The following is a 230686-nucleotide window of genomic DNA, read 5'->3' as shown; positions in this document are numbered from 1 at the left end:
GAGCTTACCTCGGCGGCAGTTACGGCAATGCCCGCAAGCGATATGGCCTTCGCCTGTGACTCGGTCACCTACTTCAAGATGCTTGACACCATCGCCCATTTCACTGATAACACCGACGTACTCGTGTCCGATAATCATCGGCGTGTTTATGGTCTTTTGTGACCACTCATCCCACTTATAAATGTGCAAATCTGTGCCGCAAATGGCGGTTTTTTTAATTTTAATTTTAACGTCATTGATGCCGACCGTAGGTTCTGGCATGTCTTGCATCCAGATGCCTTTTTCGGCATGAGCTTTAACCAGTGCTTTCATAGTTTTCTCTTATTTAACTGTGTTGTACTTAATGATTGAATTTAGGGTGTGTCCTCATTTTAAAAATGGTGATAAAAATGAGATAAATTGCCGTCAAACGAGGAAAATAGTGCAGATAATATCGAGATATTGACTAACTATTTGACGATGTTTGGCAAAATTTAGCTATTTTTAGCCCATTTAGAGAACGCTCGTTTGAATTGAGGGCACGCCCTAGATAAATATCGGACGACGCTTAATCAATCACCTTCATTTGCTTGGCGACTTTGATAAAGGCGGCGATACACTGGTCGAGCTGCTCGCGAGTATGGGCAGCAGAGAGCTGCACACGAATGCGAGCCTCATTTTTAGGTACGACAGGATAGAAGAAGCCAATCACATAAATGCCTTCTTCAAGCAGTGCGTCTGCCATTTGCTGCGAGACATTGGCATCATAGAGCATCACCGCACAAATGGCCGATTCGGTAGGCTTGATATCGAAGCCTGCATCTTGCATTTGCTTCACAAAATAGGCGGTATTTTCATGCAATTTATCTTGTAGGGTATTGTCTTGCGATAGCATTTCAAACGCTTTTACTCCAGCGGCAGCCACCATAGGAGGAATAGAGTTTGAAAACAGATACGGGCGTGAGCGTTGACGCAGCATCTCAACCATTTCTTTTTTACCTGTGGTAAAGCCGCCAATAGCGCCGCCAAACGCCTTGCCCAAAGTGCCAGTGATCAGCTCAATATCGCCACGTAGATCAAACAATTCAGTCACGCCGCCACCAGTGCGACCGACCACGCCTGCTGAATGCGATTCGTCGATCATGACCATGGCATCATATTTTTGTGCCAACGCATAGATCTCATCCATTGGCGCTACGTTACCATCCATAGAAAACACACCATCGGTGACAATCAAACGAAAACGCTGTGCTTGCGCCGCTTGCAATTGCGTTTCTAAATCTTGCATATCCGCATTGGCGTAGCGATAACGTGCGGCTTTACATAGGCGCACACCATCGATGATTGAAGCATGATTTAACGAATCAGAAATAATCGCATCTTCGCTGGTCAGCAGTGGCTCAAAGGCACCACCATTGGCATCAAAACAGGCCGCATAAAGAATGGTATCTTCGGTATTAAAGAACTTAGAAATCGACGCCTCTAATTGCTTATGCAAATCTTGCGTACCACAAATAAAACGCACCGATGACATGCCATAACCTGAGTCTTCGATGGCTTGGATCGCCGCCTTTTTAATCTCAGGATGGTCAGACAATCCAAGATAATTATTGGCACAGAAGTTAAGCATCTCACGGCCATCGGCGATCTTGATGAGCGCATCTTGCGGAGAGGTAATAACGCGCTCGTTTTTATATAGACCTGCGTCGCGGATATCGCTGATTTCTTGTTGTAGGTGTTTTTGAAAGGCTTGATACATAAATATTCCTTTTTTAGTATTATTGGTGTTCGTTTGATAATAGAGATATTGAGACTGGTAATAGAACTAAGCTATCAAAGCCAAGCTATCAAATCTACGCATCATCCTAGCCATCATTAAAATCAACGATAAAACCAACGAGGCGGGAAGCCAATGAGATGGTGCGAGCAGTGATACTATCTATAACCTTGTGAGCGGTGATTTTATCATTAGCCTATCGCAATAAATAGCCTAAATAGTCGGTAGATAGTCCTTCTTTTATAAAGCTATATAGTGCTGTTTAGTTGTAGTGTTGGTCTCATAGCGGCTTAGCTATGTCTCAAAACATAAGACATCAACTTGCGCATTTATTTCATCTTGAGTGGCAAATACCGTCTATCCAGTTAGTCATCTTTGGGGCGCTTCTGAGCCTCAGCGATCAACTCATAAATCTTGGCACTTTCCTTTAGCACACAAGCATCATAGGCAGAAAGTGGCTCAGGTTTTTGCTCCTCTTTCTTTTTCTGCTTTTGCTCCTGCTCTTGTTTGGCTTTTTCTTCTAAATACTTTTGCAGATCGTCTTGCTCATTTTTTTGAGAGTTATTCATGGTTTATGTCTCCTAATAGCCTGTATTCTTTAATAAAAGTCATCCCGACCAGCATACTTCTTGTTTAGTGCCTGCAATATCGCATAGGTCTCGCTATCCATATTACCCGTTGGCTGCTGCGCTCTGAAATGTAGCTGAAACGCATAGACGACATCGCGACTGGCCTTGTCCCACGTATCAGTGTCATTGATTTGATAGCCATACTTGCGAAACGCTTGCTTGATTTCAGGTATCGTTGCCGACGCAAATCCATCTTGATTCATAAAGAATTGCTTATCAAATTCATCATACCAAGCGCCGATACCGTAATCGAAATACAGTCGCTCCCACGGGAACTTTGCACCGGGGTCTATCTTACGCGAGGGTGCCATATCGGAGTGACCGATGATATTCTTTGGTGAGATGTCATAGCGCGTGGCGATATCTTGCACCAGTTGTGCGACTTTTTTAATCTGCAACTCATCAAATGCCACATAATGCTCATAAGGATGATAGTCGAGCGTGCCATTTTTTAACGCGTCTCGATATTCAGGCTTGATGCCGTTATTGACGATCTCGATACCGATAGAGGTATCGTTTAATATCGTCCGTCCTGCAAAGCCGCCGTCACCAGCATGCCATGCGCGCTCGCTATCTGGTACTAGGTTGTAGATTTTATTGTCATCATTGTCTAATACTAGATAGTGCGCGCTCACATTGCCCGTGGTCAATGTCTTTATCGAGCGCTCATTATCTGAGACGGTATAGTGCAAGACGATGGTTTTGATGCGTTCGCTTTTGCCAGTCGCTTGGTAGCTATCGCTATCGATGACATAACGCGGCGCTGTCGTTGATACGCAGCCTACAAGCGATAGTATGGAGCATGATACTAGTACTGAAGTCAATGTAATTGAGGAAATGTTTTTTGCCATGAAATGCTCTGTGTGGGAATAGTTGCGGTGATAGCATCTTTTGCGCTTGATGTTTATTGTGCCCAACTAGCAAATGCTATTTATGTTCAATTAACGTTAGGATTGACTGCGATTTTTTTATAACCAATTGCCCCAAGCAGAATAAAAAATCCCAGCAAGACATAAGCATTGAACGACAGCGCTGCTGGTGAAAATGGTAGCAGCAATAGCGATATAAAGACCACACTGATTAATACAGAGAGATAATTTAGCAGACTTGCCTGTTTCTTTTTCCGCTCATTGATGAGGTCAGCGGTTGTGACATAAGCAAAGCCAACGGTTATACCCAAGGACGCCATTGTCACGATATCGAGTAGGTAGTTTCTACCTAGCCAAGGAGAGAGTAGGCACACCAAACATATCAATATAACGGTTTTTTGCTTACTGAATTGGTTATGTTTATCTGTAAATACGCTAGGCAATAATGACGTGTCACCCATAGATTCTAAGAGCTTAACCGATGACAATATAAAGCCATTGATACCGCTCATTATCGAGCCAATCATGGCTATTGACAGTAGCCAAATACCAATGCTACCAATCCGATTGTCTATGCCTTCACCTGTTGCCCAGTGGCTGTCTTTGATCGCTTGATAGTCAAAGCTCATGTTTAGCGCGGTAAAGTAGTTGATTAAAAAGTAAAACAACACACCGGCGATGAGTGAGATTAGGATAATACTTTTGGTCTTGGTTTTTGAGTCGCTAATCGCCTTCGAAATCTGCGGTGTGGTCTCAAAACCAACATACGCCCACGGCATAACGGCTAAGATAGGTAACCATGCCAGACTGGTGATAGAGCTGCTAGACATGTCAGTTGGCAAAAATGCTTGGCTCGTTGGTGTCATCCAAAGCGAGGCAAAAAACAGCGCGGTGACTGATAGAATCATAAAGAGGGCGATATAGAGTTGAATTTTTGCGCCGACTCGTACACCTTTTAGATTGATATAACTGAACAAAACAATAGCCGCACTGCATAAGAACACTTCACTGGCGTAGACTTCCCAACCAGCAATTGTATACAGATAACCTAATTGTAAGCCGCTAGGTAACAGATAGCGCAGTAGCAAAGCGACGGCTGATATATTGAGCGCGATAATAGAAATATAGCCTATCGTGACGCCCCAACCATAAATATAGGCATGCTTGCGATTGATGTATTTTTCAATCCAATAGACACCGCCTGACTCGTTCTCTGGCGTTTGGGTCAGCAAATTAATATAGGCACGCGCAACCATATAGATGGCTAAAGTACCGATAATAATAGCAACAGAAGAGCCTAATAGCTGTGACTGCGGCAAAAACAAATCGCCTGGCATGACATAAGCGCCCCAGCCGATAATCGCACCGACGCTAATCGCTATCGCTTGTAGGTAGCTGATACTTTCTGTCTTTTCACTCATGGAGTGCTCCTTCACGATTAAACATAGAGAAGGAGAGAGTGTTTATTATGAAGCTGACATAGAACATGAAAAACCTTGTGACGCCATTACGCAGGGTAGTGGCTATCTTTTATAAATAGAAAAGTCATATTAAAGGTTTTTGTTGAGTGTTACCTTTTCAATCCTGTTGGATTTTTTTAGCCAGAACCTTTTTCCAACTGTCCTCTAAATAGTCAATCGCGAGCCACTGTTCAATAGTATCTGCATCATATTTCTCTTTAGAATTGGCCAATTGCCATAGCGTCTCTAGTGTCGCAAACGGATAAGGGCGCTCAACTAAATATACGGGTAAATCAGCGTCTATAACGCCATCGCGTACAACTTGGAAATACCAACCAGAGATACCTTGCTTGCTGACCCATGCCGCGATATTTGGTACTTCGGTAAATTGACCGATTTGGTCGTTGATTTTGTAGCAGGGGCGGCGCGGTTGGACGATACGTAGCTGAACGCTAGTATCATCATTACTAGTGTCTTGACCGTCTTCAAAATGTCCACCATATTGAAAAACATCGCCAATACAAACCGTAGATTCGGTCATTTCAGGCAAACCATCGACAGCTTCAGTCGTAAGGTTTTCTCCTAGTGTACCGACACGAACTTTTAAACCAAACTCTGCATTGATTTTTGCATACGTCGCAGGCGCTAGCTGATGCACGGCTTTGAGTGGGCCGCCATGATGCTTACGGTCAGCCTGTTCATCAGTGGTTAAGCCCATAAAGTTGACAGCAACAGGAGATTTGATAGGTGCTTTATCAATGGCGCTCATTTCTTCACGGGCGAATGGCATAGATTTGCCAGCGCGGACGCAGGTTAAGTTGGCGATATGTAGTGGCAAGTCTTGGTTAAAGTCTGTTGAAGTTTGCTCAGGTGATGACGTGTTCGATTCTGCGCTCATAAGGTTTCCTAATAAGTAGAATAAATAGGCGAGGGCGGCTTAATTTTGGCGGTTTAATGTTAGCGGCTAATAAATATTAATATGAAATGAGCTTATCCGTACTCAATGATTTATCTGATTATACTGATTCACAACTATAAAATTTACATAAAAAAAGACCAGAATAAGTATTCTGGCCTTTTTGGTAGAGCGTTTCTTAATTTTGAACGAGTATCGTCACTGACAAGCTTATTTATTTTTGTTACGACGACCTGCAGTTTTCTTTTCGCGCGGCGTAGCAACCAGCTCAGCCAACTGCTCAGGTGATGACCATAGGCCTTCTAGGTCATAAAACTCACGTGCTTGCGGCGTCATCATGTGGACGACAACTGCGCCCAAATCAATCAACGTCCAGTCAGAATCGATGCCGCCTTCACGGCCAAGTGGCATAAAACCAGCTTGCTTAGCTTCAGCGCCGACGCTATCAGCCATCGCACGTACATGACGCTTTGAGGTACCATCAGCGATGATGATGCGCTCTGTTACGTCAGTCAAATCTTCTACATTCATTACAGTGATGTTCTTTGCTTTCATATCATCTAGAGCGCTTTGTACTAGGGTCAAGCATTCTGTTAGGCGTTCTGCAGTCATGGTGTTGGTCATAAATTTTAATCTCTTGAATCGTAAATATGTAAAATAAAGGGGTAAAACGTCAATTTGTCTTATCCGACTGATCATATGTCGTCAGTCACGCATAGAGACAGGATAGGCAAAATGACATAGATAAGGCGATTTTAACGGAATTGAGCAGCAGAATATAGCTGATGGGCGATAATATATTGATAAACAGCAGGATTTAGCCATTTAGCTAATGGATTAGATTCAGTATTGCTAATGATATCATTTATTGATGCTATAGATGCGATTTGCCGTTGAGCGACTGGCATTTTATTTGTTTGATCGTCTAATTTCTGTAGTTGTTCACGTATTTGTGTGCTTGATACCGCAGTAATAGGTCGCGAATCTATATAAATGCGTCCTTGAATCGCATTTTTCAAGTCAGTGCTTTTTAAGTCAGTGCTAGTCGGATCAGTGCTATTTGGATTAGTACTATTTGAGTTTAAGCTATCTGACGATTGCTGAATGGTTGGAGTTAACAGCTCGATAGGTGAGTCTATTATATGGGGCTGCAATGACAATGGTAATTGCGTTTTTAAGAAATTAACATCTTGGGTAGTCGCTGTATTGTTTTCAGAAGAGATAGTGCTGTCAGAAAATTTTTCACTGATACCATCACTAACATCAGAACTGCTCTGACGATTAAATACCCATAGGTTGACATGGTCAGTGAGACGCAATCCATCTTTCCATTTATCCAAACTATGGGCGCTGTCCATACCCATAATAAATATCAAATTATCATTAGGATATTGCTGTCTTAATGTACGTACGCTGTCGATCGTATAGACAGGCGGCGCTTGCCATAGCTCCAGCTCATTAATCTGTATCGGTGTATTTTCTGTCGCCAGCTTTAACATCGCTAAACGATGGTTAGGGTCTGTACTTTGCGTCTTAAATGGCGAGCGTGCATTGGGTAATAAAGACACATGCAGGGGACGCTGTAGCTGCGTTGCAATTGGTAGTAGGTGCTGATAGACCGACATCGCGACTTCTAAATGACCGTTATGTACTGGATCGAACGAGCCACCAAGGTAGGCACGAATGGCAGGTGCAGGTGTTTTTTCTTGAGGGCTGTTGCTCGTATTTGGCATAAATAAATGTATAAAAGTAGATAGGGCGCATGTGGTCGTTGATGCACCTTACTCTTTTACTGGCTGGCCTTTTTAGATTAAATAATTTGATGATAGCGCTATTGTAGAGGGCAGACGAGTATCTGTCACCACTGTCTGACCCCACAGTACCAATAAAAAACCGACCATCGTAATGATAGTCGGCTTTGTATAGGACTTTAATTAGCGAGTCTTATAGCGATTAAATCAAATCGCTATACGCTTGGATAGCGGTTAACGCGATGGTATAAACGATATCGTCGACCAAGGCACCACGTGATAAATCATTAACGGGTTTATTCAAGCCCTGTAGCATAGGGCCGACACTGACGACGTTGGCACTACGCTGTACTGCTTTATAAGTGGTGTTACCAGTGTTAAGGTCAGGGAAGATAAAGACATTGGCTTGTCCAGCGACAGGTGAGTCTGGCGCTTTTTGCTTACCGACGCTCATGACAGACGCCGCATCATACTGTAGCGGGCCGTCGACTTTGAGGTCTGGTGCACGCTCGCGAACGATTTGGGTTGCACGGACGACTTTTTCGACATCTGCACCTGCGCCTGATGAGCCAGTAGAGTAGCTGATCATCGCAACTTTTGGATCGATACCAAAGGCAGCAGCAGACTGTGCTGATTGAATGGCAATCTCTGCAAGCTCTTCAGCATTAGGATCTGGGTTGATCGCACAATCACCATAGACGACCACTTGCTCAGGCAACAGCATAAAGAACACTGATGACACGAGCGAATACTGCGGCGCGGTTTTGATTAGCTGGAATGCTGGGCGTACCGTGTTGGCAGTGGTATGAATCGCACCTGAGACCAGACCATCTACTTCGTCTAGTTGAAGCATGATAGTACCTAGATAGACCGTGTCTTTTAGGTATTCAGCAGCGACTTCTGCAGTGGTTTTGCCTTTACGGCGCTCTACGACAGCAGCGATATATTTGCTCATATCGAGGTTGTCAGGGTCGATAATTTCTAACCCTTCAGGCAACGTTAGATCACGGTTTTTAGCCACTTGCTCAACGTCACTACGTTTAGCAAGTAATACGCAGTTGGCGATACCGCGACTTTGACAGATACAGGCCGCTTCGACCGTACGTGGTTCCGCGCCTTCTGGCAGCACAATACGTTTTTTGGCGTGTTGTGATTTTTTGACCAATTGATGGCGAAATGCTGATGGTGACAGACGCGGCTCGTGATTGCGGCTGAAGTATTCTTTAATCCAGCTTAGATCCAAATGCGCCGCCACATAACGAGCGACTTCATCAGCACGTTCTGTATCATCACTTGGAATCTCAGAACTCATATGCATCAGGCTCTGTACCGTCTCGTAGCTGTCGCTTTCGACACTCATGACGGGTATGCCAGTTTTGAGCGCTGATTGCCAAAGCTCAGCAACTGTATCGCTTGGGGTGATACCACCTGTCAATACTAGACCTGCCAATGGAATCCCATTGATACAGGCTAATCCCGCAGCCAATAGCAAGTCATCACGGTCGCCGGGCACGACCATTAATGTACCACGCTTAAAGACTTCGTTGACGCGCGCCACTGAACGAGCGGTTAGGCTGATACGATTGATACGACGTGTCTTTGCTTCGCCAACATTTAGCCAAGTCGCATCAAGCTCCGTTGCGATATCCCACGTGCGTGGCACAGACAACGAGTCACTAAAAGGCACTACCCCGATAAGGCGGAACACTTCGGTATTGAACGAAGGCGATAGACGCTGAACCTCTTGCAGGAAGTTCGGATCTAAGCTGACAACGGCCTCACCCGGCGCGACAGGTTGATTGTCAAAGGTGTTCGGCACGTCTTGTACACGCATCAATATCACGCCTAGCGTACGTGAATCGATGACCCCGCCAAACTCACGGGCATGGACATCCAGTTTGTCTGCTAAATAAGCAGGCTTACTGATATCGGCAGTACTGACAAATATAATTTTGGCGTCTAGCGCGTGAGCAAGTGCACGGTTAATTTGTGAAGCATAAGAGGTCTCAGTGGTTGGCACCAGACCTTCACAGATAATCACGTCATGACCATCATCGATCGTATGAAAATTGGCAATCACTTCTTCCATTAAGTCATCAAGATTGTCATCGCCTAGCATACGCTCAACGTGTTGACGGCTGATAGAGTCAGGCGGATTTAGGCCAAATGCGTGCATGGTCAATGCGCTTGAGCTGTCTAAGCTGTGTTGTTTGTCTAGCGTATCATCTTGCAAAAACGGCTTCATAAAGCCCGCTTTGATACCGTTATAATCAAAGGCACGGATTAGTCCTAGTGCGGCTGATGTTACACCGATACCACGACTAATGGGAACAAGTAAAATGGTTTGCATAATATGTCCTACAATTTATTTTATTTTAGACGTCGAGTCGTTTTGAGCAGCATAAGCAATGCAGTATAAAAACACCAAGCGCTTTATCTTATTTGTTTTCAGCTTTTTAAAAGCGTTTAGAACGATAAGCGCTAGGCATTATAATCAATCGTCTTATACTAAGTTCAATGCTTGACGAGTCTCTTGAGCGATGCGGTATTCTTCGTCTGTTGGTATAACCCACAGCTCGACACTGCTACCTTCTGCTTGGAAGCTGCCTTCTTGGCCACCGTACAATCCAGCGTTCTTTTCAGCGTCCATCTTGATACCGAAATGACGCATGACGGCTAAAATACTTGCGCGCGTGGTGACGGAGTTTTCGCCGATACCACCAGTGAAAACAATACCGGTAAATTCAGGCAGTGCACAGCTTAAGCTGGCGAGGTATTTACCAGCGCGGTAGCAGAACATCTCGATGGCGAGCTGCGCATCTTTATGGCCTTCGCTAGCGGCTTGCTCAATAGTACGCAAATCATTTGATAGACCAGAGATACCAAGCAGACCACTTTCACTATTTAGCATCTTGTCCGTTTCTTCTAGGCTAATACCGAGCTGACGCTTTAGATGCATATGTAAGCTTGGGTCGACATCGCCGCTACGTGTGCCCATCATCAGTCCTTCAAGCGGGGTCAGACCCATACTGGTATCAAGACTTTTGCCATCGTATACGGCAGTTGCTGAGCAACCATTGCCTAGATGCGCAGTTATCCAACCATGAGGACCTTTTGCTTCAGTAATTTGGCTAGCACGCTCTGAGACATAAGCATGAGACGTACCATGGAAGCCATAACGACGGATTTTGTGCTCTTCGTATAGATATTTTGGCAACGCATAGCGGAAGGCGACAGGTGGCATGGTTTGGTGAAAGGCGGTGTCAAATACCACAACTTGTGGAATATCAGGATAAATAGCTTGAACCGCTTCAATACCCAAAGCATTTGCAGGGTTATGTAGTGGAGCTAGTATCTTTAGACGTTTTACTTCTTCTAACGCATGCTGATCAACGCGAACCGCTTGAGAGTATTCACGGCCGCCATGTACCACGCGGTGCCCGACTGCGATAAAGTGATATTGCTCTAGTAGCTCTAGAATTTTTTGCAGGGCAAGTTTGTGACTACCACCCGGGATAGAGATCTCTAACTTATCGCCATTTAGCGTGGTGTGTTTGATACGGGCTGTATCGAGACCTAAGTTTTCGGCAAGACCGGTGATACGAGTAGAATTGTCATCGCTAATCAATGCGTATTTGATAGAAGACGAACCGCAGTTGAGGACTAAAGTGGGGCTGGTTAGGGTTGATGTTTCGCTATTCTTATCATCAAAAGTGGTACTTAGGTTGGCGCTCATACTCTATCCTTAGATTGGTTTTTATAAAGGGCAAATTAATTATATCGTTCGTTCGATACAAAAAAGACGTCTATTGCCACGTCCTGTTTTATTATCATCAAATGCTACATCGCTGATATCTCAAGTGCTGTAGTAAGGGTCACTGAGATATGATGTCATTATTATATGGAGTTGATGACGTTGATAACCGTCGAGTAAAATAAAAATCAACCATATATATGCTGATCATATCAAGCAAGTATATTGGCGATTTTGTTTATACTTGGACTACTACTTCTGACAGTGCTATGCATCCATGCTTATGAGGTAATGCGTCTGCATTTCAGGCTAGCATCCTATTGCCGCCGCAAACTGGGAATATAATGTAACACATTTTTGTTTCTACACCACGACAGGGGCAAGGTTTAAAGTGTGTGATTAATAAATGGCTAAATACGTAACAAATCAATTATATTCAGTGAGTTATAGAACTATAGGTGGATAACTTGTATGGGCTACATAGCAAGGCTATGACTCACAAAATTGTAAGAAATATTGTCGAGACACCCATATGTTATACATCCATATCTAAGCTCGCAGACGATATTACTATAAAAATTCGACTAATGTTCTAGAAAATATTCAACATCATGCAAATTTATTCACCAATCATATTCAGTATCCGTACAGCTTTATGTAATAATGCTATGATGAAAATGGTCATAACGACAGTGCTTTAACTGCTAATTTGGCTGTCCATTTATTTTTTATTTATCACGATTTACTATCGCCATTATGCCGTCGTAAGCTCACAGGTTATCTATTATATGTCTACTATACACAGCCCCTCAGCAGCCAAGCATGCTAGCTCGTTCGCTCGTACCAGTCGTCAGGCTGTTGCCACTTTAGTTATTGGCAGTATGGTTATGCTAGGATTGTCAGGCTGCGGGCAAAAAGGCGATCTATATCTGGCAGACTCTAGTAGTCAAACGATAGAGGGCAGTGCGTCTGTACTTGATAGTACTAGCCATCCACAAGATGCAGCCTTTGCGGGTATCGATGATGATAACTATCAAAAAAACCGCTACCTAGAAGACCAAATGGTGCTACCTGAGCCCAGTACTGATCCCAACGACTACTAATTGCTAAGCTATTAATTACTAGACTAATAGTTGCGAGGCTAATAATTGCTAAGCTAAGCCAATGGATAGCGGTTAGGTGCTTTTTAATTAACAGTTTAACTAACTGTCGATTCTTTACTGCCTGATTGACTAAATAGCTTTACTACCTAAATTTAATTTTCACCCTTGATAATCTGATTATATTAGAGATGTTTATATGAGTCATTCTGAACTACCTGCTGACTTAACCGATTCTGCTACTGGCGAATCCGTTACTATCCAAACTGAGCAAGGACTATATGTTGACCCGAAAGCGTTGAGTGCTCACTTGCCAGCGCTAAGCTATCGCGACGATGCATTGTATATGGAGCAGGTCAGTATCGATGAGTTGGCAAAACAATATGGCACACCATGCTACGTGTATTCAAAGCAAGCAATATTGGACGTTTACCAAGCTTATACCGATAGCTTTGCCAGTCTGAATCATCAGGTATGCTATGCCGTAAAAGCAAACTCTAACCTTGCCGTGCTTGGTATCTTGGCACAGGCAGGCGCTGGGTTTGATATTGTCTCTCGCGGTGAGTTAATGCGTGTGTTAGCGGCAGGTGGCGCGGCATCGCGTGTGGTATTCTCAGGTGTGGGCAAAACGTATAGTGATATCGAATACGCGCTGACTCAAGGTATTGGCTGCTTCAATGTTGAGTCTATCAGCGAGCTGACTTTAATCAATGAAGTGGCAAAGTCACTTGATAAGCCTGCGCCAATCTCGTTACGCGTCAACCCTAACGTCGATGCCAAAACCCATCCGTATATCTCAACAGGTCTCAAAGACAACAAGTTCGGTATCACTCACGAAGACGCATTAGCGGTCTATCAGCAAGCGGCCGATTTATCACATATCGACATCGTTGGTATTGATTGTCATATTGGCTCGCAATTGACTGAGGTAGAGCCGTTTGTTGCAGCATTAGATAAAGTGATTGAGCTGATACATAGCCTGCGTGACGCAGGTATTGAGTTACAGCATATCGATTTGGGCGGTGGTTTGGGTGTGCGCTATATTGATGAGACGCCTGTGTCTATCGATGAGTTTGCTCAAGCCTTATTGCCAAAACTTAGTGAGCTTGGTTTGACTGTGTTCTTTGAGCCAGGTCGTAGTATCGTTGCCAATGCTGGCGTGCTATTGACTCAAGTTGACGTACTCAAGCCGACTGAGCATAAGAACTTTGCTATCGTTGATGCCGCTATGAATGACTTGATTCGTCCTGCTTTATATCAAGCTGAGATGGCGGTGATTCCAAGTGTACTACCTAGTGCCGGTATCGATACAGATGGTACACAGCCATGGGACATCGTTGGCGCGATTTGCGAGACGGGTGATTTCTTGGCAAAAGACCGCCTACTATCATTGGCCACAGGTGATGTATTGGCCATCACGGGTGCAGGTGCTTACGGCTTTACCATGAGCAGTAACTATAACTCACGCCCGCGTGCTAGCGAAGTGATGGTGTCTGGTGATAGTCATCAGCTTATTCGCAAGCGCGAAACGATTGAAGCGTTGTATGCAGATGAAGCGTTGTGGCAGGCGCAGTAATGCGATTAAAGACGAGCCAAAACTATCGCCGTATTTGATGATTGAAGAGAACCCATTGTGATAATGACAATGGGTTTTTTTATGACTGGATTTTGAAGAAAGTGTTTTTTAGTTAAAGGTGATTCTTAATTGAAGGCATGCCTTTAGTTGAAGGCAACATCATTCACAGAAATTAGAGTAGCAAGGAAAACGAGTGCAAGTACTACTCACTGTAGACTAAACAAGTTTGACACCGCTAATCGTATTTTTTGGGATTGGTATTATTATGATTGTATCTGACAGCGTGCTAATATAAGGCATACATAAAAATAGGATAGGACATCAAAGATATGCTAATAGAGTTTACTAAAATGCATGGGTTGGGTAATGATTTCATGGTCATTGATTTAGTGACCCAGCGTCTAGATTTGACCAAGGATTTGGTGCAGTTATTGGGCGATCGTCATCTAGGCATTGGTTTTGATCAGCTGCTCGTAGTCGAGCCGCCCATGCGCCCTGATGTCGATTTCAGTTATCGTATTTTTAATACTGATGGTACCGAAGTCGAACAGTGCGGCAATGGCGCGCGTTGTTTCGCGCGTTTTGTGCAGGCACGTAAACTGTCATTTAAGCAGCGTCTACGCGTTGAGACGGCCAGCGGTATTATTTCTCTGACCACTGATCGTTACGGTTGGGTAGATGTTGATATGGGCAAGCCTAAATTTGAGCCAGATGAGATTCCGTTTAGCCCAAGAGCGACGACCAAAATCCAAAACACCTATCATCTTGATGTAAATGGTACGCCTGTGCAGCTGTATGTTGCCAATATGGGCAACCCGCATGCTGTCATAAAAGTCGATGACGTACTTGATGCAGAGGTCGAGACTTTAGGCAAAGCAATTGAATCGCATCCTGCGTTCCCAGACCGCGTCAATGTGGGCTTTATGCAAGTGATGAATCAGCGCCACATTCGTCTACGTGTGTACGAGCGCGGAGTGGGTGAGACGCAAGCTTGTGGTACGGGCGCGTGTGCAGCAGTAGCCGTTGGTATACGTGAAGGCTGGCTCGATGAGGGTGAAGAAGTTCGCGCGCAGCTATATGGTGGCAGCATGATTATCAAATGGCAGCCAGGTTATTCGGTTACGATGACGGGTCCGACCGCTTTCGTTTATGAAGGTGTATTTAGTCCAGATGGCCTGATGGCACAAGCAGGTCTTAAACCCAACGCTGAAGGCTGATAACTGTTGTTAGGCCGATCGTATAAATGCCAAGGATGGTTCTAATATGTTTATGTCTACAAATAAAGACACTCAGGCGGCGAGCTTAGCACCTTGGCTATCTACTGAGCTGGCCGCCACTATAGAATCCGACGCTGTCTTACGAGAGCTACTCACACCTGTGCATCGTTGGCTCAATACGTTGTCTGTGCGCAACCATTCACCGCATACTCTGACCGCTTATTTCGCTGGTTTAAATCAACTGGCGTTATTTTTGCGTGGTAAGCGTCTAACGTGGACACGCTGTGATAAACGCCAACTTGCCCAGCATATTAGTCAACGTCTCGATGAAGATAAGTTGGCACTTGCCAGTGTCCAGCAAGAGCTGTCTGCGATTCGGCATTTCTATGGCTGGATGATTGAAGAAGCGCTAGCACGTATCAACCCAACCACTGGCTATCAGCTGAAGCGTAGTCCTAGACCGCTGCCTTCTATCGCTGATGTCGATTTACTAACTCAGCTACTCGATCAAGAGATGCCTGATACACCAGAGCAAGCGCGCTTATGGTTACGTGATAAAGCTATGTTTGAATTGCTCTATAGTAGCGGCTTGCGTGTTGGGGAATTGGTTGCACTTGATATGGCAGATGTAGATTTGTCTGAGTTACGGGTACGAGTCACGGGTAAAGGGAATAAAACACGCCTAGTGCCATTAGGGATAAAGGCCGCAGAAGCGATTAGTCGCTACCTGCCGCATCGTAACCTTTGGGTAGAGCAGATGGATAGCGCATTATTCATCAGTGAAAAGCTCGGCACCAGATTATCAACACGGGCAGTGCAGCAGCGTTTAAAAGTCGCTGCCACCCGCGCAGGTATTGCCCAAAACATGTATCCCCATCTATTGCGTCATTGTTTTGCATCACATATGCTGTCAGGCAGTGGCGATTTGCGCGCCGTACAAGAGATGCTCGGGCATAGTGATATTAGCACCACACAAATTTATACCCACGTTGATTTTGCAAAATTAACGCAAGTTTATGATCGCGCCCATCCACGAGCAACTCATGCTCAAAATGAAGAATTGCCTTAGCAATTAGGCACGAAATCCACTGAATTTCACAATCTACGCCAAACGATGGCAATCAAAGATAGGCAGTTTTTGGCGGCCTTGCTCTTGCGCTTGCTTGTCTAATGACGCCATGACGATGGCATATTGTTTATCCAGTTCGCTATCGTCATAGCTTGCGATAACACTACTATCAAACGCTGTAATGGCTGCATGTCCCCATGTTTGACGGGTACTACCATCTTTATAAAGATGATCACCACCTTGCGCTGCGCCAATGATCATACATTGACTATCTAGAGCACGCGCCCGTAATAACAACGACCAGTGCGCTTGCCCTGTCAAGTAAGTAAAGGCAGAAGGTGCACTCAATAGTTCAGCACCTGCTTGTCGCAGACGCTGCGCCAATGCTGGGAAGCGCAAATCAAAACATACCATCATACCGAGTTGATAGACTGTATTGCCTACTGCTAGTGGCGCAATTATGGTCTGGGTACCTGGCTCAAAGGTTGCCGCTTCGTTATAGCTGCCATGCTTATCGGCCACAGTTGCGGTAAACAGATGAATCTTGTCGTAGCGTGCGACACGTGTACCATCTGGTGCAAACAGCTGACTCACTTGGCGTAATCTACCATCAGGAACGACAGTGCCATTAGGGCGATAATGGCAGGGTAACGAGCCCGCTAGTACATGGATACCAGCGGTGCGGGCGTAATCTGCTATCGTCGCTGATAAGTCGTCAAAACGCTCGGCAGTAGCAGATTGCTGTCCCATACTACAGCAGTTCTCAGGCAATACAACGAGCTCAGCCCCTTGGCCTTGTGCATCGATAATGGCAGCTTTGATATCTGCTAAGTTATCCTCAACATTCTGCTGACTGTTCATTTGAATAGCAGCGACGTTAAGTTGATGGTTACTTGAATTCATGACAATATTCCTATTGGGTGTGAGCTGTATTGGTCATTTGCCGTAATTTATTTATTATAATATTTTCGCGGTAATGAACAGACTGCTCGTATTTATGGATTGCTCATCCTTGCCAAGATGGTAGTCTGCTATCGATAGCAAACCAAACGTATCCGGACAAAACATAAATTATCATAGCAAAATTGTGGCAAAAAATGCTATCGTCATGTCCTGATAAGATTTATGTCGTTACTTTTACTGACAGAATAAACACAATATCATTAAGATCGGAGTGCAATAAGCCGCCCATGAGTATGTCGTTCGGATTGGCGACCACGCTGAGCAACTCACAAAAGCTAACCCCGCAAATGCAGCAAGCCATAAAATTGCTGCAGCTCTCTAGTCTTGAGCTCGCACAAGAGGTTCAGGCAAAACTAGATAGTAATCCATTACTTGAACGTATCGAAAATGATGACGAATACGACAGTGGTGACGATGAAATAGAGGAGTGGAGCGAGCCGTTGACGCTTGATAGCTGGAATCAAAGTAGCAGTGACTCATTCGACTCAGTACCTACTAGCGGTACAGAGTACAGTGGCGATAGTAGTGATAGCTTCAGTGATAGTTTAGATAAATTACAACAGCCTAATATCGATGATAGTGCAATAGATGTGGATAGCTATAGCAGTTCTGATGCCGATAGCTTTGATATAGGTAGCTTTGACACGGGTAACTATGCCTCTACCGCAACAGGCTCTGGCAATAGTAGGGGTGATGAAGATTTCGATAGTTATCAAGGCGGTACATCGTCCACCATTCAAGATCATGTGCGCTGGCAGCTGAACTTTAAGCGTCTATCAGAGGCCGATATGCTGATTGCAGAATATTTAATAGACTCCATGGATGATATGGGTTTTATTCGAATTGATATAGATGAGCTACTACAGAGCTTCGATACGTTGGCAAGTTTCTATCAATGGGATGAGCGCGTTGAAAAAGAAGAGGTCTTGACGGTATTACGTATTATCCAGTCCTGTGATCCCGTTGGCGTAGGGGCGCGTCATTTAAGCGAGTGCTTATCGATTCAGCTATCTAAGCTAGATGCTCACACCGAATATCTACAAGAAGCTCAAGCGCTCCTATCAGCGAGCGAGCATTTAGTCAGTAATAATATTAAAGCACTGACTGAACGCACAGGACTTGCACCAGAATATATCACACCTGCGCTTACGCTACTACGTACCTTAAACGCTTCGCCAGGGCTGCTGTTTCAGTCTAGCCAGCCTGACTATGCCCAGCCGCCTGAAAGCTACGATATTCCAGATGTGTTGGTCACACCTGTTAGAAACAATAAGGCGACAAGTAACTCTGAAGTAGAAGAGGATGGCTGGTATGTACGCCTCAATCCAGACACCTTACCAAAACTACGCGTAAACCAAGAATATGCCAACCTAGTCAAGCGCGGCGATGACAGCCCTGACAATCAATATCTACGCGAAAACCTCACCGATGCTCGATTGTTTATTCGTAGTATCGAAGAGCGCAATCAAAACCTACTCAAAGTAGCGACCAGTATTGTACGCTATCAACAAGAGTTCCTGCAGCATGGTGCAACCGCCATGCAACCCTTGATACTAAAGGCAATTGCTGAAGAAGTTGACTTGCATGAGTCTACGGTCTCACGACTTACCACCAGCAAAACTATCTTGACACCGCAAGGGTTGTTTTCTTTGAAACACTTCTTCTCCTCTCACGTAAGTAGTGCTGATGGAGATATTTCATCGACCGCTATCAGTGCCATGATTAAAAAGCTCATCGCTGACGAAGACCCCAAAAAGCCATTATCAGACAGTCGTATCAAAGATGAGCTGTTAGCAGATGGTATCGATATAGCCAGAAGAACCGTCGCCAAATATCGTGAAGCAATGAATATTGGCTCGTCTACTCAGCGCAAACAGAAATATTAATTATCTAAGATCATCTTTCTACAAGGTTAATGGCTACCTGTCTGTATAGTGTAAACCAGATATAAAAAATAAAATTTTTTGATTATATAGAAACCAAGTAGAAATAATAGGTATTGTTACACTTAATTACAATTTAACGGCTTGCTACTGAGCGATTTTCATGACAAATTAGAGTCATACCAACAACGAAAACCAAGTGCCGATTTATAGTATTTATTTACAACTAATAAAGGAGACGATAAAAGGATACGTCGACACATTACTAGAGGCATTGGGATAGTTAGTGGTAAGGCAGGATGATAAGAGTAAGAATGCTACCTCATCTGTTGATTGTAAGTTACAAATAAAAGGACAACAATATGAATGTTTCTATCAGTGGTCATCATATCAGCGTTACCGAAGCTATGGACACAGCAGTACGCGAGAAGCTTGAAAAAGTAGAGCGTCACTTCGATCAGATACAAAGTATTCAAGTGATTTTATCGTTAGACAATAGCGGTGCTAGCGACGGCGGTAAAAAGAGCCACAAAGCTGAAGCAATTATGCGTGTCTCGGGTCAAGAAATGTTTGTCCAAGCGTATGAAGATGATATGTATAAAGCCATTAACGAGATGGCAGACAAGCTAGATAGACAAGTACGTAAGTATAAAACCCGTCAAGAGCGCAAAAAGACTCAGGGTGCAGGACGCGATAGTCGCTATCAGGATCTAACCCCTGCAGAAGCAGTACCAGCAGCATAGTTCGAGTTTAAAAATTTGAACACTATCGTTACAAATTAGTGAAAGTAGACTAAGAGAATAAAAAATTTATAAATAGCTACTGCATTAGTTTGTAATTGACATAAAAAAAGACCTCTAACGTGTAATACGTTGAGGTCTTTTTTAGCATTAGTAAACTTAGAATGGAAATAAACTAGCTGTCAGCTCAAGCTTATCTATCTAAACATTATTAACCACCACCGACGGCTTGTACTACTTCGATATTCATACCTTCTACGATACGCAGTTGAGCAAGCTCGCTTTTTGGCATCAACTCGCCGTCTACTTCTACAGCGTAACGACCCTGACTAAGACCAAGCTCATTGATAACCAGTTGTACAGTCTGATGAGTGGTTTGCAAGCTCTTACCATTGACACTAATGGTGCTCATATTAAATACTCCCTACTAAATTAAAATTCCTGTTTATCCGCTATTCGCTACGTATCTTTCATTCTATTACTGATAATTCGTTGCAGTTGATGCAAAGAGCGAAAAATTACAATAACTATTGAGCAACTCAGTTAACTGAGTCTTTCAATCGAAAGGCAGAAGTGGCCAGCCATAGCCAACCTGCAATCATAAGAACGCCGCCAATAGGCGTAATCGCACCGAACCAGCGCGGTGCACCAAGCGTCATGGCATACAAACTACCAGCAAAAATGATAATACCAATTTGTAGTAACCAAGCGGTCGTCTGAGTAGTATATTTCAAACGAATTAGCAGACCGACAAGCAATAATCCTAGCGCATGTACAAACAAATATAGCGTTGCCGTATGCCACCATTCAAGCTGTTGAATGCTGACACGACCTTCTAGACCATGCGCACCAAACGCGCCCAGAGCAACAGCAATAGCCATATTAACTGCGGCAATACCGATCCAATTTAACATTGAACAACTCGTATCATCTTAAGGCTACTGAATATCATCTGGCAAAATCACACTATCAATGGTCATCGCATCACGAATCTTGTCCATGGCATTTTTCTCAATCTGACGGACTCGTTCGGCTGAGATAGAATAAACCGCTGCTAACTCATGCAAGGTGGATTTTTGCTCAGATAACCAACGCTGTTCGACGATGTCACGCGAACGATCATCTAAGGTACCCATAGCAGCGATAAGTGCTGACGAGTTGTTTTCTTCCCAATCAGCTTCCTCTAACTGCTCAGCTGGATCGATACCATCTTCCAAAAATAGCTGAGGTGCATAGCGACCATCATCATCGTCGCTTGACTGCGCCTCAAACGAAGCGTCATAAGAGGTTAGACGTGACTCCATCTCTAACACTTGCTTGCGTGTGACATTCAAGTCATTAGCAATAGCATCCGCTTCCTCTAAGGTCAGCTGATTATTGGTCTTCTTAAGGCTACGCAAGTTAAAGAACAGTTTACGATGAGCCTTGGTGGTCGCAACCTTGACAATACGCCAGTTGCGAATCACAAACTCATGAATTTCAGCTTTAATCCAATGTACGGCAAAGGATACCAAACGTACGCCTTTATTTGGGTCAAAACGTTTGACTGCTTTCATCAATCCTAAGTTACCTTCTTGGATTAAATCTGCTTGCGGCAATCCGTAACCCGAGTAACTACGCGCAATATGAATCACAAAACGCAGATGCGACATCACCAACAGACGAGCAGCTTCAACATCACCTTCATCATAATAGCGATGCGCCAACTCTTGCTCTTGTACCGGCGTCAAAATAGGGATCTGATGGACAGTATTGATATACGCACCCAAATTGACCCCTGGCGCTGACAAGTGAGTTGGCATAGCTGGTACTAAATCGCGCGTACTGGTATTGCCCAAAGTACTCGCGTCATAAGGTGGTCGCTGAGCAGCGGCCTTTAATGCAGCATCGCGTGCATCATTTTTTATAGGAGCTGAGCCATCTTTTTTATTTGTATTTACAGCATCAGTAGAAGTATTAGCCATATTCTTGACCTTGGTTAAATAGTTAAGCAAATAGTCAGATAAAAATCTTTATGATTTAATTGTAAAGGATAGCAGCGCTTAGTTGCTATCAGTTTTGGTAATGATGAAGTGATATATTGTAGCGAAACGCTGTAATGATGTGCCATCAACTGACGAGTGATCAGTACCTTCATTGACCACTAGCTTTAAGTAATCTGCGGACTGTGATTGCTGGCTTTGTCTACAAAACGCTGTGATATCAGCTTGCGAGTTAGGGTCGGTTGCAACCACATATAACGAATCACCAACTGTTACGTCACGTAATGCGACCTTAGTTTTTAACAATGGCATCGGACATGCAAGACCGCGTCCATCAACAAAACATTTTATATTTAGTTCAGATCGCGCTGTAGCTACATCATCTGAATTATGACTCTCAGTCGGTAGCAACTCTAGTAAACTCGCAATATCGTTTCGCTGTGCATCAGTCAAATTCGCTGATAATTGCATAAAGTGCGATACACGTTTGATGACTAATTCACTAGCAGCGGGCATAACTTAAACCTTGTAAATGTCTATATTTTAATTTGTTTTATTAACAATAGGCTTTGATATTTAGTACGAACATAATCTAGCAATCATAAATTATGAGGTCGCCATCACAGTCATCTAAACTTACTATCATTGTTGCTTATTATACCAAATAGATAATGTATAGTTGCAGTTGAATATAATCAACGCTGTGTTCGGTTCACTAGAATCATATAACCAAGAGTTGCACGATTAGCAATTGCCCGATTAATAGTTATACGTTTGAGATTTACTGCATAAATAATAACCCAATGAATAATTACACAGCCATGTTGCGCAATCGTGACGGGTGGCTAAGTTATTGGTAGTTAAGTTCATTGTATAATTGACCTTGGATAAACAAGCTCGTATAGTCGAAAAGACGTCGTCAATCATCTTATAGGATATGCACTTGTACCACGCTAATAGAACGAAGCGACCTAACAGCAACAGCTCTTTAGTAGCCACCAACTCTGTAGGCTTGCCACTTATGTTGTCTAAGCGAAAAGGTAAACGTCATTTTGTGAGTGTAGCTTTGCCAAATAGTATCAAGGTAGGATTGTCAGTAATGCTACTAGCCATGGCCAGCGGTGCGTATAGTTATGAGAGTCAAACAATGCCATTTGCTGATAGCTCGTGGCAAGTCACAGATCCGCAAACGCTAGATTTACCAAACCTGCGCGGGCAAGGCTTAAGCTTTGCTGAGCAATATCAGAATAAAATGCTTGGTGAATGGTCATTACAGAATATCAATGGTCGTGTCAGAATGGAACATGATCCTTGGGTACAAGAAACGATAAAAGACATGACGTGGCGTCTCAATGCCCAAGCCCGTCAGCAAGCACCACTTGGCGTCGTTATCATTGATAACCCTAGTATTAATGCCTTTGCAGCGCCTGGCGGCGTAATCGGTATCAACACTGGGACGATCCTGTCAGCTAGTAGCATGGATGAGCTGGCAAGCGTCGTCGCGCATGAAGTTGCGCATATCAGTCAACGGCACTACGAAAGCAGCGCTGATGAACGTAAAAAAGCCTTGCTGATGCAGCTAGGCGGTATGCTAGCCGCGATTGCTGCTTCAGCTGTCGATGGTGATGCCGCTGCGGCTGTGATGATGGGCAGTCAGACAGCCTCTATGAATAGCAGTATGGCGTTTAGCCGTAGTAACGAGCGTGAGGCTGACCGAGTAGGGATGCAGATTATGACCCAAGCGGGTTATGATCCTCGGGCGATGCCACGGTTCTTTGCCACGATGAATCAGCAGAGTCAGTTAAACCAAGTTGAGAATCAATTTTTACCGAGCTTTGTACGCTCACACCCTCTGAGTAACGAGCGGTTGAGCGAGTCACAAAGTCGCGCTCAGCAGTATCCAGCGCTCTCATTGAGCCAGCAGCAGCGCCATCAAGCACTGTTTGATTTACTGTATTGGCGTGTTCAAGTGACTGGTAAACATGCCTCTGAAGTCACACTGACAACGGCCGCCAAAAACAGTCTCGGGGCCAAACTTGCGCTAATGCATTGGTATGGAGAGCAACAGCGCTTTACAGATGCTAATAAGGTATTGGCCGAGATAAATGCGTTATCAAGCACGCAGCGTCAGAGTTTAGAGCCTCTATTGTCGATTACCCACAGTCAGTTATTGAGTGAACAAGGCAAATGGCAACAAACCGTAGATGTTTTAGAGAGCCAACAGCGCCTATATCCTGAGCGTCGCGACTTACGTCTTTATCTGGCCGAAGCGCTGACTAATAGCAATCAGCCGATAAAAGCCCAAGTGCTGTTGAAGCCACTAACAGAACAGCAGCCAAGCGATCGTTATGCATGGCAAAGCTTACAACTTGCCAATGAAAAACTTGCTAAGACCACCACCTCACCACAGTTAGCCAATATCGCGACGATTAATGCATTGCGCTATCGCAGTTATGATCAGCTATGGAATGGACGCTATGAGAGTGCGCTGACCTCTTTGACACAGGCCAAACAGTTGACGGAAAATCTACAAACCACAGATCAGGCCAATAGTGCGCGTCCGTTATTGGCCAATATTAATGCAGAACTCAAAGCAATAAAAACCGCCAAAGACTTTAAGCCTTAAGCGGTTATTTGTACAGATTAGCCTGCCAATCAATAGCAAGTGCTAGCCTTGTAGCGCGTCTTTGACCATTTTAGAAATCAAAGCAGGATCAGCACGGCCAGCTGTTTTATTCTTTAAAACACCCATGACGCTGCCCATATCGCGCATAGACGTAGCACCTTGCTCAGCGATTTCAGCATTTACCAATGCCATGATCTCGTCTTGATTCATTTGCTGCGGCATAAACTCGTTGATAATATCAATCTCAAACTGCTCTTTGGTGGCCAAGTCATCACGGCCATTTTCTGTAAAGATCGTAAGTGACTCTTGACGCTGCTTTAGCTGCTTTTGCAAAACTTCTAATACTTGCGCATCATCAAGTTCTGTCTGACGGTCAATCTCGATTTGTTTCACTACTGACTGTACGTTGCGCAGTACTTTGACGCGCTCAAGCTCACGAGCTTTCATTGAAACTTTGATATTGTCTGATAACGTCTGTTTAAGTTGGCTCACTGCTATTATCCTTATCGATCTGTTAAATGCTATTCGTTAGAGGTTGTTTGTTAAATTTTGAGAACAAAACCTGCTGATAGTGGTTTTAATAAAAAATTATGTCAGCAGTAATAACAAAAATTGTAGCATAAAAAACGCCACTGATATCGATTGATAACAGTGGCGTTAGTGTAGCGCTTGTACTTAGCTAATCAGATTACTGATTAGTACATACGAGTGGTACGAATAGTTTCGCGTTGTAACTTCTTCTTATAACGCTTTACGGCAGCAGCTTTTTTACGCTTACGTACTTGCGTTGGTTTTTCATAAAACTCACGCTTACGTACGTCTGATAATACACCAGCTTTTTCACAAGCACGTTTGAAACGACGGATAGCGATATCAACTGGTTCGTTTTCTTTAACCTTAACTGCAGGCATGAAGACTCCTCGATTAGGATGAGATATAAGGGCATTAGTTTGGCTGTGTATTAGTATTTAGCCGTAATATCTCAAGATTACAGGCATCAGCTCAAACTAGGACAATTCTCACGCATTAGCGTAAGGGCAGGTATTTTAATAAAAAATACCAACAAAGTCAATGGTTTTAAGCATTTATTGCCGATAAGGTATTCAATTAGATAGCTATTTGAATTTGGCTCTCAAACTATGAATTCGACATATATACAACGCTTTATCAATAAAAAATCCCTACCGTCTATAACGGTTTGATTGGAGTTTATGCTATGATAATTCCCATATTATAGTAAGCCTATGAACCGTTTTGTGTGTATTTTATTGAGGATGTTGGAATGAAAAAAACAGTATTTAACACGGCATTAAGCACCGCACTTATCGTAGCTTTAGGTGTGAGCGTGAGCGCTTGTAGTGGCGGCGAAGAGCATGAAGAAGTAATGGCAATCGATCGCGTTGACGAAGCTGCTGAGCTTGCCATTAAAAATGCACCACCAGCTGAAGAAATGGAGTTCCCAGAAACAGCACCAATGCCAGCGGCTGATGCAGCGGGTACAGAAGCTGACGGTACAGCTACTGCCGAAGCAGGAACGGCTGACGCTGATACTGCAGAAGCAGCAGCTACCGATAGTACGGATACAGCCGCTGCTCCTACTGACAGCGCTGATATGGCGGCTACTGACGATACAGCTGCAGCCACTGCTGAGTAATTTAGTGGTTAATTGACTATTAGCTCAATGAACTATTAAACAGTCATTAGTTGTATACGTAAGTACTTTGGGCTGATATAACGCATCTCTAATTGATTGCAGACTGATTAAGTAAGGGTAAAACCATGATTGATATACAACCGTATATGAACAAGCTAAAATTGTCTGTAATCAGCATAAGTGTGGTATTTGCAGTGAGTGCTTGTAGCGGTGATAACACAGCTACTGAAGAGTCTACAGCAGCCAAGGAACCAGCTACCGCTGTAGAAAAAACAGCTGTAGCCGAAGGCACGACGCCTGAGTCTGTGGTTGAGCCAGAGACAGATACCCAACCAAAAGCAGCAACAGAGTCTGCTGACATAGTAGATGAAGAGGTGGCAACACCCGCAACTGATTCTGAGCCTGAAGTGTTGGCAGCAGATGCAGGTGCCAAACTGTATGAATCAAATTGTCAGGTTTGTCATGCTGCAGGTTTGCTCGATGCGCCAAAGTATGGTGATACAGCGGCTTGGACAGCTCGTTTGACCAAAGACAAAGAGACGCTATATATGCACTCGGCTAAAGGCTTTAATAAAATGCCAGCACAAGCGGTAAATGGTGTGACCGAAGCACAAGTTAAAGCGGCTGTTGATTATATGCTAGCGTCGGTAAGCTGATACGGTATATATAGAGTATGTAAGCTATTGAAATTTGCTAAACTGGCCGTCATTGTGACTGACAATGACGGTTTTTTTATGCACGTTTTTTGTCATGCCAGTCTCAACAATATACAGCTTTACTAAGCTAATTTGAGGTAGTGTGAGACTGGCTGTATTCGTTATCCAATCTCTCAAAATGATGTAAGATAAAAGTGCGATAAAAATAGCACGAAAACGAAAGTATAAAGGCAAAAATATGAAAGTATTGGGCTTAGAGACCTCTTGTGATGAGACGGGGCTAGCGATTTTTGATAGTGAGCAAATAAATAGCGACAACCAAGGTTTGGTCGGGCAAGTACTATATTCTCAGATTGAGCTGCATGCCCTTTATGGTGGCGTTGTGCCTGAGCTTGCTAGCCGCGATCATATTCGTAAGCTAGTGCCGTTACTTAATGAGCTGCTAGAACAGTGCGATATGAAAAAAAGCGACATCGATGCGATTGCTTATACTAAGGGACCTGGTCTAATTGGTGCATTGATGACAGGCGCACTGTTTGGTCGTAGCTTAGCATATGGTTTAGATATTCCAGCGATTGGTATTCATCATATGGAGGGGCATCTTTTGGCGCCGCTTATGGGCGCAAACCCTCCGGCGTTTCCTTTTGTCTCGCTACTAGTATCTGGTGGGCATACGTTACTCATTGCTGCTCACGGTGTTGGACAATATGAGATATTGGGTGAGTCGATAGATGATGCGGCGGGTGAGTGCTTTGATAAAGCGGCTAAGATGCTAGGTTTACCTTATCCTGGCGGCCCTAATATTGCCAAACTGGCAGAATCTGGTAATCCTGATGCTTATGCACTCCCAAGACCAATGCTACATCGCGGTCTAGACTTTTCGTTTAGTGGCATGAAAACAGCCGTACATAATCTGATTAAAGATACGCCACATTCAGGAGGTTCGGGTAATGGCGCTAATAGCGATCCACAAGTTCGTGCTGATATTGCCGCCAGTTTTCAGCATGCAGTGGTCGACACGCTAGTGAAGAAATGCGTCAAAGCACTCAAGCAAGCAGATATGAGCCGTCTGGTGATTGCGGGCGGGGTCAGTGCCAATACTCATCTGCGTGAGATGTTAGAGGCTGAACTGGCTAAGATCAATGCGACAGTCCATTATGCACCACCTGCACTATGTACGGACAATGGCGCAATGATTGCTTATGCAGGTTTTGAGCGCTTGCAGGCAGGACAGTCTGATGATTTGGCCGTTAGCTGTATTCCGCGTTGGCCGATGACAGAGTTGCCAGCCGTATAAATGAGCATTTGATCCAACACGTTTATATGAATTAAGGACAATCTATGCAGTGGCTTGCTATTGGTTTGGGCGCAGCATTTGGTGCTTGCCTGCGAGCTTGGCTATCGCGTTTTAATGCCTTGCACGGTTGGGTGCCACTCGGTACTCTGAGCGCCAATATCTTAGGCGGACTGCTGATAGGGCTCGCGCTAGTATGGTTTGAGCGCATGGGTAGCAATCTATCCGATCATATACGCGTGTTCATGATTACAGGATTTTTGGGCGGATTGACGACTTTTAGTACGTTTAGTGCAGAGGTATTTGGCTTTATCCATGACGGGCGGCTGCTGGCAGGCTTAGCGCTCATCGGTTTGCATGTTGGGCTAACGTTACTCGCAACTGCGCTTGGCTTTTATTTCTTTAAGGTCGTGCTTTGAGCTTTTATCAATACTACCTGCTTAATCAGGGGTCTGATTTAAGTAGTTACCGAAATACAGTCTGTTTTAAGTAGTCTATTAATAGGTTTTTGGAGTGAAATAGCTGGTTCCTTTGGGGTATACCCTAAAAATAAGGCCGTAAATAACAATATTTAGTTTAGTACTACAAATTTCGGAGGAAAGTTGATAACTTCTTTGTAATTGAAGTAATCTTCTATTTTAGAAGAAATTAATAAAGAAGGATTTGTTATGAGTATGGCTTTTTATTATTTTAAAAATGATGAATGGGATAGGCCAATACCATCATGTCGTCCTTTAAATAATAGCAATGAAATGAGAATGATGTCCTACTATTTATCAGAGCTAGATATCGAGTTTTCAGAGAACATTCTTCATAATTTAAGAAATAATAATATTAATATATTAGATATAAGTTCTGAGACTTGGCAAGTTGTCATAGACGGTAAGAATGTGACGATATGCTCTATATATGACGAAGATAATAACGACTTTAAAGCTACTGTCAAAAAAGATGTTTTTGAAAAGTTCATAGTCGCATGGCTTGATTTTTTAAGGCAAGATTACAGTCTTGAGATTATTATTGATTTGTAGAATTAGTGGTGTAGTGAGCTTTTTGCGAGATTTTGTTATTAATCTATGTAATTGAAGTTCGATGCCTGTATAGCGCACCGAACACGATTTAATGTAAATTAGCTCAATCGACAGGAATCTAGGATTTATGAAGCTTAACGACTAGCCTCACTAATACATACTTCTTGTGTACTATAGGGGTTTGTTATGCCACTACATTTTTTAGCTTTTACTAGGTAGTTACATTAGGCTTGGGGTATATTCACCTTTGAGTTGGATGCCAATACTTGTTGATGAAAGTAAAAACTATTAGTACTGATGAAACTATAGTGCCTAATATAAGAAATATCACGATATCTCGTTTAAGCGTCTCTAAGATAGCCTCGTCTTTAAATATGCGTACTAAGGTTAATAATATAAATACGACAAATCCAACATAGTATCCTTTTAAAAAACTCGTCCAAAACGGGTGGTCCTTTATATGCCAAGACAAAAACATTCCAATCGCCACCTCACTAATAAAATCTGTCACTTCTTAAGATCCTTTTATGATTGATTTTTAGTCCATTATAAATATGGAAGAGCCTATACCATGGAGAAAGTTTTTTGAACTATTATCAATCCAAGCTTGGCGTAGAGATTTAGCTTGGGTGCATTTCATCTCGATAAGTACACTACCGAGTACACTGTGACCGCCTAAATAAGTAAGACCATTGATGTCAGCTCTACACAGCCGAACCTTCAAGTCCTCACTAGGGAACCATTATTTTCCCCAACGCCTATCATAACGTAAGAAAGCGGACAGTATTTTATAACTAAAAAATGTAATAAGCAGTGGAGTCTTAAACTGGCTTCACAATCCCTTCCAATAAACTGGCAAATCCCTGCATGTATGCTGTATCTTGGCTTGAGGTACGCGTAGCGGCGTACAACTGACAATGCACACCCTTTCCTAGTGGTCGTGATACGACCCAGCCTTTTCTCTCGTATTCAGCAACCACCCAATCAGGCAATGCTGCTACGCCGCGTTCACTGGCGACCAGCTGAATTAGCATCGCGGTCAGCTCTGTCGTACGAACACTCTCAAAGCTTACTTGTGCTGGCGTCATAAAATTAGCAATGATGTCGAGACGCTTGGCCTCTACTGGATAGGCAATTAATGTCTCATTAATCAAATCATCAGGGTCAATAAATTTTTGAGCAGCTAAATCATGCGTTGGTGAAAGCACCAAACGACTCTCGTACTCAAACAATGGCTGATAGCTGATACCGTCGAGCGGTAAATCACTGGTAGTGATAAGCAGATCAATATCACCTTCCATCAATAGATGATGCGGCTCAGGCTCAAACCCTGTGGCAAAGTCTAGCTCGACATCCGACCATTCACGGCGATAGTGGTTAAGTATCGGCATCAGCCAATCAAAGCAGCTGTGGCACTCTGATGCTAGGCGTAATCTACCTGCTTGACCATGCGCTAAGCGTTTAAGGTTAGATTTGGTGCGAGTAACTTGCGGTAGGATATTGTCTGCCAATGCCAATACTGCTTTACCTGCTGGCGTGAAGCTAAGCGGGCGTGTCCGACGATTGACTAAGCTGATGTCGTAATAGTTCTCAAGCTCTTTTAATTGATGCGAAACGGCTGAGGCAGTAACGTGTAGCTCATCCGCCGCTGCTGCAAGTGAACCATGCGCCCGTAGCGCGGTTAACGTATTAAGATGACGTAGCTCAAGCATAATATAACCTAACCGCTAAGGTGAGAAAAATTCATTATAGTCAATATAGCGCTGACTTTCACTCATAGTCCGTTATTAATGCTCAGTTAATGACCAGTTAATAAGCAATTAGTCAGCAATCAACATCTAGCGCTTGCGTAATAGCAACTGTGAGATAACCACCAATACTAGTGAAGCAACTAGCAATAACGTACCAATGGCGTTGACTTCGGGCTTGAGTCCTACGCGCACCATAGAATAAATGCGCAGCGGTAAAATCTCATAGCTAGGCCCCGTGACAAAGGTCGACACCACTACATCATCTAGCGACAAGGTGAAGGCAAGCAACCAACCTGCCATGACCGCAGGCAAGATAACTGGGATCAATACGGTGCGCACCATGGTTGATTCGTTAGCCCCCAAGTCACGTGCCGCTTCCATTAGACGCTCATCTAAACTACTCAATCGTGCAAAAACGGTAATAACGACGAAGGGTAAGCAAAAAGTAATGTGCGCCAATAGCAGCGAGACAAAGCCCAATTGCAAACCAATCAATAAAAAAAATGCTAGCAATGAGATAGCGAGTACAATCTCAGGCGACATCATCAGGACAAACAGTAGCCCATTTAGTAAGCCTTTACCGCGAAAATTATAACGATGTAAGGCTAGGGCAGTAAGCGTACCTATCAAAGTCGAGACAGTGGCCGCCACCAATCCTAATACAATCGAGTGCCAAAACGCATCGAGCATCGCTTGGTTGTTAAATAGCGATTCGTACCACTTTAAGCTAAAGCCGCCCCAGTTGTAGCCAATTTTTGACTTGTTAAAGGACATTACCACTAAGACAATAATAGGCAGGTACAACAGGGTATAAATAAGCCCGAGATAGCCTTTGGCAGCGATACTACCAATCTTGAGCGTACGAGTTTTTTTATTCGGTGAGCTATAAGACATTAGGCCACCTCGTTAAAGTCAGTCTTGCCAATGCGGCGGCTACTGGCACGGTAGGCAAGTAATAATACCGCCATCGCCAGTGTCAGTAATACGCTGGCCGCAGCACCAAAGGGCCAATCACGCGCATCCAAAAATTGGTTTTTAATAATATTACCAACCAGTAAATTGCGAGAACCACCCAAGATATCTGCCACATAAAACATACCCATCGCAGGCAATAGTACGAGCAGTACACCAGAGATAATCCCTGGCGTCGTTAAAGGCAGTACCACATGCCAAAAGGTCTGTGTTTTAGTTGCACCCAAATCTTGCGAGGCCAATAGCATATCATTGCGCAAGTCAGTAAATACCGCATATAGCGGTAGTACCATAAACGGAAATAACAAGTAGGTTAAACCTGCAATCACCGCACCTTGCGTATATAAAATATCGATTGGTGTATCAATCACGCCGATGGCAAGCAATGATTTATTGATCAAGCCATTGTTAGCAAAGAGCAGCTTTAATGCGTAAGTCCGCACCAGAGAATTGGTCCAAAATGGCAGTATCAGTAACATCATGAGCAGTGGCTGCCATCGCACTTTTGCCTTAGAAACCAGCCATGCAAAAGGATAGCCAAGCAGTAAACAGATAACCGTTGTGATACCTGCCATCCATAATGAATGGACAAATACCTCAAAATACAATGGGTCAATCATCCGCACGTAACTGTCGATACTGACAGGCAAGCTAATAAAGGCGCTACTATCGCGGGTCAAAAAACTGACAGCGATGACCAATATGTTTGGTAACAGCGCAAATATCAGTAGCCAACCCCAGATTAGCCAAAGCGTGGCGGTACGAAATGGGCTTTTACTGCCTAAGTGGTTGCGGGCCATCAGCTACCATCCTTTTGTGCAGTTATGTCTGGCATAGCTTCAGAGTCTTCTGGTAATACCCATTCCCAGCCATCCACCCACGAAACTTTGACGCCTTCGTTTAGTTTGTAATCAAAGCTCGGGTCATCCTCATCAAAAAACTCAGAGGCTTTGATGATATGACCATTTGCCAATTCGATAATCGAGTCTAAGGTGCTGCCTTTATAGTTACTCTCGATGACACGGCCTAACAGTCCGCTATGCTCATTGTCTTTTGGGTCATATATTCGTAGGTCTTCGGGGCGAAGTAGTAAATTAACGATATCACCTACCTGCACGTCATTGGCAAAATTAGGACGACGTAAGTTACGTAATGTGGTTGGCCCTTCTTGGACTTGAGCTTCACAGACTTCAACCTCGATGCGTCCGTTGGTCACTTTACCATCACGATCTGGGTGATCTGGATAGACACCTTTGACCTCAGCTCTAAACAAATTGGTCTCGCCGATAAACTTGGCAGTAAATAGGTTGGCAGGGGTTTCGTAAATCTCGATAGGCGTACCAATTTGCTGAAACGTACCGTCTTTCATTACGGCAATACGGTCTGACATCGACAGCGCTTCTTCTTGGTCATGGGTGACAAAGACAAAAGTAATGCCAAGCTCACGTTGCAGACGTTTGAGCTCAGATTGCATCTGCAGGCGTAGTTTATGATCGAGCGCAGACAATGGCTCATCAAGCAATAGCAGTTTAGGGCGGTTAATCACCGCGCGTGCAATGGCAACTCGCTGCTGCTGACCACCAGACAAATCTTGCGGCTTGCGGTTGGCTAAACGCTCCAGCTGTACCATCGCTAGCATCTCGCTGACGCGTCTTTGGATTTCATCTTTTGGGACTTTTTTTAACTTTAGGCCATATGCGACGTTTTGAGCAACGCTCATATGAGGAAACAACGCATATTGCTGAAATACGGTATTCACCGGACGTTTATCAGCGGGCAAGCCTGCCATCTGTACGCCATCCAAATATATCGCCCCAGTGTTTGGCTGCTCAAAGCCTGCAATCAAGCGTAGCAAGGTTGTCTTACCGCAGCCCGATGGCCCAAGTAGCGTCAAAAACTCACCATGTTTGATATCAAGGTTGATGTCTTTTAAGACCTCGGTTTGATCGTAGGTTTTTTTGAGACCAGTCAGCTTTAGTAGCACCTGATCATCATGAGGTGACGCAGAGGTGTTATGCGTATTTGGAGAGGGATTGGCCATAATATCTGTTCCTAAGCGTCCAATATATCAATACAGTCATCGAGGTAAATCACTGTCATCAAAGAGATTGGCATGAGCGTAAGCATGATCTGATTGCTGCCTGAATGCTGCGTATTATAACAAACCCTTGATATAAGTCAGTGCAAGTTCGTTATAAGTTATGCGAGCCATACGGTCATGGTCGTGATGGGTGCGGCTGTATTTTTGGTATCGACTGTCTTTACCTCACGATATTTAGACAAATTTTTTTACCGATTTTTGGCTTTTATTCCTATACAATCACGGTATGGCTGACAAATATCACGAGCCTGATAGGTTGGTAGCCACTAGCCAATCTATGTTTGCATACCTAATGTAATGCCATTTATAACTCTCATATTATTGATGATAAAGGATCTCTCATGTCTACCGATACACGTCCAACAACAGGTCAAGAAGCGCTTGAGCTTTTAAAAGCAGGTAATGCGCGTTACGTTGATAGCCTCACCAGTACCGATCAATATATGCAGCGTCGTCCAGAGTTGGTCAAAGATCAAAACCCATTGGCGATTATTTTGGGCTGCTCGGATGCACGAGTACCCGTTGAGATTGTCTTTGATCAAGGTTTGGGAGATTTGTTCGTTATACGAGTCGCAGGTAATGTGGTTGCACCATCGCAGATTGGTTCAATCGAGTTTGCAGCCGAAGCCTTTGGTACGCAGTTGGTGGTGGTCCTTGGGCACTCAAAATGTGGCGCTGTTACTGCTTGCGTTGAGACATTGATTAACCCTGAGCAGAATTATTCACCTAACTTGCAATCTATCGTTGATCGTATTCGCCCAAGCGTTTATAACTTGCACGAACTGGCAACTGCCAATGGTCAAGACGTCGATGCAGACGAGCTGGTCGATCGCTCTATTCGCGCTAACGTACGTATGTCAGTTAGTCAGCTAAAACATGGCTCACGTGCATTAGAGGACTTAACCAATAGTGGTCAGCTATTGGTAGTCGGCGCTGAGTATGACTTAGAGACAGGAAAAGTGCGTTTTTTAGATAGCTAATCAGTCTTAGGTAGATTCAGATAACTAGCTAGTTAGGGCATAAAGACGAACATACCTTGTTCATATTCTTACAAAACCCTATCAGTTATTTTGCCATTTTTTATTATGATAAGAGAACGGCGCAAATTACGACAATCGTGATTTGCGTGTTTATGTATTTATTTTTGAATTATATTAGGATAATTATGTCTACTTCATCTAACAACAATAACGACGCAATAGACCAGCCTGCTAGCAGCGTTAGCACGGACGGCGTTCAGCCAATTTCATCACAGACGACTGGTTTTACTTTTAACCACACCATGCTGCGTGTCAAAGATCCTGTTAAATCGCTAGCGTTTTACACTGGTGTCTTGGGCATGACCTTGCTTGCTGTTAAGAGGTTCCCTGACATGGGGTTTGATTTATATTTCTTGGCTAAGTTGACCGAGAGCGAGCGCGAAACCTTGCCAACTGGCGATGATCTAGAAATTTTTGCTTTCCGTCAACGTGGTATTTTAGAGTTGACGCACAACTACGGCACCGAAACAAAAGCTGATTTTAGCTATCATGATGGCAATCAAGATCCGCAAGGTTTTGGTCATATTTGTTTTAGTGTTCCAAGTTTGGATGAAGCAGTTGCTTGGTTCGATAAAAATGACGTCGAATTTAAAAAGCGTCCAGAAGATGGCAGCATGAAAAATATTGCTTTTATCAAGGACGTTGATGGCTATTGGATCGAAATCGTACAAGCTGATTTGATGTCATAACTGGCAAAGAAGCAGTGAGATTTTCATTTGTTTATCCCCTTAAACACGCGCTAAGACAGCAATAGGAGCAACCCTTTATGCCCACCCCCGACGTGAGTCGCATATCGAATACTCTAACCGATGGTGTGACCATCTATCAACAAGTGGTCTATACCACGCAAGACTTGGCAAGTGGCTTTATTGAGCGCATTCCATATTTTGTGGCGGCGCTCATTGTGTTGGGGATTTTTTGGCTATTGTCGATTATTTTCAAAAAAGTAGTGCATAAAACCTTAGGCGCGCGCGTGCGTCATCAAAATTTGGTGAAGGTGTTTCAGCGGATAGGTGGGGCACTTATTCTGTTTATTGGCTTTATGATCGCCATGGTTGTTGCTATTCCAGGATTTACACCAGCTAAGCTAATCGGCGCACTAGGTATTGGTTCTGTGGCTATCGGTTTTGCTTTTAAGGATATCTTTCAAAACTTGCTCTCTGGTATTTTGCTCCTGATTTCAGAGCCGTTTCGTATCGGTGATCAGATTGTCTCAGGCGACTATGAAGGAACGGTCGAAGATATTAAAATCCGCGCAACCACTATCAGGACTTATGATGGCAGGCAAGTAGTGATTCCAAATTCAGATCTCTATACTTCAGCATTGACCGTCAATACCGCTTATAAGCAGCGCCGTCTACAAGTCGCAGTTGGTATTGGTTATGAAGATGATATCGAAGCGGCTAAAGCTGAGATTATAAAAGCATTAGATAAGATAGAGAGCGTCTCAAAGAAAGCAACGCCAAGCGTGATTGCTACTGGTTTCGGGGGTTCGTCCATTGATCTAATGGTGCGCTGGTTTATCGAAGATGGTACGCAAGCCAATAAGGTTGCCTCGATTCATCAAGTAATTGTAGGTATCAAAAACTCGTTGGATGCAGCGGGCGTAAACATTCCCTTCCCAATACGTACGATCGATTTGAGTGATCCTTCAGTAAGTGCAATCGTTAATAAGATGAACGAGCAACAAGACGTTGTGGATGTGAATAAAACAGTGGCAGAGTAGTGCGCTCGGTGAAATATTTAATTAGTGTTAAAACTTTGATTTCCACAATATCCAGAAAACTAAAAAACCGCCACATCAAACGATATGGCGGTTTTTTATACGTATCTACTTGCTATAAATACAAAGATTTATTCGTCCTTTGCTCTAAAGTCGGTATGGCATGATTTACAGCTTGCACCAACTTGTCCAAAGGCAGGTTTAACATCGTCCATGCTAGTGGCGTTTTGGGCGGCAGCATTTAGCTCAGCAGTGACCTTTTGAAAGTTTTCCGCTTCAGCACTGAAGCCATCAGCATTAGACCAAACCGATTCAGTAGCATTGCCTACTGCTTCTGGGTCTTCAAAATGACTCCAAGGCTTGGCGGCATCTTCTGCTAAGAACGCCGCTTGCTCTTTAAATACGTCCGCATCAAATGTATCAGGTGCTTTTGCCATATCACCCATGACGCCCATTGCATCGCCCCAGTTTTTCATGGTGTCTTGACGCGCTTGCACGTCAGGGTTAGATCCTGTTGAAGTGCTACAGGCCGTTAGACCCAGTGCAGCCGCCATCAAGGTAACGCTAAACAGAGACTTGAAAGATTTGTTGGTATGAACCTGTGCCATATGACTTACTCCTTTAAACTTGGCTAATAGTAAGCGCGATTACAAACGCTCGCTTTGACTTAAAATATAGTTATACAAAATACTGCCTAAAATTCTTCTGAGCACAGTTGCTAATAAAGAACGTCTTCTATTGTAACGGTTATCTGCGCGTTGGGAATTATATAGTTGTTATATCCTCGTAATATTTTAAATAAGCATACCTTAACTTGGTTATGGCTACTTATAGTTGGTTGCGGTGATTACATGGTAGTTATACAACGTATTTCTGTACGATAACAACCTAAGAGTAGCTCGTTTAGATGGTGCTGACAATAAAAAAGGCCAGCGAATAGTAGCTGACCTTATTAATATTTTCCAAAAATATGAATGCCGTGATATTTACGAAAACTACAGTGCTAACCAATCACGTGGCTTTAGATAATAATCGGTTAACTCAAACTCAGGCGTTCCTTCAGTAGGCTCAAAACGATAATGCCAGCTGGCAAGCGGTGGCATACTAACTAGAATTGACTCGATACGTCCGTTACTTTGTAGCCCAAATAGGGTTCCACGATCGTAGACCAGATTGTACTCGACGTAGCGGCCACGGCGATAGAGCTGAAACTCGCGCTGCGCTTCAGTATAAGGCGTATTTTTACGTTGTTCAAAAATCGGCATGATACCGTCAAGATAACCGTTGCCAACGGCTTTCATAAAGTTAAAGCAAGTCTCAAAGTCCCAGCCGCGACTCTCGGTACTGACGTCATCATAAAATAGACCACCAATACCGCGCTGCTCATCACGATGGCGCAGATGAAAATACTCATCACACCACTGTTTAAAATCAGCATAGATATTGTCTCCAAAAGGCGCACACAAGTCATGACAAACTTGATGCCAGTGTACACAATCAGCGAGTACTGGATAGAATGGCGTCAAATCAAAGCCACCGCCAAACCACCAGATAGGAGCTTCGCCTTCCGCTTCTGCTACGAATAAGCGCACATTGGCATGGCTCGTAGGCACGTTTGGATTTCTAGGATGGACAACCAGTGATACGCCCATTGCTTGGGCTTTACGCCCAGCGATATTGGGGTGACGCGCGGTCGCCGAGGCAGGTAGGTTATGTACATGAATATGGCTAAACATGACGCCCGCTTTTTCGATGACCTCACCATCTGCCAATACGCACGACCGACCGCCGCCGCCTTCAGGACGTTCCCAGTCATCAGGAACAAAGGTCGCATACTCGTTGTCGTTAGTGCTACCATCGCGCTCTTGTGCTTCTAGTGATTCACAGATACGTGCCTGTAAATCAACCAAAAATTCACGCACTCGCATGATATCGTTATTGGTTGGCGTCGTCACTGATGCTACCGTTGATAAGTCTGTTTCGTTATTTGTATTTGTAATACTCATAAGATATCTATTTATTCAGGTGTATGGCGGTATTAAGGTCTGTATCGAGAGAAGCATCTATATCAAGATTGATATTTTTATCAAACAAGTGGCCCATGCGATCACGTTTGGTTGCTAGATATTCCGCATTCATATCATTGACACCGACCAACAATGGAACCCGTTCGACAACATCAATACCATGCTCAGTCAGATAAGCGACTTTGTTTGGGTTGTTGGTGATGAGCCTAACAGCGTCAACACCGACATGGGCAAGCATCGGACCACACATATCATAGATACGCGCATCGGCAGGCAAGCCTAACATGAGATTGGCATCCAGCGTATCATGCCCTTGATCTTGGAGGGCGTACGCACGAATCTTATTGGTCAAACCAATACCGCGGCCTTCTTGACGCAAATACAAAATCGCACCGCAACCTGACTCTTGGATAGCTTGCATGGCAGTATTGAGCTGCGGACCGCAGTCACATTTCAATGAGCTAAACGCGTCGCCTGTCAGACATTCAGAATGAATGCGAATGAGCGGTATTTGCTTCGCTATCGATTCATCCTTTTGGTTCAATATCATGTCGTCTAAAGATTGGTTAGCGATATCGTCTGTCTGTTGATCGACCACAGTTAGACCAACGGTCAGCATGACATGCTCTTGACCTTCGCTATTTTCGAAGATATGAATATCAAACTCGCCGTGACGAGTGGGTAATTTGGCACTAGTGATAAATTGATATGACATTGCTGTCCTACATAAGCCTAAAGTCGTGGCGGTGAAAAGTGTGTTATTGCTGTTTGAAACGAGCGCTGTTAGAGCCAGTTACTGTTCGAGATAACTACTGTTTTCAAGATAACTATTAGTTGAGATGAGCCTGTCACCTAAACTTTACTGTTAAAATTAAGATGATACCAGTATAACCTGTTCATAGAGACAGCGTGCTCATTGTATTTTTTATAAAAACACACAAAGTTCACAGACGACGCACGATGATTAAAGCGACAATTAAAAAAAAATGCTATTATGCCATACTATTTTGACGGATACAGTGACAAGTCTTTACCCTTACATTACTATGTCGTCACTAACATCCGCTATTGATGCAAAATAATAGGGCATAATGTCACCCCTCAGTCGTCAATAGTATGAAAGCATCAATATTTTGATATCAAAACGTTGGTATTGACGCGCAGTCTATTGTGCTAGCGTGTCTACTGTCGTAAGTAGCGCAGCTATACAAATACGAAAGTTGCATGAATAATTATATGGTCGATTACATCAATAATGATGTAGGTATTATTGACGTCTTTTGATTATAGTCACCGCTATATTTTAAAGACACGTCTTGTCAGCAGATTGGTAGGTATCGTACGGTTTATGCAGCAGTCACCTCATTCTCCAAAGTCTCAGTCCCTATCTACATCAGTGCTGGATTCTGCTGCTCAGCTATCGAGCTTACAGCAGACCTATACTGTGATTCCACGTGTGCGTCCTCATACGCCATTGCTTGATGCAATTGATACACCCACTGACCTCAGCACGCTTTCAACGGCTAAACTTATTACGCTGGCTGATGAATTGCGCCTTTTTCTATTGTATTCAGCTGGTCAGAGCGGTGGGCATTTTGGTGCCAATTTGGGCGTGGTTGAGCTGACCATAGTATTGCATTATTTGTTAGAGACGCCGCAAGACCAAATCGTCTGGGACGTGGGTCATCAAGCCTATGCTCATAAAGTACTGACAGGTCGCCGTGAGCAGTTAGGTACTATCAGATCTAAAGACGGTTTGACGGCATTTCCTGAGCGCGCAGAGTCTGTCTACGATACATTTGGCGTAGGGCATTCATCGACCTCTATCTCAGCTGGTCTGGGTATGAGTCTCGCCCTGCGTTATCAAGGCCGCGAGCAAACGGTTGCTTGCATCATTGGTGATGGTGCGATGACAGGTGGGATGGCATTTGAGGCCATGAATGACGCAGTACAGCAAGATGCTGATTTACTGGTCATTCTAAACGATAATGATATGTCGATATCTTGCTCTATTGGCGGATTTTCACGACATTTAGCGATGCTTTGGGAGTCAGGTTATCAAGTTGATATCTCTGAGTCAGGTGAGCCAGTACTCTGTCACCGTCCTGATATGCAGGCGTTCGATCGCCGCAAGCGTCATAAAGAGATGCGTGATGTTCCGCAGCTAGAAGATAACTTATTCAAAGCGATTGGTTTTACCTATTTTGGTCCATTTGATGGGCATAATATTCCTGAGTTACTGCGCGTATTGTCACTGGCGAAGCAAGTAAAAGGCCCAGTACTAGTGCATATCTATACCACTAAGGGTAAAGGCTTTGCACCAGCAGAATTAGATCCAGTGGGCTATCATGCAATCAGTAAGTTGCCAGTCGAAAATCATAAAGAGCATGAAGCGTCTAAAGCTGAATCCATAAGTCAGCTAAAAAAACAACCAAGTACAAAGCCAGCGTTAAAATATTCGCAAGTGTTTGGCCAGTTCTTATGTGATAAAGCGGCCGAAGACGATAAGCTACTAGCTGTCACCCCTGCCATGGAAGAAGGTTCAGGGATGACGGACTTTGCTCGTCACTTTCCAGAGCGCTTCTTTGATGTGGCTATTGCTGAGCAACATGCTGTCACACTAGCGGCTGGAATGGCAACTCAAGGCGTCAAACCTATTGTCGCGATTTATTCAACGTTCTTGCAGCGTGGATATGATCAGCTGATTCATGATGTGGCTTTACAGAATCTCGATGTGATGTTTGCCATCGATCGAGCGGGCCTAGTCGGTGAAGACGGTGCGACGCATGCTGGCGTGTTTGATTTCGGATTCTTGCGTTGTGTGCCTAATATGGTGATTGCAGCGCCAAAAGATGAGAACGAATGCTACCACTTGCTCAATACTTGCTATGAGTATCCAGGCTGTACGGCGGTACGTTATCCGCGTGGTACAGGCACAGGTGCTGATATTGAGCAGCCAGCTCAAACTTATAAAGTTGGTGAAGCAGTTGTCGAGTCAGTATTAGGTAAAGCTGATGCACCTTATAAACTAGCCTTATTGGCCTTTGGTACGATGGTGGCAACTGCTCAACAAGCAGCAGAAAGCTTAATAAATAACGATGCAGCGTTAGATTGCCAGATACAGGTAGTTAATATGCGCTGGGTAAAACCGCTAGATACAGCCATGCTTGAGACGTTATTGGCACAAGGGGTCACTCATATAGCAACCCTAGAAGAGCACATGATTATGGGCGGCGCAGGTAGTGCAGTGAATGAATATTTACTCAATGAGTCGGCAGCCTTTAAGAGAAATCGTCCAGCTATTGCTAATATCGGTATTCCTGATCGTTTTATTGCTCATGGTTCTCAAGCAGAACAATTGGCTGACTGTGGTCTAGATGTCGAGGGCGTGATCAAACAGCTGAAAATACTTTTATCGTAAGCGTTACAATATTATTTTAAAAAATTAATGCGCTAAAAGTGCGTTAATTAAAGTCGATATAAGCTCCTTAAACAGAGCAAACGCCTACTAGCCGTAGGTGCTAACTTTTTTACAACTTGCGCAGTTTAGATGATCGCCAAAGTACTGGCTTGGTCAGCGTGACGGTTTTTTCGTTTTTATCGAACAATTTTAGTATAATGCGGGTGGCTTTTATAAGTTTTCGTTTATAAGAGACACGTTTTTAATCGCATAGATGTGGTGTGATGCGGCGGCTGTTTGGCATGTTGTGGGCACAAAGTTAGTCTTATTTTTTATATTCATTCATCAAGCAAATAGGTTATTTATGGAACCCATGGTCGTCATCGCAGCGCGTACTGCTGAAAAAGTTGGTAAAGAGATTTTATATGCGCATCAAAACCGCCACAAAATCGAGTTAGATATTGAGTCTAAAGGACTTGATGGTTTGGTTACTCGCATTGATCGCTTTAGCGAAGAGCTCACTATTGAGACGCTAAAAGCCAGCTATCCTAATCATTCATTTTTAGGTGAAGAGTTCGGTATGCAAGAAGGCCGCGGCGAAGATGCTGACTGGTGCTGGATTATCGATCCACTAGATGGCACTAAGAACTTCGTTCATGGTGTACCGCAGTTCTGCGTATCTATCGCTGTACAGCATAAAGGTGTTACCCAACATGGTGTGGTCTATGATCCTGTTCGTGATGAGATGTTCTCAGCGAGCCGTGGTAAAGGTGCTCGCTTGAACAATCGCCGTATGCAAGTGAGCGAGCGCAAAACCATTGATGGCGGTTTCTTTACGACTGGTCATCCGCTTGAGCGTAAGCGCAATGGCGAAGTTATCTCTTATGCTAAACAGCACTTTGAGAGCTTACAGAAGATATCTGAGGCAGGTGGTCAGGTACGTCGTATGGGTTCAGCTGCGCTTGACTTGTGCTATGTTGCCGCTGGTCGTTTTGACGGTTATTTTGAGATGTCTATCAAGCCTTGGGACATCGCTGCGGGCGAGCTTATCGTAACTGAAGCACGCGGTGTGGTGGTTGATCATACTGGCGCGCACAACTCTATGACATCAGGCTCTATCTTCGCTTGTAATGTGAAATTGCTTAAGCCATTGATGCAAACAGTTGTACCAATCTGGGGTGACGCAATCTAAACGTTAACCTTAATGGTATTAACGTTTAGCGCTTGCAAGATTTAAATTCAAGTAATATCTAGATTGAGTATAAATGAAAAAAGCTGGTTCCATTATGGAGCCAGCTTTTTTGTTTTATCGTTACCCTTATTGCCAGCTTTATCTTCAACAGTAATGCCTTTGAATGCTAACTCTTTACTGGTAGTTTCTAGCAGTTGCAACTCTTCTTCTATCAGCATCAGCATATCTTGTACGCGAGGTAACGCCTTGCTACAAGCGGTGATACCAAACTCAATCTTATCTAAATAACTGGCTAAAGTGATATTCATCGCTTGACCATTAAAGACGATAGAAGCGGGGTACAATGATTGCAGACGTGCACCATTCCAGTACAGTGGTTTTTCAGAACCAGGTACGTTAGAGATAATCAGGTTAAATGCCTGCTTTCTAGGAAACAGTCCTGTCGCTAAGTTGATGCCTTGCCACGCGTATGAGACGATACTGTAGTTAATGACCTGCGCTTGGTTCATGCGGCGAAAGCGACGTTTGCCGTTATTCATACTACGATGGATAAGCTCTATCCTGCGCAGTGGATTGTCCAAATGCGTACCCAAGTTTGCCAATACAAATGACAGCTGATTGCCCGAGATACTGTTATCTGTACGCAGTGACATCGGGACAAATGCAATCAACGGTTTACTCGGTAGCGCATCCATTGATATTAGGTAGCGACGAATAGCACCTGCACAGACCGCCAGTACCACATCGTTCCTACTAATTTTGAGCCTTTCAGCAATATCGTTAAACCGCTGTATATCATAAGACTGTGCGGCTATACGCCGTGAGGCTGATATACGTTTATTCAAGATACTCATCGGGGCGTCAAAAGTACCGACGTACCCTTCATCACCGTAGTTTTTCACGTTATCTAGCAATTCTGTAAATACAGGTTTGATGGTAGATATCTGCTCTTTTATGATGCCCCTGATAGATCGTTCGGCAGGTAATATAGCGTTTACTTGGTTACGATGGCGCGCCATCAACGACCAGACAGGCAGGGTAACTGGTTCGGTTGGCGATTGAGATAAGGATTTTTGAACCAAACGCATCGCTGCGATGCCATCAACCAAAGAGTGATGAATCTTAAAATACCATGCAAAACGTTCAGGTCCACCTTCGACTTCTGGCTGTATACCTTCGATAACATGACATTCCCACAAAGGCATGGCACGATCTAATAAACGCCCATGTTCTCTTGAGACATACATCAATAATTCACGTACGCGTCCAGGACTTGGTAGCGCAACATGATGCAGATGATGCTCAACATCAAAGTCTTTGTCTTTTTTCCAAAAGGCTAAATGTTCAAGTACCTGATTAAAAGGAAAGCTAGGCGGTACATCAGACTCTTGCATTTGTTTTACCAATTGATAGACAAAATCGCTATCCGCATTGTCTGGTAATTCAAATACAAACAGCCCACCAACGTGCATGGGCTGTTTACGCGACTCAAGAAGTAGAAACAACTGGTCGACTGCTGTGAGAAGTCGCATAATAAATCCTTTTATGACGATAAGTGTTATGTGAAAATTATAATAAGTAGAGATTCAATCAAATAACATTTTTTATTATTTTATAGAGCGTGTTGAGCAATCAACCATAGCACTGACAGCGCTATACGTAAATACTCAACACGCTCTATTATGACATGTCATTTATGCTTCAACTTATTGAAAGAAATACCCAGTTTGTGGTGAGCTGGCAGTAGCCATCTTACGCATAGGCATACGACCTGCTAAAAACGCAGCGCGACCTGCCCACATAGCATGTTTCATTGCGTGTGCCATCATTACTGGATTTTGCGCATTGGCAATGGCTGAGTTCATCAGTACGCCATCACAGCCAAGCTCCATCGCAAGTGCAGCATCAGACGCAGTGCCGACACCAGCGTCAACCAATACGGGTACTTTAGCATTTTCGATTATTAAGCTAAGTGTATGACGATTGAGTAGACCAAGTCCTGAACCAATCAAGCTGCCAAGCGGCATAATAGCGACACAGCCCATGCTTTCTAATTCTTGTGCAACGATAGGGTCATCTGACGTATAAACCATTACTTCAAAACCATCATCGATCAATACTTTGGCAGCTTTTAAGGTTTCCATAACGTTTGGATATAAGGTTTTTTCATCCCCCAATACCTCAAGCTTAACCAAATTATGCCCACCCAATAACTCGCGAGCAAGCTTACAAGTGCGAATGGCTGTTTCGGCGTCAAAGCAGCCAGCAGTATTCGGTAATATCGTATATTTATCAGGTGAAATCACATCTAATAAGTTAGGCTCATCACTATTTTGTCCAATATTGACACGGCGAATGGCGACAGTCACGATTTCGGCTGCTGAAGCGGCAATGGCTTCTCCAGTCTCTGTCATGTCTTTATACTTGCCAGTACCAACCAGCAGACGTGAAGAAAAGGTACGGCTACCGACAGTAAAGGTATCTTGTAAAAGTGGTGTTGGGTGAGTAGTGCTAACGTTCTCTGACATAACGGAAAATCCTAATATCGAGCGGGAGAAGGGACAGACAAAATATGATGGGTAATCTAAGCAATCTAAAAGGTGTAGTAGACAATGGCAAGCTGTCAGCAAAAAATCGCATGATATGCTAACTCTGATAGTAATAATATGTGCTGGGCGATAGGTATAAAGCGCCAGTCACATAAAATAATACCCGTCTAAAACAAAATGCTATTATAACAAACTCATGCAACCTTACTGGCAGTCTTTTTTGATTCGAACTGTTAAGGACAAGGCATCCATTCTGTCTTGGCGTGCGTTCTTCTTATCCTCTCCTCACTTATTGGGCCATCTTTATGATGCAGTTGCCATACAGCTTCGCGAAACGCCATCAGATTTTGGCCATACTTGCGATAGATCCTGAATTGCCGCCAACATTAGTACTCACCAAAGCTACTCCGTTGTCAGCGATCAATGAAGCGGTACGGTTTTTACAGCAGCAAGGCATTCGCGGTGTACCTACTTACGAAAGTGTCAGCGCGGACGATTTTGAAAAACGTATGAACGCCGCTTATGCGGGCAATACAGGAGAGTCGCAACATATTGCTGCTGGACTTGAGGACCATCCTGATCTCGATAGCTTGGCAGATAGTGTCCCTGAAACTGAAGACTTGATGGATCAACAAGACGATGCACCTATCATTCGTTTGATTAATGCATTGTTGTCCGAAGCCATCCGTTTAAGTGCCTCAGACATTCATATTGAGACCTTTGAAAAACGTTTAGTCGTCCGTTTCCGAGTCGATGGTGAGCTAAAAGAAATCATCACACCAAAACGCCAATTGGCTCCATTGTTGGTTTCGCGTATTAAGGTAATGGCTAAGTTAGATATTGCCGAAAAGCGAGTGCCGCAAGATGGTCGTATCAGTTTAAGACTGGCAGGGCGAGAGGTCGATGTGCGTGTATCGACTTTGCCATCAAGCTTTGGTGAGCGTGTGGTTATGCGTTTATTAGACAAGCAAGCTGGTCGTTTAAATATGACGTATTTGGGGTTGTCTGATAATGACTATACTGAGCTAAAACGCTTAATCCATCGTCCACACGGTATTATTTTGGTGACAGGGCCGACTGGCTCGGGTAAAACCACGACGCTATACTCTGCATTGACCGATTTAAATGATCAGACCCGCAATATCTTGACCGCCGAAGATCCGATTGAGTTTCAGCTTGATGGTATCGGGCAGACGCAGGTTAATAATAAAGTAGACATGACATTTGCTAAAAGTTTGCGTGCAATGCTTCGTCAAGATCCTGATGTGGTGATGGTTGGTGAAATTCGTGATTTAGAGACAGCAGAGATTGCCGTACAGGCTTCTTTGACAGGGCATTTGGTATTATCGACGCTGCATACCAACACTGCTATCGGTGCAGTCACTCGCTTACAGGACATGGGTGTTGAGCCGTTTCTGTTGTCGTCATCGCTTATTGGCGTAGTAGCGCAGCGTTTGGTACGTACTTTATGTTCACACTGTCAGAGCTGGCAGGCTGCTGATACCGAGCAAGCCAAGCTGTTTACCGAAATTGGCATTGGGTCAACGCTGAAGAGTAATGCCAAAGATATAGCAAGTGAGTCGATTCGTTTGCCCAAGCCAGTTGGCTGCGATAAATGTAATCAGTCAGGGTTTAAAGGACGTACTGCTATATATGAAGTCGTGCCAATCGACGATACATTGCGCCGTATGATTCATAGCAATACGGCTGAGTATGAGCTGGAAGAGTATGCGCGCCAGCAAACACCATCTATTCGTGCAGATGGTTTGCATAAGGTCATAGAAGGGCGTACGACATTGGAAGAAGTGCTACGAGTGACGAAAGAGAGCGCATTAACGGACGAGACAATACTGGTATAAATTTGCAGACTCGATATTGGGATAGCAAATAAAAAAACAACTGGCGTAAATAGCCAGTTGTTTTAATATTTTTCTAATTGTGGAGCTTTAGAGTTTTTAGCCGCTATTATTTTGCAGCCATACATTCAATCTCAACGCTTGCTCCAGCAGCCAGTTCTGATACGCCAAAAGCTGAGCGTACAGGATAAGGCTTTATCATCTCAGCTTTATAGACTTTGTTAAAGTCATCAAAGTCATCCATATCAGTCAGCATGACCATACATTTAACGATATCAGACTTTCGGTAGCCGTACTTTAATAGCGTGATATGGATGTTATCGAGCACTTGCTTGGTTTCAGCTTTGATACCGCCTTTGACCAGTTTGCCATCTTTAAAGCCAATTTGTCCTGACATATACAATGTATTGCCCACGCGTACAGCCTCTGAAAAAGGATAAGTTCCGCCATCGCCCAAGAAAGTAGGCCCAGACTTAGCAACGCTGACAGCTGTCGTTGTATTGGCATTAGCGCTATGAACAAAACCCAATGAGCACAGAGTGGCTAGCGCTAGCGTAGATAGGCAAGTACTAAGTTTCGACATACTGTTTCCTCATTGGGTTTGTTATCAATTTTTACTAACTACTTATCAGTACTATTATTTTGAGTAGATAATGCATCGTTTTCTTCGATTGGTGCCTCGGTTTTAGTGTCATCTTCTGCAGTTTTTTCAGACGCTTTACCTTGGCGGCGTGCCTCTAGCTCCGCTTTTGGTATCCATGCCCACGTCATCTCAACCACAATTGGATCGCGGTCACTATCAGACTCACGATCTTTGATGACACAAGGAATAATCATCTCACCTTTTGGCGTGTTTAGGATATCCAAACGCTGTTCATCAGACAAGCTTGCCACAGCAGCAATTTGACCTTTTTTAATCGGGCGATGGAAATTTACTGAGTAAGATTTAATCAGTAGGATACGATCAGAAGGCAAGTTTAAACCTAAAATAAACCCCGTAGCCGTCTCAGCTAGTAACGTGATGGCGACTGCATGAATAGAGCCGATATGGTTTTGGACGGCTTTATTGTTGTTTAAACTAACGACGACTTGGTTTGGTTCTACCGTCTCATAATAAATGCCAGTTGTACCGACATAGGGAACGACCTTGCCAAAGGCTTTAGATAAAATACTTGAGCGTGCACCAGCAGGCAGATATTTGGTGACTGATAACAGTTTGGTAAATTGATTACTAATTGGTTTTAGCGTGCTACTGGGTTTCTCAACTGAAGGTTTTGTGCTGTCAGATACTTTGGCTGGCAGTTTATTGGTCAACTTGGCGGGTAGTTTTTTTAATAATCCTGACATACAAAATTCCTTAACGTAAATGAGTTGAATGACATTCTTAGCATGGCTTTTTATGATAGCGACACAAATATAGATAATGAAAGTCGCTACAAATACTATGGTACATCAACCATTGCCTTCCTACTATTATTAGCATGAACTGCTGCGCTTACAAAACTATAGTAGCGTGGCTATGTTGCTAGGTTATGTCATTAGTTTAGATCGCCACTTAAAGCAGCCTAGTCATCTTATATGCCAGCGTCATTTGGACAAAGAAGGCCTGAGTGGAAGTACTACGAATAGTAGACTAAGCGAGACTGACACCGTATCTAATATATAGAGGGTTGACTATAGTTACCATGCCAATAGATAGCCACGTTATAATGACAAAATGTTAGCATGTCTATTTTAAACCTGTTTTCAATGCCGCCGGATAACGTTATGCCTGATATGTCTGCTCATGAACCGACCAATATTATTTATACGGGCGTTGCTGGTACAGGTAAAACCTATAGATTGCTGCAAATCGCGAAGCGATATACCGACTATCTACCCAAGATTGAAAATGAAGATTTATTAGAACAACTGCTGCAAGGCTTAAGCTGGCGCGAAGTATTGTGTCTGGTGTTTTTAGATTTACGTGCTGAACAACAGGATTTGTTAAAGGTACGAGAAATTATTGATCATCCTTTTTTTATGACCAAAGCTGCTCAGAACTCACGTGAGAAAAATCTGGACAGTACAGCTTGGCTAGAGTTACGCAGACATAGCCCTACGAACTCTCAAACAGTCAGTTTTGATAACCGTGCTAGCCAAGCTTATTTTGATAAAGACAATAGTGGATCATGGTATTTATTGCCAGAGAGTATAGTGTTACTAGAAGATTTATCACAGCAATTAGCAGAGTTTCAGCAGGCACAGCGTGACAACCAAGCCCATCAAAATCAAAACATTGCTAAGCAACGCTTTAGTATGGTGAGCTTCCATCAAGCCTACGGTTATGAAGAGTTTGTAGAAGGTATACGGCCTGTCATGAGTGGCACCACTCAAGCAAATAACAGCCCTTCTAATCAAACTCAAATGAGTTACGCGGTGCAAGATGGAGCGTTTTTAAAGCTATGCCAATGTGCCGCTCGCGACCCTCAGCAGCGTTATGCAATGCTAATTGATGAGATTAACCGTGCTAACGTGTCACGGGTGTTTGGTGAGCTTCTCAGTTTGATAGAGCCTGATAAACGAGCGGGCAAGCCGAATGCGATGACAGTGAGTTTGGCGTATTCTGGGCGTGCTTTTAGTGTTCCTGCCAATGTCGATATTTATGCCACTATGAATACCCAAGACCATTCTTTAGCGCCACTTGATATGGCATTACGCCGACGTTTTCGCTTTATGGATTGTCCGCCGCAGCCTAATTTACTATCAACAATTCGAGCCAGCAATGACACCGACACTGGACTGTCTGAAGACTTAGAAGCAGGTGCGATAGATTTGAGTAAATTACTAACAGGCTTGAATAGACGTATCGTGCAGACACTGGGAGTAGAAGCGCAGTTGGGTCATGCGTTTTTATTCGCAGTCACTCAGTTAGAGCAATTACAAACGGCTCTCGTTGAACAAATTATCCCTCAATTGGCTCAAGCAGCTGGTGGTCAAATTACGGTGCTGCAGTATATCTTTAGAGATGAGCAGCAACCGACGAGCAAGCAGTTCGTACAGGACAGTCAAGCATTGATGAATGACGACTTGTATAATCCGATGAACAGTCAAAACAATGCTTCCGCTGAACACCAAATGTTTGCAGGGCAGGGTTCTTTTCTTGGTCAGTCTATGAGTATGAATAGCTATACTATCAATGCCGATTTGATCGCTAGGGATGGTGAGTTTAATCATGCTGCTATCTATCAGCGTTTGTACTAGCAGGGTAACTGTTCAGTGATAACAAATAATCCATATTACGCCAAAGAGCACATTATTGAGGCAAACAGTCGCCAGACTCGTGTCCCTAACAGTAGTGTCGCTACCATGAACGTTATCACTGTGTTTGAGCATCAACGTTTGACCGTGCATGATTTTTTGCAAGCATCTGATTTCGATTGGCTAATAGCGCAAGAGTTTGCAGCATTTACTATCAAGCGTAAGCGAGGGCAATGGCAGCTTAAGGTGGGGCACTATATTGGGATTATTCTACTGCCTAGTGGCATGACGCTTGAGATATTGCCAAAGCTCAATCAGTCTACTCAGACCAATGATATCGTCCAGACTCGTCATTGGGTACAGGGTATGCTATCGGATTTGATACATCTTGATGCGCATAACAATCGTAAGCTACCCAATACGAAAAACTTCGGTCAGTTTAGTTCCCAGTCCACTCCTTTACCGTTAAAAGTATTGCCTATATCAGACTGGCTGATTGAGCAGTTTTTGCAGCGTTTAATGGATTATCAACCAACCAAGCATTATCAGGCTCAGACTGACAATCAGGCATCCCTGCAAGGTCGACTGCTCATCAAAGAGCAACTGCGTCACAATAGTATGCAACCGCATAAGTTCATCTGTGAAAGTAGCGTATTAAGTCATGATATGTTGGCCAATCGGTTGATTAAGAGTGCATTGGTTTACTTGATGCCTCTATTGCCCCAGTTTATTTCTTCAAAACTGTTGCAGCCATGGCAGCAAGTGCCTACGCTAAACAACCGCGAAATGCAGCAGATAGCATTAATATATGCTCAAGCAAAGCGTCAGCTAGATGTTCAGCCACTCCAAAAGCAAAAATTGCACGCCGCGCAGCAGTTAGTAGACTTGGCATACTGGTTATTGAAACAGACGCCAGCTGCGACAGGTAACGGTATTGATCCAAATAGACAAAACTGCTCTCAGCTAAGATTGTGTTTGTTGATCGATATGAATCAAGCTTTTGAGCAATGGGCAAGTCAGCGTATCGCATCGATGTTTCAACAGATTAGTAGTAGTTACCGTCCTTTTTATCAGACCCAAAGTGTCTGGCTAAACGATGCTGAGGGACTAGCATGCTTATCTATACGGCCTGATTTGCTAATATTTAAAACTGCCTCTGATGATTGTCAAAACCAGAACGATATAGCAGCTAATCAAACTAAAGCCAAAAACAAAACCAAAGGTCGCTACAGTCATGTCATCGACATTAAGTGGAAGTACTTACCGCATGCTGCTGCAATTAGTGCGAGCGACGCTTATCAATTGACCAGCTATGCACAAGCTTACTTGGCGGGGCAGGTTTGGTTGGTTTATCCGGTGCTAGGTAGTGATAGGCAGCCAGTAGCGCTTAAGCAACAAATTTACTATGGCAGTGGTGACAGTAGCGATGATATTAAAAAAAATGAGTCAGCCGATGCCCATTTATGGTTAATGCCGTTTGATGTTTTGACAGGTACACTCAACGGTGAAGTACTGCCACATTTGGACAAAGCTAATATCGTTATCAATGACAACGCGAATGACTGACTGATAGGTAAATAAGAAAAGGGTCTTGCTGTCACTATTTTGGCGAAATTGACGTAATTTTAAAAAAATTAGCGATTATTTGAAATTAATCGAAAATAGGTGTTGACACAATCGCCTTTACCCCTTAATATGTGCACCTCGATAGCGAGGAACATTAACAAGTTAGCGGCATTGCCAACAACGAGTTGATTAACAAACTATCGTGATAATAGAGAATTTCGGAGTGTGGCGCAGTTTGGTAGCGCATCTGGTTTGGGACCAGAGGGTCGTAGGTTCGAATCCTATCACTCCGACCATCTATTTTAAGAGCCTTACAGGCTTTTTTTTATGTATAACGGTTTAGTTTCTGATATAGTAAAATATATCGTAAAGTAAGCTTAGTATATAAAAGTCCTCTAAGAGCGCCTGTAGCTCAGCTGGATAGAGCATCTCCCTTCTAAGGAGGTGGCCGCAGGTTCGAATCCTGCCAGGCGCACCATTTAGCCTGCAAATCTTGCCTATTCTTTGGCAATAGTTATGGCGGTTGTAGCTCAGTTGGTAGAGCCCCGGGTTGTGATCTCGGTTGTCGTGGGTTCGAGTCCCATCAGTCGCCCCATATTTTATTCTGTATGTATCTACATACAAATCATATCTTAATCTAAAAATATATCAGTAATAGCACTCGCCCTTGATGGCGATTTTTTTATGCCTATTCGATTTTATCTCTATATTACCTTTATAAGATTAAACAGATAGAGTTTGATAGCATCTTCAATACTAGATAATCCCCCAAATTTTTATCAATACTTCCTGCAGGTTTTCCTTAAGGCCTAGCGTGACTGTGTCTCCTCTATTATTGTTTAGTAATTCTAATAAGTAAATAGACATGACGTTTTAAATGATGCATTATGCTTAAGTGTTATCACATCCATCGTATTTAATAAAAATTATTTATTGGAGCAAGTATTGGCATAGAGGAAACTGACAGAAATCGTTATTAAGAATACTATTATTTTTTTAAGATGAATCGTTATTAATCTGCATTATTGAGGAATTGATTGATGGACGCACTAAGTGTATTGCTGCAAAACGTGCATTTATTTGAGACTAAGTATTATCGTCTAAATGGCACTGGCAATTGGTCTTATTCTATTACTAGAAAAGACACCATTTTATTTTACTTAGTAATGTCTGGCGGTTTTTGCATCGATGTTGGTAATGGTCTAAGAGAAGCTCGCGCTGGCGACATGATCATGATTCCGAATGCGCACAAGCATGTGAGTTACGCACTTAATCACCATGGCGATGTTACTGAGTCGCTTGATGAACTATTGAGCAATTGCACTGAGCGTACACTTGATATCGATGGCGATGGCGACCCCAATTCTTCTTTGATACTGATCGAATGCAAATACGACAAAGAGATGATTAATCCTCTGTTGTCAGTACTACCACCAATATTACCGGAGCTCAATGATGCTGCTGACGGTCGGTTTGAAGTGATTGATGTAGAGATAAAGCTGCTGACACTAGAAGCTGAGCGCGAGCGTATGGGCAAAACGGCTGTAATCAATCATTGGGCAAGCATCATGATGATTGAGTGTTTGCGCGTCTATATCGAAAGCTTGCCTGAAGCTACAGAAAACTGGCTCAAAGCCATGAAGGATCCATTTTTGACCAAGGCACTAGCCGCAATGCATGGGGAACCGAGTGAAAGCTGGACCATTCATCAACTTGCAGAAGTAGCTGGGATGTCGCGTTCCAGCTTTGCACAGCGTTTTAAAGACACTGTTGGTATGCCGCCATTAACTTATCTGATAGATTACCGCTTACGATTGGCAGCTCGCTATTTACGCTTACAGCAAAATAGTATTAGCCGTATTAGCGAGATGGTAGGTTATGCCTCAGACTCGACTTTTAGTCAGGCATTTAAACGTGTGTATGGTGTCTCGCCAAAAGCATACCGTCAGCAGTATCGACAGAACAATCTTGCATAGCTCTAGTTGCTGTTTATTTAAGTAAAATCACGATTAGAAGCGCTAAGGTCATTTATATGTCCTTGGCGCTTTTTTAATTTGTGAATACATATTGTTTATAAACGTTGAGTCACTCATATCTATCAGACCTTTGGTAACTTGCTATGGCTATTTTAGTTAAGGGCAGCTGACATTGAGTCTGTGTTCAGGTACTATGGGTTGATGAGTCGTCGAGACAAAAGCGTTGATTTTGTAGCGCGTTATATGTCCTTGTATGATAGGCATATAAAAGAATCGAGACGATGTTTATTTTCGCTGCTGATGGTATGTTATGACTGAACCGACCGCAAAGCTAAATGCAGGAAGCAATGGCCAACAAGAGGCTGCTGCAACTGCTAAAATAGAAAGTAATGTTGATAAAAACACTGCTATAGAGAACCCGCATGTCAGCAAAGATGCGCCGAAAAATGAGTCGGTAGAGACACCTGATAAGGCGGCATTATTGACGATGTTTACTTTGTCAGATATCGAGGCGGTAGCAACTGAAGCAGTAATATCTGAGTCATCCGATAGTCTTACAGTAGCTGCAAAACCTGCTGCTCAAGAAACCAATGTCGCTACGCAGCGTGTCTCGCTTTATCGTGCTCAGCATGAGCGTACTCGACTGTTATATATGGCATCTGCCAATACGCGTCCTACTTATTTGGTACAAACCCTGAAGCCGCAATTCGCAGAATATCAGCAATATTTACTTGCGCAGCAGCTTGATAAACGTGGGCTGATGGATACGGATACGCTCGAAAGACTCTGGCAGCAGCTGCATGTAGTTGATGACATTATTGCAGATATCGTGCGTCATATGCCTGCACAGCAGCCCGCCGGTTGGCAGCTGACGACTCAAGATGGTGGCAATCCATTGTGCTTTGCTACAGTCGGTAAGTTAAAGCACGGCAAGCCAATTCGCGACCAAGGTAGCCTCAACAGTTATGTACTTGGTCACTTTGGCGTGAGTAGTTTTACCTACGATCGAGGTTATTATATCGGTCATGTGGTTGGTTATTTATTCAGCTGTTATTATTGTGCCCATCTGTCGATTACTTATGGCGTCACAGCTCTTGGCCAGCAAGTCGTGGCTGACTATGATTACGCCAGTCTTGAAACCCCGCATATGGTCAGACTATTACAAGGTCTCGACGGTTATTGCAAAAAACGTATTTATCAGTTGGCTGTCATCTGCGCGCGCTTGAGTGTTTTTGCGAGTGATAAACGCATTGAAAGAATGCTCATCGCTGAGGTCAATGACTTTGATAAAAAGCTACAGCAGCAGCATTTGGATGTCTTGTTATTACAAGGTTTGATGCCTGATAGTAATGACTCAACGCCATTTTTTTAAGCGTCGCATGTTAAATTAATAAATTTCTATTAAGTCATAAATTATAACTGTCTATCTGTAAGCTTCTTAGGATATCTGTTGCCATGCCTGCCTATCATTTCAAAGCGCTTGACGACCATGGTGTTGTCCAAAAAGGCTTGCTAGAGGGGGATTCTGCGCGGCAAATTCGCCAGCAGCTGCGTGATAAGCAATGGACGCCCGTTGAAGTCAACCCTGTCAATGACAGACAAAGTCAGAGCAAAAACCGCTACAAAAAACCGTCTGCATACGAGCTTGCATTGCTGACACGTCAGCTATCTGTATTATTGGCAGCCGGTATTCCACTCGAAGAAACCTTGGCAGCGGTTGCTAAGCAATCCCCAAAGACTCATATAAAATCCCTGATGCTTGCAGTACGCTCACATGTCTTGGAAGGACTCAGCTTAGCACGTGCCCTGCAACAAGCCGCTAGCTTCCCACCGTTATACATCGCTACGATTGCCGCAGGCGAAAAATCTGGTCACCTCGACCTTATCCTCAATCAGCTAGCAGACTACACCGAAAACCGCTTTGCCCTCCAAAAGAAAATCCAAGGGGCTATGGTCTATCCGATTGTCCTAATGGTAATGGCAATCGCGGTAATTATGGGGCTAATGAGTTTCGTTGTGCCCAAAATTGTCAAAGTCTTTGAACAGTCTGAGCAAGCGCTGCCTTTAATTACTCAAATTGTTCTCACGCTATCGAATATCATTACTCAGTGGTGGTGGTTAATACTATTGGTATTTGCAAGTACCGCATTTTTATTCTACCGTTTTGCCCAAACGCAAGCAGGTAAATTAACTATTGATAGTGTGGTGCTTAGATTGCCGATACTCGCCAGATTGTCCAAAGGCCTGAATGCCGCGCGATTTGCCAGTACCCTTGCGATACTAGTACGCTCAGGAGTGCCTTTGATTGAGGCATTACATATCGGTGCTGCGGTCACGACCAATTTACATATCCAAAAAACTATTATTACTGCGGCTGATAGGGTCACAGAAGGCTCTAGTTTGTCTAGCCAGCTAGAGAAATCCACTTACTTTCCACCGATGATGGTACAGATGATAAAAAGTGGGGAGAACTCAGGCGAGCTTGAAAATATGCTGAGCCGTGCCGCCAATATGCAGGAGGCAGAAGCAACCAATTTTATCAGTACTTTGTTATCATTACTTGAACCTCTAATGCTGGTGCTAATGGGCATAGTAGTCATGATTATTGTGATGGCGGTTATGCTACCTATTGTCAATATGAACGATTTAGCAGGCTAAGTTAATTCGCTAGCCGATGATTCATTATGCTATTCACATACAGACAGTTTCCTATCTCCAAAACCTCTATTTAGTTCTCTTTTGCTCTATTCATATCACCTAACTTGCTTACTAAACCTTGGACTAGCTTTCTTAAGGTTTGCTTACTGTTGTATATTGTTGAACGAACGCTATTTTTGCTATGGCAAACACCAGCGCCGCGCTATAGTAAGCACGGATTAATAGTCATACATATAGAGTCTGCTAACATTTAACTTCGGTTGAAATAGCAAACTCAAACTGGGCACAGTGCTGGATAAAAATAAAACCATGGTTTATAGTGACAATAGTTTCAGAGCTCATTGATATATCATTGATGAGAGCCACGATAGAACGCCACTTTTACTATTTACATAACTGTGATGACCAAAGCGATGACTATGACTGACAAACTCCAAGTAAATATGACGCCAAAAAGTGCTATTCAGGATATGCAATCCCATCCGAATGTTGTAAATGACCATAAGACTGCTTCTTCAGCTATGCAGTGCAGTGCGACAAAAAAGTCTGGTCAAGCAGGATTTACTCTTATCGAGATTATGGTCGTTATTGTGATCCTAGCCATTCTTGCTGGATTGGTGGTACCAAAAGTAGTTGGTCAAAGTGATAAGGCCCGTGTTAAAACAACTGAAACGGCGCTTGCCACTGTCTCAAATGCGCTAGATATGTATAAGGTTGATAATTCACGTTATCCGACGACCGCTCAAGGATTAGAGGCGCTTACGACACCGCCTGCTGATGCAAAAAACTATCCTGAAGGTGGGTATATTAAAGGTGGCTATCCAACTGATGGCTGGGAAAATGAGATGCAATATGTTGCACCAGGTAGTGAAGGGCGACCTTACGATTTATTTTCGTTAGGTGCTGATGGTCAACAAGGTGGTGAAGGTCAAGATGCAGATCTTTATGCTCAGCTATAAGGCTTAATAACATACGTATAGAGAACAAATTTTGATACTGATATAGCTTTGTAGAATGAAACATTCGTTCATCGATGCACTTTCAACAATTTATAAATATCAACCAATATTCCCTTATTGGTTGATATTTTTTATCAGTAGATAAACTGCCTACTGTTCAATACAAGTTTGATAGCCAGTGTTATAAATATATCTAGGCGCTCAGCAAAAAGTCATCGCAAACTGCAATTAAAGGTAATCATCTATGTTGATCCAACAGTCTAATAAATACTTTTCTAAAAACCTCTATAAATTGGTTCTAACCGTTGCGAGTACTTCATTAGTAACGGTCTTGTCAATGACATCGATCAGTGTACAAGCAGCAGGGTTAAATGATTTATTTAAAAATAGCTCCTCGGCAAAATCAAAGTTCTTACCAGTGGATGAAGCCTTTCAGGTGGTCAGTAATACCAAAGCGACTTCCAAAGGCACGCGGTTGTCGATCAGTTTTGAAATTACGCCAGGGCATTATGTTTATAAGGATAAGCTTACGTTGAGCTTCCCTAAAGGAATAAGTGCCACGCCGTTCACTTTTAATCAATCACCAGTATCAATCAATGATCCGACCTTTGGTCAGGTTCCTGTATTTACGCAAAGAAGCGTCATTGCAACCACGACGCTGACGACGAGTAATGGTAAGGGCGCCAAAAACGCGCCTATTATTATTGGTTGGCAAGGGTGTGCAACGGCTGGGCTATGCTATCCACCAGAAAAAGTTAAAACCAAGATAGATATTGCTGCGACACGCAGATAAATAGCGAGCAGATTGATTAAAATATCGGTAATAATAGGTAGCCATTCATGTCCATCAAGACATCACCAAAGTCCTCATCATTTAGCGTATCTACCCATTCGAAAAAATCCCATATCTTAGCGCTTGCTATCGCTAGTGGCTCATTGTTGACAGGTTTATCAGCGACATCGACGGTACAAGCGGCAGGGTTAGGCGACCTTTTTGGTAGTAGTGAAAGCTCATCGAAGTCAAAGTTTTTGCCAGTAGATCAAGCGTTTCAGGTGAGTACAGATAGTACCCCTGTCAAAGCAGGTACGCGGTTATCTATTAATTTTGATATCACTCCTGAACATTACGTCTATAAAAAGCAAATTAAGCTTACGCTACCCGCTGGCGTGACGGCTGCACCTTTTACCTTTAGCCAGAAACCATATTCGATAGATGATCCGACTTTTGGCAAAGTACTGGTATTTGACCAAGCAAATATGGTCGCTACCACCACACTGACGAACAATAGTGGCAAGAATATAGAAGACGGAGCTATCGTTGTCGGCTGGCAAGGTTGTGCAAAAGCAGGACTGTGCTATCCACCTGAAAAGATTAATACGACTGTCGATATTGCAGCTGCATCGACGCAGGTATCAGCAGATAGTGAGAGTACTGCGAGCTCGACCGACTCAGAGAATAGTGCTAAGGCGACACCAGAGGAAGCAAGCTCAACAGCGCTTGATAGTACTTTGCCTGATGAGGCGCAAGCACTGACAGACGATGGGGCTATTGATTATGATCTCATTGATGACAGCGCTGTAGAGTATGATTCTTTAGATAGTAGTGCAGCGACGAATACGATTTCTGCAGCAACTAGCAGCGTAACAGGCGAGACGGCTAATAGCGAAAGTACCTTGAGCAACAGTTTCGTTGATAGCGATCCTTTTGGTTTGGCTTCTCACCCTTGGCTGGCATTAGTACTGTTATTTTTAGCAGGCTTAGGCTTGGCTTTGACGCCGTGTGTGTTACCAATGCTGCCTATTGTAGCCAATATCGTAGCTCGCGAACAAAATCCAACGGTCAAACGCGGCGTCATCTTGACCACCAGTTACGCTATTGGGGTAGCGACTGCTTATGGTATTTTGGGCGCTGTTATCGCAGTATTCGGTGAGTCTTTAGGTATTATTGGTTGGTTGCAGAATCCAATTATTCTCATTAGCTTTGCTATTGTTTTTATACTTCTCGCACTATACATGTTAGGTCTTTTCAGTGTGCGATTACCACAAGTGATCAGTCGAAAGATGCAAGGCTTAAGCCAAGCAGGTGACAGCAAGCTTGGTAGTACAGGCGGCAGTTTAATCGCTGGGTTTTTATCAGCGCTAGTCGTGTCACCTTGTGTTTCTGCACCATTATTTGGGGCATTATTAGCGGTCTCTACCATTGGTAGTCCGTTGCTCGGCTTTGCCGCTTTATTCATGCTGGGTTTTGGTTTATCAGCGCCGCTTATCCTAATCGGTGCCACTCAAGGCAAGATTATGCCAAAGGCAGGCGAGTGGATGAATTGGGTCAAACAAGGCTTTGCTTTACTACTGTTTGCCGTGGCACTGCTATTGATTGAGCGCGTCTTTATATCGCCAGTCATGCTGATGGTATGGGCGTTATGGTTTATGGTCGTGGCAACATGGGCATGGAGTTGGCTAGGTAAAGGTCGTATGCTGACCCAAGCACTAAGCCTTATCACTGGTATTTGGGCAGCGTGTTTAATAGTCGGCGCTGCATTGGGTAATGACGATAGCTTACATCCATTAGCATCATTGGGTGCAGCACCGATGATTGTACAGTCAACGTCTGGTCAACCAGCGAATAGTGATAGCACCACTGATAAGACGATCACGACGCTTGCAGAGCTAGATGCCATTGTCGCAGCCAATCCGAATGTCATTGTTGATCTGACAGCAGAGTGGTGTATTGAGTGCCGCATTATGGACAAGAACCTGTTTCACAATCGTCCAGCGCAGATGCAAGATTGGCAATTAGTGAAGCTTGATATCACTGAGACGACAGCAGACTCAAAAGCCGTGTTGTCTCGTTACCAACTCTTTGGTCCACCAGCGCTACTGTATTATATTGATGGTCAGCTAGTAAATCAGCAAGTGGGTGAGATTGGTCGCTCAGAATTTGAGCAGACATTATCGGCGTTGAACAACTAACATTTAACAATGAACACTTAAGAAACCAGTGTGATATTTCGAAAATTCTTAAGAATATTAAGAAGGCCAGTATACTAAGATAGAGTATGCTGGCTTTTTTGATGCTGTTAAATTCATACTATAGAATATTTATTAAGTATTTGTTATATAAGCAATTATATTGATAGGTGCTTATTTTAACTGTCGATAAAGCTAGTATCGTGCTTATATTTTCATTACAATAAGGAAACAATGCAGCAGGGGCACTAATTGTCATTTTTTGCGCTCCTAATATCTGCGATTAGCTGATAGTCTCAGTCAATTCTATTTTAGCGACAACGCTAATGGCTATATTAATTACCTCATATACTCTGCTAGCACTAATGCTAGTTAGATAAAGGACACTTATGTTTGCCCATACCATTACTCAGCGTCACCAACAGCCGTCTTACCAGAATGCGCATATGCCTCTTCGTATTGCAGTTGCGCTTGCGTTGAGTTGTACCGCGATACAAGTACAAGCTGCTGATGATTCTCAAACCTATAACGAACTGCCAGCACCTGAAGCTGCGTTTGAATATGAGGATCTTGACCTATCACAGAGTCTCGATAATAGTGCGATATCTTCTGATATGAGTACACAAAGTGGCAAAATAATTAGCAAAGAATTTATTGCTCAGCAAGCCAAGCTATTTTCTGAATGTACTCAAGTCCAGTCTAGTGCTGCTCGCCTCGCTTGTTTTGATAAGGTAGCTGAACAAGGTAAGACACCAAGCTATACCTCAACTAAACAACCAATTGATTTGGCAAAGACCTTTCAAAGTACGGTCTCAGGTAATCCAAAAGTGATATTGGCTGAGTCTCAAACGGCGATGAGTGGTACGACAGTTGAAGATGCAGATACCATTTTAATGACCAGTCAGCAAACAGCAGCTAGCAAATTGAAGGCAAATGGCAACGTAGAAGTAGATGCTGAAACGAATAGTGAGGCACAGATTTTAGAAAATGTCGGTGTCACTCAAACAGACATCGAAAAGTTCTCGCCACTCAGTCTATCTTATGACCTAGACAAAAATAGTGAGCGTGGTACTTGGACGGTCAGACCATATCGACCGACATATCTGTTGCCATTATTTTATACCTTCGATCCCAATTTAAATCCAAGTACACCATCACAAGAAACAGATCCTTTTGACTCTAATGATATACGCGAAACTGAGCTAAAATTCCAATTATCTCTAAAAACAAAAGTCGCAGAAGATTTGTTTGATACCAGTGCTGATCTATGGTTTGGTTATACTCAAGAATCACATTGGCAAGTTTATAACGAAGATAACTCACGTCCATTCCGTGCTACCGATTATCAACCTGAAATATTCTTAACCCAACCTGTGACAGCAGATCTGCCTTTTGGTGGACGTCTGCGTATGTTGGGCGCAGGTGCTGTGCATCACTCGAATGGACAAGATGATCCATTATCACGTTCATGGAATCGTGCTTACCTCATGGCGGGCGCAGAGTGGGGCAGACTCTCAGTCATACCGCGCCTATGGGCTCGAGTAAATAACGAAAGTAGTAGCGATGACGATAATCCAGATATCGAAGACTACATGGGCTACGGTGATATCAAATTCTTGTATGATTTGCCGGCTGATCAGAGCATTAGCGGTACCTTGCGCTACAACCCAGGTACCAATAAAGGTGCTGCGCAAATCGACTATATCTATCCTATCTCAGAGAACGTTAATGGTATGGTTCAGCTATTCCAAGGCTATGGTGAGTCGATCATTGATTATAATCATGAAAATACCTCTATCGGGTTTGGTATTGTACTGAACGATTGGAAAGGGCTTTAATTCGGAAGTGGTATCAATTTGAGAAAGGCTCTAACATAGATGAAATTTATTATAAGTTATGACAAGTTATAGTTTATGCGCCGTTTAGCGCCTTATCAAACTGGACTGTGGTTGGCAGAGTATATGGATATGCGCTGCCAACTATGCCGTATTTATCGTAGTACACCACAATCTCAACTACTGCACCATCAAGCCCCATCTAGTCTACATGATGTATCGGATGCATCTTCTACACGGACAGCCTTAAAGAAACACTCTTTTCTTACTGATATCATTCATCAAGCAAACAGCTATTTGAGCAGTGGTTTACTCTGTGCTCACTGTCACAACGATATCACTTGGTTACCAAGACCTTTTGAAGTGGATATCGCTCCTAGTATATCTCTATCTATCCAAGCCTCTACTTACTACGAGTATCCAATACGTCAAGCTATCCGAGCATTTAAGCATCAAGAAGATATGACGAAATTGCCGTTATTATTGCATGCTATACGTCAATTACCGCGTCCACACGGTTGTCATCGCAATAACAGCGTGATTGTCGCTATGCCAACGACAAGTCAACGATTGGTCAAACGTGGGTTCAATCCTGTCAGTATTCTATCTGCCCAATTGTCTAAACATTGGCAAATTCCTTTATGGCAAGGCGTTAAGCGCATTGACGATACAGTTAGTCAGCAGGGACTGACTCGTGCCGAACGTCTTAGTAACTTAGACAACGCCTTTGCGCTAATCGAAAACCCTCCTACAAAACGCTTACTACTATTCGATGATGTATCTACCACAGGTGCAAGCTTACAAGCATTAGCGCGAGTCTTTGTTCCACCTGCAGCAGTAAAATCATCAACGGATAGCAGCCATAATAGTTATCAAATTTCTGCTTACGTATTAGCACATGGCAGCAAATCCTAAACTCCATATGTCTATGTCAGTAATATCTAATTATTGCTAATATATTTCCTTAACGCTATATTATTATAACTATGTATACTAATTTGTTGTTTTACGGCTGTATACGTCGATAATGATTTTACATATTTATGGATAAGTTACATATATCAAGTGACAAATATCGACTTTTTTAAACATTATTAGTTATATGTCGTGGAACGAAAATTGCATGTTATTAAGCGAACATATGCAAAAAGTAGTGACAGCAAATTGAAAAGACATGATATTCGTAAATATGGTTAATAAAATATAAGTAAAAGCCAGATAATTGTAGTTTTAAATAGGAACATGATGTGAATGCATCTTTAAATACTCCACCACCTAAGCTGAAAAGCGTAAGCTCAGGTTTTACCTTAATTGAATTGATGGTAACCATTGCTGTTCTTGCGATTATTGCGGCTATTGCAACGCCTAGTATTAGTATCCAACTTGCAAACCAGCGAGTGAAATCGACAGCTGTGATACTTGCTAATGCGTTAAAAGAAGCTAGAGTAGAAAGCACTATTCGTCGTCAGGACATAACGTTTTCTTATGATAATGATGGAGATGACGCAGGAAAAATTGAGATTGAAAATGGCAATGGTATGATTGCTACTTATCAATATGATGCTAACAGCACTATCACATCCACTGCGAGTCAAATTGAATTTAAGCCAAGTAGAACGGTAGATGCAATGGTCTATACTATTTGTGATAGTAATGCTTCTGCATCTCCCAGACAGGTTGTCATTACTGCGATTGCCAATATTAGCAGTCAGCTAGGAGGTTCTTGTTAATGAAATTCTTAAGTGATCAGCGGGGGGTGGGTCTAGTTGAGGTCTTAGTTGCCGTTTTATTGTTATCTATTGCCGTACTAGGTTTTAGTGCACTACAGATGCGGGCAATTACAGCCACAGATGAGAGTTTGGTTAGGACCAAGTCTTTAACAGTCATTCGGAACTTGGCCGAAGTCATGCGTGCTTACCCTGAGGCTTATGTTATAGCAAGCGGGACTTCTTTCAATGATGCTGCCCCCACAGATATTGGAGCAGAGCCAACGGTTCAGGCTGTCGTCGGTAGTTCGGCAACTGAGACAGCTACCGTTGGTGGAGAGGTGATTAGTATCTTAGCCAGTGGAAATAACTGCCTATCGACAGAAATGGTAACCACAGGTGGAGACAAGAAACCGAAACAGCCTTGTAGTATTAACCAGCTTGCTGCAAGGGATGCGTTGATGATTAAAAAAATGGCAGCAGATGAGGATATAGATATTGCTGTCACTATGTGTCCTGGCACTTCAGCGCAGGCAATTCAGCAACAAATGTGTGTGATTACTGCGTGGAATGACACTAAAGCGTTATTAGATGATAGTGATGCTAAAGCATGTGCAGATAGTAGTGGGGTCTATAAAACTGGTAGCCAATGTTTGATATCGGAGGCTTACTAATGAGCTGTAACTATAATTATATTCGTAATAAAAACGGGCTGAAGATAAGTATATTTAGTAAATCTCAGGGTTTTACGCTTATTGAGCTAATGATATCTCTGGTCTTAGGTTTACTTATATCGGCAGCAGTGATGCAAGTATATTTGATTAATACACGCACTCTGACAGTACAGAAAAGTGCTTCAGAAGTACAAGACAGTGCTATTTTTGCTTTACAAGGTATGGAAGATCACATTCGTATCGCTAACCTAGGTAATCCCATTACTAATATTACCGATGAAACCAGTCATGGCGGTATTGTGCTCTCGACGACAAATTTAGGTGCGAGTAACGCTACGGATAGTGCAAATTTTACGAATAGCGCTGGATCAGTAGGGTGGGTTGGTTTGTCAAATATGGAGAATGTCGACAGTGATCAATTGACTATTCAATATAAAAATATTACTGAGAACTCTTTATTCGATTGTGAAGGGACAGAAGTACCTTCGGGTACGGATGATTGGATCGTTGAACGATATTTTATCCGTGCAGATTCAGCAGCGGACGATTTAGTATTAGCTTGTGATGCTGGACAGGTGACAGATGCTGGTGTGGTTACAGAAAATTTTGGTGGCAATGGTACTATCATTACACCAGGTGTTGATCAGTTTCAAGCGCTATTAGGCGTGCAGACGGATATAGATAACTTAACTTATTTACCAGCAAGTATATATGTCCAGTTAACCGAAAAACCCTCAATTACAACCGTGAAACTTGGGTTAGTAATTCGCAGTAGTACGCCACTAATAAGTACAGAAGATAAAACTAATTTTACTGTACTAGGTAAACAACAAAGCTTAACAGCTGATGCGACGCGTGACAAATTCTATCGTCGTAGCTATGAATCAACCATCTTGTTACGTAACGCGCGAGTTATGTCAGTGACTGGTCTTTAATATAATAGCGTGTCACCATGAGAAGAGGCAACATGTCAAATATTCAGCAGCACCAATATCCTAAAGTATACCCAACTTCACAACAAGGCGCTGTTCTCATTGTAGTGTTGCTATTTTTAGTTTTGATAATATTGGTAGGTGTCATTGCTGTAAAGCAAAGCACGACTGATTTGCGACTCGCAACCAGCGATCAAATCAATACTTTATTATTACAATCAGCTGATAACGCTAATCAAAATATTGAACAGAGTCTCAACGGCAGCAATGACACAGATATCTATAACGATATGATCTCGCGTAGCGGGCCTTTCGGGCATTTCATGCTCAATACTGATAGTGCTGAGCATGAGTATATATTTTGTTTTCGCCCACGTGGTCAATTTTTTAACATTAACAAGGCTTCTATCATTACCCCATCTGGAAGTTTGAATGATAAAGGCTATTGCAACCCAACTCAAGCTAATGACTATATCAGTGATCGCAATGCTAGTATGACTCAAGTGAATATCGGATTAACACCATCTAACGCCGCAAATGAAGCTTTTGGAAGCTACACTATCGGTCAAGATAGTAGTGAAATATCTAGTCAAGCCTATACTTTTGATATCAATAGTACATCAGTCTTACCTGCTTATGCTGATACTGAATACGACAAAAAAAACTGTTTTGAAAAAACTAGTCGCCTTTATTCGGTTAGTAGTAAAGATGAAACCATTGGTGGCTGTATGGCAAAAGCTGGCGTACCCAGCATTGTCCTATATGAGATGGCCAATGTCGAAAATCAATCTAAGCGCACTAAATGTGTTAATTTTGGCAAAGGCAGCGGTAAGCTATGCACGCTACCTATAAGCTAAAATAGATCATACCAGATTACATGAAACAGACAATATACATTGATATTAGGAGTAGGTCATGACCCATAGAGATAAAAAATCGTATTTACGCGCTTGGCCTATTAAAGCACTGGCAACAGCAGTGATTATGGGTCTTATGATGACATCGGGGCACACTGATACTGCTACGATTAATCGTAAACCTATAGGTGATCTTGAAATTTATGCCGCAGCAAAGCCTGGCACCGCTTCTATTTTTATGATGCTAGATACATCAGGGAGTATGAGCACATATGATGGTTCATGTTTTGGAGGAAAGAGTTCTAGATCTGATAAGGCAATTCGATTAGTTATTTACGAGCGTAAAACAGATGCAAATGAACCAGACGGTTTACTAAGAGATGAAAATGGTAATACAGTATTAGACTTCGATAAGGTATATGCTCAAGGCACTTATACACCCTATGGTTGCACTGATAGGAATGATCGTAGCAAAATAACGACTGATCGAATGACGCAGCTTAAGTTAGCACTTTTAGAGTTAATTTCTGATAGAGTTTATAATGAGCAAGATGGGAGTCTAAAAAACACAGGCTCGTTATCCGATGACTATGGAATTGGAATGGGTAACTATAGTCTCAACGGTGACGGTAGTAGAGCAGTTATTTTAACACCTACCCGTGAATTAAGTGCTGCTCAACGTGTTGAGCTATTAAATAAAGTAATAGGATTGAGCGCTACAGGAGGAACCCCTACAGCCCATGCCTTAGCCGAGTCTGGTGCTTATATGATGGGTACTTCTACAGAAGATAGTGGATCTTGGAATAGTACGTGGTGGAGCGGCTTTAGCTATTCAGATAGTAGTACAAAGAATAATGGTAGTTATATCTCTCCGTTAAATGACAAAGAATGTAGTGGTAATGGTATCTACTTGTTAACAGATGGTGAGCCGAACGGCAGTAGCAACTCTAAGGCAAAAAGTATAATGAATAACTCTTTGTCTCATTCGTCTTCTCTATCAGTGAATAGTTGCAATGGGCTATCTGGTGGTAACAATAGTGGCGCATGGGGCTGTATGGCAGATTATGCTGCATTATTGCGAAATACTGCTAATAATTCAAAAGGATTACCGATTAAAACAGCAACTGTCGGATTTGGCAAAGCTTTTGATGGTTTAACAGGTACTCGTAATATCGTCGTTAATGGTAAGTCTAAAGAAGTGGTTGATTGTGATAGTGGCTCTACTAGTGGAAATAATAAAGTAGATCAAAACACACGTAATTTATGCAAGCTCGGCGAGCGTAAAGGAGACGATGAGGTCAAAACCTTCGGTGACGGAGGTTTTTATTATACGGAAGAATCGGCAGATATTGCCGCCAGCATCGTGGACTTTGCTTCGGGACTAGTACAGGTGATTAACACAGCTCCTTCAGGTACTATTACTATTCCAGATGACCCTTATCGTGCTGCTAATCAACTACCATATGCTTATTTGCCCATGCTTGATCCAGATATTGCATCGGCGAGTAGCATTTGGCGAGGAAATTTGAAGAAGTATGATTTAAATGAGGGTACCTTATATGGTAAAAACGACGAATTATTATACGAAGATATTGCTGGCAACTTAAATGCGGCCACGCAAGATATATGGCAAACTGTTGGTATGACTGCTGATGGCAAACCTGCTAATAATAATGTGGCTGCAGGTGGAGTATATGCACGGCTCAAGTCACCCAACTCAGGGTTATCTAGCCTACGTACAGTTTATGTAGAAGATACACTGAGTGATAAAAAAACACCTGTTTTGCGTAAAGTAACAGTAGATAGTAATGGCAAACCACAGAATTTTGATAGTCTGACTGACGATGTATATACTAATTCAAATGAAATAAATAAACGTCGGATACTTAATTTTTTGGGATTCGATACAGTACTGACTAAAGATGGTCAACCCACCAGTACTACGGAAGTTGATAAGCTGAAACTTGATAAACCGACTCAAGAAATAAAAGTACTCGGTGGCGTGGTTCACTCTACTCCGACAGCAATATCTTATGGTGCTACGTTAGATACGAATGGTCGTATTACTGACACTCGTGACGATTACGTATTATTTGGCTCAATGGATGGAGCTTTGCATTTAGTTGATGCTGACACAGGTGTAGAAGAGTTTGCCATTGTCCCTAAGCTTATGATGGAAACTCAACCAAAGGCTTTAGTAGATGGATCTATAAAAGATGAAGTAGGTACGCCATATTTTGGTGTAGATGCACCGTGGCTAGTGACTACTGATTATAAGTATGATTTGGATAATAAGAGGGTTACAGTCGATGATACAGGTGATAAAGGTATGTTTGCTTATGGAGGCCTTCGAATGGGAGGTGAGGCATTCTATGGTATTAACATAAGCAAAAAATCTAGTCCCGAGATTGAATTTACTATTACACCAAGCAGTGTAAATGGTGGTTCTTCTACGAAATTTGCACGCTTGGGTCAAATCTGGAGTAAACCTACAATAGCTAAAATTCGTTTAAATAAAGGCTCGAATTCTAATAAAAATAATGCCTCTACTGACGTACTTATATTTGGTGGCGGTTATGATATGAGCTATGAAGATGCTGATTACAGACCTACCTCTAGTAAGCCTGCTAAAGGAAATGCTATATACATGGTTAATGCAAAGACTGGCGAATTAATCTGGTCAGCGACCCAGACTGACGATAGTAATATGATTCACAGCTTTACAGGTGAGATTACAGTACTTGATAGAGACAATGACGGATTAATGGATCATTTATATGCGGCCGACTTAGGTGGACAAGTTTTCCGTGCAGACTTTGAAAATGCTCGTATTGAGCAATTTGGGTTTGAAGCAGTTAATAAATTTAACAATAAAGGTATTACACGTATATTTAACGCTAGTGCCAGTATTGATCAAAAATATGCTTATCGCTTCTACACTCGGCCAGTCGTAAGTTTTTATCGTAGCGAAGGTGGTACTAATAGTGGCAGTATTTTCGCTCTAGTCAACGTTATTTCTGGTAATCGTAGCTCTCCGCTATCGACTTTGCGTGATAATAATAATTATGCTAATCGTGTCTATGGCATTATTGATACCGATATTACTAGTGCTCAGCTATATAATAGTAGCTTCAAAAAATCTATCAATAATTTGACAGAAGAAGAGTTGGTGAATCTGTCAGATAAACTTGCAGGTATGCCTGATACTGATGCGAAGAACAACGTGAAAAATATGATGGTTACTGGCGGGAAAAAAGGCTGGTATTATCCATTAACCCGTTTTGATGGGTACAACAAGGTTCGGTATAACAAAGGTGTAGGAGATATGGCCGCTATTAATAACATTCTATATACGACTGTATACAACCCTGATAAGCTTTATGGTACTGTTTCAAGCTGTGCCGCACGGATTATGGGTGGATCTGAGCGCCAACTATACTGCCTACCTTATGGTATCTGTATGGATGATGACTCTAAAACAGGTACAGGTGGTTATATTCCAGCAGGGCAAGGGATTCAAGAATTAACACTTGGTGCTTACAACGCTGATAACAAAGATATAAAAGTCTTGATAGGTACTACTACTATCAGTGAGCGTATCAAGGTAGCAAACCGCGCAGACTATGGTCAAGATAATTTCAAAAATAATAGTAATATTAAAGACCTTTATCCAGGCACTGGTAAGCCAGTTCAAACTGATGGTGATGGTAGTGCTACAGAGTATTTATTTAATGAGCGCTACACATTACAACCAAAAGCATGGTACGAACAAAGTAATGGTCAATAAGTCTCAGATATTTGCCAATTATAACTCACTAAGATAAGAAATAAGGGTAACAAAAAATGGCGGCGAATAAAACGATATATTTCTTATCACCAGTGCGCCGCCCAAGCCAAGGGTTTACGCTTATAGAGCTGATGGTTGTCGTGGTGATTATTAGTATCTTGGCAGCCGTAGCTATACCTAAATATCGGCAATATGCGGTGATGAATGCGGAGCGTGAGGCACAGGCAAGGATGCTACAGTTACAAATAGATCTTGAGCATTGGCGGTCTAAAGCTTTGAGCTATCAAGGCTTTCAGCCTAAGAATGTCGATAGTACATCGAATGTTATTACTTATGGCTATGATGAAGCGAACAATACAACTATTTATGTGCCAGACGGTAGTGATTCAACAAACTATCTCTACCTTATTACACTCGTAGATGGTGTTAATACGGCTAGCTCCCTTGCTCCTGTCAAAGGAACTTCTGTTGACAGTATTACTGGTCGTACGTGGAAGATGTTAGCTCTACCAAATAAAACAGGTATTACTGCCAATGCTAATGAGATTATGCTAACTAGTACCGGTTTACGTTGTCAGAGTAAAAATAACAATGTAGTCGTTTCAAATAGCGATTGCGGTACAGATCAGGAAGAGTGGTAATGGTTTTTACAGTATGTAAATCGATTAATTCATCTGATTACCAGCGTGGATTTACCTTGATAGAGGTTATGATCGTCATCGCTATTATTGGTGTGCTAGCAGCTATTGCTTATCCAAGCTATCAACAGTATGTAATAAAAACCAAACGTACTGACATGATGAGTGAGATGCAAAATATCGCTACTCAAATCCAAAGTAATAAACTGGCGCAAGGTAACTATAGTAATGATGTAATAATAGGACTGGGTGGTAGTTACCCTGCACAAGGTACAGCTTTGTATCAAGTTACTTTCACCCCTGACCCACTTACTTCTAATTGGGCTATCGTTGCTACCCCAGTGGCAGGAGAACAAATGGCTAATGATGGTATGCTTAGCTTAGATTACAAAGGTACTAAATGTCGACTTTCCAAATGTAGTACAAGTAGTGACTGGAATGAGTAAGCGATTTATTTTGCCTGATGTAATGTCAACAAAACAAGTTAAAACATATAAACTAGTTTTGACAAAAAATGTCATACATAATTTATCTTTTAATATCTAAATTTATGAAAACTGACAATTTACAGCAATTTAACTGTAACAATACTAAATAGACAAAAATTGTCAACGACGATTTTATTTTAAACTATGTATTCTTCGATACTTCTAATGGAAGATTTGAGCTTATCAAGTACTTTTAACACCAATATATCGTTTATTACGCTAGAAAATTATATCAATAAGAAATATATATCAGTTAATAAATAAGTTGGCATAATATCTGCAAACATAACAAGAGAGTCAGTAGTTTTAGTTATTACTTTACGCTGACATCGTACTATTTATAATAGGTAACAGTTGTTGTACTAAATGGCATGTTAATCAATTTGTTATCACATTACTTTAAAGGAAGTATTATGAACACTGCTCAAAAAGGTTTTACCTTAATCGAACTAATGATTGTTGTAGCTATTATTGGTATTTTGGCAGCAATTGCAATTCCTCAATATCAAAACTATATTGCACGTTCACAAGTTGCTCGCGTGATGGGCGAGACTGGCGCTATTAAAACAGCAGTAGATAATTGTTTACTTAACGGCAAGTCTACACTAGGTTCTGCTGGTACTCAGTGTCAACTTGATGCTACAGGTTCTAATTTATTAACTGGTGCTAAGCAAGATGGATCCACTGCTGTAGCCACTGGTACTGGTGTACCCCAAGTTACAATTACTGCTGCAACGGGTGCTGCGACTATCGTATCTACCTTTGCTAACTCTGCTGCCGCTGATGTTAAGAAAGCTGGCGCTAATACGCTTACTTGGGCACGTGCAGTAGATGGTACTTGGACTTGTACTACTACCGTTGAAGGTAAATATCGTCCAGCTGGTTGTCAGGCTTCTTCATAATTAATACTATTATACAAATATAAAGAAGTCCTCGAATGAGGACTTTTTTTTGTCTGGCTATTATCTTTAGGACGTATTTTGATGGATCGTTTAGTAGTTTGGATAATAACATTACTGTTAATATCGCCAAATCTATATTTGTACAGTAAAAATTTCGTACTCCAATCACTGCTACTCAGCCTATTAACGATCGTTTATCTTGGGGCAGTAATTAAGAGTAGTCGTTATTTAGTCATGCTTTATCCTGTTGTACTTCTTGTACCCTTTATTTTATTTTATATTCACTATTATGAAAGCAATATTAGTGAGCAAGTTTTAGGAATTATCTTCGAAACTAATTGGCAAGAAGCATTAGGTTTTTTAGGAAACAGGGTTTATTACTATACCGCTATTTTTATTATCTGGATTATTTTAATAACTATTCTATTTTGGTATATTTATCGTCATCCAGTATATTGGTCTCATCGTAGTCGTTGGTGGATTATTATAAGTATAAGTTTAAGTATATTCACTGGTGTTACTGCGAATCAAATACTAGCAAATGAAGTAGATAATAGTTTTGAGAATATTTCAAATAATTTTCTAGTAGAAGAAAAGAATGGTTTAGTACAAGAACTAAAGCAAACTTATCCGTTAGGGTTATTTGTTTCTTTCTATGATTTATATCGAGAACAGAGCAAAATCAATGAAGCATTTATCAAACATCAGAAGTTCAAATTTCAGGCTAGCTCTTTATACGATCCACAGCACGAACAAACTATTATACTGGTCATTGGCGAAACTAGCCGTAGAGCGAACTGGCAATTGAACGACTATAAACGTAAAACTAATCCACTTTTATCATCTCAAAAAAACATTATTAATTTTAGAGATATGATTGGGGTTTCAAATGCTACGCGAAGTTCAATCCCAATGCTATTAACTCGAAAACCTACCGAAAAAGTCCATGATTACGATTTTTCTGAGAAGTCTATAATTTCTGCTTTTAAAGAAGCAGGGTTTGCAACTTACTGGCTATCTAACCAACAGAAGTTTGGTAATTATGATACCAGTACATCCGTTTATGCTAAGGAAGCAGATCATATTAAATTTTTGAATAAAACTAATTATAGTGCTCAAGGGGAAACAGATGAAGTGGTATTACCAGAGTTCAAAAAAATATTATCTCAACCAGATGGAAAGAAATTTATTATCATTCACACATTAGGTAGTCACTTTGACTATTCACATCGTTACCCACTTACATTTGATGTCTTTAAACCTTCATTAAATGATTTAGATATCTATAATTTGCAAGATAGTAAATACAAAGAGCAGCTAATAAATAGTTATGATAACTCTATTCTGTATACTGACTATATATTAAATGAAGTAATAGAGACTATTAAAACGCAGAAGCAGACGGAGTCATTTTTATTGTATAGTTCAGACCATGGCGAAGACTTGTTTGATGGTAACTGTGATAAAAGCGGTCATGGTAATGAAACGGCATATAACTTTGAAATAGCTAGCTTTGTATGGTTCTCAGAAAGCTTTGCTACCCAAAATCCTAAGAAGATTCAATATTTAAAATCAAATCAGGATAAGAAACTGGATCAAACATCAATATTTCCGACATTGATAGATGCAGCTAATATCAATATTCCTCACTATCAACTTGATCGAAGTATCTTAAACAAATGGAGTTACTATCCACGCTTTGTCATGGGTAGTAAAGACTATGATCGTAGTTCACAACAAGGTAGTTGTAGAGAGATAAAATGAGACCAAAACAACAAGTCCTACTTTCAAATTTAGCTGCAATATTTTTTATATCTGGCTTTAGCGCTTTGATTTATCAAGTTAGTTGGCAACGCCTTCTATTTACAGGTTTTGGCGTAGACTTAACTTCTATTACACTTATTATTTCAGTTTTTATGATGGGGCTAGGTATAGGGGCATTTTTCGGTGGGCGTATTGCAGATAAATTCCCTAATAATATTATCTTAATATTTTGTATGGTTGAGATGTTAATTGGCATCTTTGGACTGGCAAGCTATCATTTAATATTGAGCTTGCAGTCTGTATTAGCACATGCAAGCTTACCGCTATTAGCCGTATTTACGTTTTTCTTATTATTACTGCCGACTTTCTTGATGGGGCTGACTTTGCCACTATTAACTGGGTATTTTAATCAATTTATTGACAATATTGGTCAGTCTATCGGTACCTTGTATTTTTATAATACTTTAGGTGCAGCGATTGGGGCACTTGCGACAGGGTTTATATTATTTAACTATTTGACATTATCACAAGCCATTCAAGTAGCTGCTGTATTCAACATGATGATAGCTAGCACTATTTTTATACTATATGGAAGAAACCATGCCTTATAAAAACTATATTTATATCGTTTCTTTCTTTAGTGGATTTTTGAGCTTATCGCAAGAAATTATCTGGATGCGCATCATGTCGTTTGTCGGTATGTCAGTGCCTCAGACTTTCGCCTATACGTTAGCATTGTTTTTGTTAGGTATTGCTTTAGGAGCACAAGTTGGAACGCATATTTGCAAAAAAAGAGTAGAGATCAATATCTCAACTTTAGGTGTAGTGTTCGTTATTGCTGCACTGATAGATATTATACTGATTGCTGCATTATATTCATATTCTGCACTCTATAACCCTTCTATTATCTTATTAGGATTATTTACCCTAGTCTGTGCTGCTGTCAGAGGCGTGGCTTTTCCATTAGTACATCATGTTGGGGCTGCTGATAAAAAAACTGGGACACAAATATCTAATGTTTATTTTGTAAACGTTTTTGGTAGTACACTTGCACCATTATTGATAGGTTTCATCGCGTTAGATTACTTAAATACACAACAGGTTTATTTATTAGTTTGTACTTTCACTTTAATTATAGGATTGTTTTGCTTTAAGTCATTAAAAGTAAAATCTATGCTATTAGCTGTCAGTGTAATATCATTAATGGCATTGTTATTGCCAGAAAAAATATTTCATGAATTGTCTAAAAATAGTTATCAGGCTAAAAAATATCCAGACCAACTCATAGAAAATAAATACGGTTTTATCCAAGTTTATGATGATCACAATGACAAGGTGGTATTTGGTGCTAATGTCTATGATGGTAAATTAAATACGAATATTTTCCATAATACAAACGGCATAGATAGAGCTTATTTATTAGCTGCAATAAAACCAGAGGCTAAGACAGCACTTATTATTGGCTTGAGTACAGGGTCATGGGCGCAAGTACTTACTAGTATGCCAAGTTTAGAGAAAATAACAATTGTTGAAATTAATCCTGCGTATGTGGATTTCATCAGAGAGAATTCAGAAGTCAGTGCGCTATTAGAAGATGATAGAATTGAGATTATATTTGATGATGGACGTAAATATCTAAAACAGCATCGAGACAGTACATACGATATCATTCTAATGAATACTACATGGCATTGGCGTGCATATGTTTCTAATTTATTAAGTGCAGAGTTTTTAAGCCTCATAAAATTTTCTTTAGAACCGGATGGTGTTGCCTATTATAATACGACGCAATCTTTAGATGCTTATTACACTGCCCAAAACGTTTTTAACTATGTTTACAAGTATAAGTACTTTGTTTTAGCTTCTACGCGCCCAGTAATGATTAATAGAGCAATGATTGAAAATAATTTGTGTCAACTCAAAAACTATAAGACTAAGAACCCCATCTTTAATAGTCAGGCTAGATGTCAGGATGCTGCTGAGATTATTATGGCTCATCCCTTAAAATCTTATCAAAGTATTAATATGGATTCTCTCGGAAGAGAGCCTCGTTTAATCACAGATAATAATATGATTACAGAATATATCTATGGCAAAGGTTTATAAATTTATATTAATAATAGCGAAATTTATACAGCGTTAGAGCAGTTGCTTAATATCAGATTCATTTTGGTAAGTTTCAGACTATGAGGTAATGAATAGCGTAAGGCATCTATGATTAGCTGTCGATGAAGACTTACCAATAAGTAAAATTATTATGACGTCACTACCTTGACGTGATTGGGAAATTTGAGAAACAACCGTACTAAATACAGTGACATTAACAGATAGTAAAGATACTAATACTGTGGGGATTCGTGACCTTAGAGAAGAAGATGCCTTGTTTAAGTTTTTTATAGATAATTTTTGGAATAATTATGAAGTATGTTCTCGGTGCAGCATTGATTAGCTCTCTTATTTTTTTTCTAATTGCTTTATTTATAAATGGTGTTGGTTTTATACCTTCTCAAAGTATACTAAAGTATGGCTGGCTATCTTGGGGCGTATTAATGTTCTTATGCTACCCTTTGGCAAAGAAAATCATGGTTTAAGCTATAAAATATGTCTTGTACATCGATAAAAAAACGATTTTTGCAGCTACTTATTTCTAATGAATGATAAAAAACCACCTAACAGCATATCGCCATTAGGTGGTTTTTTATTGGCTCAATATATTGAGTTATCTTAGAGTAACAATTATCTTTCTAAATACTGAATCTTACCTTCCACGCCATCCCATTTCTCAGCTTCTGGCATTTGCCCTTTCATCTCAGTAATGTTCGGCCATTTCTGAGCCAGCTCTTCATTTAGCTGAGTGAACATCTCTTGGTCTTTCGGTACTTCATCTTCTGAGAAGATCGCATTGGCGGGACATTCAGGCTCGCATAGCGCGCAGTCGATGCACTCATCAGGATCGATGACTAGGAAGTTTGGGCCTTCATAAAAGCAGTCCACAGGACAGACTTCTACACAGTCGGTGTATTTGCAAAGAATGCAGTTATCTGTAACGACAAAGGTCATAGTGAGGTCTACCTGTTATTGGATTGGCTGATATAGTCAATCTCTTTCAAGAGAATTATCGTGTCAGCCTTGCCTGGAGTATTATTTATACCTCTGCGCTCAGCTACATTGTAATTCTTTCAAATTAAATCAACTATAAGGGCTACATAGAATAGTTGGAAAATAAAGCGTATTTTAGCGCCTTTACTACACTTTGACAATTCCCTTTAATGACTAATGATTTTTTTTAAGTAATAAAGTAAATCATGCGCTTGCTTGGGCGTTAGACTATCAGGATCAATCATACTTAGCTCATCTTGTAGGCTAAATAGCTGATTTTGTTTTGGATTACTAATTGCGTCTGATGTTTGAGCGGTATGACTTACTTCTTGATTGAGAGTAGCATCATTATAACTCTCTTCCCGTTTATCCTTTACTGACTTAGCTAATTCATTTTTATCATCAATAGTTTTTGCTTTATCTACGGCTAAATGGTCTAACTGTAAGTTGTCTGCTAGATAGCGCTTAGCATCATTTAGCACTTGAGAAGGGATGCCCGCCATTTTTGCGACATGTAATCCAAAGCTAGAACTCGCTGCGCCATCTTTAATTTGATGCAATAACAATAATTGACCATCAACTTCACTGGCTGCTACATGAACGTTACGGATATTAGCATGGTGGTTACCAGTACCATTCGTTAATTGGGTCAGCTCAAAATAGTGAGTGGCAAATAATGTCAGGCAGCCAATCTCGACTAGGCGATTGACACAGGCATGGGCAATGGCAAGACCATCAGTGGTAGCAGTACCGCGACCGACTTCGTCCATTAATACCAGTGATTTATTCGTTGCTTGATTTAAGATATTGGCAGTCTCAATCATTTCCACCATAAAGGTCGATTTGCCACCAGCCAAGTCATCAGCTGAACCAATACGCGTAAAAATACGATCGATATCACCAATATTCGCATGCTCAGCTGGCACAAAGCTGCCGCAATGCGCGAGCAGTACAATCAGCGCGGTCTGGCGCATATAGGTAGATTTACCACCCATATTAGGACCGGTAATCAGAAGTAATCTTTCAGGGTGTCCTTCATCAGCATTGGCGCTACCTAGTGCGCAGTCATTGGCGACAAAGTGGTTTGTACTTAACGAATTACTATTCCTATTGTTCGCATTCGTTTGATTTAATGCCGCTTCGACCACAACGTGACGACCTTGACGAATATCAATGTTGGTTTGATTTTTGGTCACTGATTCGCTTTGGTCTTTTTTATGTAGACCCATGATTGGACGCTGCCAGTTATAAGTCATGGCAAGTTGGGCCCAATTGCTTAGCACATCTAATTGGGCGATAGCCGCGCTAAGCTGTTGTAGGTCAGCCAAATGTTGGTTTAATTGAGTGAGCAGCTCTTGATACAGCTGCTTTTCACGAGCCAACGCCAAAGATTGAGCGCTTAGATATTCTGTCTCGACTTCCTTTAGCTCATCAGTGATAAAGCGCTCACTGCTTTTAAGCGTTTGCCGACGGATAAAGTGGGCAGGGGCATTCTTCGCCTGCATCTTGGGCAATTCAAAATAGAAGCCGCTAACTTTATTAAAGCCGACTTTTAGACTAGGTAGTTGGTTGTCTTGACGTGCGCGCTCTACCATCTCGTCTAGCGTCGATTGGATATTGTCATGCAAATGGGTAAGGCGATCAAATTCTTCATCGTAGCCCGCCGCTAGCATTCCGCCATCACGGATATGAGCAGGCGGTTCAATGACAATAGCGCGCTCGATTAATTCGGCAACGGATTGAACAGCAGGTAACTCAGCTGGCAATTGCTGCATCAGCATTGGTAGCAGGCCAGCGTCTTCATGACTGATACCTGATGCTGTCAATAAGGTAGTAAGCTGGGCGCTACTAGCGATACCATCGGCGAGCTTGCGTAAGTCACGAGGCTTGGCACTCATTAGCCCGATTCGACTGCTGATTCGTTCAATATCGCCAATAGTATTTAGCGTTTCTCGCAAACGTGTAACCAATAAGCTATCTCTCGCATCTTGGTTTGACTCAATTGAGTCACTCTTTGGGTTTAGCAAACAAGTTATCGCATCTAGACGCATATTGATACGTGAATGCTGACGCAGTGGACGCTTCATTTGCTGCACAAGTAGGCGTTTACCCATCGGAGTCTGACAGTGATTCAGCACAGATATCAAAGAAGTGCCATTGCTACTAACAGGGGTAAATAGCTCAAGGTTTTGCTGGCTATTGGCATCGATAATCAAATAATCGTCGCTGTACTCAACAATGAGTTGGTTCACTTGAGGTACGTGGCGTTGCTGAGTTTGACGCGCGTAGTGGATAAGCGCAGCACAACTGGTTTGCGCAAGTGGAGCTTCATGGATGCCCAACCCGTCGAGACGCTGAACCTCGAACTGTTGACAAAGCGTGTCACTGGCATGCTCACGATGAAAGTCATTGGCAGCGACTTCTATAATAGGGCAGTCCAGATTTTGTCGTAACCACAGTAGCCACTCTGTATCATTGCTTCCAATGCTGCCGCCAACGCTATCAATAAGTGCTTCACTAATGATGCATTCACTAGGCGCAAAACGTGCTAATACAGTAAGCATTTGAGTTTGCAAGCCATCTATATCATTTTTATCTGCTATCAGTGTCTGGGTAGTCAGTGTACCTGCGGCCAAATCCATCTGGCTAACGGCTGCTTGTAACGTCTGGCTATTGTCTTGCGTTTTCATAGTCGAAATATCGATGGCAACCACAGTCGGCGTATGATTAGGGGCAATCAATGCGTCATCAGTAATAGTACCTGCGGTAAGCGTCTTAACCACTTCGCGGCGCATGATGCTACCAGCAGCAGATTTACTTTTGTCTTTCTTTTGCTTGTCGCCCATTGCAGGGACGTTGGCCTTGTAACTAGCGTTGCCAGTTGTCGATTCGTCAATTTGCTCACATACAACGACGGTTTGCCCAGCAGCGATTAAGCGTGCCATATAGCTATCGGCTGCATGGAAGGGCACGCCCGCCATGGCTATCGTGTTACCTGCTTTATCCGTACCACGGCGCGTTAATGTAATATCTAGTATTTGCGCCGCTCGCTTGGCATCATCAAAGAACAGCTCATAGAAGTCACCCATCCGGTACAATAGCAGTGCTTGTGGATAGTTGGCTTTCATGGTTAGATATTGCACCATCATCGGCGTATGGTCTGCTAGGTTGTAGACGGCATCGCCTATACTTAAGCAGTCAGAGGTCTCTTGTTTTGATAAGGTTTTTTCTGATTGATTAGGATTTGACGACTGATTTTGTACAGATGGTTTTACGGTCATGCAGAGTCTCTTATAGTGCTTTAATGATTGGTAATGAGTATTTTGTGATAGAGATGCTAAAGGGTTATTTGTCTTATGTATGAGTTTGATATATAGCTTTGGCTTTATCAATAAGCCAGTCACTTGTAGATAAATGGTTCCACGACAAATTTTGAGCCAAGACGCAGTGGTAGCAAGCGTATAAAAATCGAACTATGACAAACAAATAAAGTCGCTGAAAAAGCTAAGAAATTTAAGAAGGTATTCGCTATTTTAACACGTCCTACTCGGTTTTTACTGTGGCAAATATCTACTCGTTGCCCTTGTATCCATCAGCGTCATAACCATATATAATGACGGCACACTTAATTGGGCGATACTAAATTAGGTAGTACTTAGTCGGGTGATGACAAGGCAGAGAGCTAAGCTTTGGCTAATGCGCACTAATTATCGAATATTCCATAGGTCAAAAAATTATGTTATCAAAGATTATAGGCAGTGTGGTTGGCACCAAAAATGACCGCGAATTAAAACGCATGCGTAAAGTGGTCAGCAAGATCAACGCACGAGAGGCTGAAATACAAGCCCTGTCTGATGAGCAACTACAACAAAAAACTGAAGAATTCAAAGCCAGACATCAAAAAGGCGAAAGCTTAGATGCATTATTGCCAGAAGCATTTGCTGTCTGCCGCGAAGCATCATTACGTGTCAACGGTATGCGTCACTATGACGTGCAGCTGATCGGTGGTATCACCTTGCACGAAGGTAAAATCGCTGAGATGAAAACTGGTGAAGGTAAAACCCTAATGGGAACCTTGGCCATGTATCTAAATGCGATCAGCGGTAAAGGGGTTCATCTGGTCACGGTCAACGATTATTTGGCTGCGCGTGATGCTGAGCTAAACCGTCCGTTGTTTGGGTTTTTAGGTATGACTGTTGGCGTGATTTACTCACAGCAGCCGCCACAAGAAAAAATCGAAGCTTATCAAGCTGATATTACCTATGGTACCAATAACGAATACGGCTTCGATTATCTGCGCGATAACATGGTCTTTAGCCTTGCTGAGAAAAAACAGCGCCCGCTAAACTTTTGTATTATTGATGAAATTGACTCCATCTTGATTGATGAGGCTCGTACGCCGCTTATTATTTCAGGTCAAGCTGAAGATTCTTCACGCATGTATGCGCTGATTAATACGATTATTCCTGTGCTGATTCGTTCAAAAGATGAAGAAGCAAACAAGAACAACGAAGAAGAAGACTTCTGGATTGATGAAAAGAATCGCCAGATTGAGATTAGCGAAAAAGGCTATGAAAAAATCGAGCGCTTCTTAATCGAAGTGGGTGAGCTGGGTGAAAACGAAAGCTTATATAGCCCAAGTCGTTTGCCACTTTTGGCTCACGTTCAAGCTGCCATCCGTGCGCATCACGTGTTTGTCAAAAACGTTCACTATATCGTCGATGAAGGCGAAGTGGTCATCGTTGATGAAAATACAGGCCGTACCATGCCTGGTCGTCGCTGGTCAGAAGGCTTGCATCAAGCAGTAGAAGCGAAAGAAAACGTTGAGATCCAAGCGGAGAACCAAACGCTTGCAACCACGACCTTCCAGAACTATTTCCGTCTATATGACAAATTGTCTGGTATGACAGGTACCGCTGATACCGAAGCTGCTGAGTTCAAATCTACTTACGATCTAGATGTCATTGTGATTCCAACGCATGAGCCAATTGCTCGTATCGATATGGATGACCAGATTTTCCTAACCAAGTTAGGCAAATACAAAGGCATCATTCGCGAAATTAAAGAAATTCAAGCAAAAGGCGCGCCAGTACTGGTTGGTACAGCGACGATTGAGGCCAGTGAAGAGTTGTCTTACTTGCTTGACCAAGAAGGCGTTAAGCATAACGTTCTAAACGCCAAGCAGCATGAGCGTGAAGCAGAAATTATCGCACAGGCAGGTAGTCCAAAGTCAGTCACAATCGCCACCAACATGGCAGGCCGTGGTACGGATATTATCCTTGGGGGTAACTGGCAGTCGTTTATCGAAGATATCGATGCGGTGAGCCCAGAAGAGATGCAGCGTCTAAAATCTCAATGGCAAGTCAAACATGACCAAGTCGTAGCAGCTGGTGGTTTACATATCATCGGCTCTGAGCGCCATGAGTCACGCCGTATTGATAACCAGCTACGTGGTCGTGCTGGTCGTCAAGGCGACCCTGGTATGTCACGCTTTTTCTTATCGCTTGAAGATGATCTGATGCGTATCTTCGCAGGCGATCGCGTGGTCAATATGATGCGTGCGATGGGCCTCAAAGAAGATGAAGCCATCGAACATAAAATGGTCTCTAAATCGATCGAAAACGCGCAAGGTAAAGTTGAGAGTCGCGATTTTGATGCTCGTAAAAACCTACTGAAATATGATGATGTTGCCAATGAGCAGCGTAAAGTTATCTATGGTCAGCGTGATGATTTATTAGCAGAAATGGACTTATTAGAAGCCATCGAAGTGATGCATCATGAAGTATATAACGCGATGATCAATCAGTTTATTCCACCTGGTTCTATTGATGATCAGTGGAATATTGATGGATTAGAAGACGAGTTAGAAGACGAGTTCAAAATCTCAATGCCGATTAATGATTGGTTAGATGAAGATCGTCGTCTGGATGAAGAAGGTCTGCGTGAGAAAATCGTTCAAACAGCGATAGATCGTTATCACAGTCGCCGTGAGCAGATGGGTGAAAAAGACGCCGCTCAGCTTGAGCGTCATTTCATGCTACAGAGTCTAGATAAGCATTGGAAAGAGCATTTAACGCAGATGGATCAGCTACGTAAAGGGATTCATTTGCGTGGTTATGCACAGAAAAACCCTGAGCAAGAATACAAGCGTGAGTCGTTTGAATTATTCCAGATGATGCTTGGTGCGATTAAGTCTGAGACCGTACAAGACTTGTCACGTGTGCATATCCCAACCAAAGAAGAACTAGAAGCGTTAGAAATTCAGCAACGTGAGAACGCTGCCCATATGCAAATGCAGTTTGAGCATGACGATGTAGATAACTTGGATAGCAATGCGAGTAGTTCAGCTGCTCAGCCGCAACCACAAAGCCGCACTTTAAACAGTGGAGCTGCCGCAGCTGGTGTTGGTGCTGCTATAGCAGGTAATGGTAGTAATGCTAATGAACCAAATCCATATGCAGGTATGAATATCAGTCGTAATGCAGCGTGTCCTTGTGGCTCAGGTCTTAAGTACAAGCAGTGTCATGGTAAAATCTAGTCTTTAATCATAGCAAGTCATTAGCTATTTACTGAACTGCTATTAAAGCAAGCTCTTACCTAAAAAAGCCCTTATCTTAAGTAGATAGGGGCTTTTTCATATCTGTTAGATAACTTATGCAAACTTAAAACTTGCTAGACTAAGACCAACAAACACTTTGTATTGATTACTTACAAATTCAGCATAGGCGTGAATTTATGGACACGCTATAGTGTTTAACATATTTATTTGGGAGAGTGTCATGAGTGTAGAATTCTTAAAAAAAGTGCGTAGCTCAGTAGTTTTAACAAGTTTGTTGGCTGGCGCCTTGACGGTCAGTGCTTGTCAGCAACAGGCAGAGCCAGAGTCGGGAATGGAAGACGGTGCTAATACAGAAGAGTCTGTTCCAATGTCAGCGGAGCCTGCTGAACCTAGTGATGTCGTCGTCGATACCGAAGACGCTTCACTTAACGAAGTAGAAGGTGATACCACCGCTTCAGTAAACAGCGGCGTGATGCAGATGTCATATCTATGTACACCTGAACTAAAAGTTGAGGCGACTTATAAAGAAGATTCCAATCAAGTTGTTGTCGCAACCGACATGGGTACAGTAACGTTGAACCAAACCAATGAAGGTAGTAATCCTGAAGTGTTTGAAGTGGCGACCGCAATTGATGGTGGTCAAGGATTCACACAATGGCGCGTAGGGCACGAAGCTCGTAAAACTGGCGTCATGCGTACTGCTGGTGCAGATGAGTCAAATGTGAATACATTCGAGTGTAATGAAGCCTCATAGTTGGTCTTCAATATTTAGTAAGTGATAGGCATTAAAAAAGCAACGCTAAGATAGCGTTGCTTTTTCATGTTGTGAAATAATCTTTATCAATCATACAAGTTCGTAGTAACTAAACTATCAGCGCTTATTTTAATGGAGATGTATCAGAACCATGAGCCAGCAAACCTTCTTCAGTCACATCTAACTCTTCATGCTTGAGCTCTACTTGAATGCTATCAGTATGTACATGGGTGCTTTTGTTAATTTCGATGTCTTGAATAGCGTAGGTGTCTTTGGTAATAGTAGCCACTTGGCGAGATAGCACAATATCAACCGGTTCATCGCCAATCTCTATTTGTTTACCATTAATGGTCACTACAGCTTTGCTATCCAAAGAAGGCTCGACGTGGCGTAATATGTCTTTTTCATCGTAATTACCAGAGAGTAAATCTTGGCTCTCTGCGTCATGGTACTCAGTACGAATGGTGATATATTCTTCTACTAACTCAATTGGCACTTCAACAGTTTTAGTGCGTGAATGTTTGGTGACGGTTACTTTACCCACATCCAAGCGTTCTTTGTTAATCACAGGACGTTCTTCTAATAGCTCTAAGTGTCCAACATTGACGGTATTATTCGTCTGCTTCGTTGAGATATTTTGTTCTTTATCCAAGTTATCTTGGTAAAGGCTGTTTCCATTTTCAGTAGTCATTATTATTCCTTTATAATTATAAACGATGAGTTTCTAATAATTTCAAACATTATATGTTAACTAACCACATATATTAACTAGCTACATTTAATACTATAAACCATTCGCTCATATTATGAATACAAAAAAGACCAGAGACATGCTCTGATCTTAATCGCTAAACATATGAGCTTAGCTACTTACTATCATCATATTTAACTGACGGTATAGGAAGCTTACGTCGTTAAACTATGACGTATTAGCATATTACATGCCACGAGCACGGCGTACATCTTCTGCTGTGATACCATCACGGTCTACTAAGTTACCCTCACGGTCAACCACGTTGCCGTCGCCATCAACATCTAGCTCTTCACGTTGAATGGTCTCAATTAGGGTTTCGGTATGGTGATCGGTCGTTTTACCGACATTTACTTCTTCAGAAACATAGGTTTCTTTGCTGACGCGAGCACGTTCGGCCTGTAGTTCGACTTCAACTGTTTCAGTAGCATCGAGGTCACCAATACGACGGTCTGTTGGACGATCTACGCTAGTACGTTGGATATTGGCATGTTCTTCTTCTAAATCTACATCGACATTGCGCTCTTCAGTAACGACATGCTTACCTACTTTTACTAGACCAGCAACGATACGGTCTTTATTTACCGTTAGACGCTCTTCTAATAGCTCCAGTGTATTTGGTGCATCATAAGAGTGATCTGCAATATCAACGCGATCTTCTACAGGAAGTGTATCGGCGTTAAACGCTTGACGATCTCTTTCATACTGCTCTTTGTAGCTGTACTGATAGTCGTGATCGTATACTTCCATGGCTTCTACTTGTTTTTTTGTTAAGCTATCAAAGAAGACATCATCACCAACGATACGCGCTAAACCTGCTGGTACCAATACTTCTTTTGAACTAAACCAGCCGCCTGCGTCTACGATTAAGTAACGAATACGACCAGTCGTGTCTTCCACTAGGGCGCCTTCGATCTTACCGATTTTCTCTTCATTGATACCGTAAGCAGTTTTGTGCGTTGGGTCATAATAGTCATCACCAATTAAATCTTGATGAGTAGCTTGAATATCTTTTAAACGAATTAGTTGACTCATTGTTATATTCCTTTTTTGCGAGTTTATTTTTTATAATGTAATGGTTGATGTTGTTATTAATTTTTAGTAAAACCATATTTATTACAGTTAACAGTGAAGAAAATGAATAGCTTCCCTATCAACTTGTAGCTATCCTAACACCGTGATTTTTGATGAGATATATGAGCAAGGTAGCAAAGTGTGCGCTTGCAGTAATTGCGTGTAATAGGCTGTAAGTGGCATAACATAGGAGGGGGTAGAAGTTAACGAGTCTTTACACAGAGTAATATTCAACATTCATCGAAAAAAAGCAGACACAAAAAAACCGCATTACCATTAGCAATGCGGTTCCTCAATAAACAATAATTATCTAAGTATTATTTAGCTAACTTACTTTAAGTCAGTTAGACCTGCTTTATTTAAGCAAGTTCAATAGCAACAGCTACCGCTTCACCACCACCGATACATAGCGTTGCGACACCTTTTTTGCCGCCAGTACGTTTTAGAGAGTTGATAAGCGTAATTAGAATACGAGCACCTGAACAGCCTACTGGATGGCCAAGGGCACATGCACCGCCTTCGATATTTACTTTGGCATGGTCAAGTTTTAACTCGTCGATCGCAGCCATAGTAACCATCGCAAAGGCTTCATTGATTTCCCATAGATCTACATCATCTACTGACCAACCAGCACTTGATAGTACTTTTTCAATGGCACCGATTGGCGCGATGGTGAATTCGCTTGGGTGACGTGAGTTTGAGGCAGTAGCAACGATACGAGCTTGATAATCAAGGCCTTCAGCTTTCGCTTGTGACTCTTTCATTACTACGACGGCTGCAGCACCGTCTGAGATTGAGCTAGCGTTTGCAGCAGTAATCGTACCATCTTTAGCAAATGCTGGACGCAAAGTAGGAATACGATCAGCATTAGCAAGAGCCGGTTGCTCATCGGTATCAACAGTTTGCTCGCCTTTGCGAGTGGCAAACGTGACAGGCTCGATCTCATCTTTAAAGTGGTTGTCTTTGATAGCAGTTAGCGCACGGTTCAATGATTCAATAGCAAACTCATCCATTTGCTCGCGTGTATAGCCTTTTTCATCGGCCATTTCTTGAGCAAACATACCCATTAGCTTACCAGTATCGGCATCTTCTAGACCATCTAAGAACATATGATCTTTGACTTCTTTATGACCCATACGATAGCCGCCACGTGAACCTGGCATGATATACGGTGCATTGGTCATTGACTCCATGCCACCTGCAACAGCGACGTTGAAGCTACCCGCTTTGATACCATCGTGTGCTTGCATGACGGCTTTTAGACCTGAACCACAAAGCTTATTGATCGTGACAGCACCAGTCGCATCCGGTAGACCTGCTTTACGCATGGCTTGACGAGCAGGGCCTTGACCCAAACCTGCCGTCAAGATACAACCCATAATGACTTCATCAACACTGTCAGCGCTAACACCTGAGCGTTCGACGGCAGCTTTGATAGCGGCGGCGCCCAGCTCGGTAGCACTCATGTCTTTTAGTGCGCCTTGAAAGCCACCCATTGGTGTACGTGCGCCGTTTAGGATTACAATTGCATCATTTGACATCGTTATTATTCCTTGTTGTGCGTTTTGATTAAGTATCTACCAAGAAATCAGATGCCGATTGGCTAGCTTTTGCTTATATTATAAGCATCTGTCTTCTTCAGTATTTGGTTTATGCTAGCTCATCTAATCGTATGCGTACTACTTTATCAGTAATGGTCTCTAACTTTTCAATTTTTTCGATAGCAAGATTCATCTGACTCTCGATCACAGGTAGCGTCAGAATAATCACTGGCACTTGACCTACTTTATGCGCAGGCTTTTGCAAGATTGCATCGATGTTGATACCAGCATCACTTAGGATGCGCGTGATATCTGCCAATACGCCTGGGCTATCATAAGCATGCACACGCAAATAATATCCAGTTACCATCTGATCAGCGCGCAATATAGGCGTATCTGATAGCTGGTCAGGGATAAATGCTAAATGCGGTACATGATGTCCAGTGTTGCTCTGATCGTCGCGGTCTTTACTACCCAGTACACGAACTAAATCCATGACGTCGGCCATCACTGCAGAAGCGGTTGCACCAGCACCAGCGCCATCGCCGCAATAGAGCGTCTGCCCAAGTGGATGTGAGTTGACCAGTACTGCGTTCTTCACGCCATTGACGTTCGCCAGTAGCGCATCTTGTGGAATAAGTGTTGGATGTACGCGTAATTCAACCCCTGCGTCACCATCGTTTTCGCTATCGCGGCGTACGGCAAACCCTAAATGCTTGATACGGTAGCCAAGCTCTTCGGCATAGTTCACGTCTTGCAGGGTAATACCAGTGATACCTTCACAGTAAACTTTATCAAACTGTAGCGGGATACCAAAAGCGATAGAGGCGAGTAGCGCCAATTTATGAGCAGCATCAATACCTTCGACATCAAAAGTAGGATCTGCTTCTGCGTAACCTAACTCTTGTGCTTCACTCAACACATCGGCAAATGGGCGACCCTTATCACGCATTTCGGTCATGATAAAGTTACCAGTACCGTTGATGATACCCGCGAGCCAGTCGATTTTGTTGGCGGCAAGTGCTTCACGCATTACCTTGATAATTGGAATACCGCCTGCTACCGCTGCTTCATAAGCAACATGCACATTGTTTTCTTCAGCGAAGGCAAAGATCTCATTACCGTGTTCAGCGAGTAGAGCCTTGTTTGCCGTAACCACATGCTTGCCGTTTTTGATGGCCTGCATAATGACGTCTTTGGCTAAGGTAGTACCACCAATCACTTCGATAACAATATCGACATTATCGCTTGCGGCAATTGCCATCAGATCGCTGTTTTGCATGATATTGGTATCAATATCATCACGCTGACGACGCGTACCGACTTCGGTAATAATAATGTCGCGTCCGCTACGGCGTTTTAGCTCATTTAAATTGTCATTGATCAGATTGATCACGCCCGTTCCGACGGTGCCCAGACCAAGTATCGCTAGTTTGATGGAATTACTCACAGTATCCTCAAGAGGTTAAATACAATGAAGTCAGTATAAGCGGCGACAGTGTCAAATGAGTCTGCGCCATCAAACAGAACGTCTGTGCGCATTGCCTAGTACTGCCTGCCTATCTACTTCATCATAGTTGAATAAAAAAAGCTCAAATAAAAAGGGTGTTGCTCATTTTGCATCGCGCTTTATCGTATCATACCGACAAGGCATTGTGACGTCTATACAATCTCATAAAGAGCAATGTTCTAAAGGCTAATACCATAAAAGCCAATGTTCTGAAGGTTGATGTCATAAAGGCCAATGTTATAAAGACAACGTCATCAAGGTTATATCAGCTTACGATTATAAAAAAGCGGTAGCTTCAATCTTGTTTGGCATATGTATATGTCATTTATGCTGGGTCACTCATATTAGTCGCTCTAATATGAGTGACTAATATTAATAACTCAAATGATTAGTTAGCGCCTACTGCTTGTGCCAATTCTGCTGCAGGCAAGTAGCCACCTACTTGTTGTCCTGTTTCGGTAAATACCGCAGGCGTACCGCGCACACCAAGTCTTGAGCCTAGAGCCATATGTTCTTGTACAGGGTTGGCACAGCTAGGGGCTTGTACATTGGCACCGATTTTTGCTTGATCCATTGCAGCTTTGCGATCCTGACTACACCAGATCGCTTCCATTTTTGGTACAGACTCTTGACTGCGTGGCCATGCCAGATAACGAACCTCGATACCGCGCGCATTGATATCATCCATTTCTGAATGTAGTTTGCGACAGTAGCCACAGTCTGCATCAGTAAAGGCATAAATAACGGCTTTAGTTTCGCCTTTCGCTGGATAAATCACCATGTCTTTTTTATCGACGGCTTTTAGCGCTTCTTGTGCTGTCGTAGCAACCAATGCAGCACTGATATCAACCGGAGCGGCATCACCCACAGCAATGATCTGACCTTGAATAATATGCTTGCCAGCTTTATCAGTAAAGAAAGAAGGTAGACCTTCAGCGGTCACCCAATAAATACCATCCATATCTGTCGGTACGGCTGAAACGATAGTTTCCTCGATACCAGAGCTTTTTAGGTTAGCCTGTAATGCCTTTACCACGGTTGCATCATTACCAGCTGAGGGCTTAGCAGCAGTGGCATTTGTCTGTGCAGCATTTACAACACTGGTATTGCTGGTTGCATCAGCGGCATTGTTTGAGCAGCCAGCAGCGATACCAACCAGCAGCGCACTCATCATAAAACGAGATAGAACGGTACGAGAAAGAGGGTTACGCAAGGTGGTATTTTTGATAGTGGGGAACGGCATACGGGTTTCCTATAGGCATCGCGCCTAATCATGAGTTCGTTATAAAAACGCTATAAACTTTTCTATATAGTAATGTGTCTTGGCAGTGTTTTAAAGGTCTAACATTGAAGAAGTTTTTATAACTTATTGATAATAAAAGATAGGTAGTAATAGCCTTCATATTACCATATTTATGCTAAATAATAGCAAAGGGAAGACTGCCAAGAAGTATCAATAAAGCCAACTTTAAAGAATAGCTATCAACATAAATTCAAAAAATAAGATACATTTGTGCTATTTAACATATGCGCTTGAACTTGTAGTCTAAGGCTAATCGCATTGTTTTTATAAAAATCTATATAAAATGCGTTGTATAAACCATTTAAGAACGACTTACTTTAACAAATTTGCTTTAAGGAGCACACATGGCAGGTGCCAGTTTATTAACCTTACTCGATGACATCAGCGTCTTAATGGATGATGTGAGCGTCATGACCAAAGTTGCCGCTAAAAAAACCGCGGGCTTAGTTGGTGATGATTTAGCACTCAATGCCGAGCAGGTCACAGGGGTTAAGCCAAATCGTGAGCTCCCCGTCATTTGGGCAGTAGCCAAAGGCTCTGCCGTGAACAAAGTGATTTTAGTACCAGCGGCGCTATTGATCAGTTATTTTATACCGTGGTTGATTACTCCGCTATTGATGATCGGAGGGTTATACCTGAGTTATGAAGGGGCTGAGAAGGTCATTCACAAGTTTTGGCCGAAATTGTTGCCTCATGATGAAGAGCAAAATGCCCGTTTAAAAGCCAATGCAGATGAGTCGGTAGATTTGGTCGCGTTTGAAAAGGACAAAATCAAAGGTGCCATACGTACCGATTTCATCTTGTCAGCTGAGATTATTGTTATCTCTCTAGGCGCAATTACAGCAGCTGGTGGCGATATTGTCCAAAAAGGCATCGTACTTTCGATAGTGGCTGCTGTCGTGACCGTCGGTATTTACGGCCTAGTTGCAGGCATCGTAAAGATTGATGATGCGGGTCTGCATTTGATTGAAAACTCACAAGCAGGTGATAGTAAGCGCAAGTTTGGCGAGTTTATGCTTGCAGCTGCGCCAAAGCTTATGAAGTTTTTATCCATAGCGGGCACGATTGCGATGTTCTTGGTGGGCGGCGGTATTATCGTTCACGGTATCGGCTTTTTGCATCACAGTGTAGAAGATATTGCCCATCTTACTGGGGTGTTTGAAGGGTTAACCGCGTCATTGTTAAATGGATTGGTAGGACTGATTGTTGGCGCTATTGTGGTAGCTATTGTTACTACTATTGGCAAAATGCGTGGTAAAGATGACACAGCGTCTTCTGCACACTAAGCTTATATGCTCTCTATTGGCTCTCGTTTGAATTAGCAAGTAAGTTTGACTGTATTAAAATAAAAAGCCCCAAAGCTATTCATAGCTTTGGGGCTTTTACATTTGAGCTTATATGACTAGCTGTCGCTGTCTACATCATTAGATGCTAGCTTTTCAGCCTGCGTCGGCTTCTTATGATCCGTCTTAGGCTTACGAGTGCGCGCCTTTGGTACTTTTGGCGTAGTCAGATTAAACATACCAGTCTGTGGCAGCAATTGCTCAGCCACATTTTCGATCATGTTTTTATAGCTAGCTATAGTCGTCTTAGACTTAGCTACCTGACTGTCTTCTTTGCTAGCCTCTTTAGTAGATTCTTCTACTACCGATTCAGTCGTTTGCTCAGTCTCTGCAGCATCTTCTACCTCATTGACAGTTTGCTCAGTCTCTGCTACTACGTTTTCTGCATCCTTAGCTTCTGATTGAGCACGCTCGACTTCTAGCAAGTGCTCACTATCAGCACTGATATCATCAGTTTGAGCCTGATTGGCGAGGGCAGTTGCTTCAACGTCATGCGCATCGACTTCGCTATCGGTTTGCTCGACGGTAGCTTGTTCAGCAGGTACGCTCAATACAGCGGGTTCCTGATAATCAGGGTGCTGTCCGCGCGGATCGTTGCTAGCACGCTTAGTGATAGCACGTGGCTCAACGTCTGTCTTACCTTGCGCGGCTGCGAATTGACTGACCGCTTGGGTCATCGATTCAAAGCGTGCAAGGTAGTCGGCAGCCAATGGTTGATAGCCATAGTTACTAAAGTCAAAGCTTTGGCTAGCAGCATCAGAACTATTATTAGCATTCTGAGATTGCTCATTATGCAGCGCAATGGTCGCGATAAAGCAGTTGATAATGCCTTCTTCTGCTAAGCGCGTTTGCGCCTCTGGTAGCGTTGCACGAATAAACTCACCAACCGTGCCGCGTATTGCTGGCACATTAGTAGCAGCTGGCTTATCCGCTTGAGCGGCTTGCTGAGCGAGTACTACACGTGGATCGTTACTCGCTTGACCAAATTTCTCAGCAGTCACGTAACGTGTGCCAAATAGTGCTTCATGGGTTAGCTCAAGTGCTGAGTTACTCACATTACTTGTGCTTGCACTATTACTGTCAACCTGAGTACTTTGAACTTCATCACTTTTACTCACATTTTCAGCAGTCTTGGTTTCCTGCTGTTTTGGAGTCTCTGTAGCTTTTTCAGCATCAGCAGTTACCGACGTTGGAGCTTCCGCTTTACTTTCGGTGTCACTCGTAGAAGTCGATTGAGCTTCTACAACTACAGGTGCTTTATTTTCTTCAGCAGCCTGTTCATGCTTAGGAACATCGTTTTGCACCTTAGCTTGTTCAGTAGTTACACGCTTATCATCATTTACCTGATTAGCTTTGGTTTCCACCGTACTTTTTTCGTTATCATTTTTCTTGTCAGCATTCGGAGCACTGGTGTTTTGCTTGCCAGTGTTCTTCTCACTGCTACTATGCTTATCAGTAGATTTTTGAGCAGCTGTTTCGTTTGAGCGCTCATCTTTTGCTACGTTATTCGTCGTGCTTCGCTGCTCACTAGGCTGAGTTTTGGCCTGTGTAGATTTGCTATCGTCCAAAGATAGATGAACCACTTCAGGCGCCTTTAGCTCAGTTGGCGCTTCATTAACCTGTAGCACGACCTCGTTAGGGTCCTGATTGCGGCGCGTGTTAGATTGATTTTTGCTATTGGCAGCATCGTTGTTTCTAGCGTTCTGCTGTTTGCTATGCTTAACGCTGTCAGCCGTTAGTGTCTCACCGCGCTCTAGCTTACCGCGTGAGCCGCGTTGGCTATGCGATTTACGCTTAGTACGGGTTTGCTCATCTGCTTTAGAGCTGTTTTCGTTATCAGCATCATTGCGCTCACTTGCGTTACGATTGCTGTTCTGTTGATTGCTATCTTGGCGGTTATTACGATTGCGATCGTTCGTACGTCTGTTATCGTTCTGACGCTTGTCTTGCTGTCTTTGGTCTTGAGTATCAGACGATTTGTCATCAGCACTGTTTGAGCCAGTATTTTCTGAGCTACTGTTTACGTTGCCAGTAGTCTCGTCAGTTGCCTCTTTTCTTTGACGCGGCTTAGAAGATCTAGACTTACGCGGCTTACGTCTTCTTCTGTCTTCATTGCTGCTGTCGTCAGTATCGCTATCGTTACGACGCGCCTGTTGGCGATTAGCGTTGTTATCTGACTGTTGGCTGTCGTTTTTCTGACTGTTATTTTGTTGAGTTGGCTGCTCACCAGTTGAAGCGGCACTATTCAATGCATTGCTATCAACTTGACCAAACGAGCCTAAGCTTTGCGCGCCCGTGTTTACTAGCGCTTCGATTGCTTCAGCGGCATCTCGGCTACTGACACTAGGTGTTGTAGTAGCTTGCGGTGCTTGAGCAAATAGGTTTGATAACCACGCAACGGCTTTTGGTTGAGCAGTAGTTTCAACACTCTGCGTTTGCGGTGCTACTGGGGCGGCAACACTAACGTTTTTATTGGCTTGCGGTGCAGGTGCAGGCGACACGTCGTTGGTGTTTTTATGATTACGACGATCATTGCTATGATTTACCGTATCGTTCTGTGCTTGCGTAGTTGCATTCGACTGCGTGTTTGAGCGGCTCTGCTTATCATCTGCAGTTTTACGAGGTTGGCGAGTAGGTTGCTGTTCAGGACGCTCTTTTTCAGCAGTCTGCCAGTCAACGTTGTAGCCAAGGTCACTGTGCTCTTGTTGCTGAGTATCAGTGATACGCTCATAGCTCGATGGTGCAAAGCCATCACGGTTGAAGTGAAGCTTGAAGTTTGGTGATTCTAAATGCGCGTGTGGCAAAATAGTGATACGCGTGCCACTGTCTTGCTCAAGATAAACCAAGCTGTCGCGCTTTTCATTTAATAAGAATGCCGCGATGTCTGTCGGGACTTCTGCTTGTACTTCACCTTGACGTTCTTTAAGGGCGATTTGCTCAATTTGACGCATGATAGATAGCGACAATGAGCGCAAGTCACGAATCATACCGTTGCCATGACAACGTGGGCAGATATAGCCTGTTGACTCTTCTAATGAAGGACGTAGACGCTGACGGCTCATTTCCATCAGACCAAATTTAGAGATGTCACCAAATTGAACGCGTGCACGGTCATATTTGGTCGCATCAATTAGACGTTTTTCTACTTCTTTTTGGTGCTTATTGTCATTCATGTCAATGAAATCAATAACGATCAAACCACCCATATCACGCAAACGAAGCTGACGGGCAATCTCATCGGCTGCTTCTAAATTGGTATGGTAAGCGGTCTCAGCAACGTCTGAACCTTTGGTTGACTTAGCTGAGTTAATGTCGATAGAGACTAATGCTTCTGTCTGGTCAATAACGATTGAACCACCTGATGGCAGACGAACTTCACGCTGATAAGCGGTTTCGATTTGTTTTTCGATATTAAAGCGAGAAAACATCGGCTCGTAATCGGTATATTTGCGTAGCTTTTCGGCTTGTTTTGGCATTACCGCATCGATAAACCCAGCCGCTTCAATGTAAGCGTTTTCGTTATCAATCCAAATCTCAGCGATATCATCACGTAGATAATCGCGAACAGCACGTGTGACAACGCCCGCTTCTTGGTGAACCAAGCGCGGTGATGGGTATTTTTGGTTTTGTTCTTGAATGGCTTGCCAAATATTGAGCAAGTGATTTAAATCGTGCTGCAAGTCTTCTTGCGTTTTACCAATACCAGCAGTACGAATGATAACGCTCATGCCTTTTGGTAAATCAAGATTGCTTAGCATACGCTTCATATCTTCGCGCAGTTTGCCCGAGATTTGACGTGAGATGCCACCGCCGCGAGGGTTGTTTGGCATCAATACCAGATAGCGACCGGCTAATGACACATACGTCGATAGGGCAGCGCCTTTGTTGCCGCGCTCTTCTTTTTCGACTTGGACGATTAGCTCGTCGCCTTCTTTGATCAGTTTTTTGATGTTTTCGTCACGTGGGTTGCCGCTTAGGTATTCAGCAGAGATTTCACGAATTGGCAAAAATCCTTGGCGCTGAGAACCATATTCAACAAATACTGCTTCAAGCGATGGCTCGACACGGGTCACATGACCTTTATAGATGTTAGATTTTTTCTGCTCGCGAGTACGGTTCTCTAGGTCGAAATCGTACAGATGATTGCCTTTACATAAGGCGACACGAATCTCTTCGTTTTGAGTGGCGTTGATTAAAATGCGTTTCATATTTGTATCCTATGAGTACGCATGACAACGATAAGACAGTCTTTAGGACATAGTGGCAAGTGTGGCTAATATTGTGATTAGCGTGTGTAGATGTTCATTAACGGTAGAACGTAAATCGTGGGTTTCATAAAGCACATGGGCTTTTTCAATGGCTTCTTTTTTTACCTGAAGTAATGAGCGGTGCTCACGTTAATATCAGTAATATAGGGTGTAAGGCTATGGTACTTATATTTTATCATTAGTAAACTTGGTACATATATGATTGGGTCAGCGAGTCAAAGCGCTCTTATTCTCAGTACGTTCTATTGGTAGTGATTTCAGCGCACGTTGTAAGCGTGGGCGAGGGTCAGTTACAGTTCTAAAAAATACTGATATTAAAAAGGTGTGGTGCTGTTGCCATTCATCCATCAAAGTCTAACAATAATATCGCGGTCATGATTGCTACTATATAGTGGCGTCATTCAGCGGTTGTTTATTCAGGCGAAGCAATTGGTTACTCTTTGTTTATCGTTCTTTGTCTAACGTCAATAATATCTTGGGTGTCTCAAGGTTAGGTGTCGCAGCTTTTGTTATCAGCGGGGCGTACTTGGCAAACAGAGTAATGGACCAGCTTGTCAGCGTGGTATCGTATTTACATTGTTATCGTCATCTGTTTGACCACCAATACTTAGGCAGCTATCGATATACTTTTCGATCCTAACGCTAAACTACCCATACTTGCTCAACTATGCTGGCATAAAGAACCATCAGATAAATAGTCATTAAATAATGATTGGTTATCGAGTACGGTCGTTGTCATGCAATTAGTGAGTCAGTGTTGTGTTGTAATCGGTTAATAAGCTGATTTATTATCAGAGTGATTAACGCGATGGTATTTAGTGTCACTATTTATTTTATGGTACCGAATAACATTCAGTACAGTATTTTTAATTTGTAGGGCTATATTTGGTAAGTAGTACCTCTAAATAAATAACGCGCCCTAAAATCAGATGAAACGTGTCAGGTCAGCAGGATAAATAGCGTCAACCTCTTTACTGGCAAGTAGTGGAAAACTAACAAGCAATAAAATGGTGGTCAACTATTTGTAACAACAATGATTATTGCTGTCGCCTCTGCTTAATTGTCGCTCAACATGCTAAACTATAGCAAATCTTTGTGTAAATACCTAACTAAAAATGACAAACTCAAAAATGACTGACGACGCTACTACCCATGAAGCCCCTGCTATTTTTAATAGCAAAACACGCCCACAAAGCGCTGACGATGAGATTAGCAACTTCGGTAAGGTGAACTACCTCGAAGTAACGCGCCATCAACACGACCAGCGTTTGGATAATTTTTTGTTAAACCGTTTGAAAGGTTTGCCAAAATCACATATCTACAAAATGATTCGCTCAGATGAGATACGCGTCAATAATAAGCGCTGCAAAGCACACGATAGAGTGCAGCGTGAAGATGTGGTACGTATTGCTCCTGTAGAGCTAGCGACGCGTGAAAAACCAATTATTAGCACCGAATTTGCCAAAAGCTTGCTGGCGCGCGTGGTCTATGAAGATGACGGTTTGCTAGTGCTAAATAAGCCCTCTGGTATCGCTGTGCATGGCGGTAGCGGGTTGGACTTTGGGGTTATCGAAGCCATGCGTGAAGTGACGGGTAAAAAATACCTAGAGCTGATCCATCGCATCGATAAAGACACATCAGGGCTACTGATGATTTCCAAAAAACGCTCAACGCTCAAAGTATTGCAGCAGCATTTGGTAGACAAGACCATTCAAAAGCACTATCTATGTCTTGCCAAAGGACAGCCTGCGCTTAATGAGCAGCGTATCAATGCGCCATTGCTACGTTATACACTTGCCAGTGGTGAGCGCCGAGTGAAAGTAGATAGCCAAGACCCACAAGCGAAAGAAAGCCAGACTGATATTATTATTCATGATCGCTTTACGATTAATAGTCAGCCAGTCAGCTTGATTGAAGCCAAGCCATTGACGGGTCGCACGCATCAAATCCGTGTGCATTTGGCACATATCGGTCATGCCATCTTGGGTGATGACAAATATAACGTCCATGACAAATCAGGCGTCCATCGTCTGTGTTTACATGCATGGCGCTTAGACATTCCAGGCTACAAGACCATTACTGCGCCATTGCCAGACGATATGGCAGATTGGCTACCAGAAACAACGAAATTGCCTGAATAGTTTTTTAAAATAAACTCTTAAGCCCAACTATTTTTGTATTTTATAAAACGTCACGATATCTTATTTTTACGAATAAGCCGCCGTGACGTTTTAGTATCTGTTATTTATTATTGATATTCATTAAGGTAAATCTATGGCCAAACCAGCTGTAACTTCAGAACGCATCATAAATGCTCAACCATTAGCAGAACATCGGTTGTCTGATAAGACGTTGATTATTTTTGATTGGGACGGCACGCTAATGGATTCAATCGGCCTGATTGTTGATTCTATGCATGTGGCTGGCGAAGCCCACGGGTTTGAGACGACTGATAAAGCTGTAAAAGATATCATTGGTCTGAGCTTAATGAATGGCCTTAAGATTTTATATCCGCAGGCAAACGATGCGCAACTGCTTGAGATTCAGCAAACCTATGCAGAGTACTATATTGCTAATAGTCATAGTACGCCGCTCTTTGAACCGATAGAGCATATGTTGCAAACGTTGCAGCAGCAAAGCAAAACGCTAGCCGTAGCAACGGGTAAAAAAAGAAAAGGGCTAGATCGTGTATTAGATGCCTCAGATAGCCATGATTATTTTGCGATTACGCGTTGTGCTGATGAGTCAGGCTCAAAACCTGATCCGCAGATGTTGACCGATATCTTGGACTATACGCAGCAGCAGGTTTCTGATGCTGTGTTTATCGGTGACAGTATCTATGACATTCAAATGGCAACAGCATTAGGCATGACCAGTATAGCGGTGAACTATGGTACGGCAACCAGTGCAGAGCTTGCTGAGCAAAATCCAACCTATCAAGTTGATACTCCACAAGCGCTAGTGGATTTGCTATGCGGGTAGAGCTACTTTTATAATTCTTATTATTTTAATAGCATGCCGATGATAATAATGAGTGAATAAACAGGCAATAAAAAAGGGTTTATCGTTATTACGATAAACCCTTTTTTGTTAAAAACAACGATATTTATTTGTTTTCTTTTTCACCGCTCTCTTTTTCAATAGCGTCTTCTAACTCAGCGCCTTCTAGCAATGCGAAAGAAGACTCAATGATTTTGTCTGCATCAAGCTGATACTCATACCAGTTGCCCATTATTCCAGCCAACTCATCAAGACCTTCTTTTCTGAGAGCCGAAAACAACTGAATGGTACAGTTTAAGCCCAGTTTTTTCAGGCGTTTACGAGTCTCAAGGAGGGCGTTTTTAGAAGCACCGTACTTCAGCTTATCTGCTTTAGTCAGCAGAATATGTACTGGTAGCTCACCATCGTTTGCCCAGTGCAGCATTTGCTCATCAAAAAACTTAAGCGGATGGCGAATATCTGTCATCAGTACCAGACCTGCAAGACTTGAGCGTGATACCAAGTATTCTTCTAGCTCAACTTGCCATTCTTTTTTCATCTCTAGCGGAACAGCTGCATAGCCGTAACCAGGCAAATCGACCAAACGTCTGTCAGTATCACCGATACTAAAAAAGTTAATCATCTGCGTGCGTCCAGGTGTCTTAGACGAGCGAGCCAATTGACGCTGATTGGTTAAGGCGTTGATGGCTGATGATTTGCCAGCGTTTGAGCGACCTGCAAAAGCGACTTCCAATCCCATGTCAGGAGGACAGAGACGAAAGGTAGGTGCTGACATCATAAACTCAGTTTGCTGAATTTTCTGACGAGATTTGGTATTGAACAAGGCATGTTCAGCGGCGACATCGTTAAACGGGGTACTCATAAATGGCTCATTAATCTTAAAAAATTGGATGCGATTATAAAATTTTAGTCAGCTGATGATTCAAGTCATCGGTGCGGTCAAGTAATTGGTCAAGCGATAGGTAAACCAAGTTAAAAGGCTATTATTCATCAATACAGTTATGTGCAAATCATAAAAGTAGCTATTTAATATTACTGGCTATTCTATACTATTCCGCGTCTTACTTATTGAAATAACTGCGATTAGCATCATATAAATAGTAGGATAACATTAAAGTTGGCCAGTCATTAAGACAAGTTCTCAGCTTTAACAAAGCCATATCCAAATTCTCTATGTTTATATGACATATATTGTTACAATGTTTAATGAAGGATGTTTAATAGAACGATTGATGAGACACGTGAAATATCACGAGGAGGTGCTCTATGTTTTCAATCAGTAAACTTCTTAGCACGAGTTATCGCGCTATAACGGCTAGCAGTGCTGCACTATTATTAAGTGGCATTGTGATTAGCAGCGCAAGTGCGGCGGATATCGATACTACCTATAATAACTCATGTGCAGCCTGTCACGATAGTGGGGCGTTGAATGCCATCAAAAAAGGTGATAGTGCCAAATGGCAACAGCTGATTAAACAAAAAAGTATGCCGACGCTTATCAAGTCTGTCAAAGGTGGGATGCCGCAAATGCCAGCAGGTGGTCTTTGCGACAAATGTAGTGATGACGACTATCGTAAACTTATCGAATATATGAGCAAATAATCGACTTATAAATATAATTTGAACATATAAAATAAAGCGCTGGTTTAACAACCTATCTGCGCTTTTTGTTTTTGCGTCATATTGTATATTGTGTTGCCAGAAAACTGATGGATACTATGATTAAGTAGGCAAATGATACAAAGTCTTGCTATAATAATCGAAAATAAACCCTGATGTTAGTAAGTACTTTCAGACTGCTTGTGTCCAAGACCTCAAAATATACGCCATTCTCATGATTAAAGAGACGGCTATATCAGGTATCTTACCAGTGCAATCACTCTAAATAATGCTTACGCCGAGCTAGTAGGATTTGTATCAATGAAAAAGTTAATCGCTGCTGCCAGCTTATGCGTTGCAAGTTTCAGCGTACAAGCTGCTATTATTGTTCCTGAATATGACGTCAATGCAGGTCAAAAAGTTGCAGAAACCGTTTGTGCCGCTTGTCATGGTCTTAATGGGGTCAGCATTGTTCCTGCACAGCCAAACCTTGGCGGCCAAAACGTAAAGTACCTATATAAACAGCTAGTCAACTTTAAAGCAGGTTATCGAAAAAACGGTATCATGCAGTCACAAGTTGCTAATCTGTCTCAACAAGACCTAGCCAACGTAGCAGGTTATTACGCCAGTCAAGCGCCTTGGGGCGTTGGCTACGGCAACCCTGCAACCAACCAAGAAGCGACTAAGCTATTCTTGGGCGGTGATAAGTCGCGCGGTGTTATTGGTTGTGCCGGCTGTCATGGTCCAGATGCTGCAGGTAACACTTGGGCTGCATTTCCAAAGCTAGGCGGACAGCATGCTCAGTATATTGCTACTCAGCTAAAACTATTCCGTGCCGCTGGACGTGTTGATGATATCGATAGCGATGATCAAAAACGAGTCAATGATGCAGCCAAAGAAGGCGAGATGGGTATGATGCAAACGGTTGCATCGAAACTATCAGATCGTGACATTCGTATCCTGTCAGACTATGTAAGTGCTATTCACTAATTGAGTCGCATTGATTCAATATCTGATACATGCTTTGCTTTGCATAGAAAGCTATTGAGTAAAGCCACTGAGTATTGAATCGCATATTGATTATATCTGAATGACTAAACCCCGATTTCGGGGTTTTTTTATAACTGTTTGTCCCTTATATTAAGACAGTATTTAGCTGAATTCATTTACAGAGGCCAGTCGTTGCTCTGTATAATTATAAATTATCGTTATTCACTTTATACCAATTTGCAAAATATGATTAACTGTGTCAAACATATTCAGTCTACCATGAGTGGTAATTGCGCGTTTTTTGTTTGCTAATCCAGTTTTTGTGAATGGTATTAATTAGATCGTTTGGATTGAAATTATGATGATCCGTTATGCTTCTTATTTTATCGCGGCGCTACTACCGTTATTGCTATTTCGTTGGTTTGCACCTGCGTCAATTGGTGAGATTGACTTTTGGTTACTATGGCTATTAGCCATGGTATTGGTTGCGCTGCCAGTTGTTTACGCTGAGATAGCGTTGGCCTATCGCAGTGTCGAAGGACCTCTAGCGGGTATGCAAAAGCTCACTCGTGAAGCAGATGTCAGTCCTATCTGGCGCAGCTTTGGTTGGTTAGCAGCGTTGGTTTCTATAGTGATTGCAGCGTTGGTTATATCTGGTGCAAGTACAGGTATATTGTCCGCGTTAACTGAGCTAAATAGCGTACCTGATGTACCTAGCTTCGCAGTTGCTGCAGGACTAATGGTCATCGCGGTACTCTTAAGCTTGCTAGGTATTGCGCCATTACCTATTGGTTTAGGATTGATGGTAATAGGGTTGCTGCTAGGGTTCGCAAACGGTGTGCCAAATGCTGGTTTTGCCATGACTGATGTCAGTTTGACGGAATGGGCACGCGCAGTCGCGTTAGCATTAGTCAGTGTTGGTGCAGGTACAGGATTATACTGGTTCGGTCAAAACCTAGTGAGTAAGCAGACAGTCACAGCGGTAGAAGCCAACAATCAGCAAGCAAAAAACAGAGTTGCTACTCGTGAGTACCGTGCAACCAAGTTAGTGTTACCGATTTGGGTGTTGCAACTTTTGATAGGAGTAGTGGCTTTATTTACTAGCGGTATGTCGCTACCGCCAATTGGACAACTGTTATATTGGGGCGGGGTGTTATTTGTAGCCAGTTACTTGCTTCATTACAGCACGCAACAGTTAACACACAAATTTGGATTAATGGTTAGTCTGATAATCACTTTTGCTGTAGCGTTATTATTAGTGGTTGCGATTCCGACAGCATGGTTAGTTGGCATCTTGGTCATTATTAGTAGCATTGCGGTACTACTATTATCAGTATTTGCGGGTTGGCAGATGAAAATCAGTCATCTGCGTAAGTCGTTAAATTTCAGCAATGAAGCAGTTTATAACTTGTGGCGAGTGGCGATACGTTTAGTCGTACCATTAGCATTGCTGCTAGCATTAATAGGTTGGGTGATGCAGTGGTTGAGCTAACAGTTGAAGGTCGTGACAGCAGTGTGCCACAGTCTACGCAAGCCAATCTAATGACCGTATATCTGGCGTATGCTAAAGATGAGCAGCGCCAGCATTACCTAGCTTTGCAGGTTAGACAAGGTGCTAGTTTGCATGAAGCATTGGCGCAAGCAGGATGGCTTGAGAAATTTGCAGAACTGGCAGAGTGGTGTGAGCAAGTAATAGATATCACCACGCCAACTGCGAAACGTTGGCATGTGGGCATTTATGCACAGAAACAGCCATTAAGCTATTTGCTACAGCCTTTTGACCGTATCGAGGTATATCGCAGTTTAAGCGCTGATCCTATGTCTCAGCGCAAAAATAAATCTCGTAGCTAAATTATTAACTATCTAAGCTAATAGGTTTCGCTGACTATGATGCTGGCAGACTCTCAATACCTTCGATGCGCGTGACCAAACCATTATCATCAAAGTAAACAACTAAATGCTGGCTAGCGTTTTTGACATCTGCGATGCCTTTGCGGCTACCTTCAGTGCCTGCTTTGTAGTCATAGATATAATCCCAGCGTTTAGGCTCAAGAGTATCTCGAATTGCAGGGCTACCAAGAGTATAAAGAACTTGGTTTTGATTCATACCCACTTTTAGCTTCTGGGCTTGGGTTTGAGTAATCGCTGTGCCTTGTGGCAAATCAATCTTATAAACACTCAATAATGAGCAGCCAGACATAGCAACAGTAGCGCTAAGCATACTGGTGATAACGATCTTACGTAATGCGCTTGTGTGGCTTAACGGACGGAAATTTAATGTCTTTATCATGGTAAGATGACTCATAAGAAATGAATTAGGTGTGGCCAGCGTTAGGTCGTACCAGTCTGACCGACAATCTTGGACAAATGATACGTCATTTACTTGCAATTGCCTACCACTTACGACATTATTTACCAAACACAATCTGAATAGTTAGATTAATTATATTTTAAATTCATAGGCTTGCATCTCGATATTTAGAAAATAATAAGAGAGATGTCTGCGTAAGTTTCATCAGTTTATTATTAATCATTTACTTTATATTAAATAAAAATAATCTTTGTTGATTATTTATCTCATATTTTCTATTTGTTAAGACTGTCACAGTCAAAAGGGATATTATGGCTTCTTTTACCAATCAAGATTTACGTAGAGCAGGACTCAAGGTCACGTTACCTCGTATCAAAATTTTAGAGCTATTAGAAAGCGCAGAGCTGCATCACATGAGCGCAGAAGAAGTGTATAAGGCACTTATCGAGCAAGGTGAAGATGTAGGTCTTGCCACTGTCTATCGTGTCCTAACACAGTTTGAGCAAGCAGGTATTGTTGAGCGTCATAACTTTGAAAACAATCTATCTGTATTTGAGATTACCCAAGAAGAGCATCACGATCATCTAGTTTGTGATGTGTGTGGCAAGATTATAGAGTTTCATAATGAAGTCATTGAAGAAGAACAGCTGAAAGTAGCAGAAAAACATGGCTTTAAACTGTCTGGGCATTCTCTAGTGCTATATGGTATTTGTGCGGACCAAGCCTGTAGAGATAGCGCGAAATAGTTTTATGTTATATCACTAGAAATGCTTATTTCTATCAGTACTACGATATCGAACAATAAAAGAAACCCTCGTTATTTATAACGAGGGTTTTTATATATGTCTATTCTGTATGGGAAACTCAATAACTTAGCTCACATCTAACGATAAACTATCAGCACCTTCATCTAAATTAGCTTTACCGTTTTTGCTACTGAGCTTAATTTTGAGGCGTAGATCGTTAGGAGAGTCGGCATGTAGAATCGCTTCTTTATACGTTATCTCTCCTTGCTCATACAAATCAAAAAGTGCCTGATCAAAGGTTTGCATACCACTGTCTCGTGAGCGTGTCATCACATCTTTGATTTCATGAACTTCCCCTTTACGGATATAGTCACTGATCAGCTGCGAATTTAGCAAAATTTCAATAGCAGCGCGTCTTCCTTTACCATCAGGCGTGGGGATAAGTTGCTGCGCGATAATAGCTTGCAGGTTCAACGACAAATCCATAAACAACTGATTATGGCGACTGGTTTCAAAGAAGTGAATGATACGATCGATTGCTTGGTTAGCGTTGTTTGCGTGCAAGGTTGCAAACACTAGATGGCCAGTTTCTGCGTACTGAATAGCATAGCTCATGACTTCACGGTTACGAATCTCACCGATTAAGATGACATCGGGTGCTTGGCGTAGCGTGTTTTTTAGGCCCGCTTCAAATGAATGGGTATCGATACCAACCTCACGTTGGGTGATAATACAGCCGCGATGTTTATGGACAAATTCGATAGGGTCTTCTATCGTAATAATATGACCATGAGAATTTTGATTGCGATGTCCTATCATTGCAGCAAGGGTAGTGGATTTACCCGTACCTGTTGCGCCAACTAATAGAATAATACCGCGTTTTTTCATCGCCAATTCTTTTAACGCTGGCGGTAAACGTAACTCTTCGACCGTTGGAATGTTGTTTTCAATTTTCCGTAAAATCATTCCTGCCATATCACGCTGTATAAATGCACTGACTCGAAAACGTGCTTGCTGCGCCTCATCAGCAATAGCAAACTGACACTCATTGGTATCTTCAAACTCTTTTCGTTGGCTTGGCGACATCACACCCTTGACCAACCTCATGGTTTGCTCAGCACTCAAGGGCGTTTTACCAACAGGCAATATCTTTCCATTGACTTTCATGGAAGGCGCTACATCAGCAGTAATAAAAAGGTCAGAGCCATTTTTATTAATCATTAACTGCAATAGTTTATCAATGTCCATATCGTACCTGCACTAGATGTAAATCGATTAAGAAAATATTTAAAATCATGCCGTAAAGTTCGTAAGTAGAAGGCTATTAAATAATAGTGGATATCACCAATTATTCACTTCTAATGGTCTCTATATATACTATAGAAACGCTTCAGGCTGTTTTGCATAAGGACGCGCCACATCTTTGCTAATAGTACCTTTGCCTACCAAGTTCTTTAATGTTTGATCGAGCGTAATCATGCCTTCGCCTGCACCAGTTTGAATAGCAGAATACATCTGAGCAATTTTATTCTCACGTATCAAGTTACGGATAGCGGGGGTACCTAACATGATTTCATGGGCTGCCACACGTCCACCTGCTTGACGACGTAACAGGGTCTGTGAAATAACGGCTTGCAATGATTCTGACAGCATCGCGCGAATCATGTCTTTTTCAGCAGCAGGGAACACGTCGATGACACGGTCAATTGTCTTAGCGGCTGAGCTAGTATGCAAGGTACCGAATACTAAGTGACCAGTTTCTGCTGCGGTCAATGCTAAACGAATGGTCTCAAGGTCACGTAGCTCACCGACCAAGATAACATCAGGATCCTCACGTAGAGCAGAGCGTAATGCTGGTTCGAAACCCAAAGTATCACGATGAACTTCACGTTGGTTAATCAAGCTTTTCTTTGATTCATGAACAAATTCAATCGGATCTTCGATAGTTAGAATATGCTCCTTACGGCTTTCGTTAATATAATCAATCATCGCCGCAAGCGTTGTCGATTTACCTGAACCTGTTGGGCCCGTTACCAGTACCACACCACGCTTAAAGTCAGAAACGCGTCTAAAGACATCGCCCATACCTAAGTCTTCCATTGTTAATACTTTGGAAGGAATGGTACGAAATACAGCGCCTGCACCGCGGTTTTGATTGAAAGCATTGACACGAAAACGTGCTAGATTAGGGATCTCAAAAGAAAAATCCGTCTCAAAAAATTCTTCAAAGTCAGCACGTTGTTTATCATTCATGATGTCATAAATAAGCTGATGCACAACCTGATGGGTCATCTCTGGCATATTGATACGTGTCATTTCACCGTCAACACGAATCATTGCCGGCATGCCTGCTGAAATATGTAAATCTGATGCCTTATGTTTAACAGTAAAACGCAGCAAATCTTCGATACTTAGATTATTTTTTTCAGCCATAATTTGATATTCCTATCACTTAGTTCGGGTAAAACAGAACACTACAACAACACGTGGTAAACTATCTATCAGCAATTTCAGTTGAATAAGAAACCTTGAAGAGATAACCGACTTTGTTTTTACTATCGCTAGCATATTCAGTAGCATATGTTAAAGCATGTAACAATATCATAACAAGACTGTGAGTATTTAACCATCTACTAAATTAATAAAACTCAAAATTAGTCTTAATAAAGATATTTTTATATAAATAGTCTCTTATCAATCTTCATTAAACGATTCTGCATAAAATAGTCATAAATATTGAGTAATTATTTTTTGAAGAAGTTTTGGAAACCTAATAAGTATTAAAGGCCGAATATGAAAGAAAAAGATCAAAATATTGATGAAGTGACACTTATCGATAACTGGCAGCAAGTTCATAAGCAGATGAAGCAAGCGTGTGATCATGCTGACAGAAAGGCTAATAATGTTATATTGTTGGCTGTTTCGAAAACGAAACCTACCGATATGATTGCAACTTTAGCAGAACAAGGACAGCGTGATTTTGGTGAAAACTATCTACAAGAAGCCATCGAAAAAATTACTGAACTTAAAGCTCAACCTGTAGGCAAGAGTATCGTTTGGCATTATATCGGTAGTATTCAACGTAATAAGACACGTGACATTGCAGAGCACTTTGATTGGGTGCAAACGGTTGAGCGAGATATCATCGCCAAACGATTGAATGAGCAACGACCAGCTGACCTGCCACCGTTGAATGTGTTGCTCCAATTGAACATCGATAATGAAGATAGTAAGTCAGGATGCCTGCCAGCCCAGTTGCCAGAGCTGATAACAGCGATCAAAGGCTACGAGCGCTTACAACTGCGAGGTTTGATGATTATTCCTGCTAAAGCAAATACGGATGCCTTTGCTCGAACTAAGCAGTTGTTTGAAAAGGTTAAAGCCGACTATCCAGAGTTAAGTAGCTGGGATACGCTTAGCATGGGTATGAGTGGTGATATGCCAGAAGCGATAGCAAACGGCACAACGATGGTACGTGTCGGTACTGCTATCTTTGGTCAACGTGCTTAAAACGATATGAATAGGCTAGTTAGGCATCCTTTAACTAGCCAGTAAATTAAATGACATCTTCTAATTTAGTGACTAGCATCTGCGTGATTTTAAGATTATCAGTCGCAATAATCTCAAATCGATAATTGGCATACTCAATCGTATCGGTCTTCTTAGGGATTTTTCGGAGCATATACATCATAAATCCACTGATAGTCTCGTAATTTTGACTGCGTGGTAGGTTGACGATATCTAATGCACGAATTACATCTTCGATAGGGGTCATGCCATCGATTAACCAGGAGTTGTCAGTGCGCTGGACAATAGGCTGTTCCTCTAGCGTTACCAATTCACCCATCACAATACTCATCACGTCCTTTAATGTAATAACACCAACGACTAGGGCATATTCATTCACAATAACCGCAAAATCAGCGCCAGTAGATTTAAACATCTCTAATACTTCAAATAAAGACAACGTATCAGGCACGAAAAGTGCTGGCTTCAATAGAGTCTTGTTTGTCAGGCCAACTTCCTGTTGGTTCAAAACCAAAGCTAAAAAGCTACGAGATTCCACATAACCAACGATATGTTCTAAATCGTCATCATGGCAGACCAAGAACTTATTGTGTGGCTGCTCAATCATGATATTCACGACTTCTTCGGTACTTGTCTTGGTATCAAAGTAAACGATATTTTCTCGAGGATTCATCACTGAGGTGACGGTACGCTCTTGCATATCAAAGATATTTTCGATCAAGTGATGCTCTTGCTTCTTTAATACACCTGCTTCAGCACCTGCATCCATCACTGCATAAATATCTTCTGGTGTCATATCATCTTGACGTATGGTTGAGATGCCAAAAAGTTTAAACAGGATATTTGCAGCCCCATCGAACACCCATATAATGGGCTTTAGTATAAATATTAACAACATCATCGGGCGTACAAGCCGTACCGCTATCGTCTCAGCATTTGACATGGCCAAACGCCTAGGCATTAGATCAGCAAGTAGCGAAAACAAACTCGTGATGAGTACAAATGATATAACCGATGCTATCGTTTCACTATTTAATAACTGCTCGAGATAAGGACTGATGGCCGATTCACCCACGGCACCAGCTGAAATAGCGACCGCATTTAGCACTATTTGTACGACGGTGATAAAACTGCCAGGATGCTCTTGCATATTGAGCACATCAAGTGCGCGAACATCGCCTTCTTTTGCCATAATTTGAAGCTTGATTTTGCGGCCTGCGGCAATGGCAATCTCAGCAGCAGAGACAAAGGTGCTTAAGGCAAGCAATAAAAGAAGAAAAACACTAGCGGTTAGCAAACTCATGACGTACTCGAAAAGGAAATAAAGATAATTGAGGCAAAATAGTTAGTGAAACTGTGTGGAAAAGAATATGGTTAGGTGTAAAAATTTTTGGTGGATAAAAACCAAAAAAGCTGGGCAAGCACCCAGCTAATAGTAAAAATTCGATATCTTGTAAAACTGGCTAACTAGTACCTCTCAACTTATAGATAGTGAAAGTTGAGAGGTGTGTAGCAATTAACCTTTGATTGACCACTTATTAACCAATGGGTAACGGCGTTCACGTCCGAAAGCTTTGTGGCTAATCTTGGTACCGATAGGAGATTGCAGGCGTTTGTATTCGCTGTTGTCTACCATTTTGATGACTTTGGCGACCATCTCAGCATCAAAGCCTTTATCAATAATCTCTTGATAGCCCATATCTTCATCGATATATGACGTCAAGATACCATCTAACACATCGTAGTCAGGCAAGCTATCTTGATCCTTTTGATCTGGACGTAATTCAGCTGATGGCGGACGAGTAATAACACGCTCAGGAATAACAGGCGTATCCTCTAAACGGTTACGATAGCTCGCCAATTTATAAACTTGAGACTTATATACGTCTTTTAGTACGTCAAAGCCACCAGCCATGTCGCCATATAGTGTTGAGTAACCAACAGCCAATTCTGACTTGTTACCAGTCGTGATAACTAAATGACCGAATTTATTAGATAAGGCCATTAAAATAACACCGCGAGCGCGCGCTTGGATGTTTTCTTCGGTCGTATCCGCTGGTGACTTATTGAATAACGGCGCTAGTGTATGACGGATGCCTTCGACAGCGTCAAAAATAGGGCAGACGGTGTAAGAAACATTTAAGCGACGTGCTTGGGCTTGAGCATCTTCTAGACTGATTTGAGAGGTGTATTCGTATGGCATCATGACCGCATATACCTTGTCAGCGCCTAACGCATCAACAGCGATACAAAGTGTCAATGCTGAGTCAATACCACCTGATAACCCGACGATAATGCCAGAGAACCCTGAATGATTGACATAGTCGCGTAGACCGACGACTAACGCCTGATACATTTCAGACTCGCGGCTCAAGGTTAGAGGCGCTTTGGTCTGTTCGTTAAACTTAGCAGTTTTTACATCTAACGTAGCCAATAGCAACTGGTTCATAAAGCGCGGCGCTTCATGAGCAATGCTGCCGTCAGCTTGTACAGCCATAGAGCCACCATCAAACACTAGATCGTCTTGCCCGCCGACAGCATTGACATATACGATAGGTAGCTTGTTTTCACGGCTACGCTTGGCCAGCATAGTCTTGCGATTGTCCTGCTTTTCAATCTCAAAAGGTGAGGCGTTTAAGCTTACGATTAAATCAGCACCCTGTTTTTTAAGCTCAGAGATAGGACCTTTTTCCCACAAATCTTCACAGATAAGCAGACCAATAGTAATACCTTTATAGTCAAATAAAACTTGATTACGACCTTTATCGAAATAGCGACGTTCATCAAACACGCCATAATTCGGCAAAATTTGCTTATGGTAAAAGCCTTTTTGATGACCATTATGTAGGATGGCAGCAGAGTTAAAAGTTCCGTGATGATCGACATGCGGATAGCCGACAATCATGACGATATCATCAATATCACTCAAAGTAGACAAAGCGCTTTTGACGCGACCTGACAAGCTTGGACGTAGCAATAAATCTTGTGGAGGGTAGCCTAGTAGCGCTAACTCTGGGAATACGATTACGTCAGCACCCTGTTCGCGTGCTTGTAAAGCTAGGTTACGCATTTTTTCGACGTTGGTTGCGATATCACCGACCAAAAAATGTGATTGAGCTAAGGCAAAAGTGACAGTATCTTGTGGTTTATTGGTCTTACTGGCTTCGTTTGAGGTGTTAGAGTTGGGGTTATCAGTGTCTTTTGACATTGTTATTGTTCCTATCGATATATTATTAAAATTTGGTGTGTCTGTATTGATTTCAAATAAAATCAAAGTAAATCCGAAATTAACTCAAAACTGCGCTCTTGCATATCAAGCTTAAATATTGAGCTGATATGCTGAGTCTAAATCTTATATAAGCCTTTATAAAAGACTTATGATTTTGCTCAAGTAACTCACTCTAAGTGATGGCGACACCCTAAAATTAGAACTTATGATAGTCTAAAAGAAGACGATATAAGCGGGTGTTGAAATCTGGCTCAGAGGATTCGATGTCTGTACGACGATGTAAATAAATATGTGCAAATAAACTTAACTACACTGAAAAGCTTAAAATAATTGCTTTAGTATAACATCAATTGTCGCGACAAATAGAACGCACCAGTGGATTCCCTTATAAGATAACAGTTTAAAAGCTGAACATAAAAGCAGTTTTCAATACATCATTTTTACACACTAAATTCATGCATTATGCGCTAGTCATTATCGTCGTCATCTAGTAAGCTTGCATAGACAAAGTTGTAAGTAAAGATTACAACAACGCGTTATATAATTCACACGCTTTATTGCATAATAAAGTGTGCTAGCTGCATTTTTATTGTGTTATCTAGGATAATAAATGGCTATGAATTTGTAGTATGGAGCTGAACACAGTCACACTATTTAACTGTCACACTATTTGATTGTCATATGACTCCATAAGTCCGACCCAATGCTTTTTTGTATGATTCGCAACTCTCGCTAATGGATATGGCTTACAGACAACGTCTAAGAGCTAATATTCATCACACATTTATAAACTCGCCAGCAAAATTATCGTTTGCTGTCCGCTTTTGGTTTATACGCTATGATTGAAAACTGGACAAAAGAATTTATTATTCAGCGCTTATTAGCAATTACGTTGCTAGTGGTGCTGTTCGTATTGTGTTTTCAAGTGGTGCAGTTTTTTATTGTACCAGCGCTGTGGGCAGCGATTTTGGCCTATGTAACTTTTCCTATTTATAATTTCTTCCATGAAAAGGTAAAGCTGAGCCCAGATTTTAGTGCCGCTATTATGACGGTGAGCATTTCACTGATAATAGGCGTGCCACTGGTCATCGGTGTGTTTATCTTGCAGCAAGAAGCTTTGAGCTTGATCAGCAACTTGATTTATCGTATCAAGGTAGGTTACTTAGATGTGCCTGATTCTCTTAAAGATTTACCTATCATCGGTCAGCAAGTCAAAGACGTACTGTGGCGTATCAATAAAAACCCAGAAGGGACGCTAGAAGCTTTTCGCATTTGGGTTCAGTCGCATTTATATTATGGCAAAATAGCATTTGATGTGGTGTTCAGTAGTTTGGCCAAACTCGGTATGGCGTTAATGACGCTCTTCTTTTTTTATCGTGATGGCACCAGTCTGGTTCGGCAGATTCGTCAAGCGCTGCGCAACATCATCGGTAATCGCATCGACGGTTACATCGATTCTGTAGGTACAACTACGCGTGCCGTGGTATACGGCATCGGGCTGACGGCATTGGCTCAGGCTTTATTGGCAGGTATCGGCTATTACTTCGCTGGTGCGCCAAGTCCTATCTTATTGACCATTGTCACGTTCATTATTGCCTTGATTCCCTTTGGCACGCCATTTGTTTGGGGCGGTGTGTCGATTTGGCTATTGAGTCAAGGGCATACTGCAGAGGGTATTGGCCTGGCGCTATGGGGTGTATTAGTAATTAGCTGGGTGGATAACTTGATTCGTCCTATCGTCATTAGCGGCGCGACCAAAATTCCTTTTATCATTATTTTTATCGGTGTACTGGGTGGTCTAACAGCGTTTGGTTTTGTTGGTTTGTTTATTGGACCTGTCGTATTGGCTATCGGGCTTGCAGTATGGCGCGAGTGGATATCGCAGCATAAGAATGAGATATTTGCTCAGCAAGAGGTGATGCTTTCTGACCCTCGTGTGATAGATCCTGTGCACGAAACAGAATAACGAGTCATTAGGGCGTGTCTTCAATTCACCCGATGGCCATCTAAATGGGCTAAAAATGACTAAATTTTGCCAAACATCGTCAAATAGCTATTTAATATCCTGATATTATCTACGCTATTTTTCTTGTTTGACGGCAATTTATCTCATTTTTATCTCCATTTTTGAAATGAAGACACGCCCTAGAAAATACGATGTAAAAAATTATCGATAGAGACGATGAATAATGACAAATAAGAATATGGCAGAATCGACGAATAATAAGGTCGATAAGTTAAGCGCGATTAAAAATATCACTGTTCTAGCAGACAGCAATATTGCCAGTCTGAATGATTTTTTTAATGATGCTACGCTTGGTCAGCTGATTGAGCATACGGTTGATATCATTGCTGTTGCTGGTCGAGATATTGATGCAGCGCTACTTGCCGAAGTACAGCCAGATATACTGCTGATACGCTCTGTGACGAAAGTAAACGAAACGCTATTGGTTGATAATAACAGCGTGCAGTTTGTCGGGTCTGCGACTATTGGTACCGACCATGTAGATCAAGATTATCTAGCGTCTCGCAATATCACTTTTGCCAATGCGGCTGGTTGTAGCAAGCATTCTGTGGCTCAATATGTATTGACGGCTGTTTTCACTTTGCGTCCGCAGTATTGGCAGCAATCGGCGTCATTAACATTAGGTGTCATTGGTCTTGGTAATATCGGTAGTACACTTGCTCAATATGCCTATGACTTGGGTTGGCAGGTGCTAGGTTATGATCCCCTGTTACCATCCTCTAAAACTAACAATGCTAGCCTTGATCAGGTACTTAGCCAAAGTGACGTGGTTAGTCTGCATGTGCCTTTGACTAATGAAAAGAATGCGACGAATCCTAAAGGTAGTGACTACCCAACACGTCATCTTATCAACGCAGCTGCATTAGCAATGATGCCTGCCAATACGATGTTAATTAATAGTGCGCGCGGGCCTGTAATTGAAGAGAGCGCACTTAAAGCAGATATTGAGCGTACTGGACGTCAAGTGGTGCTAGATGTGTTTGAGCATGAGCCAGAAATTGCAGCAAGCTTGCTATCCAAAATTGCTATTGCCACACCGCATATCGCTGGCTATACGCTAGAAGGTAAGCTGCGTGGCACACAAATCATTTATGACGCCTTGTGTGAAAAATTAGCGATACCTCTAACTCAATCTATGTCCAATCTACTACCGCTAAATATGTTCTTATGGTCTGAATTAAAATCGTATCCAGACAGATTGGCAAAGTTTTATGATGTCATGCAAGATGATGCCTCATTGCGAAATAAAGAAGTTGATGGGCAAGTAAATGGTGCTGACTTCGACGGTCTGAGACGTGATTATCACTTGCGCCGTGAGTGGCAGTTTTAATTAAACAAGATATTTAGCAACCAATTATTCATCAGTCGCAGTAGAGCCCAATGACTCAAGCAAATAACATTTCTTCGCAGCCTATTACTTCTAAGCCTAGCTACGCGCCAACCATGACACTTGCAATGGCACAACAGCGTGCGCAATTTATCAGCAATATTCGTCAGTTTTTTACCAGTCGACAAGTGCTGGAAGTGCAGACACCGCTATTATCCCAAGCAGGCAATACAGACACTTTTTTGCAGTCTGTAGCAGCTCATGTGACCTATCAAGACCGTCCGCGCACTTATTATCTGCATACCTCGCCTGAGTTTGCAATGAAGCGTTTATTAGCCAGCTGGCAAGTACCTATTTATCAGATTTGTCCTGTCTTTCGTAATAACGAAATAGGTACGCGTCATAATATTGAATTTACGATGCTTGAATGGTATCAACCGAATTATAGTCTGGACGAGATAGCAACTGAACTTAATGAGTTGTTAGAAGCGCTTTATGGTCATTCTGTTGTGATGAGTCATTATCGCTATGTCGATGCCTTTATGGATTATGTTGGTATACATCCGTTGACAGCGAGTTTAACTGCATTGCAAGCCGTGGCAGAAGATATGGGTTTGACAGGATTTAATTTTAATAATACTGATGATAGCGAAGAAAATCGTCGTCAGAGCTGGTTAGATTTGTTATTCAGTCACGCCGTAGAGCCAAACCTAGGTCATGATTTGCCGACATTGATTATAGAGTATCCACCTGCGACCGCTGCGTTAGCGAAAACCGCTATGGATAAAGACGGTAATAAAATTGCGAAGCGTTTTGAGCTGTATATTAATGGCGTTGAGATCGCCAATGCTTATGATGAATTAGCAGATGGTCAAGCACTGCTCGACCGTTTTGAACAGGATAATCAATTACGCGCGCGTCATAATCTACCTCAAATGCCAATCGATGAACATCTATTAGCCGCATCCAATGATTTGATGCCATGTAGTGGTATCGCAGTCGGTATGGATAGGTTGCTAATGGTTTTAACAGGTGCAAGCAGCTTGGAAGAAGTCATTCCTTTTCCCAGTGGGCGAGCATAATTGAATGAGCTTCTTGTAGATTAGCTGTAATCTAAATACATAATAAAAAGGTCGTTACCGATTTACCAATTAGATATTGGCGAATCGACAACGACCTTTTGTATTGGCTGCTTCTAAAATCTAGCGTCCACAATCAATTCTGGTAATGCTAAATTTATTTATACCGTAGCAACTGCTTCATTGATATCGATATCACCATTGTGTAGATTGAAGATTTTGCCTATGGTGTTATCCGCGGTTAGCACCGAGGCTAACGTTGTCGCTACATCTTCGATTGCATTCTCACCAGAGTTGGTATCATTAATAGTGATTTTGCCGGTACCAGCACGTTCTTTTAGTGCGCCTGGCTGTACGATAGTGTAATCAAGCGAGCTGTTGTTCACTAACCAGTGATCTGCGTAGTGTTTAGAGATGTAGTATTCTTTTAGATCTGCAATACCTGGGTTTTCGTCCCATTTTTCAGTTTCTAATGAGAAGACTGAGCTCAGCATAATATAACGTTTAATGCCTTTATCTTGTGCAGCCTGCATCGTTTTCACGGCACCGTGCAAATCAACTTCTAAGACGTTTTTACCACCAGACCCTGCAACAAAGTAAACAGCCTCAATGTCCTGATCCAGTTGTTTTTCAATAGAGTCTTTGCTGGCTGTAATGTCTAAATCTAGCTGGGTATAGTTGTCATTATCAAATAGTTTTTCTTTCTGACGAGTCGTGCCAATAACTTGATGATCAGCCAATAACTGCTTAACCAAATCACCGCCCACTCGACCACTTGCACCAACGACTAAAATTTTCATAATCATTCCTATTTTTATTTAAATGCTATTGTTTGAATTATTCAGTAAGTTTATTTATCTTAAAAACCGAATATAGAGTAACAAAGATAGGTAGCACGCTTCGTTATAAAGCGTGCTGATTGAATAGTGTTTGGTTATAGAGTGTATACCGTTTGCAAGGAAGCAAACGTTGATCAGATGACATCATATAATAGATGACAGAACAGGTAGGCGTCAGATAGAACCATAGAAGGCACTAACGAACCAAGCGATTGAGACCATCCGCAAAGGCTTTTTTATCTCGATCGCCGTAGGGTTTTTGACCGCTCATTTCCTGCAACTCTAGGACACCAGTACCGCGCATAGTATCCATAAAGTCGCGCATATTGAGCTTTTGCTTGATGTTGTTCTTATCGTAGACCACGCCGCGCGTCGTCAATACCATGCCACCTTTATCCAAAATGTCATTGGCCAAAGGAATGTCGCTAGTGATAGCCAAGTCACCAGCCTGTATCTGCTCGACGATATAATCATCAGCTTTATCGAAACCTGACGGTACGACAGTCATAACAAGTAGGGGTGACTTGCGTAGCTTGATCGGCTGATTGGCCACAAATATGGCCATGGTCTTGGTACGTTCAGCCGTTTTAATAATCAAATCTTTGGCAATCAATGGCACCGAGTCTGCGTCCACCCAAATTTGCATTATTTTTTAGCCTTTTCAGATTTTGATGGAGGAGTATTCAGGCTGTCTGTTTGGCTATCTTTAGTGTCTAGTTCATCAGCTGTGGCATCATTTTGAACACTGTTCTGAGCACTGTTTTTAGCATTACTCTTAGTATCCACATCTGCTTTACTAGGCTGAGTATCTACAATTGCATACTCTTTATCTAGGCCAACCTTGTTTGGCAAGATAGCAACCAATTTTGCCATAGCAGGCTCTAAATCAGTCACGTCATTAGGCATCAAGGTGATATGAGCAATCTTGCGATCGTCACGCTCAGCCTTATGATAGCTATGATAATGAGCGCCATCGATATTTAGCACTGCACTGATATCGGGATATTGACCCAGTACATTCACCATAATTGCAGGATGGACGTTATCTGTATCGCCTAATGGCAAGTTGACTACGGCACGGATATGATTCTCAAACTGACTGGTAATAGCGCCTTCAATACTCCAGTGTCCAGAGTTGTGGACTCGTGGTGCGATCTCATTCGCCAGTATCGCATTATGACCGCGAGCATCTTTAGTGACGAACAATTCAAGCGCCATAACGCCAACGTAGTCCAAATGGTTCATGACTTTGGTGATAGCATCTGTTGCTTGTTGAAACAGGTGACTCGTGCCAACAGCAGGTGCTTGAGTTTTGGCCAATATACCGTTGTGATGATGGTTTTCGACCAAGTCGTAACAGCGTACCTGACCATTTTGCGCTCTTGCTGCAATGATAGAGACTTCACGGCTAAAGTTAATAAAACCTTCAGCAATTAACGGCGCAGGTGTTGGCGTGAGTGAGCCTTTACCGCTGACGGCGTCTTTTAAATCTAGCCAAGCAGCCTTAATATCACTGTCTTGCTTGATAACGAACTGTCCCTTGCCATCGTAACCACCTCGGCTGGTTTTTAGAACGATAGGCAGCCCTAATTCTTTACAAGCGTGCTTGAGCTCAGCTTCAGAATTAACTTCCATAAATGGCACGGTTGCAATATCAAGCGTGTTGAACATCTGCTTTTCTTTTAGACGATCTTGAGCGATATCAAGCGCAATCAATGGTGGGAACATGCCTTGCTTGCTGCCAGATTTTGACAAGCTAACCAGTTGCTCGACCGTAGACGTTGGCGTGTTTTCAAACTCTAACGTAAAGACATCCGCTGCTGCGATAAAGTCTTCTAATTGATCGCTATGAAAGACACGACCGTACAAGCTGGCAGGGCATTCTGGATTGTCTTCTAAGAATACGCATTGGTAGCCCAATGGCATAGCGGCTTCGGCAAGCATCATACCAAGCTGACCACCGCCTAAAATACCGATGGTACGAATGGTTTGGGTAACAGGATAAGCGTTTGCTGTAGTCATGGCAGGCTCTTTGAATAAAAGTGAATAAGGTGTTTGGTCTATAAAAATCTAAAACTCAATGGGTGAAAATAGGAAAAGGTGCACTGTATGCACCTTATCTTTACTCGGAATTGCTTAAAAATATACAGTAATAGCTTCAATTGTTAAGCCTTCAATCCAGAAGGCTCTGCTATAAAAGCTAATCGATTTATATTTACTTAAGGATTAATAATACCTGGTGTTGGGCTAGCAAGAATAGTCTCAGTCTGAGACTGGCGCATCTGATCGAGCTTAGTAGCAATCGTATCATCATGCAATGCCAATACTTGAATTGCAAGTAGGGCGGCGTTATAAGCACCAGCAGCACCAATCGCCAAAGTACCAACAGCGACGCCTTTTGGCATTTGTACGATAGACAGTAGACTATCCCAACCGCTCAGCATAGATGACTTTACGGGGACACCAAAGACAGGTAGCGGCGTTTGACTGGCACACATGCCTGGCAGATGAGCGGCACCACCTGCACCAGCGATGATCACTTGTAGACCATTATCTTTTGCGCTTTTGGCATAATCAAATAATCTATCTGGCGTACGGTGTGCAGAGACCACTTCACAATCAAAAGCAATGTCAAAATCTGCAAGCAATTGCGCAGCAGCACTCATAGTCGCCCAGTCAGACTGTGAACCCATGATAATGCCGACTTTTGGCTGACCAGCAGGGGAGGTGATTGGACCGTTCTGGTTAGCAGCAGTATTCGTGGTGCTCATGATTGGATATCCTCAAAAAGACCATCATACAAAAATTTTGCTACACTCGTAAAGCCAAGTTTGACTTTTAATACTGGTATGGCGCTAATTGCAGTGATATCACGATTTTATGTTTGCTTTTCATCGTGATAATGCTGAACAAAGTGATTGACCGTCAATGGTAATGGTTTTTTGGTATCCAGTTGATAGCATGTTAGATAGCCGCTATCCACTGCTGCAGAGTAGTCGGTACAGGCAACTTGTGGACTGAGTGGCTCAGGTGTACCAGTGAGCCAATAATGCCCGACGAACACAGGTTTATGAGTTTTTAGCGCAAATTCAATATTTTCAGCCAATGCATCAGGCGGTATTTGTGCCAATGCGGACGATGGAGCACGAGACACTTCACGAAGTGTGCGTTTATTTAGCTCATCTAGCCACCAACGTACTCGCACTCGTGTACGCTCGGTACCTTCTTTATCTACCATCACAATACCATCAGGTAAGCCCGTTTCAACCCCTTTTAACACTCGCTCTAAAGCGTCAAAGGCGACGGTATCTTCTTTAGCCGTTGCGATTAAACCTGCTGGAGTCAGACAGTTATCGTCAGTCAGAAAGGGCTTTAGTATTGCCATGCTATCTGTATCCCAGCAAGCATGTACAAAACACGCATAGTCGGTCTCAATCCATAATGGGATTTCATATAAACGCTGCAACCAGTACTCATGTTGCTCTGAGCCGAATGGTATCTCTGCCAAAAACGCCTCGTGTTGGCGTCTGTGGATGTCATTGTGCGAGCGTAAATACTGGCTAGTATTATCAGGATCGCGCGTGGCATATGCCAACGCATTATATTCATGGTTGCCCATCACTGCATCGGCTACATCGGCATCTAGCATTGTAAAGACAATCTCTAACGTGGCCAGTTGCTGCGAACCGCGATCGATCAAATCACCGATAAACAAGGCCCTGTGACCTGTTGGTGGCACGAAATACTGACCGTTATGCTCATAGCCTAACTGATGCAGCAGACCGATCAGTTTGTCTGCATAACCATGTATATCACCGATAATATCTATAATCATAATGTATTACTAAATCTCGAATGTAGAAGTATACCCTGTGCAAAATAGTATTTATAAAGTATAGCTGTCTTTAAAATGCTAGCTTTAATATACGTAAAAATGTCTAAAATCCCGGTGATAGCAACGCATTGATAAAGTGCGGTAGTACTTTTGGTTCCAAAACAATCGTAGCGATAACGCCAAATGCGCCGCCCCACATATGAGCCATGTGATTGATATTTGAGCCACCGCGTCGATCCGCATAGATACTATAAAATATATAAGCCACGGCAAATAGTATCGCAGGAATAGGAATCACGGCAAAGAGATAAATTCTCTCCCATGGTGCTAGCAGGATAAAAGCAAATAGCACAGCCGATACGCCGCCTGATGCGCCTAGACTCAAATAACTGGCATTGTTCTTATTTTTCACGTAACTTGGAATCATAGCAACGATAATTGCTAACACATAAAAAACCACAAAACCGTAACCGAATAAAAACGGCTGATATAGTCCTTCGATAGCACGCCCAAAGAAATATAAAGTAAACATATTAAAGAGCAAATGCATACTATCAGCATGGATAAAGCCGTGGGTCACAAAGCGATCCCACTGCCCATTGTTGACTGCTGGCGGGTAAAAAATCAATCGATTAAATAGCGTCTTGTTTTGCCAAGCCAATAAGCTGACAATAACGGTAATAATGATAATAAGCGTCGTATGGTTTAACAAAGGAAAATCCTTAGGCCGTGCCTGATATGTGACAATGTTACAAATGACAAGCTACAAATGACAATATTCAAAGCCTAAGCGTTACGGCTGAGTAAAAAATAAGTTTGACGTCTGATCCGTATTAAGTACTAACCATTAGCAATAGACTAATACTAACAGCAGTTGCGATAACGCGAATACCTATTGTGTGACAAAACGATGCTTTTTTACGCGGTTATAGTGAATAATGTAGCAGTGTACCATGCAACATAAGTGAAACTTTTAAAGCAAGGTTAAAGACGAGAGTAGTGCTCATTCATCCGCGCTGCAATGAATCTTTTAGACAAAGAAGCAAAATGCATAAGTGACATGGACAAAAATAAAATAAGTGCTTAATTTTGCACATTCAAATAAGGCTGATAGAGGCAGTGGAATATGAACATTATTGACCAGCTAGAACAAACGGTAACCCCAGCTGTAATGGGTAATGATGACAGCAATAACGTCGCCTATGTCAGTCTACTTGAACAGTTTTATGCTGTTTTGGCTGCGCGCCTAGCTGTGCCACAAATTTACTCACAGCTGCTGCGTACTGATCAAGTAACTACTAGCACTAATAATGAAAGCCCTTTATTTGAACAAATATGGCAAGATAAAAGACTGCAAGAGACTATCGTCCAAGAGTTGTCAGCCACCCATCACATTGATGAGCAGACAACTGAGCAACTACTAATTAGTGCCGCGCCGTTGGCATATCGTGAGCTAAAAGTATTGGCCAATGGGCAATTTTTGCCAGCATTTCTACAAGACAAACAGGCTGCTTTACGTCCATATTTACCTATCTGGTCAGCAGCTGTGATTACTGCTACTCAAGGCGTTAGTCAGCAAATACAAACAAGCTTTGGTTCAGATGATAATGATGTGCCAGTACAGGTGCCAGTAAGTGACGACATATCGAATAGACTTGACGATTCTACTTTAGATACTGGCATAGCTAGCATAGACACACCAATAACGAACACTGATGCAGAAAGTATAGAGCAAATATCAACTGCTGAGCGCGCAAACACTGAAGCGTTAGATAACGATACGATTGCCAATAGTGATGCTATTCATGCCAATCCAGCAGCCTACCATTTGGCAGAGAATAGTAACTTAAAGCGTGCACAAGTGCGCACTCGTAACCAACGAAACGATCTACTAATACGTGTGTTTTTATTAATAGTAGCCCTTGCCGCGCTTGCCCTAGCAGCATGGGCATTATTAGTGAAACCCAATAATGAAATACCAGTAGAACCCGTGGCCACAGTTCCTGTTGAACCACCGCCAGCACCCGTGCCTCCTATACCAACAACGACTCCTGTTGAGCTTATTGTCGGTGTAGACAACGGCGGTAATTTGTACACTTGTAGCGCGACCGTTGGCGATGCTGCCCTGCAAAGCACGTTGCAACAAGCGCTTAATACAAGCTTTGGTGAGCAGGCAAGTATTTGTGAATTAAACATACAGGATGGGGTAGCAACCACAATCGCTAATATGCCTGTGGAGATATTGCCCAATGTCTTGACGATGCTTAGATCAACACCATTTGCACGTTTGCATGTGCAAAACGACCGTCTCACACTGGAGGCGCCAGACAATATGCTGCTACAAAAACTGGTTACAGAAGTACGCAACTTAGTACCAGCGATGGTAGTCGAGAGTACAGCGCCACTGCCGTTGCCTGATAATAGCAACATTGGTGATGCTACGAACAACATGGCAAACGCAAATAATCAGTTTGTAGATGATGGGGCAGGGATTAATAATCAATACAACAATAATGGGGTAAATAGTAACTCTGGCGAATACCAAGCATCAGATGATGATACTGGAGATCGTGTGATACCAAATCCTTTGCCTAACAATAATAGCTTTAATAACGCGCCCAACAATCTGCCTACTAATGGCGCGAGCAATATTCCCAACAACTTTCCTTCGAATAATCAAACCACCAGACCGCCGGGCCCTTTTTCACCTTCAGAAGTGGATGAGATGGCAAACACGGTTATCGTTGCTGAACCAGCTCAAGTAAGGTAGTTTTTTATAAGGCACGCTTTTTTATATAGCGTGTCTTTATATATAGCCTATCTTTTCATGTAACTCGGCGACAGTTACTTATATGGCCTATGATTTCATGTAGCTTAGCGACAGTTACGTGTGCCAACCGAAACATTACTTACTGTATCATTTGCACAACAACGCACAGACTGTGAATAGCAGCTTAAGAATTTTATAATAATCAAAGCCAAATAAAGTAGTTTGATGGATTTATCGCTACCATGACTATCTAATACTATAATGATTGAATACAAAAGAATGATATAGCTGCTTTTTGAGCGAACAAATGATATAAATAAAAATTAAGGGGAGAGCCATATTATGGATATTATTAGCCATTTGACACGCACCGTCAGCCCAGCCGTATTGGAAGATGACCGTAGCCCAGCTAAGAAAAATCTATTAGAGCAGTTTTATGCCATTTTTGCTGCTCGTCTTGCAGACAATGATACTTTTAGCCGCTTTGCCAATGAAAACATTGCCCGTGATGACAACGCTTTTTATGATCGTGTATGGACAGAAGGAGCACACCGCGACCAAATTTCTCGTGAACTGGCAGGCAAACATAACGTCGATGCAACGGCCTCACGTGGTTTGATTGCGATGGCAGCGCCATTAGCTTTTCATGAAATCAAAAGTTTAGCTGGTACCACGCCCGTTCCGCAATTTCTGAATGACAACCTGAACAGTTACCAGCATCATATCCCTGCATGGGCGGGTACTGTTTTGCCTGCTAGTGCAGTCGCTGCCACTTCTACTACGGCTGGCACACCAATTTCTGATACCACCAGTCCAGCGCCATTGCAAAAAGAAGAAGAGCCAAAAGAGAGCTTTATGAAAGCGCTGCTACCTATTATTGGTTTGATTATCTTGGGTGCATTGGCTTGGGCTCTACTCAGAGGTTGTCAAGAAAACCCTGAACCTGTAGCAACGCCAGCGGCTACAGTACAGCAAGGGGCACAAGGTAATGAGGCATTAGCGGTTACAGGCGCAATTGAGCCTGCATCACTCAGTATCGCAACTGGTGAAAATAGTGAGCTGTATGCTTGTCGTATGAGCGTAGGTGATGAGACATTACAAACCAATGTTATGAACGCTTTGACTGGTGCATTTGGTGATGAAGCTAATAAATGCCGTGCTGACGTTGATGATAACTTTGCAGTAGATATGCCAGCATCTGCTCAACTGGCAACGATATTACCAATTATCAAAAATGTACCGAACGCGAGCATGATTATCAAAGGCGATAACATTACTGTCAATGCTCCTGATAAAGCTGCGTTGGACAAGTTGGTTGCTGACTTACAAGCAGCTGCTCCTGCCATGACCGTGCAAGCTGAAGGTCCATTAGACCTACAAGGCGAGATTGATGACAGTCTGGCTGCTGCAGATGTGGCAATGACCAATCTAGGTGAAAATCCAGATCCGCGTGATGTGGCTCGTGCTTTGAGTATTCAGGTGATTAACTTCCAAGTAGATGAAGCGGTTATACCTGAAGTCAATAAGGCGCTGTTAGACCGTGCTACAGAAATCATCAACAATGTACCTGATATTAAGCTGATGATCGTCGGTCATACAGACAGTCAAGCCTCTGATACCTATAATATGGAGCTGTCTCAGGAGCGTGCTGAGTCAGTGAAAGCTTATCTAGTGTCTAAAGGGGTTGATGCCAGTAAACTAACGACCAAAGGCATGGGCGAATCAGAACCAATCGCGGACAATTCAACTGAACAAGGTCGCTTCCGCAATCGCCGTATCGAATTTATGGTCAATGACGAAGTGGTCAGCGCCAATGATGGCATGATGATAAACAGTGATTCGCTAGATCCAGATATGAACCCATTAGATAGTAACAATGATGATTTGTTACCAGATGGCGATGATGCTACCCAAGGTACTGCGGTAGACCCAACCAATTAATCTATTTGTTCTTATTTTGATTATAGCTACGCAGTAGTAGTTAAATGACAAAAACCGCATCTTATAAAGGTGCGGTTTTTTCGTATGCTGCTTGATGATAGTTAAGTAAGCTATTACTTATACAGAGTAGGATCTGTTGATTCTTTAGTAGTCTCACCATCAGCTTGCGCATCAAAAAAAGTCTGAGTAACATTCTGCTTGGCTTGCTGCCAGTATTCAAACTGCTGGCAAGTAGATTCAAGATCGCCTTGCCATGTTGGGATGTTGCCGCGCATGGTTTTGATACGTTGCTGGTTAGGATAAGGCAGATCTTGCGCAGCTTTAGCAGCCTCATGAGCAGCCACACGGTCGTTGCATACGAGAGCAATATCACAACCAGCATCAATGGCCGCTTTTACGCGAGCACTGACATCACCAGCTGCCTTTGCACCTGCCATCGATAAATCATCAGAGAATAATACCCCATCAAATTTAAGTTCATCTCGAATGATATCTTGTAGCCAAATTTTGGAGAAACCTGCCGGCTTGTCGTCTACTTGCGAAAATATCACATGCGCTGGCATAAGAGCATCCAGACTATGTAGTGTTTGGGCAAAAGGTTGCATGTCGCTATTAATGATGTCATCTAAGCTACGCGTATCGATGGCTTCTGATACGTGCGAGTCAGGAGCGATGGCACCATGACCAGGGAAGTGTTTACCAGTGGTTGCCATGCCAGCCGCTTTCATTCCGCGCATGAACTGTGTTGCAAGCGCAGTGATGGCTTGTGGCTCATGATGAAAACTGCGATCACCGATGACTTGGCTAATACCATCTCTATCTAGTACGGGTGCAAAGCTCAAATCAATTCCTACAGCCAGCACTTCAGCTGCCATTAGATAACCGCAATCGTAGGCGCAGCTAAGTGCTTGACTTGGGTCTTGATTGAATAGCTCACCCAATCGACCCATAGCAGGTAGGGGCGTGAATCCTTCACGTAGTCTCGCGACTCGTCCACCTTCTTGGTCCACACCGATAAGTATGTCTTGATTGTGATAACGTATATCGTCGCATAGTGCTCTGACTTGGGCCGCATCTGTGACGTTACGACCAAACAATATTACTCCGCCGACTTGTGCTTGTTTAATCAAACTGACATCTTCAGCGGTCAAAGCGGTACTATCGATATCTATCATTAAAACGCCGTACATCGCGTGATCCTTATTATTTTATATATGGTTATATTATGAATGTGACTGATTATCTATCTATAGCTGTCTTATCGCTTAGCAGTCATTGTTCAGATATCTTATTATGACAGCTATTATTAACTGAGCATAATGTGGCAGATTATTGGGGTCAAATCAATTTGCTAATAGTCATCAAATTCAGTCATCAAATCGATGTTGATAGCCCTCAATTACTATGTATGATAAAAGTGATAGAAAGTTTGGTATGTACAGAGGTAGCGTGTAAGATTGCTTATACAGTTTGAGACAGTTCAGTATTTATGCGCGTGATAATATTGATTGATTTTTGACTATATATCAGTATTTAATGATGCATAAAGTATAAGAATAAAAAGTGCAGCATTTATAGGTCATAACAGATTTGAGCATTTCTAATTCTGATGAATTACCCAATACTATTAACTTCAAATAACTAGGTACATATGATGAAAAAACAACCAGCACAGTGGTTACTCAGTGCAGCGTCAGTGGGCATCGCCGGTATTATTTTAACTCAAAGCTACGGTACTGCAGTCGCCGAGACCAATACGGGAAGTTTCGTTCAGACCCCTGAGCAAAAGGTCACCACCCGTCAAGTAGCTGCCTTGCTGGATCGGAGTCATTATCTTAATCAGCCTTTAGATAGCAAGACCGGTAGCGAAATCCTATCAATGTATATCGATAGCCTTGACCCAAATCATACGTTATTTTTGCAATCTGATGTCGATGAGCTGAAGAAAAAACACGCTGAAGACTTTGGTGCTCGCCTAAAACAAGGGGATCTATCTGCAGGGGTAGAGGTGTTTGATCGTTACCGCAAACGCTCAAACGAGTACTTTGCGATGGCCACCAAGATGCTCAAAACAGATATTGATTTGACAGGTAATGACACAATCATTCTCGATCGTGAAAAACTCGGCCATTTTAAAACCAAAAAAGAGCAGCGCGATTACTGGGAACGTCAGTTAAAGTTCCAGTTGATGAGTATTACCCTCGGTCAAGAAGACGAAAAAGCCAAAGAGAAAGTATTTTTAAGCAACCCAGATATCACTCGTGGACAAGACTTGGTACGTAACGATGAGCGTACGCCAAATGAGATTTTGCAAAATCGTTTGTCGCGTCAACAAGAGCAGTTTAAGCGTCTCAAAGATGATGAAATCATGGAGACCATATTAAATACGGCGATGCTCACTTATGATCCGCACAGTAATTACTATGCGCCGATTCAAGCGACGGAACTGCAAATCCAGTCTAGTCTTCAGTTGGAAGGCATCGGTGTTTCTATTCGTCCTGATCGTAAAAATCCGGATTACACCCGCATTGTGACCTTAGTCGACGGTGGTCCAGCGGCCAAGTCGGGTCAAATCAAGCCTAATGACTTGATCGTTGGTATCGCAAAAGATGGCGAAACCATGACGGACGTGGTTGGTTGGTCAACGCGTGAAATTGTCAGCTTGATTCGAGGAAAACGCGGTACATCGGTCACACTGAAACTACGTCAACCTAATACCCCAGATGCTAGCGCCCGTACGGTCACGGTCGTGCGTGATATTATCCAGCAAGAAGAGTCTGGCGTCACTCAGCGAGTGGTAGAAGTGCAGCGTCCTAATGTTGATAAGACGCCAAAGCGTATTGGCGTACTTGAGATACCAAGTTTTTATTTAAACTATCGTGCGCGTCGTAACGGAGAAGACTACCGTAGCGTCAGTATCGATACTGAAAAAGCACTAAAAGAGTTGAATAAACAAAATATCGATGGCCTAGTGGTTGATTTGAGAAACAACCCTGGCGGCTCATTGGATGAAGTTGCCAAGATGTTAGGTTTCTTTATCAAGAGTGGACCACTGGTACAGATTCGTGATAATCGTGGCAATATTCAAGTGTATCGCGACAACGATGGCGGCGAGCAGTTGTATGATGGCAAAATGGCAGTCATTACCAACTTAGCATCCGCCTCAGCCAGTGAAATTTTTGCCGCTGCTATTCAAGACTATGGTCGCGGATTAGTGGTTGGTAGTACGACAACTGGTAAAGGCTCGGCGCAGATTCAGCTCGATAGCTTAGCCTTGGGCTCTGCCACTTTAACTCAGCGTAAATTTTATCGTGTCACTGGCGGTAGTACGCAAAATAAAGGTGTCGTGCCGGACGTTGAGCTAGTCAATATCTATGATGATGCAACCTTTGGCGAGCGCGCTCAGAAAAAAGCATTACCTTGGGACACTATCAGAACGGCGCCGTATAAGCCTGAAGGGAAGTTTACCAGTGATACATTGGCGACGCTCAATCAGCAGTCTAAGATTCGCCAACAAAAAAACCCACAATTTACTTATCTGTCGACACTAAATGATATTCGTAACATGGATGATGAAAAGAAACCTGTTCGATTAGATATCAATAGCCGCAGAGCTAAAATGCAATTAATTGAAAAACGCTCATTAGAAGCAGAAAACAAGCGCCTTATCGCAACTGGTGAGCGTCCGTACTCTAACTGGAACACTTATCAGGCAGCGATGGACGCAAAATTTGAAGAACGTAGCCGCATGAAAGCAGCTGAACGTCCAGAATTACCAGAGGATGAAGCGTTCATCAATGAGGCAGCTTACCTGATGCTTAGCGCTGAACCTAAGACGATGCTTAGCCCTGAAGAGAAGCTATAATGTGAAGTTATTATAACGTTACGTAATCTATGTAAGCATATGCTTACATAGATTGACGTTTAGACCTCTTACCAACGAAGGGTCAATCTGCGACTATAACTGTACGGCACGATTGAACGAAACGGTTCATTGATACTAGGGATTGGTATCTTAAAGGTCGCACTAGGGATAAGTAGTTTGCTGATTAAGGATGATAAGGCTGGATGCCTGTCAGTTATGAGATGCCCCGGGATTAGGTATCATGTAACGCTAACATGGATGGTTGGTAATAAAAGCCGCATGACGCTTGTCGTTATGCGGCTTTGTTACGTTTGGATATTAATAATGTTTATGGCAGATTTTTTAAATAGATAGTATTCAAGTTGAGCACATCTACATTAATTCAAAACTTACCATGAGATAAGTATAAAAAAAGGCCAGTAACCTGATCGGCTACTAGCCTTTTAGATTAGATGATAGATTCAATAACTTATCATCTAACTATTGTCACTACACTCTAGAAGAGATTAGTGCTCAACGCCACCTGCACCATGTACATGGCCATGGTTTAGTTCGTCTTCAGTTGCTGCACGTACTTCTTGGATTTCAACATCAAATGTCAAACGCTTACCAGCCAATGGATGGTTTGCATCAACAGTAACTTCTTGATCGTTTACAGCAGTTACGGTAACCAACATTACTTGGCCGCCAGCTTCTGACTGGAACTGCATACCAGGCTGAATGTCATCAACGCCTTGGAAGTTGTCACGTGGTACATGCTGTACTGCTTGCTCTTGGTATTCGCCGTAGCCATCAGCAGGTTCAACGACTGCATTAACTTTTTCGCCAGCAGACTTACCTTCTAATTGTGCTTCTAGGCCTGGGATAATGTTGCTGTGACCATGTAGATAAGCAAGTGGCTGACCTTCTGGTGACTGGTCAAGGATATTGCCTTCGTCGTCTTTTAATGTGTAATTGAATTTGACGGCAGTGTCTTTTGCGATAGTAGTCATAAAATATCCTAAATATATCTATGTAAAAAATTAAATACGGTTGCAATAAACCTAAAAAAGCCAATCTGCAAGCCAAGAGGCCACGTCATTAGTCAATTATCATCAGTTTATTAAAGTAACTTTAGCAGTTAGCATCTTTAATTGAGATGGCCCACATAACTTTCAAGGCAAAAAACATAAAAAATGCCAATTAATGCCACAATTTACAATAATAACTGCTATTTTCTATAGTTAATGCATAGCTGTTGGCTATTCATGGTTTAGGAGTTGCTTTTTTAGAGCAGGACTTCTAGCATAATTATAAAAATAAGGATGAGAGACACGATGACTGCATTTGCCAATACCACTACTAAACAACCAACGAGCCATATTTCAACCAATCATGATGATACTAAGGCTAAAACAATAGCTGATATAAGCTATCAATTTGATTTTGCCCGTTTCTACGAGCATTTGGTCGATGTATCCCTGAGCTTTGCAGCAGTATCCGATGCGCCTCAGCTTTGGTTACCAGCATGGATACCAGGCAGTTATCTGATGCGTGAATTTGCTCGAAACATCACTGCGGTACATTATCAAGTACGAGAGGTTCAAACAGCGGATAGTGACAAGCAACCAGAGACTTATCGCGCACAAAAAATCGATAAAAACACATGGCAGCTGCCAGCAGTGCAAGCAGGGCAGACGGTCATCGTCGAGTACGAAGTCTATTGCTATGATTTATCCGTGCGTACGGCCTACGTCGACCAGCAACGACTTTATGGTAATTTCACCTCACTTGCGCTCGCCGTCGAAGGGCAAGAGCAAGCACCTGTCCACGTTAGCTTGATTGTGCCTGAGACATTTTTTACAGACAAAGAAAGTAGCAAAGTACTGTTGACCTGTGGTTTGGACGCTACGTACCTGCATATTGATCAGCAGCAAAAAGACAATCAGCAAGCGAACAGTCAGCATATTTACAAGTTACAGGCAGCCAATTATCACGAGCTGATTGATTATCCATTTGAAATCGCAGAACAAGAAAAATTTGATTTTATTATTCATGATAATGAGCATCAGACGCTACATCATAGTTTTTACCTGTCGGGCAAGCAGAATGCCAATCTGGGTCGATTGCAGCAAGATATTACTCAGATTTGTCAGACCTACGTAGATTGGTTAGGCGATGCGCCATTTGACGATTATACGTTTATGACCTTTGCCAGTGGTCAAGACTATGGTGGGCTTGAGCATATCAACTCTACTAGCCTTATTACCCCGCGCAATGACTTGCCAAATGCCAATGAACCAAAGTTACCAAGTACAGATTATCAGCGGTTTTTAGGCTTATGCAGTCATGAGTATTTTCATTCATGGTGGGTTAAGACGGTACGTCCTGATGTCATGATTGATGTCGATTTGCGCCGTGAGGCATTTACACCATTACTTTGGGTATTCGAAGGTTTTACGTCTTATATCGATGATTTTATGTTGCAAGCGTCAGGTGTGATTGATAAAGCCAATTATCTGCGACTGCTAGCCGAGCAAATCAATCGCTACTACCAGACTCCAGGGCGTGGTAATCAAAGCGTGGCAGAGTCAAGTTTTGATGCTTGGATTAAGCTGTATCGTACCGATGAAAATACAGGCAATGCGGGTATCAGTTACTATAATAAAGGCGCGTTGGTAGCTCTATGTCTGGATCTAATCTTACTCAAAAATAGCGACGGTCGTTATCGTTTGTTTGATGTGGTCAAAGCTTTTTATACTCAAGCCAAGCAGAACGACAGTAAGCGAATTGGTATCAGTAGTGCTGACATGGGCTCAGTCATTGAGCAGTTTATGCCGCTAGCAGAATGGGAAGATTTTGAACGCCGTTATGTCAACGGGGTAGAAGAACTGCCAATTGAAGCGTTGCTAGTTGCAAATGGTGTCAAAATACAGGCGAATACTAAAGAAACGGCTGACAAGCATGTGCCTTGGGGTATGCGATGTAACGAAACGCCAGCTGGACTCAAAGTCAATCGTGTGATGCGAGATAGTATTGCGGCTAAGGCTGGTATTTCAGCACATGACGTTATTATCGCGATTGACGGCATCAAAGCGGATACGAAACAGCTTACCGCCTTGGTTAATATAGCGCATCCTGTTGAGTGCTATTTATTCCGCCGTGATGAGCTGATGTGTGTTCAGATTCAACCCGAAACGTCAACTAAAGTGAAGCTACGAGATGAGACAACTGGCATGACTGGAGCAGTACCTCCTCATAAAGTAAGCCTACGCTTAGCAAAAGGAGATAAGACTCTAGAGAATGATAATGAGCAATTAAAAGGTGAGGCAGGTTGGGAGACATGGCTTAACGTTATGAAGCGGTAGCTTCAATGCTATATCAAATAATTTTCCATATAAAAAACCCTTCCATATAAAAAACCATCTTCCGAGCAATACTGCTTAGAAGAGGGTTTTTTATATTACTTTTAATATTGTAGATATGTCCAAGCAATTTAAATGCTCGATAGGTCAGAGGTTGGCGAGAAGATATACGTTTACTGCTCTTTAGCTTTAGTAACTGGGCTATCTGGGTTCTTATTATCGGCAGTTTCGGCTTCAATATTTTCATCTACAGAGCTATCGTCTTCGTCGCTACTTGCAGCCTCAAGCGCAGCAATCCAGTTTTTCATCACATCAATTTCAGTTTGCTGGGTATCAATGACGTCTTGCGCCAACTGACGCATCTCTTCATCTGTCCCATATTCGAGCTGAACTTTTGCCATATCAACAGCGGCAATATGATGCGGTAGCATGCCGCGTGCAAATGCCATATCAGGTACGGGATCAGCCACACCCAAAGTCATTTCGCCATGCATATTTTCCATGCTCTTAGCATATGCTTGCTGCATCGCCACAGTATTTGGCTTAGGTTTGGCAGCATCAGGATGGCTAGCTAGCCACTTGTTTAAGATGTCGATTTCAGCTTGCTGTGCCGTAATGACATCCTGAGAAAGCTGGCGCATCGCTTCGTCAGTACCATACTTGAGCTCTATTTTTGCCATCTCTACCGCGCCGCGATGATGTCCCAACATGCCTTTAGCGAAAGCGGTATCAGGATCGTTATAACCCATACCAATCATCATCTCGTCATGCATTCTAGTCATTGATCTCGTATAGTCTCTGAGCATATCGCTCATTTGAGACTCATCACTGACACTGTTATCGCTGTCATTTGTTAGAGTGTCGTCTGCCATACCGTCATGCTCAGCATGTGGCATATCAGTCACTGGCGGTGAGGTTTCTTCTGCAGGATTTGATTGGCTATCCTCTGTCGTTGGCTGACAGGCACTCAATACAAGCGCCGCAAAAATGCTAGTGACCAACGAAAGAAAACGACGAGAAGCAATCATGACATATCCCTATTGTGAAGAAACCAAACGATAAATGGATAATACTTATTATACATAATCAATTACGTGCTGAATGTTAGCAGATAAACCTTACCCATTCGAGACACTATGTTTAACAGGTCGTAATATATTAATGTTAGAGTTTTATATTCGTGGCTAAACAGTCAAACAGTGTGAACTAACCAACAATATATAAACTTAAAACCATCTAAATTAGCTAGAAATACCTAGCTGACGACTGTGTTCGCTAGTTAGATGAACGCGTACAGACTCCCCAACAGCTAACTCACCTAGCTCAAACCCTGCCACCGACCAACGTATCAAACGCAGACAAGGCAGACCGACGTGCGCTGTCATACGTCTGACTTGGCGATTTTTCCCTTCATATATTGTTAGTATCAGCCATGCGTCCGGTACACTTTTACGCTCACGTATTGGCGGATTGCGCTGCCAGAGCACCATCGGTAGCTCATCTTCACTGACGTGTTTGACCTCGGCAGGTAGCGTTTTACCGTCTTTTAAAACCACGCCACGTTTGAGCTTATTGAGTTGCTCAGCAGTAGGCGTTCCTTCTACTTGTACTAAATAAGTTTTACCTTGTTTGCGCCCTGCATTGGCTTTTGGCGGATGAGTAATTGCTTTATTAACGCGACCATCATCGGTCAAAATCAGCAAGCCCTCTGAAGTGGCATCTAGCCTACCAGCAACTCGCAAAGCCTTATCGGTAAAGTATTGCGATAGGGTGGTGTGGTCGTTATTACTGTCATCTCTAAACTGACTTTGCACGCCGTAAGGCTTATTGAATAAGATGAGACTAGAAGTAGACATAAAAAGGTGTTTCCTAGTTTTAGATGAGTAATGAAGTATTGTAGCGTATGTTTTGTGATGCAGAGCTAGTATTAAGCAACAAGACCAAAGGCGATATATTTAATGTGCTGTATGCTACATCACCTGCTACAAAAGTAGGACAGCGCTTATATAGATTTGCTGTTATCCTAAATCCGCATTCTGATAGTGGTATTTATATTTCTGATATAGAAATATCTACTATCTACTAGCGGCGATCATTGTTTGGGTCTCTATTTTAATTTTTTTAGCTACGAGCTATTTTTAACATTGTTCAAATCAATGTCACAAGTGTCGTACTCATCAAAGCTTTGCTTAGCCGATAAGCGCCCAAAGCGTTACAACTATAATAAAACGGTTAGCATAACAAAGTGTCTAGTTCGCTTGCGACGTCCAACATACAACCAAGGAGTATCATCGATGTCATATGATAAGGTTATCGTGCCAAGAGACGGCGAAAAAGTGACCGTAAACGCAGATCTCACATTAAATGTTCCCAACCATCCGATTATTCCGTTTGTGGAAGGTGATGGGATCGGCGTGGATATCACGCCTGTTATGATAAAAGTAGTCAATGCTGCAGTTGATAAAGCGTATCACGGCAAGAAGTCTATCATTTGGATGGAGACTTATCTTGGTGAAAAAGCAGCGAAAGTATATGACGGCGACTATTTGCCAAGCGAGACGCTAGAGATTCTAAAAGACTACGTCATTAGTATCAAGGGTCCATTGACCACGCCAGTGGGTGGTGGCTTCAGTTCGTTAAACGTCGCGGTACGCCAAAACCTCGACCTGTATGTCTGTCAACGCCCAGTACGTTGGTTTGAAGGCGTGCCAAGTCCAGTGCAGCATCCAGAGCTGACCAATATGGTTATCTTCCGTGAAAACACAGAAGACATCTACACGGGTATCGAGTGGAAAGCGGGCAGCGACGATGCCAAAAAAGTTATCAATTTCTTAAGAGATGAGATGGGGGTGACCAGTATTCGCTTCCCTGAAGACTGCGGCATCGGTATCAAGCCTGTTTCAAAAGAAGGCTCACAGCGCTTAGTACGAAAAGCGATTCAACATGCCATCGATAATGATTTGCCAAATGTGACCCTAGTGCATAAAGGTAATATCATGAAGTTTACAGAGGGTGCATTTAAGGATTGGGGTTATGAGCTAGCGGCAGAGCGTTTTGGTGCAGAGTTATTAGATGGCGGTCCATGGATGACCATGAAAAATCCAAAAACAGGTAACGATATTATTATTAAAGACGTCATCGCTGATGCGTTTTTACAGCAGATTTTGATGCGTCCCGCAGACTATTCTGTAGTGGCGACACTCAATCTAAACGGTGACTATATCTCTGATGCATTGGCCGCTGAAGTAGGCGGTATTGGTATTGCACCAGGTGCAAACAAAGGCGGCGCGATTGCTGTTTATGAAGCGACGCACGGTACTGCGCCCAAGTACGCTGGTCAGAATAAAGTAAACCCAGGCTCATTGATATTGTCTGCTGAGATGATGCTTCGTGATATGGGCTGGACGGAAGCAGCTGATCTTGTCATTAGCGGTATCCAAGGGGCGATTACCAATAAAACAGTCACGTATGATTTTGAGCGTCTGATGCCAGATGCTACCTTATTGAGTACTTCGGAGTTTGGTAAGGCGATTATTAAGCATATGGAAGCATAAGACTACTTAAGCTCTAAACATTTTATTTTATGACTATGTATTAAAAGCCGCCTATATAAATAGGTGGCTTTTTTTGTTTCACTCTTTGTAAAGATTGTAGAAAACACAAAAAAACACCTCAACGTTCGAAGACGGTTGAGGTGTTCTTTTACTAAAACTTAAACTCGCTTAATCACTTTTGAGTATAAAACCCAAAGGCAATTAGGCTTAATGGTTTAAGAATAATCGCTTAAAATTATAGCGATGCCAATGTCTCGTTAAACAAAGCGCTTGGACGCATTGCTTTCTTAGCCAACTCTTCATCAGCATAGTAGTAGCCTTTGATATCTACTGGCTTGCCTTGGGCTTGGTTAAGTTCTTTAACGATAGCTTCTTCGTTCTCTTTTAGCTTTTGAGCGAATGGTGTAAATTGCGCCTTTAGCTCGCTATCTTTATCTTGCGCTGCAAGCTCTTCTGCCCAGTACATCGCTAGATAGAAATGGCTACCACGGTTGTCCAACTCGCCAGTCTTGCGTGATGGTGACTTGTCGTTTAGTAGCAGTTTTTCTGTTGCTGTATCTAGCGTGTCTGCCAAGATTTGAGCTTTAGCATTGTTGTCGTTGTTTGCTAAATGCTCCAACGATACCGTCAATGCCAAGAACTCACCAAGTGAATCCCAACGTAGATGGTTTTCTTCTGTCAGCTGTTCAACGTGCTTTGGTGCAGAACCACCAGCGCCAGTTTCAAACAAACCGCCGCCTTTCATTAATGGTACAACTGATAGCATCTTGGCACTGGTACCTAGCTCTAGGATAGGGAACAAGTCAGTTAGGTAATCGCGTAGGATGTTACCAGTCGCAGAGATAGTATCTAGACCACGAGCAACGCGCTCTAGGGTATAACGCATCGCACGAACCTGAGACATAATCTCGATATGTAAGCCAGTAGTATCATGATCTTTTAGATACGTTCTGACTTTTTTGATTAGCTCGTTTTCATGTGGGCGGTATGGGTCTAACCAGAAGATAACAGGCGTATCTGATTCACGAGCACGGCGTACGGCAAGTTTTACCCAGTCTTGGATAGGCTCATCTTTAACCTGACACATGCGCCAGATATCACCTTTCTCAACACGTTTTTCGAGTAATACTTCATCAGTATCAATATCGACGATACGTGCAATACCAGCATCGCTAGACTCAAAAGTCTTGTCATGCGAGCCATACTCTTCAGCTTTTTGAGCCATTAGGCCAACGTTAGGAACGGTGCCCATTGTTTTTGGATCAAAGTTACCATGCCATTTGCAGAAGTTGATCATTTCTTGGTAAATACGGGCAAAGGTAGACTCTGGCATGACGGCTTTACAGTCATACATTTTGCCATCAGCACCCCACATTTTACCGCCTGAACGAATCATCGCTGGCATAGAAGCATCAACGATTACATCACTTGGTGAATGGAAGTTGGTGATACCTTTTGAAGAGTCAACCATGGCCAGACGTGGGCGATGCTCTTGACACGCATGTAAATCACGCTCAATCTCTTCACGTTTTGAAGCTGGTAGCGTTGAGATCTTGTCGTACAAATCTGCCATACCGTTGTTGACGTTGATACCTAGCTCATCAAAGAAAGCGCCATGTTTCTCAAAGGCTTCTTTATAGTAGATTCTAACTGCATGACCAAAGACGATAGGATGCGAGACCTTCATCATGGTTGCTTTTACGTGTAGTGAGAACAAGATACCAGCTTCGCGGCAATCTTCCATTTCACGCTCATAAAACTCTAATAGTGCTTTTTTGCTCATGACCATCAGATCGATGACTTCTTTATCAAGCAAAGCAATTTTAGGCTTTAATACTTTTTGAGTACCGTCATCAAGTAACAACTCCATACGTACCGTACGGGCTTTATCTAATGTCATAGATTGCTCGCCATCGTAGAAGTCGCCGCCATGCATGTGTGATACGTGCGTGCTTGACCACTGCTTCCACTCACCCATAGAGTGTGGGTGCTTGCGTGCATAGTTTTTAACTGCTTTAGGAGCGCGGCGATCTGAGTTACCTTCACGCAGTACTGGGTTCACTGAACTGCCTAAGCTTTTGCCATAACGCTTGCGTAGCTCTTTTTCTTCGTCAGTTTGTGGATCTTCTGGGAAGTTAGGAATAGCATAGCCTTTGCTCTGTAGCTCTTTAATAGCAGCTTTTAACTGCTGTACAGAAGCACTGATGTTTGGCAGTTTGATGATGTTAGTATTTGGATCTTGAGTCAGACGACCTAGCTCAGCTAAGTTGTCAGGAACACGTTGCTCTTCGGTCAAGTATTCAGGGAATTCAGCCAATATACGCGCTGCAACAGAGATGTCGCTGGTTTCAACTTCAACGCCTGCCGTTTTGGTGAATGCTTCGACAATAGGTAAGAACGACAGAGTCGCCAGCGCTGGGGCTTCGTCAGTTTTTGTATAAATAATTTTTGACATTTTAGTTAGATCTTCCTTTAGGCTGTAGTTAATAATAAAGCTCAAATATAGTGTTGAATATGCGTCAATGATACTATGCAATAATCCATGATATGGTTAGAACAAGTACTTCATATGTAGCTTCTTAGAAATTTTTAAGACAGGTCAGGCATTTTCTTTTAATAATATTCATGAAAAAAGCATTTAAAGGCAACACGTTAACGGTCGGTGTAAAATTGCCTAAAAGTGAATCACTGACGCTACATTATAATCAATCCACTATAAATCCGATAGGATGTCAATCGTATACCATGAACTAAGTATACTGTTTTAGCTCGTATCCTATGGTTTCGAATTATACTAAGCTAATAACAACCTTATTCTACCAGTCATCGGCTTCGATATCATCTTTTCCATACAACTACTGTTTTTTCATGACGTTTTATATTGATCTTACTGCCCATGAGCGCAGTCTTACAAACCACCCGCGTTATCGTTGGTGGTTTTTTATTGGGTGCGGATAAGTTTTTGCAAATTGTGACAGCAATGGCGTAAAAATTTGCTAGTCTAGGTCATCAATAGATTGGTTATCGATAAATATATCGCGATTATAATAGTGACGGTGAATATGAGTTTAGAGTATGCGCTGATTAATGATACCAGCTGGCAGAGCCAAACAGAGTGGCAGACACCAGATACCCCTTTCATGTCATTTGCCTTTTGGCAAGCGTTGACTGACACCGGAGCAATTGGTGAGCAGGCAGGGTGGTTACCGATATTTATTTTGGTACATCGTGTCGCCGACGCTACTAATAGTGCCGATAGTGAAGAGAGTACCGATACCTTAGTAGACAGCGCGGCAGAAAATACATTGCAGCCTGTGGCCGTCATGCCAGTATTTATAAAAGGTCATCATCGCGGTGAGTTTGTATTTGATCATGCATGGGCTGAAGCTTATGCGCGCTATGGCGTTGATTATTATCCGCGACTGGTCACTAGTGCACCATATACACCGATTACTGGTCAAAGGATTTGGTTGGCAAAAGGTGAAACCTTGAATGAAGATATCCTCAAAACAGCCATCGCAGGTATCGATGATATCGCTCAACAAGTGGGCGCCTCAAGCTGGCATGGACTGTTTGTGACACCTGAGCTTGCCTCTATCGCCACCACATCTATGCCAACTGAAATTGATGTAGAGCTTGCGATAGCGGCTCAAGAAAACGGCGTAGAGTCAGCTGTTATTGAGCTACCGATATTTGAGCGTCAAGGTTGCCAGTTCTTATGGCAAAACAAAGACTTACTTAATGACCGTAAGCCATTTGCAGATTTTGATGCGTTTTTGATGACCTTAAAAGCCAAAAAGCGCAAAACCATTCGGGCTGAGCGTCGTAAAGTTGCTGAGCAGGGCATTAGTTGCCAGCGAAAGTGCGGTGATGCTATTAGCGATGCTGACTGGAAGGCTTTTTATCACTGTTATGTGATGACCTATGCAGTACGCGGACAGCAGCCTTATTTGACGATAGACTTTTTTATGGCATTGGCAGTAAGCATGCCTGAGCATATAATGCTTGCGCAAGCACTCGATGCCAGTGGTGAGATTATCGCGAGTAGTTTGTTCTTATATGATAGACCTGATAGTGACAATGTTGATGGTGACAAGGCTGATGGCGATAATAATGCTACCTTATATGGTCGTTACTGGGGCGCGCTAGGTGAATATGACAGCTTGCATTTTGAGCTGTGCTATTACCAAGGTATCGAGTTTGCTATTGAGCAAGGGTTGATATCTTTTGATCCTGGTACGCAAGGAGAGCATAAGCTGGTACGTGGCTTTATTCCAACGACGACACATTCTATCCACCGTATCTATGATCCGCGTTTTGTACCAGCGATTGGCGATTTTTGTGTCAGAGATCGGATGCATATGGCGCAGTATCGTCAGCAGGCCTTTGAAGCTCTGCCTTTTAATGCAGACAATATGCCTGAATTTGATGGTAGTGACTCATAGCACTAATTCGTAATGGTAATCAGCTTTGATTAACTCTGTTTCACTTTGCAAGCACCTTTTAACTGTTAAACACTCTTTAAATAAACACTCTTTAAAAAATACTAGCCATAAACTATGACCAGCAATTCTTTTAGTTCTACCAGTGGCCTACCTCCTACTGAACTCATACCTTGGCTAAATGCTGAAGGCTCTCTCACTGCGATATTAGAAGAGAAGGCAAGGCAGCCGCTGCGCGTAAAACGCAGCTTTGAAGGCTATCGTTCGCTAACTTTAGGTCAAAAAAAGCAGCTGGGTGTACGAGGTATGATGCTAAATCGTCCAATGCTGGCATGGGTACGGGAAGTGCAGCTGTATGGTAATGATGAAATACCATGGGTCCAAGCACAGAGCATCTTTCCTTTAAACAGTTTAAAAGGTCAGTCTCGTCGTCTTCAGCATCTGAAAAACACACCTATCGGCTACGTGTTATTTAAGCGTCGCCGTACCTTGCCAAATGAGCGTTTTATCAGTCATACGAGTGACGGTTGGCAACGACAAACGCGTTATGATTGGTATGGTCGCATGCTTATGATTAGTGAAACTTTCTTACCAGCGTTCTTATAATCACTTTACTATAATAGTCACTCCACTATGAAAGTATTGCTGCGTTAACTGCGCTTGAGGTATTTAATATACATCTACACTCGGCTGCCTTGTACCATTTTTAAACTGAATCGACTATATAGTCAAGTCTATATAAATCCGCTACATCGTCATCCTCGCTAAGCATACTAATGTATAACTTGCACTCGGTTTCCTTGTATCGAAATTATATTGAATTGACTATATCTAGCGACATGTAAAAATATTTTATGCCTAAAACAGCATAAAGGTGCAGGCAAGAGAAAAAAGTCAGCGGGTAAATCCTTTATTTTATTGGCTATTTATCTGTGTTATATAGTCATTTAATTCCCTCATCTTAAGGTGAGGTTTTTTTGCGCTCACAGCACAAATTTTCATGTTACACTTAATCTTTCGCGATGATATCGATGCAAATGTACATCGATTTTATTGACGAATCAGTCAAGTTAATAACAGGTCAGTCGCCTGTATTTATTCTTATTTCAATCTTTGCTAATAGACTCCATTCACAATAATGGTCATACCGTAAAACAGACTGCAGAAAAACAGCGTGCAGAGGTATTAATAGTACTTCAGCGACGTTGACGCAGTAGTTGTTTTATTGTGGGCAGGCTATAAGCTTCTTTTCAATGACGTTTTTTAATGACAGTCACTACTTAGGACATCACTATGTTTAAAGATATTTCTATCAAAGATTTTGATCCAGTACTTGCTGAAGCGATGGCCGCAGAAAGCGTTCGTCAAGAAAACCACATCGAGCTTATCGCCTCTGAAAACTACTGCTCACAAGCAGTAATGGAAGCACAAGGTACTGACCTTACCAACAAATACGCAGAAGGTTATCCTGGCAAGCGTTACTATGGTGGTTGTGAGCATGTGGATGTGGTTGAGCAATTAGCCATTGACCGCGCTAAAGAGTTGTTCGGTGCAGAGTATGTGAACGTTCAGCCGCATTCTGGTAGCCAAGCAAATTCAGCCGTATTTTTAGCATTGCTAGAAGCAAATGACACTGTACTAGGCATGAGCTTAGACGCTGGTGGTCACTTGACGCATGGCGCACACATCAACTTCTCAGGTTTGAACTACAATGCCGTACAATACGGATTGGTAGATGGCACTGGCCTTATTGATTATGACCAAGTAGAGAGCTTGGCGCGTGAGCATAAGCCAAAAATGATCATCGCGGGTTTCTCAGCATATTCACAAGTAGTTGATTGGCAGCGTTTCCGTGACATCGCGGATGAAGTAGGCGCGTATCTATTGGTCGATATGGCTCACGTTGCAGGCCTAGTTGCTGGCGGTGTTTATCCAAACCCAGTACCTTTCGCTGATGTAGTTACAACGACTACGCACAAAACCCTACGTGGCCCACGCTCAGGTATGATTTTGGCACGTGATGAAGTACTGGCTAAAAAGCTAAACTCAGCCGTATTCCCAGGCAACCAAGGTGGCCCGTTGATGCATGTTATCGCTGCAAAAGCAGTTTGCTTTAAAGAAGCGTTAGAAGATAACTTTAAAACGTATCAGCAGCAAGTAGTGAAAAATGCGCAAGCAATGGCAAAAGTGGTTCAAGAGCGCGGCTATGAAGTCATCTCTGGCGGTACTGAAAACCATCTAATGCTGATCAGCCTCGTTAAGCAAGAAATGACGGGTAAAGAAGCGGACAAATGGCTTGGTGAAGCGCACATCACTGTCAACAAGAACGCTGTACCAAACGATCCAAAATCACCATTCGTGACTTCTGGTATCCGTATCGGTACGCCAGCTATTACTACTCGCGGTTTCAACGAAGTACAAGCGGGTGAGTTGGCAGGTTGGATCTGTGACGTACTAGACAGCCGCGGTGATGAAGCGGTTGCTACTGAAGTACGCTCTAAAGTAGAAGCGATTTGTGCAGAATTACCAGTCTATGCTAAAAATCAGTAAACTTTAGAATGGCAATAAAAAAACCGCTAAGCTTTTGCTTAGCGGTTTTTTTTGTTATTACTCTCTATAAGTATTAGAGCGTTTAACGCAAACCTATGTTGATATTGCTATTTAGCTCTTTTAATTATATTTAAGTCTGTTATTTAACCTGAAAATCACTACCGACATTTTTCGATAAGTGTAGTGATCTTGACTGAGTTCTGGTATTAATTTTAAGGAGCTAAGTTGATGTTTAATGAAGAAAAATGTGTAAATCCCTTTGTTTATACAAAAATATTAGTATATAGTCAGTATTGAAGTTCTAGTAATAATACTAATACAAATTATAATAAATAGTTACACTTTGTATTAGTATCGCTGTAATTGATTGAATAATTATATAAATATTATTTTCAATAGAGGGATTTACATGAAAAAACAATCTTTAGTCGCAACGATGCTATTACTCAGCACGACTCTTGCGCAAGCAGCAGAACAATCAGGTTTAGCAGCATTTGGAGCAGGTCTCGATGGCTTTATGTCCAATATATTTGGCTGGTTCGTCGACCTTATTTTCTTTTCAGTACCTCTTGGAGACGTCAGCTTCCCGCTTATTGTGGGTTGGTTATTAGTTGCCGCACTCGTATTCACTTTTTACTTTGGATTTATTCAGTTTCGCCAAATAGGCTTGTCTCTAGATATTGTCAGAGGCAAATATACCGATCCCAATCCCGCCAACAAAGAAGAAGGCGAGGTCAGCCATTTTCAAGCCTTAGCTACTGCGTTATCAGGTACTGTTGGTCTTGGTAATATCGCAGGCGTTGGTGCAGCACTTGCTATTGGTGGACCTGGCGCTACCTTTTGGATGATTATGGTCGGCCTATTCGGTATGGCGACTAAGTTTGTAGAATGTACGTTAGGTGTCAAATACCGTACGGTACTACCATCTGGCGTTGTATCAGGTGGCCCTATGTACTATCTAAGCCGCGGTATGGCTGAACGTGGTATGGGCGGATTAGGTAAGTTTCTGGCTGTTGGTTTTGCACTCATGTGTATATTGGCGACCTTTGGTGCCGGTAACATGTTTCAGGGTAACCAAGCCTTTGCAGTCATGAGCTCTACGTTTAGCATTCCAACGGACTACAGTGTATTCTTTGGTATTGGCTTAGCGTTTTTAGTCGGTATGGTTATCATTGGTGGTATGCCGCGCATCGCAACCGTTACCGAAAAAGTCGTACCTTTTATGGCTTTGTTATACATTACTATGGCGGTAATCGTACTGATTGCTAACTTTAATCATATCGGTGCTGCATTTGGCGAGATTTTCACAGGTGCCTTCACTGGTGCTGGCGTGGCTGGTGGCTTTATTGGCGCATTGATTCAAGGTTTAAAACGTGCAACTTTCTCTAACGAAGCTGGCGTTGGTTCAGCCGCTATTGCTCACTCAGCAGTAAAAACCAAAGAGCCTGCTACTGAAGGTTTAGTAGCGCTATTAGAGCCTTTCATTGATACGGTTGTTATTTGTACGATGACGGCGCTTGTTATTACTATCTCTGGGGTGAACACTGCCGCAAACTTACAAACCCAAGCGCTTACTGGTGTGGATCTAACCCGTGCAGCCTTCATGGAAACGGCGCCTATCTTCCAGTATTTCCTAGCTGTCGCGGTATTGTTGTTTGCTTTCTCAACGATGATTTCATGGTCATATTATGGTCTAAAAGCTTGGACTTACCTCTTTGGTGAAGGTAAAGGCGGCGAGATGATATACAAATTGATCTTCTTAATCTTCGTTGTTATCGGTACCATCGTACAGTTTAGCTTTGTTATCGACTTCTCAGATGCGGCTCTGTTCGCGATGGCTATCTTTAACATCATCGGTCTATACTTCTTGATGCCAATTGTGAAAAGAGAAGTTAATTCTTTCATAGCACGTGTGAAAAGTGGTGAAATTAAAAAGTATAAATAATAGGTTTGATTGAACACTCTATTATAACTTGATAATTAAAAAAGCCCGCCAAGATGAGTCTTGGCGGGCTTTTCGATGGCTGGTATTTGTTATTTACTAAATAGCTATTAAGTTTTGATCTGTGGCAGCATCAGTCTACATAAACGGCAACTTCGTAAAAATCTGCAATATCGTGGCATTGACGATATCAACAAAGAACGCACCTACCATCGGTACGATTAGAAATGCTTTAGGTGAAGGCAAATAGCGATCAGTGACTGCCTGCATATTTGCAATTGCAGTCGGGGTCGCACCCATACCAAAACCACAATGCCCCGCTGATAATACAGCCGCGTCGTAGTCTTTACCCATAATTTTAAAGGTAATCAGGTACACGTAGATAATCATAATGATGGTCTGTACGACCAATATGACTAGTACAGGGCCTGCCAAATCGGTCAACTGCCAAAGTTTTAAAGACAATAATGCCATGGCCAAAAACAGGCTTAAAGAGGCATTACCAAGTACATCAATTGAGCGGTCAAACATATCAAAATTGAAGACCATCGTTAGTACATTGCGAATAATGACGCCGCCTGCCAGTGCCCATACGAAAGTAGGTAACTCAAACCATGTACCTTCAGCAACGATGGCCATCACATCGGCAAAAGCCAAAGCACCTGCGAATAGTGCCAAGGTTTCGATAGTAGAAGAAGCGGTGATAAAGCGCATGCTATCAGGTCTTTCAAAAATATCTTTATTACTACCTGCAGACTCCTCATCGTGTTTGGTGCTATATAACGACTGTGCACCAGCAACTTTTTCGATATCGCTAGGATCAGGGTTGGCTGGCGTCGGTTTTAGTCCAAGTCGATTAATCAAGCGACGAGCAACAGGACCTCCAACGATACCACCTGCGACCAAACCATAAGTAGCAACCGCAATACCAAGCGTCGTCGCACCGACTACACCGTAGTCTTGTTCTAACGTAATGCCCCAAGCGCCTGCTGTACCATGACCACCCGTTAGAGCGATAGACCCTGTCACTAGACCGAGCAAAGGATCAAGTCCCAATGCACTTGCCATGGCCACACCAACGACGTCCTGCAATACAATGAATACTGAAACAACGATAGTAAAAATCAATAATGGTGTGCCGCCTGCTTTTAGCCTACTAAAATCAGCACTCAGACCGATGGACGCAAAGAACATCAACATGGTGGCGGTCTGTAGTCCTTGATGAAAGTTGAAACTATATCCCCAAACCATATTGAGAGCATAGACAACAATCGCCGCGACCAAACCACCAGCAACAGGTTCTGGGATATTAAAGTCTTCTAAAAACTTGATTCTCCGCACCAAAAACCGCCCAAGCAGCAGCACTAAGGTGGCCAATATCAGGGTGTAATAACCGTTTAAGGTAATCTCCATAGGTTAATCCTTTCTATAAAATAAATTAACCTGAATTCGGGATAAATATGGCTTTATCTCGAATTCAGGTTTCTATGATGACGAATAATTATCGATGACTATCGGCGGTCAAGCTTGCAATATATAGGCTTTTAACGACTAAATGTCTAACGCATAAGCTTCATCCTCAGATGGCACGATGATCCATAATTGTGGTTTGCCAAATTCTCTAAAGGCATCCTCAATAATGCTTTTAAAGACATTGAAGTCCTCAGTGTTTATCTTTTTGACGTCTGTCAAATCCAGCTTTAAATGAATTACTTTACTGTCTGTTAGACAATCCCATGCACTGTCCCAGTTGTGTGAAAAATAACTGGGGAAGTCACAGGCCTTGGCCAAACTCGTCAATAGCTCAGTTTTTTCGAGCGTGTCACCGACGGCTATAGTAACAGCCTGCGCAGGAATGCTAGTACCCAGTGCTGTACCGTTTTGGTTAATGTGGTCTTGATTAACATGGCTTTGATTAACGTAGTGGATTGCTTGGTTCATACTGTCTCGATTCATATCGGCTTGTTTCATATCAGCTCGTTTCATATTAAGGCACCTGTAGTCTTTGAAAGCTATCATAGTGGTCGATAGTCAAGTAATAGACGGTAGGTGGGTTACCACCTGTGACGATACGCCGTGCGCCGCGATGAGAGACACCAGGGGTGGGCACGGTATATTCGCGGTAGTAGCCTTGTGACTGGGCGGGTAGTCTGCCTTCACGGTTATAAAACGTCGTGCCATCTTTATTTGGATAAGGAAACGGGCCGCCTTGCTGAATAAGCGCAATCGTATTATCGACCTGTGCATCACCTGTTATACCAGCACGGACGACTTGGCTCGTATTATTATTTACGTCTTGCGATACCGTTGTCGACTCGATGCTATCAGCAAACAATGTCGAATTTAAATCGCCAAAGAAATAGAAAGCGATGGCAATTATAGCGATGAGGCTAAATAGCGTAGAGCCTAAGCTTCTTTTATTTGGTTTACTATTGTGACTGCTACGATTTGAGTTATGAGTGCTGTGATGGCTATTAGTATTAGTAGGTGTATAGTTTGGAATACCTGATGCAGTATCTTGTTCAAGGCTCAATGAAGATGAGGTCACTTCAGTGGCTCTCAATTGGTTTTTATCATTACGGGCACTGTTAAAATAGACACTTTGTCCAACCGTTATAGGCTTCGCCAGTCTTGCTTTGCTAATATGAAAGAACACATCTTCACTTTGATTATCTACATCGATAAAGCCATAGCCTTTATCTTCGTTCCAGTGCTTAATCTTGCCACTTTGCATGGTCGTACCGCTCCCTATAATTTAAATGCCTTAACTAAAATACTTATGATTTAAACGAAGAAACGCCAGCATAATTGCTGACGTTTCTGATTACTCGTTTCGATAATCGGTACTGGTATGATTAGGCACGGGTTTCGCCATGACCATAAACGATCCATTTCTGTGAAGTCAGACCTTCGAGACCGACAGGGCCACGTGCATGGATTTTGTCCGTTGAGATACCAATCTCAGCACCGAGACCGTATTCAAAACCATCAGCAAAACGGCTAGAAGCGTTAATCATCACGCTGGCTGAGTCCACTTCTCGGATGAAGCGTTGCGATTTGGTATAGTTATCAGTGATGATGACATCGGTATGATGGCTGCCGTGCGTATTGATATGTTCAATCGCTTCGTTAATACCTGCGACCACTTTTACCGCTAGGATAGGAGCTAAGTATTCAGTATCCCAATCCTCAGCCGTGGCAGCGGATAGATGACCTTTAAGCTTAGCATTGTCATTTAGAATAGCTTGCGATTTGTCATCAAGACGCAGTTGCATCGCATCATCAGCAGCAATGATGGCTTCGGCAATTTTAGGTAATAGCTCATCTGCGACTGTTTCATCGACCAGTAACGTCTCCATCGTATTACAAGTGCCGTAGCGATGTGTTTTGGCATTGACGCTGACTTTGATCGCAATCTCAGGATCCGCATCACTATCAATAAAGGTATGGCAGTTACCGTCTAAATGCTTAATCACAGGTACTTTTGCATCGTTACTGATACGCGCAATCAAACCTTTACCGCCACGTGGCACAATGACATCAACATATTCAGTCATGGTGATCAGTTCACCAACGGCTGCACGATCGGTTGTCTGTAGCACTTGCACGCTATGTTCTGATAGATCAGTATGGCTAAGTCCTTTGATGATGCATTTGGCAATGGCTTGGTTAGATTCAAATGCTTCAGAACCACCGCGCAAAATAATGGCGTTGCCTGATTTGAGTGCCAGTGAGGCAGCCTCTAAGGTTACGTTAGGACGCGACTCATAAATCATACCGACTACGCCAAGTGGCACCCGCATTTTGCCCAAATGAATACCCGATGGCTGATAGGTCATATCAGTGACTTCACCGATTGGGTCAGGAAGACCAGCGACATCTTTAAGACCTTGTAGCATACCGTTAAATCGTGCTTCGTTTAGCTCCAAGCGGTCGAGGAGTGCGCTATCAAGATTGTTTTTTTGACCGTTGTCCATATCGATTTTATTGGCAGCCAAAATGTCTTGTTTGGCATTGACCAGCTCATCATGAATGGCTAATAGTGCTGAATTTTTATCGCCAGTGTTGGCAGCAGCCAGCGCGCGAGAAGCGGCTCGTGCTTGCTTGCCGACAGACTGCATATAGGTCGTAATATCCGTAGTATTCGATTGACTCATAAATTATTTTCCTTATGTGATACAGGTTTTTTATAACTAAAAGCGCCCAATTTTATATAGGTAAAAGTACCTAAAAAGGCGAAAAATGTCGCAAAAAAAGAAGTTTTGAATGCCTACTCAAATAGCGATAGGTCATTATGCTATTTAACATAGAGCAGATTGAGACGATAGTAAAGATGATTTTGTGAACAGAATCCGCTTTGTAGCGCTCTTGTAGGGGCTTATTTAAAGTAATATTGCTGATACTAAGCGGTATTTATTCAAGACAATCGCGTTATCAGTACTACACTATATCTTTACGTGTTTTTAACAGAATTGCGCTGTAAATACTAAGGTAGCTGCGAGATATCCTCAGTATAGTAAGCATTAAAACAGCAAGGCTATCAGTAGATAGTACTTAATCTTATTATGATGAGTGATGGAGAACGAACATGGCTACGAAAAATACAACTTATAAAAATTGGTTAACGGTTGGCTTGGTAGCAAGTGCTTTGGCATTAGGCGCTTGTAGCAAAAAAGACGAGACACCGATGGAGACTGAAGCTGATACTACTGTAGACGCTCAAACCTCTGTAGAAGAAAGTGCAACAGCGAGCGACAATGATGATGTGGCCGTTGCTAGTGCCGATGATGAAGGTATGGACGTTACCAATAACGATGATGTGGCAGTGGCGACAGCAGAAGATGCGGATATGATGGATGGTACTGAAGATTCAGAGCATGTATCGACGTATTAATCGCATATTATAGAATATATTAGCTACATCATAAGTGTACTAACTAGATACTATAAATAGGCAGTTATCAGATAACACAACGTCTCGTATTCTAAAGTGATAAAATAAAGCCCAGAGCGATAAATGCAGTCTGGGCTTTTTTGTATTCGCGGTTTGTTAGAAGCTGATTAACCCGTTGGTTAAATACAATATTTGCCTTTTTACTGCGTAATAAGAGACAATATGGCATTTTTCTCTTTGCCTCATCAGGCATATTACGATAATGCATCTAGATGCTTGTACTATATATAGATATAGCTCTTATTTTATTCGTGTTTTCACTCATATTTATTGGAAGTCTGCTGAACCATGCTTGATACTGCAAAAAACCCGACTCGGCCTATCGCCCTAGACTTACAAGACATCCATAAAAGCTACGGCTCATTAGAGGTATTGAAAGGGGTTTCCCTGACTGCCTATGATGGCGATGTTATCTCTATTTTGGGCTCATCTGGCTCAGGTAAGTCGACGTTGCTGCGTTGTATTAATCTTCTAGAAAACCCCAATCATGGTCGTATCTTGATCGGTAATGAAGAGCTGATGCTAAAACCTGCCAAATCAGGTGAGTTACAAGCGGCAGACGTGAAGCAGCTAGAAAGCTTGCGCGCTCGTGTGGGATTTGTCTTTCAGAACTTTAACCTATGGCCGCATAAAACCATTCTACAAAACATCATCGAAGGGCCAACGCAGGTCTTAAAGATTAAAAAAGACCAAGCAATTAGTGATGCAGAAAAGCTGCTCGATAAAGTAGGCCTGCTCGACAAAAAAGACGCTTATCCTGCCAACTTATCTGGTGGTCAGCGTCAGCGTGTCGCAATCGCCCGTGCGCTTGCTATGCAACCACAAGTTCTATTGTTTGATGAACCAACCTCTGCGCTAGATCCTGAACTGGTCAACGAAGTGCTTGCGGTAATGCGCGAGCTAGCAGAAGAAGGACGTACGATGCTTATCGTTACTCACGAAATGCGCTTTGCCCGTGAAGTATCAAGCAAAGTCGTCTTTTTACATCAAGGTGTGGTTGAAGAAATTGGCACACCTGAGCAAGTCTTTGATAACCCTACCTCTGAGCGTGTTAAAGATTTTATGGCGTCACACCGTCCTACCTAGTTATTAGTTATTAGTTATTTGCCTAATATCATGTTCAATACAGATGGTGGCAACACTCTTGCCACCATTTATCCTGCCAAACATAAAATCACTGTAACGTAACCATTGTTGACTGTTTATTGCCCAATGATAACTATGAGTATGCAAAACGTTTGTTTTTGATATTTTACTCAGGTATTATCAAAAGGTTTATAGGCCGTCACGTCTCGTGGCTGTCTGTTATTCTGCTATCTATATTGCTTGTCTGGCAGGGACGTCAGAGAACAAAATATCAGAACCCTAAGTCAGAAAATCCTGTCAAAAACTTATGTAAAACCCATCAGAATTTAAGGAACGTATGATGTCGAATTCTCGCCTATTGTGGTCATCGATGACCGTTACTGCTGCATTGATGTTGAGCGCTTGTAGCCAACCTGCCGATGAAACTACCGATACCAACGCTGACGCCCCTGCAGCAGAAACCACTGGTAAAACCATTCGTATCGCCACCGAAGGTGCTTACCCTCCATTCAACTACACTAATGCTGACGGCAGCTTGGCAGGTTTTGATATCGATGTTGCCAACGCTTTGTGTGATCAAATGCAAGCCAAGTGTGAAATCGTTGCACAGGACTGGGACGGTATTATCCCAGGTTTATTGGCACAGAAATATGATGCGGTGATTGCAGGTATGTCTATCACCGCTGAGCGTCAAGAAAAAGTTGATTTCAGCGAGCCGTACTTTGCCAATACGATGGTATGGCTAACCAATACGGATGGTGGTTTTGATCCTATGGCGATTAAAGACGCAACGCTTGGTGGTCAACGCTCTACTACGCCAGGTGCTTATCTACAGGATAACTACGAAGGCAAAGAAGGCAACACAGTCCAGTTGTATGACAACTATGACAATGCCTATCTAGATCTAAAATCTGGTCGTAGCGATGCGGTATTGGCTGAAAAAGTTTCTGCAAAATCATGGTTAGCAGAAAACGCAGCGGGCTTCGGTATCGTTGGTGATGAAATTGATAACGATGACAATATTGCCATTGCTGTACGTAAAGGTGACTCACTCAAAGCTGACTTTGACAAAGCATTGAGCGAAATCCGTAGTAACGGTGAGCTTGCACGTCTTGAGCAGATGAACTTTGGTCAATAATGACTCACTGAAGATTTATGCTTAGAACAAGTAACGTTTGATGCGAGTAATGCTTAAAACCGAGCATGTTTCAAATAAACGGTGTTTATAAGCATAAATCAGCAAGCAGTAATTGACGATACAGCTGGTAAATATATTAAGGAATAAAACTTATGACAATTTCAATGACATCATCAATGAGCAAAAAAGTATTGTGGCTAGCACCGCTTAGCGCAGCAATGCTAATGCTGGCAGGTTGTAACAATAGCTCAGCACCAGCAGAAAATGCTGAAGCTGATACCGCTACTGAAGCGCCTTTAAATATCAAAATCGCGACAGAATCAAGCTACAAGCCTTTTAGTTATACCGATGCAGATGGCAAGCTGATTGGTTACGAGATTGAGCTGGTTGACGCACTATGTGCGCAAATGAAAGCTGAGTGTGAAGTCATCTCTCAAGATTGGGATGGTTTGATTCCAGGGCTTAACGCACAGAAATTTGATGCAGCTATCGCAGGTATGTCTATCACGCCTGAGCGTAAAGAAGTGGTTGATTTCAGTGACCCTTACTTCCATAGCGGTATCATCTTGATCGGCAAAAAAGGTGATGACTTAAGCGTAGAGTCGCTAACAGGTCTACCAATTGCCTCACAGCGCTCAACTGTTGCCTCGCAATACCTACAAGACGAGCATGCAGATGCTGATATCAAACTATACGATACGCAAGACAATGCTTATTTAGATCTGACCTCAGGCCGTGTGCGCGGTATGATGTCTGACAAAGTAACGGGTATTGACTGGTTAAAAACAGATGCAGGCAAAGGCTACGAAGTCAAAGGTGAAGAAATCAGCACCAATGACGACGCAATGGGTATTGCCTTCCGTAAAGGCGATCCGTTAGTTGCTAAGTTCAATGCAGCATTGGCTGAGCTAAAAGACAACGGTACCTATGATCAAATCACGGGTAGCTACTTTGGTACTAGCTCAACAGCTGCAGCACAAAAAGCGGTGGCATCAACTGATAGTGTCGAAGAAGTAATGGTCGCTGAAGAAGAAGCGCCAGCTAACTAATACGATATCTAGCAGTTTGACTGCTGTTGTTTAAAGACGTGTTGTTTACTCAAGAAAAAACCAAGGATGATCATGAGCAACCATTGTGCCCCAATCTGTGCCACGACTGGCAAATCTAACATTACTGTAGCCAGTCGTCTGTCTATGTCATTGCTGGCGCTAGCGACGGCCTTTATCGTTGCTGGCTGTAGCAATAGCCAAGAGAGTGCGGCTGATACCAATCCAGAGGCTACCGAAGCAACGGCAGCCTCTACAGGTGATGTATTACGCATCGGTACAGAAGGGGCCTATGCGCCTTTTAACTATACCAATGCCGACGGGACACTGGGTGGTTTTGATGTTGAGATAGCAAATGCACTCTGTGCGGATATGCAGGTGACCTGTGAGATTGTGGCGCAGGACTGGGACGGTATTATCCCCGGCCTAAAAGCAGGTAAGTACGATGCAATTGTGGCCGCGATGTCCGTTACTCCAGAGCGTTCGCAGCAGGTGAGCTTTACCGATCCGTACTTTAGCAATGCCTTGGTTTTTTTGGCCAAAAAAGACAGCAGCTTTGACCCTAGTAACAACAGCGATATCGACTCGCATTCTATTGCTGCACAGCGTTCAACTATCTCATCGCAGTGGCTAGAAGACACGTATCCAAAAGCCGATATGAAGCTTTATGATACGTTGAGCAATGCGTTTTTGGATCTTGGTTCAAACCGTGTCGATGCAATGATTTCTGATAAGCTGCCTGCGATAGAATGGCTGAGCTCAAATGCTGGTAGCAAATATGCGCTAAAAGGTGATGAGATCGATATCAATGATAATTTTGCGATAGCAGTACGCCCAGGCGATCCGCTACAAGCAAAGATCAATCAGTCTCTTGCTAATATAAAAGCTAATGGTACTTACGATAAAATCAATCAAAAGTACTTTGCGGTGCCAGCATCTGCAACGAGCACAGTTGATGAAGACGCAGATACGGGTACAGATACAGATATTAGCGAGCAACCAGCGATAGAAAACGTTAGTTAATAGCTAACAGTAGTTAGAGATGGTAGTCAAAAAATAGTGTTTTGATCAATAAAAGGATATCGCCATCATGGTGATATCCTTTTTTATTTGTCGTTATAGCAACGAATATACATAATAGCCGCCTATCAATTTTGCTCAAATTTAGTCGGCTTATTGTATGTCTCTAGAGGCAAGTGTCTGTTTAAGTACGGTTTAGGCGCAGCTTTTACGCGTCAGTATTAACATCACGGCGAGTGAATATGATAAAATCAGCGCTCATTTCTACTGTGTCAATTATCGCAGCGTTAATCGTATTCTTCTGACGTCATTTTTTGATGCCGACCATCCCTATTGATTTGGTATAAAATACGGTGTTTCGCTGCGTTCAGCTATTGATGCTGATTCTTTTAACTCATATTTTGCTAGGGCGTGTCTTCATTTTAAAAATGGTAATAAAAATGAGATAAATTGCAGTCAAACAAGGAAAATAGCGCAAATAATATCGAGATATTAGTCAGCTATTTAACGCCGTTTGGCAAGATTTAGCCGTTTTTAAACCATTTAGATGTCTATTGATTGAATTGAAGACATGCCCTAATTGCTAATATAAAGAGACTGAGTGGATAATCGTGTTTGACTTACAAGGATTTGGCGCGCTTTTATTAAGCGGCGCTACCGTCACCATACAGCTAGCCGTGACCAGTTTGATCATTGGTCTGGCTCTAGGCTTGCTCGGCGCAACCGCAAAGATGTCCAATATCTGGTTGCTGCGTAAACTTGCGACTGTCTATACTGCGACAATGCGCGGTATTCCTGAGCTGCTATTGGTGCTCTTTATTTACTATGGCGGCTCTATCTTATTGATGAGCATCCTCAAAAAGTTTGGCTATAACGACTATGTCGAGATTAGCGCTTTTTGGGGTGGTGTCATGGCACTGTCTATTGCTTTTGGTGCGTATGCGACTGAGATTTTTCGCATGTCCATTCAAGAGATTCCAGTAGGGCAGCGAGAGGCTGCGCAAGCGATTGGTATGCGTCCTTTTCAGACTTTTTATCGCATCACTTTACCGCAAGTGTGGCAGATTGCTTTACCAGGTTTGGGAAATTTATTTCTGGTACTGCTCAAAGATACCGCATTGGTATCGGTCGTGGGTCTCAAGGACATCATGTATCAGTCATCGCGTGCGGCACAGTCTACACAGCAGCCGTTTACCTTTTATATGGCAGCAGCGATTATTTATTTGGGTCTGACCATGTTGATTACTGGCTTTATGATGTGGCTTGAGTGGCGAGCCAATCCTGCGGCACGCTATGCCAAAAAGATAAGCCGTCAATCCACTCACAGTCAATCGACCATAGGGTAGAGGAGAGATACTATGGATTGGAATTGGCAGGTCATTTTTGACCATATCCCTGATTTACTAGGCGGCGCGGTATTGACCGTACAGCTGGTTTTGTTTTCAGGTGTGATTGGATTGCTGTTTGGTTTGGTTTTAGCGTTGTTACGACTGTCTAAGAATTGGGTGGTGCAGATACTACCATTCCTGTATATCTTCTTTTTCCGTGGTACGCCGCTGCTGGTACAGATATTCCTGATTTATTATGGTTTGGGTCAGTTCGAGGCCGTACGTGAGTCGTTCTTATGGGAGCCAGTACTTAGCCAAGCATATTGGTGTGCCATCATCGCCTTTACTCTCAATACCAGTGCTTACTTGGCAGAGATTATACGCGGGGCGATTCAGACGATTCCGATTGGAGAGCTTGAAGCTGCTGATGCGCTTGGCATGTCAAAGTGGCAAAAGCTAACACGGGTTACGCTGCCGCGCGCATTTGGTATTGTGATTCCAGCATACAGTAACGAAGTTATCTTTATGCTAAAGGGTAGTGCGCTCGCTTCGACTATTGCATTGATGGATATCACAGGTGTTGCTCGTACGATTAGTGCGCGTACCTATACCTTGATGGAACTATTCTTTGCCGCTGGTATCGTCTATCTACTGCTGTCATGGGTTATCTTGTTTAGCTTTAGAATGTTTGAAAAGCGTATGAACCGCCACGCCAGTTATGTACCGCCAGATGTCGTGACCAATACGATTCCATAGTTAGCAGTTAGCAACTAAAAATCGTCAAAGTCACTGTAAACAATATAGTATGGACTGCTGATAAAATAGCCATCATTTACAGGGAGAGTTTAGTATGAGCCAATCGCCACACGAGTCATTAGCGAACGCCATTGCAGCTGGTGTCAATGCCAAACAAGGCGCTATTAATCATAATGAAAGATTGCGTACCTCTATTGGTAAAGTTGTCTGTGTTGGTCGCAACTATGCGGCACATGCTGCAGAGTTGGGCAATGAAGTACCAACCACGCCGATACTGTTTATGAAGCCTGCGTCTTCAGTGGTCTCTATCCGTGGTGATGTAGTTCGCCCAAGTCCAGAGCTGTTTGGCGAGACTCACTACGAGGCCGAGCTATGTATTCAGTTATCAGCTGATTTATCTATGGCGACGATTGAGCAAGCTCAACAAGCCATTGGTGGCATGACACTAGGACTGGATTTGACCTTGCGTGATTTGCAAAGCAAGCTAAAAGAAAAAGGTCATCCGTGGGAGCGTGCTAAGTGTTTTGACGGAGCTTGCGTGCTTGCTGATTGGCTCGACCCACAAGCGTTTGGCAATCTGCAGAATGTACAGTATCAGCTATCTATCAATGATAAATTAACGCAAGATGGTGATAGTGCCTTAATGCTATTTCCTGTCTATGAATTGCTGGTCAATATCAGTCACGCCTTTAGCTTGCAAGCAGGGGATGTAATTATGACTGGCACGCCAAGCGGCGTTGGTGTATTGCAAGCAGGCGATCAGCTTAAGCTAAAACTGGGTGCTCATGAGTGGGTATCACAAGTACAGTAAGCTTGATTGCGATAACAGATACATATTAAAAACCCTGAGCAATTGCTTGGGGTTTTTGCTTTTAAGCCTTTATATTTATTTTTTAACTTTGCTAACTGCCAAACAACTCTAACTATCTAATCATTCTATTTTTCAATAATCATCAGTACAGTCGATTGTCATCAGTTTGTCACCTATTGTTCAGCGTGCTGTCATAAAGGTTGAGTAGACTTAAGCGGAATTCGTATTTTTGTGATCGTAATGATGAAGCCGCGATCAACTCTCTGCCAATCTAGCCTAATAGCAAGGTGACTGATAATGACATTATTGAACAATGAGCGAACGCTTGCCCACGAAGTGGTTGAAGACTCAAATCCTACTAACAATACTGACTTTCAGACGATTATCAATCGTCGATTGAACCGCCGTAGTATCCTAAAAGGTGGCACAGGGTTAACGGCTGCCGCGTTTTTTGGCGCATTACCTTTAGTCGGTTGTAGTGAAGACGACGATAGCAGTATTGTTGGTAATAACGATAATGCCGCTATCCCTGCACAAGGTGATTTGAAGCGTCCTGATACCTTAAAGTTTGAGGCAGTCGCGCATTCAACGGCGGATACGATGACCGTAGCAGCGGGCTACAAGGCAGAGATGATATTACCGCTGGGTACGCCGCTAAACTCTGGTATCGAGGATTGGAAAGACAATCGCGAGCAATCAGCAGAGTCATTTGAATGGCGTATGGGTGACAACCATGATGGGATGTGGTTCTTTGGCAAAAACGGTAACGCTTACGATGCTAAAGCGTCAGAAAACAGCTTGCTAGTCATGAACCATGAATACGTCAATAGCAGTGAGCTTAGCCCATTTGGCTATTACGTCACTCAAGATAACGATGCTGCGCCTATCTTTCAAAACCGTCGTCTCGCAAGCGACGTCCGCCGTGAAGTCAATTGTCATGGCGTCTCGGTGGTTGAATTAACTCGCCGCGCAGATGGTATGGGTTATGAGATGGTACCTGACTCTAAATACAATCGCCGCATTACTAGTAGTACAACAGCGCAACTGGCTGGCCCTGTGGCAGGCTCTGCTCTGGTCAAGACCAAGTTTGACCCGACAGGCTATCAGACTCGCGGTATCAATAACAATTGCGGCGCAGGTCTTTCACCGTGGGGTACTTATCTGACTACCGAAGAGAACTTTTTGGGTGTGTTTGCCCGTGGACAAGATGCCAGTCAATTGAGCGCTGGTGATAACTATGCTCGCGAGCGCTACGGTGCGGTGGAGGACTTCCCAGGTTGGGAGTATCTATGGCATACCCCAGAGGCAAAGGATGCCAGGATAGCAGACGAGTTCTCACGCTGGGATATGACCGCAGTCGGTGCCAGTGCTGCTGAAGATTATCGCTATGGCTTCAATACTTTTGGTTATATTACTGAAATTGACCCATTTGACCAAAACTCTATACCGCAAAAACGTACCGCACTGGGCCGATTCGCTCATGAAAACTGCGCGTATGCTCCTGTTGAGCAAGGTAAGCCAGTGGTATTCTATATGGGTGATGACGCCCGAGGTGAGTACATTTATAAGTTTGTCTCCAAAGCGATGTGGTCAAACTCGGACATCGGCGGCGGACTAAAAGCAGGTGACAAATATCTGAATGACGGCACGCTATACGTGGCGGTATTTAACGAAGATGGTAGCGGCGAGTGGAAAGCACTCGTCCATGGTCAAAACGGACTGGATGCTTTCAACAGCGTATTGCCGTTCAATGGACAGGATGAAGTATTGGTCTTTGCTCGTGCTGCTGCCGATGCTGCTGGTGCTACTAAGATGGATCGACCTGAATGGGTATCGGTCAGTCCCATGACGGGCGATGTCTACGTGACATTGACCAATAATAAATATCGCGGCGTACGTGATGACCAGCCTGTCTCAGCTTCCAATCCGCGTAGCTATCAATCAAGCGGAAAAGCGCTTGGTAATGACAATGGTCACATCATTCGCTGGGCAGAAGCAGGCGGTGACCATGCCGCAACGAGCTTTGAGTGGGATATCTATCTGTTTGGTGCGCCAAGTGACTTATCAGCAGAAAACCTATCTCAGTTAAATGACAATAATGACTTTTCTTCACCTGATGGGCTATATTTCGACCCGCGCGGTGTCTTGTGGATTCAGACAGATGACGGCGCTTATACCGATACCAGTAGCTGTATGTTGCTCGCGGCTCTGCCAGGCAAAGTCAGTGATGGATCGATGACGACCACATCGGCAGGGCAGTCAACCCGAGTTGGCACATCTGCTAGCAATGACAATATTAAACGATTCTTTGTTGGTCCTGAAGGATGCGAAGTAACAGGTATTACCATGGCACCAGATTTTAAGACGCTGTTTATCAACATTCAGCATCCTGGTAACACATGGGGCGCTGTCGCTGGCGGTAGTATTCCTCGTTCAGCGACTGTGATGATTACTCGCGAGGATGGTGATGTCATACTGGCAGAATCATTTGATACGGCTGATAGCACGACATAGATAGATAAGCTATAGGCGAATAATAGAAACAACCAAAATGCTCACAACCATAAAAATCCCAAGTTAAGGCTTGGGATTTTTTATTATTATATTGATTTGATGGCTAACGAGACCGCCTATCACCTATTTGGCTCTGCTAGTCGTCATCCCGCTCTAAAGTCAAACCATTTACTTCTATTTGCTGCAGTTACAGGATAATATAGACCATTACTTTTCTCGCTGAATGTGCAAATATTATGAGCAGTCCAAAGGTGTTTTATAACGACAGTGTTAGTGACAGCGACGCTCAAAATGATAGCAGCTATACTCGTACTCATCATGAGCTCGATGCGCATTTTGTCCCAGATGCAAGTGTACCGCTACACAGTCATCTATATGAACAGATCGACCAACTCGAAGCCATTGATATGGATGAGCTGGTCAAGCTACTAGCAGATTCGGATGACAGTGATGAAATCAACAAAACACCTGTATCTTTGGCTGATTTTTTTGAAGGATTGGCGCAGCTTGCCACCATGGGTGTGGTTGAGATTACAGAAATCGTAGAAGCCATTCACCGTGAAGTTATTTTGCGTCCGCTAGGCCGCTTCAATGACAAACATTTAAATAAATGGTCGCGCGGATTTACTGGACGTATCTATGGCACGATACGTCATGTGATGCAGATGGTCGGTAATAATCTGGCGTCTGTACTACGCATATACAAAAACCTGATTCTCCAAAAGTCAGTTCAACCACTACCAGACTCACTAAAAAAACTGGTCAATGTACTCAATGGTGTCATGGGTGATCATCTGGTCAATAATCAAAATGCGCACGCCATTCCGATGATGCTCTACACTCAAGACGGCAAGCCACAAAATGAAGTGCTATCAGGCCGCATCGCTATTTTGTGCCATGGTCTATGTATGAGTCATTTGAGCTGGCAAGCCCAAGCAGATAATGATTTAGGCAAGGCCATTCATATCAGCCAGCCTGATACCACGGTGCTGTATTTGGATTACAATACGGGCCGTCGTATCTCGCGTAGCGGCCGTAAGTTCTCTCAATTGCTACAAGTGATGGTCGATGACAACCCAAATATCAGTCAGATAGATCTGGTTGGACATAGTATGGGCGGTTTGGTCTCTCGCAGTGCACTGTTCTATGGTGAGCAAGATCGCCTAGACTGGATCAAGCGCGTTGGCAATCTCATCACGCTAGGTTCGCCGCATCATGGGGCAGTCCTTGAGCGTATCGGTAACTATGTGCAAGACATCATTGCCAAGCTGCCGTTTGCAGGCTCACTGGCCAAGCTCGGTGATATGCGCAGTGCTGGTATCATTGATCTACGTCATGGCAGTATTCGGGATGCAGATTGGAAAGCATTAGAAGGGCGTAGCGTACTACCACAGGATTTTCGTCATCCTGCACGGTTGCCAAGTGGTATTAAGACTTACTTTGTCGCTAGTGCATTGCTTGAGACGCATTATGATTCTAAGGTGACTGATTTGCTAGGGGATAGCTTGGTATCGGTAGCTTCAGCCTTAGGTGAGGATGACGCTGAGCATGCTTTGTTTGTGCCAGATGGTCACAAAGCCATATTTTATGGCGTCAATCATATGAACTTAATCCATAGTAGACGAGTACGCGAACAAGTGGTTGAATGGCTACTTGATAATGGTCGAAGTGACTATGCTGGACGTCCGCGCATACATTCTTATCCTAGAAGTTTAGATGTGGCGGTGTAGTGATTTAATGTGAAAAACAAAAACCCTCAAGCGTCATGCTTGAGGGTTTTTTTATAAAAACTGATTTATAGTAAGTAAGAAAAAAAACTTACTCAGAAAATATTGCTGCTACATCATCTTTATTGAACTTATAGACTTCACCGCAGAATCCGCAATCCATCTCAAATGTACCGCCTTGCTCTTCGACGATATCTAATGCTTCCGCTTCGCCGATTTGCTCGATTGCCATTTCACACTTCTCGCGTGAGCAAGTGCAGCCAAATGATAGAGGCGCAGGCTCAGGTGCCACGATGTTTTCTTCGTGATACAAGCGATAGAGTATTTCGTTAGCGTCCAGTGTCGTTAGTTCTTCTGGTTTGACCGTACGCGTCAATACAGACAAGCGCGTCCATAAATCATCGTCGATACCCGCGTCTTGGTTTTGCTCAACTTCAGACGTTTCTTCAGCAGTACGCGGTAGCATTTGTACCAAGATACCACCAGCTTGCAGGCCGTCAGATGCCAAGTTAATCAACGTTGGAATCTGGGCCGACTGCTTTTGATAATGCGCTAAGCAGTCCGCTAGATTGTCATGGCTACGCTCAACGATACCTTGGTATGGCTCACCGCCATCAGGCTGAATATTGATGAACAATACGCCTTGTCCCATCGCACCAAGCTCTGCAAAGGCTTCTTTGGCATGGGTCATATTGTCCCACGCTTGTACTTGCTCATCCGTCTCGCCTTTCCAGCTAGCAAGCGCACGAATGATACCGTCTTGATCGCATTCTGCCATCGCCCAGTTTAGTAAGCTGTCACTGTCTGATGATTGCAACTGAATAGATAGGCGGCCGTTGATTTTTACCGTACTGATTAGCAAACTCGCTGCCGTCAGCATCTCACCCAATAAGCGTTTGATGGCTTCAGGATAGGGCTTTTGTGCAATCGTGCTTGCGTAGCTGCGTGATAGACGTACCACATCACCGCGCACGGGAGAGTCTTCAACAAAGAAACGTTGGCGAATGTCGTTGCTGCCATGGTTGCCAGTAGTTTGGCTGTCCATATTTGGGACTTGGATATCTTGAGTCATAAGTCATTTGTAGTATAGAGAAGTTGTTTGCTTTATGGGGATTACTAGCGATTTATCAATCTCACTTAGCAGACTGTTTTGACGATTATAAGCAGCAAAGGTTAATAACGAGCTTAAACAACCAAGCAGCTGTTTGTACAAAGTTCTGAGTAGATAGCCGCTATGAGCCAACATTTTATAGTTAGAATATAAATATATTCATAAATACGTACTCTCTCAAAAAAAATTCACCCTCTACTGCAAATTTGTTGTACAGTAACATTAAGTTGCATTGTGATAAACAACAGCAACAACCGTACGGATGCGGGGCAGTCGGGTCAATCAGACCTATGTCGTCCAAGCACTCACTCAATCTTGCGATAAAAGGATGTATTTCATGACATACTCATTTTCCAAACCGTTGACTTTAGCTGCTGTTATGGCATTAGGCTTAGCGGGATGTAATAACAGCAGCCAGACCAGCACTGATGCGCCAGCAGATGATGCAGCGACGACAGAAACCACCACCAACGGTACGCTACAGAAAATCAAAGACTCTGGCACTATTGTCGTCGGTCACCGTGATTCCTCTATTCCTTTTTCTTATATCGCTGATGATCCTAACCAACCGATTGGCTATGCTCACGACTTGGAAATGAAAGTGGTTGAAGCCGTTAAGCAAAAGCTAAACATGCCAGACCTTAACGTTCGCTATAACCTAATCACTTCGCAAACTCGTATCCCATTGGTACAAAACGGCACGGTAGATTTTGAGTGTGGCTCAACCACCAATAACGAAGAACGTCAAAAGCAAGTCGCTTTCTCAAACGGTTTCTTTGAAATTGGTACGCGTCTATTGACCAAAAAAGACTCTGGTATTCAAGATTTTGAAGACCTAAAAGGCAAAACTCTGGTAACGACAGCAGGTACGACTTCAGAGCGTTATATTCGTCAGTACAACGATGATAATAAAATGGATACCAATATCATCTCAGCAAAAGATCATGGCGAAGGTTTCCTAATGCTAGAGAATGGTCGCGCTGATGCCTTTATGATGGATGATGTATTGCTCGCAGGCGAAAAAGCCAAAGCAAAAAATCCTGATGAATGGGTAATCGTCGGTACGCCGCAATCGTTTGAAATCTATGGCTGTATGATGCGCAAAGATGATCCTGAATTCAAAGCTGTGGTCGATGAAGCACTTGCTAATGTGTTTAGCTCAGGCGAAATCAATAGCATTTATGACAAGTGGTTCTTGAACCCAATCCCACCAAAGAACGTCAATCTAAACTTTGAGATGTCAGACAACTTAAAGGCCTTGATTGCCAATCCGCATGACAGCGCTCAGCCTAAAGAAGCAGCAGCGCAGTAACGCTCATTGTCCCTCAACATAGCTTGCCTATACGTTCAGATAGCCAGTAATTTTATTTGACGTATAGGCTTATCAATCGTTGCTCGGAGAGACAACCATGAATTATAGCTGGAACTGGGGTGTGCTCTTTGAGCAGACTGGTATTGGCAACGAGCTCTATATCCACTGGATGATCACTGGTCTTGGCTGGCTGCTATTGATTGGCAGTATCGCATGGGCCATTGCGATGGTCGTCGGTACCATCTTCGGTATCATGCGTACCTTGCCCAACAAGACCGCTCGTGCAATCGGTACGGCTTATGTGACATTTTTTCGTAATATCCCACTGCTTGTTCAACTGTTCTTTTGGTTTTATATCGCCCCTGGTTGGCTCACGCCGACGATACAAGAATGGTGGTATAAGGACTTATCTCCGAATACCTCAGCCATGTTATCAGCCAGTATTGGTTTGGGCTTATTTACTGCTGCTCGTATCGTTGAGCAGGTACGGACGGGTATTGAGTCATTACCAGATGGACAGATGAACGCGGCCTACGCGTTAGGGTTTAGCATTCCACAAGTCTATAAAGAAGTACTGCTACCGCAAGCATTTCGTATTATCTTGCCACCGCTCAGCTCTGAGTTAACCAACTGTTTCAAAAACGCTTCTGTGGCCTCGCTCGTGGGGGTAATGGAGCTGATTAGCCAAACCAAAACCATCAGCGAATACACTCAAAATAGTATCGAGATATATACTTACGCGACGATTATTTACTTGGTTTTCAATTTATCCTTGATCGCTATCATGGGATTGATTGAACGTAAATTGCGTGTGCCTGGGCTTATTGCGGGAGGTCAGAAATGAATATGACCGAATTGGCAACAGCCTATCCTGGTTTGATGGGTGGCATGCTTACCACCTTAAAAGTATTGTTCTTGGCTATTTTGGGTGGTATCAGTTTAGGAACTGTACTGGCATTGATGCGCTTGTCAGGTATCAAAGCGCTTGAAATTCCAGCCAAACTATACGTCAATTACTTTCGCTCTGTACCTTTGCTATTGGTATTACTGTGGTTCTACTTTGCCGTACCGATGATTTACCTTTGGGTAGCGGGTAAGTATCTGCAACTCGATGCGGCATTTGCCTCTTGTGTGGTCGCCTTTATGATGTTTGAGGCCGCTTATTTCTCAGAAGTGGTACGTGCTGGTATTCAATCGATTGGTAGCGGGCAGGTCAATGCTGCAAAAGCGCTCGGTATGACCTATGGGCAGACCATGCGTCTGGTCATCTTGCCACAAGCCTTTCGTAAGATGCTGCCACTGATTTTGCAACAATGTATTATTTTATTCCAAGATACGACACTGGTATTTGCCATTGGTTTGACCGACTTTTTCCGCGCAGCCTACGTTCGCGGTGAGCTAATGGGCTTACTCACGCCGTATATCTTAGGTGCTGGTGCTGTCTATTTTGTGATTAGCTTAAGTGCTTCTATTGGCGTGCAACAATTACAAAAGCGTTTGCGGTTTTAATATAGTTATTTTGATACGGCTTTCGCTTGTGAATATTAATAGCTTGAATTGAGTGTTTGATTTACCTTTTTTAAATAATGATTATCGAAAATAATGTGGTTAGGAGCCAGTGATGAGCAATGCTGATACGTACTTAAATGCCTTTGGCGGGCTGGTTACCAATAGTGGTCATGCTAGTGATGAGATGGTCATTGAGATATCTAATGTCAGCAAATGGTATGGAGACTTTCAAGTACTGACTGACTGTACGGCGCATGTACATAAAGGTGACGTCGTTGTCGTTTGTGGTCCATCGGGCAGTGGTAAATCAACTTTGATTAAGACAGTGAATGGACTTGAGCCTTTTCAAAAAGGTGACATCATGGTCAATGGTATCTCTGTCGGTGATCCAAAGACCAACTTGCCCAAGTTACGCAGCCGTGTCGGCATGGTGTTTCAGCATTTTGAGTTATTTCCACATTTGACTATTATTGATAATTTGACCGTGGCACAAATCAAAGTGTTGGGTCGTAAAGAGTCTGAGGCCAAACAAAAAGCGATGGCCTATCTCGACCGTGTTGGTCTGACAGTACAAGCGGCGAAATATCCAGCGGAGCTCTCTGGTGGTCAGCAGCAGCGTGTTGCGATTGCACGAGCGTTGGCCATGGATCCCGTCGCAATGCTATTTGATGAGCCAACCTCGGCGCTTGATCCTGAGATGATTCAAGAAGTGCTAGATGTGATGGTCGAGCTGACTCGTGATGGTATGACCATGATGTGTGTGACGCATGAGATGGGCTTTGCCAGTCAGGTAGCCAATCGTATTATCTTTATGGATGAAGGACATATCGTAGAAAACTGTAGTAAAGATGAGTTTTTTGAAGGCGCGAAAAGTGACCGTGCGCAGATGTTCTTATCGAAGATTTTAAATCATTAAATACACTTTGATTTACGATTGTTTATAGCAGTATTTCTAAGATAAAGACATGTTCTAAAGCTTACTTTTCTTTCTACTGCTAATGATTATACAAAGCGCCCTATTAAAGACAGTTAAACGCTATCTTTAATAGGGCGCTTTGTATTTAGCCTTTTTTGTATAGCTATTTGAAAAACGATTTAGAGCTTATGATGTTTACACACAAGGAATTTGAATAAGATAGCCTTGAGACTATAAAGCCGCTGAAAATAGAGCGGGAATAGTCGCCAGATTAGAGAAATCGCAAACGGCAAAGGCAAATGAAATGTCTCATCTGATTAATCAAACAAATTTGAAAAGATAGTAATCATAATATAGATAAATTTAATTTTATTTAACGTTATTAACTGAATTAGGATTGAATATGACGCTAAAACGAACCGTCGGCATACTACTGTTCAATGAAGTAGAAGTATTGGATTTTGCAGGACCTTTTGAGGTGTTTTCGTTGGCTGAAAATGCTACTCCTGCTAGTGATGATAAGTACTTTAAGGTTATCACTATTGCCGAGAACCAAGCTCCAATATCCGCTAGAAATGGTCTACAAGTCATTCCTGACTATAGTTTTGCCAATCATCCAGACATTGATGTCTTAATCGTCCCTGGTGGGTACGGTGCCGAAAAAACAGAAATATATAATAAGGTGGTAATTGATTGGATTATCACTCAAGCAAGTTTGGCAGAGCTGACGCTTTCAGTGTGTACGGGAGCATTGCTATTGGCTAAGGCAGGTTTGCTAGCTGGTAAGTCAGCAACTACGCACTGGATGGATTTGGATAATTTAGCATCCTATCCTGATATCGATGTGATCTCGCATACGCGTTTTGTAGATGCTAGTGATGATACTGGTAATATAATCACATCAGCGGGGATAAGTGCAGGCATCCATGCAAGTCTATACTGTATAGAAAAATTAATAGATAGTGAAACCATGCGTGCAACAGCACATCGCATGGAGTTCGATATTGACTAAGTGAATTGCTAGATAGGTGAGTGAATGGCTGTTTACTGATACAATAGCGGTCAATATTTTTGATAATTAAAATAATTCATAAACCATATTGGAGTTTGTATGAGCGTAGAAAATTCATCTGTAGCATCGAGCACAGCATCAAAAAAAGGTGTCGTTATTATTGGTGCAGGACTGGCAGGCTGGCATGTCATTGATGCCATTCGTGCCAAAGACACAGAGATTCCAATCACATTAATCACGGCTGATAGTGGCGACCGTTATCATAAGCCGATGTTGACGATGGCAATCAGCCAAAACAAACGAGCATCAGACTTAGTACGGGCATCTGGTAGCGAAGCGGCTAAGACAGCAGAAGTGACGTTGCTAGCCAATACGCAAGTGACAGATATCGATCCAGTGAGCCAAACTGTACAGGTGCGATCTACTGCGCAGTCAGATGACGCACTGACGACTATCGGCTATGAGAAAATGGTACTAGCGATGGGCGCGCATCCTATCTTCCCTAAAAGTCTGCCACAAGATTTGGTCTGGCATGTCAATCATATCGAGCGTTTTAGTCAGCTACAAGAAAAGCTAGCAACAGGTAGCCAGCACGTTGCGATCGTTGGTGCTGGTATGGTGGGTACAGAAATCGCAGAAGATCTGCTCAAGGCTGGCCATAAGGTAACGCTTATAGATTTAAACGATGCACCGCTTTCGCAGATGCTACCAGCAAAAGCAACCGCACGTATCGCCAAAGCAATCGAATCACAGGGCATTCAATTCTTAGGTGGTTATCAAGTATCAGCTGTCACTCGTGTTAATGACGATGACAATAATAATGACAGCGACGATGCTGAGAAGCTACAAGTGGACTATGCACCGTTATCATCGGATGCAGATAATACTGATACTCAGCCGCTCGAGCCATTGATTGTAGATCATGTGATTGCCAGTACAGGTCTGACAGTCGATGAGCAATTACCTGCGGCGGCTGGTGTGGAATTCGATCGCCGTACAGGTATCGTGGTGGATGCAGCGACGTTGCGTACCAATGCAGTGAATATCTATGCCATCGGCGACTGTATGTCTATCAACGGGGTTGCTTGTCGTTATGTTGCGCCATTACGCGCGCAGGCTGCGACTATCGCTGATGATATCTTAGGTCATGAACATAGTGGCTATGATCATAAACCACCAATGATTCGCCTAAAAAATAAAGCCATCTCTGTGATGGTAACGGGTGTACCGCAAGCAGCAGGTAATTGGCAAGTAAAGACTGAGAGTGATGATGAGCTAGTCATGGATTTGATCGATGATAATGAAGCCGTTAGCGCAACAGTAACGATCAAAGTGCCTACAGTTCCTAAGGCATAACGGTTGTGATACCGTTTTTTAAAAAATATTGGATTCTCATTTATAAGTGATGTCCTTTATTAGATGCTTTCCAGAGGACTTAGTTAAACGACAGTATTGATGATTGAGCCAGCCCATTCCTTATGATGCGGCTGGCTTTTTTATGTCAAATATTTGCCATGATTCTATGTTACCTTTTAATAAATAGAAAGGTAGACTATCTAATTAAATGATACATACTGTATTGATATTGTTGACAGGCTTTCATTGATGGCGTTATAGTAGCTGAATGCTATGTAAGACCTGCCCAAGGAAGAAGGTTTGCACGCAGGCTATTAATAAGTGCTATTTATAAATGATATAAAAAGTAAAACGAAAGGACTCGTTATGACTCAAACTCCTGATCTCGATTCGACTCGCGTTGACTTCGATACTATTTTAAACAACATTCCTAGTATCAATATGGGCGCACGCTCAGCCAATGCACCACTTACTCAAAGCTATGACAAAGGTCCTGATGTACCGCTGATTGAAGCGACAATCGGTGACTTTTTTGATGCTATTGTCTCCAAATATCCTGAGCGCGAAGCACTGGTCGTCCGCCATCAAAATATCCGCTGGACATATCGTGAGCTACAGCAGCAAGTGAATCAGCTAGCCAGTAGTATGATTGAGATGGGACTAGAGATTGGCGATCGTATCGGTATCTGGTCACACAACAATGCTGAATGGTTGCTCATGCAATTGGCCACGGCAAAAGTCGGCGTTATCCTCGTTAATATCAATCCTGCCTACCGTACTTTTGAGTTGCAATATGCCTTAAATAAACTGGGCTGCTCAGCGCTGGTACTAATGCGTCATTTCAAAACCAGTGACTATGCCAGTTTAATCCGTGAGCTATGTCCTGAGATTTACCACAAAGATTACACTCAGCTTAATTTGGTTGAGATTCCGACGATTGAACGTATCATTTGGATTGATGAGCCAGAGTCGGACGAGACCTTTGGTTTTATGCAAAAATTCTCTGCGTGGATGAGCGAGGGCGATGCTAACGATCCGCGTGTTGCCGAGCGTCAGGCGCAGCTTAAGAACACCGATGCCATCAATGTACAGTTCACCAGTGGTACGACAGGTACACCAAAAGGTGCAACCTTAAGCCATCGCAATATCTTAAATAATGGCTACTTCATCGGTGAGGCCATGAACCTTACTGAAGAGGATAGGCTGTGTATTCCAGTACCTTTGTATCATTGCTTTGGTATGGTACTTGGTAATTTAGCGATTCTCACGCATGGCGGCTGTATCGTATATCCAAACGACGGCTTTGAGCCATTGACCGTCTTACAGGCAGTCGAAGAAGAGAAGTGTACAGGTCTACACGGTGTGCCAACGATGTTTATCGCAGAGCTTGACCATCCTGAATTTGAAAACTTTGATCTGTCTACCTTACGTACGGGCATCATGGCTGGCTCTAGTTGTCCGATTGAGGTTATGCGCCGCGTCATCGATAAGATGCATATGAGCGAAGTCACTATTGCCTATGGCATGACAGAGACCAGTCCCGTATCTTGCCAGACCAATGAGCATACGCCACTTGATAAACAGGTATCAACCGTGGGATTGGTACAGCCTGCGCTTGAGGTGAAAGTCGTCGATACAGAAACAGGTGAAATTGTCCCGTTGGGTGAGACAGGTGAGCTGCTTACACGAGGCTATTCAGTGATGAAAGGCTATTGGGGCAGCCGCTTTAAAACGCGTGAGGCTATCCAAGATGGTTGGATGCATACGGGTGACTTGGCCACAATGGATGAAGACGGCTATGTCAAAATCGTCGGCCGTAGTAAAGACATGGTGATTCGCGGCGGCGAAAATATCTATCCAGTAGAAATTGAAAATTATCTCTATCGTCACCCAAAGATTCGTGATGTACAAATCGTAGGTATACCAGATGAGCGTTATGGTGAAGTACTTGCGGCGTGGATTATTCCGAAAGAGCCTGGTTGTTTAACTGAACAAGAAGTACGCGAGTTCTGTAGTGAGCATATCGCTCATTATAAAGTGCCGACTTACTATCGATTTGTAACTGAATATCCAATGACTATCACTGGTAAAATTCAAAAATATAAAATCATTGAGCAAATGAAAGAAGAGTTGGGTTTGTAGTAAGCTTACTTATCTGTTCTAAAAAACAAAAGACTAACCATATTCATTTCACTATAAAAGTATTACAGCGTTAACCTCGCTTGAAGTATCACACATACATCTGCACTCGGTTGCCTTGTACTACTTTTAAATTGAATCGACTATATGTGAGCAATGCTTAAAAATAGCAGTTAGTATCATTTATATAAAAAGCTACTCACATCTACGTATCTATCTATGTATAAGAAAAAAGGGATATCATGAGCGCTATCATAACCAGTAAACTGAGTCCAAACTCAAGCGATTTTCAGCAAAACAGTGCCGCGATGCAAGAGATAGTCGATGACCTGTATGTACACTTGCGTAAAGTTGCCCAAGGTGGCTCAGAGCGCGCACGAGCCAAGCATCTAGCGCGTGGTAAGCTGTTACCACGTGAGCGCGTCGAGCGCTTATTGGATGTAGGCACGCCGTTCTTAGAAGTGGCACCGATGGCTGCACATGATATGTATGGCGAAGAGATTCCGGCGGCTGGTGTGATTGCTGGTATCGGTCGTATCAATGGCATTGAGTGTATGATTGTCTGTAATGATGCCACGGTAAAAGGTGGCACGTACTACCCAATGACGGTCAAAAAGCATCTACGAGCACAAGAAATTGCGCAAGAAAACCATCTGCCATGTGTGTATCTGGTTGATTCAGGTGGTGCTAACTTACCGAACCAAGATGATGTGTTCCCGGATAAAGAACATTTCGGTCGTATCTTTTTTAATCAAGCCAATCTCAGTGCGGCAGGCATACCACAGATTTCTGTGGTTATGGGTAGCTGTACGGCTGGCGGTGCGTATGTGCCTGCCATGAGCGATGAATCTATTATTGTCAAAGAGCAAGGCACCATCTTTTTGGGTGGGCCGCCACTGGTCAAAGCCGCAACAGGTGAAGAGGTTACCGCAGAGGATTTGGGCGGTGGTGATGTGCATACCCGACTGTCAGGCGTGGTCGATCATTTAGCGCAAAACGACACTCATGCGTTATCAATCGCTCGTAATATCGTCAGTCATCTCAATCGTCCTACAAAAAACATTCCTAATCAAATTACACCACGTCCGCCACGTTATGATGCTAAAGAATTGTACGGTGTGATTCCAACGGACAAGCGCAAGCCATTTGATATCAGAGAAATCATCGCGCGTATTGTTGATGACAGTGCCTTTGATGAATTTAAAGTGCGCTTTGGTACGACGCTAGTGTGCGGGTTTGCCCATATCGAAGGGATGCCTGTTGGTATTATTGCTAACAACGGTATCTTGTTCAGTGAATCAGCGCAAAAAGGCACGCACTTCATTGAGCTGTGCTGTAAACGCAAAATCCCATTAGTATTTTTACAGAACATTACGGGCTTCATGGTTGGCCGCAAATACGAGAACGAAGGTATCGCTCGTCATGGCGCCAAAATGGTAATGGCTGTGGCTAATGCCAAAGTGCCAAAATTCACGGTCATTGTAGGTGGCTCGTTCGGCGCTGGTAACTATGGTATGTGTGGCCGCGCTTATAGCCCGCGTTTCTTATGGATGTGGCCAAATGCGCGTATCTCTGTCATGGGCGGCGAGCAAGCCGCCTCGGTACTGGCAACGGTCAAACGTGATAACTTTGATCGTAAAGGTGAGGCGTGGAGTGATGAAGACGAAGCCGCATTTAAGGCGCCGATTCGTGAGATGTATGAAGAGCAAGGTCATCCGTACTATGCTACCGCGCGCATGTGGGACGATGGCGTGATTGACCCTGCTGATACGCGCAATGTATTGGCGTTAGGATTAAGCGCTGCATATAACGCACCGATTGAAGAGACGACTTTTGGTGTCTTTAGAATGTAAGCATTCTAAGGTCTTCCCATAATAAGCGACTACGGCGTCAATCTCATTTGAAGTACGATTTGTACATCTACGTTTAGTCTTTGCACTTGGTTTTCTTGTATTAACATTATTATGGCTTGACCAAGAGTTTATTTAAGAATTTACATAAAAAATATAGAGAAAGTTATGCAAAAAGACAGTAATAAAAATTATAAAAGCCTATTGGTTAACGTCGAGCAGCACGTGGCGACAGTGACCTTAAATCGTCCTGAGATACGTAATGCTTTTAATGATGAAATGATTGCTGAGCTAACCGATGCGTTCAGTACGCTTGGTGCTGATGATGAGGTACGTGTCATTGTGCTAGCGGCTGCTGGTAAGGCATTTTGTGCAGGTGCTGACCTCAATTGGATGCGTGCCATGGCGGATTATAGCTATGAAGAGAATCTAGCGGATGCTGATAAATTGGCGCAAATGCTTAAGACTATTTATGAATGTCCTAAGCCAACAGTTGCGGCTATTCAAGGCGATGTTTATGCAGGAGGCATGGGTCTGGTCGCTGCTTGTGACGTAGCCATTGCGGTTAAAATTGCTAACTTTTGCCTCAGCGAAGTCCGTTTAGGGTTGGCACCTGCCACTATCAGTCCTTATGTTGTCCGAGCGCTAGGCGCTAGAGCATCGCAGCGTTATTTCTTAAGTGCTGAAGTATTTGATGCCAAAAAGGCACGTCAGCTTGGCTTTATCCATGAGCGTGTTAGCGAAGAGTGGCTGGCCGATGAAGTGGCTGCGTTCTGTAACAAGGTCGTCAAAAATAGCCCTGACGCGGTAAAAACCTGCAAACAGCTATTACATGATGTTGCTGGTACGCCTATTACAGATGAGCTGATTGCTGACACAGTCAAAGGTATCGCTGATATCCGCTCATCAGAGCAGGGTAAAGAGGGCGTGCAAGCCTTTTTGCAAAAGCGTAAACCTGATTGGCTAATGGCAGACTAACTAGTAGCAGAACAGTGATAGGCAAATGAGCAAATAGACAAGACGTCAAATAATAACGACAAGATACAGGGATAGTTATGTTTTCTAAAATTCTAATCGCCAACCGTGGTGAAATTGCTTGCCGAGTGGCCGCGACTGCTAAGCGTCTTGGCGTCAGTACCGTTGCTGTTTATTCCGATGCGGATCGTGAGGCCAAACATGTGGCTGTCTGTGATGAAGCGATTTATTTAGGTGGTTCGGCACCGAAAGACAGTTATCTAAAAGGCGATGCTATTATTGCGATAGCGCTTGAAACGGGCGCCCAAGCGATTCATCCAGGATATGGATTTTTGAGTGAGAACGCAGATTTTGCACAAGCCTGCCAAGATGCTGGTCTAGTATTTATCGGTCCATCGGCGGAAGCTATTCGTGCTATGGGCGGCAAGTCTGAGTCTAAGCGCTTGATGGAGTCGGCTGGCGTGCCGTTGATACCGGGATATCATGGTGACAATCAAGATGCACAGTTTTTGCAGCAGCAGGCAGATAGTATTGGCTATCCTGTCTTGATTAAAGCCAGTGCAGGTGGCGGCGGCAAAGGCATGCGTATCGTGGAGCAAAGCAGCGATTTTATTGATTTGTTAGACTCATGTCGCCGTGAAGCGATTACCAGTTTTGGCAATGATCAAGTATTGGTCGAAAAATACGCGCTAAAACCACGTCATATAGAAATCCAAGTATTTGGTGATACGCATGGTAATTATGTGCATCTGTTTGAGCGTGATTGCTCAGTACAGCGTCGCCATCAAAAAGTATTAGAGGAAGCGCCCGCACCGGGTGTTGATACTGCCATGCGTGAAGCGATGGGCACAGCGGCAATCGAAGCAGCACGTGCAGTTGATTACGTTGGTGCAGGTACGGTTGAATTCATCGTGGAGCAGCGCGAAGACTCTATGAATTTTTATTTCATGGAAATGAATACACGCTTGCAAGTTGAGCATCCCGTTAGTGAAGCGATTACTGGCGTCGATTTGGTCGAGTGGCAGCTGTTGGTTGCTGCAGGTCAGCCATTACCGAAAACGCAAGATGATTTGGCTATCAATGGTCATGCAATTGAGGCGCGTATCTGTGCCGAAAACCCTGACAACAATTTTTTGCCAGCGACAGGTACGTTGTTTACTTATCAAAAGCCTGAGCATAGTACCTTTAACATTACCGATGTGCGTATCGATGATGGCGTACGTGAGGGTGATGTGATCAGTCCTTTTTACGACTCCATGATTGCCAAGCTTATCGTCCATGCGCCTACGCGCGAGCAAGCGCTAGCGAGACTAGATCGTGCATTGGCACAGACGCGTATTGTGGGTCTGCCAAACAACGTGGCATTCTTACGTTATATTTTAAATACCGATTCATTTAGCAAAGCCAATCTCGATACGGCATTGATAGAGCGCGAGCAGGATAAGCTTTTTGACCAGCATCCGCTTGGATTATCAACCCTTGTGGTGACAGCTATTGCCCAGCAGCTTGCGAGCGAAGCGACCACGCAGGGCTCAGATCCATTTAGCAAGCTGACGGGTTTCCGTGCTTATAGCGACTATACCCGTTCATTTAGCTTGGTTTATGATGAGCAGGCTTATAGCGCTCGCATCAGTAATTGGCATAATGCGAGTTGTGCTGATAGCAAAAAGGGCGGCGATAATCTCAGTAGTTTTACGATCGTCATTGGTAAAGAAATCGCGAATACGCAGGATGATAGCAATATCAATGTGGCTGCTCAGACCGAAACGGTTTATGAAGGTCAGATCAGTTACGATAGCAGTGACGCGCACAATCATACCTTATGGTTAGATGGTGCACGTATCAGTGCCCAAAGCTGGGTAAATAACGAGACGGTCTACGTATTCACAGATAGCGGACGTGATGAAATTAGGCTTGTCGATGTGATGGCACATGTGGGTGAAGATACAGCAGCAGTTGGTAGCTTGAAATCGCCGATGCCAGGACAAGTGGTTGCATTCAAAGTAGCTGTTGGCGATACTGTGAAAAAAGGCGAACCACTTGCAGTTATCGAAGCTATGAAAATCGAACATACCATTACCGCACCAACAGATGGTGTGGTAGCAGAGCTATTATTTGCAGCAGGTGATTTGGTCGCTGATGGTGATGAGCTACTGCGCATCGATGCTGAAAGTTAATAAAGGCTGACAATTAGCAGCCGAGTAATAAAAAGGACGACAAGCATGAGCCACTCGTATCCAGACCATTCATATCCGAATCATGTCACCATCGTTGATGTCAGTCCACGTGATGGACTACAAAACGAATCCATGACGGTGCCGACTGAGGTTAAGCAAACGCTTATCAATGATTTAATTTCGGCGGGTGTTAAAAAATTGGAAGCGACCAGTTTTGTTTCGCCAAAGTGGGTACCACAAATGGGCGATAACAGCGCGTTGCTCGACGCGCTAGCGCCTATGCGGCAGACGGACGTTTGCTACTCGGTACTGGTACCCAATATGCGCGGATTTGAAAATGCTATTTTGCATCGCCCAGATGAAATCGTCATTTTCGGCTCAGCCAGCGAAACCTTTAGTCAAAAAAATATCAACTGTAGTATCGATGAGAGTATCGAGCGTTTTGCGCCAGTAGCTGCTGCGGCAAAAGCGCAAGGCATCAAAGTACGTGGCGTGATCTCTTGTACGGTTGGTTGTCCTTATGAAGGTGACATTGACCCAAGCCAAGTAGCGTATGTGACCAAGCGTTTGATTGAGATCGGTTCAGAGCAGATTGGCATTGCCGATACGATCGGTGTAGGTACGCCGCTCAAAGTACAACGAGCGTTGCAAGCTGCACTTGAGTATGCTGATATCTCTATGCTATCGGGTCATTTTCATGATACTTATGGCCAAGCGCTCAGCAATACTCTGGCTGCCTTACAAATGGGGGTGAGTGAGTTTGATACCTCCGTCGCTGGCTTGGGCGGTTGTCCTTATGCTAAAGGCGCAACGGGCAATGTCGCGACCGAAGATGTGGTGTATATGCTGCATGGCATGGGTATTAGCACAGGTATCGATTTGGAAAAATTGGTCGTGGCAGGCGAGCGTATCAGCGAGTTCTTAAAGCGTCCGAATGGCTCAAACGTAGCACGTGCTCTAATCAATAAGCGTCAGTCTTAAATAGTATAGTCAATCCACTGTGAAGGTATGACAGCGTTAACCTCGTTTGAAGTATTTGATATACAGCTACACTCGGTTGCCTTGCCATACTTTCATATTAAATGGACTATGACATCAAAGATAATATAGCTTTAAAAAACAGATTAAAATTCGAAAATTAAATATTTATATACAAGGAATGGTTATGAGTTTACCTGGATTGAACTTTCAGCTTGGCGAAGATATTGACGCCCTACGTGATGTCGTACAGCAGTTTGCAGCGAACGAGATCGCTCCACGTGCTGCTGAGATTGATAGCAGCGATGAGTTTCCCATGGATTTATGGCAAAAGATGGGTGACCTCGGTCTACATGGTATTACCGTTCCAGAAGAGTACGGCGGCTCCAACATGGGCTACGTTGCCCACATGGTCGCGATGGAAGAGATTAGCCGAGCTTCGGCATCGGTAGCGCTTAGCTATGGTGCGCACTCAAACCTATGTATTAACCAAATCAAACGTAACGGCTCTGAGGCACAAAAGCAGAAATATTTACCAAAACTAATCAGCGGTGAATTCATCGGTGCATTGGCAATGAGTGAGACAGGCGCTGGCTCAGACGTCGTTAGTATGAAGCTAAAAGCAGAAGAAAAAGACGGTAGCTATGTGTTGAACGGTAGCAAAATGTGGATTACCAATGGTCCTGATGCGGACGTGATGGTGGTCTATGCCAAGACTAATCCTGAGATGGGTGCAAAAGGCATGACGGCCTTTATCGTTGAAAAAGGTATGGAAGGTTTTGGTACCGCACAAAAGCTAGACAAGCTCGGCATGCGCGGTAGCCATACTGGCGAGATGACTTTTAATAATGTAAAAGTACCAAGCGAAAATATTTTAGGCGGTCTCAATGAGGGTGTTAAGGTATTGATGAGTGGCCTAGACTATGAGCGTGCCGTATTGGCCGCAGGTCCTATTGGTATCATGCAAGCAGTGATGGACAATGTTGTGCCTTATATTCACGATCGTAAACAGTTTGGTCAAGCGATCGGTGAGTTCCAGCTTATCCAAGGTAAAGTTGCGGACATGTATACAATACTGCAAGCCGGTCGTAGCTTCTTATATACTGTCGGGAAAAACCTCGATATGTTGGACGCGCGCGGTGCCGGTCATAGTCGAGAAGTGCGTAAAGATTGCGCCAGTGTAATTCTATGGTGTGCCGAAAAAGCGACGTGGATGGCAGGCGAGGGCATTCAAATATTTGGTGGTAATGGCTATACCAATGAGTATCCACTTGGTCGCTACTGGCGCGATGCCAAGCTGTATGAGATTGGCGCCGGTACCAGTGAAATCCGCCGTATGCTAGTTGGTCGTGAGCTGTTTAATGAGACCAAATAAGAAAGTATTGGGGCAATAACTAACAACACTTTAGCTATTTTCCAATAGTAAAATAAAAAAGCAGCACGCTTAAAACGTGCTGCTTTTTTTTGTGTCAACGTCAAACCGAATTATCTATAAGCGGTTAAGACTTATTGCGATAATCAAAATACCTTGCCAAACCATTTAATAATAAATCATCACGTAACCGCACTGGGCGATTGACATGCTGCGAGATAATGGCTGCATCACCACCTGTCATAATCAATTCAAAATTAGGGTGACGATGGCTAATTTCATTAATCGCGCCGACGATAGAGAGCAAAATACCGCGATGCACCGCGTCTTGAGTGGTCAAGCCTTGACTGACGCTATCAAAAGTACCGTTCGAGATGGTAATCTGCTTAGTACCAGAAAACAGTGACTCACGTTGCAGGTAGATACTGGGGAAAATATAACCGCCCAAATGCTCAGCATGATCAATCAAATCAATAGTCACCGCTGTACCGCAACCAATCACACACTGGCGTTTTTTCTTATCGACCGCGCCTAGCATCTGTAGCCAACGATCACAACCGAGCTGCTGATCATTGTAAGCACTTTTCATCAGCGCATGTGCTGCATCGACATGGACAAACTCAAACGGAATATTCAAACGACTGAGTGTCTCTGATACTTTGGCATTGAGATTGTCACCCAATACCGATGAGATACCAATAAAGTCAGGTGCATAACGCTCAAAGCGATCCGTCAGACCCATAAGTAATTCGGCAGGCGCTTGCAAATGCTGCTTAGCATCATGCGCGACTATTTGTCCGATATCATCGGTTAGCCAGTATTTTAGGCGGGTATTTCCAAGATCAAGCCAGAGCATAAAAGTCCCTTTATATAGTGCTCGTTAATGATGAGGTTCATCAATATAGTCGTCTAAGCCTAATAAATAACGTCGATGCGTCCAGTAAAAAGCGTAGAAATCTTACCGCTATCTTGGCGCAATTGCAAACAGCCATGTGTGTCGACACCGCAAGCGATTCCCGTCACGACTTTTTCTTCGTTATTATAGTCTTGCGTGACGCGTAAGCGCAGACCCGATAGCGCATCCATCGTCGTAAACTGCTCCAAAAAACTATCCAAATAATAAGTATGACCCGTTGGCTGCTCTATGCCCAAATGCTCAAAGCGTGTCATCGCCGCCATCAATGCTTTGCACATCTGCTGATAGAGCATTGGTAGGTCTGGTAGGCTCGCAGGTTGTGTCTCTAAAGGCAGCCTCTCATTAATGTCTTGTAAGCTAATCGCTTGGTAACTCATGCCCTCAGACGTTTGCGTAGTGAGCTTTGGTGCTGCTTGTACGTTTAGGCCAATACCTAGCACCACACCGACTAGCTTGCCAGCTTTCGTCACTGGCTCTATCAAAATCCCAGCCAGTTTATTAAAGGGTAGGGTACGCTGATTTGCTACATCACTATCCAATACGGAATCCAATACCGAGCTGTTCGTTATAGGCTGCTCTTTGGATTGCTCTTTAGGTAGCTCTTCAGATTGGCTCTGAGCTTGCTGATAAAACCCCAAGTCATTTGCCCATTTCACACCGATTGGTGTCAGTCCCTGTACTTGCAGTTGCTCGTTCAACATTTGAATGACGGGCATTTTTGCCAGTTCAAGGCCAATGATGAGCGATAGCAAACCACTAATTGGCATATGCACAGGATGATATAGCGACAGATAGACATTGCCGCGCGGTGATTGCCACGAGCGCCCGTGCTGACCACGACCTGCGCTTTGGGTTTCTGCCGTCAAAACGTGTACGGTGGCAACATCTAACGACCCGTTTTGCAAGGCTTCTATCAGCTCGCTATTGGTCGAGGCGCTACTAGCCACATGACGGTGATTGAGCTCGGATAAATAGGGAGGAAAACTAGTGAGTGGCGGCATAAGTTTAGTCGATGTGGTTAAAGGAAACTTTGATATACTGAGCGATTGTTGCGGTCAGACAGTACCGAGTAAACAGCATAAAGGTCGCGTTGAGATTTGGCAAATACAATTAAGCACGCCTAAGCGCTAGTGAGTACTATAGCGCCAGTCAGTATTATAAAAGGTTCGTTCTATGATGTTATATGTGTGGTTTGTGATTGCAGGCGCGTTTGCGGGTGTCAGCGCGGGCTTGTTTGGCGTCGGCGGTGGCATGATTATCGTGCCTGCATTGGTCTGGATTTTTACCGCTTATGATTTTTCGCCAGAAGTAATCACTCACTTGGCCATTGGTACGTCATTAGCGACCATCGTTGTAACTTCAATCAGCTCACTGACGGCACATAACAAGCGCGGCGGCGTGCGCTGGGAAGTATGGCGCAAGATGGCGCTTGGATTGGTCATCGGTAGTTTAGTCGGTGCTGGTATCGCGGATATGATTGATGGACAAGCACTACAGGCTATCATTGGTTTCGGTGCGCTATTGGTCGCTCTAAAAATGCTGTTCTTTTCGAATAAAGAACAAGTGGGTAAACCGTTACCATCGGCTGGTGTACAGTTTGGTGCCGGTACTGGCATTGGTATGGCGTCCTCTATTTTTGGCATTGGCGGCGGCAGTCTAACCGTACCGTTCTTGAACTGGGCAGGGCTGCCGATGAAACAATCGGTCGGCACGTCAGCAGCGTGCGGTCTACCAATTGCCTTGGCTGGAGCAGCAGGGTTTGCTTGGTTCGGTCAAGACGTGGTCAATCTGCCCGAGGGCACGATAGGATTTGTCCATGTCACAGGATTCTTGTTTATTTCAGTTGCCAGCTTTGCCATGGCAAAAGTCGGTGCCAAGCTTGCCCATGTCTTACCTGCGCTGATACTTAAGCGCGCATTTGGCATATTATTGATATTTGCTGGAGGGCAGTTGTTATTGAGTGGGTTGGGTGTCTTATAGCAATAATGAGTTTTTATAAAATTAGTATGCAAACCGTGAGACATTATTAGTATGAAAGCTGCAGAAAAATACCGCCGTGTTTTCGGCTCAATGAATCATCTAAAAGACCAGTTATCATGGACGACGGGTCTCTCTAATATGGTAGAGTTTTTGGCATGGGAGCCGCAGCGTATTTTAGGCATCACTAAAAAGCAATATGTACGCCAAATCATTGAGTGGGTCGCTCACCCAGAGTTAAAGGATAAAAATATAGAAGAGATTGAGCAATCAGTCATCAAAAAGCTCAATACAAAAATGAATGAGACTGAGCAGCTAGAGACGTATTCAACGCAAACGATGGGTATCTGTAATGCGAGAGAAGCCGTGCGCCGCGTAACGTTTTTTTCTGAAGACTATCTAAATAAAGAATTCGATATCTTTTTGAGTTTGTGCAGTGATGTTTATCTGAACTTATTTTATCAGCAATTTATTAGCTTTGAGCCAAGTGGATCATGGTCGACACATGGTAATAGCGGCATGTTTGAAAACAGTACAGAGCTAAAAGCAATGTATATGGACAACCTAGCCTATAACCATCAGGCGAATGTGCTGATAGCGAATGAGTTAAAACTCGCTGGTCGGAAAAACCCAGACCCAATCCTAAAGTATTGTTTGATGTATGAACACTTATTAGAAAAAGGCTTTATCGATAAAGAGGCAAAGTTTTTGCTGTTATTTATCGGTGGTGACGCGCTAAAGCAAAACAAGCAAACGCTCGTAGATCGGGAGCTGGCTCTGTGTCATAAACGGCCAAGGAAATATCAGCATTTGCTAAGGCCAGAGCTGTTAGAAATAGTCGATCATTTAGAAGTGGCAAGTATCTCTTGGTCAGCCTTTATCGAGTTTAATAATCGCTATTTAGCAGAAAATAACGTCTGCCAAGTGGAGCAAAAACTGCTGCGAGGGTTCCATCAAAGCCTTGAATCAAAATCGTTTATGCACTTAGCCGTTTAACCCTAAAAACCCAGCACAATTTCAGGTAGAATAGCCGCCTGTTTTTGCTAAGTTTATTGACTCTTCATGCGTTTAAAATCTCTAAAGCTGGCAGGCTTCAAATCCTTTGCCAATCCAACCACTTTTACTTTTCGTCATGGTATCACTGCCATCGTCGGGCCGAACGGCTGTGGCAAATCCAATGTGATTGATGCCATCCGCTGGGTGCTAGGCGAGACCTCCGCCAAGCAGTTACGCGGCGGGGCGATGAGCGATGTTATCTTTGCTGGTACGCAAGATAAAACAGCAAAAAGCGTCGCTAGTGTCGAGCTGACCTTTGAGCATACCCAAGATGAGCAGACTGGTATTCGCCACGAGTTTAACTTGTACCAAGAGCTATCGGTTCGCCGTCAGGTAAATAAAGATGGCCGCTCAGATTATTTTATCAATGGTACGCGTTGCCGTCGCCGTGATGTGGTCGATGTGTTTTTAGGTACCGGACTGGGTGCACGTAGCTATGCGGTGATTGAGCAAGGCATGATTGGGCGCATCGTTGAGTCTAGTCCCGTGCAGCTGCGTGAGTTTATCGAAGAGGCGGCAGGTGTCTCACGCTATCAGGCTCGCCGTGAAGAAACGCAAAAGAAGTTAGAGAAGACAAAAGACAATCTAGCGCGTTTACACGATATGCAAAGCGAATTACTACGCCAACAGAAAACACTGTCTAAGCAGGCGGCTAGTGCGCAGCGTTACGAGGAGTTGGCATTAACACTGGCTGATATCGAGCAGCAGCTCGCCATTCAGCAGCTTTATCAGGCCAAGCAAACGCATCAACAGCAGAAAGTAGCGCATGAGCATAGTGCTACTGAGGTTTCGACACTTCAAGCTGACTACGACACGCTCAAAGATCAGCAAGACAAACTCACTGCTCGTATTAACCAAGAGCAATGGCTCAAAGACGATGCCCAGAGCGCTCACTATCAGCAGCAGCTCGGCTATCAACAAGCGGAACATCAATTGAGCGATGCTAAGTCACAGCTGGTTACTATTGAGCAGCAACTGTCTGGCTTGGCTCAGCAACGTGAGCAATCACTCGCTGATATCGAACGGCTCAACGCTGAACAAGCTGAGCAGCGTCAAGCGCTAGAAGTATTACGCCCGCAGCTGACTGAGCTGACAGATAAACGTGATAACTATAAGCGCAATGAGCAGCCACTACAACGCGCGTGGCATGAAGCGCAAAACAATCTGTCACGCTTACAAGATAAAGCCCGTTCGCTTGAGCAGCAGCAAGCTATCAACGCTCAAGCACAAAAGCGCCATCAACAAAGTCATGATAAATGTCAACGCCGCGAGCAAAACTGGCAAAACCTGTGGCAGCAATTACAGCAGTCTATAGCGCCATCTGCATCTGACAGTACTGATATGAGTAAGACGGATAATGCGCAAGATCTAAGTCAGGTGCTAGAACAGCAAGTTACTGAGCTAAACACACATTTGCAGCAGGTTGAGCGTCAACGCGAAGCCGTCGATGAACGCTTGTCCGAGATACAACCGCAAGCGCATAGTTTGCAGCAGAGACTAAACGCACAGCAGAGCGAGTTGAGCGATTATGAAAAGCGTCATGCGCTACTGGCAGGCGAATACGATACCCTGCATCAGATACTGCATCCGAAACCTACACAACAGCCGCAGCCGCAATCAGAAAAGATTAAAGCTACCGCGACAGATAATGTAGATAGCGATGGCATACTTAATCAGCCTTTAGCCATCGCGACGCTACGTGCGCAGATTGAGCTAAGTGCGAAAGGGCAGGAGTATGCGCCGCTACTCGATAGTATCCTAGCATTATGGCTAGACAGCCATGTGCTGACATCTAATCCACAAGCTAACCAACAAGCTAATCAAATTAAGCAATCAGACGTTAATAACGCTAATGATATTTCTCAACAAGCGAATAGCTTATGGCAAGCGCTTGAGCATGACGTTGCAGATTTACTGACTTATCAAACGGCACAAAATACGTCTGCCACTGCAAAAGATAAAACTCTAGTAGAGACGGGTCATAGCTTATGGTTGCCTACTGCGCAAAGTGCTATTAGTGAAAATGCGTTTGTCAGCGAATTGCCAGATAGTTTGATTGATAAAGTATTGCCATTATCGCAGTTGATTACTCAGCCGCTACTCTCGCTATGGCAACAGTGCTATATATATACAGCGCAGCTTGAGACCAGTGAGCAGCATGAGGTTGATACACTTACCGATGTTCTAAAGTCATTACCACCGTCCGCTATTTTACTTACCGTAGATGGTTGGCTGATCAGTCGTCATGGAACCATTAATTTAAGCAAATTCGCTGGTGCACAGGATGAGCAAAACGATAGCAATAGCCAATTTCTCACGCAGCGTCTACAACAGCGTACGCGTTTGCAGGCGTTAGAAGACTTGCTTGATAAGTTTGAAACCAAAATACAAGATCAGCAAAAATCTATCGCAAAAGACCAGCGCGATTATGATGCATTGTTAGTTAGCTTGGAAGAAGCGCGTGCGCAAGCTGAGCAGTTAACCCGTGATAAGCATAAATATCAGCAGCAGTTAACCACCGAGCGAGCCAACGCTGAGCGCTTGCAAGCGGATAGCCAACGCCTAAACGCTGATAAAGCAACGCTTGAGCAAGAAAAGCAAGAACTGGCGCAAGAGCAACAAACCATTGAACAAGAACAACAGCACATTGAAAGTGAGATCGCTACGCTAACGCCGCAAATAGCAGAGGCACGGGCGACAACTCAGCAACTGCAAGCTGAGCGCAGCGAGCTAAACCGCGCGCGTCAAGCTGATGATGACGCATGGCAAGCATTGCAGCTGCGTATTCAGCAATACGAGATGCGTTTAGAACATAGTGTTAGTAGTCTAGCTCGTGCGACTGAGCAACATGATAAATCCTTAGAGAATGAGCAAAGTCTACAGACGCGTCACGATCAGCAGCAGGCCAAATTGCCAGAGCTACAAGCAGCCTTGCAGTCTGCACAGGTAACGCGCGATGAGCAGCAAGTGCTATTGAATGAGCGCGATACTGCGCTAATGGCATTAAAACAAACGTACGCTGAGCAGCAGACGGCATTTGATACATTGCAAAACACATTGCAAACGCAGCAAAGCGAGCTTGCCCGTCATGCTACTGAGTTGGCATTAAGCGCGGCACGGTTAGAGGATGCTAGCGCACACACGCAGAGCGCTTTAGATGCTTATTATTGTGTGAGTCATAAATATAAAGCGCAAGCTGAGCAACCTCAACAAAGCATGAGCGTCTCAAACTTGCTAGCAGATTTCATTGCTCATGATCGCCGCGTCCGTCCAGACAAAATCGCTGAGCTTGAATCTGAGCGCGCCAAGTTAACCCAGCAGTTGAGCAAGATTGGGCCAGTGAATCTAGCAGCGGTCGCAGAGTTAGCCGAAGTGAACGAACGCCTAGAGCCACTCGCACAGCAGACGGCAGATATCGCGGCCAGTATGCAGACATTGACCGAAGCGATTGCCTCTATTGATGAGACGACCAAGACGCTGTTTATGCAGACGCTTGATGCGGTCAATAATGAGCTGGCCAATTTATTTGCCAAAGTCTTTGGCGGTGGACAAGCCAGTCTGACACTGAACACCGACGAGATGCCAGCCAATACGCCAAAGTCAGAGCAGTGGCGGGCAGGGCTTACCTTGATGGCGCAGCCGAAGGGTAAACGCAACAGTCGCTTAGCGGTATTATCGGGCGGTGAAAAAACCCTTACCGCGCTAAGTTTGATTTTTGCGATATTTAAGCAGCATCCTGCACCGTTCTGTGTGCTTGACGAGGTCGATGCACCGCTTGATGATGCCAACGTCGCGCGCTTTACCAGTCTCATCCATGAGCTAGCAGATGATTTACAGTTTGTTTTTATCAGTCATAATAAATTAACGATGCAAATTGCTGATGAGCTAAAAGGTATCACTATGCCAAGTGCAGGCATTTCTACACTAGTCAGCGTGTCGCTTGATGAAGCTGCGCGTTACGTAGAGAGCTAAGCGTGAAATAGTCGACACTAAAAGTGCTATGAGAATCAGCGCGATGCAAATATAATCAATCAGTTGGCATAAATGCAAATAAGCTTGACGTCAGTCCAGCATACTGGTTATAAAGTACACAATGTGGTGACGATATAGGTCAGCCATGCTAGAATATTGCCATTTATGCTCGTTTGTGTATTCTCTTTTGTTATATATACTAGGATGTATTTATCATGACCGTTATTCAGTTTATATTGATTGCCATTGCCGCGTTTATCGTGCTCGCAGGGCTGTTTATGGTCATTCGTAGCTTTAAGCGCCGCGGTGCTACCGAAGCTGCTGCGGTCAATTATGATAAAAATGGTATTCCGATCATACCGCGTCACGAGCGCAACATCGTCGATCAGCCAGATCTTGATGATACAGTCGCAGGCGAGACGAGCATCGGTCCTGACCGTAGTTACTTAGATGCTGTGGTTGAAGAAGAGCCATTGACGCAATCGCATACCAATGTTGGTGCTCAACTAACGGCTGAGCGTGACCATGTAGCAACTGACGACCATGACGTCATCGATGAAGCAGACTACGCGCGCTGGCAAGAAGAGCAGCGCCGTGCCGATAGTGCGGAGTTTGTAGAAGTCGCCGATCAGATGCATATCGAGCAAGAGCCTGATGCATTCTCTAGCCTAATGTCAGCGACCGATAGTCTGATGCCAACCATCGATACGGCAGAAGAGCCAAGCTTCGATGACAATAGCCCGATACTGGATCAGCATCTATCAGAGTCAGGTGATGATGCGCAAAACGGCCCATTGATTAATGCCAAAGACAATATCAACATCACCATCTTGCCGCACCAATATCGCGATCGTCCAGCGGCGATTATCCGTGGTCGTGACCTGCTAGCGTTGATTGATAAATACGGTCTACGCTATGGTGCGATGAATATGTTCCATCGCTATGAGCAGAAAGACGGCACTGGTATGTTGTGGTTTAGCATGATGGGCATCACTGATAGTGGTATCGCGCCATTTGATCCGCATAGTGTCGCGACCAATACCTATAACGGTGTCGTCGTGTTCTTATCATTGCCGCATCCACAAGCCGTGCGCAGCTTTGATAGCATGATGAGCATTGCTTACATGATGGCAAGCGATCTTGACGCCATTATGCTTGATGAAGAGAATGAACCAATCACGCCTGAATACAAGCAGCAGCTACGCAACCAAGTCCGTGATTATGAGGGTTAGCAGTTTAAAGGCTAAAAGCTACAAAAGTTAAAAGCTGATTAATATTAGAAATCATAACAAGGGCAAATAGCGATTAACGTTATTTGCCTTTTTTATTGGGCTATAGTTTCCGCAAAGTACTAACCATAGATAGTAGACTGAGCAAGCCTGACATGGTATTTGATTTATATAGGATTGACTATACCGAGCTTCCTACAAACTTGTTATCATATCGACATCTTGAATTGCAAAAAAGACGCCGACTATGACTGACTCTACCTCATCAAATAATTCTAAAAACCTATCTGCTCAAGTAGAAAGCCAAGCACCTGCGACATCTAATGTACCTAGTTCGACTGACAGTAGTACCAATAATAGTGCAGAGATTGTCTCAAAAATGCGTGCGCTTATTGAAGCGATTAAGACGCATAACTATGCCTATTATGTGCTCGATAATCCGATTTTAGAAGACAGCGAGTACGACCAATTGCGTCGCTCGTTGCTTGAGATTGAAGAAGAATATCCAGATTTGGTGCAGCCAGACAGTCCAATCAATCAAGTCGGCGATATGCCGTTATCGGCCTTTACCCAAGTCACGCATGATATTCCGATGCTGTCGCTAGGCAATGTCTTTGAATATGATGATTTGCGCGATTTTATGCGCCGCGTCAATGATCGTCTCAGCGACTCGCAGCAAAACCCTGAATACGAGATGGAGCTAAAGCTTGATGGGCTGGCTGTCTCACTGAAGTATGAGCACGGAAAATTTGTCCAAGCGGTTACGCGCGGTGATGGGCAGACAGGCGAGGATATTACTCAAAATGCTAAGACCATTCGTAACTTGCCACTATGGATAGCTGATGCTGCTGATATTGAGTTGCTAGAAGTGCGTGGTGAAGTGTTGATGCCAAAGGCAGGATTTGAGCGTCTTAATCGATTGGCAGAAGAGAACGAAGGCAAAACTTTTGCTAATCCGCGCAATGCCGCTGCTGGTAGCTTACGTCAGCTAGATCCAGCGATAGCAGCCAGTCGTCCACTGGCATTTTACGGCTATTCGGTCAATCAAGGTTTACCAGATACTATCGACACGCAGTCAGGGGCATTGGCATGGCTTACCGAGCTTGGATTTACCGTCAGCGCAGTAGAAGTGGTGGCAAATCCACGCGCCGCGCAGACGTATTATGAGTCAGTAATAGAAGGGCGTAGCGATCTGCCGTTTGAAATCGATGGCATGGTGATTAAGGTCAATAGCCTTGCGTTACAGCAGCAACTTGGCTACCTATCACGCGAGCCACGCTGGGCAACTGCTTATAAATTCCCTGCCGAAACTGTGATGACACGTCTCAACGATATCGAGTGGCAAGTCGGCCGTACGGGTCAAATCACACCAGTCGGTAAGCTCGAACCTGTCAAAGTTGGCGGCGTCACCGTCAGCAACGTTACATTGCATAATTTTGGCGAGATTCAGCGTTTAGATGTGCGCGCAGGCGATACGGTCAGCGTCCATCGGGCAGGCGATGTTATCCCTAAAGTCACTCGTGTTTGGCACGATCAGCGCTCAGCTGACAGCGAGCCTGTCACACTACCCTCTACTTGCCCTGTTTGTGACTCTCCTGTGGTGCTGCCTGAAGATGAAGCATTGGCGCGCTGTACGGGCGGATTGTTTTGCCCAGCGCAGCAGACGGAGGCGCTAATACACTTTGTCTCGCGTCGTGCGATGGATATCGATGGACTTGGTGCGAGTTGGCTGATTAGCTTCTTTGAGCATGGTCTGGTCAAAACCGTCGCTGATATCTATCAGTTGCACAATCATGCGGATGAGATGGTCACCTTTGAAAAACTGGGTGAAAAATCGGTACAAAATATCATCAACGCTATCGAAGCTAGCAAACATACAACATTGGCTCGCTTTATTTATGCGCTAGGTATTCGCGGTGTTGGTGAAGGCACGGCACAGAACTTTGCTCAGCAGTTTGGTGATTTAGATAGTCTCATGGCGGCCAGTATTGAGACCCTGATAAAAACGCCAGATGTCGGCGAAATCACTGCCGAGCTGACCTATAAGTTCTTCCGTGCGCCGCACAATATCGAAGTGATTAATTCATTGCTTGAAGCTGGCGTCTATTGGGATAAGGTCGCGCAGGTCGCATCAGAAGGGCTGCCACTCGATGGGCAAACGTGGGTCATCACAGGTGCGCTCGATAGCATGGCGCGTGATGAAGCCAAAGCCAAACTACAAGCGCTGGGTGCAAAAGTATCAGGTAGCATCTCGGCAAAAACCACTGCGCTATTGGCAGGGGATAAGGCTGGCTCTAAACTGACCAAAGCAGAAAAACTCGGCGTTAAAGTGGTAGGTGAGGAAGAGTTTTTGGCGATGGTTGGGGATGAGAGCCGTTAAAAAATTGCACTGCTAACTGCTAACTGCTAACTGCTAACTGCTAACTGCTAACTGCTAACTGCTAACTGCGAGCAATAGCTCTTGTCTTGCGTCAGGCAAAACAGTGTTTTGCTTATGCCTCCTCAGGTTCGCAAGTGAAAATCCCTTAAAGGGGATTTTCTGGTTAGGTCATACTTTAATAACTCGCTCGTCCCTAGCGTAAGAGCAAAAGATAAAGATTTAAAAGCATGGCTTCAGCATCGCTTACTTTAATAGTGGGCAAATATGCGGGTCATGAGCCGTCTTTCTTTAATGGTTTACTCGGCGCTCGTCCCTCGCGTACAGTTTTCGTCTTTTGCTTTAGTAGAGAGTTACGGTTACTTTATTCATTCGCGCCAGAGTAAGCATTTTGCACATTTTTGAGTAGGGTGTGCCCAGCGCACTCTACAAATGAAATTACTCCGCCATCTCACCATGCGCCTTCACTTCACCTTTCTTACCATCTGGCTGAATCACGATAGGTAGCACCAGCCCTTTAGCAAAGTCATCAGACAGCACATAATCATAGCGACTGGCAGAGACATCGGGCGTGGTATGAATGATAAGCGTCATCTCATTGCCATCGGTTAGCTCGTGTGAGACATAGGTTTCGCTGAGTTGATCTAATGCTTTCGATAGCGCTTCGTTACTTGCCATGCTCACCGTCAGATTATGCTGAGCGGTCGCAGCGTCCACTTTGAAATAATCTGCATAGTCTCGGACGTTTTGACTATCGATCGCAAACGGGTACTTATAGTTGGTAGGGTCAGCAGGCTTTGTACCACTGTCTACCAGTGACCAGTCGATGGTGTCGGCTGCTGGTGCGGATGGATCTGCTGCTGCCTCCGCAGTTTGCTCAGTGGCATCGACAGAATCGGTAGCGTTATCGCAGCCTGTCAGCGCCCACATGCTTGCCGTTGCAATTACCATCATACTTATCAGACGCTTTGCCATCGAGTTACCCTTTTGATTGTTGGTCATGATTGATTTGCTCTACCTGCTATTTTGACAGCTTTCTTTATGCTTCTCTAGCGAAATACATTAGATGGCAAATTTCGATATAGCTTAATCCTCTATAAAAGAATGACAGCGTTAAGCTCGCTTGAAGTATCACAGTTATATCTGCACTCGGCTGCCTTATACTACTTTTAAATTGAATCAACTATATAGTCAAGTCTATATAAATCCTCTACATCTTCATCCTTGCTAAGCGTACTAATGTATAACTTGCACTCGGTTTCCTTGCATCGAAATTATATTGAACTGACTATACACCCCTCTACTTGGAACTGTTTTTTATAGCCATTTCTATAAAAACATCAAACGAACACGCATAAAAAAGCAGCCACTATTTAATGACTGCTCTTTGTCTATTACGATATGAGCGTATCTCTAGCTGATTAGATTTGGCAGTTTACTTGATATTCTTTACCGTCAGCCCACTTCATCGCAAAGATGCCTTTGTCACCTTTCATGTGCCATGCATAGACGACTTCTGGGTTTGAATCATTTACATAGCTTGCAACTTCGCCTTTCACTTTACCGTTTAGAATGATTGGCTGCTCGGCCCATTTTACTTTTGGCAAGGTGACGTTGAGCATCACTTGTTCTTTATTGATAGATTGCTTTGCCATGATTTTGCTGTCATCGGTGCAGGTGTATGGTGCTGGTGCCATACGATCATAGGCGGCGGTTACTTTTTCTGGAACTGGCGTATCAGTTGCATCTGGGGTAGTTGGTGCGGTGGTCGCACAAGCGCTCAATAGGGCAAGGACTGGTAGGGTAGTCGCAATTTTAGTTATCATTTTCATAGTGCTCTCCAAAGCTTTTCTCTGATGTCATTTACTTGTTCTTAATGATGCGTTTAGCATATGAGGGTTATAGTAGCGAAAACGAACCATTTCAATGTTAGGAATTGTTCGTTACCTGTTAGCTTCGTTACCCAACCGCTGTCTAATGTAACTTGTAATCTGAGACATAGCGAGAAGCAAGCCGTGTTAGCTATGAAGTGCGCGTCTATAAACTTGGTGCATAAAAAAGCGTCTATCAACGAGTGGCTGATTGACGCTTTTTTGTTTTACTTAACACGCTTTAGATTGAGCATGTATTTTTATACTATGAACATTACTTGCTATGAACACTACTTGGTTTTGCGTGGTGGCAGACCAGTATGCTGCGTTTGGAAATTGCCTTTGCTGACTTTCTTCTTACCCGCCATGCCTTTGCCTGCTGCGCCTTTAGCTGACGCACTGTTGTTTGACGAGCCATTACTGCGCTTCACTGAATCATTGCCAACACGGCTATTCTTTTTGCGCGCTGACTGATAAGTATCTTGCGCGGCATCACGCCCTTCTAAACTGGCGTTAAATGGTGGAATCAAGCAACCACGATTTTTACCAATCAAGTCGCTACGACCCATGTCTTGCAGGGCTTTACGTAGTAGTACCCAGTTTTTTGGATCATGATAGCGCAAGAACGCTTTATGCAATTTGCGCTGCTTGCCAGACTTGACGATATCCATGTCACCTTCATCACGGCTGACCTTATGTAGCGGATCTTTGTGCGTGTGATACATGGTAGTCGCGGTCGCCATTGGGCTTGGATAAAACGCCTGTACTTGGTCAGCACGGTAGCCATTACTTTTGAGCCAAAGCGCAAGATTCATCATGTCTTCATCTTTGGTACCCGGATGGGCGGCGATGAAGTAAGGAATCAGATATTGCTCTTTGCCAGCTTCTTGGCTGAATTGCTCAAACATGGCTTTGAATTGATCATAGCTGCCCATGCCAGGTTTCATCATCTTCGATAGCACGCCTTCTTCAGAGTGCTCAGGCGCAATCTTGAGGTAACCACCGACGTGATGACTGACCAATTCTTTAACGTATTCAGGATCTTTCACTGCCAAGTCATAACGTAAGCCTGAAGCAATCAGGATTTTTTTCACGCCTTTGATATCACGCGCTTTGCGATATAGCTTGGTCAAGTTACTGTGATCGGTAATCAGGTTTTCACAGACATCAGGATAGACACAAGATGGCTTACGGCAGTTCTTTTCAATCGTTTCGTCTTTACAGCTGAGGCGATACATGTTTGCCGTTGGGCCACCAAGATCAGATATCACGCCAGTAAAGTTCGGTGCGGTATCACGAATCGCTTCTACTTCACGCAAGATTGAGTCTTCTGAACGGCTCTGGATAATGCGGCCTTCGTGCTCAGTGATCGAGCAGAAAGTACAACCACCAAAACAGCCGCGCATGATATTGACCGAAAACTTAATCATGTCATAAGCAGGGATACGCGCATCGCCATAGCTTGGATGCGGCAGGCGTGCATACGGCAAGTCAAACACATAATCCATCTCTTCTGTCGAGAGTGGCACTGGTGGCGGATTGAGCCAAACGTCGATAGAGGTATGCGAGTTACCAGCACCGCTGCTATGACGCTGTACGAGCGCACGGGCATTACCTGGATTGGTCTCTAAATGCAGGATACGACTTGCATGAGCATAAAGCACAGGGTCCGATTTGACATGCTCATAGTCAGGCAGACGAATGACGGTTTTTTCACGTGGTGGCATTTTTAGCTTATGCTTACGTGCGGTCATTGGCTTATCAAAGCCGCGCATTTGCACCACTTGCGTCTCTTCATCGACTTGTTCAGCGTTGATGACTTTATTGGCAACTGGTTCTGCGACAAAACCCTGATATTGCGATGACATAGATGAAGGCATGGCTTGGCCAACAGGCGAGTCCGATGGTTTGTTCTGCTCAATTGAACAGCTATCAACGTCTTCGGTCATTACATAAGGGTTGATGATTGGATCGACACGGCCGACAGTATCGACATCGTTACTCGCAACCTCAGTCATATCTTCTTGCCAGTGACGACGAGTCGGGGTCAATAAGTAAGCCGTACCGCGCAATTTGCTCATCTGCTCAAAGCTATAGCCTTTAGACAGACCATGTACTACATCGACGATCGCACGCTCAGCATTACCATATAGTAAGACATCAGCACGCGCATCTAGCAAGATACTACGGCGGACTTTGTCTGACCAATAATCGTAATGAGCGATACGGCGTAGACTGCCTTCGATACCGCCTAAAATAATAGGCACATCAGGATATGCTTCACGACAGCGTTGGCTATAGACGATAGCCGCGCGGTCAGGGCGTTTGTTTGCCACATTGCCTGGAGAGTAAGCATCATCGCTACGGATTTTGCGATCGGCAGTATAGCGGTTGATCATGCTGTCCATGTTGCCCGCGGTCACGCCATACGCATAGACAGGTTTGCCAAGTTCCATAAAGGCGTCTTTGCTCTTCCAATCTGGCTGAGCGATGATGCCAACACGGAAACCTTGCGACTCTAATAGACGACCGATGATGGCCATACCAAAGCTCGGATGATCGACATAGGCATCACCTGAAATGATGATGACGTCACAAGCATCCCAGCCCAGATCGTCCATCTCTTTGCGGCTCATCGGTAGATAAGGCGCCGGCTCGTAGCAGCTCGCCCAGTGTTTGTCATAATCATAAAGTGGCTTGGTGCCTTGTTTAAAGGCAGTGCGGGCGATGGTATCGGCAGACATGGGCGGACCTGTTAATTAGAAAAATGGCACTAAAAATACAGCCCTTATTACCCAATGATAATAAAGGCGAATTTAAAAGCGCTCATTTTAACATGAATCGCCTTCACTATGCGACCTATTCTATGAGGGGCGATTGCCGATAAGTTATTGATAGCGTGAGATAAACTGCTCATGCAAAGTAAGCTGCTAGCATAGCAAGATAATAGTAAAAATAGCTTAGCTATAACTGTTACGTTATTAGTTTCATCACTAATTTTATAAAGGCCATTATCAACTCTATAGAATTTCCTTTTAACAATCACTGTCTATACTATTTCGACTTATAGCCACATTCTCGCAAACGTAATAGTCAAAATAGCGACTTGGTTGATACTGGTCATTTGTTTTCTTATATTTATAAGTTTCTTTAATTTCTAATAATAGGTTTTGGCACAGGTTTTGCTCCACCCTTATTAGGGCTTATTTGTGTGTATTAATGAGTAAAAATAGTGCACCGATAAAATTTGAACGGCTAGATAAGTGTTTGGAGATAAAATGAAAACATCATCTGTTGGACTGGACACGATAAAGACATTATCAAAACTATTAAAATCATCGCTAAGTAATAGGCTGGTGCTAAGTACAGTATCGTTTGCAACGATGGGTAGCGCCCAAGCTGCTGAGACTGACACATTGACCGTGGCACAGCTACTCGAATATCAAAACATCGCTTGGATTATCTGGGGCGGGGTATTGGTGTTCTTTATGCAGGCAGGTTTTGCTCTACTTGAGAGCGGTTCAGTACGTGCGAAAAATGCGGTAAACGTGATGATGAAAAACTATACCGATATGTGTATCGGTGGTCTGGCGTTCTACTTGGTTGGCTTTGGGCTGATGATGGGTACTAATAATTCAGGCTTTGTCGGTACGGATCATTTTATGCCAGTCGCGTTGTCCAATATGGACTGGGCGTTGATGTTCTTTCAGATGATGTTTGCAGCGACAGCGGTGACGATTGCAAGCGGTGCGATGGCAGAGCGCGTTTCCTTTATCGGCTATGCAGTGGCGGCATGTTTGATTTGTTTGTTTATCTATCCTGTGTTTGCCAGTTGGGTGTGGGGTGGTTACTTTGGCGGTACAGGTTGGCTAGCTGAGCTTGGCTTTATTGATTTTGCTGGGTCTACTGTCGTGCATTCTATCGGGGGTTGGTTGGCGCTAGCAGGTATCTTGGTTATCGGTCCAAGGCTAGGCCGCTTTGCCCCTGATGGTACGCCAAGACTCATCGCAGGGCATAACATGACGTTGCTAGCGTTGGGCGGATTTATCCTATGGTTTGGCTGGTTCGGGTTCAATGCTGGATCGACATTGTCTATCACCGGCAATATTGGTCTAATCGCAGTCAATACTTTTGTCGCTGCAGTCAGTGCGGTGGTGAGCTACATGCTGATCTCCCGATCGCTCAACAAAGCCATTTTGCTGAGCGATAGTGTCAATGCCAGTTTGATTGGTCTGGTATCGATTACTGCAGGTTGTGCGACCACAACGCCTGTATTTGCCATTATTATCGGTGCGGTCGCTTCAGTGGTGTATATCCTATCGTCGCAAGCGCTACTAAAATTCAAAGTAGACGATGTAGTATCGGCAGTGGCAGTACATGGCTTTGGCGGGGCATGGGGTACGCTCGCCGCAGGATTGTTTTATACAGGAGATTTATTTAACTTATCACGGCTTGGCGTACAAGCGTTGGGTGTCGGCGTGGCGTTAGGCTGGGGACTGGGATTGGGGCTAGTGATGTATAAGCTGATTGATCTAAGCTTTGGGTTAAAAGCAAGCCGCTTACATGAGCAGCGAGGTCTTGATTATACCGAGCATGCAGAGCTTGGTTACCCTGAGTTCCAGAAGCAAATGTTTGATTCCAAGAGTTTAACCGAGCGGCATTTATAGGAGAGAGCTGATGAATATTGATACTCAATCCGTAGACCAAGCTGTGACTGCGATGGCAGAGGTGCTTGCTGATTATCTACATCCTGAAGAGGTGCGACTGCTTAAATCACAGTGGCAGCGTTACTCGACGGTCTCTGTAAAAATGATGCAACAGTGCGTCTTGGATGCGACAAGGCGCTATCCTGAGCTGCAAGCTTATAAGTCTGATATTAGGAAAGGCTTTTGGGCTACGTTGCAAGCGGATAGTCAGCAAACAGTCGAGGCCGATAATCACAATGGTTATAATAGTCACAATAGCCACAATGAAACAGTCAAAGCGCCAGTCCCTGTCTCTGAGCTGGTTTTGGCGTTTTATACTGTCATAGAAGCGCTGCGTAGCCAGCTATCAGAAACAGAAAGTCGCAACCTATTCTTGACTATGCACCAAACTGTTTCGCAAGAACGCACCTTCAAAGGGCATAGCCTTAACATCAGTCAGTTTTTAGAAGGCAATCGTCCTTCTGTACCTGATAATGAGCACCTGTTAAATAATTTGATGCAGCTGGCTTATGTATGCTTATGCGATGTTGCAGGCCCTGTCGAAGCAGATGAGATGATGTTTCGAGCGGCAGAGAAGGCAAAACAAAACTACCCGAAAACACTGGTTGAAAAGTTATTCTAAAGTATTAAGCAGGCACGTTACGATTGAGAACGGAATACCTTTTGATAACGTGCCTTATATAAAGGGGCTTTTATAACGTAGCTTTCATGGTGTGCCTTGATACTAGACGATGAGCGGTCTAATAGTTAACTATCTAATCTAATAACTGAAGCGGGAAAGTAATTACGTCAAAGGCGAGGGCAAAGGGTAGCAGTACCAGTTTTTGTGCGCCATTTGGACCGCTACGAGTGACAACATCTTGCTGAGTCTGTGTATAGAAGCTCACCGTATAGGGTTTGGTCAGTGCGCGATAGTTTGACTGAATCAAACCCAAATTACTAACTTGTGGATAGATAGCGCCTTTGACAGGAACGTTAAAACAAAAGCGCTGAGCATTGATACGTTGATCGCTCGCTGAGGTGCACTCTTTACCGTTATTTTGCAAAAAGAACTGGTAGTCTGAGCGCCCAAACTCATCTTTTAATTTAGCATAAGACAGTTTCATCTCACCTTGGAAGTACCCATCATTATTGGGTACATGAAAGCTCATGTCGTTATCCACTTGAAGATTTTTTTGCGTGAGGTTACTCAGTAAGTTCACCATTTCTGTCCCACCTTGGGTGAGGACGTAGCTGTTCTTCTCTCCTACGATAACCATCGACGCGTTTGGCATTTTTGGTAACGCCTGCGCAGGGCGACCAAAAGCAACAATTTGATCTTCAGACAATATTTGCTTCGTCGTGTTCATAGTGACATGCCCGCTATTGTCTAATAGCGAGCTGGTCGCACAGCCTGAGCTGGCTAGTACCGTAGCAAACAGAGCACCTGCTATTACCTTTTTCGAAATTAATGGTTTTGGGTTTAACGGGTTTAGTGACGCTTTCATATTCTTATTAGCAGCGTTTGTATGGTCAGTCATGATTAGGCTTCCTTGTCTAATAAATGGGCTTACGAAATTAGCTATTGGAATTTAATTTCCATCGAACGTTTAACGATATCGTACAGGGTTTAGAGCTAACTTAGCTACTTATCATCCATTGTCATATGATAGGTAAGTGTAGCGGTGACTAACTAATTATAATTAATCTAGCGTGATTTTGGTTCCACTCTTAGTAAAGTTCATCACAAACTGGCTTTTGAAATTGCGCACATTATTTTCGTAAGTCAGTAAGCTGCGGGTGAACTGATGATAATCGCTCATGTTTTTTGCATTGACCATCAGCATAAAATCAAAATCGCCCGATACTTCATAACAGCTCATGATACGTGATTGCGCGTCCATCAGGCGCTCAAACCGATGTTGCATTGAAGTGTTAGAGCGCTCCATTTCTATCATTACTACTGCTGTCAGACCATAGCCCACTTTGTCAGGATTGACGATGGCTACTTGTTTGGTAATCACGTCACTATCTATCAATGCTTGTATACGCCGCTGCGCCGTTGCAATAGATACATGCACTCGTTCTGCGACAGTTTTAAGCGGTAATGTCGCATCATCTTGCAGCAAGTTCAAAATAGCTTTATCAATGTTATCTAAAGTATGGCTCATATCAGGTCATCCTTAACAGCAGAGTTCTTTATCGATTTTTATAAATATTATCACTAAAAACCCTAATATAAGAAAATAATGATTTATAGGATACCTATTTGATATATTTATTCATAAGTACATCTATATAGAGATAATATATCAAAGCACCCTAGTAAAATAGACCATACCAATCAGAGCTGCTTTAAAAAAAGAACTAACAATTGGTTTTTTATCATCTATTAATAGCTACGGTGCTTATCATGTCTATCTCAATGCTCTCCAATGTATTCGCTAATACGCTAGCAACGACTGCTGCACGTTTGCCACTACCTGCGATTTGGACGACAGGTAGCGCACAACAACGCACTCTGATATTAGGGGTGTCTTTTGCCATATTGTCCAATGTGCTATTTGGCGTACTCTATGCCTATAGCAGTTTTTTGTCGCCATTATCAGGGACGCAAGTTTTTATCTGGCGCATGCTCGCGATGTGGGCAGCGTTGGTCGGATACCTGATGGTAAGTGGACGTCTGGGATTGCACATCGATAAATTGAAAGTGATAAAAGGCGCTAAGCAGTGGGCTTGGCTGCTATTACCTACGCCAATATTCCTTAGCCAGTTTTGGTTATTTATGTGGGCGCCAGTGAATGGGCAAGGTGTGCAAACCGCGATGGGATACTTCTTATTCCCGTTAATGATGGTAGTGTTTGGTTGTGTCCTCTTTGGCGAAAAACTAAGCCGTTTGCAATGGTTGGCAGTGGCCTTTGCTGCATTGGGCGTGGGTAGCGAAATTATCCGTACGCAAAGTGTCTCTTGGGCGACGCTATGGGTATGCGGTACGTATCCTGTTTATTACATTTTACGCCGACTGCAGGGAGTCGGAGCCGTAACTGGATTATTGGTTGATTTAACGATATTTGCGCCCTTTGCGCTGGCTTACTTGTTCTTCTTTGCCCCAAGCAGTTTGGCATTGGTTAGCGGCTCTGGTTTCTTTATCATGATGCTAATAGGTTTAGGTGTGCTCAGTGTCTTGGCGATGAAGAGCAATATTGATGCCAGTCAAATGCTACCAGTTAACGTCTATGGCATGATGAGCTATCTAGAGCCAGCGTTGCTATTTATTTTGGCAGTGACCATACTAGGCAACCCATTTGAGTCAGCGATGATCTATAGCTATGGTCTGATTTGGTTAGGTATTGGGTGTTTGATTGCCCATGGTATTAGGCAATTACGTCAGCCTAGTAGAAAGACAGCATTGTCTTTAGAAGAGCAAATTGCATAATAGAATGGATTGCTAAATGCTTGTATGAGTTATTATTGGTAGCTAAAGCTGGGCGATAATATTTATAGATATCGTAGACAACAAAAAAGGACGGCTCAGTAAATCTTGAGTCGTCCTTTCTTATATAGATTAAAAAATGCTTAATCTAAATGCTGTTTGAAACCGCGCTGCTTATCACGTTCCCAGTCACGATCTTTTAGTGTTTTACGCTTATCATGTTGCTTTTTACCCAAGGCTAGGCCAATTTGGCATTTCACCAGTGAGTTTTTCCAGTAGCAAGATAGCGGTACGCAAGCATAACCTTTCTGGTTGATTGCCCCAGATAGTTTTTCGATCTCACGACGGTTCAGCAGCAGTTTACGGGTACGAATACTGTCTGGACTAACGTGCGTTGAGCTCGATAGCAATGGCTGAATGTGCGCACCAAACAAGAAAGCTTCGTTGTTGCGGAATATGACGTACGCTTCGGTAATGGTCATTTTTCCTGCGCGAATGGCTTTTACTTCCCAGCCTTGTAATGCCAGTCCTGCCTCAAAGGTTTCTTCGATAAAATACTCATGACGCGCCTTTTTATTAGCGCAAATCTGATTATCTGGCTTTTTTGATTTTTTTGACATAATTTCTCCATAAGGATGACCTAAAACACAGGTTCCTTATTTCATCAGTCCCACTAATTCCTCATCCTAATCCAATAACTAGTCTTGTTTTTTATTTCGATTATGAGATGGATGAGTCGAACTGCCTATTGTATCAAAGCCTCTAGTGAAAAGGTAAATCAGCTGTTAGGACAAATGTAGCAGATAAGTATTAAGTTTGAGCAAAATTTGCTAGCATATGGCCTAATATCACCGATTATATCAGTCATGCTATGAGCCACTCTATTTCTCCCAATTCCTCAAAGCTACATACCAAAATCCTATACCCTGGTACCTTTGATCCTATTACCAATGGTCATGTAGATTTGGTCACACGCGCCGTCAAGCTATTTGATGAGGTCGTTATCGCGGTTGCCTCAGGCCATCATAAAAAACCCTTGTTCAATTTTGAAGAGCGTGTGGCTTTGGTCGAAACCGTATTTGCAGATTTACCGCAAGTATCTGTCATTGGTTTTGAAGGGCTGCTTGTTGACTTTATGCGTGAAAAAAATGCTACGGCAGTTTTGCGTGGCTTGCGTGCAATGTCAGATTTTGAGTACGAGTTTCAGCTAGCCAATATGAATCGTGAGCTTGATGAAAACTTTGAGGCGGTGTTTCTGACCCCATCTCAAAACTACTCCTTTATATCATCTACCATGATTCGCGAAATTGCTAAGCTTGGTGGTGACGTTAGTAAATTTGTCCCACCCTGTGTCTTGCAAGCTTTTGACAAGAAATTAAATAGTAACTAAAAGATGCTGCATCAAAAATACTCTGCTAGCACTTGCTAAAACAGTCAAGCGCAGCCAGATAGGGCTAATACGAGCAAAAATATAAGGAGCAGTTTATGGCGCTATTAATCACTGATGAATGTATCAACTGTGACGTGTGCGAGCCTGCCTGCCCAAATGAGGCCATCTCAGAAGGCGATGATATTTATGTCATTGATCCAGATCTATGCACAGAATGTGTCGGACATTTCGACGAGCCGCAATGTGTGGTGATTTGTCCAGTCGACTGTATCCCTCATGACCCCAATCATGTCGAGACAGAAAATGATTTATTAGCCAAATACAAGCGTATTACGGGTCAATAAAACATTGATAAGCGATTGATGACGTTTGAGTTTACAACGTTTTAGGGACAATACGATGACTACAAAAACAATGACAACCAAATCTATGCAAGTAGCCAGTGAGTTCGATCAGCAACACCTTTGGCATCCATATGCTAGCCTGCCACCCACTTATTCTAATATCGTAATCGATCGAGCTGAAGGTATTTATATCATCACCGAAGATGGCACGCGCCTGATCGATGGTATGTCGTCATGGTGGGCGAGCGTTCATGGTTATAACCATCCAAAACTGAATGAAGCACTAACTAAGCAATTGGGTAAAATGGCGCATGTCATGTTTGGTGGGTTAACCCATCAGCCAGCGATAGATTTGGGTAAAAAACTGCTCGACATTGTCCCTACTGGACTTGATGCAATTTTTTATGCGGACAGTGGCAGTATTGCGGTAGAAGTAGCACTGAAAATGGCGCTGCAATATCAAGTGGCTGCCAAGCGTCCAAATAAGCAGCAGTTTGCCTCTACCCATTCAGGGTATTATGGAGACACATGGCATGCCATGAGTGTCTGTGATCCTGTCAATGGAATGCACAGTCTATATGGCAAGCAATTACCGATGCAGCATTTTGTCCCTGCACCACAACTTGGCTTTGATCGCGCCTTGACAGTAGATGAGCGTGAATCATTAGCTCAGTTTTTTGTCGAGTATGGTGAGCAGCTGGCAGGGTTTATCATTGAGCCGATTATTCAGGGCGCAGGCGGGATGCGTTTTTATAGTCCTGAATATCTGCAATTGCTGCGTCAACTGTGCGATGAGCATGATGTACTATTGATTGCAGATGAAATCGCTACTGGGTTTGGGCGTAGTGGTAAATTATTTGCGTGTGAACATGCGGCTATTAGCCCTGATATCATGACCATTGGTAAGGCGTTGACAGGTGGTTATATGACTTTTGCTGCAACGCTATGTACCCGAAAAGTTGCCGATACCATTCATAATAGTGACTATCCAGCCCTTATGCATGGCCCAACTTTTATGGGCAATCCACTGGCTTGTGCAGTTGCTTGTGCATCGATTGATTTGATTATGTCTTATGATATTGAAGCGCGTACCGCAAACATGCAGAATATTATGGAACAGCAGCTAGAACCAGCCGCGTTATCAGAAGGCGTTGCTGAAGTACGCTGCTTGGGTGCAGTCGCTGTGATTGAGCTGGACGAAGCGGTTGATATGCCTGTATTTCAATCTTTATTAATTGATAACGGTATCTGGGTCAGACCATTTGGGAAGCTAGTATATATCATGCCACCCTATGTGATTACTGATGATGAATTGACTACCTTATGCCAATCACTGCTAAAAGTAGTACGTACGTATTTAGAAAACCGAGGTCAACCATGAGTGTTTTATTTGTTTCTGGTATCGATACCGATATCGGTAAAACCTATGCTACTGGACTGCTTGCCAAAGCGCTTATGCAGCAAGGTGTGAGCGTCATCACTCAAAAGCTAGTACAGACGGGCGTATCGATAAATCCAGATAATGGTGAAATGAATATCGCTGATGATATTATTACTCATCGTCAATTAATGGACATACCTCTACAGCCATGTGACCTCAATTTTACGACTTGTGCTCATCGTTATAAGAAGCCTGCGTCTCCTCATCTGGCTACTAAGTTATCAGGAGAGACACTTGATCCTGATATGATTACTAACGCTACCAAGCGTTTGCAATCTGAGTATGAGCTGGTACTACTAGAAGGTGCAGGTGGCTTACTTGTGCCGATTACAGAGAATCTACTGATATTAGATTATATTGCCGAGCAAGGCTATCCAGTTATTTTGGTCACCTCTGGTCGATTGGGCAGCATCAATCACACTTTACTGAGTTTAGAAGCCATAAAATTGCGCGGATTAATGGTACATAGCATAATTTATAATCATATTCATGATGATGCTGAACAAACGGATACTGAGATCGCAAATAGCACTATTGAGTTTATACGAAAATACTTGAACAATAATTATCCCAAAGCGCATTGGCTACAGATTCCGTATTTAAAAGATAATCTGGTCGGTAATATTGAAACACTGCCAGAAAATTTTGTTTAGCCCATTTGTATTGTCCACAAAAATAAATCCAAAAGACATTCGCAGGCAGTCATAAGTTTGCTATACTAGCGCGCTTGGTAGACTAGGCGATCGCCGCTGCACACTGGCAACAGATGAGCAGGGGAGGAAAGTCCGGGCTACATAGGGCAGCGTGCCAGCTAACGGCTGGGCAGGGTAACTTGACGACCAGTGCAGCAGAGAGTAGACCGCCTTTGGTATCTTAGGGTATTATCGGTAAGGGTGAAAGGGTGCGGTAAGAGCGCACCGCGTGGCTGGTAACAGTTCACGGCATGGTAAACTCCACGCGTAGCAAGACCAAATAGGCATCGGCATGGCGCGGCCCGCGTTCGATGCGGGTAGGTTGCTTGAGCGTATTAGCGATGATACGCCTAGAGGAATGATCGTCCACGACAGAACCCGGCTTATCGGTTTACCAAACCTTTTTTATTGTTTGATGTAGTACTAGTTGCAATTAATCTGAATTAAATTCGTTTTTTTGCAAAAAATGCTTTTTAGGGGTTGACGGCAGTCAATAGCTTGGGCATAATGTGCAGCCTAAAACGGCGATGTAGCTCAGCTGGTTAGAGCGCATGACTCATAATCGTGAGGTCAAGAGTTCAAGTCTCTTCATCGCCACCATATATAGCAGTACAAAAAAAACCAATCTATTGAGATTGGTTTTTTTTTGCCCAAAACAAATGGTTTTATAAACTAGAAGTAGTTGATACATAGCATCTTTAATAACAATTACTTACAGATTTCTTACTAAATCATGGGTTTATCTGTTTAAGTACAGATTAATTCTTGTAACTTATGTCGCGCTTACTTATCATAGGGGCTGTTTTCGGTAAAGTCCTGTAACGCCATGTCTGTCCAACTACCTCCTTATCGTCCTATCAAGCATCGCAGTGGCCTTAGAGTCATGGGTGCAGCATTTCATGCCTTACTGATGCGTGAATTACAGACCCGTTTTGGTGGTTACCGTTTGGGTTACCTTTGGGCACCACTTGAAGTCCTCTTTCAGGTTCTAATTTTCTTAGTCATATTCGGTGCTATTAGAGAGCGTCTAGTTCCAGGTATGGATTTTTCCTTATTCCTAGTTGCTGGAATGGTACCTTTTAGAATGTTTCAAAAGATAGCAACGAGAGCTCTAGGAGCCGTCGAAGCTAACAAAGGCTTATTGATGTACCGATCGATTAAACACATTGATGTGATTATCGCACGCTCATTTCTAGAACTGGTGATTTATTTCTTTACATCGATACTACTACTTTTAGGATTGGCTTTTTTTGATATATATGCCAATTTAGAAAACCTGCATATTGTATTATTTTGCTGGATAACGCTATTTATATTTAGCTTTGGTGTTGCTCTGATTATGATGGTTGTTGGATATTATGGTGGAGAAATCAGTAAAGTAATTACTATATTGTTTACCATACTGTATTTCACATCCGGTATCATTTACCCGATTCATATAGTACCTGAACCATATTTTAGTTATTTACTCTATAACCCTTTCATTCATAACATCGAGTTAATTAGACACGCTTTTGCCCCTAATTACCCAGCATATCATATTGATATTTGGTATTTTTTAGAATGGATGTTCGTTGTGAACTTTTTGGGACTTTTACTCTATAAGTATGCTGAACGTGACATGATTCGTTCTCGATGAGTTAGTATCAATAATTATAATGCTAGTAATAAGAAAGGTGAGTAAATGATTGAGATAAAGAATATTTCTAAGTCATTTATGACAAAGAAAGGCCGTCATTACTTGTTCAAAGATCTAAATCTGACTATTGGTGATAAACAAAGTGTGGGCTTGCTCGGTCGTAATGGTGCTGGTAAGTCAACATTACTACGTATTATCTGTGGACTTGATGAACCGGATCATGGAGAGATTATTACCGACTCGACCATCTCGTGGCCAGTTGGGGTGGCAGGTGGTTTCCAAGGTAGTCTAACAGGCCGTCAAAACGTCCGATTTGTTTGCCGCTTATATTCAAGCGGGCCTTATATTGATGAAAAAATTCGTTTTGTCGAAGAGTTTGCTGATATTGGCAGTTATTTTGATATGCCGGTAAAAAGCTACTCATCAGGAATGAAAGCTCGCTTAACATTTGGACTTAGCTTGGCCTTTGATTTTGATTACTATATGCTCGATGAAGCAGGTGCCGTTGGTGATGCAGCATTCCGTAAGCGTAGTGAAGAGATTTTAGCGACCCGCCGCGCACAAGCAGGGTTTTTAATAGTGTCGCACAATATTGGTGATATCAAACGAAACTGCGATATTGGTATTGTACTAATGGATCAAACAGCACACGTGTTTGACGATACAACAGAAGCGATTGAGGTTTATGAAAAGCATATCCACAAAGCAAAAAAGTAAGATAATTAACTTCTCGCTGTTTATTGGCTTGGTCATCCTTCCTTGGTTGCTCGTTATATACTATGTAATGACACTGGCGCATCCGCGTTTCGTTTCGACTGCTGACGTGGTAGTGAAGCAAGTCAGTGATTCGAGCGTACCAGCTGGTGGTGGACTATCAGCTCTATTGGGCGTAAATAGTACCAGTAAAGAAGACGCGACTTATTTGACAGAGTATATTTTGTCGAATGATATGGTGAAGCGACTCGATAGTAAGTTTAAGTTCCGTGAAGCTTACTATGTTGATGGTTCTGATCCTATTTATGAAATCGATCCTGATGCAACCCAGGAAGATTTGCTCGAATACTTCAAGAAACGAGTGCACATTGATCTTGATGAGCAGAGCTATGTGCTTTCGGTATCAACAGAAGGCTTTGACTCAAAGTATGCTTTTGAGTTGAATAAAGCTATCTTAGGAGAGTCTGAGCGTTTTGTGAACCGCATTTCACAAGAAGTGGCTCGTGATCAATTGGCGTTTGCAGAAACTCAGTTAGACGAATCAGAAGAGCGTTTAAATGATGCCAAAGAGCAGCTACTAAACTATCAGAATGAAAACGAAATCTATGACCCACAAGCCAATGCGCAAATCGTCAATCAGTTAATTGGCAGTCTGCAAGCGCAATTAAGCTCATTGCGTACCGAAGAGCGTCAGTTACTTAGTTATCTAAATCCGGATGCGCCGCAAGTGGTTTCACTAAGAAGCCAGATAAAGGCTGTTGAAGAGCAAATTACACAAGAACAAACTAAATTGACATCACCAAATACAACCAAGTTGAACCGTCAAGCGGTACAGTTTGAGACTATCAAGGCAGATGTAGATTTTGCTACCGAGTTGTATAAACTATCGTTGTCATCGCTTGAGAAATCAAGACTAGAAGCGTTCAAGAAAATGAAAAACTTGATTGTGATCTCAACGCCCTATGAAGCTGAAGATGCAACATATCCGCGCCAAGCGTATCTCATTTGGACATCGCTTGCATTGCTCTTAATGCTATATGGCTTTGTGCGTTTGGTGATGGCAGTTGTCCGTGATCACCGCAGCTAATCTTGAAAAACCAGATATCAGTAATGATCGATAGATCAGGAAAGGAATATAACTCATGAATATGAAAACACGTTCTATCGTGATAGCGACAAGCTTGGCAATGGCGGCGACTAGTATGTCTGCAACAGCTGCAAGCAGTTATGCAGATCAAATATCAAGTTCGGGCTTTGGCACAAGCAACAATAACATGAGTCAATCTCAGAATCAGAGCAATATTAACGTGTCTACCCAAGCGTTTGCTGGGGCAGTTCCAGGGCAAGCAACGACCCAAGAAGCGGTTAACGCAGCAAGCTTACCAAGCCAATCTGTTATCAATACCACGCGTCCTTATCAAGATATTAAAACTCAAGATATGATGTTCGGTGAGCAATTGTTCCGTGGGGCATTTTCGACGACTTCAGGTTCGACCTTTAATGACAGTTATGTGATTAACCCTGGCGATAACGTCCAAGTAAGAATGTGGGGCGCTTACCAGTATGCTGCTACCATGACCGTCGATCCACAAGGTAATATTTTCTTGCCGAACGTTGGACCAGTCCGCGTCTCTGGTGTACAAAATGGTAGCTTACAAAACGTGGTTAAAAATGCTGTCAGTCGTATCTATCGCTCGAATGTAGGGGTTTATGCTTCATTAGAGCAGGCGCAGCCAGTTAAAGTATTCGTCACAGGTTTTGTTAAGCAGCCAGGCTATTACGGTGGTCTAGCAGCAGACTCGGTATTGTCTTATTTAGATAGAGCAGGCGGCGTTGACCCAACGCGCGGTAGTTATATCGATATTCAAATCAAACGTAACGGTCAAATGCTACAGCAAGTCAATTTATATGACTTTTTGCTAGCAGGTAAATTACAGGCATTTTCATTCCGTGATGGTGATGTCATCACTGTGGCACCACAGAAAAAGACATTTGTGGTAAGCGGTCAAGTTCAAAACGAATATACCTTTGAATTTGATGTGAATGATCTGACTATTGGTGATGTGTTGCAAGTGTCTAGTCCAGCAGCTAATGCTACTAATGTCAGCATTACTCGCAGTGCAGGACGTGCACAAACGGCGGAGTACTACTCATTAAGTGAAGCCCAAAACGTTCCTGTTTATAATGGCGATCAAATGGTAGTAACGTCAGATCGTTACGCAGGCACCATCGCTGTGCAGGTAAAAGGTGCACATACTGGTAATGGCGCGATGGTTGTACCATATGGCGCGCGTCTAAAAGATATCGTGCCACAATTACAGCCAAGCCCACTGGCTAAATTGACGCATTTAACCATCTATCGTGAATCTGTTGCTGAGCAACAAAAACGCATGATTAACGAGTCGCTCGACCGTCTAGAAGAGCTAACGCTTGCCACTCAGTCGACGACTCGTGAAGAAGCCGCATTGCGTCAAGATGATGCAGCATTGGTTAAACAGTTCGTTGCCAAAGCGCGTAATGTTCAGACTGACGGTCAAATTGTCGTTGTGCCAAATTCGTGGCAGGATATCATTCTGCAACAAGGCGACATCATTGAGATACCAGCACAAACGTCAGTCATTACAGTCAACGGTCAAGTACGAGCACAAGGCGCACTTACCTTTAATCCTGACTATACCGTTGGCGATTATGTGGCTAACTCTGGTGGTTTCTCTGATAACGCTGATACAAAAGATATCTTAATTATTCATCAAAATGGGGCGAGCCAAGTGGTCAATACTGCGTATCGTATCCAGCAGGGTGACGAGATTATGGTATTACCGAAAGTTAAAACTAAGCGTGTGGAGATTGCGCGCGGTCTATCACAGATTGTTTATCAGTTAGCAATTGCTGCCAAGGTAGTTCTAGACCTATAACGGTTAGCTATTCATAACTTAACGATGACTGTTGAATAGATTTAACTAAAATTAACGAGTGAAGGTATTAAAGGTATGGCAAAAGAAGTAGCGAATGAAGTCAAGGTATCTACTATGTCTACCTCTGATCATGCGCTACTTTCGCCATTGTCACAGTACCAATCACCAAAGCAACTGGCAGTAGTTGGTAAAGGTATGTGTCGCAATAACTTGCTACTCTCGCAAGTGTTGCAAGCTGATATCCAGCGCTGGTATCCGTGGTCAGGCTTGCAACAAAGCCTGATAAATCGCAAGAAAAAACCACAACCTGAGGCATTTATTGGATGGGGGCATAAGAAAAGCTTCCAACGAGCTGATAAAGCTGCCACTCGTCAGGACGTGAATACCTTAAGTATTGAAGATGGATTTTTGCGTTCGTTGGATTCAGGTATTAGTAGTCGCCATGGTTTGAGCGTGGTTGTCGATGATATTGGCATCTACTTTGATATGACACACCACTCACGTCTTGAGCAGTTGGTTATTGAGCGTACCAAGAGTACTAGCAATGATCGCGCAGCAGGCGATGCACGTGCTCGTCATCTGATGGCACGTATATGCGAAGAAAAACTGAGTAAATATAATTCTATAATCGATTGTCCATCGTTGGATAAATTGATTAATGAAGAAAACATTAACGAAAAAGAAAACGCTTCACAATCACATATCCTGTTGATTGACCAAGTAGCGGGTGATGCCTCTGTTAAAGGCGCTGGTGCGAATAAACGTCAATTTAAGAAAATGCTAAAATCTGCATGTCGCAACCATCCTAATGCCCATATTTGGATAAAGGCTCATCCTGCGTCAAAATTAGGCTATCTATCCAACTTAAAACTGCCTAAAAACGTTAGATTATTGACTGAATCTCTCAATCCTATTGAACTGCTTAAACAAGTAAGTGATGTCTATACCGTTAGCTCACATATGGGCTTTGAAGCATTAATGTTAGGTAAAAGAGTACATTGTTTCGGGGTCAGCTGGTACAGTGGCTGGGGGCTGACTAATGATACTAACGCACCTAAAAACCTATTTAAATCAGTTCACAAACGTCGTTTAGAATCAGCTGAGATATTCCTCAATAACAGAGATTTGTCAAACTCAGCAGTGTTTCCTGTCATGTCACATAAGACGCTTGAAACGTCATTAGAAACATTATTTTATAGTGCTTATATTGATTATAGTCGTTATGTAGATCCAGCAACGAAACAAGCTTGTGATATCGATGCAGCCATCGAATGGCTAGTGACCAATCGGCGGTGGCAAGCGCGCCTTGAAGGCGATTTGACAGTATATGAATTTAGTCGTTGGAAGCTGCCATTTGTCAAAGCTTTCACAGACCTACCACGTACGACATTATTCGTTAAACCAAAACCGCGTTTAAAAAACCTTCTACATCCAGACCATTTCCGTGTCAACTACCAACAGCCTTTATTGGTATGGGGTTTGGCCAAACGTCAGCAAGTACAGAAGAAGCTACAGAGTAAACTTGTTGAGCAAATTTTAGATATGCCAGCTATTTATTGTATGGAAGATGGGTTTATCCGATCAAATGGTTTAGGTGCTACTTTACTCGCACCACTGTCTGTTGTGATAGACAAACAAGGTATCTATTACGATGCGACTCAGCCTTCAGATTTAGAAATATTGCTGCAAAATTGTCAGCCATTAAGTTCTGAACAGCGTCTTCGCGTAAACAAACTGCAAGACAAACTGCTGAATCAGCGGGTAAGTAAATACAATGTTGGGGTTGGTATAGATATTTCTAGTATCCAAAATAATTCGTGGATACAAAATGCCAAAATATCTGGGAGACGACGCGTTCTTATTATCGGTCAGGTAGAGGACGATTTGTCAGTACAGTACTGCGGCTCCATAATAAAGACAAACAGTGGTTTGATCGAACGTGTACGACAAGATAACCCAGACGCTTATTTGATTTATAAGCCGCATCCTGATGTTGAAGCGGGACTGCGAGCAGGTAAAGTATCAGAAGCTCATCTACGACAAGTTCAAGCGGTTGCCTACGAGACTGCAATGCCTGATTGTTTAGAATGGGTGGATGAGGTTCATACGATCAGCTCATTGACTGGTTTTGAAGCGTTGCTGCGTGGATTGGACGTCACTTGTTATGGATTGCCGTTTTATGCAGGTTGGGGATTAACCACAGATATGGACGGGCAGTCGTTACCGAAAGCCACCTACTTAAAAAGACGTCAACGAGATATACATTTGACTCTTGAGCAGCTAATATATGGCGCGCTTATATGCTACCCGCTTTACCGTTTGCCTGATGGCTACGGGCTAGCACAAGTAGAGCAGGTGATCGATTATTTGTATCCTCCTAAAGATTTACAGCTGCTTGAGAATAGTGAAAAATCGCAGTCTGAAATGGCTAGTACTTTAAATAGTTCATTTAAGACTGTGACCTCGTCTTTATCTACAAAGTTAAGACGTCACGCGACTACACGTTTTATGCAGCAACGTCATCGATGGCAACAGAAATTGCGTAAAATGTCTCGTTAATTTATTAGAGTAGCACCGTATAATTGCATTGCGACAAATAGATGCTTTTTCGGTATAATCAATTTTACGCTATTTGTTTTTATACGGTTGTACGGTACGACCTTTCTTGTTTTTATTTCTTATTTTCTCATTTAATGGTAGCCCTGTATTATGGCAGCTTCGATGTCTCACTTGCTTACTCATCGACATGTCTTGCTACTACAAGGAAAAATGGGTGGGTTTTTTAATCGATTTTCTTCATTCTTGCAAACTCAAGACATTAAAGTAAGCAAAATCAATTTTAATGCAGGCGATGCCTTTTTTTACCATCACGACAATACCTACGAATATACCAATACATTAGCGCAATTTTCCTCTTGGTTGCAGGCGTTCATTAAAGAAAATACCATTGATGCGATTGTATGTTTTGGCGATTGTCGACCGCATCATACTCAAGCAGCGTGCGTTAGTGAGAAGCTAGGTATTTCATTCTTTGTTTTTGAAGAAGGGTACTTGCGTCCTGATTACATTACTTTGCAAGAACATGGGATTAACGGTTATTCACGCCTAAACACTGCTGAGATCAAAGCACTTAAGAAAGCCAATGATCAGCCTCTATACACACATAATCGATTTTATCGCTTAAGTATCGCGGCCATCGTCTATTACATTATTGCTTGGCTTTATAAAAGCCGTTACCCACATTATTCACATTATCGTGGTATGACCGCCTGGCAAGAAGCAATTGCTTGGTTAAAAGCACCGTGGCGGAAGCTACGAGGATATTTGCCAGATAAACACCTGCAAAATAAACTGACCAAGCAAGAAAGTAACAATTACTTTTTGATTAGCTTGCAAGTACATAATGACTCACAGATTACCCATCATAGTGATTATCGTGATGTGGTACAGTTCATTGACGAGTCTATCGCAAGCTTTGCAAATTTTGCTAAGCAAAAACAGTTACTTGTGTTTAAGCATCATCCATTGGATCGTGGTCATAGAGACTATCGGGAGCTGGTAGCTAGCCTAGCTGAGCGCTATCAAGTGTCTCATCGTGTTTTTTATGGGTGTGATATGCACCTGCCAACTTTGATGAAATATAGTATTGGCATGGTGACTATTAACAGTACGACAGGCTTGCAGTCGGTTTATCATAAGAAACCAACTAAGGTTATGGGTCGTGCAATTTATGATATTCCTAAGCTAACAGATCAAAAGCCGCTTGATGATTTTTGGCAGCAGCCTAAGGGCCCAGATAATGAATTTTATTTGAGATTTCGTGAGTACCTGATAGAGCAAACTCAAATAAATGGTGCTTTTTATGGCAGATCGCCATGGATGTATAAGTATTTGTGCCAAACTGGCAGCGAAACGACAGACGTAGATATGTCTAAAACCAATTTACCCTAGTCATTTATTTGCTTTTCTTTCTAAGAAGTCATAGTAACTATAATGGTATCTATATAAAGAAACGAAGTTCAACAAGTGTAACGATTGTTGCGTTATCCTTTTTTAGCTGGTCATTTCATCTGCAAGTCACATCTCTTCTAACAAAATCGCCTTACTTTGCAGTGGAAAACTGCTAGAATACTCTTTTATGTCTGCGCATAAGAGTTAATGTGCTTGGCTATAGGTTTTAGACAGTGGTATTAGCCCAATCGGCTTGTTGTAACGGTTAACCTTCAAAGAAGTACACGCACCTTATCAATTGCATCTGACAGTATTTATTTTTTAGTTTTATTATTCTATCACCCTTAATTTAGTAGGCGCTTTGTGACTGCATTAGCCAATATTCGTAACTTTTCAATCATTGCCCACATTGATCATGGTAAGTCGACCCTTGCCGATCGTTTTATTCAAATGTGCGGTGCCTTGCAAGATCGCGAGATGCAGGCGCAGGTACTCGACTCAATGGATATTGAGCGTGAGCGCGGTATCACTATTAAAGCACAGTCAGTAACGCTGTTTTATGATCATCCAAATGGTGAGCGCTATCAGCTTAACTTTATTGATACCCCGGGCCACGTTGACTTCTCATATGAAGTGTCGCGTTCATTAGCAGCTTGTGAAGGTGCGCTATTGGTTGTTGATGCCGCTCAAGGCGTAGAAGCACAGTCAGTAGCCAATTGCTACACAGCCGTTGATCAAGGCTTAGAAGTCATGGCGGTGTTAAATAAGATTGATTTGCCGCAAGTTGAGCCTGAGCGCGTCATTCAAGAAATTGAAGATATTATCGGTATCGATGCAGTTGATGCACCGCGAGTATCAGCCAAATCTGGTCTGGGTGTTGATAAGCTGCTAGAAGCGCTAGTAGAGTTTATTCCGGCACCAACTGGTGATCGTGAAGCACCACTGCAAGCACTAATTATTGACTCTTGGTTCGATAATTATTTGGGTGTGGTCTCATTGGTACGGGTGCGTGAAGGTACTATACGTAAAGGTGATAAGTTATATATCAAATCTACTCAAGAGGCACATCTGGTTGGCTCGATTGGTGTCTTTACCCCTAAGCCTGTAGATACGGGTGTTTTAGAAGCAGGGGAAGTCGGCTTTGTTATTGCGGGTATTAAGGATATTGCCGGAGCGCCGGTAGGCGATACTATCACTCATGCTAAAACCCCTGATGTGGATCGTATCCCAGGTTTTAAACAAGTCACGCCACAAGTCTATTCTGGTATGTTCCCAGTAGATTCGAGTGATTTTGAAAAATTCCGTGAAGCTTTGCAAAAACTGCAAATCAACGATGCTTCGCTGTTTTTTGAGCCAGATACGTCGGATGCGCTTGGCTTTGGTTTCCGCTGTGGCTTCTTGGGTATGCTGCACATGGAGATTATCCAAGAGCGTCTAGAGCGTGAATATGATCTAGATTTGATTACTACAGCGCCCTCAGTTATTTACGAAATTGAGAAAAAGAACGGTGATGTAATCTACGTAGATAACCCATCACATCTACCTGAGCCAAACAACATTGAAGAATTCCGTGAGCCAATTGCTCGCTGTCAGATTTTAGTACCGCAAGAATTCTTAGGCAATGTAATGACGCTATGTATTGAGCGTCGTGGCGTTCAGGTTGATATGCGTTTTATGGGTCGACAAGTACAGCTTATATTTGATATTCCAATGGGCGAAGTGGTCATGGATTTCTTTGATCGCCTAAAGTCAGTCTCACGTGGTTTTGCATCGCTAGACTATAACTTTGAACGTTATCAAGCCGATAAGTTGGTGAGAGTTGATGTACTAATCAATGGCGATAAAGTTGATGCCTTAGCGATGATCGTGCACGAAACCCAATCACGTTATCGTGGTAATGCTCTAGTTACTAAGATGAAAGAGTTGATTCCACGTCAAATGTTTGATGTCGCAATTCAAGCAGCTATCGGTAGCCAAATCATTGGTCGTAGTACGGTAAAAGCCATGCGTAAAGACGTATTAGCAAAATGCTATGGTGGCGATGTGTCACGTAAGAAAAAGCTACTGTCTAAGCAGAAAGCTGGTAAAAAACGTATGAAGCAAGTAGGTAACGTGGAAATCCCGCAGGAAGCCTTCTTAGCTGTGTTGCAAGTTGATAGCTAATCGCTAAACGTAACCTAAGATAGTCATTGTAGATAACAGTCAAATGTAGTGAGTTTTATCGTAAAGGTGTTAGATAAGCCGCTCGTTAATAGGCAATTTGGTATGGATTTTGATTTTAATTTAATTTTAGTGCCGTTAACTATAGTCCTAGGAATTGTTTGGCTGTTAGACAAGTTAGCGCTCAAACAGCGCAAAACTCGTGGTCGAGGTCAAGAAGGCTTACTAGTTCGCTGGGCTTATGACTTTTTCCCTGTGTTAGCAGTGGTATTGATAGTACGCTCATTTTTGATTGAGCCATTTAATATCCCATCATCGTCTATGGTACCGACGCTATATACAGGTGACTTTATTGCTGTTAAAAAGTATGCATATGGCGTGCGCCTACCGTTAACCTATAATAAGGTGCTAGATACTGGTGAACCTGAGCATGGCGATGTAGCCGTGTTCCGCTATCCTGAGAACCCGAGCATTTATTATATTAAACGCGTTATCGGTTTGCCTGGCGATACCGTAAGTTATAGCCAAGGCACGTTGTCTATCAATGACGTACCTGTTGAGACTAAGTCTGTAGATTTCTCGGCAAATGCTGAATTGACTTCACAGCTATACTTACCAGGTCGAGTTGGTCCAGGTCAAGTGTTGACCGAAGAGAGTGCTTCTGCAATGGGTCAGCAAGAAGAAGATGCGGCACAATATTTTGAAGAAGTACAAGGTGACAATAAGCACCTCGTGCGATATTTAGACGGTATGAACAGTTCACAGTATGCACCATTTTTACAGCAACAGTCACCAGAGGTGGTTGAATCAGAAGGTACGGAATGGCGTATCGAAGTGCCAGAAGGTCAATATTTTGTGATGGGTGATAACCGCGATCGCAGTGCAGACGGTAGATTTTGGGGATTCGTTCCAGATGAAAACCTAGCAGGTAAGGCTGTCTATATCTGGATGCATAAACCACCTGGCCTTAACCTACCAACCTTTGAGCGTAATGGTACTATCAATTAAGGCAATGTGATTGCTTAGCGATTGATTTATCTATAATAGTTTTATGCTAATATCATTGCTATCTAATAAATAGCTATTTATTATTTATATACTTATTCAAAATAGTCATTTATCTTTAGAAGGATCTTATAATGCAGCAATTATCTGGTTTGGCTACGCAGCACGGTGCCAGTGTGACAAATATTGTTCTCATTATTATGCTTTTGGGTATTGCGACTAAATTGACAGTAGCTATCGTACCAGCTCAAATTGGTGACTACCAATTGACAAAGCTTTTGAGTACACAGCTAAAAGAAGCCAATAGTAATAACGAGACGGCTAAGCAATTCGTTGAGCGTGTTGATAAGCAGTTATCAATTAACGCAGATTACGATACTAAAGCCGAAGACGTATTTACTTTTACCGATAAAAAAACAGGTCAATTGGCTATTCATAAAGAATATGCAATAACTAACAACTTTTTTAGCAATGTTGATATTATTAACCGTTTCGAGGGTGACGTCGAAATGGCAACAGCAGAGTAAGTCGCAATAGTACGACATAGCACCTTCATTATTTCATAAGATATATCAAATAATATTATTAAACTAAATCTGTCAAGCAGAAGGGATAACCACAAACCTCGCATGAAACCAACTTTGCACCATTCCCAAGCGGCTTCTACTTCCCAAAAAAATAGTACGTCTGTTGACACGCTTGTTGTTAGCTCAGAATTTATTCAGCGGTTAGCAGTATTAACGCGTAAGTTAGGCTACGAGTTTAATGACTTGAGTCTACCCAAACTTGCGTTAACGCATCGCTCATTTGATAGCAGAAAAAACTATGAGCGCCTAGAGTTTTTGGGTGATGCACTGTTAGGGATGATTGTGGGTGAAGCTTTATATCATCGTTATCCTAGTCAAAATGAAGGGCGCTTAACGCGTATGCGTGCAACACTGGTGCGCCAAGAGTCGTTGGTAATTATCGCTCAAAACTTAGAGCTGTCTAACCATCTTATATTAGGGGTAGGTGAGCGCAAAGGTGGTGGTCGCAATCGTGCTTCTATACTGGCCGATGCCGTAGAGTCTCTGATTGGTGCCATTTATTTAGACAGTCAAGATATGGATATTACTCGTAAATGTGTTCTCTCTTGGTATGGTGATCTGATTGATAATGTCAATGACCAAAAAGCGCTAAAGGACGCCAAGAGTCGGTTACAAGAGTGGCTACAATCTAAACAGTTTGACCTGCCTAATTACGAGCTCATGGAAACGCGTGGTAATGCACCGCATCAAATTTTCGTTGTACGTTGCCATGTCAATATCAATAATTGCCCTGATATTACTGAATCTGGTGAGAGCCGCCGTATTGCTGAACAGAAAGCAGCAGAGCTTATGATTAACCAATTACATAAATTGCCAGGATCTGCCAAAAAACGTGTATAGCCGATGTCTATTAATGCATTTTTAGATGCAGAGTATTAGCTTAGATTGGTTTATAGCCTGCAAAACATACATTAAAACTACCTCACATATTATTTATTTTTAAACTTTAAATGTCTCTAGCCCGTTTTTAATGGTGACTGAATAAATTTGGCATCAACGACTGTTTGGCTAGTCACAAACCCTATAGGATTAACTTATGAGCAATCATACTGATTTGCCATCAAACAATGAAGACGGCACCCAAAATTTGGGTGAAAATACAGATATTGAATCAAGCCAAAACAATATCGAAGTTACCAAAGAGATTCATGCTACTGATGCAGAAGATATTGCATTAGACAATGATATGGCTATTGAAGAGTTTTTTGCGCCAAGTGGCAATGCTCGCATGGCCGATGATTTTAGAGCAGGTTATGTGGCCATTGTTGGACGTCCAAATGTGGGCAAATCAACTTTGATGAATCACTTATTAGGTCAAAAGCTGTCTATCACCTCACGTAAACCGCAAACTACCCGTCATCGTATTCATGGCATTTTGTCAAACCATGAAATGCAAGCGGTGTTTGTTGATACACCAGGTATTCACCGTAACGAAGTACGTGCTATCAATGAACGTATGAATAAAGCGGCGGTATCGGCTTTAGTAGATGTAGATTTAGTACTGTTTGTTGTTGATTCAGATCAATGGCGTGACGATGACTTATTGACCTTGCAAAAGCTCGGTGAGACCAACCTAACAGTCGTATTGGTTATTAATAAGTCAGATACTCTAAAAGATAAAGGCAGCGTACTACCGCTTATTGAAACTTTCAACGATAGTTTCGATTTTGCTGATATCGTTCCTGTATCTGCACTAAAAAATCAAAACTTAGATCGTTTGCAAGAAGTGATTGCTTCGCATTTACCAGTCGCTGCGCCTATTTACGATACAGAACAAATCACAGATCGCTCTGAGCGATTTTTGGCCAGTGAAATCATTCGCGAAAAAATCATGCGCAGTGCGGGTGATGAAGTGCCATATGATTTAACCGTACAGATTGATGAGTTTAAAGACGAACCTGCACATACTGATCCAAAAACAGGGCGTCCCCGCAAAGCTTGTACTTTCATCGATGCGACTATCTATGTTGAACGTGGTGGTCAAAAAGCCATCGTTATCGGAGACAAAGGTCAGCGTATCAAACAAGTTGGTATGGATGCTCGCAAAGATATGGAGCAGTTATTCGGTAAAAAAATCATGTTAACGCTGTGGGTCAAAGTGAAACGTGGTTGGTCTGATGACGAACGTGCGTTGACCAGTTTGGGCTATTGATAGCGGTTAAAAACGCACGCTTCAAAAGCACTATCTGCCTTTAAGCTATTTAGGTAATAAAAAATGCGTAATGAAGCGCTCGTCGGGTATTTATTGCATCAGCGTCCTTATCAAGAAAAGCGCGCTTTGTATTATCTTTTTTCTCAACAACACGGTGTGATACATGGTGTTGGGAAAAAAGGCGCGCCACTATTTATGCCGTTACAGCTTTTTGCTACTGGTAAACGCGACTTAAAAACTTTTAGTCAAATTAATATTGCCTCGCAAGATACGACTCAAGCTGACAGTGTTCAAAAAGATAGTACATCTGCTGTCTTAGAAGCCGTACCTTACGCTAATATCAGTGGCCAACATCAGTATGCTGCACTATATATAAACGAGATTCTGTGGCGGCTGTTACCTACTGAAGACCCAATGCCTGTATTGTGGCAGCATTATCAAATCAGTCTACAACATCTCAAGCAGCCCTTAAGTAATAGCGAGCTTCGTCTCTGTCTACGTCAGTTTGAGCAGTATCTATTTACCGAATTAGGATTCACTTTAACGTTAACGCATGACAACGTTGAAGATCCCATCGAGTATGATTGTACTTACCGCTTTTTACCGGATGTAGGTTTGCTCCCTGTATTGGTACATAATGAAGAGTCTGAGCATTTAGCCAGTGAGTCTGGACAGACTGTTTTTAAGGGTGCGGATATCATAGAAATGGCACGTTTAGGTATTACTGAACAGACGCTGAGCCATTGGTCAAAACTACATCGACATCTTATTGATTATTTGCTTGACTATCAGCCGCTACAAAGCCGTCTGTTATGGCAGCAGCAGCAACGTTATCAATAACTGCATTCTCAAATATCATCGTAGTATCAACTATATAAGTTAGGCTTAATTGTCCAAAGGATTTTTATGAGTATCTCTGTATCTACCTCATCTGAAAGCAGTTCAAAAAAACCTTTGTTAGGCGTGAATATTGATCACGTGGCAACATTGCGTCAAGCGCGCGGTGTGAATTATCCGAGTCCTCTAGCTGCTGCATTACTGTGCGAAAAGGCAGGGGCAGATGGTATCACTATACATTTACGCGAAGATCGTCGTCATATACAAGATGCAGATGTTTATGAAATGGCAGGCCAGTTGTCGACGAGAATGAATCTAGAGATGGCCGCAACTGATGAGATGCTTGCAATTGCCTGCGAAATTAAACCTTTTTGGGTATGTCTAGTACCTGAGAAGCGTGCAGAGTTAACGACAGAAGGTGGTCTTGATGTTGCAGGGCAAGTCACGTCTTTGAAAGAGTATGTTCATAAGCTACAAGACTCTAATATTAAGGTTTCTTTGTTTATTGATCCAGATGATAAGCAGATTGCAGCCGCGATAGAGTGTGGTGCGGACGCGATAGAATTGCATACTGGTGCTTATGCCGAAGCAGGCTTAGCAAATGATACTGCCGCACAGTTGGCTGAACTTAAAAGAATCGAACATGCAGTAGCTACAGCACAGAGCCTAGACGATAAATTGCTTATTAACGCGGGTCATGGTTTAACGTGTGACAATGTTAATGCCATTGCAAAGATTGATGGTATATATGAGTTAAATATCGGTCATGCACTTATTGCAGATGCCGTGTTTGTAGGACTAGAAAGCGCTGTGACAATGATGAAAGAGGCTATGTATAAATAGTTTTGCTTGTATGGCATCTATTACCCATTACATTTCGTAGGGTGGTCTGCGTTAAGTTTATGTTTGACGATACCGGATTGGTTAAAAGAGATTTGGTACATTGATTTGTTATAAGAAGAGGTAGGGCAATATTTTATATGACCGAAGTGTCCTCGTGGTCTGCCGCTATCACCCCAAAATTTAGTATAGTGACGCCTACCGCCAACTCTTAATTTCACTGTACTATATCTTAGGTTTAAAGATTGCTGAGTTAATAAGGTATCTACTTTAGAATCAAAATGCTTATTGTTGTTTTTATCTACGAATAGCAGAAGTGTCTTATCACTGTTCCTATGGCATTGCTGTGCATCATTCGATAAACAAACCAAGACATCTTGCCGACTTATATAACTTTCGGCCTTTGCTAAGGATAAGGTGTTCTCTAGTTGATGCTTGACACGTTGCGCTTCCATTCGTGCTAAGTGCGTTAAGATACTTGGCGCTGCAATAGCTGCGATAATTCCTAAGACCATTGTCGTCACAGTTAGCTCAACGAGAGTAAAGCCTTTTGATTGCTTATCACTGAGAATATTATTGTTCTTAAGGGATGATTTCCTATAACTGACTAACTTCAATAGTTTATTGAATAACCTAGATACAATAGCTAAGAAATTATCAATTCCATACCTGCCTTTTCTGCAAATAGGTAAACAAAAGGTAAAAATGACTATTCTCTTATAATGGGCCAGTACCTTACTAAGTAAGTTCATAATGCGCTACATCCTATAGCTGTTTGTCATTCAAGTAAAAAACAACGTCTCACACATCCTTGTGTTGACTACCTTTTAAGCAAACCAATTGTCCAAATTCTTTAAACTTTCTCTTATTCCACTGTATATAAAACAAATGCAATTACTAATTACTTGATTTTCAGAAGAATATTGGTTTTTTACAATATATATGTAATATATAGCGACTGTCAAAAAATGTTTCAATTAGTGAAAGAACGACATTAGCAATAGAGAAAAAATTCTAATTGTAATAAAATGCTTCAAGAAAATAGATATCAATAGACTATTCATCTATCGCAAACTGATGTGTAAAAGATAAGAAGCGTAAGGTGTGTTAGTTCTAGGTAACTTAGACTGTTTATTGTGTTTTAGTTACAACATTATCGTGTAATAATGTGTAGCTCGTTAACGAAAAAAGTTGTAAACTGAATTAATAATCGCTAAGCTACTCCTTAATTGGTTTTGCTTTGTAACTTAAAATGCGTAAGAGATGTCTATCTTAGTACGTCTTGAGAATCGGTTTTGCTTAATGCATCACTAAAATTATCCTTTGGAGGAAGTCCATGAAATTGAACAAAATAGCTCTAGCTTTATTTGCCGTAACAGCTGCTCCATTAGCAGCTAATGCTGGTGTTACTATTAGCCCATTGTTACTTGGTTACCACATGACTGAAGAATTCAGTGATACCTCTGACAAGCAGCGTGAAGTTTTACGCACTGGTAAAGACTTATATGTAGATGCCAATGGTAATTCTATTGACGGCCGTGCTGGAAATGTAACTAATGGTGGCGTAGCCAAAGAAAGCAGCCTATATACTGGTGCAGCTTTAGGTATCGAACTTACTCCTTCTACTCAGTTCCAAGTAGAATATGGTGTATCTGACGCAAACGGCGAAGCTTCTGAAGATTCAGCTGATGCAGGCGTTAACCGCTTTGATATCGAACAAGAAATGATTTCTGGTAACTTCTTGATCGGTACTGAAGAATTCACTGGTTACACTGATAGCGCACTTAAGCCATATGTACTAGTAGGTGCTGGTCAGTCTAAAATCAAAGTAGAAAACCAAGAACAGTATACTAACTCTAACGGTGAAATAGTTGCTGCTGGTACTGAAGTATCAAACTCTAAAGACACTATCGGTAACCTAGGTCTAGGTGCTATGTATCGCATCAATGACGCGCTAAGCCTACGTGGTGAAGCTCGTGCGATTCATAACTTTGACAACAACTGGTGGGAAGGCATGGCTTTGGCCGGTCTAGAAGTAGTACTAGGTGGCCATTTAGCACCTACAGTAGCAGTACCACCTATGCAAGAGCCAGTAGTTGACAACACTCCAGTAGTTGTTGTTGAAGCTGATCTTGATTCTGACGGTGATGGCGTACCTGATAGCATCGATGCATGCCCAGGCACTCCAATGAACGTTGTAGTTGATGAGCGCGGTTGCCCAGTACCAGTAGACATTACTGACGAATTGAAAATGGAACTACGTGTATTCTTTGATAACGACAAGTCAGCTATCAAAAACCAGTACAAGCCAGAAATCGCTAAAGTAGCAGAGAAGATGCGTGAGTATCCTAACTCTACAGCTCGTGTAGAAGGTCATGCTTCTAAGACTGGTCCTTCAGCACGTTATAACCAACGTCTATCTGAAGCTCGTGCCGTTGCTGTTAAATCTATGCTAACTAACGAATTCGGTATCGCTCCAAACCGTCTATCAACTGTAGGCTATGGTTATGACAACCCAATCGCTTCAAACGACACTGAAGAAGGCCGTGCTATGAACCGTCGTGTTTATGCCATCATCACTGGTGACAAAACAATGACTGTTGAACAAACTAAAGATATGGTTGTTCAGTAAGTATTAGCAAAATAACCGTATAGTTAAATATATAGTTACAAAAAAAGCCACCCAATGGGTGGCTTTTTTTTATTTATGTATTGAGAAAAGTGAGTTATTACATAAATTTATGAATCAATAATGTTATACTAGCCACCCAAACATTCTGTAAATTAACAGTATGTACATTAGCATAGCAATCTGTATGATGAATTCGTCAGTATAGATATTTGATTGTATTGAACTTTTTTATTTGATAGCATTCTTTTCTGCGTCATCTTAGATTCAATATCTATCTGATTGATGATGAAAGTTTATTCAGCAGCGCTTACTGCTACTGCATTTTTTTAAGACGAAACGAGCATTTTATATGGCGAACGATATCAAACACCTGCGTAACATTGCAATTATTGCCCACGTTGACCACGGTAAGACAACTTTGGTTGATAAGTTATTACATCAGTCTGGTACTTTTGGCGACCGTGCAAACATTGCTGAGCGTGCAATGGACTCAGGTGATATTGAGCAAGAACGTGGTATTACCATTTTGGCTAAAAACACAGCTATCCGCTGGACAGATAAAACTTCAGAAACTGAATACCGTATCAACATCGTGGATACTCCAGGTCACGCCGATTTCGGTGGTGAAGTTGAGCGTGTAATGTCTATGGTTGACTGCGTACTTTTGGTTGTTGACGCTGTTGATGGCCCAATGCCTCAGACTCGTTTTGTGACGCAAAAAGCATTCGAACAAGGTCTAAAGCCGATCGTTGTTATCAACAAAATTGACCGTCCTGGCTCACGTCCTGATTGGGTAATGGATCAAATCTTTGATTTGTTTGACAACCTAGGTGCAAATGATGAACAGCTTGATTTCCCAGTTGTTTATGCTTCAGCATTGAACGGTATCGCAGGTCTAGAAGCAGATGATTTAGCTGATGACATGACGCCATTGTTCAAAACTATCGTTGACGTTGTTCAGCCTCCACAGGTTGATGCTGACGCTCCGTTCCGTATGCAAATCTCAAGCCTTGATTACAACAGTTTTGTTGGTGTAATTGGTATTGGCCGTATTCAACGTGGTAAAGTTAAACTTAATACGCCAGTAACTGTCATTGATAAGCATGGTAAGACGCGTAACGGCCGTATCCTAAAAATCATGGGTTACCATGGTCTTGATCGTATTGACGTTGAAGATGCACAAGCAGGTGATATCGTTTGTATCACGGGTATCGATGCACTAAACATCTCTGATACTATTTGTGATCCTAACAACGTTGAAGCATTACCAGCACTAACGGTAGATCAACCTACAGTATCTATGAATTTCCAAGTAAATAATTCACCATTTGCTGGTCGTGAAGGTAAGTTCGTGACTTCACGTAACATTCGTGAGCGTCTTGAGCGTGAGCTGATTCATAACGTAGCATTACGTGTAGAAGACACTGAGTCTCCTGACAAATTTAAAGTATCAGGCCGTGGTGAGCTTCATTTATCAGTACTTATCGAAAACATGCGCCGTGAAGGTTTTGAGCTAGGTGTTTCTGGTCCAGAAGTTATCGTTAAAGAAGTTGATGGTAAGCTACAAGAGCCGTATGAAAACGTTGTCTTCGATATCGAAGAAGAGCATCAAGGTTCTATCATGGAGCAAGTTGGTCTACGCAAAGGTGAGATGACTAACATGGAGCTGGACGGTAAAGGCCGTATGCGTATTGAGGCAACCATACCAGCGCGTGGCTTAATCGGTTTCCGTTCTGAGTTCCTAACCCTGACTTCAGGTAGTGGTATCATGACTTCGAGCTTCTCACATTACGGTCCACAGAAGATCGGTGATGTTGGTGGTCGTTCTAACGGCGTACTGGTTTCTATGGCAAATGGTACTTGCCTAGGTTTTGCTCTATTTAACCTACAGAAACGTGGTAAGTTGTTTGCTGAACCACAGCTTGAAGTTTATGAAGGTATGATTGTTGGTCTTAACTCTCGTAACGATGATATGACTGTTAACCCAACGACTGCTAAACAGCTAACCAACGTACGTGCTAGTGGTACTGACGAAGCATTGACGTTGACACCAGCAGTGAAGTTCACTCTTGAGCAAGCGCTTGAATTTATTCAAGACGATGAGCTAGTCGAAGTAACGCCAAAAGCGGTACGTATTCGTAAACGCTACTTAACTGAAAGTGAGCGTAAGCGTCACGGCCGTGGTAAGAAAGGTGCTTAATATCAATAAGTGAGTTACTTAGTGATTCATAGTATTGATGTTTGACGCAAACACTTAGTGTCAGTAGTTTTACTGGCACTAAGCGGTTAAGAAATGAGCAGTATAAGGTGAGCTATTAGTGGTTCACTTTATACTGCTTTTTTTTGTGTTGTAATCTTGGAAAAATGCAGACAGAATGAATAGTGGTATTAATGTATTCAATTATCAGCATAAAAGCTAGATGTGATACTAATTATATAAATATCTATTTGTTTATAGATAAATTTTGAGGAAAAAACAATGAGTATGGTTTCAGAGTTTAAAGAGTTCGCTGTCAAGGGTAATGTGATGGATTTGGCAGTCGGTGTCATCATCGGCGGAGCTTTTGCTACCATCACAAAATCTTTGGTAGATGATATTATTATGCCGATTGTCGCTTTTATCTTTGGCGGCGAGATTAATTTTGAGAACATGTTTTTAATTTTAGGCGATGCACCTGATGGTATTGCTATGACTTATGATGCGCTCAAGGAGGCAGGTGTACCTGTACTGGCTTACGGTAGTTTTATTACCGTACTTATTAACTTTCTAATCTTAGCTTTCATCATCTTTATGATGGTGAGAGGTGTCAATAAAATGCGCCGTGCTGAAGAGGTAGAGGAAGTTATAGAAGAAGCAGTAGAAGAGCCATCAGAGGAAGTGAAGTTGCTGCGCGAAATCAGTGCCAAATTAAGCAATACTAGTATTACGAAATAAATTATCGACTTTTCGACAATAAAAAAGGCTAACTTCTCGAGTTAGCCTTTTTGTTATGAAATAGTCACAGTCATTTTTGTGTACTATTTGATGTACCTACTAAAAGCAAATTGTTACGGAGTGACCACTACATAATCATTAGTGTTAATCAGAATCTCTGATGGTTGATCGACAACGATACGTACCACGTTATTATCAACGACTTGAGATTTGTAATAGTTGTCTTCTGCAACTGTACAGCCTAAACAACGTCCCATAGCATCCCAAGGTTCAACAAATAGCTTCTGCTGTGCTTGGTCTGCATTACCACCAATAAGTGAGAAAGGTAAGCTAACGATATAAGCTGCCGTACCAGCTACCGCATTCACGAGTTGCAGTGGTTTACCAACAATCGTATCAACTACCATCGTCTCGTATGAAGGCCCAAAATCAGTTTCATCAATTTCTATAGCTGCAAAAGTAGGCTGGATAGTCGCAGCTACCAATCCTAGAGTTGCCAATACAGTAAAAAATCTCTGCTTAACTGTGCGTTGGGTTTTTGCTTTAACAGTCATAACGATATCCTGAAACTCATAGTAGTATGATTAATGGCTGCTGCTATCTTCACACAGGAATCTTGCGGCAACAATAGTTAGTCTAAATATTACAGAAAAATAAATGATACGCACTATTTATGTAAGCGCTAGCACTATTAAAGCAAGATGTGCGCTAATAAGCAACAAAAATGAGAATAATCTAGTTATAGCTTTGACAATATTTGGTACTTTTAGAATGAATGCTCTGTTCAAATATTGTCTTCATTTAATATAAACGCAGCACAAATAAGCGAGTATCAGTTGTTAGCTATTTTAACGGCTGACAATTTGGACAATAAACACTAGCTCTACCAGTAAGCTTGATGTTTTCTAGCGTCGTACTACAATGCAGACAGCTCTCTCCTTGTCTACCATACACATTTAAGGTTTGCTGAAAGTAACCAGTTTGACCACTTGCTACTGTGAAATCCCGTAGTGTCGAACCGCCCAGTTTTATCGCTTTCTTTAAAATTTCTTTAATATGATTCACTAAAATGACAATCTGATCGTATGAAATTTGATTGGCTGGTGTAGCAGGGTGGATGCCAGACAAGTACAGGCTTTCAGTTGCATAAATATTGCCAACCCCAACTACGACTTCTTGTTCCATGATGACAGATTTAATAGCCCGAATAATGGGTTTTAGTCGCTTATTCGTTTTAGTATCATCTGACGATGACCCATTGCTATCTTGACTAGATAAATCTATACGCTGGATTAAACTGTACAAATAGTCTGCGGTAAAATCTTTTGAAAGCGGTTCAGGACCTAGATGATCTAGTAGTTTATTGCCGTAATCCTCATGCCATAGTACTGAACCAAAGCGTCTCGGATCGTAATAGTGTAGCTGAGATTTTTTATTAGCAGTATCATTAAAAACGACGACCAGATGATCATGTTTACGCTTATCAGTACCATAGCTGTGCTGTTGTAAGCTACCTGACATTCCTAAGTGAATAAGAAGCTGACGTGGTTCAACTTTACTGGCTGACATTGAAGCGTTATTCTGTGCAACTGCTGGCAGAAAATTAAGAATCAGATACTTTGCTCGGCGCTCGACACTCTCCAATGTGTAATTAACCAGCTCGTCTAAGTTATCTGGCATCATCCATCGCAGCTTTGGTTGAAATACTTTAACATCAACTACCTGTTGCCCCAACAATGGAGCAAGACTGGCTTTAGTGGTTTCTACTTCAGGTAATTCAGGCATAGTATTTTTTGACAACTCTATTGTGGAATAAACAACGACTGACTTAAGGTTTTATTTACACGACTGCACGGCGCGCGTGCAAAATACCATGCTGCTGTTCTAATTTTGCGAGCAGCTTAGATAGATGTGCTAAGCCTGAGACTTCAATATGGAACTTTAAAAAAGCAATATTGTCGTCATTGCTTAACGTTTGCACTTGGCGAATATTGACGTTCTCTTTATCAATTATCTGTGTCAAATCACGTAGCAAACCGCGTCTGTCATATGCTTCGACATGAATATCAACAGGCTGATAACGCCCCGTCTGTACTTGCCAAGCGGCTTCTATCTTGCGCTCAGGATCACGCTCGACCAGACGTAAGTACTCTGGGCAGCCTCGATTATGCACGCTAACGCCACGCGATAAAGTGATGTAGCCAGCTATCGGTTCGCCATGCACAGGGTGGCAACAACCTGCCAAATTGATTTCAATATTATCCAAGCCATCGATATGTATTTTATACGCATCGAGCTTACCTGTATCTCGGTTATCTACATGCGGTACAAAGCTCTCTGGTGGAATCTCAGGCTCTAGATGCAGCTGACGAGAGATATGACTGGTCAACTGATTCAGGCCAATATCACCTGTCACCAGCCCTACAATAATATCGTCGGTCGTATTGACATGAAAATGCTGAATATAGTCGTTTAGATCAATACTATTAGGATGAACAGATAGGCGCTCAAGCTCTTTACTGAGCATTTGGCGACCTATTTCAATATTCTTATCACGGTCTTGCTTATTAAACCACTGGCGCAGTTTTGAACGGGCACGATTGGTATGAATATAACCTAGCGATGCTACCAACCAATCACGATTAGGCTCACGCGAAGCCTTAGTGATAATCTCAACTTGCTCACCTGTTTTCAACTGATAAGTCAGTGGCACATAGCGCTGATTGACGCGAGCTGCCTGCGCGCGGTTGCCAACTTGAGTATGCACATAGTAGGCAAAATCGAGAACGGTCGCGCCTTTTGGTAGTTCGGTAATATCACCGTCACGACTAAAGATATAAATACGTTCTAGTTCATCAAAATCAACGAGTTGCTCTTCTTCGTCAAACTCGATATCGTCTATTTCTTCGCCCGCTACCACAGCTGAGCGTGGCTGATTGCGTGTCTCATTATTGATAGATAATAATTGGCGTAATGAGCTGATTCTTTGATTCAGATAGTTGTCTTTCTTGTTCTTTAGCCCTTCTTTGTAATTAACGTGCGCACACATACCAAGTTCGGCCTCAAAGTGCATCTCATGAGTACGAATTTGGACTTCGAGTGATTTATTTTCCGCGATTACAGCAGTATGTAGCGAGCGATAACCATTGGACTTAGGGTTGGTAATATAGTCATCAAACTGCTCAGGAATGTAACGCCATAAACCATGTACTAGGCCTAAAACGTGATAACAGTCAGAAGGGCTATTGACCAAGACGCGCAAGGCACGAATGTCATAAAGCTGATCAAAAGATAGACCTTTGAGCTTCATTTTTCGATAAATAGAGTAGATATGTTTGACGCGCCCAGATACTTCGCCTTCGATACTGGCATCTGCTAATGATTCATTTAGCTTGTCTTGTACGCGCTGAATATAGGACTCACGTTCGCTACGCTTTTCTGACAGTAGCTTAGCAATTTCTTTATAGCGATCAGGCGCAAGATAACGGAAAGCTAAATCTTCGAGCTCCCATTTTAGCTGCGCGATACCTAGGCGATGCGCTAATGGTGCATAAATAGTCATGACCTCACGCGCGACACGAGTTTGACGCTCTGGCCTAGAAAACGTCAACTCACGCATGGCAAAGGTACGCTCTGCCAATTTTATCAGTACCACGCGCACGTCGTTGGTGACAGATATGAGCATGCTATAAATATTTGATAGCTGATCTCGCTGATTATTGACGAAATGGTCTTCTAAGCGCTTGTTGCTCTCGATAATTTCCGACAGCTTACCCATTGCAAGAGTGTCTTTAACAAGGGTCAAAATATCTGGACCAAAGTTTTTTTCAACTTCAGCGAGACTAATGATTGATTTGCGCGCACTGCGATACAGCATGGCCGCGACCAATGCGTCTTCATCTTGATAAAGATAGGTCAAAATATCGGTCATACCAATACCGGTAACATAAGCGCCTGAGCGCTCAGATTCGCTGGTGTTCATATGACTGCGAATAAATTCGCAAGCTGCACTTAGGTTGGGTACTGACTCTTGTCCAATACGTTTGGCCACATTATCTAGCCAAGTAGGTACGTCGATATTGGCTTGGTCTAAGTCGACCGCCTCAAGCTCTTTGTTCGATAGCGCATTGGTATCATCCGAATACTCGTCTTCAGTGTGAGGGTCATGTAAATGATAAGTGTGTGCAGCTGAGCGATCAAAAGTAGTATGTAACTTGTGAGTTGCCAACTGGTATTTGATGTCG

The 230686-nt window shown here is 42.9% G+C and carries 182 protein-coding genes, 4 tRNA genes, 1 other RNA gene and 2 pseudogenes (2 of these 189 only partly in view); 118 read left to right on the top strand and 71 right to left on the bottom strand.

From position 1 onward, the window contains the following. The 10 genes from tdh to ACQKCP_RS07250 all read right to left on the bottom strand — a co-directional run. Positions 1-312: the start of an L-threonine 3-dehydrogenase gene (tdh, locus tag ACQKCP_RS07295; protein WP_261869247.1), read on the bottom strand. The gene continues 714 nt to the left of window position 1, outside the view; 312 of the gene's 1026 nt are visible here — the first part of the coding sequence; the start codon lies at positions 310-312; its stop codon lies beyond the left edge, outside the window. Positions 313-547: 235 nt separating this feature from the next. Next, positions 548-1738, bottom strand: a complete 1191-nt coding sequence (gene kbl / locus ACQKCP_RS07290; RefSeq protein ID WP_427611836.1) for a glycine C-acetyltransferase — start codon at positions 1736-1738, stop codon at positions 548-550. A gap of 383 nt (positions 1739-2121) precedes the next feature. Continuing rightward, the gene (locus ACQKCP_RS07285; RefSeq protein ID WP_427611835.1) at positions 2122-2325 is read right to left on the bottom strand and encodes a hypothetical protein; all 204 of its coding nucleotides are present in this window, start codon (positions 2323-2325) and stop codon (positions 2122-2124) included. Positions 2326-2354: 29 nt separating this feature from the next. Further along, positions 2355-3236, bottom strand: coding sequence for an N-acetylmuramoyl-L-alanine amidase (locus tag ACQKCP_RS07280; RefSeq protein WP_427611834.1), 882 nt, complete (start codon positions 3234-3236; stop codon positions 2355-2357). An 86-nt stretch (positions 3237-3322) separates the two neighbouring features. After that, complete coding sequence (locus ACQKCP_RS07275) at positions 3323-4675, bottom strand: APC family permease (RefSeq protein WP_427611833.1); 1353 nt, start codon at positions 4673-4675, stop codon at positions 3323-3325. Positions 4676-4832: 157 nt separating this feature from the next. Then, entirely contained in the window at positions 4833-5612 is a 780-nt protein-coding gene (locus ACQKCP_RS07270; protein ID WP_427611832.1) for an MOSC domain-containing protein, read from the bottom strand. Between the two features lie 228 nt (positions 5613-5840). Next, entirely contained in the window at positions 5841-6254 is a 414-nt protein-coding gene (gene rsfS, locus ACQKCP_RS07265; protein WP_102094660.1) for a ribosome silencing factor, read from the bottom strand. A 131-nt stretch (positions 6255-6385) separates the two neighbouring features. Further along, positions 6386-7363 carry a nicotinate-nicotinamide nucleotide adenylyltransferase gene (locus ACQKCP_RS07260; RefSeq protein ID WP_427611831.1) on the bottom strand — a complete coding sequence of 326 codons (978 nt, stop codon included), beginning with the start codon at positions 7361-7363 and terminating at the stop codon, positions 6386-6388. A gap of 220 nt (positions 7364-7583) precedes the next feature. Next, the gene (gene pta, locus ACQKCP_RS07255; protein WP_427611830.1) at positions 7584-9731 is read right to left on the bottom strand and encodes a phosphate acetyltransferase; all 2148 of its coding nucleotides are present in this window, start codon (positions 9729-9731) and stop codon (positions 7584-7586) included. Positions 9732-9884: 153 nt separating this feature from the next. Further along, positions 9885-11117, bottom strand: a complete 1233-nt coding sequence (locus ACQKCP_RS07250) for an acetate/propionate family kinase (protein WP_057758117.1) — start codon at positions 11115-11117, stop codon at positions 9885-9887. A gap of 806 nt (positions 11118-11923) precedes the next feature. Between ACQKCP_RS07250 and lptM the strand changes: the two genes are divergently transcribed. From lptM to ACQKCP_RS07230, 4 genes are all read left to right on the top strand, one after another. Continuing rightward, entirely contained in the window at positions 11924-12238 is a 315-nt protein-coding gene (lptM, locus tag ACQKCP_RS07245; RefSeq protein ID WP_427611829.1) for an LPS translocon maturation chaperone LptM, read from the top strand. A 196-nt stretch (positions 12239-12434) separates the two neighbouring features. After that, positions 12435-13811, top strand: coding sequence for a diaminopimelate decarboxylase (lysA, locus tag ACQKCP_RS07240; RefSeq protein ID WP_427611828.1), 1377 nt, complete (start codon positions 12435-12437; stop codon positions 13809-13811). Between the two features lie 329 nt (positions 13812-14140). Continuing rightward, positions 14141-15028, top strand: a complete 888-nt coding sequence (dapF, locus tag ACQKCP_RS07235; RefSeq protein WP_057758121.1) for a diaminopimelate epimerase — start codon at positions 14141-14143, stop codon at positions 15026-15028. Between the two features lie 46 nt (positions 15029-15074). Beyond that, on the top strand, positions 15075-16097 hold the full coding sequence (locus ACQKCP_RS07230; protein WP_427611827.1) for a tyrosine recombinase XerC: 1023 nt from the start codon (positions 15075-15077) through the stop codon (positions 16095-16097). 33 nt (positions 16098-16130) lie between these two features. Here ACQKCP_RS07230 and ACQKCP_RS07225 read toward each other — a convergent pair whose 3' ends face one another. Next, positions 16131-17000 (bottom strand): nitrilase-related carbon-nitrogen hydrolase, encoded by an 870-nt coding sequence (locus ACQKCP_RS07225; RefSeq protein ID WP_427611826.1) that lies wholly within the window; start codon positions 16998-17000, stop codon positions 16131-16133. Between the two features lie 287 nt (positions 17001-17287). Here ACQKCP_RS07225 and rpoN point away from each other — a divergent pair, with 287 nt between their 5' ends. Continuing rightward, entirely contained in the window at positions 17288-18946 is a 1659-nt protein-coding gene (gene rpoN, locus ACQKCP_RS07220) for an RNA polymerase factor sigma-54 (protein WP_427611825.1), read from the top strand. A gap of 359 nt (positions 18947-19305) precedes the next feature. Beyond that, positions 19306-19686: a ribosome hibernation-promoting factor, HPF/YfiA family gene (gene hpf / locus ACQKCP_RS07215; RefSeq protein ID WP_057758130.1), complete on the top strand. Its 381-nt coding sequence runs from the start codon at positions 19306-19308 to the stop codon at positions 19684-19686. Positions 19687-19894: 208 nt separating this feature from the next. On the opposite strand, the gene thiS is transcribed toward hpf, so the two are convergent. The 4 genes from thiS to ACQKCP_RS07195 all read right to left on the bottom strand — a co-directional run bounded on the left by thiS (position 19895) and on the right by ACQKCP_RS07195 (position 22181). Beyond that, positions 19895-20095 carry a sulfur carrier protein ThiS gene (gene thiS, locus ACQKCP_RS07210; protein WP_057758131.1) on the bottom strand — a complete coding sequence of 67 codons (201 nt, stop codon included), beginning with the start codon at positions 20093-20095 and terminating at the stop codon, positions 19895-19897. Between the two features lie 127 nt (positions 20096-20222). Beyond that, complete coding sequence (locus ACQKCP_RS07205; RefSeq protein WP_427611824.1) at positions 20223-20597, bottom strand: DUF423 domain-containing protein; 375 nt, start codon at positions 20595-20597, stop codon at positions 20223-20225. Positions 20598-20621: 24 nt separating this feature from the next. After that, entirely contained in the window at positions 20622-21485 is an 864-nt protein-coding gene (gene rpoH, locus ACQKCP_RS07200; RefSeq protein ID WP_197099889.1) for an RNA polymerase sigma factor RpoH, read from the bottom strand. A 240-nt stretch (positions 21486-21725) separates the two neighbouring features. After that, entirely contained in the window at positions 21726-22181 is a 456-nt protein-coding gene (locus tag ACQKCP_RS07195) for a sulfurtransferase TusA family protein (protein WP_427611823.1), read from the bottom strand. A 538-nt stretch (positions 22182-22719) separates the two neighbouring features. Here ACQKCP_RS07195 and ACQKCP_RS07190 point away from each other — a divergent pair. Continuing rightward, positions 22720-24291 (top strand): M48 family metalloprotease, encoded by a 1572-nt coding sequence (locus tag ACQKCP_RS07190; protein WP_427611822.1) that lies wholly within the window; start codon positions 22720-22722, stop codon positions 24289-24291. A 42-nt stretch (positions 24292-24333) separates the two neighbouring features. Here ACQKCP_RS07190 and ACQKCP_RS07185 read toward each other — a convergent pair whose 3' ends face one another. Then, positions 24334-24783, bottom strand: a complete 450-nt coding sequence (locus tag ACQKCP_RS07185; RefSeq protein ID WP_057758141.1) for a GatB/YqeY domain-containing protein — start codon at positions 24781-24783, stop codon at positions 24334-24336. A gap of 203 nt (positions 24784-24986) precedes the next feature. After that, entirely contained in the window at positions 24987-25202 is a 216-nt protein-coding gene (rpsU, locus tag ACQKCP_RS07180) for a 30S ribosomal protein S21 (protein ID WP_010195908.1), read from the bottom strand. A gap of 371 nt (positions 25203-25573) precedes the next feature. Between rpsU and ACQKCP_RS07175 the strand changes: the two genes are divergently transcribed. From ACQKCP_RS07175 to ACQKCP_RS07155, 5 genes are all read left to right on the top strand, one after another. Further along, positions 25574-25945, top strand: coding sequence for a hypothetical protein (locus ACQKCP_RS07175; RefSeq protein ID WP_238069547.1), 372 nt, complete (start codon positions 25574-25576; stop codon positions 25943-25945). A gap of 125 nt (positions 25946-26070) precedes the next feature. Further along, positions 26071-26601, top strand: a complete 531-nt coding sequence (locus ACQKCP_RS07170; RefSeq protein ID WP_427611821.1) for a c-type cytochrome — start codon at positions 26071-26073, stop codon at positions 26599-26601. 238 nt (positions 26602-26839) lie between these two features. Further along, a complete protein-coding gene (gene tsaD, locus ACQKCP_RS07165) occupies positions 26840-27898 on the top strand; it encodes a tRNA (adenosine(37)-N6)-threonylcarbamoyltransferase complex transferase subunit TsaD (RefSeq protein WP_427611820.1) in 1059 nt (352 codons plus the stop codon). A gap of 44 nt (positions 27899-27942) precedes the next feature. Continuing rightward, on the top strand, positions 27943-28314 hold the full coding sequence (gene crcB / locus ACQKCP_RS07160; RefSeq protein ID WP_427611819.1) for a fluoride efflux transporter CrcB: 372 nt from the start codon (positions 27943-27945) through the stop codon (positions 28312-28314). 249 nt (positions 28315-28563) lie between these two features. After that, positions 28564-28926 (top strand): DUF5376 family protein, encoded by a 363-nt coding sequence (locus ACQKCP_RS07155; protein ID WP_427611818.1) that lies wholly within the window; start codon positions 28564-28566, stop codon positions 28924-28926. An 821-nt stretch (positions 28927-29747) separates the two neighbouring features. On the opposite strand, the gene ACQKCP_RS07150 is transcribed toward ACQKCP_RS07155, so the two are convergent. The 4 genes from ACQKCP_RS07150 to potA form a co-directional block, all read right to left on the bottom strand. Next, complete coding sequence (locus tag ACQKCP_RS07150) at positions 29748-30638, bottom strand: LysR family transcriptional regulator (protein WP_427611817.1); 891 nt, start codon at positions 30636-30638, stop codon at positions 29748-29750. A gap of 126 nt (positions 30639-30764) precedes the next feature. Beyond that, positions 30765-31571 carry a spermidine/putrescine ABC transporter permease PotC gene (potC, locus tag ACQKCP_RS07145; protein ID WP_427611816.1) on the bottom strand — a complete coding sequence of 269 codons (807 nt, stop codon included), beginning with the start codon at positions 31569-31571 and terminating at the stop codon, positions 30765-30767. After that, positions 31571-32449, bottom strand: coding sequence for a spermidine/putrescine ABC transporter permease PotB (gene potB, locus ACQKCP_RS07140; protein ID WP_298808712.1), 879 nt, complete (start codon positions 32447-32449; stop codon positions 31571-31573). Before potB ends, potC begins: the two co-directional genes overlap by 1 nt. After that, positions 32449-33690 carry a spermidine/putrescine ABC transporter ATP-binding protein PotA gene (gene potA / locus ACQKCP_RS07135; RefSeq protein WP_427611815.1) on the bottom strand — a complete coding sequence of 414 codons (1242 nt, stop codon included), beginning with the start codon at positions 33688-33690 and terminating at the stop codon, positions 32449-32451. Before potA ends, potB begins: the two co-directional genes overlap by 1 nt. 401 nt (positions 33691-34091) lie before the next feature. On the opposite strand from potA, the gene ACQKCP_RS07130 reads away from it, so the two are divergent. The 3 genes from ACQKCP_RS07130 (at position 34092) to ACQKCP_RS07120 (ending at position 36516) form a co-directional block, all read left to right on the top strand. Then, on the top strand, positions 34092-34730 hold the full coding sequence (locus ACQKCP_RS07130) for a carbonic anhydrase (protein WP_198326297.1): 639 nt from the start codon (positions 34092-34094) through the stop codon (positions 34728-34730). 185 nt (positions 34731-34915) lie between these two features. Next, positions 34916-35479, top strand: a complete 564-nt coding sequence (gene gloA, locus ACQKCP_RS07125; RefSeq protein WP_427611814.1) for a lactoylglutathione lyase — start codon at positions 34916-34918, stop codon at positions 35477-35479. Positions 35480-35556: 77 nt separating this feature from the next. Further along, entirely contained in the window at positions 35557-36516 is a 960-nt protein-coding gene (locus ACQKCP_RS07120; RefSeq protein ID WP_427611813.1) for a mechanosensitive ion channel family protein, read from the top strand. Positions 36517-36644: 128 nt separating this feature from the next. On the opposite strand, the gene ACQKCP_RS07115 is transcribed toward ACQKCP_RS07120, so the two are convergent. From ACQKCP_RS07115 to ribA, 3 genes are all read right to left on the bottom strand, one after another. Further along, positions 36645-37121: a c-type cytochrome gene (locus tag ACQKCP_RS07115; protein WP_427611812.1), complete on the bottom strand. Its 477-nt coding sequence runs from the start codon at positions 37119-37121 to the stop codon at positions 36645-36647. A 387-nt stretch (positions 37122-37508) separates the two neighbouring features. Continuing rightward, positions 37509-38519, bottom strand: coding sequence for an oxygen-dependent coproporphyrinogen oxidase (gene hemF, locus ACQKCP_RS07110; RefSeq protein ID WP_427611811.1), 1011 nt, complete (start codon positions 38517-38519; stop codon positions 37509-37511). A 7-nt stretch (positions 38520-38526) separates the two neighbouring features. Next, the gene (gene ribA / locus ACQKCP_RS07105) at positions 38527-39255 is read right to left on the bottom strand and encodes a GTP cyclohydrolase II (protein ID WP_427611810.1); all 729 of its coding nucleotides are present in this window, start codon (positions 39253-39255) and stop codon (positions 38527-38529) included. Positions 39256-39888: 633 nt separating this feature from the next. Between ribA and dxs the strand changes: the two genes are divergently transcribed. Together dxs and ACQKCP_RS07095 are read left to right on the top strand one after the other, a co-directional pair. After that, positions 39889-41961, top strand: coding sequence for a 1-deoxy-D-xylulose-5-phosphate synthase (gene dxs, locus ACQKCP_RS07100; RefSeq protein WP_427611809.1), 2073 nt, complete (start codon positions 39889-39891; stop codon positions 41959-41961). Positions 41962-42304: 343 nt separating this feature from the next. Beyond that, positions 42305-43132 carry an inositol monophosphatase family protein gene (locus tag ACQKCP_RS07095; protein WP_057758174.1) on the top strand — a complete coding sequence of 276 codons (828 nt, stop codon included), beginning with the start codon at positions 42305-42307 and terminating at the stop codon, positions 43130-43132. A 92-nt stretch (positions 43133-43224) separates the two neighbouring features. On the opposite strand, the gene ACQKCP_RS07090 is transcribed toward ACQKCP_RS07095, so the two are convergent. Both ACQKCP_RS07090 and ACQKCP_RS07085 read right to left on the bottom strand, forming a co-directional pair. After that, positions 43225-44664, bottom strand: a complete 1440-nt coding sequence (locus ACQKCP_RS07090) for a WS/DGAT/MGAT family O-acyltransferase (protein WP_427611808.1) — start codon at positions 44662-44664, stop codon at positions 43225-43227. 174 nt (positions 44665-44838) lie between these two features. Beyond that, a complete protein-coding gene (locus ACQKCP_RS07085; RefSeq protein ID WP_101205496.1) occupies positions 44839-45660 on the bottom strand; it encodes a thiazole synthase in 822 nt (273 codons plus the stop codon). A gap of 326 nt (positions 45661-45986) precedes the next feature. On the opposite strand from ACQKCP_RS07085, the gene gspE reads away from it, so the two are divergent. Beyond that, positions 45987-47540, top strand: a complete 1554-nt coding sequence (gene gspE, locus ACQKCP_RS07080; protein WP_427611807.1) for a type II secretion system ATPase GspE — start codon at positions 45987-45989, stop codon at positions 47538-47540. Positions 47541-47646: 106 nt separating this feature from the next. Here gspE and ACQKCP_RS07075 read toward each other — a convergent pair whose 3' ends face one another. Next, positions 47647-48120, bottom strand: coding sequence for a RidA family protein (locus ACQKCP_RS07075; RefSeq protein WP_427611806.1), 474 nt, complete (start codon positions 48118-48120; stop codon positions 47647-47649). Positions 48121-48158: 38 nt separating this feature from the next. Beyond that, positions 48159-48884, bottom strand: a complete 726-nt coding sequence (locus ACQKCP_RS07070; protein ID WP_427611805.1) for a DUF4442 domain-containing protein — start codon at positions 48882-48884, stop codon at positions 48159-48161. A gap of 378 nt (positions 48885-49262) precedes the next feature. Between ACQKCP_RS07070 and ACQKCP_RS07065 the strand changes: the two genes are divergently transcribed. The 25 genes and pseudogenes from ACQKCP_RS07065 to ACQKCP_RS06945 all read left to right on the top strand — a co-directional run bounded on the left by ACQKCP_RS07065 (position 49263) and on the right by ACQKCP_RS06945 (position 76592). Further along, the gene (locus ACQKCP_RS07065) at positions 49263-50780 is read left to right on the top strand and encodes an McrB family protein (RefSeq protein WP_427611804.1); all 1518 of its coding nucleotides are present in this window, start codon (positions 49263-49265) and stop codon (positions 50778-50780) included. Between the two features lie 15 nt (positions 50781-50795). Beyond that, a complete protein-coding gene (locus ACQKCP_RS07060; protein ID WP_427611803.1) occupies positions 50796-52343 on the top strand; it encodes an McrC family protein in 1548 nt (515 codons plus the stop codon). A 219-nt stretch (positions 52344-52562) separates the two neighbouring features. Further along, a tRNA-Pro gene (locus ACQKCP_RS07055) sits at positions 52563-52639 on the top strand. A gap of 105 nt (positions 52640-52744) precedes the next feature. Then, a tRNA-Arg gene (locus tag ACQKCP_RS07050) sits at positions 52745-52821 on the top strand. Between the two features lie 41 nt (positions 52822-52862). Next, positions 52863-52938, top strand: a tRNA-His gene (locus ACQKCP_RS07045). Positions 52939-53383: 445 nt separating this feature from the next. Continuing rightward, a complete protein-coding gene (locus ACQKCP_RS07040; RefSeq protein ID WP_427611802.1) occupies positions 53384-54319 on the top strand; it encodes an AraC family transcriptional regulator in 936 nt (311 codons plus the stop codon). Positions 54320-54629: 310 nt separating this feature from the next. Then, positions 54630-55691, top strand: coding sequence for a hypothetical protein (locus ACQKCP_RS07035; RefSeq protein ID WP_427611801.1), 1062 nt, complete (start codon positions 54630-54632; stop codon positions 55689-55691). Positions 55692-55774: 83 nt separating this feature from the next. Next, on the top strand, positions 55775-56977 hold the full coding sequence (gspF, locus tag ACQKCP_RS07030) for a type II secretion system inner membrane protein GspF (protein WP_427611800.1): 1203 nt from the start codon (positions 55775-55777) through the stop codon (positions 56975-56977). A gap of 521 nt (positions 56978-57498) precedes the next feature. Beyond that, positions 57499-57936, top strand: coding sequence for a type II secretion system major pseudopilin GspG (gene gspG, locus ACQKCP_RS07025; protein ID WP_347162791.1), 438 nt, complete (start codon positions 57499-57501; stop codon positions 57934-57936). 244 nt (positions 57937-58180) lie between these two features. Next, positions 58181-58729 carry a protein-disulfide reductase DsbD domain-containing protein gene (locus ACQKCP_RS07020; protein WP_427611799.1) on the top strand — a complete coding sequence of 183 codons (549 nt, stop codon included), beginning with the start codon at positions 58181-58183 and terminating at the stop codon, positions 58727-58729. Positions 58730-58776: 47 nt separating this feature from the next. Continuing rightward, positions 58777-60906 (top strand): protein-disulfide reductase DsbD domain-containing protein, encoded by a 2130-nt coding sequence (locus tag ACQKCP_RS07015; protein WP_427611798.1) that lies wholly within the window; start codon positions 58777-58779, stop codon positions 60904-60906. Between the two features lie 386 nt (positions 60907-61292). Continuing rightward, on the top strand, positions 61293-62741 hold the full coding sequence (locus ACQKCP_RS07010; RefSeq protein ID WP_427611797.1) for a phospholipase A: 1449 nt from the start codon (positions 61293-61295) through the stop codon (positions 62739-62741). Positions 62742-62816: 75 nt separating this feature from the next. Further along, entirely contained in the window at positions 62817-63653 is an 837-nt protein-coding gene (locus ACQKCP_RS07005) for a ComF family protein (RefSeq protein WP_427611796.1), read from the top strand. Positions 63654-63985: 332 nt separating this feature from the next. Further along, complete coding sequence (locus tag ACQKCP_RS07000; RefSeq protein ID WP_427611795.1) at positions 63986-64468, top strand: pilus assembly FimT family protein; 483 nt, start codon at positions 63986-63988, stop codon at positions 64466-64468. Continuing rightward, positions 64468-65118, top strand: coding sequence for a type IV pilus modification protein PilV (gene pilV / locus ACQKCP_RS06995; RefSeq protein WP_427611794.1), 651 nt, complete (start codon positions 64468-64470; stop codon positions 65116-65118). Before ACQKCP_RS07000 ends, pilV begins: the two co-directional genes overlap by 1 nt. After that, positions 65094-65246: pseudogene (locus ACQKCP_RS06990) on the top strand (PilW family protein); the annotation flags it as partial. The gene pilV and the pseudogene ACQKCP_RS06990, both read left to right, overlap by 25 nt. A gap of 3 nt (positions 65247-65249) precedes the next feature. Continuing rightward, positions 65250-66053 (top strand): PilW family protein, encoded by an 804-nt coding sequence (locus ACQKCP_RS06985; RefSeq protein ID WP_427612033.1) that lies wholly within the window; start codon positions 65250-65252, stop codon positions 66051-66053. Between the two features lie 32 nt (positions 66054-66085). Beyond that, the gene (locus tag ACQKCP_RS06980; RefSeq protein ID WP_427611793.1) at positions 66086-66907 is read left to right on the top strand and encodes a PilX N-terminal domain-containing pilus assembly protein; all 822 of its coding nucleotides are present in this window, start codon (positions 66086-66088) and stop codon (positions 66905-66907) included. Between the two features lie 58 nt (positions 66908-66965). Then, positions 66966-70694 (top strand): pilus assembly protein PilY, encoded by a 3729-nt coding sequence (locus tag ACQKCP_RS06975; RefSeq protein ID WP_427611792.1) that lies wholly within the window; start codon positions 66966-66968, stop codon positions 70692-70694. 56 nt (positions 70695-70750) lie between these two features. Beyond that, positions 70751-71335 (top strand): type IV pilin protein, encoded by a 585-nt coding sequence (locus tag ACQKCP_RS06970; RefSeq protein ID WP_427611791.1) that lies wholly within the window; start codon positions 70751-70753, stop codon positions 71333-71335. Then, on the top strand, positions 71335-71778 hold the full coding sequence (locus ACQKCP_RS06965) for a type IV pilin protein (RefSeq protein WP_427611790.1): 444 nt from the start codon (positions 71335-71337) through the stop codon (positions 71776-71778). The genes ACQKCP_RS06970 and ACQKCP_RS06965 overlap by 1 nt, the downstream gene beginning before the upstream one ends. Positions 71779-72233: 455 nt before the next feature. Beyond that, positions 72234-72722 carry a pilin gene (locus ACQKCP_RS06960; protein ID WP_427611789.1) on the top strand — a complete coding sequence of 163 codons (489 nt, stop codon included), beginning with the start codon at positions 72234-72236 and terminating at the stop codon, positions 72720-72722. Positions 72723-72803: 81 nt separating this feature from the next. Further along, positions 72804-74486: a phosphoethanolamine transferase gene (locus tag ACQKCP_RS06955; RefSeq protein WP_427611788.1), complete on the top strand. Its 1683-nt coding sequence runs from the start codon at positions 72804-72806 to the stop codon at positions 74484-74486. Further along, the gene (locus tag ACQKCP_RS06950) at positions 74483-75097 is read left to right on the top strand and encodes a fused MFS/spermidine synthase (RefSeq protein WP_427611787.1); all 615 of its coding nucleotides are present in this window, start codon (positions 74483-74485) and stop codon (positions 75095-75097) included. The genes ACQKCP_RS06955 and ACQKCP_RS06950 overlap by 4 nt, the downstream gene beginning before the upstream one ends. Beyond that, the gene (locus ACQKCP_RS06945) at positions 75087-76592 is read left to right on the top strand and encodes a fused MFS/spermidine synthase (RefSeq protein WP_427611786.1); all 1506 of its coding nucleotides are present in this window, start codon (positions 75087-75089) and stop codon (positions 76590-76592) included. The genes ACQKCP_RS06950 and ACQKCP_RS06945 overlap by 11 nt, the downstream gene beginning before the upstream one ends. A gap of 630 nt (positions 76593-77222) precedes the next feature. Here ACQKCP_RS06945 and fdxA read toward each other — a convergent pair. Both fdxA and mutS read right to left on the bottom strand, forming a co-directional pair. Beyond that, positions 77223-77546, bottom strand: coding sequence for a ferredoxin FdxA (gene fdxA / locus ACQKCP_RS06940; protein ID WP_101205516.1), 324 nt, complete (start codon positions 77544-77546; stop codon positions 77223-77225). A 206-nt stretch (positions 77547-77752) separates the two neighbouring features. Further along, positions 77753-80866 carry a DNA mismatch repair protein MutS gene (gene mutS, locus ACQKCP_RS06935; RefSeq protein WP_427611785.1) on the bottom strand — a complete coding sequence of 1038 codons (3114 nt, stop codon included), beginning with the start codon at positions 80864-80866 and terminating at the stop codon, positions 77753-77755. A 455-nt stretch (positions 80867-81321) separates the two neighbouring features. Between mutS and secA the strand changes: the two genes are divergently transcribed. Together secA and ACQKCP_RS06925 are read left to right on the top strand one after the other, a co-directional pair. Next, entirely contained in the window at positions 81322-84123 is a 2802-nt protein-coding gene (gene secA, locus ACQKCP_RS06930; protein ID WP_427611784.1) for a preprotein translocase subunit SecA, read from the top strand. A gap of 241 nt (positions 84124-84364) precedes the next feature. Next, a complete protein-coding gene (locus ACQKCP_RS06925; RefSeq protein WP_427611783.1) occupies positions 84365-84898 on the top strand; it encodes a hypothetical protein in 534 nt (177 codons plus the stop codon). Positions 84899-85022: 124 nt separating this feature from the next. Here the strand turns inward: ACQKCP_RS06925 and ACQKCP_RS06920 are convergent, their stop codons facing one another. The 5 genes from ACQKCP_RS06920 to ACQKCP_RS06900 form a co-directional block, all read right to left on the bottom strand. Next, positions 85023-85589 (bottom strand): YsnF/AvaK domain-containing protein, encoded by a 567-nt coding sequence (locus tag ACQKCP_RS06920; RefSeq protein ID WP_427611782.1) that lies wholly within the window; start codon positions 85587-85589, stop codon positions 85023-85025. Between the two features lie 246 nt (positions 85590-85835). Beyond that, a complete protein-coding gene (locus ACQKCP_RS06915) occupies positions 85836-86684 on the bottom strand; it encodes a DUF2382 domain-containing protein (RefSeq protein WP_427611781.1) in 849 nt (282 codons plus the stop codon). 398 nt (positions 86685-87082) lie between these two features. Continuing rightward, the gene (locus ACQKCP_RS06910) at positions 87083-88264 is read right to left on the bottom strand and encodes a thiolase family protein (protein ID WP_427611780.1); all 1182 of its coding nucleotides are present in this window, start codon (positions 88262-88264) and stop codon (positions 87083-87085) included. A gap of 109 nt (positions 88265-88373) precedes the next feature. Next, positions 88374-89714, bottom strand: coding sequence for a homoserine dehydrogenase (locus ACQKCP_RS06905; RefSeq protein WP_290175494.1), 1341 nt, complete (start codon positions 89712-89714; stop codon positions 88374-88376). Between the two features lie 448 nt (positions 89715-90162). Continuing rightward, a complete protein-coding gene (locus ACQKCP_RS06900; protein ID WP_101205524.1) occupies positions 90163-91017 on the bottom strand; it encodes a DsbC family protein in 855 nt (284 codons plus the stop codon). A 404-nt stretch (positions 91018-91421) separates the two neighbouring features. Between ACQKCP_RS06900 and ACQKCP_RS06895 the strand changes: the two genes are divergently transcribed. Then, positions 91422-92363: a DUF808 domain-containing protein gene (locus ACQKCP_RS06895; RefSeq protein ID WP_102090795.1), complete on the top strand. Its 942-nt coding sequence runs from the start codon at positions 91422-91424 to the stop codon at positions 92361-92363. Positions 92364-92479: 116 nt separating this feature from the next. Here ACQKCP_RS06895 and ACQKCP_RS06890 read toward each other — a convergent pair whose 3' ends face one another. Continuing rightward, complete coding sequence (locus tag ACQKCP_RS06890; RefSeq protein WP_427611779.1) at positions 92480-96628, bottom strand: Rne/Rng family ribonuclease; 4149 nt, start codon at positions 96626-96628, stop codon at positions 92480-92482. A 1190-nt stretch (positions 96629-97818) separates the two neighbouring features. On the opposite strand from ACQKCP_RS06890, the gene ACQKCP_RS06885 reads away from it, so the two are divergent. After that, complete coding sequence (locus ACQKCP_RS06885; RefSeq protein WP_101205527.1) at positions 97819-98829, top strand: RluA family pseudouridine synthase; 1011 nt, start codon at positions 97819-97821, stop codon at positions 98827-98829. Between the two features lie 133 nt (positions 98830-98962). After that, positions 98963-99670 (top strand): HAD family hydrolase, encoded by a 708-nt coding sequence (locus ACQKCP_RS06880; protein ID WP_427611778.1) that lies wholly within the window; start codon positions 98963-98965, stop codon positions 99668-99670. A 124-nt stretch (positions 99671-99794) separates the two neighbouring features. Here ACQKCP_RS06880 and yihA read toward each other — a convergent pair whose 3' ends face one another. Further along, positions 99795-100550, bottom strand: coding sequence for a ribosome biogenesis GTP-binding protein YihA/YsxC (yihA, locus tag ACQKCP_RS06875; RefSeq protein ID WP_134292598.1), 756 nt, complete (start codon positions 100548-100550; stop codon positions 99795-99797). A gap of 404 nt (positions 100551-100954) precedes the next feature. On the opposite strand from yihA, the gene ACQKCP_RS06870 reads away from it, so the two are divergent. The 4 genes from ACQKCP_RS06870 (at position 100955) to ACQKCP_RS06855 (ending at position 104128) form a co-directional block, all read left to right on the top strand. After that, positions 100955-101290, top strand: coding sequence for a c-type cytochrome (locus ACQKCP_RS06870; RefSeq protein ID WP_427611777.1), 336 nt, complete (start codon positions 100955-100957; stop codon positions 101288-101290). Positions 101291-101608: 318 nt separating this feature from the next. Further along, positions 101609-102277 (top strand): c-type cytochrome, encoded by a 669-nt coding sequence (locus ACQKCP_RS06865; RefSeq protein WP_101205531.1) that lies wholly within the window; start codon positions 101609-101611, stop codon positions 102275-102277. 358 nt (positions 102278-102635) lie between these two features. Continuing rightward, complete coding sequence (locus tag ACQKCP_RS06860) at positions 102636-103769, top strand: hypothetical protein (RefSeq protein WP_427611776.1); 1134 nt, start codon at positions 102636-102638, stop codon at positions 103767-103769. Beyond that, the gene (locus tag ACQKCP_RS06855) at positions 103757-104128 is read left to right on the top strand and encodes an RnfH family protein (protein ID WP_427611775.1); all 372 of its coding nucleotides are present in this window, start codon (positions 103757-103759) and stop codon (positions 104126-104128) included. The genes ACQKCP_RS06860 and ACQKCP_RS06855 overlap by 13 nt, the downstream gene beginning before the upstream one ends. A gap of 34 nt (positions 104129-104162) precedes the next feature. Here the strand turns inward: ACQKCP_RS06855 and ACQKCP_RS06850 are convergent, their stop codons facing one another. Beyond that, positions 104163-104582 (bottom strand): outer membrane protein assembly factor BamE, encoded by a 420-nt coding sequence (locus ACQKCP_RS06850; protein WP_057758247.1) that lies wholly within the window; start codon positions 104580-104582, stop codon positions 104163-104165. A 317-nt stretch (positions 104583-104899) separates the two neighbouring features. Between ACQKCP_RS06850 and fur the strand changes: the two genes are divergently transcribed. After that, positions 104900-105334 (top strand): ferric iron uptake transcriptional regulator, encoded by a 435-nt coding sequence (fur, locus tag ACQKCP_RS06845; RefSeq protein WP_057758249.1) that lies wholly within the window; start codon positions 104900-104902, stop codon positions 105332-105334. A 126-nt stretch (positions 105335-105460) separates the two neighbouring features. Here the strand turns inward: fur and ACQKCP_RS06840 are convergent, their stop codons facing one another. Together ACQKCP_RS06840 and ACQKCP_RS06835 are read right to left on the bottom strand one after the other, a co-directional pair. Continuing rightward, positions 105461-106582 carry a PilT/PilU family type 4a pilus ATPase gene (locus ACQKCP_RS06840; RefSeq protein ID WP_427611774.1) on the bottom strand — a complete coding sequence of 374 codons (1122 nt, stop codon included), beginning with the start codon at positions 106580-106582 and terminating at the stop codon, positions 105461-105463. A gap of 129 nt (positions 106583-106711) precedes the next feature. Further along, positions 106712-107767, bottom strand: coding sequence for a type IV pilus twitching motility protein PilT (locus tag ACQKCP_RS06835; RefSeq protein WP_296209488.1), 1056 nt, complete (start codon positions 107765-107767; stop codon positions 106712-106714). A gap of 360 nt (positions 107768-108127) precedes the next feature. On the opposite strand from ACQKCP_RS06835, the gene ACQKCP_RS06830 reads away from it, so the two are divergent. After that, positions 108128-108844: a YggS family pyridoxal phosphate-dependent enzyme gene (locus ACQKCP_RS06830; protein ID WP_427611773.1), complete on the top strand. Its 717-nt coding sequence runs from the start codon at positions 108128-108130 to the stop codon at positions 108842-108844. Positions 108845-108890: 46 nt separating this feature from the next. Here the strand turns inward: ACQKCP_RS06830 and ACQKCP_RS06825 are convergent, their stop codons facing one another. Both ACQKCP_RS06825 and ACQKCP_RS06820 read right to left on the bottom strand, forming a co-directional pair. Beyond that, positions 108891-110165 carry a hemolysin family protein gene (locus ACQKCP_RS06825; RefSeq protein WP_427611772.1) on the bottom strand — a complete coding sequence of 425 codons (1275 nt, stop codon included), beginning with the start codon at positions 110163-110165 and terminating at the stop codon, positions 108891-108893. 213 nt (positions 110166-110378) lie between these two features. Then, positions 110379-112070, bottom strand: a complete 1692-nt coding sequence (locus tag ACQKCP_RS06820) for an NAD+ synthase (protein WP_427611771.1) — start codon at positions 112068-112070, stop codon at positions 110379-110381. An 859-nt stretch (positions 112071-112929) separates the two neighbouring features. Between ACQKCP_RS06820 and ACQKCP_RS06815 the strand changes: the two genes are divergently transcribed. From ACQKCP_RS06815 to epmA, 3 genes are all read left to right on the top strand, one after another. Further along, a complete protein-coding gene (locus ACQKCP_RS06815; RefSeq protein ID WP_427611770.1) occupies positions 112930-114057 on the top strand; it encodes an AI-2E family transporter in 1128 nt (375 codons plus the stop codon). 280 nt (positions 114058-114337) lie between these two features. Next, complete coding sequence (locus ACQKCP_RS06810; RefSeq protein ID WP_427612032.1) at positions 114338-115447, top strand: 4-phosphoerythronate dehydrogenase; 1110 nt, start codon at positions 114338-114340, stop codon at positions 115445-115447. Positions 115448-115497: 50 nt separating this feature from the next. Further along, positions 115498-116526, top strand: a complete 1029-nt coding sequence (gene epmA / locus ACQKCP_RS06805) for an EF-P lysine aminoacylase EpmA (RefSeq protein ID WP_427611769.1) — start codon at positions 115498-115500, stop codon at positions 116524-116526. 158 nt (positions 116527-116684) lie between these two features. On the opposite strand, the gene ACQKCP_RS06800 is transcribed toward epmA, so the two are convergent. The 6 genes from ACQKCP_RS06800 to ACQKCP_RS06775 all read right to left on the bottom strand — a co-directional run bounded on the left by ACQKCP_RS06800 (position 116685) and on the right by ACQKCP_RS06775 (position 121909). After that, complete coding sequence (locus ACQKCP_RS06800) at positions 116685-117323, bottom strand: NAD(P)H-binding protein (RefSeq protein WP_427611768.1); 639 nt, start codon at positions 117321-117323, stop codon at positions 116685-116687. 235 nt (positions 117324-117558) lie between these two features. Continuing rightward, entirely contained in the window at positions 117559-118008 is a 450-nt protein-coding gene (locus ACQKCP_RS06795; protein WP_102093310.1) for a YaiI/YqxD family protein, read from the bottom strand. Beyond that, positions 118008-119384 (bottom strand): 5-(carboxyamino)imidazole ribonucleotide synthase, encoded by a 1377-nt coding sequence (locus ACQKCP_RS06790; protein ID WP_427611767.1) that lies wholly within the window; start codon positions 119382-119384, stop codon positions 118008-118010. Before ACQKCP_RS06790 ends, ACQKCP_RS06795 begins: the two co-directional genes overlap by 1 nt. A gap of 197 nt (positions 119385-119581) precedes the next feature. Then, complete coding sequence (purE, locus tag ACQKCP_RS06785; protein ID WP_082624535.1) at positions 119582-120133, bottom strand: 5-(carboxyamino)imidazole ribonucleotide mutase; 552 nt, start codon at positions 120131-120133, stop codon at positions 119582-119584. Between the two features lie 107 nt (positions 120134-120240). Then, on the bottom strand, positions 120241-121197 hold the full coding sequence (locus tag ACQKCP_RS06780) for a metallophosphoesterase (RefSeq protein WP_427611766.1): 957 nt from the start codon (positions 121195-121197) through the stop codon (positions 120241-120243). A 103-nt stretch (positions 121198-121300) separates the two neighbouring features. After that, positions 121301-121909 carry a rhomboid family intramembrane serine protease gene (locus ACQKCP_RS06775; protein WP_165598370.1) on the bottom strand — a complete coding sequence of 203 codons (609 nt, stop codon included), beginning with the start codon at positions 121907-121909 and terminating at the stop codon, positions 121301-121303. 414 nt (positions 121910-122323) lie between these two features. Between ACQKCP_RS06775 and ACQKCP_RS06770 the strand changes: the two genes are divergently transcribed. Then, positions 122324-123967: a hypothetical protein gene (locus ACQKCP_RS06770; RefSeq protein ID WP_427611765.1), complete on the top strand. Its 1644-nt coding sequence runs from the start codon at positions 122324-122326 to the stop codon at positions 123965-123967. A gap of 342 nt (positions 123968-124309) precedes the next feature. Next, positions 124310-125908, top strand: coding sequence for an OmpA family protein (locus ACQKCP_RS06765; protein ID WP_427611764.1), 1599 nt, complete (start codon positions 124310-124312; stop codon positions 125906-125908). Between the two features lie 113 nt (positions 125909-126021). Here ACQKCP_RS06765 and nagZ read toward each other — a convergent pair whose 3' ends face one another. Further along, positions 126022-127098: a beta-N-acetylhexosaminidase gene (nagZ, locus tag ACQKCP_RS06760; protein WP_427611763.1), complete on the bottom strand. Its 1077-nt coding sequence runs from the start codon at positions 127096-127098 to the stop codon at positions 126022-126024. Positions 127099-127562: 464 nt separating this feature from the next. On the opposite strand from nagZ, the gene ACQKCP_RS06755 reads away from it, so the two are divergent. After that, positions 127563-129773, top strand: a complete 2211-nt coding sequence (locus ACQKCP_RS06755; RefSeq protein WP_427611761.1) for a carboxy terminal-processing peptidase — start codon at positions 127563-127565, stop codon at positions 129771-129773. A 506-nt stretch (positions 129774-130279) separates the two neighbouring features. On the opposite strand, the gene ACQKCP_RS06750 is transcribed toward ACQKCP_RS06755, so the two are convergent. Next, positions 130280-130765 carry an FKBP-type peptidyl-prolyl cis-trans isomerase gene (locus ACQKCP_RS06750; protein ID WP_057758283.1) on the bottom strand — a complete coding sequence of 162 codons (486 nt, stop codon included), beginning with the start codon at positions 130763-130765 and terminating at the stop codon, positions 130280-130282. Between the two features lie 324 nt (positions 130766-131089). On the opposite strand from ACQKCP_RS06750, the gene ACQKCP_RS06745 reads away from it, so the two are divergent. Beyond that, complete coding sequence (locus tag ACQKCP_RS06745) at positions 131090-133120, top strand: M61 family metallopeptidase (RefSeq protein ID WP_427611760.1); 2031 nt, start codon at positions 131090-131092, stop codon at positions 133118-133120. A gap of 170 nt (positions 133121-133290) precedes the next feature. Here ACQKCP_RS06745 and copM read toward each other — a convergent pair whose 3' ends face one another. Then, complete coding sequence (copM, locus tag ACQKCP_RS06740; protein ID WP_427611759.1) at positions 133291-134145, bottom strand: CopM family metallochaperone; 855 nt, start codon at positions 134143-134145, stop codon at positions 133291-133293. A 213-nt stretch (positions 134146-134358) separates the two neighbouring features. Next, the gene (locus ACQKCP_RS06735) at positions 134359-134973 is read right to left on the bottom strand and encodes a pseudouridine synthase (protein WP_427611758.1); all 615 of its coding nucleotides are present in this window, start codon (positions 134971-134973) and stop codon (positions 134359-134361) included. 438 nt (positions 134974-135411) lie between these two features. Between ACQKCP_RS06735 and icd the strand changes: the two genes are divergently transcribed. Continuing rightward, the gene (gene icd, locus ACQKCP_RS06730) at positions 135412-136671 is read left to right on the top strand and encodes an NADP-dependent isocitrate dehydrogenase (RefSeq protein ID WP_427611757.1); all 1260 of its coding nucleotides are present in this window, start codon (positions 135412-135414) and stop codon (positions 136669-136671) included. A 235-nt stretch (positions 136672-136906) separates the two neighbouring features. Here icd and ACQKCP_RS06725 read toward each other — a convergent pair whose 3' ends face one another. Then, positions 136907-139126, bottom strand: coding sequence for an NADP-dependent isocitrate dehydrogenase (locus ACQKCP_RS06725; protein WP_191114679.1), 2220 nt, complete (start codon positions 139124-139126; stop codon positions 136907-136909). Positions 139127-139733: 607 nt separating this feature from the next. Here ACQKCP_RS06725 and ACQKCP_RS06720 point away from each other — a divergent pair. From ACQKCP_RS06720 to ACQKCP_RS06705, 4 genes are all read left to right on the top strand, one after another. Further along, on the top strand, positions 139734-141116 hold the full coding sequence (locus ACQKCP_RS06720) for a GNAT family N-acetyltransferase (RefSeq protein ID WP_427611756.1): 1383 nt from the start codon (positions 139734-139736) through the stop codon (positions 141114-141116). Between the two features lie 114 nt (positions 141117-141230). Continuing rightward, complete coding sequence (locus ACQKCP_RS06715) at positions 141231-141719, top strand: chorismate--pyruvate lyase family protein (RefSeq protein WP_427611755.1); 489 nt, start codon at positions 141231-141233, stop codon at positions 141717-141719. Between the two features lie 687 nt (positions 141720-142406). Continuing rightward, entirely contained in the window at positions 142407-143663 is a 1257-nt protein-coding gene (gene glyA, locus ACQKCP_RS06710; protein WP_427611754.1) for a serine hydroxymethyltransferase, read from the top strand. Positions 143664-144072: 409 nt separating this feature from the next. Next, the gene (locus ACQKCP_RS06705) at positions 144073-145608 is read left to right on the top strand and encodes an alanine/glycine:cation symporter family protein (RefSeq protein ID WP_427611753.1); all 1536 of its coding nucleotides are present in this window, start codon (positions 144073-144075) and stop codon (positions 145606-145608) included. A 135-nt stretch (positions 145609-145743) separates the two neighbouring features. Here the strand turns inward: ACQKCP_RS06705 and gltS are convergent, their stop codons facing one another. The 4 genes from gltS to ACQKCP_RS06685 form a co-directional block, all read right to left on the bottom strand. Further along, the gene (gene gltS, locus ACQKCP_RS06700) at positions 145744-147018 is read right to left on the bottom strand and encodes a sodium/glutamate symporter (protein WP_427611752.1); all 1275 of its coding nucleotides are present in this window, start codon (positions 147016-147018) and stop codon (positions 145744-145746) included. A gap of 138 nt (positions 147019-147156) precedes the next feature. Next, positions 147157-147591 carry a barstar family protein gene (locus ACQKCP_RS06695; RefSeq protein WP_427611751.1) on the bottom strand — a complete coding sequence of 145 codons (435 nt, stop codon included), beginning with the start codon at positions 147589-147591 and terminating at the stop codon, positions 147157-147159. 1 nt (position 147592) lies between these two features. Continuing rightward, positions 147593-148339: a ribonuclease domain-containing protein gene (locus tag ACQKCP_RS06690; RefSeq protein WP_427611750.1), complete on the bottom strand. Its 747-nt coding sequence runs from the start codon at positions 148337-148339 to the stop codon at positions 147593-147595. A gap of 121 nt (positions 148340-148460) precedes the next feature. Then, a complete protein-coding gene (locus ACQKCP_RS06685) occupies positions 148461-149762 on the bottom strand; it encodes a glutamate-5-semialdehyde dehydrogenase (protein ID WP_427611749.1) in 1302 nt (433 codons plus the stop codon). 431 nt (positions 149763-150193) lie between these two features. Here ACQKCP_RS06685 and ACQKCP_RS06680 point away from each other — a divergent pair, with 431 nt between their 5' ends. From ACQKCP_RS06680 to ACQKCP_RS06635, 10 genes are all read left to right on the top strand, one after another. Next, on the top strand, positions 150194-150499 hold the full coding sequence (locus ACQKCP_RS06680) for a hypothetical protein (protein ID WP_424506028.1): 306 nt from the start codon (positions 150194-150196) through the stop codon (positions 150497-150499). A 348-nt stretch (positions 150500-150847) separates the two neighbouring features. After that, positions 150848-151645 carry an ABC transporter ATP-binding protein gene (locus ACQKCP_RS06675; RefSeq protein WP_057758311.1) on the top strand — a complete coding sequence of 266 codons (798 nt, stop codon included), beginning with the start codon at positions 150848-150850 and terminating at the stop codon, positions 151643-151645. 337 nt (positions 151646-151982) lie between these two features. Further along, positions 151983-152783 (top strand): transporter substrate-binding domain-containing protein, encoded by an 801-nt coding sequence (locus ACQKCP_RS06670; RefSeq protein WP_179799075.1) that lies wholly within the window; start codon positions 151983-151985, stop codon positions 152781-152783. Positions 152784-152935: 152 nt separating this feature from the next. Then, a complete protein-coding gene (locus tag ACQKCP_RS06665; protein ID WP_427611748.1) occupies positions 152936-153832 on the top strand; it encodes a transporter substrate-binding domain-containing protein in 897 nt (298 codons plus the stop codon). A gap of 72 nt (positions 153833-153904) precedes the next feature. After that, a complete protein-coding gene (locus ACQKCP_RS06660) occupies positions 153905-154852 on the top strand; it encodes an ABC transporter substrate-binding protein (RefSeq protein WP_427611747.1) in 948 nt (315 codons plus the stop codon). 608 nt (positions 154853-155460) lie between these two features. Continuing rightward, positions 155461-156195 carry an ABC transporter permease gene (locus ACQKCP_RS06655; RefSeq protein WP_057758316.1) on the top strand — a complete coding sequence of 245 codons (735 nt, stop codon included), beginning with the start codon at positions 155461-155463 and terminating at the stop codon, positions 156193-156195. 12 nt (positions 156196-156207) lie between these two features. Continuing rightward, positions 156208-156933 (top strand): ABC transporter permease, encoded by a 726-nt coding sequence (locus ACQKCP_RS06650; RefSeq protein WP_101205569.1) that lies wholly within the window; start codon positions 156208-156210, stop codon positions 156931-156933. Between the two features lie 181 nt (positions 156934-157114). Then, positions 157115-157744 carry a fumarylacetoacetate hydrolase family protein gene (locus ACQKCP_RS06645; RefSeq protein WP_427612031.1) on the top strand — a complete coding sequence of 210 codons (630 nt, stop codon included), beginning with the start codon at positions 157115-157117 and terminating at the stop codon, positions 157742-157744. 297 nt (positions 157745-158041) lie between these two features. Further along, on the top strand, positions 158042-160258 hold the full coding sequence (locus tag ACQKCP_RS06640) for a PhoX family protein (RefSeq protein ID WP_427611746.1): 2217 nt from the start codon (positions 158042-158044) through the stop codon (positions 160256-160258). Positions 160259-160494: 236 nt separating this feature from the next. Next, positions 160495-161988: a hypothetical protein gene (locus ACQKCP_RS06635; RefSeq protein WP_427611745.1), complete on the top strand. Its 1494-nt coding sequence runs from the start codon at positions 160495-160497 to the stop codon at positions 161986-161988. Between the two features lie 88 nt (positions 161989-162076). Here ACQKCP_RS06635 and ACQKCP_RS06630 read toward each other — a convergent pair whose 3' ends face one another. Beyond that, positions 162077-163057 carry an Hsp33 family molecular chaperone HslO gene (locus ACQKCP_RS06630; protein ID WP_427611744.1) on the bottom strand — a complete coding sequence of 327 codons (981 nt, stop codon included), beginning with the start codon at positions 163055-163057 and terminating at the stop codon, positions 162077-162079. A 376-nt stretch (positions 163058-163433) separates the two neighbouring features. Here ACQKCP_RS06630 and ACQKCP_RS06625 point away from each other — a divergent pair, with 376 nt between their 5' ends. The 12 genes from ACQKCP_RS06625 (at position 163434) to ACQKCP_RS06570 (ending at position 178695) form a co-directional block, all read left to right on the top strand. Then, positions 163434-164408, top strand: coding sequence for a glutamate/aspartate ABC transporter substrate-binding protein (locus ACQKCP_RS06625; protein WP_180958124.1), 975 nt, complete (start codon positions 163434-163436; stop codon positions 164406-164408). Positions 164409-164505: 97 nt separating this feature from the next. Further along, positions 164506-165252: an amino acid ABC transporter permease gene (locus ACQKCP_RS06620; RefSeq protein WP_427611743.1), complete on the top strand. Its 747-nt coding sequence runs from the start codon at positions 164506-164508 to the stop codon at positions 165250-165252. Continuing rightward, complete coding sequence (locus tag ACQKCP_RS06615; protein WP_101205580.1) at positions 165249-165917, top strand: ABC transporter permease subunit; 669 nt, start codon at positions 165249-165251, stop codon at positions 165915-165917. Before ACQKCP_RS06620 ends, ACQKCP_RS06615 begins: the two co-directional genes overlap by 4 nt. A 184-nt stretch (positions 165918-166101) precedes the next feature. Then, the gene (locus ACQKCP_RS06610; RefSeq protein WP_057762314.1) at positions 166102-166833 is read left to right on the top strand and encodes an amino acid ABC transporter ATP-binding protein; all 732 of its coding nucleotides are present in this window, start codon (positions 166102-166104) and stop codon (positions 166831-166833) included. Positions 166834-167236: 403 nt separating this feature from the next. Then, the gene (locus tag ACQKCP_RS06605; RefSeq protein WP_427611742.1) at positions 167237-167845 is read left to right on the top strand and encodes a DJ-1/PfpI family protein; all 609 of its coding nucleotides are present in this window, start codon (positions 167237-167239) and stop codon (positions 167843-167845) included. Between the two features lie 99 nt (positions 167846-167944). Next, positions 167945-169201 (top strand): FAD-dependent oxidoreductase, encoded by a 1257-nt coding sequence (locus tag ACQKCP_RS06600; protein ID WP_427611741.1) that lies wholly within the window; start codon positions 167945-167947, stop codon positions 169199-169201. Positions 169202-169567: 366 nt separating this feature from the next. Continuing rightward, positions 169568-171343, top strand: coding sequence for an AMP-binding protein (locus tag ACQKCP_RS06595; protein WP_427611740.1), 1776 nt, complete (start codon positions 169568-169570; stop codon positions 171341-171343). Between the two features lie 239 nt (positions 171344-171582). Then, entirely contained in the window at positions 171583-173193 is a 1611-nt protein-coding gene (locus ACQKCP_RS06590; protein WP_427611739.1) for a carboxyl transferase domain-containing protein, read from the top strand. A 165-nt stretch (positions 173194-173358) separates the two neighbouring features. Then, positions 173359-174168, top strand: coding sequence for an enoyl-CoA hydratase/isomerase family protein (locus tag ACQKCP_RS06585; protein ID WP_427611738.1), 810 nt, complete (start codon positions 173359-173361; stop codon positions 174166-174168). Between the two features lie 77 nt (positions 174169-174245). Then, positions 174246-176342 carry an acetyl-CoA carboxylase biotin carboxylase subunit gene (locus tag ACQKCP_RS06580; RefSeq protein WP_427611737.1) on the top strand — a complete coding sequence of 699 codons (2097 nt, stop codon included), beginning with the start codon at positions 174246-174248 and terminating at the stop codon, positions 176340-176342. Positions 176343-176387: 45 nt separating this feature from the next. Beyond that, entirely contained in the window at positions 176388-177323 is a 936-nt protein-coding gene (locus ACQKCP_RS06575) for a hydroxymethylglutaryl-CoA lyase (protein WP_427611736.1), read from the top strand. Between the two features lie 184 nt (positions 177324-177507). Then, positions 177508-178695, top strand: coding sequence for an isovaleryl-CoA dehydrogenase (locus ACQKCP_RS06570; RefSeq protein WP_290175531.1), 1188 nt, complete (start codon positions 177508-177510; stop codon positions 178693-178695). A gap of 124 nt (positions 178696-178819) precedes the next feature. On the opposite strand, the gene ACQKCP_RS06565 is transcribed toward ACQKCP_RS06570, so the two are convergent. After that, positions 178820-179548 carry a pantothenate kinase gene (locus ACQKCP_RS06565; RefSeq protein ID WP_101205592.1) on the bottom strand — a complete coding sequence of 243 codons (729 nt, stop codon included), beginning with the start codon at positions 179546-179548 and terminating at the stop codon, positions 178820-178822. Between the two features lie 59 nt (positions 179549-179607). Then, on the bottom strand, positions 179608-180609 hold the full coding sequence (locus tag ACQKCP_RS06560) for a biotin--[acetyl-CoA-carboxylase] ligase (protein WP_427611735.1): 1002 nt from the start codon (positions 180607-180609) through the stop codon (positions 179608-179610). A 175-nt stretch (positions 180610-180784) separates the two neighbouring features. Between ACQKCP_RS06560 and ACQKCP_RS06555 the strand changes: the two genes are divergently transcribed. The 5 genes from ACQKCP_RS06555 to ligA all read left to right on the top strand — a co-directional run bounded on the left by ACQKCP_RS06555 (position 180785) and on the right by ligA (position 190222). Further along, positions 180785-181588, top strand: coding sequence for a sulfite exporter TauE/SafE family protein (locus ACQKCP_RS06555; RefSeq protein ID WP_427612030.1), 804 nt, complete (start codon positions 180785-180787; stop codon positions 181586-181588). Positions 181589-181639: 51 nt separating this feature from the next. Continuing rightward, the gene (locus ACQKCP_RS06550) at positions 181640-182581 is read left to right on the top strand and encodes a hypothetical protein (RefSeq protein WP_427611734.1); all 942 of its coding nucleotides are present in this window, start codon (positions 181640-181642) and stop codon (positions 182579-182581) included. A gap of 66 nt (positions 182582-182647) precedes the next feature. Then, positions 182648-186613: an AAA family ATPase gene (locus tag ACQKCP_RS06545; RefSeq protein ID WP_427611733.1), complete on the top strand. Its 3966-nt coding sequence runs from the start codon at positions 182648-182650 to the stop codon at positions 186611-186613. Between the two features lie 215 nt (positions 186614-186828). Beyond that, complete coding sequence (locus ACQKCP_RS06540; RefSeq protein ID WP_427611732.1) at positions 186829-187845, top strand: cell division protein ZipA C-terminal FtsZ-binding domain-containing protein; 1017 nt, start codon at positions 186829-186831, stop codon at positions 187843-187845. Between the two features lie 376 nt (positions 187846-188221). Continuing rightward, complete coding sequence (gene ligA / locus ACQKCP_RS06535; protein ID WP_427612029.1) at positions 188222-190222, top strand: NAD-dependent DNA ligase LigA; 2001 nt, start codon at positions 188222-188224, stop codon at positions 190220-190222. 435 nt (positions 190223-190657) lie between these two features. Here ligA and ACQKCP_RS06530 read toward each other — a convergent pair whose 3' ends face one another. From ACQKCP_RS06530 to ACQKCP_RS06520, 3 genes are all read right to left on the bottom strand, one after another. Continuing rightward, positions 190658-191221 carry a hypothetical protein gene (locus ACQKCP_RS06530; RefSeq protein ID WP_427611731.1) on the bottom strand — a complete coding sequence of 188 codons (564 nt, stop codon included), beginning with the start codon at positions 191219-191221 and terminating at the stop codon, positions 190658-190660. 419 nt (positions 191222-191640) lie between these two features. Continuing rightward, complete coding sequence (locus tag ACQKCP_RS06525) at positions 191641-192051, bottom strand: hypothetical protein (RefSeq protein ID WP_101204281.1); 411 nt, start codon at positions 192049-192051, stop codon at positions 191641-191643. A gap of 329 nt (positions 192052-192380) precedes the next feature. Further along, on the bottom strand, positions 192381-194834 hold the full coding sequence (locus tag ACQKCP_RS06520) for a YgiQ family radical SAM protein (RefSeq protein WP_427611730.1): 2454 nt from the start codon (positions 194832-194834) through the stop codon (positions 192381-192383). 639 nt (positions 194835-195473) lie between these two features. On the opposite strand from ACQKCP_RS06520, the gene ACQKCP_RS06515 reads away from it, so the two are divergent. Both ACQKCP_RS06515 and ACQKCP_RS06510 read left to right on the top strand, forming a co-directional pair. Next, entirely contained in the window at positions 195474-196757 is a 1284-nt protein-coding gene (locus tag ACQKCP_RS06515) for an ammonium transporter (protein WP_427612028.1), read from the top strand. Positions 196758-196767: 10 nt separating this feature from the next. Then, positions 196768-197418 (top strand): hypothetical protein, encoded by a 651-nt coding sequence (locus tag ACQKCP_RS06510; protein WP_427611729.1) that lies wholly within the window; start codon positions 196768-196770, stop codon positions 197416-197418. A gap of 133 nt (positions 197419-197551) precedes the next feature. On the opposite strand, the gene ACQKCP_RS06505 is transcribed toward ACQKCP_RS06510, so the two are convergent. Continuing rightward, complete coding sequence (locus tag ACQKCP_RS06505) at positions 197552-198316, bottom strand: hypothetical protein (protein ID WP_427611728.1); 765 nt, start codon at positions 198314-198316, stop codon at positions 197552-197554. Positions 198317-198478: 162 nt separating this feature from the next. After that, positions 198479-198946 carry an Lrp/AsnC family transcriptional regulator gene (locus ACQKCP_RS06500; protein ID WP_101204277.1) on the bottom strand — a complete coding sequence of 156 codons (468 nt, stop codon included), beginning with the start codon at positions 198944-198946 and terminating at the stop codon, positions 198479-198481. Between the two features lie 242 nt (positions 198947-199188). Here ACQKCP_RS06500 and rarD point away from each other — a divergent pair, with 242 nt between their 5' ends. Continuing rightward, complete coding sequence (gene rarD / locus ACQKCP_RS06495) at positions 199189-200211, top strand: EamA family transporter RarD (protein WP_427611727.1); 1023 nt, start codon at positions 199189-199191, stop codon at positions 200209-200211. Between the two features lie 140 nt (positions 200212-200351). Here the strand turns inward: rarD and smpB are convergent, their stop codons facing one another. Beyond that, complete coding sequence (gene smpB, locus ACQKCP_RS06490) at positions 200352-200828, bottom strand: SsrA-binding protein SmpB (protein WP_057758370.1); 477 nt, start codon at positions 200826-200828, stop codon at positions 200352-200354. Positions 200829-201079: 251 nt separating this feature from the next. Between smpB and coaD the strand changes: the two genes are divergently transcribed. Beyond that, a complete protein-coding gene (gene coaD / locus ACQKCP_RS06485) occupies positions 201080-201598 on the top strand; it encodes a pantetheine-phosphate adenylyltransferase (RefSeq protein ID WP_427611726.1) in 519 nt (172 codons plus the stop codon). Positions 201599-201642: 44 nt separating this feature from the next. Here coaD and ACQKCP_RS06480 read toward each other — a convergent pair. Further along, a pseudogene (locus ACQKCP_RS06480) lies at positions 201643-201693 on the bottom strand (hypothetical protein); the annotation flags it as partial. Between ACQKCP_RS06480 and ACQKCP_RS06475 the strand changes: the two are divergent. The 18 genes from ACQKCP_RS06475 to ACQKCP_RS06390 all read left to right on the top strand — a co-directional run bounded on the left by ACQKCP_RS06475 (position 201694) and on the right by ACQKCP_RS06390 (position 220878). After that, a complete protein-coding gene (locus ACQKCP_RS06475) occupies positions 201694-201942 on the top strand; it encodes a YfhL family 4Fe-4S dicluster ferredoxin (RefSeq protein ID WP_058024492.1) in 249 nt (82 codons plus the stop codon). It begins immediately after the preceding pseudogene. A 55-nt stretch (positions 201943-201997) separates the two neighbouring features. Next, positions 201998-203323, top strand: a complete 1326-nt coding sequence (bioA, locus tag ACQKCP_RS06470; protein ID WP_427611725.1) for an adenosylmethionine--8-amino-7-oxononanoate transaminase — start codon at positions 201998-202000, stop codon at positions 203321-203323. Then, positions 203320-204036 carry a dethiobiotin synthase gene (gene bioD, locus ACQKCP_RS06465; protein WP_427611724.1) on the top strand — a complete coding sequence of 239 codons (717 nt, stop codon included), beginning with the start codon at positions 203320-203322 and terminating at the stop codon, positions 204034-204036. The genes bioA and bioD overlap by 4 nt, the downstream gene beginning before the upstream one ends. Before the next feature lie 74 nt (positions 204037-204110). Beyond that, positions 204111-204477: RNase P RNA component class A (rnpB, locus tag ACQKCP_RS06460), an RNA gene on the top strand. Between the two features lie 121 nt (positions 204478-204598). Next, positions 204599-204675: transfer RNA gene (locus ACQKCP_RS06455), tRNA-Met, on the top strand. Positions 204676-204958: 283 nt separating this feature from the next. Then, a complete protein-coding gene (locus tag ACQKCP_RS06450; RefSeq protein ID WP_427611723.1) occupies positions 204959-205714 on the top strand; it encodes an ABC transporter permease in 756 nt (251 codons plus the stop codon). A gap of 45 nt (positions 205715-205759) precedes the next feature. Further along, positions 205760-206431 carry an ABC transporter ATP-binding protein gene (locus tag ACQKCP_RS06445; RefSeq protein WP_427611722.1) on the top strand — a complete coding sequence of 224 codons (672 nt, stop codon included), beginning with the start codon at positions 205760-205762 and terminating at the stop codon, positions 206429-206431. Then, entirely contained in the window at positions 206400-207515 is a 1116-nt protein-coding gene (locus ACQKCP_RS06440) for a capsule biosynthesis protein (RefSeq protein ID WP_427611721.1), read from the top strand. The genes ACQKCP_RS06445 and ACQKCP_RS06440 overlap by 32 nt, the downstream gene beginning before the upstream one ends. A 55-nt stretch (positions 207516-207570) precedes the next feature. Further along, complete coding sequence (locus ACQKCP_RS06435) at positions 207571-209343, top strand: polysaccharide biosynthesis/export family protein (RefSeq protein WP_427611720.1); 1773 nt, start codon at positions 207571-207573, stop codon at positions 209341-209343. A gap of 75 nt (positions 209344-209418) precedes the next feature. Next, a complete protein-coding gene (locus tag ACQKCP_RS06430; protein ID WP_427611719.1) occupies positions 209419-211902 on the top strand; it encodes a capsular polysaccharide biosynthesis protein in 2484 nt (827 codons plus the stop codon). Positions 211903-212052: 150 nt separating this feature from the next. Next, complete coding sequence (locus tag ACQKCP_RS06425; protein WP_427611718.1) at positions 212053-213294, top strand: capsule biosynthesis protein; 1242 nt, start codon at positions 212053-212055, stop codon at positions 213292-213294. Between the two features lie 363 nt (positions 213295-213657). Further along, entirely contained in the window at positions 213658-215457 is a 1800-nt protein-coding gene (gene lepA, locus ACQKCP_RS06420; protein ID WP_101204270.1) for a translation elongation factor 4, read from the top strand. Between the two features lie 102 nt (positions 215458-215559). Next, a complete protein-coding gene (gene lepB / locus ACQKCP_RS06415; RefSeq protein WP_427611717.1) occupies positions 215560-216462 on the top strand; it encodes a signal peptidase I in 903 nt (300 codons plus the stop codon). Between the two features lie 131 nt (positions 216463-216593). After that, complete coding sequence (locus tag ACQKCP_RS06410; RefSeq protein WP_427611716.1) at positions 216594-216986, top strand: DUF4845 domain-containing protein; 393 nt, start codon at positions 216594-216596, stop codon at positions 216984-216986. Between the two features lie 102 nt (positions 216987-217088). Then, positions 217089-217886, top strand: coding sequence for a ribonuclease III (gene rnc, locus ACQKCP_RS06405; RefSeq protein WP_427611715.1), 798 nt, complete (start codon positions 217089-217091; stop codon positions 217884-217886). Positions 217887-218232: 346 nt separating this feature from the next. After that, complete coding sequence (era, locus tag ACQKCP_RS06400; protein ID WP_057762330.1) at positions 218233-219198, top strand: GTPase Era; 966 nt, start codon at positions 218233-218235, stop codon at positions 219196-219198. A 63-nt stretch (positions 219199-219261) separates the two neighbouring features. After that, a complete protein-coding gene (gene recO / locus ACQKCP_RS06395; protein ID WP_427611714.1) occupies positions 219262-220038 on the top strand; it encodes a DNA repair protein RecO in 777 nt (258 codons plus the stop codon). A gap of 66 nt (positions 220039-220104) precedes the next feature. Then, entirely contained in the window at positions 220105-220878 is a 774-nt protein-coding gene (locus tag ACQKCP_RS06390) for a pyridoxine 5'-phosphate synthase (protein WP_427611713.1), read from the top strand. Between the two features lie 20 nt (positions 220879-220898). On the opposite strand, the gene ACQKCP_RS06385 is transcribed toward ACQKCP_RS06390, so the two are convergent. Continuing rightward, positions 220899-221627 (bottom strand): GspH/FimT family pseudopilin, encoded by a 729-nt coding sequence (locus tag ACQKCP_RS06385; RefSeq protein ID WP_427611712.1) that lies wholly within the window; start codon positions 221625-221627, stop codon positions 220899-220901. Positions 221628-222211: 584 nt separating this feature from the next. Here ACQKCP_RS06385 and ACQKCP_RS06380 point away from each other — a divergent pair. The 3 genes from ACQKCP_RS06380 to mscL all read left to right on the top strand — a co-directional run bounded on the left by ACQKCP_RS06380 (position 222212) and on the right by mscL (position 226442). After that, positions 222212-223507 (top strand): OmpA family protein, encoded by a 1296-nt coding sequence (locus tag ACQKCP_RS06380; protein ID WP_427611711.1) that lies wholly within the window; start codon positions 222212-222214, stop codon positions 223505-223507. 349 nt (positions 223508-223856) lie between these two features. Next, complete coding sequence (gene typA / locus ACQKCP_RS06375; RefSeq protein ID WP_057758402.1) at positions 223857-225707, top strand: translational GTPase TypA; 1851 nt, start codon at positions 223857-223859, stop codon at positions 225705-225707. 279 nt (positions 225708-225986) lie between these two features. Beyond that, complete coding sequence (gene mscL / locus ACQKCP_RS06370) at positions 225987-226442, top strand: large conductance mechanosensitive channel protein MscL (protein WP_427611710.1); 456 nt, start codon at positions 225987-225989, stop codon at positions 226440-226442. Between the two features lie 113 nt (positions 226443-226555). On the opposite strand, the gene ACQKCP_RS06365 is transcribed toward mscL, so the two are convergent. The 3 genes from ACQKCP_RS06365 to ACQKCP_RS06355 form a co-directional block, all read right to left on the bottom strand. Next, complete coding sequence (locus ACQKCP_RS06365; RefSeq protein ID WP_114701175.1) at positions 226556-226996, bottom strand: hypothetical protein; 441 nt, start codon at positions 226994-226996, stop codon at positions 226556-226558. Positions 226997-227285: 289 nt separating this feature from the next. Beyond that, on the bottom strand, positions 227286-228227 hold the full coding sequence (gene mutM, locus ACQKCP_RS06360; protein WP_427611709.1) for a bifunctional DNA-formamidopyrimidine glycosylase/DNA-(apurinic or apyrimidinic site) lyase: 942 nt from the start codon (positions 228225-228227) through the stop codon (positions 227286-227288). Between the two features lie 55 nt (positions 228228-228282). Continuing rightward, positions 228283-230686: the 3' portion of a RelA/SpoT family protein gene (locus ACQKCP_RS06355; RefSeq protein ID WP_427611708.1), read on the bottom strand. The gene runs 134 nt beyond the window's last position; the window shows 2404 of its 2538 coding nt (coding positions 135-2538); its start codon lies beyond the right edge, outside the window; it ends in the stop codon at positions 228283-228285.

Origin of the sequence: Psychrobacter sp. NPDC078631 (assembly GCF_050268165.1) — a bacterium.
Lineage (GTDB): Bacteria > Pseudomonadota > Gammaproteobacteria > Pseudomonadales > Moraxellaceae > Psychrobacter.
The sequence above is the reverse complement of the archived record's forward strand: the minus strand, read 5'-3'. Positions and strand labels throughout refer to the sequence as shown.

Excerpts from the sequence above, each read along its gene's own strand:
- mutS (WP_427611785.1), bottom strand. The coding sequence starts at position 80,866 with ATGACCGTAAAACCATCTGTACAAAATCAGTCGTCAAATCCTAATCAA.
- coaD (WP_427611726.1), top strand. The coding sequence starts at position 201,080 with ATGAGCCACTCTATTTCTCCCAATTCCTCAAAGCTACATACCAAAATC.
- ACQKCP_RS06850 (WP_057758247.1), bottom strand. The coding sequence starts at position 104,582 with ATGAGTCATCTTACCATGATAAAGACATTAAATTTCCGTCCGTTAAGC.
- secA (WP_427611784.1), top strand. The coding sequence starts at position 81,322 with ATGTTATCAAAGATTATAGGCAGTGTGGTTGGCACCAAAAATGACCGC.
- fur (WP_057758249.1), top strand. The coding sequence starts at position 104,900 with ATGGCTTCTTTTACCAATCAAGATTTACGTAGAGCAGGACTCAAGGTC.
- ACQKCP_RS06780 (WP_427611766.1), bottom strand. The coding sequence starts at position 121,197 with ATGATTATAGATATTATCGGTGATATACATGGTTATGCAGACAAACTG.
- ACQKCP_RS07015 (WP_427611798.1), top strand. The coding sequence starts at position 58,777 with ATGTCCATCAAGACATCACCAAAGTCCTCATCATTTAGCGTATCTACC.
- ACQKCP_RS06705 (WP_427611753.1), top strand. The coding sequence starts at position 144,073 with ATGAAAAAACAATCTTTAGTCGCAACGATGCTATTACTCAGCACGACT.
- mscL (WP_427611710.1), top strand. The coding sequence starts at position 225,987 with ATGAGTATGGTTTCAGAGTTTAAAGAGTTCGCTGTCAAGGGTAATGTG.
- ACQKCP_RS06520 (WP_427611730.1), bottom strand. The coding sequence starts at position 194,834 with ATGTCTGCCGATACCATCGCCCGCACTGCCTTTAAACAAGGCACCAAG.
- mutM (WP_427611709.1), bottom strand. The coding sequence starts at position 228,227 with ATGCCTGAATTACCTGAAGTAGAAACCACTAAAGCCAGTCTTGCTCCA.
- ACQKCP_RS06430 (WP_427611719.1), top strand. The coding sequence starts at position 209,419 with ATGGCAAAAGAAGTAGCGAATGAAGTCAAGGTATCTACTATGTCTACC.
- ACQKCP_RS07150 (WP_427611817.1), bottom strand. The coding sequence starts at position 30,638 with ATGCTTGAGCTACGTCATCTTAATACGTTAACCGCGCTACGGGCGCAT.
- ACQKCP_RS06920 (WP_427611782.1), bottom strand. The coding sequence starts at position 85,589 with ATGACTACTGAAAATGGAAACAGCCTTTACCAAGATAACTTGGATAAA.
- ACQKCP_RS06410 (WP_427611716.1), top strand. The coding sequence starts at position 216,594 with ATGCAGCAATTATCTGGTTTGGCTACGCAGCACGGTGCCAGTGTGACA.
- ACQKCP_RS06800 (WP_427611768.1), bottom strand. The coding sequence starts at position 117,323 with ATGAAAATTTTAGTCGTTGGTGCAAGTGGTCGAGTGGGCGGTGATTTG.
- ACQKCP_RS06825 (WP_427611772.1), bottom strand. The coding sequence starts at position 110,165 with ATGAGTTTGCTAACCGCTAGTGTTTTTCTTCTTTTATTGCTTGCCTTA.
- gspE (WP_427611807.1), top strand. The coding sequence starts at position 45,987 with ATGATGCAGTTGCCATACAGCTTCGCGAAACGCCATCAGATTTTGGCC.
- ACQKCP_RS06610 (WP_057762314.1), top strand. The coding sequence starts at position 166,102 with ATGGTCATTGAGATATCTAATGTCAGCAAATGGTATGGAGACTTTCAA.
- ACQKCP_RS06620 (WP_427611743.1), top strand. The coding sequence starts at position 164,506 with ATGAATTATAGCTGGAACTGGGGTGTGCTCTTTGAGCAGACTGGTATT.
- ACQKCP_RS07010 (WP_427611797.1), top strand. The coding sequence starts at position 61,293 with ATGTTTGCCCATACCATTACTCAGCGTCACCAACAGCCGTCTTACCAG.
- copM (WP_427611759.1), bottom strand. The coding sequence starts at position 134,145 with ATGATTGCTTCTCGTCGTTTTCTTTCGTTGGTCACTAGCATTTTTGCG.
- ACQKCP_RS07205 (WP_427611824.1), bottom strand. The coding sequence starts at position 20,597 with ATGTTAAATTGGATCGGTATTGCCGCAGTTAATATGGCTATTGCTGTT.
- ACQKCP_RS06765 (WP_427611764.1), top strand. The coding sequence starts at position 124,310 with ATGGATATTATTAGCCATTTGACACGCACCGTCAGCCCAGCCGTATTG.
- ACQKCP_RS06960 (WP_427611789.1), top strand. The coding sequence starts at position 72,234 with ATGAACACTGCTCAAAAAGGTTTTACCTTAATCGAACTAATGATTGTT.
- gspG (WP_347162791.1), top strand. The coding sequence starts at position 57,499 with ATGCAGTGCAGTGCGACAAAAAAGTCTGGTCAAGCAGGATTTACTCTT.
- ACQKCP_RS07120 (WP_427611813.1), top strand. The coding sequence starts at position 35,557 with ATGCCCACCCCCGACGTGAGTCGCATATCGAATACTCTAACCGATGGT.
- hemF (WP_427611811.1), bottom strand. The coding sequence starts at position 38,519 with ATGAGTATTACAAATACAAATAACGAAACAGACTTATCAACGGTAGCA.
- ACQKCP_RS06525 (WP_101204281.1), bottom strand. The coding sequence starts at position 192,051 with ATGAAAATGATAACTAAAATTGCGACTACCCTACCAGTCCTTGCCCTA.
- dapF (WP_057758121.1), top strand. The coding sequence starts at position 14,141 with ATGCTAATAGAGTTTACTAAAATGCATGGGTTGGGTAATGATTTCATG.
- ACQKCP_RS06530 (WP_427611731.1), bottom strand. The coding sequence starts at position 191,221 with ATGACCAACAATCAAAAGGGTAACTCGATGGCAAAGCGTCTGATAAGT.
- ACQKCP_RS06605 (WP_427611742.1), top strand. The coding sequence starts at position 167,237 with ATGACGCTAAAACGAACCGTCGGCATACTACTGTTCAATGAAGTAGAA.
- ACQKCP_RS06685 (WP_427611749.1), bottom strand. The coding sequence starts at position 149,762 with ATGAGTCAATCGAATACTACGGATATTACGACCTATATGCAGTCTGTC.
- ACQKCP_RS06580 (WP_427611737.1), top strand. The coding sequence starts at position 174,246 with ATGTTTTCTAAAATTCTAATCGCCAACCGTGGTGAAATTGCTTGCCGA.
- ACQKCP_RS07260 (WP_427611831.1), bottom strand. The coding sequence starts at position 7,363 with ATGCCAAATACGAGCAACAGCCCTCAAGAAAAAACACCTGCACCTGCC.
- nagZ (WP_427611763.1), bottom strand. The coding sequence starts at position 127,098 with ATGTACGGCGTTTTAATGATAGATATCGATAGTACCGCTTTGACCGCT.
- purE (WP_082624535.1), bottom strand. The coding sequence starts at position 120,133 with ATGAGCACCACGAATACTGCTGCTAACCAGAACGGTCCAATCACCTCC.
- rnc (WP_427611715.1), top strand. The coding sequence starts at position 217,089 with ATGAAACCAACTTTGCACCATTCCCAAGCGGCTTCTACTTCCCAAAAA.
- icd (WP_427611757.1), top strand. The coding sequence starts at position 135,412 with ATGTCATATGATAAGGTTATCGTGCCAAGAGACGGCGAAAAAGTGACC.
- pta (WP_427611830.1), bottom strand. The coding sequence starts at position 9,731 with ATGCAAACCATTTTACTTGTTCCCATTAGTCGTGGTATCGGTGTAACA.
- ACQKCP_RS06985 (WP_427612033.1), top strand. The coding sequence starts at position 65,250 with ATGCAAGTATATTTGATTAATACACGCACTCTGACAGTACAGAAAAGT.
- ACQKCP_RS07090 (WP_427611808.1), bottom strand. The coding sequence starts at position 44,664 with ATGCGACTTCTCACAGCAGTCGACCAGTTGTTTCTACTTCTTGAGTCG.
- ACQKCP_RS06965 (WP_427611790.1), top strand. The coding sequence starts at position 71,335 with ATGGTTTTTACAGTATGTAAATCGATTAATTCATCTGATTACCAGCGT.
- ACQKCP_RS06820 (WP_427611771.1), bottom strand. The coding sequence starts at position 112,070 with ATGTCAAAAGACACTGATAACCCCAACTCTAACACCTCAAACGAAGCC.
- ACQKCP_RS06540 (WP_427611732.1), top strand. The coding sequence starts at position 186,829 with ATGACCGTTATTCAGTTTATATTGATTGCCATTGCCGCGTTTATCGTG.
- ACQKCP_RS06980 (WP_427611793.1), top strand. The coding sequence starts at position 66,086 with ATGTCAAATATTCAGCAGCACCAATATCCTAAAGTATACCCAACTTCA.
- ACQKCP_RS07040 (WP_427611802.1), top strand. The coding sequence starts at position 53,384 with ATGGACGCACTAAGTGTATTGCTGCAAAACGTGCATTTATTTGAGACT.
- bioD (WP_427611724.1), top strand. The coding sequence starts at position 203,320 with ATGAGTGTTTTATTTGTTTCTGGTATCGATACCGATATCGGTAAAACC.
- ACQKCP_RS07070 (WP_427611805.1), bottom strand. The coding sequence starts at position 48,884 with ATGTCAGGATTATTAAAAAAACTACCCGCCAAGTTGACCAATAAACTG.
- ACQKCP_RS07005 (WP_427611796.1), top strand. The coding sequence starts at position 62,817 with ATGCGCCGTTTAGCGCCTTATCAAACTGGACTGTGGTTGGCAGAGTAT.
- ACQKCP_RS07020 (WP_427611799.1), top strand. The coding sequence starts at position 58,181 with ATGTTGATCCAACAGTCTAATAAATACTTTTCTAAAAACCTCTATAAA.
- ACQKCP_RS07230 (WP_427611827.1), top strand. The coding sequence starts at position 15,075 with ATGTTTATGTCTACAAATAAAGACACTCAGGCGGCGAGCTTAGCACCT.
- potC (WP_427611816.1), bottom strand. The coding sequence starts at position 31,571 with ATGTCTTATAGCTCACCGAATAAAAAAACTCGTACGCTCAAGATTGGT.
- lepB (WP_427611717.1), top strand. The coding sequence starts at position 215,560 with ATGGATTTTGATTTTAATTTAATTTTAGTGCCGTTAACTATAGTCCTA.
- ACQKCP_RS06890 (WP_427611779.1), bottom strand. The coding sequence starts at position 96,628 with ATGAAACGCATTTTAATCAACGCCACTCAAAACGAAGAGATTCGTGTC.
- ACQKCP_RS07065 (WP_427611804.1), top strand. The coding sequence starts at position 49,263 with ATGTCTATTTTAAACCTGTTTTCAATGCCGCCGGATAACGTTATGCCT.
- ACQKCP_RS06690 (WP_427611750.1), bottom strand. The coding sequence starts at position 148,339 with ATGCAAAGTGGCAAGATTAAGCACTGGAACGAAGATAAAGGCTATGGC.
- ACQKCP_RS06975 (WP_427611792.1), top strand. The coding sequence starts at position 66,966 with ATGACCCATAGAGATAAAAAATCGTATTTACGCGCTTGGCCTATTAAA.
- ACQKCP_RS06950 (WP_427611787.1), top strand. The coding sequence starts at position 74,483 with ATGAGACCAAAACAACAAGTCCTACTTTCAAATTTAGCTGCAATATTT.
- ACQKCP_RS06625 (WP_180958124.1), top strand. The coding sequence starts at position 163,434 with ATGACATACTCATTTTCCAAACCGTTGACTTTAGCTGCTGTTATGGCA.
- ACQKCP_RS07155 (WP_427611818.1), top strand. The coding sequence starts at position 28,564 with ATGAGTATGGCTTTTTATTATTTTAAAAATGATGAATGGGATAGGCCA.
- ACQKCP_RS06390 (WP_427611713.1), top strand. The coding sequence starts at position 220,105 with ATGAGTATCTCTGTATCTACCTCATCTGAAAGCAGTTCAAAAAAACCT.
- ACQKCP_RS06545 (WP_427611733.1), top strand. The coding sequence starts at position 182,648 with ATGCGTTTAAAATCTCTAAAGCTGGCAGGCTTCAAATCCTTTGCCAAT.
- gspF (WP_427611800.1), top strand. The coding sequence starts at position 55,775 with ATGCCTGCCTATCATTTCAAAGCGCTTGACGACCATGGTGTTGTCCAA.
- ACQKCP_RS06600 (WP_427611741.1), top strand. The coding sequence starts at position 167,945 with ATGAGCGTAGAAAATTCATCTGTAGCATCGAGCACAGCATCAAAAAAA.
- ACQKCP_RS06790 (WP_427611767.1), bottom strand. The coding sequence starts at position 119,384 with ATGACTACAGCAAACGCTTATCCTGTTACCCAAACCATTCGTACCATC.
- ACQKCP_RS07270 (WP_427611832.1), bottom strand. The coding sequence starts at position 5,612 with ATGAGCGCAGAATCGAACACGTCATCACCTGAGCAAACTTCAACAGAC.
- gloA (WP_427611814.1), top strand. The coding sequence starts at position 34,916 with ATGTCTACTTCATCTAACAACAATAACGACGCAATAGACCAGCCTGCT.
- lysA (WP_427611828.1), top strand. The coding sequence starts at position 12,435 with ATGAGTCATTCTGAACTACCTGCTGACTTAACCGATTCTGCTACTGGC.
- ACQKCP_RS06575 (WP_427611736.1), top strand. The coding sequence starts at position 176,388 with ATGAGCCACTCGTATCCAGACCATTCATATCCGAATCATGTCACCATC.
- pilV (WP_427611794.1), top strand. The coding sequence starts at position 64,468 with ATGAAATTCTTAAGTGATCAGCGGGGGGTGGGTCTAGTTGAGGTCTTA.
- ACQKCP_RS06815 (WP_427611770.1), top strand. The coding sequence starts at position 112,930 with ATGATTGAAAACTGGACAAAAGAATTTATTATTCAGCGCTTATTAGCA.
- ACQKCP_RS07285 (WP_427611835.1), bottom strand. The coding sequence starts at position 2,325 with ATGAATAACTCTCAAAAAAATGAGCAAGACGATCTGCAAAAGTATTTA.
- ACQKCP_RS06640 (WP_427611746.1), top strand. The coding sequence starts at position 158,042 with ATGACATTATTGAACAATGAGCGAACGCTTGCCCACGAAGTGGTTGAA.
- ACQKCP_RS07035 (WP_427611801.1), top strand. The coding sequence starts at position 54,630 with ATGACTGAACCGACCGCAAAGCTAAATGCAGGAAGCAATGGCCAACAA.
- ACQKCP_RS06840 (WP_427611774.1), bottom strand. The coding sequence starts at position 106,582 with ATGGACATTGATAAACTATTGCAGTTAATGATTAATAAAAATGGCTCT.
- ACQKCP_RS06425 (WP_427611718.1), top strand. The coding sequence starts at position 212,053 with ATGGCAGCTTCGATGTCTCACTTGCTTACTCATCGACATGTCTTGCTA.
- ACQKCP_RS06895 (WP_102090795.1), top strand. The coding sequence starts at position 91,422 with ATGGCAGGTGCCAGTTTATTAACCTTACTCGATGACATCAGCGTCTTA.
- era (WP_057762330.1), top strand. The coding sequence starts at position 218,233 with ATGGCTATTGAAGAGTTTTTTGCGCCAAGTGGCAATGCTCGCATGGCC.
- ACQKCP_RS06615 (WP_101205580.1), top strand. The coding sequence starts at position 165,249 with ATGAATATGACCGAATTGGCAACAGCCTATCCTGGTTTGATGGGTGGC.
- fdxA (WP_101205516.1), bottom strand. The coding sequence starts at position 77,546 with ATGACCTTTGTCGTTACAGATAACTGCATTCTTTGCAAATACACCGAC.
- ACQKCP_RS06680 (WP_424506028.1), top strand. The coding sequence starts at position 150,194 with ATGGCTACGAAAAATACAACTTATAAAAATTGGTTAACGGTTGGCTTG.
- ACQKCP_RS07115 (WP_427611812.1), bottom strand. The coding sequence starts at position 37,121 with ATGGCACAGGTTCATACCAACAAATCTTTCAAGTCTCTGTTTAGCGTT.
- ACQKCP_RS06500 (WP_101204277.1), bottom strand. The coding sequence starts at position 198,946 with ATGAGCCATACTTTAGATAACATTGATAAAGCTATTTTGAACTTGCTG.
- ligA (WP_427612029.1), top strand. The coding sequence starts at position 188,222 with ATGCGTGCGCTTATTGAAGCGATTAAGACGCATAACTATGCCTATTAT.
- crcB (WP_427611819.1), top strand. The coding sequence starts at position 27,943 with ATGCAGTGGCTTGCTATTGGTTTGGGCGCAGCATTTGGTGCTTGCCTG.
- ribA (WP_427611810.1), bottom strand. The coding sequence starts at position 39,255 with ATGTCATATCAATTTATCACTAGTGCCAAATTACCCACTCGTCACGGC.
- epmA (WP_427611769.1), top strand. The coding sequence starts at position 115,498 with ATGACTCAAGCAAATAACATTTCTTCGCAGCCTATTACTTCTAAGCCT.
- ACQKCP_RS06945 (WP_427611786.1), top strand. The coding sequence starts at position 75,087 with ATGCCTTATAAAAACTATATTTATATCGTTTCTTTCTTTAGTGGATTT.
- ACQKCP_RS06475 (WP_058024492.1), top strand. The coding sequence starts at position 201,694 with ATGGCGCTATTAATCACTGATGAATGTATCAACTGTGACGTGTGCGAG.
- ACQKCP_RS06660 (WP_427611747.1), top strand. The coding sequence starts at position 153,905 with ATGAGCAACCATTGTGCCCCAATCTGTGCCACGACTGGCAAATCTAAC.
- potB (WP_298808712.1), bottom strand. The coding sequence starts at position 32,449 with ATGGCCCGCAACCACTTAGGCAGTAAAAGCCCATTTCGTACCGCCACG.
- ACQKCP_RS06675 (WP_057758311.1), top strand. The coding sequence starts at position 150,848 with ATGCTTGATACTGCAAAAAACCCGACTCGGCCTATCGCCCTAGACTTA.
- ACQKCP_RS07085 (WP_101205496.1), bottom strand. The coding sequence starts at position 45,660 with ATGTCAGAGAACGTTAGCACTACTCACCCAACACCACTTTTACAAGAT.
- ACQKCP_RS06695 (WP_427611751.1), bottom strand. The coding sequence starts at position 147,591 with ATGAAACGAGCTGATATGAAACAAGCCGATATGAATCGAGACAGTATG.
- kbl (WP_427611836.1), bottom strand. The coding sequence starts at position 1,738 with ATGTATCAAGCCTTTCAAAAACACCTACAACAAGAAATCAGCGATATC.
- ACQKCP_RS06915 (WP_427611781.1), bottom strand. The coding sequence starts at position 86,684 with ATGAGTCAACTAATTCGTTTAAAAGATATTCAAGCTACTCATCAAGAT.
- ACQKCP_RS06795 (WP_102093310.1), bottom strand. The coding sequence starts at position 118,008 with ATGCAAATTTGGGTGGACGCAGACTCGGTGCCATTGATTGCCAAAGAT.
- ACQKCP_RS07130 (WP_198326297.1), top strand. The coding sequence starts at position 34,092 with ATGTCTACCGATACACGTCCAACAACAGGTCAAGAAGCGCTTGAGCTT.
- ACQKCP_RS07175 (WP_238069547.1), top strand. The coding sequence starts at position 25,574 with ATGAAAAAAACAGTATTTAACACGGCATTAAGCACCGCACTTATCGTA.
- smpB (WP_057758370.1), bottom strand. The coding sequence starts at position 200,828 with ATGTCAAAAAAATCAAAAAAGCCAGATAATCAGATTTGCGCTAATAAA.
- ACQKCP_RS06885 (WP_101205527.1), top strand. The coding sequence starts at position 97,819 with ATGACTGACGACGCTACTACCCATGAAGCCCCTGCTATTTTTAATAGC.
- ACQKCP_RS06910 (WP_427611780.1), bottom strand. The coding sequence starts at position 88,264 with ATGTCAAATGATGCAATTGTAATCCTAAACGGCGCACGTACACCAATG.
- recO (WP_427611714.1), top strand. The coding sequence starts at position 219,262 with ATGCGTAATGAAGCGCTCGTCGGGTATTTATTGCATCAGCGTCCTTAT.
- ACQKCP_RS06510 (WP_427611729.1), top strand. The coding sequence starts at position 196,768 with ATGAATATTGATACTCAATCCGTAGACCAAGCTGTGACTGCGATGGCA.
- ACQKCP_RS06770 (WP_427611765.1), top strand. The coding sequence starts at position 122,324 with ATGAACATTATTGACCAGCTAGAACAAACGGTAACCCCAGCTGTAATG.
- rpoH (WP_197099889.1), bottom strand. The coding sequence starts at position 21,485 with ATGCCAACTCACTTGTCAGCGCCAGGGGTCAATTTGGGTGCGTATATC.
- typA (WP_057758402.1), top strand. The coding sequence starts at position 223,857 with ATGGCGAACGATATCAAACACCTGCGTAACATTGCAATTATTGCCCAC.
- gltS (WP_427611752.1), bottom strand. The coding sequence starts at position 147,018 with ATGGAGATTACCTTAAACGGTTATTACACCCTGATATTGGCCACCTTA.
- ACQKCP_RS06665 (WP_427611748.1), top strand. The coding sequence starts at position 152,936 with ATGACAATTTCAATGACATCATCAATGAGCAAAAAAGTATTGTGGCTA.
- ACQKCP_RS07280 (WP_427611834.1), bottom strand. The coding sequence starts at position 3,236 with ATGGCAAAAAACATTTCCTCAATTACATTGACTTCAGTACTAGTATCA.
- lptM (WP_427611829.1), top strand. The coding sequence starts at position 11,924 with ATGTCTACTATACACAGCCCCTCAGCAGCCAAGCATGCTAGCTCGTTC.
- ACQKCP_RS06830 (WP_427611773.1), top strand. The coding sequence starts at position 108,128 with ATGAAAGAAAAAGATCAAAATATTGATGAAGTGACACTTATCGATAAC.
- ACQKCP_RS06555 (WP_427612030.1), top strand. The coding sequence starts at position 180,785 with ATGTTATATGTGTGGTTTGTGATTGCAGGCGCGTTTGCGGGTGTCAGC.
- ACQKCP_RS06970 (WP_427611791.1), top strand. The coding sequence starts at position 70,751 with ATGGCGGCGAATAAAACGATATATTTCTTATCACCAGTGCGCCGCCCA.
- ACQKCP_RS06715 (WP_427611755.1), top strand. The coding sequence starts at position 141,231 with ATGACCAGCAATTCTTTTAGTTCTACCAGTGGCCTACCTCCTACTGAA.
- yihA (WP_134292598.1), bottom strand. The coding sequence starts at position 100,550 with ATGAGTACCCCGTTTAACGATGTCGCCGCTGAACATGCCTTGTTCAAT.
- potA (WP_427611815.1), bottom strand. The coding sequence starts at position 33,690 with ATGGCCAATCCCTCTCCAAATACGCATAACACCTCTGCGTCACCTCAT.
- ACQKCP_RS06445 (WP_427611722.1), top strand. The coding sequence starts at position 205,760 with ATGATTGAGATAAAGAATATTTCTAAGTCATTTATGACAAAGAAAGGC.
- ACQKCP_RS06385 (WP_427611712.1), bottom strand. The coding sequence starts at position 221,627 with ATGAACTTACTTAGTAAGGTACTGGCCCATTATAAGAGAATAGTCATT.
- glyA (WP_427611754.1), top strand. The coding sequence starts at position 142,407 with ATGTTTAAAGATATTTCTATCAAAGATTTTGATCCAGTACTTGCTGAA.
- ACQKCP_RS06635 (WP_427611745.1), top strand. The coding sequence starts at position 160,495 with ATGAGCAGTCCAAAGGTGTTTTATAACGACAGTGTTAGTGACAGCGAC.
- ACQKCP_RS06925 (WP_427611783.1), top strand. The coding sequence starts at position 84,365 with ATGAGTGTAGAATTCTTAAAAAAAGTGCGTAGCTCAGTAGTTTTAACA.
- ACQKCP_RS06735 (WP_427611758.1), bottom strand. The coding sequence starts at position 134,973 with ATGTCTACTTCTAGTCTCATCTTATTCAATAAGCCTTACGGCGTGCAA.
- ACQKCP_RS06865 (WP_101205531.1), top strand. The coding sequence starts at position 101,609 with ATGAAAAAGTTAATCGCTGCTGCCAGCTTATGCGTTGCAAGTTTCAGC.
- ACQKCP_RS07225 (WP_427611826.1), bottom strand. The coding sequence starts at position 17,000 with ATGAATTCAAGTAACCATCAACTTAACGTCGCTGCTATTCAAATGAAC.
- ACQKCP_RS06835 (WP_296209488.1), bottom strand. The coding sequence starts at position 107,767 with ATGGCTGAAAAAAATAATCTAAGTATCGAAGATTTGCTGCGTTTTACT.
- ACQKCP_RS06505 (WP_427611728.1), bottom strand. The coding sequence starts at position 198,316 with ATGACTGACCATACAAACGCTGCTAATAAGAATATGAAAGCGTCACTA.
- ACQKCP_RS06880 (WP_427611778.1), top strand. The coding sequence starts at position 98,963 with ATGGCCAAACCAGCTGTAACTTCAGAACGCATCATAAATGCTCAACCA.
- ACQKCP_RS06440 (WP_427611721.1), top strand. The coding sequence starts at position 206,400 with ATGAAAAGCATATCCACAAAGCAAAAAAGTAAGATAATTAACTTCTCG.
- ACQKCP_RS06515 (WP_427612028.1), top strand. The coding sequence starts at position 195,474 with ATGGGTAGCGCCCAAGCTGCTGAGACTGACACATTGACCGTGGCACAG.
- ACQKCP_RS07195 (WP_427611823.1), bottom strand. The coding sequence starts at position 22,181 with ATGCCCGCTGCTAGTGAATTAGTCATCAAACGTGTATCGCACTTTATG.
- ACQKCP_RS06560 (WP_427611735.1), bottom strand. The coding sequence starts at position 180,609 with ATGCCGCCACTCACTAGTTTTCCTCCCTATTTATCCGAGCTCAATCAC.
- ACQKCP_RS06570 (WP_290175531.1), top strand. The coding sequence starts at position 177,508 with ATGAGTTTACCTGGATTGAACTTTCAGCTTGGCGAAGATATTGACGCC.
- ACQKCP_RS06450 (WP_427611723.1), top strand. The coding sequence starts at position 204,959 with ATGGGTGCAGCATTTCATGCCTTACTGATGCGTGAATTACAGACCCGT.
- ACQKCP_RS07275 (WP_427611833.1), bottom strand. The coding sequence starts at position 4,675 with ATGAGTGAAAAGACAGAAAGTATCAGCTACCTACAAGCGATAGCGATT.
- rpsU (WP_010195908.1), bottom strand. The coding sequence starts at position 25,202 with ATGCCTGCAGTTAAGGTTAAAGAAAACGAACCAGTTGATATCGCTATC.
- ACQKCP_RS06745 (WP_427611760.1), top strand. The coding sequence starts at position 131,090 with ATGACTGCATTTGCCAATACCACTACTAAACAACCAACGAGCCATATT.
- ACQKCP_RS06670 (WP_179799075.1), top strand. The coding sequence starts at position 151,983 with ATGATGTCGAATTCTCGCCTATTGTGGTCATCGATGACCGTTACTGCT.
- ACQKCP_RS06955 (WP_427611788.1), top strand. The coding sequence starts at position 72,804 with ATGGATCGTTTAGTAGTTTGGATAATAACATTACTGTTAATATCGCCA.
- ACQKCP_RS06380 (WP_427611711.1), top strand. The coding sequence starts at position 222,212 with ATGAAATTGAACAAAATAGCTCTAGCTTTATTTGCCGTAACAGCTGCT.
- ACQKCP_RS06595 (WP_427611740.1), top strand. The coding sequence starts at position 169,568 with ATGACTCAAACTCCTGATCTCGATTCGACTCGCGTTGACTTCGATACT.
- ACQKCP_RS06755 (WP_427611761.1), top strand. The coding sequence starts at position 127,563 with ATGAAAAAACAACCAGCACAGTGGTTACTCAGTGCAGCGTCAGTGGGC.
- bioA (WP_427611725.1), top strand. The coding sequence starts at position 201,998 with ATGACTACAAAAACAATGACAACCAAATCTATGCAAGTAGCCAGTGAG.
- ACQKCP_RS06550 (WP_427611734.1), top strand. The coding sequence starts at position 181,640 with ATGAAAGCTGCAGAAAAATACCGCCGTGTTTTCGGCTCAATGAATCAT.
- tsaD (WP_427611820.1), top strand. The coding sequence starts at position 26,840 with ATGAAAGTATTGGGCTTAGAGACCTCTTGTGATGAGACGGGGCTAGCG.
- ACQKCP_RS06585 (WP_427611738.1), top strand. The coding sequence starts at position 173,359 with ATGCAAAAAGACAGTAATAAAAATTATAAAAGCCTATTGGTTAACGTC.
- ACQKCP_RS06630 (WP_427611744.1), bottom strand. The coding sequence starts at position 163,057 with ATGACTCAAGATATCCAAGTCCCAAATATGGACAGCCAAACTACTGGC.
- ACQKCP_RS07095 (WP_057758174.1), top strand. The coding sequence starts at position 42,305 with ATGGAACCCATGGTCGTCATCGCAGCGCGTACTGCTGAAAAAGTTGGT.
- thiS (WP_057758131.1), bottom strand. The coding sequence starts at position 20,095 with ATGAGCACCATTAGTGTCAATGGTAAGAGCTTGCAAACCACTCATCAG.
- ACQKCP_RS06725 (WP_191114679.1), bottom strand. The coding sequence starts at position 139,126 with ATGTCAAAAATTATTTATACAAAAACTGACGAAGCCCCAGCGCTGGCG.
- ACQKCP_RS07170 (WP_427611821.1), top strand. The coding sequence starts at position 26,071 with ATGATTGATATACAACCGTATATGAACAAGCTAAAATTGTCTGTAATC.
- ACQKCP_RS06860 (WP_427611776.1), top strand. The coding sequence starts at position 102,636 with ATGATGATCCGTTATGCTTCTTATTTTATCGCGGCGCTACTACCGTTA.
- ACQKCP_RS06590 (WP_427611739.1), top strand. The coding sequence starts at position 171,583 with ATGAGCGCTATCATAACCAGTAAACTGAGTCCAAACTCAAGCGATTTT.
- rarD (WP_427611727.1), top strand. The coding sequence starts at position 199,189 with ATGTCTATCTCAATGCTCTCCAATGTATTCGCTAATACGCTAGCAACG.
- ACQKCP_RS07250 (WP_057758117.1), bottom strand. The coding sequence starts at position 11,117 with ATGAGCGCCAACCTAAGTACCACTTTTGATGATAAGAATAGCGAAACA.
- ACQKCP_RS06900 (WP_101205524.1), bottom strand. The coding sequence starts at position 91,017 with ATGCCGTTCCCCACTATCAAAAATACCACCTTGCGTAACCCTCTTTCT.
- ACQKCP_RS06720 (WP_427611756.1), top strand. The coding sequence starts at position 139,734 with ATGAGTTTAGAGTATGCGCTGATTAATGATACCAGCTGGCAGAGCCAA.
- ACQKCP_RS06365 (WP_114701175.1), bottom strand. The coding sequence starts at position 226,996 with ATGACTGTTAAAGCAAAAACCCAACGCACAGTTAAGCAGAGATTTTTT.
- ACQKCP_RS06435 (WP_427611720.1), top strand. The coding sequence starts at position 207,571 with ATGAATATGAAAACACGTTCTATCGTGATAGCGACAAGCTTGGCAATG.
- dxs (WP_427611809.1), top strand. The coding sequence starts at position 39,889 with ATGCAGCAGTCACCTCATTCTCCAAAGTCTCAGTCCCTATCTACATCA.
- rpoN (WP_427611825.1), top strand. The coding sequence starts at position 17,288 with ATGAGTATGTCGTTCGGATTGGCGACCACGCTGAGCAACTCACAAAAG.
- hpf (WP_057758130.1), top strand. The coding sequence starts at position 19,306 with ATGAATGTTTCTATCAGTGGTCATCATATCAGCGTTACCGAAGCTATG.
- ACQKCP_RS06565 (WP_101205592.1), bottom strand. The coding sequence starts at position 179,548 with ATGCTCTGGCTTGATCTTGGAAATACCCGCCTAAAATACTGGCTAACC.
- rsfS (WP_102094660.1), bottom strand. The coding sequence starts at position 6,254 with ATGACCAACACCATGACTGCAGAACGCCTAACAGAATGCTTGACCCTA.
- ACQKCP_RS06750 (WP_057758283.1), bottom strand. The coding sequence starts at position 130,765 with ATGACTACTATCGCAAAAGACACTGCCGTCAAATTCAATTACACATTA.
- ACQKCP_RS06870 (WP_427611777.1), top strand. The coding sequence starts at position 100,955 with ATGTTTTCAATCAGTAAACTTCTTAGCACGAGTTATCGCGCTATAACG.
- ACQKCP_RS06650 (WP_101205569.1), top strand. The coding sequence starts at position 156,208 with ATGGATTGGAATTGGCAGGTCATTTTTGACCATATCCCTGATTTACTA.
- ACQKCP_RS07075 (WP_427611806.1), bottom strand. The coding sequence starts at position 48,120 with ATGTCGAAACTTAGTACTTGCCTATCTACGCTAGCGCTAGCCACTCTG.